The organism is Arhodomonas sp. AD133 (genome assembly GCF_051195215.1).
GTDB lineage: Bacteria > Pseudomonadota > Gammaproteobacteria > Nitrococcales > Nitrococcaceae > Arhodomonas.
In genome coordinates, this window is the sequence record NZ_JBNAZM010000002.1 from 57,381 (window position 1) to 223,069 (window position 165,689).

The 165,689-nt window shown below is 66.0% G+C and carries 145 protein-coding genes, 12 tRNA genes and 1 pseudogene; 96 read left to right on the plus strand and 62 right to left on the minus strand.

Features of this window, described 5'->3' with window-relative positions:
• Positions 1 to 47: 47 nt before the first annotated feature.
• Positions 48 to 1,097 (plus strand): ABC transporter permease, encoded by a 1,050-nt coding sequence (locus ACPEES_RS01710; protein WP_435100366.1) that lies wholly within the window; start codon positions 48 to 50, stop codon positions 1,095 to 1,097.
• A complete protein-coding gene (locus ACPEES_RS01715) occupies positions 1,094 to 1,888 on the plus strand; it encodes an ATP-binding cassette domain-containing protein (protein ID WP_435100369.1) in 795 nt (264 codons plus the stop codon). The genes ACPEES_RS01710 and ACPEES_RS01715 overlap by 4 nt, the downstream gene beginning before the upstream one ends.
• Positions 1,889 to 1,946: 58 nt before the next feature.
• Here ACPEES_RS01715 and ACPEES_RS01720 read toward each other — a convergent pair whose 3' ends face one another.
• The 6 genes from ACPEES_RS01720 to uraH form a co-directional block, all read right to left on the minus strand.
• On the minus strand, positions 1,947 to 2,684 hold the full coding sequence (locus ACPEES_RS01720) for a GntR family transcriptional regulator (protein WP_435100372.1): 738 nt from the start codon (positions 2,682 to 2,684) through the stop codon (positions 1,947 to 1,949).
• Positions 2,685 to 2,780: 96 nt separating this feature from the next.
• Positions 2,781 to 4,136, minus strand: coding sequence for an 8-oxoguanine deaminase (locus ACPEES_RS01725; protein ID WP_435100375.1), 1,356 nt, complete (start codon positions 4,134 to 4,136; stop codon positions 2,781 to 2,783).
• A gap of 45 nt (positions 4,137 to 4,181) precedes the next feature.
• Positions 4,182 to 5,561: a nucleobase:cation symporter-2 family protein gene (locus tag ACPEES_RS01730; protein WP_435100378.1), complete on the minus strand. Its 1,380-nt coding sequence runs from the start codon at positions 5,559 to 5,561 to the stop codon at positions 4,182 to 4,184.
• Positions 5,562 to 5,657: 96 nt separating this feature from the next.
• The gene (locus ACPEES_RS01735; RefSeq protein ID WP_435100381.1) at positions 5,658 to 6,890 is read right to left on the minus strand and encodes a urate hydroxylase PuuD; all 1,233 of its coding nucleotides are present in this window, start codon (positions 6,888 to 6,890) and stop codon (positions 5,658 to 5,660) included.
• 88 nt (positions 6,891 to 6,978) lie between these two features.
• Entirely contained in the window at positions 6,979 to 7,743 is a 765-nt protein-coding gene (locus tag ACPEES_RS01740) for an outer membrane protein OmpK (protein ID WP_435100384.1), read from the minus strand.
• Between the two features lie 233 nt (positions 7,744 to 7,976).
• Entirely contained in the window at positions 7,977 to 8,330 is a 354-nt protein-coding gene (gene uraH / locus ACPEES_RS01745) for a hydroxyisourate hydrolase (protein WP_435100387.1), read from the minus strand.
• 159 nt (positions 8,331 to 8,489) lie between these two features.
• Here uraH and uraD point away from each other — a divergent pair, with 159 nt between their 5' ends.
• Entirely contained in the window at positions 8,490 to 9,014 is a 525-nt protein-coding gene (gene uraD / locus ACPEES_RS01750; RefSeq protein WP_435100390.1) for a 2-oxo-4-hydroxy-4-carboxy-5-ureidoimidazoline decarboxylase, read from the plus strand.
• A 78-nt stretch (positions 9,015 to 9,092) separates the two neighbouring features.
• On the opposite strand, the gene ACPEES_RS01755 is transcribed toward uraD, so the two are convergent.
• Together ACPEES_RS01755 and folD are read right to left on the minus strand one after the other, a co-directional pair.
• Positions 9,093 to 9,851 (minus strand): DUF1045 domain-containing protein, encoded by a 759-nt coding sequence (locus ACPEES_RS01755; protein ID WP_435100393.1) that lies wholly within the window; start codon positions 9,849 to 9,851, stop codon positions 9,093 to 9,095.
• A 332-nt stretch (positions 9,852 to 10,183) separates the two neighbouring features.
• A complete protein-coding gene (folD, locus tag ACPEES_RS01760; RefSeq protein WP_435100404.1) occupies positions 10,184 to 11,041 on the minus strand; it encodes a bifunctional methylenetetrahydrofolate dehydrogenase/methenyltetrahydrofolate cyclohydrolase FolD in 858 nt (285 codons plus the stop codon).
• A 200-nt stretch (positions 11,042 to 11,241) separates the two neighbouring features.
• Here folD and ACPEES_RS01765 point away from each other — a divergent pair.
• The 13 genes from ACPEES_RS01765 (at position 11,242) to ACPEES_RS01825 (ending at position 20,792) form a co-directional block, all read left to right on the plus strand.
• Positions 11,242 to 11,318, plus strand: a tRNA-Pro gene (locus ACPEES_RS01765).
• 60 nt (positions 11,319 to 11,378) lie between these two features.
• Positions 11,379 to 11,455, plus strand: a tRNA-Arg gene (locus tag ACPEES_RS01770).
• A gap of 41 nt (positions 11,456 to 11,496) precedes the next feature.
• Positions 11,497 to 11,572: transfer RNA gene (locus ACPEES_RS01775), tRNA-His, on the plus strand.
• A gap of 7 nt (positions 11,573 to 11,579) precedes the next feature.
• Positions 11,580 to 11,655: transfer RNA gene (locus ACPEES_RS01780), tRNA-Lys, on the plus strand.
• Positions 11,656 to 11,763: 108 nt separating this feature from the next.
• Positions 11,764 to 11,851, plus strand: a tRNA-Leu gene (locus tag ACPEES_RS01785).
• A 51-nt stretch (positions 11,852 to 11,902) separates the two neighbouring features.
• Positions 11,903 to 13,225 (plus strand): trigger factor, encoded by a 1,323-nt coding sequence (gene tig, locus ACPEES_RS01790; RefSeq protein WP_435100407.1) that lies wholly within the window; start codon positions 11,903 to 11,905, stop codon positions 13,223 to 13,225.
• An 11-nt stretch (positions 13,226 to 13,236) separates the two neighbouring features.
• On the plus strand, positions 13,237 to 13,884 hold the full coding sequence (clpP, locus tag ACPEES_RS01795) for an ATP-dependent Clp endopeptidase proteolytic subunit ClpP (RefSeq protein WP_435100410.1): 648 nt from the start codon (positions 13,237 to 13,239) through the stop codon (positions 13,882 to 13,884).
• A 189-nt stretch (positions 13,885 to 14,073) separates the two neighbouring features.
• Positions 14,074 to 15,351 (plus strand): ATP-dependent Clp protease ATP-binding subunit ClpX, encoded by a 1,278-nt coding sequence (gene clpX / locus ACPEES_RS01800; protein WP_435100413.1) that lies wholly within the window; start codon positions 14,074 to 14,076, stop codon positions 15,349 to 15,351.
• 166 nt (positions 15,352 to 15,517) lie between these two features.
• Positions 15,518 to 17,953, plus strand: coding sequence for an endopeptidase La (lon, locus tag ACPEES_RS01805; RefSeq protein ID WP_435100416.1), 2,436 nt, complete (start codon positions 15,518 to 15,520; stop codon positions 17,951 to 17,953).
• 349 nt (positions 17,954 to 18,302) lie between these two features.
• Positions 18,303 to 18,575, plus strand: a complete 273-nt coding sequence (locus ACPEES_RS01810) for an HU family DNA-binding protein (protein WP_435100762.1) — start codon at positions 18,303 to 18,305, stop codon at positions 18,573 to 18,575.
• Positions 18,576 to 18,588: 13 nt separating this feature from the next.
• Positions 18,589 to 18,664, plus strand: a tRNA-Val gene (locus ACPEES_RS01815).
• 6 nt (positions 18,665 to 18,670) lie between these two features.
• A tRNA-Asp gene (locus ACPEES_RS01820) sits at positions 18,671 to 18,747 on the plus strand.
• A 122-nt stretch (positions 18,748 to 18,869) separates the two neighbouring features.
• A complete protein-coding gene (locus ACPEES_RS01825) occupies positions 18,870 to 20,792 on the plus strand; it encodes a SurA N-terminal domain-containing protein (protein WP_435100419.1) in 1,923 nt (640 codons plus the stop codon).
• Positions 20,793 to 21,169: 377 nt separating this feature from the next.
• On the opposite strand, the gene ACPEES_RS01830 is transcribed toward ACPEES_RS01825, so the two are convergent.
• Positions 21,170 to 21,961 (minus strand): enoyl-ACP reductase FabI, encoded by a 792-nt coding sequence (locus ACPEES_RS01830; protein ID WP_435100422.1) that lies wholly within the window; start codon positions 21,959 to 21,961, stop codon positions 21,170 to 21,172.
• Positions 21,962 to 22,245: 284 nt separating this feature from the next.
• Between ACPEES_RS01830 and ACPEES_RS01835 the strand changes: the two genes are divergently transcribed.
• The 6 genes from ACPEES_RS01835 (at position 22,246) to der (ending at position 29,929) form a co-directional block, all read left to right on the plus strand.
• A complete protein-coding gene (locus tag ACPEES_RS01835; RefSeq protein WP_435100425.1) occupies positions 22,246 to 24,063 on the plus strand; it encodes an extracellular solute-binding protein in 1,818 nt (605 codons plus the stop codon).
• Between the two features lie 31 nt (positions 24,064 to 24,094).
• The gene (locus ACPEES_RS01840) at positions 24,095 to 24,403 is read left to right on the plus strand and encodes a hypothetical protein (protein ID WP_435100428.1); all 309 of its coding nucleotides are present in this window, start codon (positions 24,095 to 24,097) and stop codon (positions 24,401 to 24,403) included.
• Positions 24,404 to 24,416: 13 nt separating this feature from the next.
• Positions 24,417 to 25,502, plus strand: coding sequence for a microcin C ABC transporter permease YejB (locus tag ACPEES_RS01845; RefSeq protein WP_435100431.1), 1,086 nt, complete (start codon positions 24,417 to 24,419; stop codon positions 25,500 to 25,502).
• Between the two features lie 162 nt (positions 25,503 to 25,664).
• Positions 25,665 to 26,714 (plus strand): ABC transporter permease, encoded by a 1,050-nt coding sequence (locus tag ACPEES_RS01850; protein ID WP_435100434.1) that lies wholly within the window; start codon positions 25,665 to 25,667, stop codon positions 26,712 to 26,714.
• Complete coding sequence (locus tag ACPEES_RS01855; protein ID WP_435100437.1) at positions 26,707 to 28,296, plus strand: ABC transporter ATP-binding protein; 1,590 nt, start codon at positions 26,707 to 26,709, stop codon at positions 28,294 to 28,296. Before ACPEES_RS01850 ends, ACPEES_RS01855 begins: the two co-directional genes overlap by 8 nt.
• Positions 28,297 to 28,504: 208 nt before the next feature.
• Entirely contained in the window at positions 28,505 to 29,929 is a 1,425-nt protein-coding gene (der, locus tag ACPEES_RS01860; RefSeq protein ID WP_435100440.1) for a ribosome biogenesis GTPase Der, read from the plus strand.
• A gap of 38 nt (positions 29,930 to 29,967) precedes the next feature.
• Here der and ACPEES_RS01865 read toward each other — a convergent pair whose 3' ends face one another.
• Together ACPEES_RS01865 and ACPEES_RS01870 are read right to left on the minus strand one after the other, a co-directional pair.
• Positions 29,968 to 30,696 carry a PP2C family protein-serine/threonine phosphatase gene (locus ACPEES_RS01865; RefSeq protein ID WP_435100443.1) on the minus strand — a complete coding sequence of 243 codons (729 nt, stop codon included), beginning with the start codon at positions 30,694 to 30,696 and terminating at the stop codon, positions 29,968 to 29,970.
• Between the two features lie 60 nt (positions 30,697 to 30,756).
• Positions 30,757 to 32,073, minus strand: a complete 1,317-nt coding sequence (locus ACPEES_RS01870) for an aminotransferase class I/II-fold pyridoxal phosphate-dependent enzyme (RefSeq protein ID WP_435100446.1) — start codon at positions 32,071 to 32,073, stop codon at positions 30,757 to 30,759.
• A 100-nt stretch (positions 32,074 to 32,173) separates the two neighbouring features.
• Here ACPEES_RS01870 and ACPEES_RS01875 point away from each other — a divergent pair, with 100 nt between their 5' ends.
• Genes ACPEES_RS01875 through glyA form a run of 3 tightly spaced genes read left to right on the plus strand, consistent with a single transcriptional unit; the run spans position 32,174 to position 35,511 of the window.
• Positions 32,174 to 32,875, plus strand: a complete 702-nt coding sequence (locus ACPEES_RS01875) for an MOSC domain-containing protein (RefSeq protein ID WP_435100449.1) — start codon at positions 32,174 to 32,176, stop codon at positions 32,873 to 32,875.
• A gap of 51 nt (positions 32,876 to 32,926) precedes the next feature.
• A complete protein-coding gene (locus tag ACPEES_RS01880) occupies positions 32,927 to 34,198 on the plus strand; it encodes an aspartate aminotransferase family protein (protein WP_435100452.1) in 1,272 nt (423 codons plus the stop codon).
• A gap of 44 nt (positions 34,199 to 34,242) precedes the next feature.
• Positions 34,243 to 35,511, plus strand: a complete 1,269-nt coding sequence (glyA, locus tag ACPEES_RS01885; RefSeq protein ID WP_435100455.1) for a serine hydroxymethyltransferase — start codon at positions 34,243 to 34,245, stop codon at positions 35,509 to 35,511.
• Here glyA and ACPEES_RS01890 read toward each other — a convergent pair.
• Entirely contained in the window at positions 35,502 to 36,443 is a 942-nt protein-coding gene (locus tag ACPEES_RS01890; protein ID WP_435100458.1) for a LysR substrate-binding domain-containing protein, read from the minus strand. The two genes, glyA and ACPEES_RS01890, sit on opposite strands and share 10 nt — an antisense overlap.
• 97 nt (positions 36,444 to 36,540) lie before the next feature.
• Between ACPEES_RS01890 and ACPEES_RS01895 the strand changes: the two genes are divergently transcribed.
• The 12 genes from ACPEES_RS01895 to ACPEES_RS01950 all read left to right on the plus strand — a co-directional run bounded on the left by ACPEES_RS01895 (position 36,541) and on the right by ACPEES_RS01950 (position 51,889).
• Complete coding sequence (locus tag ACPEES_RS01895; RefSeq protein ID WP_435100461.1) at positions 36,541 to 37,269, plus strand: type 1 glutamine amidotransferase; 729 nt, start codon at positions 36,541 to 36,543, stop codon at positions 37,267 to 37,269.
• A 538-nt stretch (positions 37,270 to 37,807) separates the two neighbouring features.
• Positions 37,808 to 38,809: a diiron oxygenase gene (locus ACPEES_RS01900; RefSeq protein WP_435100464.1), complete on the plus strand. Its 1,002-nt coding sequence runs from the start codon at positions 37,808 to 37,810 to the stop codon at positions 38,807 to 38,809.
• A gap of 27 nt (positions 38,810 to 38,836) precedes the next feature.
• On the plus strand, positions 38,837 to 40,219 hold the full coding sequence (locus tag ACPEES_RS01905) for an FAD-dependent oxidoreductase (protein WP_435100467.1): 1,383 nt from the start codon (positions 38,837 to 38,839) through the stop codon (positions 40,217 to 40,219).
• Between the two features lie 139 nt (positions 40,220 to 40,358).
• Positions 40,359 to 41,738, plus strand: a complete 1,380-nt coding sequence (locus tag ACPEES_RS01910) for an L-serine ammonia-lyase (protein WP_435100470.1) — start codon at positions 40,359 to 40,361, stop codon at positions 41,736 to 41,738.
• 142 nt (positions 41,739 to 41,880) lie between these two features.
• The gene (locus ACPEES_RS01915; protein WP_435100473.1) at positions 41,881 to 44,319 is read left to right on the plus strand and encodes a sensor domain-containing diguanylate cyclase; all 2,439 of its coding nucleotides are present in this window, start codon (positions 41,881 to 41,883) and stop codon (positions 44,317 to 44,319) included.
• Between the two features lie 92 nt (positions 44,320 to 44,411).
• A complete protein-coding gene (locus ACPEES_RS01920) occupies positions 44,412 to 45,779 on the plus strand; it encodes a V-type ATP synthase subunit B (protein ID WP_435100476.1) in 1,368 nt (455 codons plus the stop codon).
• Between the two features lie 24 nt (positions 45,780 to 45,803).
• Positions 45,804 to 46,409, plus strand: coding sequence for a V-type ATP synthase subunit D (locus ACPEES_RS01925; RefSeq protein WP_435100479.1), 606 nt, complete (start codon positions 45,804 to 45,806; stop codon positions 46,407 to 46,409).
• Positions 46,406 to 48,187: a V-type ATP synthase subunit I gene (locus ACPEES_RS01930; RefSeq protein WP_435100482.1), complete on the plus strand. Its 1,782-nt coding sequence runs from the start codon at positions 46,406 to 46,408 to the stop codon at positions 48,185 to 48,187. The genes ACPEES_RS01925 and ACPEES_RS01930 overlap by 4 nt, the downstream gene beginning before the upstream one ends.
• The gene (locus tag ACPEES_RS01935) at positions 48,175 to 48,624 is read left to right on the plus strand and encodes an ATP synthase subunit C (protein WP_435100485.1); all 450 of its coding nucleotides are present in this window, start codon (positions 48,175 to 48,177) and stop codon (positions 48,622 to 48,624) included. Before ACPEES_RS01930 ends, ACPEES_RS01935 begins: the two co-directional genes overlap by 13 nt.
• Before the next feature lie 19 nt (positions 48,625 to 48,643).
• Positions 48,644 to 49,336 carry a hypothetical protein gene (locus ACPEES_RS01940; protein ID WP_435100488.1) on the plus strand — a complete coding sequence of 231 codons (693 nt, stop codon included), beginning with the start codon at positions 48,644 to 48,646 and terminating at the stop codon, positions 49,334 to 49,336.
• Positions 49,337 to 49,346: 10 nt separating this feature from the next.
• The gene (locus tag ACPEES_RS01945; protein ID WP_435100491.1) at positions 49,347 to 50,054 is read left to right on the plus strand and encodes a hypothetical protein; all 708 of its coding nucleotides are present in this window, start codon (positions 49,347 to 49,349) and stop codon (positions 50,052 to 50,054) included.
• Positions 50,055 to 50,056: 2 nt separating this feature from the next.
• Complete coding sequence (locus tag ACPEES_RS01950; protein WP_435100494.1) at positions 50,057 to 51,889, plus strand: V-type ATP synthase subunit A; 1,833 nt, start codon at positions 50,057 to 50,059, stop codon at positions 51,887 to 51,889.
• A 358-nt stretch (positions 51,890 to 52,247) separates the two neighbouring features.
• Here ACPEES_RS01950 and ACPEES_RS01955 read toward each other — a convergent pair.
• Positions 52,248 to 52,324: transfer RNA gene (locus ACPEES_RS01955), tRNA-Arg, on the minus strand.
• Positions 52,325 to 52,425: 101 nt separating this feature from the next.
• Positions 52,426 to 52,501 (minus strand) — tRNA-Ala (locus tag ACPEES_RS01960).
• A gap of 62 nt (positions 52,502 to 52,563) precedes the next feature.
• Here ACPEES_RS01960 and ACPEES_RS01965 point away from each other — a divergent pair.
• The 5 genes from ACPEES_RS01965 (at position 52,564) to ACPEES_RS01985 (ending at position 55,982) form a co-directional block, all read left to right on the plus strand.
• A complete protein-coding gene (locus tag ACPEES_RS01965) occupies positions 52,564 to 53,250 on the plus strand; it encodes a TIGR04283 family arsenosugar biosynthesis glycosyltransferase (RefSeq protein ID WP_435100497.1) in 687 nt (228 codons plus the stop codon).
• Positions 53,247 to 53,879 (plus strand): TIGR04282 family arsenosugar biosynthesis glycosyltransferase, encoded by a 633-nt coding sequence (locus ACPEES_RS01970; protein WP_435100500.1) that lies wholly within the window; start codon positions 53,247 to 53,249, stop codon positions 53,877 to 53,879. The genes ACPEES_RS01965 and ACPEES_RS01970 overlap by 4 nt, the downstream gene beginning before the upstream one ends.
• Before the next feature lie 84 nt (positions 53,880 to 53,963).
• Positions 53,964 to 55,232: a glucose-1-phosphate adenylyltransferase gene (glgC, locus tag ACPEES_RS01975; protein WP_435100503.1), complete on the plus strand. Its 1,269-nt coding sequence runs from the start codon at positions 53,964 to 53,966 to the stop codon at positions 55,230 to 55,232.
• A gap of 189 nt (positions 55,233 to 55,421) precedes the next feature.
• Positions 55,422 to 55,688 (plus strand): hypothetical protein, encoded by a 267-nt coding sequence (locus ACPEES_RS01980; protein ID WP_435100506.1) that lies wholly within the window; start codon positions 55,422 to 55,424, stop codon positions 55,686 to 55,688.
• Between the two features lie 141 nt (positions 55,689 to 55,829).
• Entirely contained in the window at positions 55,830 to 55,982 is a 153-nt protein-coding gene (locus ACPEES_RS01985; RefSeq protein ID WP_435100509.1) for an entericidin A/B family lipoprotein, read from the plus strand.
• A gap of 218 nt (positions 55,983 to 56,200) precedes the next feature.
• Here ACPEES_RS01985 and ACPEES_RS01990 read toward each other — a convergent pair.
• The 3 genes from ACPEES_RS01990 to ACPEES_RS02000 form a co-directional block, all read right to left on the minus strand.
• Positions 56,201 to 56,287, minus strand: a tRNA-Leu gene (locus tag ACPEES_RS01990).
• 100 nt (positions 56,288 to 56,387) lie between these two features.
• A complete protein-coding gene (locus ACPEES_RS01995; protein WP_435100512.1) occupies positions 56,388 to 57,464 on the minus strand; it encodes a Glu/Leu/Phe/Val dehydrogenase dimerization domain-containing protein in 1,077 nt (358 codons plus the stop codon).
• 22 nt (positions 57,465 to 57,486) lie between these two features.
• Entirely contained in the window at positions 57,487 to 60,999 is a 3,513-nt protein-coding gene (locus ACPEES_RS02000) for a thiamine pyrophosphate-dependent enzyme (protein ID WP_435100514.1), read from the minus strand.
• Positions 61,000 to 61,158: 159 nt separating this feature from the next.
• On the opposite strand from ACPEES_RS02000, the gene ACPEES_RS02005 reads away from it, so the two are divergent.
• The 9 genes from ACPEES_RS02005 (at position 61,159) to ACPEES_RS02045 (ending at position 72,634) form a co-directional block, all read left to right on the plus strand.
• Entirely contained in the window at positions 61,159 to 62,592 is a 1,434-nt protein-coding gene (locus ACPEES_RS02005; protein ID WP_435100517.1) for a PLP-dependent aminotransferase family protein, read from the plus strand.
• A gap of 478 nt (positions 62,593 to 63,070) precedes the next feature.
• On the plus strand, positions 63,071 to 65,032 hold the full coding sequence (locus tag ACPEES_RS02010) for a methyl-accepting chemotaxis protein (RefSeq protein ID WP_435100520.1): 1,962 nt from the start codon (positions 63,071 to 63,073) through the stop codon (positions 65,030 to 65,032).
• 127 nt (positions 65,033 to 65,159) lie between these two features.
• Entirely contained in the window at positions 65,160 to 66,203 is a 1,044-nt protein-coding gene (gene queA, locus ACPEES_RS02015; RefSeq protein WP_435100523.1) for a tRNA preQ1(34) S-adenosylmethionine ribosyltransferase-isomerase QueA, read from the plus strand.
• Positions 66,200 to 67,315 carry a tRNA guanosine(34) transglycosylase Tgt gene (tgt, locus tag ACPEES_RS02020; protein ID WP_435100526.1) on the plus strand — a complete coding sequence of 372 codons (1,116 nt, stop codon included), beginning with the start codon at positions 66,200 to 66,202 and terminating at the stop codon, positions 67,313 to 67,315. Before queA ends, tgt begins: the two co-directional genes overlap by 4 nt.
• 102 nt (positions 67,316 to 67,417) lie before the next feature.
• Positions 67,418 to 67,813, plus strand: a complete 396-nt coding sequence (yajC, locus tag ACPEES_RS02025; protein WP_435100529.1) for a preprotein translocase subunit YajC — start codon at positions 67,418 to 67,420, stop codon at positions 67,811 to 67,813.
• A 24-nt stretch (positions 67,814 to 67,837) separates the two neighbouring features.
• Positions 67,838 to 69,697, plus strand: a complete 1,860-nt coding sequence (gene secD, locus ACPEES_RS02030) for a protein translocase subunit SecD (RefSeq protein WP_435100532.1) — start codon at positions 67,838 to 67,840, stop codon at positions 69,695 to 69,697.
• An 18-nt stretch (positions 69,698 to 69,715) separates the two neighbouring features.
• Positions 69,716 to 70,648, plus strand: a complete 933-nt coding sequence (gene secF / locus ACPEES_RS02035) for a protein translocase subunit SecF (protein WP_435100535.1) — start codon at positions 69,716 to 69,718, stop codon at positions 70,646 to 70,648.
• A gap of 136 nt (positions 70,649 to 70,784) precedes the next feature.
• On the plus strand, positions 70,785 to 71,594 hold the full coding sequence (locus ACPEES_RS02040; RefSeq protein WP_435100538.1) for a UDP-2,3-diacylglucosamine diphosphatase: 810 nt from the start codon (positions 70,785 to 70,787) through the stop codon (positions 71,592 to 71,594).
• Positions 71,591 to 72,634, plus strand: a complete 1,044-nt coding sequence (locus tag ACPEES_RS02045) for a glycosyltransferase family 4 protein (protein ID WP_435100541.1) — start codon at positions 71,591 to 71,593, stop codon at positions 72,632 to 72,634. Before ACPEES_RS02040 ends, ACPEES_RS02045 begins: the two co-directional genes overlap by 4 nt.
• 18 nt (positions 72,635 to 72,652) lie before the next feature.
• Here the strand turns inward: ACPEES_RS02045 and ACPEES_RS02050 are convergent, their stop codons facing one another.
• Positions 72,653 to 73,450 (minus strand): inositol monophosphatase family protein, encoded by a 798-nt coding sequence (locus ACPEES_RS02050; protein ID WP_435100544.1) that lies wholly within the window; start codon positions 73,448 to 73,450, stop codon positions 72,653 to 72,655.
• A 91-nt stretch (positions 73,451 to 73,541) separates the two neighbouring features.
• Between ACPEES_RS02050 and ACPEES_RS02055 the strand changes: the two genes are divergently transcribed.
• The 14 genes from ACPEES_RS02055 (at position 73,542) to adk (ending at position 85,775) form a co-directional block, all read left to right on the plus strand.
• Positions 73,542 to 74,270, plus strand: coding sequence for an RNA methyltransferase (locus ACPEES_RS02055; protein WP_435100547.1), 729 nt, complete (start codon positions 73,542 to 73,544; stop codon positions 74,268 to 74,270).
• A gap of 159 nt (positions 74,271 to 74,429) precedes the next feature.
• The gene (gene cysE, locus ACPEES_RS02060) at positions 74,430 to 75,269 is read left to right on the plus strand and encodes a serine O-acetyltransferase (protein ID WP_435100763.1); all 840 of its coding nucleotides are present in this window, start codon (positions 74,430 to 74,432) and stop codon (positions 75,267 to 75,269) included.
• Entirely contained in the window at positions 75,269 to 76,498 is a 1,230-nt protein-coding gene (locus ACPEES_RS02065; RefSeq protein WP_435100550.1) for a cysteine desulfurase family protein, read from the plus strand. Before cysE ends, ACPEES_RS02065 begins: the two co-directional genes overlap by 1 nt.
• Positions 76,499 to 76,509: 11 nt before the next feature.
• Positions 76,510 to 76,905, plus strand: a complete 396-nt coding sequence (locus ACPEES_RS02070) for an iron-sulfur cluster assembly scaffold protein (RefSeq protein ID WP_435100553.1) — start codon at positions 76,510 to 76,512, stop codon at positions 76,903 to 76,905.
• A gap of 46 nt (positions 76,906 to 76,951) precedes the next feature.
• A complete protein-coding gene (locus ACPEES_RS02075) occupies positions 76,952 to 77,275 on the plus strand; it encodes a HesB/IscA family protein (RefSeq protein WP_435100556.1) in 324 nt (107 codons plus the stop codon).
• A 154-nt stretch (positions 77,276 to 77,429) separates the two neighbouring features.
• A complete protein-coding gene (ndk, locus tag ACPEES_RS02080) occupies positions 77,430 to 77,858 on the plus strand; it encodes a nucleoside-diphosphate kinase (protein WP_435100559.1) in 429 nt (142 codons plus the stop codon).
• Positions 77,836 to 78,969, plus strand: coding sequence for a 23S rRNA (adenine(2503)-C(2))-methyltransferase RlmN (gene rlmN, locus ACPEES_RS02085; protein WP_435100562.1), 1,134 nt, complete (start codon positions 77,836 to 77,838; stop codon positions 78,967 to 78,969). The genes ndk and rlmN overlap by 23 nt, the downstream gene beginning before the upstream one ends.
• A complete protein-coding gene (gene pilW / locus ACPEES_RS02090; RefSeq protein WP_435100565.1) occupies positions 78,966 to 79,748 on the plus strand; it encodes a type IV pilus biogenesis/stability protein PilW in 783 nt (260 codons plus the stop codon). Before rlmN ends, pilW begins: the two co-directional genes overlap by 4 nt.
• On the plus strand, positions 79,735 to 81,009 hold the full coding sequence (locus tag ACPEES_RS02095; RefSeq protein WP_435100568.1) for a RodZ domain-containing protein: 1,275 nt from the start codon (positions 79,735 to 79,737) through the stop codon (positions 81,007 to 81,009). Before pilW ends, ACPEES_RS02095 begins: the two co-directional genes overlap by 14 nt.
• A gap of 56 nt (positions 81,010 to 81,065) precedes the next feature.
• Positions 81,066 to 82,367: a histidine--tRNA ligase gene (gene hisS / locus ACPEES_RS02100; RefSeq protein ID WP_435100571.1), complete on the plus strand. Its 1,302-nt coding sequence runs from the start codon at positions 81,066 to 81,068 to the stop codon at positions 82,365 to 82,367.
• A 1-nt stretch (position 82,368) separates the two neighbouring features.
• On the plus strand, positions 82,369 to 83,016 hold the full coding sequence (locus ACPEES_RS02105) for a YfgM family protein (RefSeq protein WP_435100574.1): 648 nt from the start codon (positions 82,369 to 82,371) through the stop codon (positions 83,014 to 83,016).
• A complete protein-coding gene (gene bamB, locus ACPEES_RS02110; protein ID WP_435100577.1) occupies positions 83,016 to 84,152 on the plus strand; it encodes an outer membrane protein assembly factor BamB in 1,137 nt (378 codons plus the stop codon). Before ACPEES_RS02105 ends, bamB begins: the two co-directional genes overlap by 1 nt.
• A 1-nt stretch (position 84,153) precedes the next feature.
• Positions 84,154 to 84,930: an NRDE family protein gene (locus ACPEES_RS02115; protein WP_435100580.1), complete on the plus strand. Its 777-nt coding sequence runs from the start codon at positions 84,154 to 84,156 to the stop codon at positions 84,928 to 84,930.
• Positions 84,931 to 85,121: 191 nt separating this feature from the next.
• The gene (adk, locus tag ACPEES_RS02120; RefSeq protein ID WP_435100583.1) at positions 85,122 to 85,775 is read left to right on the plus strand and encodes an adenylate kinase; all 654 of its coding nucleotides are present in this window, start codon (positions 85,122 to 85,124) and stop codon (positions 85,773 to 85,775) included.
• A 50-nt stretch (positions 85,776 to 85,825) separates the two neighbouring features.
• On the opposite strand, the gene ACPEES_RS02125 is transcribed toward adk, so the two are convergent.
• Entirely contained in the window at positions 85,826 to 86,302 is a 477-nt protein-coding gene (locus tag ACPEES_RS02125; protein WP_435100586.1) for a DciA family protein, read from the minus strand.
• A 113-nt stretch (positions 86,303 to 86,415) separates the two neighbouring features.
• On the opposite strand from ACPEES_RS02125, the gene secA reads away from it, so the two are divergent.
• From secA to ACPEES_RS02140, 3 genes are read left to right on the plus strand one after another with little or no spacing between them, the layout of a single operon-like run.
• On the plus strand, positions 86,416 to 89,130 hold the full coding sequence (gene secA, locus ACPEES_RS02130; protein WP_435100589.1) for a preprotein translocase subunit SecA: 2,715 nt from the start codon (positions 86,416 to 86,418) through the stop codon (positions 89,128 to 89,130).
• A 2-nt stretch (positions 89,131 to 89,132) separates the two neighbouring features.
• Complete coding sequence (argJ, locus tag ACPEES_RS02135) at positions 89,133 to 90,350, plus strand: bifunctional glutamate N-acetyltransferase/amino-acid acetyltransferase ArgJ (protein ID WP_435100592.1); 1,218 nt, start codon at positions 89,133 to 89,135, stop codon at positions 90,348 to 90,350.
• Positions 90,347 to 91,300 (plus strand): Nudix family hydrolase, encoded by a 954-nt coding sequence (locus ACPEES_RS02140; RefSeq protein ID WP_435100595.1) that lies wholly within the window; start codon positions 90,347 to 90,349, stop codon positions 91,298 to 91,300. The genes argJ and ACPEES_RS02140 overlap by 4 nt, the downstream gene beginning before the upstream one ends.
• Before the next feature lie 34 nt (positions 91,301 to 91,334).
• Here the strand turns inward: ACPEES_RS02140 and yacG are convergent, their stop codons facing one another.
• From yacG to ACPEES_RS02190, 10 genes are all read right to left on the minus strand, one after another.
• Complete coding sequence (gene yacG, locus ACPEES_RS02145; protein ID WP_435100598.1) at positions 91,335 to 91,532, minus strand: DNA gyrase inhibitor YacG; 198 nt, start codon at positions 91,530 to 91,532, stop codon at positions 91,335 to 91,337.
• A gap of 59 nt (positions 91,533 to 91,591) precedes the next feature.
• Complete coding sequence (gene zapD / locus ACPEES_RS02150) at positions 91,592 to 92,422, minus strand: cell division protein ZapD (protein WP_435100601.1); 831 nt, start codon at positions 92,420 to 92,422, stop codon at positions 91,592 to 91,594.
• Positions 92,423 to 92,451: 29 nt separating this feature from the next.
• Positions 92,452 to 93,060: a dephospho-CoA kinase gene (gene coaE, locus ACPEES_RS02155; protein WP_435100604.1), complete on the minus strand. Its 609-nt coding sequence runs from the start codon at positions 93,058 to 93,060 to the stop codon at positions 92,452 to 92,454.
• A gap of 94 nt (positions 93,061 to 93,154) precedes the next feature.
• Positions 93,155 to 94,024 carry a prepilin peptidase gene (locus ACPEES_RS02160; protein ID WP_435100607.1) on the minus strand — a complete coding sequence of 290 codons (870 nt, stop codon included), beginning with the start codon at positions 94,022 to 94,024 and terminating at the stop codon, positions 93,155 to 93,157.
• Positions 94,024 to 95,253, minus strand: a complete 1,230-nt coding sequence (locus ACPEES_RS02165) for a type II secretion system F family protein (RefSeq protein ID WP_435100610.1) — start codon at positions 95,251 to 95,253, stop codon at positions 94,024 to 94,026. The genes ACPEES_RS02160 and ACPEES_RS02165 overlap by 1 nt, the downstream gene beginning before the upstream one ends.
• Positions 95,254 to 95,257: 4 nt before the next feature.
• A complete protein-coding gene (gene pilB / locus ACPEES_RS02170) occupies positions 95,258 to 96,973 on the minus strand; it encodes a type IV-A pilus assembly ATPase PilB (RefSeq protein WP_435100613.1) in 1,716 nt (571 codons plus the stop codon).
• A gap of 166 nt (positions 96,974 to 97,139) precedes the next feature.
• Positions 97,140 to 99,077: an EAL domain-containing protein gene (locus tag ACPEES_RS02175; RefSeq protein ID WP_435100616.1), complete on the minus strand. Its 1,938-nt coding sequence runs from the start codon at positions 99,075 to 99,077 to the stop codon at positions 97,140 to 97,142.
• A 539-nt stretch (positions 99,078 to 99,616) separates the two neighbouring features.
• Complete coding sequence (locus ACPEES_RS02180; RefSeq protein WP_435100764.1) at positions 99,617 to 99,898, minus strand: HU family DNA-binding protein; 282 nt, start codon at positions 99,896 to 99,898, stop codon at positions 99,617 to 99,619.
• Positions 99,899 to 100,123: 225 nt separating this feature from the next.
• A tRNA-Pro gene (locus ACPEES_RS02185) sits at positions 100,124 to 100,200 on the minus strand.
• Between the two features lie 6 nt (positions 100,201 to 100,206).
• Positions 100,207 to 101,166 carry a polyprenyl synthetase family protein gene (locus ACPEES_RS02190; RefSeq protein WP_435100619.1) on the minus strand — a complete coding sequence of 320 codons (960 nt, stop codon included), beginning with the start codon at positions 101,164 to 101,166 and terminating at the stop codon, positions 100,207 to 100,209.
• Between the two features lie 174 nt (positions 101,167 to 101,340).
• On the opposite strand from ACPEES_RS02190, the gene rplU reads away from it, so the two are divergent.
• The 4 genes from rplU (at position 101,341) to proB (ending at position 104,262) form a co-directional block, all read left to right on the plus strand.
• Positions 101,341 to 101,655 (plus strand): 50S ribosomal protein L21, encoded by a 315-nt coding sequence (gene rplU / locus ACPEES_RS02195; RefSeq protein ID WP_435100622.1) that lies wholly within the window; start codon positions 101,341 to 101,343, stop codon positions 101,653 to 101,655.
• Positions 101,656 to 101,673: 18 nt separating this feature from the next.
• On the plus strand, positions 101,674 to 101,934 hold the full coding sequence (gene rpmA, locus ACPEES_RS02200) for a 50S ribosomal protein L27 (protein WP_435100625.1): 261 nt from the start codon (positions 101,674 to 101,676) through the stop codon (positions 101,932 to 101,934).
• A gap of 155 nt (positions 101,935 to 102,089) precedes the next feature.
• Entirely contained in the window at positions 102,090 to 103,133 is a 1,044-nt protein-coding gene (gene cgtA / locus ACPEES_RS02205) for an Obg family GTPase CgtA (RefSeq protein ID WP_435100628.1), read from the plus strand.
• Entirely contained in the window at positions 103,117 to 104,262 is a 1,146-nt protein-coding gene (gene proB / locus ACPEES_RS02210) for a glutamate 5-kinase (protein WP_435100631.1), read from the plus strand. The genes cgtA and proB overlap by 17 nt, the downstream gene beginning before the upstream one ends.
• Positions 104,263 to 104,367: 105 nt before the next feature.
• Here the strand turns inward: proB and rpsT are convergent, their stop codons facing one another.
• Entirely contained in the window at positions 104,368 to 104,631 is a 264-nt protein-coding gene (gene rpsT, locus ACPEES_RS02215; protein WP_435100634.1) for a 30S ribosomal protein S20, read from the minus strand.
• A 172-nt stretch (positions 104,632 to 104,803) separates the two neighbouring features.
• Here rpsT and murJ point away from each other — a divergent pair, with 172 nt between their 5' ends.
• The 5 genes from murJ to ispH are packed head-to-tail and all read left to right on the plus strand — an operon-like array spanning position 104,804 to position 111,738.
• Positions 104,804 to 106,384: a murein biosynthesis integral membrane protein MurJ gene (gene murJ / locus ACPEES_RS02220; RefSeq protein ID WP_435100637.1), complete on the plus strand. Its 1,581-nt coding sequence runs from the start codon at positions 104,804 to 104,806 to the stop codon at positions 106,382 to 106,384.
• Positions 106,385 to 106,432: 48 nt separating this feature from the next.
• Positions 106,433 to 107,401 (plus strand): bifunctional riboflavin kinase/FAD synthetase, encoded by a 969-nt coding sequence (gene ribF, locus ACPEES_RS02225; RefSeq protein ID WP_435100640.1) that lies wholly within the window; start codon positions 106,433 to 106,435, stop codon positions 107,399 to 107,401.
• A complete protein-coding gene (gene ileS / locus ACPEES_RS02230) occupies positions 107,398 to 110,220 on the plus strand; it encodes an isoleucine--tRNA ligase (protein WP_435100643.1) in 2,823 nt (940 codons plus the stop codon). The genes ribF and ileS overlap by 4 nt, the downstream gene beginning before the upstream one ends.
• 9 nt (positions 110,221 to 110,229) lie before the next feature.
• Complete coding sequence (lspA, locus tag ACPEES_RS02235; protein WP_435100646.1) at positions 110,230 to 110,694, plus strand: signal peptidase II; 465 nt, start codon at positions 110,230 to 110,232, stop codon at positions 110,692 to 110,694.
• A 57-nt stretch (positions 110,695 to 110,751) separates the two neighbouring features.
• Positions 110,752 to 111,738: a 4-hydroxy-3-methylbut-2-enyl diphosphate reductase gene (ispH, locus tag ACPEES_RS02240; protein ID WP_435100649.1), complete on the plus strand. Its 987-nt coding sequence runs from the start codon at positions 110,752 to 110,754 to the stop codon at positions 111,736 to 111,738.
• On the opposite strand, the gene ACPEES_RS02245 is transcribed toward ispH, so the two are convergent.
• The 8 genes from ACPEES_RS02245 to ACPEES_RS02280 all read right to left on the minus strand — a co-directional run bounded on the left by ACPEES_RS02245 (position 111,724) and on the right by ACPEES_RS02280 (position 119,405).
• Positions 111,724 to 112,290 (minus strand): GspH/FimT family protein, encoded by a 567-nt coding sequence (locus ACPEES_RS02245; RefSeq protein WP_435100652.1) that lies wholly within the window; start codon positions 112,288 to 112,290, stop codon positions 111,724 to 111,726. The genes ispH and ACPEES_RS02245 overlap by 15 nt on opposite strands.
• 53 nt (positions 112,291 to 112,343) lie before the next feature.
• Positions 112,344 to 112,805: a type IV pilin protein gene (locus ACPEES_RS02250; RefSeq protein WP_435100655.1), complete on the minus strand. Its 462-nt coding sequence runs from the start codon at positions 112,803 to 112,805 to the stop codon at positions 112,344 to 112,346.
• Positions 112,806 to 112,808: 3 nt separating this feature from the next.
• Positions 112,809 to 113,129 carry a hypothetical protein gene (locus tag ACPEES_RS02255; protein WP_435100658.1) on the minus strand — a complete coding sequence of 107 codons (321 nt, stop codon included), beginning with the start codon at positions 113,127 to 113,129 and terminating at the stop codon, positions 112,809 to 112,811.
• Between the two features lie 22 nt (positions 113,130 to 113,151).
• Entirely contained in the window at positions 113,152 to 116,355 is a 3,204-nt protein-coding gene (locus tag ACPEES_RS02260; RefSeq protein WP_435100661.1) for a pilus assembly protein, read from the minus strand.
• 63 nt (positions 116,356 to 116,418) lie between these two features.
• Entirely contained in the window at positions 116,419 to 116,892 is a 474-nt protein-coding gene (locus tag ACPEES_RS02265; protein ID WP_435100664.1) for a pilus assembly PilX family protein, read from the minus strand.
• A 50-nt stretch (positions 116,893 to 116,942) separates the two neighbouring features.
• Complete coding sequence (locus ACPEES_RS02270) at positions 116,943 to 118,154, minus strand: PilW family protein (protein WP_435100667.1); 1,212 nt, start codon at positions 118,152 to 118,154, stop codon at positions 116,943 to 116,945.
• On the minus strand, positions 118,147 to 118,623 hold the full coding sequence (gene pilV / locus ACPEES_RS02275; protein WP_435100669.1) for a type IV pilus modification protein PilV: 477 nt from the start codon (positions 118,621 to 118,623) through the stop codon (positions 118,147 to 118,149). Before pilV ends, ACPEES_RS02270 begins: the two co-directional genes overlap by 8 nt.
• Entirely contained in the window at positions 118,611 to 119,405 is a 795-nt protein-coding gene (locus ACPEES_RS02280) for a GspH/FimT family pseudopilin (RefSeq protein ID WP_435100671.1), read from the minus strand. The genes pilV and ACPEES_RS02280 overlap by 13 nt, the downstream gene beginning before the upstream one ends.
• Here ACPEES_RS02280 and ACPEES_RS02285 point away from each other — a divergent pair.
• Positions 119,379 to 119,454: transfer RNA gene (locus tag ACPEES_RS02285), tRNA-Thr, on the plus strand. The two genes, ACPEES_RS02280 and ACPEES_RS02285, sit on opposite strands and share 27 nt — an antisense overlap.
• Positions 119,455 to 119,630: 176 nt before the next feature.
• Complete coding sequence (locus tag ACPEES_RS02290; protein ID WP_435100673.1) at positions 119,631 to 120,482, plus strand: fumarylacetoacetate hydrolase family protein; 852 nt, start codon at positions 119,631 to 119,633, stop codon at positions 120,480 to 120,482.
• Positions 120,483 to 120,506: 24 nt separating this feature from the next.
• Here ACPEES_RS02290 and ACPEES_RS02295 read toward each other — a convergent pair whose 3' ends face one another.
• The 5 genes from ACPEES_RS02295 to hmgA all read right to left on the minus strand — a co-directional run bounded on the left by ACPEES_RS02295 (position 120,507) and on the right by hmgA (position 124,904).
• Complete coding sequence (locus ACPEES_RS02295; protein ID WP_435100675.1) at positions 120,507 to 121,484, minus strand: L,D-transpeptidase family protein; 978 nt, start codon at positions 121,482 to 121,484, stop codon at positions 120,507 to 120,509.
• 354 nt (positions 121,485 to 121,838) lie between these two features.
• On the minus strand, positions 121,839 to 122,123 hold the full coding sequence (locus ACPEES_RS02300; protein WP_435100677.1) for a hypothetical protein: 285 nt from the start codon (positions 122,121 to 122,123) through the stop codon (positions 121,839 to 121,841).
• Between the two features lie 146 nt (positions 122,124 to 122,269).
• On the minus strand, positions 122,270 to 123,082 hold the full coding sequence (locus tag ACPEES_RS02305) for a metallophosphoesterase (RefSeq protein WP_435100679.1): 813 nt from the start codon (positions 123,080 to 123,082) through the stop codon (positions 122,270 to 122,272).
• Between the two features lie 2 nt (positions 123,083 to 123,084).
• Entirely contained in the window at positions 123,085 to 123,459 is a 375-nt protein-coding gene (locus ACPEES_RS02310) for a hypothetical protein (protein ID WP_435100681.1), read from the minus strand.
• A 146-nt stretch (positions 123,460 to 123,605) separates the two neighbouring features.
• Entirely contained in the window at positions 123,606 to 124,904 is a 1,299-nt protein-coding gene (gene hmgA, locus ACPEES_RS02315; protein ID WP_435100683.1) for a homogentisate 1,2-dioxygenase, read from the minus strand.
• A gap of 356 nt (positions 124,905 to 125,260) precedes the next feature.
• Here hmgA and ACPEES_RS02320 point away from each other — a divergent pair, with 356 nt between their 5' ends.
• The 3 genes from ACPEES_RS02320 (at position 125,261) to ACPEES_RS02330 (ending at position 127,476) form a co-directional block, all read left to right on the plus strand.
• Positions 125,261 to 126,247 carry a fumarylacetoacetate hydrolase family protein gene (locus tag ACPEES_RS02320; RefSeq protein WP_435100685.1) on the plus strand — a complete coding sequence of 329 codons (987 nt, stop codon included), beginning with the start codon at positions 125,261 to 125,263 and terminating at the stop codon, positions 126,245 to 126,247.
• Positions 126,244 to 126,885 (plus strand): maleylacetoacetate isomerase, encoded by a 642-nt coding sequence (gene maiA / locus ACPEES_RS02325; RefSeq protein ID WP_435100687.1) that lies wholly within the window; start codon positions 126,244 to 126,246, stop codon positions 126,883 to 126,885. Before ACPEES_RS02320 ends, maiA begins: the two co-directional genes overlap by 4 nt.
• Positions 126,886 to 127,014: 129 nt before the next feature.
• The gene (locus ACPEES_RS02330) at positions 127,015 to 127,476 is read left to right on the plus strand and encodes a DoxX family protein (protein ID WP_435100689.1); all 462 of its coding nucleotides are present in this window, start codon (positions 127,015 to 127,017) and stop codon (positions 127,474 to 127,476) included.
• 16 nt (positions 127,477 to 127,492) lie between these two features.
• Here ACPEES_RS02330 and ACPEES_RS02335 read toward each other — a convergent pair whose 3' ends face one another.
• Positions 127,493 to 128,068, minus strand: a complete 576-nt coding sequence (locus ACPEES_RS02335; protein WP_435100691.1) for a class I SAM-dependent methyltransferase — start codon at positions 128,066 to 128,068, stop codon at positions 127,493 to 127,495.
• Positions 128,069 to 128,246: 178 nt separating this feature from the next.
• Between ACPEES_RS02335 and ACPEES_RS02340 the strand changes: the two genes are divergently transcribed.
• The gene (locus tag ACPEES_RS02340) at positions 128,247 to 130,283 is read left to right on the plus strand and encodes an ATP-dependent helicase (protein ID WP_435100693.1); all 2,037 of its coding nucleotides are present in this window, start codon (positions 128,247 to 128,249) and stop codon (positions 130,281 to 130,283) included.
• Between the two features lie 300 nt (positions 130,284 to 130,583).
• On the opposite strand, the gene ACPEES_RS02345 is transcribed toward ACPEES_RS02340, so the two are convergent.
• Positions 130,584 to 130,994, minus strand: a complete 411-nt coding sequence (locus ACPEES_RS02345; RefSeq protein WP_435100695.1) for a YbaY family lipoprotein — start codon at positions 130,992 to 130,994, stop codon at positions 130,584 to 130,586.
• A 456-nt stretch (positions 130,995 to 131,450) separates the two neighbouring features.
• Between ACPEES_RS02345 and leuA the strand changes: the two genes are divergently transcribed.
• Positions 131,451 to 133,160, plus strand: a complete 1,710-nt coding sequence (gene leuA, locus ACPEES_RS02350) for a 2-isopropylmalate synthase (protein WP_435100697.1) — start codon at positions 131,451 to 131,453, stop codon at positions 133,158 to 133,160.
• A gap of 125 nt (positions 133,161 to 133,285) precedes the next feature.
• Positions 133,286 to 133,750 (plus strand): hypothetical protein, encoded by a 465-nt coding sequence (locus ACPEES_RS02355; RefSeq protein ID WP_435100699.1) that lies wholly within the window; start codon positions 133,286 to 133,288, stop codon positions 133,748 to 133,750.
• A 77-nt stretch (positions 133,751 to 133,827) separates the two neighbouring features.
• On the opposite strand, the gene ACPEES_RS02360 is transcribed toward ACPEES_RS02355, so the two are convergent.
• The 4 genes from ACPEES_RS02360 to ugpB all read right to left on the minus strand — a co-directional run bounded on the left by ACPEES_RS02360 (position 133,828) and on the right by ugpB (position 138,033).
• Positions 133,828 to 134,886 (minus strand): ABC transporter ATP-binding protein, encoded by a 1,059-nt coding sequence (locus tag ACPEES_RS02360; protein ID WP_435100701.1) that lies wholly within the window; start codon positions 134,884 to 134,886, stop codon positions 133,828 to 133,830.
• Positions 134,887 to 134,888: 2 nt separating this feature from the next.
• Complete coding sequence (gene ugpE, locus ACPEES_RS02365) at positions 134,889 to 135,740, minus strand: sn-glycerol-3-phosphate ABC transporter permease UgpE (protein ID WP_435100703.1); 852 nt, start codon at positions 135,738 to 135,740, stop codon at positions 134,889 to 134,891.
• Entirely contained in the window at positions 135,737 to 136,624 is an 888-nt protein-coding gene (ugpA, locus tag ACPEES_RS02370) for a sn-glycerol-3-phosphate ABC transporter permease UgpA (RefSeq protein WP_435100705.1), read from the minus strand. The genes ugpE and ugpA overlap by 4 nt, the downstream gene beginning before the upstream one ends.
• Before the next feature lie 95 nt (positions 136,625 to 136,719).
• The gene (ugpB, locus tag ACPEES_RS02375) at positions 136,720 to 138,033 is read right to left on the minus strand and encodes a sn-glycerol-3-phosphate ABC transporter substrate-binding protein UgpB (RefSeq protein WP_435100707.1); all 1,314 of its coding nucleotides are present in this window, start codon (positions 138,031 to 138,033) and stop codon (positions 136,720 to 136,722) included.
• Between the two features lie 314 nt (positions 138,034 to 138,347).
• On the opposite strand from ugpB, the gene ACPEES_RS02380 reads away from it, so the two are divergent.
• Complete coding sequence (locus tag ACPEES_RS02380) at positions 138,348 to 138,947, plus strand: class I SAM-dependent methyltransferase (RefSeq protein ID WP_435100709.1); 600 nt, start codon at positions 138,348 to 138,350, stop codon at positions 138,945 to 138,947.
• 791 nt (positions 138,948 to 139,738) lie between these two features.
• Here the strand turns inward: ACPEES_RS02380 and ACPEES_RS02385 are convergent.
• The 4 genes from ACPEES_RS02385 to ACPEES_RS02400 all read right to left on the minus strand — a co-directional run bounded on the left by ACPEES_RS02385 (position 139,739) and on the right by ACPEES_RS02400 (position 143,179).
• Positions 139,739 to 141,043 carry a TRAP transporter large permease gene (locus tag ACPEES_RS02385; protein WP_435100711.1) on the minus strand — a complete coding sequence of 435 codons (1,305 nt, stop codon included), beginning with the start codon at positions 141,041 to 141,043 and terminating at the stop codon, positions 139,739 to 139,741.
• A gap of 5 nt (positions 141,044 to 141,048) precedes the next feature.
• Positions 141,049 to 141,579 (minus strand): TRAP transporter small permease, encoded by a 531-nt coding sequence (locus ACPEES_RS02390; RefSeq protein ID WP_435100713.1) that lies wholly within the window; start codon positions 141,577 to 141,579, stop codon positions 141,049 to 141,051.
• The gene (locus ACPEES_RS02395; RefSeq protein WP_435100715.1) at positions 141,566 to 142,609 is read right to left on the minus strand and encodes a TRAP transporter substrate-binding protein; all 1,044 of its coding nucleotides are present in this window, start codon (positions 142,607 to 142,609) and stop codon (positions 141,566 to 141,568) included. The genes ACPEES_RS02390 and ACPEES_RS02395 overlap by 14 nt, the downstream gene beginning before the upstream one ends.
• A gap of 84 nt (positions 142,610 to 142,693) precedes the next feature.
• The gene (locus tag ACPEES_RS02400; RefSeq protein WP_435100717.1) at positions 142,694 to 143,179 is read right to left on the minus strand and encodes a MarR family winged helix-turn-helix transcriptional regulator; all 486 of its coding nucleotides are present in this window, start codon (positions 143,177 to 143,179) and stop codon (positions 142,694 to 142,696) included.
• Positions 143,180 to 143,374: 195 nt separating this feature from the next.
• Between ACPEES_RS02400 and ACPEES_RS02405 the strand changes: the two genes are divergently transcribed.
• Positions 143,375 to 143,641, plus strand: a complete 267-nt coding sequence (locus ACPEES_RS02405; RefSeq protein WP_435100719.1) for a hypothetical protein — start codon at positions 143,375 to 143,377, stop codon at positions 143,639 to 143,641.
• Between the two features lie 74 nt (positions 143,642 to 143,715).
• Positions 143,716 to 144,342 (plus strand): response regulator transcription factor, encoded by a 627-nt coding sequence (locus tag ACPEES_RS02410; RefSeq protein ID WP_435100721.1) that lies wholly within the window; start codon positions 143,716 to 143,718, stop codon positions 144,340 to 144,342.
• Between the two features lie 21 nt (positions 144,343 to 144,363).
• Here ACPEES_RS02410 and ACPEES_RS02415 read toward each other — a convergent pair whose 3' ends face one another.
• Positions 144,364 to 145,701: a hybrid sensor histidine kinase/response regulator gene (locus ACPEES_RS02415; RefSeq protein WP_435100723.1), complete on the minus strand. Its 1,338-nt coding sequence runs from the start codon at positions 145,699 to 145,701 to the stop codon at positions 144,364 to 144,366.
• Complete coding sequence (locus ACPEES_RS02420) at positions 145,694 to 146,860, minus strand: FIST N-terminal domain-containing protein (RefSeq protein WP_435100725.1); 1,167 nt, start codon at positions 146,858 to 146,860, stop codon at positions 145,694 to 145,696. Before ACPEES_RS02420 ends, ACPEES_RS02415 begins: the two co-directional genes overlap by 8 nt.
• A gap of 279 nt (positions 146,861 to 147,139) precedes the next feature.
• Here ACPEES_RS02420 and ACPEES_RS02425 point away from each other — a divergent pair, with 279 nt between their 5' ends.
• From ACPEES_RS02425 to ACPEES_RS02460, 8 genes are read left to right on the plus strand one after another with little or no spacing between them, the layout of a single operon-like run.
• Positions 147,140 to 148,513 (plus strand): alginate export family protein, encoded by a 1,374-nt coding sequence (locus tag ACPEES_RS02425; protein WP_435100727.1) that lies wholly within the window; start codon positions 147,140 to 147,142, stop codon positions 148,511 to 148,513.
• A gap of 24 nt (positions 148,514 to 148,537) precedes the next feature.
• Entirely contained in the window at positions 148,538 to 150,055 is a 1,518-nt protein-coding gene (locus ACPEES_RS02430) for an aldehyde dehydrogenase family protein (RefSeq protein WP_435100729.1), read from the plus strand.
• Complete coding sequence (locus tag ACPEES_RS02435) at positions 150,055 to 151,260, plus strand: amine dehydrogenase large subunit (RefSeq protein WP_435100731.1); 1,206 nt, start codon at positions 150,055 to 150,057, stop codon at positions 151,258 to 151,260. The genes ACPEES_RS02430 and ACPEES_RS02435 overlap by 1 nt, the downstream gene beginning before the upstream one ends.
• Positions 151,261 to 151,270: 10 nt before the next feature.
• Positions 151,271 to 151,813 (plus strand): MauE/DoxX family redox-associated membrane protein, encoded by a 543-nt coding sequence (locus ACPEES_RS02440; RefSeq protein WP_435100733.1) that lies wholly within the window; start codon positions 151,271 to 151,273, stop codon positions 151,811 to 151,813.
• Entirely contained in the window at positions 151,806 to 152,462 is a 657-nt protein-coding gene (mauD, locus tag ACPEES_RS02445; RefSeq protein WP_435100735.1) for a methylamine dehydrogenase accessory protein MauD, read from the plus strand. The genes ACPEES_RS02440 and mauD overlap by 8 nt, the downstream gene beginning before the upstream one ends.
• 20 nt (positions 152,463 to 152,482) lie before the next feature.
• Entirely contained in the window at positions 152,483 to 153,001 is a 519-nt protein-coding gene (locus tag ACPEES_RS02450) for a methylamine dehydrogenase light chain (RefSeq protein ID WP_435100737.1), read from the plus strand.
• Positions 152,994 to 153,479 (plus strand): c-type cytochrome, encoded by a 486-nt coding sequence (locus tag ACPEES_RS02455; protein ID WP_435100739.1) that lies wholly within the window; start codon positions 152,994 to 152,996, stop codon positions 153,477 to 153,479. Before ACPEES_RS02450 ends, ACPEES_RS02455 begins: the two co-directional genes overlap by 8 nt.
• Entirely contained in the window at positions 153,476 to 153,907 is a 432-nt protein-coding gene (locus ACPEES_RS02460) for a hypothetical protein (protein ID WP_435100741.1), read from the plus strand. Before ACPEES_RS02455 ends, ACPEES_RS02460 begins: the two co-directional genes overlap by 4 nt.
• A gap of 202 nt (positions 153,908 to 154,109) precedes the next feature.
• Here ACPEES_RS02460 and ACPEES_RS02465 read toward each other — a convergent pair whose 3' ends face one another.
• The 7 genes and pseudogenes from ACPEES_RS02465 to ACPEES_RS02495 form a co-directional block, all read right to left on the minus strand.
• Positions 154,110 to 154,412, minus strand: coding sequence for an ABC transporter substrate-binding protein (locus tag ACPEES_RS02465; protein WP_435100743.1), 303 nt, complete (start codon positions 154,410 to 154,412; stop codon positions 154,110 to 154,112).
• Positions 154,413 to 154,433: 21 nt separating this feature from the next.
• Positions 154,434 to 156,005: a hypothetical protein gene (locus ACPEES_RS02470; protein ID WP_435100745.1), complete on the minus strand. Its 1,572-nt coding sequence runs from the start codon at positions 156,003 to 156,005 to the stop codon at positions 154,434 to 154,436.
• Positions 156,002 to 162,250, minus strand: coding sequence for an amino acid adenylation domain-containing protein (locus ACPEES_RS02475; RefSeq protein ID WP_435100747.1), 6,249 nt, complete (start codon positions 162,248 to 162,250; stop codon positions 156,002 to 156,004). Before ACPEES_RS02475 ends, ACPEES_RS02470 begins: the two co-directional genes overlap by 4 nt.
• Positions 162,228 to 163,802 carry a carbamoyltransferase C-terminal domain-containing protein gene (locus tag ACPEES_RS02480; protein WP_435100749.1) on the minus strand — a complete coding sequence of 525 codons (1,575 nt, stop codon included), beginning with the start codon at positions 163,800 to 163,802 and terminating at the stop codon, positions 162,228 to 162,230. The genes ACPEES_RS02475 and ACPEES_RS02480 overlap by 23 nt, the downstream gene beginning before the upstream one ends.
• Positions 163,799 to 164,791 (minus strand): hypothetical protein, encoded by a 993-nt coding sequence (locus ACPEES_RS02485; protein WP_435100751.1) that lies wholly within the window; start codon positions 164,789 to 164,791, stop codon positions 163,799 to 163,801. Before ACPEES_RS02485 ends, ACPEES_RS02480 begins: the two co-directional genes overlap by 4 nt.
• Positions 164,788 to 165,432, minus strand: a complete 645-nt coding sequence (locus tag ACPEES_RS02490) for a nucleoside deaminase (protein WP_435100753.1) — start codon at positions 165,430 to 165,432, stop codon at positions 164,788 to 164,790. Before ACPEES_RS02490 ends, ACPEES_RS02485 begins: the two co-directional genes overlap by 4 nt.
• Before the next feature lie 89 nt (positions 165,433 to 165,521).
• A pseudogene (locus ACPEES_RS02495) lies at positions 165,522 to 165,689 on the minus strand (IS481 family transposase); the annotation flags it as partial.

A 165,689-nucleotide genomic window follows, 5' to 3' on the forward strand; every position in this document is an offset into this window, starting at 1 on the left:
GGGCGGGCCCGTGCGATCTCCCTGAGTCATCGACAGCGGTATCCGTCATGAGTGAAGTGACCAGTGACTATCGGCCCGGGGGCGAAGCGGCGAGCTTCGAGACCGCCCAGCGCAGCCTCGCGCAGCGGTTGCACGGGTTCTTCCACGCGCACCCCACGGCGGCGCCGTCCATCGTTCTGCTGATGGCGGTGCTGGCGTTCTCCGTGGTGGTGGGGGAGCGTTTCTTCGCCCCGTTCAATCTCTCGCTCATCCTCCAGCAGGTGAGCATCATCGGCACCCTCGCGGTGGCGCAGACGCTGATCATCCTCACCGCCGGGATCGATCTCTCGGTGGGTGCCATCATGGTGCTCTCCACCGTGGTGATGGGCCGCGCGGCTGTGGAAATGGGGCTGCCGCCGTCGGCGGCGCTGTTGCTCGGCCTGTTCGCTGGCGCGGCCTGCGGCGCGGTGAACGGCACCCTGGTGACACGCTTCAAACTGCCGCCGTTCATCGCCACCCTGGGCACCTGGAATATCTTCGCCGCGCTCAAGCTCTGGTATTCGGGGAGCGAGACCATTCGTTCCCAGGAGCTGGAGGCCACGGCGCCGCTGCTGCAGTGGATGGGCAACTCGGTGGAGCTCTTCGGCGCACGGCTGAGCTACGGCTCGCTGATGATGATCGTGCTGTTCGCGGGTGTTTGGTACGCGCTGCGGTGGACCGCCTGGGGCCGGCACGTCTATGCCGCGGGCGACGACCGCAAGGCCGCCGACCTCGCCGGCATCCGCACCGGGCGACTGCTCATCTCCGTGTACATCGTTGCCGGCGTCATCTGCGCGCTCGCCGGCTGGGCGCTCATCGGGCGCATTGGCTCGGTGAGCCCGCAGGCCGGCTTCATGGCCAACCTGGACAGCATCACTGCCGTGGTCATCGGCGGCACCAGCCTCTTCGGCGGCCGCGGTGCGGTGTTCGGCACGCTGATCGGCGCGCTGGTGGTGGGCATCTTCCGCAACGGCCTCGCGCTCGCGGGCGTGGATGTGCTCTGGCAGGAGTTCACCGTGGGCCTGCTGATCATCGTCGCCGTCGCCGTGGACCAGTGGATTCGGAGGGCAACGACATGAACGAGGCAAGCTATCCGGTGCTCCGCGGGCGCGGGTTGACCAAGCGCTATGGCCACGTCACGGCCCTGGACGGCTCGGACTTCGACCTCTACCCGGGGGAAGTGCTGGCGGTGATCGGCGATAATGGCGCCGGCAAATCCACCCTGATCAAGACGCTTTCCGGAGCGGTGGTTCCGGACGAGGGAGAGCTCCTGCTCGACGGTCGACCGGTTCAGTTCAAGACCCCCATGGACGCGCGGGCGGCGGGTATCGAGACGGTTTACCAGGATCTCGCCGTGTCCCCGGCGCTGGATATCGCCGAGAACCTGTTTCTCGGCCGGGAACGGCGTGCTCCGGGGCTGATGGGCAAGCTATTCGGCAAGCTCGACCGCGCGGGTATGCGCCGGGAGGCGCGGGAGAAGCTCTCGGAGCTGGGGCTGATGACCATCCAGAACATCGGTCAGGCCGTGGAGACGCTCTCCGGCGGTCAGCGTCAGGGTGTGGCGGTCGCGCGTGCGGCGGCATTCGGCTCGCGCGTGGTCATAATGGACGAGCCCACGGCGGCGCTGGGCGTCAAGGAGTCGCGGCGGGTGCTCGATCTCATCAAGGATGTGAAGGAACGGGGCCTGCCCATCGTGCTCATCAGCCACAACATGCCCCATGTCTTCGAGGTGGCGGACCGCATTCACATTCACCGCCTCGGCCGGCGTATCGCCACGATTCGCCCGGATACCCACAGCATGAACGACGCTGTGGCAATCATGACCGGCGCGAAAGAGCCGGATGAAGCGCCCGATGCGATGGCGGTGTGAGCGATGAAGGCGGTCGCGGCGATGGCTTGCGGGGCGCCGGCGGCGCCCCGCTGGCGGTTCAGCGTCGCAGGATGCTCGCCAGGTCCACGGGCCGCTCTTCTTCGTTGAGGGCGAGGCGCTGCTCGAGGGCGTCGAGGTGCTGCCGGACGAGCTCGCTGGCAGCATCCCCCCGGCCGTCGGCGAGATGCTGGACCAGCGCGCTGTGATCATCGCCGAGATAGCAGGCGCTCATGCCCGGCGCCTTGTACAACGCGATGACGATGGACGTGCGCGTGACGAGTTCGCGGAGCATGCGGCCGAGCACTTCATTGGGGCCGTGGTCTGCCAGGTAGAGGTGGAAGGCCATGGAATGGTGCACGCGGTCCTCGTGCCGGCCCCCTTCGTGCGCGCTGTGCTCGTCGGCGATGATCGCTTCCAGCGCCTGGCGTGACTCGTCGGTGAGCTTGCCGGCTAGCTGACGTACCACCTCACCTTCGACCAGGCGGCGGGCCTCGAAGATGTGGCGCGTCTCTTCCACCGAGGGGCGGGCGACGATGGCCATCTGGTTGGGCCGGCGCACGATGATCTGATCCGCGGCGAGACGTGAGAGCGCCTTGCGCACCACCGAGCGGCTCACGCCGAAGAGCTCGCCCAGACTCACCTCCGGCAACCGGGTTCCCGGCGGCAGGCGTTGGGTAAGCACCGCTTCGTAAATGGCCTCGTAGATGACCTCGTCGGATGTGCGGCGTTTGCCGGCGCGGGCGACATCGCGTGTCAGCCCCATCTGCTGCAGTGGCTGGGCCTCGGACTGCTCCACGGTTGGACTCGCTCGTGCGTAAATGTCCTGAAACTATAACGCTCAATGTATACATCCGGCGAGTCCACTGACAACGTCGCCACCGCGGCGCCGTGTTCAGCCTTGCACCAGATCGGTGGCAATGGCGTTGTGGCGTCGCACCAGGGCCGGGAGATCCACCCCCAGCAGCCGGCCCTCGTGCACTTTCAGCCGTCCATTGATGATGTTCAGGTCCACCCGTGGCGGCATGCAGAACACGAGTGCGGCGACCGGGTCGTGCACGGCACCGCCGGCGAGCGGCAGGCTGTCGAGCCGGTAGCCGACGATGTCCGCGGCCATGCCGGGTGCGAGGTGGCCGATGTCGTTGCGGCCGAGGACCTCGGCGCCGCCCCGGGTGGCGATGCGCAGCGCCTCACGCGCGGTGAGCGCGTCCGGCCCGCCGGTCAGCCTGTGCATGAGCAAGGCCTGGCGGGCCTCGGCGAGCATGTGCGAGCAATCATTGGAGGCGGAACCGTCCACCCCGAGGCCGACCCGGGCGCCGGCGGTCTGCAGCGGTTTGATCGGCGCCGCCCCGGAGGCGAGTCGCATGTTGGAGCTCGGGCAGTGGGCGACGCCGCAGCGGTGCTGGCCGAGCCGGGCGATTTCCGCCTCCTGGGGGTGGACCATGTGCGCGAACCACACGTCGTCGCCCACCCACTCCACGTCCTCGGCATACTCCACCGGTGTGAGGCCGAAACGCTCCTGGCAGTAGTATTCCTCGTCCAGGGTCTCGGCGAGGTGCGTGTGCATGTGCACGCCGTAGTGCCGGGCGAGGCGGGTGGTCTCGCGCATGAGCGCCCGCGAGACCGAGAACGGCGAGCAGGGGGCGAGGACGACACGCGTCATGGCGTAATCGCCGGGGTCGTGGAACTGCTCGATGACCCGCTGGGAATCCTCGAGAATGAAACGCTCGTCCTCCACGGCGTGGTCCGGCGGCAGCCCGCCCTGGGACTCGCCCACGGACATGGCGCCGCGGGCGGCGTGAAAGCGGAAGCCCATCTCGGCGGCGGCGTGGATCTGGTCGTCCACGCGAGCGCCATTGGGCCACATGTAAGTGTGGTCCGCGGCGGTGGTGCAGCCGGAGAGCATGAGCTCGGCGATGGCCACGCGTGTGCTCACGTCGATGGCCTCGGCGTCCATGCGTGCCCAGATGGGGTAGTGGGCCACCAACCAGTTGAACAGGTTGACGTCCTGGCCCGCTGGCACGTTGCGGGTGAGCGTCTGGTAGAAGTGGTGGTGCGTGTTCACCAGTCCGGGAACGAGGACGTGGCCGCTGGCGTCGATCACCTCGTCGGCTGGAGCATCGACCTCGTCGGCTGGGCCTATCGCCTCGATGCAGCTGTCGACGATGCGGATGCTGGCGTCGTGGAGTACCCGGTCCCGGTCGTCGAACGTGGCGATGGCGGCGGCGTTTCGGACAAGCACGGTGTGCATGGTGCGTTCCTCTTGAGCGGGCGGTCGCGGCAGGGCCGCGGTGCGTTATTGTTCGTAGCCCTCGGCGCCCCCCCGGACGCCGTCGTCGGGATCGGTGGCGGTCTCCGCCGGCGTGTCCGCGCGGTTGAACAGCGCATTGAGCACGAGTGCCGATATCGTAGCCAGCACGATGCCGCTGTGCACGATGGGCGCGAGCCATTCCGGGAAGGCATGGAAGAAGTCCGGGCGCGCCACCGGGATCATGCCGAGACCGAGGCTCACTGCCACCAGCAGCTGGTTGTGGCGGTTGCCCATGTCCGCCTCGTGAAGAATGCTGATTCCGGCCGCGGTCACCATGCCGAACATGGCGAAGCCGGCGCCGCCGAGCACCGCGGGGGGAATGGACGCCACCACGAAAGCCGCCTTCGGCAGCAGGCTCAGGGTAATGAGAATCGCGCCGCCGAGCGCGGTGACGAAGCGGCTGCGCACGCCGGTCATGCCCACCAGGCCGATGTTCTGGGAGAACGAGGTGTGCAGGAACGTGTTGAAGAAGCCGGCGAAGAAGGTGGCGGCGGCATCCAACAGCAGGCCGCGCTTGAGCGCGCCGCCGTCGACGTCCCGTTCGGTGATGCGGCCCAGCGCCAGGAACATGCCGGTGGACTCCACGAAGGTGATCATCATCACCACGCACATGGAGATGACCGCGCCGGCCTGGAACGTGGGCCAGCCGTAGTGCAGCGGGTCGACGATCTGCACCAGCGGGCGCGCGTCCATGCCGGCGAGGTCCACCATGCCCAGTGGCCAGGCGATGACAAAGCCGGTGGCCATGCCCACGAGCACGGAAATGTTCACCCAGAAGCCGCGCATGAAGCGGTTGATGAGCAGGATGATCGCCAGCACCAGCATTGCCACGCCGATATAGCTCGGCGCGCCGAAGTTCTCGGCCTCGGCGCCGCCGCCGGCCCACATGACCGCCACCGGTAGCAGGGTGATGCCGATGGAGGTGATCGCCGTGCCCGTGACCAGGGGCGGGAAGAAGCGGATCAGCCGCGAGACGAACGGGGCGATGACCAGGCCGAAGGCCCCTGCGGCGATGGTGGCGCCGAAGATGCCGGTCAGTCCGATCGACGGGTTGCCGGCCATGGTGGTCATGCTCGCCACGGCGGCGAAGCTCGCGGCCATCATTACCGGCATGCGGATGCCGAGCGCCCCGAGCCCGAGGGATTGCACCACCGTGGCGATACCCGCCACCAGCAGATCGGCGTTGATGAGAAAGGCCACGTCCTCGCGTGGCAGGTCGGCGGCGGCGCCGACGATCAGCGGCACGGCGACGGCGCCACCGTACATGACGAGCACATGCTGCAGGCCCACCAGCAGCATCTGTAGAGGCGGCAGTTTCTGATCCACGGGGTGCACGCGGTCCTCGGCCGACTGCGTATCAGCCATGGCTCTCCTCCATGAAGGGCTTGTCGGAAAGAGGGGGTCGTGGTCGATGACGGGCACGGCGGGGGAGGCCCCGCCGTGCCCCGGCATGCCGCACGGCTACTTGGTGCCGGCGACGATCCAGGCTTCGAGGGTCTGGCGTTCCTCGTCGGTGATCTTGGTGATGTTGCCGAGCGGCATGTAGGTGCTTTGCACGGAAACCCGATCGATATCGGCCTTGTGCGAGCGAATCTGCTCGGCGGTTTCCAGCGAGATGCCCGCGGGCGGGCTGGCGTAACCCGAGAACGTGGGCTCGGCGGCGTGGCAGGTCGCGCAGCGTTGCTCGATGATCTGCGTCACGCGGTCGAAAGCCACCGGCTCCAGTGTCGCGGAGGCCTGGCCGGATTCACCCTCGGCGCCGGCCACCGCGGTGGCCTTGCCGTCCTGGAACAGGTTTGCGAGCTGCGGGCTGGTCGCCACCACCAGCGCGATGAAGCCCACGGCCGCGGCCGGCAGCATCCAGGCCCTGTTGCCCGGCAGATGGCGCACGTTGAAGTAGTGGCGCACCAGCACACTGACCACTGATAGCGCCGCCAGTATCACCCAGTTCCACTCCGCCGCGTAGGTGCTCGGGAAGTGGTTGCTGATCATGATGAACAGCACCGGCAGGGTGAGGTAGTTGTTGTGACGGCTGCGCAGCAGGCCGTTCTTGCCGTAGCGCGGATCGGGATCGCGGCCTTCGCGCATCGCGCCCACCAGCTCCTTCTGCGACGGGATGATCACGAAGAACACGTTGGCGACCATGATCGTGCCGATGGCCGCACCTACGTGGATGTAGGCCGCCCGTCCGCTGAAGACGCTGGCGAGCCCCCAGGCGAGGGCCACCAGCAGGACGGTGAGGATGCCGGCGAGCAGCACGGGCTTGTGCCCGAGCAGCTTGCAGAGGTTGTCGTAGACCAGCCACGCCACCACCAGGGTGCCGATGCCGATGGCGACCGCCTGCCACGGGGCGAGCTCTGCCACCGCCGGGTTGATCATCATGGTCCGGGCGTTGAGGTAGTAGACGATGCCGAGGAGCAGGAAGCCGGTGATCCAGGTGAAGTAAGCCTCCCATTTGAACCAGTGGAGGTTCTCGGGGAGCTTGGGCGGAGCCACGGCGTACTTCTCGACGAAATAGAATCCGCCGCCGTGGATTGCCCAGAGATTGCCGGCGATACCCTGCGGTTTGCCTTCGCGCTCGAGGTTGTTCTCGAGGAAGTTGAAATAGAACGAGGCGCCGATCCACGCGATACCCGTGATCATGTGGATCCAGCGCACGAGCAGGTTCGCCCATTCTTGCAGATGCGCTTCCATTGTCTACTACCGTCGTTACCTGGGTGGTGGATTCACCCCTGGGGTGGCGGCGGGTGCCCGGACCCGCCGCCTCGGATGGTTGCCGGCCTCAGAACGTCCAGCGCACCATCGCCTGGGGCAGGGATTCATCGGTATCCTCGAGACCGAACTTGTTCTGCCAGTACTGCCATTCGACCCCCACACCGATGTTGTCGGTGGCGTGCCAGACGAGCTGCGGCTGGGTAAGGAACTGTCTTTCGAGATCGCCTTCTTCGGTGATGTAGTCAGCGAAGCCCTCGAAGGTGAGCTCTGCGCCACCGAGGGTGAACGGCACGTTCCAGACCGCGGTGAGCTGAACCGAGCTGCCGTCGGCACCGTCGCTCTCGTCGTTGCGGTACATCGTATGGAACTTCAGGAACTTGAACCCGGGTACGTCGATATCGACGCTCACACCGGCCAGGTGCGTGGTCTTGCGCGTAGCCGAGTTGCGATCGAGATCGAGCTGACCGATGACGTAGACGTCCCGGATGGGCCCGGCCGACAAGCTCGTGCCGCTCAGTGCGCCGACGTTGCCCCGCAGACTCCACTCGGCGTGGGCACTGCCGGATGAGTGCTCGTCGTCGCTCCCCCGGTCCAGGTTCGTGAAGTCCACGAAGAAGAAGCTGTCCCCGTACTCCCAGCCCGTCGCGTTGGCGATGGTCAGAATGCCGTGCCTGTCGTTGTCGATGCCGAAGCCGGCCCCGGCGGTGTCCTCGTAGTCCCAGCCGTACAGCGCTTCCACCTTGGTGGTGCTGTAGAGCGCGGCAGCGGCCGGCTGCGCCGAGACAACAGCGGTCGCGGCGGCGGCAAGCACTAGCGTTCGGTTGAGGCTCATTGGTCTCTCTCCTCACGAAAAACGGTTGGCGTTGGAGTGTTTGTCCATCGAACGCATCCTGCGTCCGTCCCGGCTGGTCGCGGTGATGACCGCTTCCGGGGTTCTTGTGTCCTTACTCCGGCCCCTGGCAGGGGCCCGCCGACCCATGGCCGGATCACGGCCTCGTCGTTGTTGTGGCGGGGCGAAGGTTATGCCCCGGGGGCGGCGCGGCGGTTGACCGCGCCGCGTGCCCGTCAGCTACCGCGGTAAGTGGTGTAGCTGTAGGGCGAGATCAGCAGCGGCACGTGGTAGTGCTCGTCCGGGCTGGCGATGCCGAAGCGCAGCACGACTTCGTCGAGGAAACGCGGCTGCGACGCGGCCATGCCCATTCGCTCGAAATACGCGCCGGCCTGGAATACAAGCTCGTATACGCCGGCCTGAAAGCGTTCTCCCTCCAGCAGAGGGCTGTCGCAGCGGCCGTCGTCGTTGGTGACGGCGGAGGCGATCTCCTCGGGACGGCCGTCCACGACCCGGCGCACGGCGATGTGAATGCCCGCACCCGGCCGGCCATTCGCGGTGTCCAGGACGTGCGTGGTGAGTCGACCCATGGTGTCTCTCCTCGTGTTACACAGTGCGAACGTGCCGTTGTCTGGCAGCGGTGTGCTAAAGGTATAAATCACAATGTCGACATGTGCAACCCAAAATGTATACATTGTTGTTCAGAACATGCCGGTGACCGACCGGTGCCCGCTTGAAGGAGGGTGTCTATGAGCGCGGAAATCCTGGAGCCGAGACCGAGCACGCTGGACGAGGAGCAGTTCGTCGCCACCTACGGTGATGTCTACGAGCATTCCCCCTGGGTGGCGCGTGAGGCCTACCGCCGGGGGCTCGATGCGCGTGCGGACGAGGCCGGCGCGTTGGCCGAGGCGATGGGGCGGGTACTCGCGGAGGCTGATGCGGCGAGCCAGCTCGAGGTGATTCGCGCCCATCCTGACCTCGCCGGAAAGGCAGCGGTCAGCGGCGAGCTCACCGACGATTCCACCAAGGAGCAGGCGGGTGCGGGGCTGGACCAGTGCACGCCGGAAGAGTTCGAGCGCTTCCAGCGGCTCAACGAAGCGTACTGGCAGAAGTTCGACATGCCCTTCGTGATGGCCGTGAAGGGCTTCGACCGCCACCAGATTCTCGACGCCTTCGAGCGTCGGGTCGACAACGACCCGGCCGAGGAGCGACGTACCGCCATCGAGCAGATCAACCGCATCGCGCGCCTGCGCCTTGAGGGCCGGGCCGGCTGACGCGCGTCAACGGCTGCCTCTCCCTGGCCAGTTCGCTGGCCATATGTCCCGTGGCCGGGCCCTGGCGCCCGGTCCTTTTTATCCCCGCGACTGCCCGGTGCCGTTCGTGGCGCACCGGCGATGCATGATTGCGCCATGGGCCGTGGCGCTCGGCCGGAAACGCCGTATCAGGCGGAATGGTCCGTCGCCGCCGTGGTGGAACAGGGCGAGCTCGCAAGGGGGCGGGGTGGCGGCCAGGGCTTTCCCGAAAGTCATGTCGATGGCGTCACGGATGGAGGGGGCCTGCGCTGCCGGAGAGGCGTCGGTCAGGGTGTAGTGAAAGCGGAACGCCTCGAAGACGTACGGGTAGCCCCAGGTCTCGAGCAACGCGCGTTCCCGTGGCGTCAGTCCCGCGGCCTCGCGCCATTGTATCTCCGCCGCGGACAGCGGTGCCCGCAGATCGTCGAATGCCGCGACGCAGTCGCCGGCGAGGGTGTCGATGGCTGGTACCGGCTCTATCGGACGCAGGGCAAGGAATACGCCGAGCCAGTTGGCCGCGAGCACGGGCAGGGCCACTGGTGCGCGGTCGGCGGCGAACGCCGCCAGGCGCTCGGTGAGTGTCTCGGGGGATGTGCCGCTACGAAGGGTGAACGGCGGCTTGAGCGTGGCATGAAAGCCGTAGTGCGCCGGTGTCGTGGTCACAGCCCGCCACCGGTCTTCGTCGAGGCCGGCGGGCGGGCCGAATGTCTCGCCGGTTTCCGGGTCGCGTCCCAGCCACCGGCAGCCGGCCTGCCAAAGGGGGTGATCGGCGGGCGGCACCGCATGGATCGCCCACCGGGGATGCGGCGCTTCAGACATTGTCGGACTCCGTTTCCAGCTTCGTTGTCTGCGGGCGACGGGCGAGACCGTCCGGAATCCGGCTGCAGCGCCCGAACGGCCATCACCGCGACAGACCGTGGCCACGGTCATTGTGAATGCGCTGTATGACAATGTAACGATGGTCCGGGGCCGGGAGGGGCCGTGACGGACACCCCGACAATGTCGTCGCCGGCGGTGGGGATGGGCCGGGTGGTAGGCCGGGGGACATGGTGGTGAGGCCCGGGCCCGGGCCGGGGGTGCCGGGCGCTGTCGGCGCTCATTCTGCCACCGGCGAATCATCCGCCGGTGGCGTGGCGTTGTGGCGGCGGCCGTTACGTCGCCTCGCGGGCGTTCATCGCCTGGAGCGTGTTCGTTAGCAGGGTGGCGCGGGTCATCGGGCCGACGCCGCCGGGCACCGGTGTGATCCATGCGGCGCGCTCGGCGGCGCCGGCATGGTCTACGTCGCCGACGAGCTTGCCGTCGGCGTTACGGTTGATGCCCACGTCGATGACGATTGCCCCCGGCTTGATCCAGTCACCCGGGATGAAGCGCTCCCGTCCCACCGCGGCGACCACGATGTCGGCGCCCGCGACTTTCCCCGCCAGATCGCGGGTGCGGCTGTGACAGATGGTCACGGTGCAACGCGCGTTGAGCAGCTCCAGCGCCATGGGGCGCCCGACGATGTTCGACTGGCCGACGATCACCGCGTCGCGGCCGGTGAGGTCCTCGCCGGTGTGCTCCAGCAGGGTCATCACCCCGTGGGGCGTGCACGAGCGCAGGCCGGGCAGGCGCAGCGTGAGGCGGCCCACGTTGGTGGGGTGGAATCCGTCCACGTCCTTGGCCGGGTCGATGTGCTCGATGACCTTCTGGGCATCGATGTGCGCCGGCAGGGGGAGCTGCACGAGGATGCCGTCTATTCCCGGGTCGGCATTCAGGCGTGCCACCAGTGCCAGCAGCTCGGTCTCGCTGGTTGACGCCGGCAGGTCGTGGGCCTCGGAGCGAATGCCCACTTCCTCGCAGTCCTGGCGCTTCTTGCGCACGTACACCCGGGAGGCCGGGTCCTCGCCCACCAGCACTACGGCCAGGCCGGGGCGGCGGTGGCCGGCGTTCAGGCGGGCGGCGACGCTCTCGCCGATCCGGCGGCGAAGCCCGGCGGCGATGGCCTTGCCGTCGATGGTGCGCGCGCTCATGTGCTATACCTCCGGTGCGGTTGCGAGGTGGGCGGGGGCGGCTGTCGGCGAAGCCCGGAATTTTCGCACGCGCTCCCGGGCCTCTCAAGGCGGCCGGGCCGCTGCGGTAGCCGCCATGCTTGACGAGGTACCCGTGCCTGCGTAGTATTCCGCAGTCCGCAGCGACGGCGTGATCCTGCCCGGCAGGGCGGGCGCCCAAACGGGGTGTAGCGCAGCCTGGTAGCGCGCCTGCTTTGGGGGCAGGATGTCGGGGGTTCGAATCCCTCCACCCCGACCACATTCGTCGCCGCGGCGGTTGCCAGGCGCACCGCAGTTGCTGCCTGGGACTGTCGGCCAAGCGCCCGTAGCTCAAGCGGATAGAGCATCGGCCTTCTAAGCCGACGGTTGCAGGTTCGAATCCTGCCGGGCGCGCCAGCTCCCGGCTGGTAGCCGGGTTGGCAACGCACAATACAATGGTGGGCGTAGCTCAGTTGGTAGAGCTCCGGATTGTGGCTCCGGCGGTCGTGGGTTCAAATCCCATCGCTCACCCCAGACAAGCGGGCCGTTAGCTCAATTGGTAGAGCAGCTGACTCTTAATCAGTAGGTTCAAGGTTCGAGTCCTTGACGGCCCACCATAAAACCGGCCCACGGCGAAGCGTCGTGGGCCGTTTCTTTATGCAGTGGCGCCGCCGCGGCGCTTTAGTGCGACGCGTCGGTGTTTGTATAATTTGCGTTTGAACCAGGCGAAAGTGGCGGAATTGGTAGACGCGCTGGGTTTAGGTCCCAGTGGGGTGATCCCCCGTGCGAGTTCGAGTCTCGCCTTTCGCACCAGATAACGCTCTGATTGAGCGCGGCGGATGAACCGCGCAAGAGGTGTACTCGATGCAAGTATCCGTGGAAACGACCGAGGGTCTGGGGCGGCGCATGAAGGTGCAGGTGCCCTCCGAGCGGGTGGACAGCGAGGTGGAAAGCCGGCTGCGTGACCTGCGCGGGCGCGTGCGCCTCGACGGCTTCCGTCCCGGCAAGGTGCCGCTGAAGGTGGTGCAGAAGCGCTACGGCGCGCAGGTGCGCGGTGAGGTGCTCAATGAGGTGGTGCAGAGCACCTACACTGAGGCACTGGACCAGGAGGGCCTGCGTCCGGCCGGGGCACCGGAGATCGAACCCGTACAGACCGAGGCGGGCAAGGACCTCGAGTACCAGGCGGAGTTCGAGGTGCTGCCGGGCTTCGAGGTCGAGGGCATCGAGGAGATCAGCATCGAGCGCCCGGCCGTGGACATCACCGACGCCGATGTGGACAGCGTGCTCGAGCGCCTGCGCAAGCAGCAGGCGAGCTACAGCACCGTCGAGCGTGCCGCCGCCGAGGGTGATCGCGTCACCATCGACTTCCACGGCACCGTCGACGGTGAGGAGTTCGAGGGCAACGCCGGTGAGGACGTGCCCACCGAGATCGGCTCCGGGCAGATGCCCGCGGAGTTCGAGCAGGAGCTGGTCGGCGTCAGCGCCGGTGACGAGAAGACCATCGAGTACACCTTCCCGGAGCGTTTCCCGGACGAGAAGGTCGCCGGCAAGGCCGCCCGGTTCGAGGTGAAGGTCAAGCAGGTCGAAGAGCCGGAGCTGCCCGCGCTAGACGACGAGTTCGCCAAGGGTCTGGGGCTGGAGAACGGCCTCGACGAACTGCGCGAGCGGGTGCGCGAGAACCTCCAGCGTGAGCGCGATCAGGCCGTGCGTGCCCAGGTGAAGCAGCAGACGATGGACGGGCTGCTCGAGCGCAACGAGATCGAGCTGCCGCGTGTGCTGATCGACCGCGAGATCGATCAGCTCCGCGAGCAGGCCAAGCAGCGCATGCAGCAGTACGGCGCCGAGGGCGAGGAGCCGGATCTGCCCGCCTCCCAGTTCGAGGACGAGGCCCGTCGCCGCGTGACCCTCGGCTTGCTGGTCAATGAGATCGTGCGCGCCAATGAGATCGAGCTCGATCGTGAGCGCCTGCAGCAGCAGCTCCAGGAGATCGCCATGAGTTACGGGCAGCCGGAACAGGTCATCCAGGCGTATACTCAGAACCAGCAGCTCATGGAGAACCTGCAGGTCCAGGTGATGGAGGAGCAGGTGGTTGACTGGCTCGCCGAGCGCGCCCAAGTCACGGACAAGTCCATGAGCCTGGACGCGCTCATGGGGCGTGCCAGTGACGACGAGGCATCCGCCTCCTAGAAGGAGTGAGCATGAGCGAGCGTGAGCACCAGATCCGCAGCGAGATCCAGAACACCGGGCTCGTCCCCATGGTGGTGGAGCAGACCGCCCGGGGCGAGCGCGCCTACGACATTTACTCGCGCCTGCTCAAGGAGCGAGTGATCTTCCTGGTGGGGCCGGTCGAGGACTACCAGGCGAATCTGCTCATTGCCCAGCTGTTGTTCCTGGAGTCGGAGAATCCCGACAAGGATATCCATCTCTACATCAACAGCCCGGGTGGTGTGGTGTCGGCGGGTCTCGCCATCTATGACACCATGCAGTTCGTCAAGCCCGACGTGAGTACGGTCTGCATCGGCCAGGCCGCGAGCATGGGCTCGCTGTTGCTTACCGCCGGGGCCGAGGGCAAGCGATTTGCCCTGCCCAATGCCCGGGTGATGATTCATCAGCCGCTCGGCGGCTTCCAGGGGCAGGCCACGGACGTGGACATTCACGCCCGCGAGATCCTGGAGACGCGCGAGCGCCTCAACAGTATTCTCGCCCACCACACCGGGCAGTCGATGGAGACCATTCAGCACGACACCGAGCGGGATAACTTCATGTCGCCGGGTTCGGCGAAGGAGTACGGCCTCATCGACGCGGTGCTCCACGATCGCGCGAGCCTCGTCTCGCTGTCCGAGTAGGCGATACCGGCAGGGCGCCCGTCCGGGCGCCCTGCGGCCCTCTTGACCCCGCCGCCCTGCCGTCCCCATTTTCGACAAGTGATAGAGCGCATTCCCGTGCCGGTCAGCGGCCGTCGGGGTGTACTTGCGTGCGTCTGTAAAAGAAGGCAAGGTTTAATCGAGTCCTTCTCCCACGTTCGAGGGTAGCCAATGACTGACAGAGAGAACGGCAGGGGCGACGACAACGGCAAGCTGCTGTATTGCTCCTTCTGCGGCAAAAGCCAGCACGAGGTGCGCAAGCTGATCGCTGGCCCGTCCGTTTTCGTCTGCGACGAGTGCGTCGAGCTGTGCAACGACATCATCCGTGAGGAGATGGAGGAAAAGGCGGCCGGGGCCGGCAACAAACTCCCCAAGCCGCAGGAAATCAAAGAGGTTCTCGACGAGTACGTCATCGGGCAGGAACCTGCCAAGAAGGTTCTCGCCGTCGCGGTCTACAACCACTACAAGCGTATGGAAGCCGGGCACGGCAAGGCGGATGTGGAGCTCTCCAAGAGCAACATCCTGCTCATCGGCCCCACCGGTTCCGGCAAGACGCTGCTTGCCGAGACTCTGGCCCGGCTGCTGGATGTGCCGTTCACCATCGCCGACGCCACCACCCTCACGGAGGCGGGCTACGTTGGCGAGGACGTGGAGAACATCATCCAGAAGCTGTTGCAGAAGTGTGACTACGACGTCGAGAAGGCCCAGCAGGGCATCGTCTATATCGACGAGATCGACAAGATCTCGCGGAAGGCGGACAATCCATCGATCACCCGGGACGTCTCCGGCGAGGGCGTGCAGCAGGCGTTGCTGAAGCTCATCGAGGGCACCACCGCGTCGGTACCGCCCCAGGGCGGGCGCAAGCACCCGCAGCAGGAGTTCCTGCAGGTGAACACGGGCAATATCCTGTTCATCTGCGGCGGTGCGTTCGCCGGTCTCGAGAAAGTGATCCAGCAGCGAGCCGAGAAGGGCGGAATCGGTTTCTCCGCGGATATCAAGGCTTCCAGCGAGCGCAAGAGCATGGGGGACACGCTGCGCGACGTGGAGCCGGAGGACCTGGTGCGCTACGGCCTGATTCCGGAGTTCGTCGGCCGTATGCCCGTCGTGGCGACACTCGATGAGCTCGACGAGGATGCGTTGGTACGCATCCTTCGCGAGCCGAAGAATGCACTGGTCAAGCAGTTCCAGAAACTCTTCGATATGGAGGGCGTCGAGCTGGAGTTCCGCGATGAGGCATTGCGGGCGGTGGCGCGCAAGGCGATCGACCGTAAGACCGGCGCCCGCGGACTGCGGACCCTGATCGAGCATGTGCTGCTCGATACGATGTACGATCTCCCGAGTATGGAGAACGTGAGCAAGGTCGTTATCGACGATGCGGTGATCCGCGGCGAGACACGACCTTACATCATCTATGATGGGTCGGAGCAGCCCGCCGCCGCTTCGGATTGACACCTCCTTCGAGGCGCCCGCCTGCAAGGCCCGACCGCTGCTGACAGCGGTCGGGCCTTTGAGTCTGCGTTGAAACACCTCCCACTGGACTCCATATTGCGGTCAACAGACATTCGCGGGACGCGCTACCGGCGGTACCGCGTCATCGTCACGAGGATATTCTCTTATGACCACTGAACAGAGTTCCGAGCGCAACGCGCCGACCACGGGGCGTATGCCGGTGCTGCCACTGCGAGATGTGGTGGTATACCCCCATATGGTCATCCCGCTGTTCGTCGGCCGGGACAAGTCCATTCGCGCCCTCGAGTCGGCAATGGAGGGGGAGCGCCGGATTTTCCTGGTGGCGCAGAAGAGTGCCGAGGTGGATGAGCCCGCCGAGGAGGATCTCTACGGCATCGGCACTATCGCCAACATCCTGCAGATGCTCAAGCTCCCCGACGGCACCGTGAAGGTGCTGGTGGAGGGCAGTCAGCGGGCACGCGTGGGAACGCTGGAGACCGAGGGCGAGCATTTCACGGCGCAGGCCGAGGAAATCCCCGACGCCGGCAGCGACGACGAGCGCGAGCTGGGCGTGATGATGCGCTCGCTGATGTCGTTGTTCGAGCAGTACGTCAAGCTCAACAAGAAGGTGCCGCCGGAGATTCTCTCCTCGTTGCAGGGCATCGAGGAACCGGGGCGTCTCGCCGACACGGTCGCGGCTCACATGTCGCTGAGCATCGAGGAGAAGCAGAAGATCCTCGAGGTGGACGACGTGCGCGCCCGCCTCGAGCACCTCATGGCGCTGATCGAGGGCGAGCTCGACATCCTCCAGGTGGAGAAGCGCATCCGCGGCCGCGTCAAGCAGCAAATGGAGAAGTCCCAGCGCGAGTACTACCTGAATGAGCAGATGAAGGCCATTCAGAAGGAGCTGGGAGAGCTCGAGGACGTGCCCAACGAGATCGAGGATCTCGAGAGGAAGATCCAGGAATCGGGCATGTCCAAGGAGGCGCGGGAGAAGGTGGATCAGGAGCTCAACAAGCTCAAGCTGATGTCGCCGATGTCCGCGGAGGCCACGGTCGTTCGCAACTATCTCGAGTGGATGGTGAGCGTGCCGTGGAAGAAGAAGACCCGCGTGCGCCACGATCTCAAACGCGCGCAGCATATTCTCGATGCGGACCACTACGGCCTGGAGAAGGTCAAGGAGCGCATTCTCGAGTACCTCGCGGTGCAGCAGCGGGTGCGCAAGATCAAGGGACCGATCCTGTGCCTGGTGGGCCCGCCCGGCGTTGGCAAGACCTCGCTGGGGCAGTCCATCGCCCGTTCGATCAACCGCAAGTTCGTGCGCATGGCCCTCGGCGGCGTGCGTGACGAGGCCGAGATCCGTGGCCATCGGCGCACCTACATCGGCGCGCTGCCGGGCAAGATCATGCAGAAGCTCTCCAAGGTGGGCACGCGCAATCCGCTGTTCCTCCTCGACGAGGTGGACAAGATGGCGATGGATTTCCGCGGCGACCCCGCCTCGGCGCTGCTGGAGGTGCTCGATCCGGAGCAGAATTCCACCTTCAACGACCACTACCTGGAGGTGGATTTCGATCTCTCGGACGTGATGTTCGTGTGTACGGCCAACACCATGAACATCCCGGCGCCGCTGCTCGACCGCATGGAGGTCATCCGCCTCCCCGGCTACACCGAGGAGGAGAAGATCAACATCGCCGAGCGCTATCTCATCCCCAAGCAGATCAAGGCCAACGGTCTGCGCAAGGGTGAGCTCGAGATCAGCGCCAACGCGGTGCGTGACGCGGTGCGCTTCTACACCCGCGAGGCCGGTGTGCGGAATCTCGAGCGCGAGGTCGCCAAGATCTGCCGCAAGGTGGTCCGGGAAGTGCTCACCAACCCCCGCAAGAAGGGCGAGACCGTGCGTGTGACCACGCAGAATCTGGACAAGTACCTGGGGGTCCGCCGTTACCGGTACGGGATCGCCGAGGATACCGATCAGGTGGGGCGTGTCACCGGCCTCGCTTGGACCGAGGTGGGCGGCGAGCTATTGACCATCGAGTCCGCGGTGGTGCCAGGCAAGGGCCGGCTGTCCAACACCGGTCAGCTTGGCGAGGTGATGCGCGAGTCGATTCAGGCGGCCATGACGGTGGTTCGCAGCCGTTCGGATGTGCTTGGCGTGGATCCGGAGTTCCACCAGTCGCGGGACGTGCACGTGCACGTTCCGGAAGGCGCTATTCCCAAGGATGGCCCCAGTGCCGGTGTGGGCATGTGCACGGCACTGGTCTCGGCACTGACGAGCATCCCGGTGCGGGCCGACGTGGCGATGACCGGTGAGATCACGCTGCGCGGCGAGGTCCTGCCCATTGGCGGCTTGAAGGAGAAGCTCCTGGCCGCGTTGCGGGGCGGCATCAAGACCGTGCTCATTCCCGAGGAGAACAAGAAGGATCTTGCCGATATCAGCAAGGACATCAAGGGCAAGCTCGACATTCGCCCGGTTCGGTGGATCGACGAGGTATTGGACGTGGCGCTGACGCGTCGTCCGGAGCCGCTCGCCAAGGGCGAGGCAGCCACCGAGGAACGCCCGGCGAAGGGACGGAAAAAGCGTGAGGGTGTCCGCCCGCACTGACGCGGTGCAATAATCGAAACCCCGACCCGGAAAGTCGGGGTTTTTTGTTGACAGCGCAAAGCCCGGATTGCTATAAAATGCGCCGTCCGGCAGACGCGAGGCGCGTCCATCCGGACAAGCAGGGTTCTATTGAGACGCTGCAGTCGCGCATCGGTTTACGGACCGGGTGTTGCGGACACAAAAGGAAGCCCCGCAAGGCCGGCGGCCGCAATCAAATCTTGTATGCGGCCGATGCGAACGCTAGGATGCTAAAGGCGTGAGGCGCGATCCTTTGAGGATGCAGCCGGCATCGAACGAGGTCGCGGGGAACTCGGTGGTCCATAAAAAAACACCAAGGGGAATCGATCTGATGAACAAGTCCGAGCTGATTGAAGCCGTTGCGCAGTCTGCTGATATCTCCAAGGCTGCTGCCAGTCGTGCGGTCGACGCGTTCGTCGACTCGGTCACGGATGCGCTCAAGGAAGGCGATCAGGTGACGCTGGTCGGCTTCGGCACCTTCACGGTGCGTGAGCGTTCCGCGCGTTCGGGTCGCAATCCGCGTACGGGTGAGACGATCAATATCCCGGCGTCGAAAGTTCCGGGATTCAAGGCTGGCAAAGCGCTTAAAGATGCTGTAAACTAAGCGGTCTCAATTGGGGTGGTTAGCTCAGCTGGGAGAGCGTCGCCCTTACAAGGCGAATGTCGGGGGTTCGAACCCCTCACCACCCACCAAAAAACGGAGCGGTAGTTCAGCTGGTTAGAATGCCGGCCTGTCACGCCGGAGGTCGCGGGTTCGAGTCCCGTCCGCTCCGCCACATAATTCCCAGCAGCAAGAAGGCGCCTCAGGGCGCCTTTTTGTTTTTCGGGCCCGTCAGTCACAGACGGACGGGGATATGCCAACAGGGCCTTAATCTCACAATCTGTATGGCGGGTGACGATGCTTCAGGCGATTCGTGATGTGACCAGAGGGTGGGTGGCATACGTCATCGTGGCGGTGCTGATCGTCCCCTTCGCGTTATTCGGCGTATATAACTACTTCACCGGCGGTAGCAACCCACCGATCGCCAAGGTCGAGGGCAGGGAGATCACCCGCCAGCAGCTGGACCAGGCGGTACAGCAGCAGCGTCAGCGCCTGCGGCGCATGCTCGGTGAGCAATACGATCCGGCCATGTTCGAAGGCGAGGCACTGCGGCGCCAGGCGCTCGAAGAGCTGATCAATTCCACCGTCGTGGATGCCTTCGCCGAGCGTGAAGGTCTGCGTCTCACCGACGAAGGACTGCGCGAGTACATCAGCCAGCAGGCCGCTTTCCAGGTGGAGGGCGAGTTCTCGGCGGAGCGTTATCAGACGGTGCTTCGTCAGAGCGGTCTCACGCCGGATCGATACGAGGCGCAGCTGCGCCGCCAGTACGCCGCCTCGCAACTGCCTCAGGCCGTCTCCACGTCCGCCGTCGTCACCGACGAGGAGCTCGCACGATTCGTGGCCTTGCAGCGTCAACAGCGCGACGTCGCCATTCTGCGCGTGCCGCGCCAGGCGTTCGGCGAGGCGTTCACGGCCGACGAGGAAACGCTGCGGGATTACTACCAATCCCACAAGGATCGCTGGCGTCGCCCGGAGCAGGTGAAGCTCGCGTTCATCGAGCTATCCCGCGAGCAGCTGCTCGCGCAGGCGGACGTGGACGCCGAGGCGGTTCGTGAACGCTACGAATCCCTCAAGGATACGCGCTTCACACAAGGCGGTGAGCGCCGCGTGCGGCATATTCTCCTCGAGGCGCCGTCGGATGCCGATGAAGCGACCGTAGCGGCGGCGCGCGACAAGCTGGCCGAGGTGCGCAGCCGGATCGTCAGTGACGAGCTCGACTTCGCCGCGGCCGCGGAGGAGTTTTCCCAGGACCCTGCCACTGCTGACGAGGGTGGCAGCATGGGCTGGGTGGCGCGTGGCGATTTGCCCGAGGCGCTCGAAGGACCTGCCTTCGACCTGGAGGCCGGTGAAATCAGCGAGCCGGTGCGCAGCGATTTTGGCTGGCACCTGGTGATGGTGGCTGACGTTCGAGACCAGGCCGTGGAGCCTTTCGAGGATGTTCGCGACGAGCTGCGTCAGGAGCTCGCGGGCGAGGAGGTCGAGAATCGCTTCTACGAGCTAAGCAATGAGCTTGCCAATCTCGCCTACGAAAATCCCGACAGCCTTCAGCCGGCCGCGGACGCGCTCGACCAGGTGATCAGCCGCACTGACTGGATCTCCCGTGATGGCGCCGACAGCGGTGTGGCATCCGAGCAGGCCGTCCTCGAGGCGGCATTCAGCGAGGAGGTGCTGGGCGAGCGGCGCAATAGCGAGGCCATCGACCTGGGTGACGACCGTGTCGTCGTGGTGCGTGTCGCCGACCATCGCCCGGCGACGATTCGCGAGTTCGAGGCGGTCCGCGAGGAAGTGCGCGCCGATTGGCTCGCGGAGCGGACTGCCGAGAAGGCCCGGGAGCGTGGTAGCGAATTGCAGGAGGCGCTGGCCGAGGGCGGTGAGCCTCAACAGCTCGCCGGTGATGGCCCGGTAGCCTTCCAGGCTTACGGCTGGATCGGACGCGATGGTGGCGATGTGCCGGGGCCGATCCGGGAGAAGGCGTTCCGGATGCCTCGTCCCGACGAGGACGCGGCCCGTCAGGTCGCTGGACTGGCGCTCCCCGACGGTAGCTACGCGGTGGTGATTCTGCGTGGCGTGCGCGACGGCAAGCTCAGCGACGTGGCCGATGAGGAGCGCCAGCAGCTGCGTTCGCGTCTGCGCCAGCTCGATGCCGCCGGTTCCCGACAGGCGCTGGTTCAGTCGTTGCGCGCCGATGCCGACGTGACCATTTACGAGGATCGGTTGTAGAACGGGATAAGCACGGCTGCCTCAACGGGGCAGCACGCACGAAAACGGCCGCCACGGAAGAGACCGGGCGGCCGTTTTTTCGTTCGTGCGATCCGTTACTAACCTTTTCGAAGGTATTGCCAGGTCTCAGCGCCACTGCGCGGTACCTCGGCAAGGCGCGCGAGCGCTGGCGTGGCGAGGCTCACGTCGAGTGAGCGCAACGCCGCAGCCGGGCCGCACGAGCACACTGCCTTCGGGCGAGCCTGTCGGGCGCTCCCACGGCGTTGCTCGTCGCTCATGGTGACCTTGCCACACCACGCGCCTCACGCCTTGCGAGAGCGCCCGACAGCCTTGCTGACACGTGGCGTTACCTTTTGATCGGATTAGTAATCAAGCGTCTATTCGAACTCGGCGCCCGAGAGGGCGACACTGTGAAAGCCGCCGTCGACGTGGACGATTTCGCCGGTGATGCCCGAGGCGAAATCGGAGCACAGGAACACGCCTGCCTTGCCCACGTCCTCAGGAGTCACGTTGCGCCGTAGCGGTGCCGCCTGGGCGTTGTAGTCGAGCATTTTGCGGAAATCGCCGATGCCCGAGGCGGCGAGGGTGCGGATGGGGCCGGCGGAGATGGCGTTCACCCGCGTTCCCTCGGGGCCGAGATCATAGGCCATGTAGCGCACGCTCGCCTCGAGCGCCGCCTTCGCCGGGCCCATGACGTTGTAGTTGGGCAGTGCGCGCTCGCCGCCGAGGTACGTGAGCGTGAGCAGGCTCCCGTTGCGTCCGCGCATCAGCGGCCTTGCAGCCTTGGCGAGGGCGACGAAGCTGTACGCCGAGATGTCCTGAGCGGTGGCGAAGCCCGCCCGCGTGGTGTTGTCCACGAACGAACCGGCGAGCTCTTCGCGCGGGGCGAAGCCGACGGCGTGCACGAGGATGTCGAGGCCGTCCCACTGGCGCTCGAGCTCGGCGAATACCGCCTCGACGTCCTCGTCACGGGTGACGTCCAGCGGCAACACCACCTTGCTGCCGCAGACTTCCGCGCATTGCTCCACGCGGGTCTTGAGCTTCTCGTTCTGGTAGGTGAGCGCGATTTCGGCGCCTTGCTGCGCCATGGCCTCGGCGATGCCCCAGGCGATCGAGCGGTTGCTCGCCACGCCCACGATCAGCGCCCGCTTGTTGTCGAGAACTCCCATCGGACAGATCCCCGGTCTCTGGTTGGCTTGAATGATCGGCGCGGCGCCCGCCGGCCGGTCGGTTACGGTAATGAGAAATGGGCCCGGAGGCAAAGTCACCGTTGCGCGCGGCATTCCCGCTGCGGTGGCCAGTTGCCGCCGGAGGCAGTGGTTCACGCTCGCACGATACGCTCCTTTCCAGAACACTAGCCAAATGAACGGGCGGCTGCCGACGCGCGTTTGTCCGGCTGCGCGTTGCCGGTGGTACCATGCCAGCAAATGTCATGGGAGGGGAGCCCGTGCCGATGAAGGCCATCGTTACCGCCGGCGCTGCCGCGCTATTGTGGGGTGTTACGCAGAGTGCGATCGCCGCGCACGCCATTGCCATGTACGGAGAGCCGAAGTACCCGGAGGGTTTCGAGCACTTCGACTACGCCAATCCGGATGCGCCGAAAGGCGGCACGCTACGGCTGGCGAACACGGTGGCTTCGACGTTCGACAGTCTGAATCCGTACATATTGAAGGGCTCGCCGGCGAGCGGACTGGCGCAGGTCTACGATACCCTCACCGTGAGCTCCGACGACGAGCCGTTCACCCACTACGGTCTGGTGGCCGAGGACATCGAGGTTGCCCCCGATCGCAGCTGGGTGCGCTATCGCTTGCGCCCGCAAGCGCGCTTCCACGACGGGCACCCGATTACCGCCGAAGATGTGCTTTTCAGCTTCCGCACCCTCAAGGAAGAAGGCCTCCCCCGGTTCCGCTTCTACTACCGCAACGTCACCCGGGCGGAAGCCGACGGCGAGCACACGGTGACGTTCCATTTCGAAAGCGGCGAGAATCGTGAGCTCCCGTTGATCATGGGCCAGCTTCCGGTGCTGCCGAAACACTACTGGGCCGGCCGTACGTTCAACCAGACCACGCTGGAGCCACCGCTCGGTAGCGGTCCCTACCGGGTCGCGGACGTGGACCCCGGTAGCAGCATCACCTACGAGCGCGTCGAGGATTACTGGGCCAAGGAGCTTGCGGTCAACCGCGGCCGCTACAACTTCGACCGCATTGTCTACGACTACTATCGGGATGCCACCGTCGCCGTGGAGGCGCTCAAGGGGGGTGCTTACGACCTGCGTCAGGAGAATGTGGCCAAGAACTGGGCCAGTGCCTATGACACTCCCGCGCTGCGCCGTGGCGATCTGGTCAAGCAGGAGATCGAGCACAGCATGCCTTACGGGGTACAGGGATGGTTCTTCAACACCCGGCGGGAGAAGTTCCAGGACCCGCGGGTCCGCGAGGCGCTGGCGTATGCGTTCGACTTCCAGTGGACCAATCGTCAGCTCTTCTATGGCGCTTACGAGCGCGTGGACAGCTACTTCGCCAATTCCGAGCTCGCCGCCCAGGGGTTACCGTCGCCGGCGGAGCTGGAGGTGCTGGAGCCGTTGCGCGAGCAACTTCCCGAGCGAGTGTTCACCCAGGACTACGAACCGCCGAGCACGGCAGGCGATGGCGGCCTGCGCGCGAATCTGCGCCGCGCCGTGGAGCTGCTGGGCGAGGCCGGCTGGGCGATCCGTGACGGCCGCATGGTCAACACGGAGACCGGTCAGCCGCTGGCTTTCGAGATCCTCACGGACAGCGCCACCTGGGTTCGCGTTTCCCAGCCGTTCGCGAAGAACCTCGAACGCATCGGCGTGCAGGTGGATGTGCGCCGGGTCGATCCGACTCAGTATCAGAACCGGGTCCAGCAATTCGACTTCGACGTCATCGCCGAACGCGTTCCCCAGACATTGTCGCCCGGTAATGAGCAGCGCGAGTACTGGGGCTGCGAGGCTGCCGACACTCCGGGCAGCGACAACTACGCGGGCATTTGCAGCGAGGCGACCGATACGCTGATCGACAAGGTGATTCACGCCCCCGACCGGGAGACGCTGGTGGCGCGCACGCGCGCGTTGGATCGGGCGCTGCTGTGGGGGTTCTACGTGATACCGCACTGGTACTCCGGGACATTCCGGCTCGTCCACTGGGACAAGTTCGGCCAACCCGAGCGGACGCCGCCTTACGGGCTCGGGCTGGATACCTGGTGGATCGTGCCGGAGAAGGCCGAAGCACTATCCGAGCAGCTACAAGGCTAGTGTTCTGGAACACTAACGGGGAGGCGTCGAAATGACTGAAGAGCTCACCCGCGGCGCGGAGCGTATCGAGCGGCGCGTCCGCGAGCGTGCCGAGGACAGCCGCGTCGCCGTTTTGTCGTTGAAGTGGAACGGTGACGAGGGGCTGCGGCGCGACAGCGAGCTGCAGACGCTTTTCATCGAGGGCATGGAGAAGACCGCCCGTGTCGCGCTGACCAGTGACCAGGTGTGTATGGCGTCCGAGGGTGGCGTCACGCCGGACGTGGATGCGCTGTTCGAAGAAGCGCTGAACAGTATCCACGTACCGGCGAGCCCGCAACCGCCGGAAGGAGGCGCCGGCTGACGGCACGCTGGCTATGCCCGCTTACATCGCGCGACGCCTGCTGCTGATGATCCCGACGCTGTTCGGGATCCTGCTGCTCAATTTCGTGATCGTGCAGTTCGCGCCCGGCGGCCCCGTGCAGCAGGTCATTGCGCAGGTGCGTGGCACCAGCGAGCTGGCGACGAGCCAGTTCGCCGGCAGTGCCGGGGATACCCGGGGTGGCGGGGCGGAACGCAGCGAGTATCGCGGCGCCCAGGGGCTGCCGCCGGAGTTCATCGAGGAGCTCGAGCGCCAGTTCGGTTTTCACCGGCCGGCGCACGAGCGCTTTTTCAAGATGGTAGTGGATTACGCGCAGCTCGATTTCGGTGAAAGCTTCTACCGGGACCGGCGCGTGCTGGATCTCATCGCCGACAAGCTGCCGGTCTCCATTTCCCTCGGATTGTGGACGACGCTGTTCACTTATCTCATCTCGATACCCCTGGGGATCCGCAAGGCGGTGCACGACGGCAGCCGATTCGACGTGTGGACCTCGGCGGTGGTGATCGTGGGCTATGCGGTGCCCGCGTTTCTCTTCGCCATTCTGCTCATCGTGCTCTTCGCCGGCGGGACGTATCTCGACTGGTTTCCGCTGCGCGGGCTCACCTCCGATAACTGGGAGCAGCTCGATTGGCCCGCGCGGATCCTCGACTATTTCTGGCACATCACACTGCCGGTGCTCGCCATGGTGATCGGTGGATTCGCGAGCCTCACCATGCTGACCAAGAACGCCTTTCTCGAGGAGATCCACAAGCAATACGTGCTCACCGCCCGGGCGAAGGGCGTGAGCGAACGCCGCGTGCTCTACGGCCACGTTTTCCGCAACGCCATGCTCGTGGTGATCGCCGGTTTCCCGGCGGCATTCGTGAGCATCCTGTTCACCGGGGCGATGCTCATCGAGGTGATTTTCTCCCTGGACGGCCTCGGCCTGCTTGGCTTCGAGTCGGTGGTCAACCGCGACTACCCGGTGGTGTTCGGCACGCTGTTCATATTCACGCTGCTCGGGCTGGTGCTCAATCTCATCGGTGACCTCACCTACGTGGCCGTAGATCCGCGGATCGACTTCGAAACGCGTGAAGGGTGAGGACCGCAGGAATGAAACACATAGACATATGAAGACCAACGTTCACAACGACCACAGCAATGAACGACTGTATTGCCAGAGTTCGTACGGCGGGCTTCATCCCTGTGACTCATCCGCCTTTGTGGGCCTTCGTGTCGGCGTGTTCGTGCTCCCGTCACGTCCATGCGTAAGCCGCGTTTGAACCCCATCAATCAGCGTCGCTGGACGCAGTTCCGGCGCAATCGCCGGGGCTGGTGGTCGCTGTGGATCTTCCTCGCGTTGTTCGTGTTGAGCCTTGGGGCGGAGCTCGTTGCCAACGACCGGCCGTTGTTCGTCTGGTACGACGGTGCGGCGTATTTCCCGGTGTTCGTGGATTATCCGGAGACCGAGTTCGGTGGTTTTCTGCCCACCCCGGCGGACTACCGGGACGACGCGGTGCGATCGCTCATCGAGGAAGGTGGCTGGATACTCTGGCCGCCGGTGCCATACGACCATCAGACGATCAACTACGATCTCGAAGTGCCGGCACCGGCGCCGCCCAGCGCGCAGAACTGGCTGGGTACCGATGATCAGGGGCGCGACGTGTTGGCGCGGCTGATTTATGGTTTCCGCATTTCGGTGCTCTTCGGGCTCATGCTCACAGTGTCGAGCTCGCTGATCGGCGTTGTCACCGGCGCCGTTCAGGGCTACTTCGGCGGCCTGACCGACCTCTTCGGTCAGCGTTTCATCGAGATCTGGTCCGGATTGCCGGTGCTCTACGTGATCATCATCCTCTCGAGCTTCGTAGAGCCGGGGTTCTGGTGGCTGCTGCTCATTCTGCTGCTGTTCAGCTGGACGCAGCTCGTCGGCGTGGTGCGCGCGGAATTCCTGCGGGTGCGCAACTTCGATTATGTCAAGGCGGCTCGCGCCCTGGGGGTCTCCGATGCCGTGATCATCTGGCGTCATGCCCTGCCCAACGCCATGGTCGCCACCATCACGTTCCTGCCCTTCGTGATGAGCGGGGCAATCACCGCGCTCACGTCGCTGGATTTCCTCGGCTTCGGCATGCCGCCGGGGGCGCCGTCTCTCGGGGAGCTCCTCGCTCAGGGCAAGGCCAATCTGCACGCGCCCTGGCTGGGAATCACGGCATTCGTCGCCCTGGCGGTGATGCTGTCGTTGCTGGTGTTCATCGGTGAGGCGGCACGCGATGCCTTTGATCCGCGCAAGACGTTGCAGGGGGGGATGCATGGCTGAAGCGCCGCTGCTCAGCATCGAGGGCCTGCGGGTCGCGTTTGGCGCCCAACCGGTGGTGCACGGTGTGGACCTCAGCGTGGCAGCCGGCGAGACCCTGGCGATCGTGGGGGAGAGCGGCTCCGGCAAGTCGATCACGGCGTTGTCGGTGCTTCAGCTTCTGCCTTATCCGTACGCCCATCACCCGGCCGGGCGCGTTCGTTTTCGCGGCGAGGACCTGATGGCCGCTCCGGCGGAACGGCTCGCCCGGCTGCGTGGCGGCGACGTGGGCATGATCTTTCAGGAGCCCATGACCTCTCTGAATCCGCTGCACACGGTGGAGAAGCAGATCGCGGAGACATTGCGTCTGCACCAGGGGCTGCAGGGCCGGGCGCTGCGCGAGCGGGTTCTCGAGCTGCTGGCGCTGGTGCGACTGCCGGAACCCGGGCGCATGCGCCGGGCCCATCCGCACGAGCTCTCGGGTGGTCAGCGCCAGCGCGTGATGATTGCCATGGCGCTTGCCAATGATCCCGCGCTGCTGATCGCCGACGAGCCCACGACCGCACTGGATGTCACCATCCAGGCGGAGATTCTCGACTTGCTCGCCGACCTCAAGGCCCGTCTGGGCATGGCCATGCTGTTCATCAGCCATGACCTCAACGTGGTCCGCCGGGTGGCCGACCGCGTGGCCGTGATGCATGACGGCAGAGTAGTGGAGCAGGACGAGGCGCACCGCGTGTTCACGGCCCCCGAGGACACCTATACCCGACGCCTGCTCGCTGCGGAACCCAGCGGTGGCCCACACCCGCTGCGGGGCGATGCACCGCCGGTGGTCGAGGCAGAGGACGTGCGTGTGTGGTTTCCCATCCGCGGCGGCCTGTTGCGGCGGCCCGTGGACTACGTGCGCGCTGTCGACGGGGTCTCGCTCGCCGTGCGTCCGGGGGAGACGCTGGGAATCGTCGGCGAGAGCGGTTCGGGCAAGTCGACGCTCGCTTTCGCGCTGCTGCGGTTGCAGCCGGCACGGGGGCGTATCGTGTTTCTCGGCGATGAGATATCGCGTCTCCGCGCGCGCCGGCTCCGGCCGCTTCGCCGGCGGATGCAGGTGGTCTTTCAGGACCCTTATGGCAGTCTGAGCCCGCGCATGTCGGTGGCGCAGATCGTCGGCGAGGGACTCGGTGTGCACCGTCTGGCGCGAACGAGCGCCGAGCGCGACCGAATGGTCGCGGCTGCTCTGAAGGAGGTGGATCTCGCGCCGGCGCTTGCCGAGCGTTTCCCCCACGAGCTCTCCGGGGGGCAGCGTCAACGCGTCGCGGTGGCACGGGCCATGGTGCTAAAGCCCGACCTGCTGGTGCTCGACGAGCCCACTTCGGCACTGGACCGCACCGTGCAGACCCAGCTCGTCCGGCTGCTGCGCGATCTCCAGACCCGTCATCAGCTGGCATATCTGTTCATCAGCCACGACCTGGCGGTGGTGCGTGCCATGAGCCACCGCATCGTAGTGATGAAGGACGGCCGTGTGGTGGAGGCCGACGACACGGAGGCGCTTTTCGAGCGCCCCGCGCAAGCGTACACACGACGGCTGATCGAGGCGGCTTTTGGGGAGTAGCAAGTAGCAAGTAGCAAGTAGCAAGTAGCAAGTAGCAAGTAGCAAGTAGCAAGTAGCAAGTAGCAAGAATAGAGTGCCCCGTTGGTGGCAACGGTTGGCGGTCGCCGTTTCCGGCTTTCAACTTGCCGCTTTCGACGCTTTCAGCTAGTTGTTGCGACTTCTGGTATCCTCCCGGGCGTCCAACCGACCTCGTGAACGGTAACTCCCAATGGATCCGGTCATCGCGCTGGTGGGCCGCCCCAACGTGGGGAAGTCCACGCTGTTCAATTTCCTCACGCGCACTCGGGACGCCCTGGTCGCCGACTATCCGGGGCTCACCCGCGATCGCCAGTACGGCCTCGGCAAGGTCGGGCCGCGGCCGTATATCGCCGTGGACACCGGCGGCATGGGCGAGGACGACGACGGCGTCCATCTGGGCATGCGCAGCCAGGCCCAGCAGGCCGTGGAGGAGGCGGACGTGGTGCTCTTCCTGGTCGACGGGCGCAGCGGTGTAACCAGCGCCGACGAGGAGCTCGCCACGGCATTGCGGCGTAGCGGCAAGCCTGTGGTGCTGGTGGTCAACAAGACCGACGGTGTGGATGCGCAGGTCGCCCTGACGGAATTCCACGCTCTGGGGCTGGGGGAGCCCCGGGCCATCGCCGCCGCTCATGGCCGCGGTGTCGCCGCGCTCATGGACGACGTCCTGGACGCCGTTCCCGAGCGCGCCGGTGCCGCCGGCGTGCCGTTGCCGCAAGAGGCGGAAGGGGCGATTCGCGTGGCGGTGGTCGGGCGCCCGAACGTGGGCAAGTCCACGCTGGTCAACCGCATGCTCGGCGAGGAGCGGGTGCTCGTCTATGACGAGCCGGGGACCACCCGCGATAGCATTTTCGTGCCCTTCGAGCGCGACGGGACGCCTTATACACTCATCGATACCGCGGGCGTGCGGCGTCGTGCCCGGGTGCGGGAGGCGGTGGAGAAGTTCAGCGCGATCAAGACGCTGCAGGCCGTGGAAGCGGCGAACGTCGTGATCATGGTCATCGATGCCCGGGAGACCGTCTCCGAGCAGGACGCTCACCTGATCGGGCACGTGATCGACGCCGGGCGCGCCCTGGTGCTTGCAGTCAACAAGTGGGACGGCCTCGACGGCGACCAGAAGACGTCAGTGCGGCGCTCGCTGGATGTGAAGCTCGGCTTCCTGGATTTCGCCCGTGTCCATTTCATCTCGGCGTTGCACGGGACAGGTGTCGGCCTGCTCTACGAGGCGATCCAGCGCGCTTATGACGCTGCGATGGCCAATATCGACACCCACCGGCTCAACCAGATTCTCACCGACGCCACCGCCACGCATCAGCCGCCTCTCGTCCAGGGGCGCCGGGTGAAGCTGCGCTATGCCCACCAGGGCGGACGCAATCCGCCGGTGATCGTCATCCACGGCAATCAGACCGGTCGTCTGCCTCATGCCTACCGCCGCTACCTGATGAACGTCTTCCGCCGGGAACTCGATCTGTGGGGCACCCCCCTGCGGATGGAGTTCCGCACGGGCGACAACCCCTATGCGGACAAACCCAATACCCTCAATGCGCGTCAGCAAGCCAGGCGGCGACGCCTGATGCGCCACGTGAAGAAGCAGAAGGCGAAGCGCAAGAAGCGCTGATGGCCTCCGTCCCGCGGTCTCGCGATCGGGGGGGCGGCTCAGGGCGCGATGAGCACCACGGATACGTTGTCCCGGCCACCGTGGCTCAGCGCGGCGGCGACCAGGCGTTCGGCGGTGGCTTCGTCGGCGGTGCCTCGCTCGGTGAGCAGGGCGTGTATCTCCGCATCGCTGAGCTCGCCGGTAAGTCCGTCCGTGCACATCAACAGCAAATCCCGGGGGCGGCAGTCGCCTTCCACCACGTCCGGCACCGGTGGCCGTGTCGAGCCAAGGGCCTGGAGAAGTTGGTGCCGTGCCGGCGAGCGCCTCGCCTGATCGGCAGTGAGCCAGCCCTGGAGGCGGGCATACTCCGCTTCGTTCTGGTCGTGGGTGAGTCGTTCCAGGTGGCCGGCGCGAAGGCGGTAGATGCGTGAATCGCCCACGTGGGCGATGACGAGCCGGGTGTCCGCGATGGCGGCGATCAGCAACGTCGTGCCGAGCCCTGCCGTTTCCGGCACGCGCCGACCGTGGTCGCGAATCGCGTCATCGGCGGCGGCGACGAGCCCGGTCGCGTCGGCATCGCCCCGCGCCAGCCACGTGTGGCCTTCGTCGGTTTCGTGGCGGGCCACGGCCAGGCATGTGTCCACGGCGATGCGGCTCGCCACGTCACCTGCGGGGTGGCCGCCCATGCCATCGGCAATCACGGCCACGCCCAGCTTTTGGTCCCAGTCAATGGTGTCCTCGTTGCGTGCCCGCACGTGACCAACATGGGTTCTACCGGCGATTTCCATGGTGGCCCCCGTTGCTCGGCTGCGCGATGGAACCCCTTGAACGTAGCACATCCATCCCGTCTACACGGCCGGGGAGACGCCTCGCGCGACGCACTGCGCGAGCGCGCCAGCCACCGCATCGACGGCGTCGATGTGGATGTTGCCGATGCTCACGCGCACGGCGTCGGGGCTCTTCAGCCTGAACGGTTGGCCCGCCTGGATGGAGTAGCCGCGTGCGGCCATGCCCTGAACCACGCTGCCCTCGTCGGCGACGGGAATCCAGAGGTTGATGCCGGAGCCGTCGGCTACGCTGATACCGCGTGCTCGCAACGCCTCCACGAGTCGCTGGCGGCGCTCGCGGTAGGCCTGGCGTGCGCGGGCCACGCAGTCCTCCGTGGCGCCGTCGCGCAGCAGCGCGAGCACGAGCTGCTGAATGACGCGACTGACCCAGCGCGGGCCCAGGCGGAACTGCCGGTGCATCCGTGTGACCGTTCGGGCGTCGCCGGTAACCGCAGCCACGCGAAGGTCCGGCCCGAGCGGTTTCGACAGCGACCGAACCAGCAGCCACGGGGCGTCGCTATCCGCGATGGCGGGCGGCGGCGCCGAGGACAGCACTCCCCAATGGTCGTCGAGTACCAGGAGGATGTCCCGGCGCTCGCTCAGCAACTCCTGGATCCGCGCCAGGTGGGCGTTGTCCAGGTTCGCCCCGGTCGGGTTCTGGGCGCGGGGGGTGAGGACGACTGCGGCGGTGTGCCGGTTGAGATGCCCGGCGAGCGCCGCCGGGTCGACACCGTCCGGATACACGGGGGTGGGTACCGGACGCAGGCCGAGCGACCGCAGCAGGGAAATGAGCGGCGGCCATGCCGGATCCTCCACGATCACTTCCGCGCCGGATCGCGTGTGCCCGCGAAGCGCCCGTTCCACGGCATCGAGCGCGCTGTGACAGAGCATCAGCGACCGCGCCGGGATGCCCTCCGCGGTGAAGCGTTCCCGCAACACCGCCATGAGCACCGGATCGTCACCGGGATGGTCGTAACCGGACTGGGTCCAGTTCTGCGCGGTGACGGCCGCGGCCAGCGAGGGCAGCAATGTAGCGTCCACGTTGCCGGAGGCGAGATCGACGGTACCCGGCGGTGGCGTCTCGGGCGCCGCCGCCTGGCCCGTTGTGGCGGCGAGGGCGACGCGCGTGCCCCCGCGGCCCTTGCCGTGCACGAGGCCCCGCTCGCGCAGGCGTGCGTACGCCTGGGCCACCGTATTGCGATTGACGCCGAGGTGGTCAGCGGCTTCGCGCACGCTCGGAAGGCGCATTCCCTGCGACAGCTCACCGTCGAGGATTGCCGCCTCCAGGCTATCGGCGATCTGGACGGCTGTCTTTCCGGTGATGTAGTATTTGTCCATGACAATAGATAATATGACATAGGACATTATGTGTCAAACGTCAGGCGAGGCGCTTCCGCCAGGAGGAACGGCCGCCACCAGTTCCACCGGAAGCCGGGCAATGACTGAACAGCCCGTGCTGGAGGTGACCCTGGATGACCTGCGACTGGGCGGGCTCACGCCCCTCGGTGCCCGCGGTGTACCGAGCGGCATCCGCAAGGGGCCGGTGGCGGCGGCGCGACTGGAAGCCACCGGCCTTGTCGGTGACCACCAGGGTGATACCAGGCACCACGGTGGCGCGGAGAAGGCGCTGCATCACTACGCCCGGGATCACTATGCGGCGTGGCGCCATGAGTTGCCGCTGGGCGCGGGCGAGCTCGCCGCGGCCGGTGCCTTTGGCGAAAACCTGTCCACTGCCGGCGTCACCGAAGAAGACGTTTGCGTGGGTGATGTCTGGGCGGGGGAGATGGTCGTGCTGCAGGTCTCCCAGGCGCGGCAGCCGTGCTGGCGGCTCAATGCCCGCTTCGGGGTTGCCGACATGGCCAGGCGTGTTCAGGCGTCGGGGCGTACCGGCTGGTACTACCGGGTGCTCGAGCCCGGGGACATACGCGCGGGCGAGACGCTTCGGCTGGTGGAGCGCCCGCATCCGCGGTGGCCGCTCGCGCGGCTGATCCGGGTGCTCTATCGCGACCGTCACGATCGTGCGGCACTCGCGGAGATGGCCGATCTCCCGGCCCTGTGCGAGAGCTGGCGCGCGATCGCCCGCAAGCGACTCGACAGCGGCCGGGTGGAGGACTGGTCCCGTCGTTTGACGGGGCAGTGACCGGCCGCAGGCGAGCGACGGATATTCAATCGAGACTGCAGGAGGCAGACCATGAGTCAGGCCGCAACGGCACTTTCGCCGCTACTCACCCAGTCCACGGCGATCCAGGCGAGCCGTGGCGAAGGGTGCTATCTCTACGATGACAACGGTGGGCGCTACTTGGATTTCACCTCCGGGATCGGCGTGCTCAGCACCGGCCATTGCCACCCGGACGTGGTGGCCGCGATCCAGCGTCAGGCAGCGACGTTGATTCACGGTCAGTACGCGATCGTGCGGCACGACAGCCTGATGTCACTGGTGGAGCGTCTGGATGACATCACACCGGCGGGCATCGACTCGTTCTTCATTTCCAATGCCGGTACCGAGGCGGTGGAGGCGGCCATCCGCCTGGTGCGCCAGGCGACGCGCAAGCCCAACATCATCGCTTTCCGCGGTGCGTTCCACGGGCGCACCATGGGATCGCTGTCGCTGACCTCCTCCAACGCGAAAGTGCGCCAGGGCACCCAGCCGATGATGGGGGGTGCCATCGTCGCGCCGTATCCCGATCCGCACTGGTACGGTCTGGACGAAGAGGCGACCGCCGCGTTCTGCCTGCGCGAGTTCGACCAGATCGTGGAGACCTACAGCACGCCCTCGGAAACCGCTGCGGTGATTATCGAGCCGGTGCAGGGCGAGTCCGGCTACGTGCCGGCCCCCGCGGCCTTTCTCAAGGGATTGCGGGAGCGCTGCGATGCCCACGGGCTGGTGCTGATCATCGACGAGGTTCAGTGCGGCAATGGCCGAAGCGGACGTTTCTGGGCACACGAGGCGGCCGGGATCACCCCGGACATTCTGATTACCGCCAAGGGTATCGCCAGCGGCATGCCGCTGTCGGTGATGGGCGCCTCGCGCTCGCTGATGGAGCAGGGGTGGCCCGGGTCGCAGGGCGGAACCTATGGCGGTAATGCCATTGCCTGCGCAGCCGCCGTGGCAACGCTCGACGTGATCGAGCACGAGAATCTGGTGGACAACGCGGCGGCGCGTGGTGCCCAGCTCCGCGCGGGACTCGAGCGCCTGCAGGAGCGCTACCCGGAGTTTGATGACGTTCGCGGCGTCGGGCTGATGCAGGCGGTCCATGTTGTGGACGATAGCGGCCGGCCGGATGGCGAGCGTGTCGGGCGTCTGCTGGCCGCTGCCGAGGAGCGGGGCCTGCTGTTGCTGCGCTGCGGTTCCGCGGGGCAGGTAGTCCGCTGGGTGCCGCCGTTGATCGCCTCCGAGCAGCAGGTTGACGAGGCCTTGGCGAGCTTCGAGGCCGCATGGGAGGCGGTGCGCCGGGACGCCTGAGTGGTTCCGGCCGCCGCAACGCCGACAAAGGAGGTCTCTTCAAGATGGCACAGACGGCTTTCAATACCGCCCGACCGGCGGCATCTCAGGGGCTGGACCCGGAGCTCGCCGCCGCTCTTACCGGTGAGCTCGAGCGCCAGGAGTGCAACATCGAGCTGATCGCATCCGAAAACTACGCCAGCCGCGCGGTGTTGGCCGCGCAGGGCAGCGTACTCACCAACAAGTATGCCGAGGGCTATCCCGGCAAGCGCTACTACGGCGGATGCGAGCACGTGGACGTCGCCGAACGACTCGCCATCGAGCGGGCACAGCGGCTGTTCGACTGTGGCTACGCCAACGTGCAGCCGCACTCCGGGTCGCAGGCCAACGCGGCTGCGTATCTCGCCCTCGCCGCCCCCGGTGCGACTATCATGGGGCTCAGTCTCGATCATGGCGGTCACCTGACCCACGGCGCGAAGCCCAACTTCTCGGGAATGCTCTTCCGGGCCGTGCAGTACGGTGTCGACGACAATGGCCGCATCGATTTCGACCAGGTGCGCGATCTCGCTCGCCGTCATCGCCCGGCAATCGTCACCGCGGGCTTCTCGGCGTACTCGCGCGCCATCGACTGGCGTATCTTTCGCGAGATATGCGACGAGGTCGATGCGTACTTCGTCGTGGACATGGCCCACGTCGCCGGGCTTGTCGCAGCCGGCCTGTATCCGGACCCGTTGCCCCACGCGCATCTCGTCACGACGACGACGCACAAGACCCTGAGGGGCCCGCGGGGCGGACTCGTGTTGGCAGGTGAGGAGAGCGAGATCACCCGGCGGGTGAACTCGCTGCTTTTCCCCGGTCTCCAGGGCGGACCGCAGATGCACGCCATTGCCGGCAAGGCAGCCGCCTTCCACGAGGCGCTTTCGCCGGACTTTCGTGCGTACCAGAGCCAGGTGGTGGCAAACGCCCGTACCATGGCCGGGGTGATTCAGGAGCGTGGCTTCGACGTGGTCTCCGGCGGTACCGATAATCACCTGGTCCTCATGAACGTCGCCGCCGGCGGACTCGATGGGCGCCGCGCCTGCGATCTGCTCGACGAGGGGCGGATAACGGTGAATAAGAACGCCGTTCCCAACGATCCCCTGCCGGTGACCCGCTGCTCCGGCATTCGTATCGGGACACCGGCGATCACCACGCGCGGCTTCCGGGAGACACAAGCGGGAGACGTCGCCAACGGCCTGTGTGACATTCTCGACGCCCCGGACGACCAGTCCGTGCGCCAGCGCGTGGCCGCCGAGATGAACGCCCTGTGCCGGGCGTTTCCCGTTTACGGTTGAGGCTCCTGACCGTGCGAGGCCTGCACCCTGAACGCTGCCGGCAGGGTTTCCCGGACCGTGGCACGAAAGATGTCGGCCAGGCGGTCGGCGGCGTGGGAGTGCATGCTCCCGCGTCGCCATTGCAGTGCGATGGCGCGTGTAAGCGTGGGGCGCTCGAGCGGTATCTGCATGAGCTGGTGGCTGTCGTCCTCGGTAAGCGCGAGCAGGGGCAGAACGGTCGCGAGGTAGTTGCTTCGCGAGACCGTCGCCAACAGTGCCGAGACCGTGTCCGCTTCGAGCTGCGCGCGTACCCGGATGCCGGCCTGGCGTGTGGCGGCGTCCCAGATGCGGCGGGTCACGAACCCCTTGGCGAGGAGTGCCAGCGGGGTGTCGTCGAGGGCGGCGATCTCCAGGCTCTGGTGCTCGGCCAGTCGATGGTCACGCCGGCATATCAGTGTCAACGGCTCACGCAGGACGGGCTCCGTGTCCAGGTCGCGACGACGCGGTGGCTGAAAGCCGATGCCCACGTCCAGGCGCCCTTCCGCCACGCCGTCCTCGATGGCACGACCGGAGAGCTCATGGACGGTGACGTCGATGCCCGGGTGGGCGGCGGTCAGCTCCGCGATGGTGGCCGGCAGCAGGCTCATGTTGAGCGTCTGCACCACGCCAACGCTGACGTGACCGCGTTCCAGGCCGCGCAACGCATCGATGGCGAAGTATGCCTCCCGCAGGTCCTTCTCCACCTCCCGGGCGAAGCGCAGAAGCGTGGTTCCGACTGCTGTCAGCCGAATGGATCGACCTTGCCGTTCGAACACCGGCGCGCCCAGCTCGCGGGACAGCCGGATCATCTGCTGGGAAAGGGCGGGTTGAGTGACGTGGACACGCTCGGCAGCGCGGCCCATGTGTCCGGTTTCGGCGATGGCGATGAGATAGCGGAGTTGGCGAAGATCCATGATTAGCCGTCGTTATCCCTGACGTAGAAATGCATATTGGATGTAATTGTTTTTTACCGCTAGCCTGAAATGCTTCCCGACACGGAGGATGGTCCCCATGCGAGTCCGGATTCTTCAGCACGTTCCCTTCGAGGGGCCGGCTAGTATCGCCCGCTGGGCGGAAGCGCGTGGCGTCACGCTGGAAACGACCCATCTCTATCGCAACGATGCGCTGCCGGACCCCGCGGCGTTCGATGCGCTCATCGTTCTCGGTGGACCCATGGGGGTCCATGATGAGGCCGAGTATCCGTGGATGGGCCCCGAGAAGACGCTGCTGCGGCGCACCCTCGAGGCGGACCGGCCGGTCCTCGGCGTCTGTCTCGGGGCCCAGTTTCTCGCGGACGTGATGGGCGCAGCCGTCCATGGCGCGCCCCATCGCGAAATCGGATGGTACCCGGTCTCGTTCACCGACGAAGCCCTGGCGCTTCCGGGGTTTGCCGATTTCCCCAGCGAGCTGGAGGTCATGCATTGGCACGGCGATACGTTCGAGGTTCCGCAGGGGTGCGTGCCGGTCGGGGCCAGTGCGGGTTGTGCGAACCAGGGGTTCGTTCATAGCCGTCGACCGATCGCCGGCTTCCAGTTCCACATGGAATGGGACCGGGAGACCGCTGCAGCACTCACCGAGAACTGCGTCGACGACCTGGCGCCCGGCCCGTTTACGCAGTCCACCGATGCAATACTGGTCAGCGAGGACCGCTTCGAGGCCATGAACACCTGGATGTTCCGTTTCCTCGATAACTGGTTGCTGGCGCGTTCGCGCGCCGATGCGACGGCTAGCGCCTCCTGATCGCTCCACGCCAGGCGCGGTCGGCATGACCGCGCCTGCCCCCGCCACGCACCCGACGTCTTTCCCCAGGCTGTCAGCCGTTTCTCCATCGCATCCTGCCTCGCTCATCGTTCAAAGTCGTCGGGCGTTGTTGCGTTTCGACGTCGTATTTGCATCGACGGTTCCCTGTCATGGTTTCCGTGACATTTGCATTCCTGGCAAATGTCGACTGAATTCATTATGCACTGTTTCCAATTCGCTGTTGCCGTCTTGCCCATTATTCCGTTCCGGCCCGGCTCGGTGCCTGGGGCGTCGATAGAAAACCATGAACCGCTATTTCAAGGCGATGCCGTGGGGCGTATTCCCCAGGATCTCGTTGATGGTGACATAAACCCCTTGTTTTGTGAGTTGATTATCCAGTTCGCGCTGATCGCTGTTCTGTCCCCGGTTCGATCACTTTCGCTTATCGCTATGACTCGATAACGAATTGGACCATTTTGGTGCACTGTGCACTAATTAGGACCCGCTATGGGGGACAACCAATCGAGGGATGCGACTAATGAGCGTCATGGAACTCAACGACGATACCCACGCGACAATGCCGGTAGGGGGTGGCTCGCTGGACGGCGAGGCATGCCTTTCGATGCTGCGGCAGATGTCATCCCAGTGGTGGCGTCGGGCGCAGGTCAAGGAAGAGGAAATGCCCGTCGAGCTGATGTTCGACCGTACCCGGGATGACTTTTTGCCGGAGCTGTTGCCTTTCAATGAGCATCCGGATTTCTGGGAGGCGCCGCCGGAGTTGCGCAGCCGCGCGCTTTCCTGTGGTTGGATTGCCTATAACGAGAAAACCATTGCCATCGAGAGTCAGATCATCGGGCCGGCGTGTATCGATCTTCTTTACCGCCGCTTGCCTGGCGCCGATGAAGCATCCATTCGTGCTACGGCCAGCGAAACACTGACCGACGAGGCGTATCACATTCTGCTGACGAATAACGCCGTCCGGGCCTGCGAGGACAACCGCGACCTGAGGCTGCGTGAGCTGCCGGAATTCGCGCTGGTTCGGGAAATGGAGCGTGAAATGGCAAGCCATTCCGAAAAATGGCAGCGCCATGTCGTCCAGCTCGCTACGGCGATCGTATCCGAGGTGTTCATCAGCGATTATCTGGCGCAGCTGTCGTCGGCCCGCCACATTCAACCCCTCAACCGGTTAACGGTCGAGGCGCACCGGCGGGACGAGCTGGCCCATAGCAAGATCTTCCGGTCGCTCGCCGCACGCATTTACCACAGCCTCAGCGAGCGGGAAAAGGCGTTTTTCGTCGAGGTGTTGCCCAAGCCCGTTCGCTGGTTCGCGGACCAGGAGCTTGATGTCTGGCAATCCATGCTCGCGCAGATCGACTTCCCGGGGTACGAGGGCATCATTCGCGATTGCCGCAACGTGGCGCAATGGCGGCTGGACAGGCTGGACTACTCCGAGCTCGAGGAACTCGCCGACGAGCTCGGTATCCTCGACTCCCAGCACGGCGTCGACAGCTTCGGTCGGGCCGGGCTTCTGCGCCGATAGGGCCACGGATATCAGGAGGAATCGAATATGACTGAGCCCTATCGCCGCTATATCTGTGAGGATTGTGGCTATATCTATGACGAGCGCCTGGGTGACCCCGCTGCCGGGCTGGCGCCGGGAACGCGTTTCGAGGACATACCCGATGACTGGGTCTGCCCGATCTGCGGGGCACGCAAGGCCGACATGGTTTTGATGCCGGAGGCGCCGGAGGGGACAGCGACGGCGCCTGCCGCGAACCCTGCGGCGGGCGGTGCCGGCACGGACGCCGGCGTGCTCGTGATCGGCGCCGGAATTGCGGGCTGGAGCGTCGCCGAGCGTTTGCGCCGTGCCTGCCCGGATCGCCCGATCACGATGCTGGCTCGTTGCGATGCCGCGTTCTATCACAAGCCGGCGTTGTCGACGGCGTTGCGCAGTGAGCGCGACGGTCGCGAGCTGGCCCGGGTGGATGCTCACGAGCGTGCCGCCGAGCTGGGTATCGAGGTGGTGCCGGATACCGAGCTCGTCGCCATCGACCGGGGGCGCCGCTCGGTGCTCACCGACCGAGGTCGGTTTCCTTACGAACAGCTCGTGCTCTGTCTCGGTGCCGACCAACGCCCGATTGCCTTTCCCGGAGAGCGCCCCGGCATGGTGACGACGGTCAATCACCTCTGGGACTACGAGGCTTTCCGGCAGCGGTTGAATGACGGCGACCACGTGACGCTCGTCGGTGCCGGCCTCATCGGCCTGGAGTTCGCCAATGATCTCGCCTCAGCGGGTTATCACGTCGAGGTCGTCGACAAGGCCCGGGAAGTGCTTTCCGCGCTGCTGCCCCCCGAGCTCGGGGCGCGGTTGCGGCAGCGGCTCGAGCTCGCCGGCGTGTCCTTTCACCTCGGCCGTGAGGTCGAGCGGCTGTCGCCGGCGGGCAATGGCGCCACGGTCGTTCTCGATAGCGACGAGGACTGGACGACGGATGTGGTGCTCGCGGCAACCGGGCTGGTGCCGCGAACCGAGCTCGCACGTAACGCCGGCCTCGATGTGGGTCGTGGAATCGTCGCCGATCGGTGCATGCGCACCTCCGACCCCGATATCTACGCGGTGGGCGATTGTGCTGAGGTGGAAGGGCGTGTGTTCTCGTTCATAGAGCCCATACGTGCCCAGGCGGCCGCGGCAGCGGCGGCGATCGCCGGTAGCGAGGACCGCTTCGAGCCGGTGCCGGGCATGATCCGGGTCAAGACGCCGGCACTGCCACTGGCGGTCTGGCCGGTGGGGTCAGCGGCGGGACAAAGCGTCGTGGAAACGGCGCTCATCGAGGCCGCCGATGAGGGTGACTTCCTGGCGGAGTTCCGTGTTGGCAGCCGCTTGCGCGGATTCGCGGTCGCCGGGCGTTACGTCGAACGGGCCCGGGATCTCGGCGCACGCGTCGCCGCCTGAAGTCAGCACATGCCTCGTCGCGTATCCGTGGCCACCGGTACGGCGGCCACGGATACACGCGAGTCGTCCGGAGAACGGCAGTGCCACGCTGACGGCGCCATACTGCACACGTCATCACCCGGACGGGGAGGCGAATGCCATGGCGGTCAGTGTGTTCGACCTGTTCAAGATCGGCATAGGCCCCTCCAGCTCTCACACCGTCGGCCCGATGAAGGCGGCGCGTCAGTTCCTGTTCCGCTTGTCGGAGGCCGACATCCTCACACAAGCCGCCCGCGTCAAGGCCGAGCTCTACGGGTCGCTCGCGCTCACCGGCCGTGGTCACGGCTCTGATCGCGCCGTGATGCTTGGTCTGGAAGGGGAGCAGCCGGAGACCGTGGATACCGAGCGTGTGGCGGAGCGGGTCGAGCGCATTCGCCGTGACCACCGCATTCACCTGCTTGGCCGGCACCCGGTGCGCTTCCACGAGCGGCGCGATCTGGTGATGCACAAGCGCGGCAGCCTGCCTCACCACCCCAACGGCATGCGCTTCACCGCCTACGACGCGGCAGGCGAAGTGTTGCGCAGCGGTATCTTTTATTCCGTCGGCGGCGGCTTCGTCCTCGATGAGCGTGCCGCCGATGCCGGGGGCATCGTTGCCGATACCACCGAGCAGCCCTATCCCTTCTCAACCGCCGCGGAGCTTCTCGCCCACTGTCGCAGCGAGGGCCTGAACGTAAGCGACATCATGTTCGCGAACGAACGGGTGTGGCGTGGGGACGAGGAGATCCGTGACGGTCTCCGGCGGATCTGGGAGACCATGCAGGCGTGCGTGGAAGCGGGTTGCCGCCGTGAAGGGACGTTGCCCGGGCCATTGCAGGTGCGCCGGCGTGCTCCAGCGGTGTTCCAGCGGCTCACGCGCCGCCCCGAGGTTTCCCTGCAGGATCCACTCTCCGCCCTGGACTGGGTCAACCTCTATGCGCTCGCGGTGAATGAGGAGAACGCCAGTGGCGAGCGCGTCGTCACTGCGCCCACGAACGGCGCCGCCGGCATTATCCCCGCCGTGTTGCACTACTACGATCGGTTCGTGCCCGGTGCGAGCGAGGATGGTGTCATCCGGTTTCTGCTGACCGCGGGCGCGATCGGCCTGCTTTACAAGGAGCGGGCCTCGATCTCCGGCGCCGAGGTGGGCTGTCAGGGAGAGGTCGGCGTGGCCTGTTCCATGGCTGCGGGCGCATTGGCGGAGGTGCGCGGCGGTACGCCGGCACAGGTGGAAAATGCCGCCGAAATCGGCATGGAACACAACCTCGGGCTCACCTGCGACCCGGTCGGGGGGTTGGTGCAAGTCCCCTGTATCGAACGCAATGCCATGGGGGCGATCAAGGCCGTCAATGCCGTGCGCATGGCGCTCGTCGGCGATGGCACCCATTGCGTGTCCCTGGACAAGGTCATCAAGACCATGCGCGATACCGGTGCGGACATGAAAACCAAGTACAAGGAGACGGCCCGTGGCGGGCTCGCGGTCAATGTGATCGAGTGTTGAACCGTGGTCATTCGCGCCCCGGTGGTCGAGAAATCATGTGATGGTCACCGATACTTCTCGTAGTATGGGATCCCGGTTCGCCGTCCACCTGACAGTCAGTCACTCGACGCCACGGAGGGCAGGCGATTGAAAACGGGGCACCATGATCAGTTCACATTCCGCCGGGGGCAGCGGCCCGGGTCTCGACGCTTGCTATGCGCGGGCACTATTCGAGGACTGCGCGGTTGGCATCGCGGAAATCACTGGGGACGGGACGGTTCGCCGGGTCAATACGCGCCTGGCCGCGATGCTTGGTCGAGCGCCGGAGACATGCCACGGTGTTGCGTTCGAGGAGCTGGTAACCCGCCCTGCTCATGACGTCGGCGCCGAGACTCCTGGCGCCGATCGCGTCGCGGTGACCCTACTCGCGTCGGCCGGTGAACGGGTGCCCGGGTGGTGCCGGCGCCTGCCGGTAACCGACGATGGCGGCACAACCGTCGGTTACCTGGCACTGCTGGAGCCGCGGGAGGGACCTCGGCGCGCGGGCGACGACGTCGCCGACCTCTACCGCGAGATTTTCACTCACAACGTCGCTCCCAAGCTGCTGGTCGATCCCGAGAGCGGGCGCATCGCCGATGCCAATGCCGCCGCGGCCACTTTCTATGGTTGGGCGGTGGACGAGTTGATCGGTCGGCATATTGCTTCCATCAACGTGCTTTCGCCAGCGGAGATCCGTACGGAGATGCGCCGGGCCGCGCGTCAGGAACGGCGGTACTTCCGCTTCCGCCATCGTCTGGCCGACGGCCGCCTGCGGGAGGTGGAGGTGTACTCCAGCTCGGTCGTATTGCACGGCCGGCGCTACCTGCTTTCGTTGATACACGATGTCACCGAGCTGCACCGGCAGCGGCGCGCGCTGCGGGTCTACCATGACCTCTTCGAGGCGCTGCCGGTACCCATGTTCCGCAATACACCCGGTTCGCCGGGACGTTTCCTCGCCGTCAATCCGGCGATGGTTGCCCTGTTCCACGCCGAGTCGCGGGAGCAACTCCTCAATACCCCGGTGGCGTCGCTGTATCGCGATCCTCGCCAGGGCCGGCGCGTTAGCGAGATGCTCGACGAGGATGGGCGTGTGGATGGCATGTTGCTGGAGCTGTGCACCCTGCGGGGGGAGCCGTTGTGCGTGCGTCTGACCGCTCAGCGGGTGACGCTGCCCGACGGCGCCGTCGTCTACGACGGCATACTTCGAGACATTACCGCCGAGCGGGCAGCGGAAGGCTTTCGCCGTTCATTGCTGGAAAACCTCGGCGAGGCCGTCTTCGGGGTCGACGAGCACGGTCGATTCACTTTCCTCAATCCCACCGCCAAAGAGGTGCTGGGTGTCGGCGACGATGCGGCGTTACTCGGCGCGGATGTCCATGCCACGATTCACTATCGCGATGGCGAGGGACGACATTATCCCGCGGAGCGCTGCCCGGTCCTGAGCGTGCTGGACACCGGCGAGCCGGTTCGTGAGCACGAGGATTGGTTCCGTCGCAGCGATGGCACGGCCATCCCCGTGCTGGTGTACGCATCGCCGCTCATGGGGGTGAATGGGCGTCAGCACGGCGCTGTGGTCTCGTTCCAGGACATCGGTAAACGCAAACGCGCCGAAACGGCTCGCGACCAGCTCCTGGAGATCCTGGATGCCACGCCGGACATCATCGTGATGCTGGATGCGGATGGATGCATTCTTTATGCAAATCGCAGCGCCCAGGCGCTACGCGGCTACCGGCCGGTGCCGGGTGGCGTTCGCCCGGACGTGCCCCAGGAGCTCGAAGGCAAGCCACTGTTCCGGCCACGGGAGTTCGGGGGCCAACGCTTGTTCCGGCTCGGGGTGTTTCCCGACTGGGCTGCCAACAAGGTTCTGGATCACGGCTTGCCTGCTGCACGGGATACGGGCGTGTGGCAAGGCGAGACAGAATTGCTCGACGTCGAGGGACGCGAGATTCCCGTCTCCCAGGTCATCGTGGCCCACTACGACGATAGTGGTGAAGTCGTTCGCTATTCCACTATTATCCGTGACATATCCGAGCACAAACGGCTCGAGGCGGCATTGGCCGAAGAAGCCACCGTCGATCGCCTCACCGGGTTGTACAACCGCACCCGCTTCGAGACGTCGTTACAGGAGGTGCTCGCGCGATGCCGTCGCTATGGGACCGAAGCGGCGCTGGCGATGTTCGATTTGGACCATTTCAAGCGCGTCAACGACACCTTCGGGCACGCCGTGGGCGATGAGGTGCTCCGTGAGCTAAGCGCCCGGGCGGTGGCGAGCACCCGTGAGGCGGATGTTGTCGCGCGCTGGGGCGGCGAAGAGTTCATGCTCATTCTTCCGGACACGGACCTCGCCGGGGCGCAGCGCATGGGCGAACGCCTGCGTAGGGCGATCGCCGAGGAGCCTTTTGCGGAGGTCGGCCGTGTGACCATCAGCGTGGGCGTTACCGCGCTGTCCGCCGATGACGACGCTGACCGTATTCTGCAGCGCGTCGACGACGCGCTCTATCGAGCCAAACGCCTGGGGCGAAACCGGGTAGTCGTCAACGGGGCACCACACACCGCGGCGTGACCCGCGCGGGCGCCGCTGTAACCGGCTTGCAGCGGTTGCCACGCAGGTGCAATGATGCGGTGCAGTATTCCCGGCGCCGATGGGGGGCAGGGATGGGGCAACCCCTTAGCCAATACCGGAACATTCTCAGCATCGTCGGTGGCATAGTACGCGTGCGCGTACCTGCCGCTCGTGGCGAAGGCGGCGCGGCGGCACGGTTCCGGGACCTCGCCAGCCTGCGCAAGGCCAATGGTGAGATCGTGCTGGCCCAGGTCATCCGCATCGATGGCGACGTCGTCTCCCTGCAGGTTTTCGGCGGGACGGACGGGCTCACCACGCAGGCTTCAGTGGGCTTTCTCGGCCATCCCATGGCCGTGACGTGCTCGCAGAACGTTCTCGGGCGCGTGTTCGGCAGCACCGGGGAGCCGCTGGACCGCGGCCCGGCGCTGACCGAGGACCGCAAGGTCACCATCGGCGGACCGTCGGTGAACCCCATGCGCCGGATCATGCCCAGCCGCATGATCCGCACCGACGTGCCCATGATCGACGTGTTCAACTCTCTGGTGGAGAGCCAGAAGATCCCGATCTTTTCGGTCGCCGGCGAACCCTACAACGCCCTGCTGTCACGCATCGCCATACAGGCGGACGCGGACGTGGTGGTCTTCGGGGGCATGGCGCTGATATTCGACGACTACCACTATTTCCGGAAGCGCTTCCTGGATGCGGGGGTGTTCGCGCACACGGTGATGTTCATCAATCAGGCGTCGGACTCGGTGGTCGAGCGCCTGCTGGTACCGGACATGTGCCTGGCGGTGGCGGAGCGGTTCGCGGTGGAGGAGGGCAAGCGCGTGCTGGTGCTGCTCACCGACATGACCGCCTATGCCGACGCGCTCAAGGAGGTGGGCATCAGCATGGAGCGGGTGCCTTCCAACCGTGGCCACATGGGCGATCTGTACTCGCAGCTTGCGCGCCGTTACGAGAAGGCGTGCGATTTCCGGGGCGCCGGCTCGGTGACGGTGCTCACCGTCACCACCATGCCCGGCGACGATGTCACCCACCCGGTGCCGGACAACACCGGCTACATCACCGAAGGGCAGCTGTATTTGCGCAACGGGCGCATCGACCCTTTCGGCTCGCTGTCGCGGCTGAAACAGCACGTCATCGGTTCGGCGACGCGCGAGGACCATGGACAGCTCATGAATACCATGATCCGCCTGTACGCAGGGGCACAGGATGCCGAGCAAAAGCGTGCCATGGCCTTCGAGCTCTCGACGTTCGACGAGAAGCTCCTGCGTTTCGGCCGATTGTTCGAACAACGATTCATGGACGTGGAGGTTTCCACGCCGTTGGAGCGTGCGCTGGACCAGGGGTGGGAAACGGTGGCGGAGTGCTTCGAACCGGAGGAGCTGGTCATGAAACAAAGCCTCATCGACAAGTACTTTCCGCGCGGCGAACGCCGCGCCGACGCGCCGCCGTCCTAGGGCGGGCGTTGGGCGACGACCCCGATGGGACCGGCAGCACTGAACAAGACCGCCCTTCACCGCGAGCAGGCACGGCTGCACCGCTTCCGCCGGATTCTGCCGTCACTGGATCTCAAACGCCGTCAACTCATCGCCGAGCGCAGTCGTGAACGGGGTGACGTCAGCGATACCGAGCGTGAGCTCGAGGCCGTCTACGCTGCGATCCGGCGGGCACTGCCCATGGCCGGCGACGACCACGTTGACTTGAGCGGTCTTGCACGGGTTACCGACGTGCGTCTGGGTGAGCACAACCTGCTGGGGGTGCACATGCCCGTTCTCGAAGGCGTGGACGTCGAGGTTGCCGAATACGACCTGCTGACCACCCCGCACTGGCTCGACGGCTATGTCGAACAGTTGCGCGAGGCCCTGACGCTGGAGGTTCGCCTGCAGGTGCAGCGGGAGCGACTGCGACGGCTGGCGGCGGCGGTCAAGCGCGTCACTCAGCGGGTGAACCTATTCGACAAGGTGCTCATCCCGCGCGCCGAGGACAACATCCGTCGCATCCGTATTCATCTCGCGGACGGGGAGCGCGCCGCGGTGGTGCGTGCCAAAATCGCCAAGCGCAAGCAGCACGGAGCGAGTCGGGTATGACCATCGTCGCGTTGCGCCGGGTGACACTGTTCGGTGCCAGTGGCGATAAGGAGTCGGTGCTCGCAGGCCTGCAATCCCTGGGGGTGATGCATCTCGTCGCGTTGCGCCCGGCCGAGGAGGCGGACGGTGCGGGTGCCGGCTCGACGACGACGCGCAACGCGCTCAAGTATCTGCTGGACTGCCCGGTCAAGCGTCACCAGGTCCCCGACGACCCGGATTTCGACCTTCAGGCCACTGTCGAGCGTGCCCTGGAGAACCGACGCCGCACCCGGGAGCTGGAGGACACGGCCGACTTTCTCCGCCGGCGCATTGCCGATCTGGCACCCTGGGGCGATTTCCATTTTCCGCCGTTGGACAGCCTCGCCGGTTTCCGCCTGTGGTTCTATGAGGTGCCCAATTACAAGCGTCGCCACCTCGCTGACGTCACGTTGCCCTGGCAGGAAGTCCACCGGGACAACCGCAACAGCTATATTGCCGTTCTCGCCAGGGACGAGCCCGCTGCCGACGCCATGCCCGTGCCTCGGACCCATACCGGCAGCGTGCCGCGCTCCGCGCTCGAACAACGGTTGCAGCGGGTGGGGGTAAACCTCGACGAGCTCGCCGCCGAGCGCGAGGCCCTTACGCGCTGGATTCACCTCATCCATCGCCACCTCGCGCGTGCCGAGGATGCTGCGAACCTGGAAGCCGCGCGTCATGTCACCCTCGACGACGAGGCGGTGTTCGCCGTGCAGGGCTGGGTGCCGGTCCCGGCACTGGAGGCGGTCGCGTCGTTTGCTCGCCAGCGCGGGCTGGCGTTCCTCGATGAACCGGTCACGGACGAATCGGATCCACCGACGCTGCTCTCCAACGACGAGGCGACCGCCGGTGGCGAGGAGCTCGTGCGGTTCTACCAGGTGCCCGGCTATCGTAGCTGGGACCCCTCGCGGGTGATTTTCTTCTCGTTCGCCGCGTTCTTCGCGATGATTCTCGCCGACGCCGGATATGCCGCCGTGTTGGCGGTGATCATCGCATTCGCCTCACCGCGGCTGGTGCGTCTCGACCACGGTGGGCGGCTGCGCAACCTCGGCTATGCGCTCGCCGTATTCTCGGGCGTCTACGGCGTGCTCGTGGGCAGCTATTTCGGGTGGTCGCCCCCCGCCGGGAGCCTGCTCGGGGCACTGCAGGTGCTCGATATCCACGATTTCGGCCAGATGATGTACCTCGCCGTCGGCGTGGGACTGGCGCACCTGCTCGTCGCCAACGCCATCGTCGCCTGGCACCGACGGGGGAGAGCCGAGGCTCTCGCGCCGCTGGGCTGGATGGTCGCGCTGGTGGCCGGCGCGTTGCTGTACCTGGACGTACCGGGTGGTGGTCCGGCGCTCGCCGCCGGGTTGGCCGGGGTTGCCGTGTTCACCGATACCCGCCCGGTACACCGGCCCATGGACTTGCTGCGGCGCGCTGCCGGCGGGCTGCTCGGGCTCACCAACGTCACCAAGGCGTTCGGCGACGTGCTGAGCTACCTGCGGCTGTTCGCCCTCGGGCTCGCCAGCGCCTCGCTCGCGGTGACCTTCAATCAGCTCGCCACGGACGCGGCTGCCGTCTTCCCGGGAGTGGGGCTATTGCTCCACGTGGTGATACTGGTGGCCGGCCATGCGCTGAACTTCGTGCTCGCCGTGGTCAGCGGGGTGGTGCACGGACTGCGGCTGAATGTGATCGAGTTCTACAACTGGGGCATATCCGACGAGGGTTATCCCTTCAGACCCTTCGCGACAACGGAGAGGGAACCGTGGAAGAGTTGATTCTGACTCTGGGATGGGCCGGCCTCTACGGTCCCATGGCGCTCGGTGCCATCGGCAGCATCGTCGGCTGTGCGATCGCCGGGCAGGCAGCCATCGGGGCGCTGCTGGAGACCGAAACCGGTCACGGACGTTTCATCGGGCTCTCCGCCATGCCCTCATCGCAGACGATCTACGGGATCGTCATCATGTTCTCGCTACAGCGGCCGGTGACCACGGCGACCGCGCCGGGGCTCTTCGCCGTGGGCACGCTCGCCGGTGCCGCCCTGCTGCTAAGCGCCGTGCACCAGGGCAGTTGCTGTGCTTCGGCGATCAACAGCGCCAAGAGCAAGCCGGAGATATTCGGCCTGTCCATTGCCCCGGCGGCGATCGTCGAGGGCTTCGGCGTTTTCGCCTTCATATTCGCGCTGGTCATCGCTGGCGATATCGCCGCGCAGTGAGGTTCCCGGGAGGCGAGGGATGAACGAACGGCAATCTTCAGACCCGGGCGTATCCTCCGGTGTCGAGGCGCTGATCGAACGCCTCCGTGACGAGGGCGTGGAGCAGGGGCGCGAGCAGGCCCGGCGGATCGTCGCGGATGCCGAAAGCCGGGCGTCGTGGATGATCGAGCAGGCCGAGCGGGACGCCCGCGCCATACGCGAGCGTGCGCAGGAGCAGGCACAGCGGCTGGAATCGTCGGCGCACGAGGCCATCAAGGTCGCCGCCCGGGATACCGTGCTGGAGATGCAGAGCACGCTAACGCATCGTTTCCGTGGTCACTTGCGCTGGTTGGTCGAGGAAACGCTCTCGCAGGAGGCATTCCTCCAGCGGCTTATCCTCGAGCTGGCCGCCCGGGCACGGGCGGACACACCGCTGGAACAGGAGGCTAGCGTGGAGATCGTCCTGCCACGGGACGTGGTGGGCCTGGAAGAGCTGCGGCGCCGGCCCGAGGAGTTGCGCGAGGGCAGCCTGTCCCACTTCGTCGTCGCCATGGCCCGGGAGGTCCTGCGCGAAGGGGTGGATTTCACCGTGGGCGAGCATGAGCACGGGCTTCGCGTGCGGCTGACCGAACACGATATGGAAATCGATATCACTGAGTATACTGTCGCCGAGCTGCTGCTCGAGCACCTGCAGCCCCGTTTTCGCGCCATGCTCGAAGGGATCGTGCGGTAGGGTGAATGTCATGGGCACACGGCATCGCTATGTCACCCTGCTGGCGAGCCTGCCTCCATTGCCGGACCCACCGTTCGGTCGGCAGCCGCTTCCTATCTCACCGATCCGCCTCGACCGTCGGCTCACGCTCCTCGGCGACGACGACCGGGCGGCCCTGGAGGCGTTGCTGGCGCTGGTTGACTGGCGTTACACCGGCACGGCACTCAGCGATTCCGCGTTCATCCGTCGATATCGTGAGGCTGCACAGCAGTTCTCCGACCACGACATCGGTGATTTTGCCGAGACAATCGTGGAGCACCGTACCGTGGTTGCCGCGTTACGGCGGCAGCGACAGGGCGCGACCGTCCCCCAGGCAGGCACGGACTGGGGCATCGGGCCGCACCTCGCTCACATTCGCGCACACTGGTCGCAGCCCCTGCTCGGGCTGGCCGCGGTGTTCCCGTGGCTCGCCGAGGCCCGTCGGTATCTGGCCGACGGCGAGCATCGCGAGCTCGAGCGCTTGCTGCTCGGCGTCGAATGGCGCTGGCTGACTCGGGCGCGCTGCTATCACCGTTTCGACTTTCGGGCGGTGGTCAACTATGTGCTGCGCTGGCGCATCGTTGCAGCGTGGCGCCGCTATAACGCGGAAGCCGCCGAACGCCGCCTGCGCCGGAGCGTGCACGAGGGCCTTGGCGCCTACCGCACCCTGTTCCCCGCTGCCATGCATCCAAAGGAGTAGCCATGTCCACCGCCGTCGCCGATGATCGTCGTCCATCCGGGTGCAGTGTCGTGTCCGTGCAGGACGACATCGTCGTCATCGAGGCTATCGACGGTAGCGTCGGCCTGATGAAAAACGAGGTGGTCTTCATCCGGCCCTCCCGGGAAGGCGAGTCGAATGCCCGGCTGAAGGGCGAGGTCCTGCGGGTGCAGGGTCTTCGCGCGGACGTCCAGGTTTTCGAGGATACCGGTGGCATTGCCGTGGGGGATTCGGTGGAGCAGAGCGGGGAGATGCTCTCGGTCGCGCTCGGCCCCGGTCTCCTCGGTCAGGTCTACGACGGTTTGCAGAATCCGTTGGAGCAGCTCGCCGTTCAATCGGGTTTCTTCCTGCCGCGCGGTACCCATCTGCCCGCGCTCGGCGGCACCACGCAATGGTCGTTCACGCCCACGGTGCGCATGGGTGAGCCAGTGCGCGCCGGTGACGTCCTGGGCACGGTGCAGGAAGGTCGGTTCACCCATCGGATCATGGTGCCGTTCGATGCGCGTGGCGAATGGCGTGTGAGCTGGATTCAGGAAGGCAGTTTCGGTGTCGACGTGCCAGTGGCGCGCCTCGGCGACGAAAGCGGCGAGCAGCGCCCGGTGACACTGTCGCAACGCTGGCCAGTGCGGGTGCCGCTGCCATCCCGGCTGCTCAAGGCGAACCTCAGCGAACGGCTGCACCCGGAGCGACCCCTGACTACCACGATCCGGGTCATCGACACGTTCTTTCCCATCGCGGTGGGCGGCACCGCGTGCATTCCCGGCCCCTTCGGCGCCGGCAAGACGATTCTTCAGAACCTCATCGCTCGTTATTCCACCGTCGATATCGTGGTCATCGTCGCCTGCGGCGAGCGTGCCGGCGAGGTGGTGGAGACGATCACGGAGTTCCCGCGGCTGACTGATCCCACCACCGGCGGCTCGTTGATGGACCGCACGGTGATCATTTGCAACACCTCCTCCATGCCGGTGGCGGCGCGGGAGGCGTCCATCTACACCGGCATCACCATCGGCGAGTACTACCGCCAAATGGGCCTGAACGTGCTGCTCATCGCCGATTCCACCTCGCGCTGGGCGCAGGCCATGCGAGAGACCTCCGGCCGGATGGAGGAGATCCCGGGGGAGGAGGCCTACCCGGCCTATCTCGACTCCGCCATTCGCAGCGTCTACGAACGCGCCGGCGTCATCCGCAACAACACTGGCGAGACCGGCAGCCTCACCATGATCGGTACCGTCTCGCCGGCCGGCGGCAACTTCGAGGAGCCGGTCACCCAGGCGACGCTGAATACGGTCAAGGCGTTCCTGGGCCTTTCGTCCGAGCGCGCCTACAAGCGCTTCTACCCGGCCGTGGCCCCGCTGCTGTCATGGTCGCGGTATCGCAGTGAGCTCTCCGGTTATATCGCCGATCAGGTGGGGCCCGAGTGGCCGGATCGCATCGAGGAGATGATCCAGCTCCTCCAGGACGGTGAGGATGTCGCACAGATGATGCAGGTCACCGGCGAGGAGGGCATCACCACCGGCGACTACATCGTCTACCACAAGGCCTCGTTCCTGGACCTTGTCTACCTCCAGCAGGACGCCTTCGACGAGGTGGACGCCACCACGTCCCCGGAGCGTCAGCATCGCACCCTGGCGCTCGTCTACCGCCTCGTCAGCGCCGATTACACCTTCGACGACAAGAACCGGATCCGTGAATACTTCACCGCGCTCGCTACCGCCATGAAGAACCTCAACTACGCCGCCCTGGATTCCGGCGAATACCGGCGCTATGTCACGGAGATCCAGAAGCTCGCGGCGGATGCCGGTGTAGACATCGAGTGACGCCATCTGGTCGCAGGAGCGCGTCTACCAGTGACGGAATGCCCTCGTCACCCACATCGACGAACGTTCTCCTGCCTGCATGGATTTCAGGACTCGGATACTCATGCACCCGTTCGCGAAATAGCTCGGGCCGATCGCGTTGCCTGTCTTTCGGGGTCTGTACCGGATGTGGTGGTTGTGGGGGCGGTTGTAGTCGCGCAGCGTCTGCTCAAGGCAGGCGGCTTGCCTCGCAAGGCCTTGCTTGGAAAAGGGGTGACTCTCGACCGGAAGACAATCAGGCGAGACCTGAAAGATGAGGGGTAGCGCCACCCATGACGCAAAGCAGGCCATGGGCGGCCCGGTTCCCACCTTGTTGTACTGGCGCCCCGGACAGGATTCGAACCTGTGACCTACCGCTTAGGAGGCGGTTGCTCTATCCGGCTGAGCTACCGGGGCAATCGTGGCGGAGTATAACGCTGGGGCGCGGTCGGCCCAACCCGGCGTGAGGCACAAACGAAAAGAGGGCCGGTTTTGCTGCCGGCCCTCTTCGGGGTATCTGGTGGAGCCGAGGGGAGTCGAACCCCTGACCTCTAGAGTGCGATTCTAGCGCTCTCCCAACTGAGCTACGGCCCCTGTGTCGAAGCGGGGAGAAGTGTACCATCAGTGTTCATCGATGCAACAGGGGCTGCCCGCCCGTGCGTCTGTCCATCGTTATCCCCGCTTTGAACGAGGCGTCGGCCCTTCCCGGGCTGCTGACTTCTCTGGCGCCGTGGCGTCGTGCCGGTGACGAGGTCGTCGTCAGTGATGGCGGCAGTGATGACGGTACCCGGGATATCGCGGTGGCACACGGCGCGCGGGTGGTGGACGCCCCGCGTGGCCGGGCGCGGCAGATGAACGCGGGCGCCGCCGTGGCGGCGGGGGATGTGCTGTGGTTCGTCCATGCGGACTCGGGGGTGCGTCAAGGGCTCCGGGAGGGCCTTGCCGGGGCGGTGGCGAATGGCGCGGTGTGGGGGCGGTTCGACGTGCGGTTGTCCGGCGGCGGCGCGGCGTTGCGGATGATTGCCTGGAGCATGAACCGGCGGTCCCGGCTGACGGGCATCGCCACCGGCGATCAGGGAATTTTCGTGAGGCGGGCGTTGTTCGAGGGCGTGGGCGGGTACCCGGATCAGCCCCTGATGGAGGATGTCGCGCTGTCGGCGCGGTTGCGGCGTGAGGCCCGGCCCGCCTGCCTGCGGGGACCTTTGATTACCGCCAGCCGGCGCTGGGAGACGCACGGTGTGTGGCGCACGGTGGCGCTGATGTGGCGGCTGCGGTTCGACTACTGGCGAGGGGCGGATCCGCACTCGCTGTACCGCCGCTATTATCGCGGAGAGTCGTCATGAGTGCGGGAAGGCCGCTCCGGCTGATCGTCTTCGCGAAGCCGCCGCTGCGCGGTCATGTGAAGACGCGTCTGGCGCGCCGTATCGGCCACCGGGCGGCGACGTCTGTCTACCGCGTTCTGCTCGCCGATACCCTGATGCGGCTTTCGCTGGTCCCCGTCGCGTCGCTGGAGCTCTGCGCGAGCGGACGCCGTCATCCGTCTCTCTGGTCGCTGGCACGACGTGCCGGTGCCGAATATCGGTTGCAGGGTCACGGCGACCTGGGCCAGCGCATGCAGCGGGCGACGGCACGGGCGCTTTCTGACGGGTTTTCGCCAGTAATCGTGGGGGCCGACTGTGCCGGCGTATCCGCGGTGCACGTCGGTGCCGCCTTCGACGCCCTGGATGACGGCGCCGATGCGGTGTTTGCCCCCGCCGACGATGGGGGCTACGCGCTCATTGGCCTGTCCCGGCCACTGCCCGGGCTCTTTCACCGCATGCCCTGGGGGATGCCAGCGGTCATGGCGCGTACCCGCCGGCGTCTGGCAGCCCAGGGGCTATGTTGGCGGGAGTTGCCCGGTGCCTGGGACGTGGACGATTGGCGGAGTCTGCGCCGCTGGCGGCGTGAGCGCTGCGATGGCGGTTGGAGGTGATGGGCCGCACGGGTATTCTTGGGCGGTCGCGCCGCACGTGCAGAGGCAGCGGCGAGAGCCCGGATTGCAGGTACAGGAGTGGCGATGTTCCTGGAGCGAAACCCCCGCTTCGTCAGCCGGCTTACCCGTGACACGCTTGCCATCATCCTCGCCGGCGGCCGTGGCGGGCGGCTCGCCAACCTCACTGACTGGCGTACGAAGCCTGCAGTGCCGTTCGGTGGCAAGTTCCGCCTGATCGATTTCCCGCTGTCGAACTGCATCAATTCCGGCATTCGCCGTGTCGAGGTGGTCACCCAGTACAAGGCGCACTCGCTGATCCAGCACGTACAGCGGGGCTGGGGCTTCCTGCGCGGCGAGTTCGGCGAGTTCATCGAGGTGGTGCCGGCGCAGCAGCGCCTGGACAAGCCGCTGTGGTTCGCGGGCACGGCGGACGCCATCCACCAGAACATCGACATCATCCAGGCGCACGCCCCGAGCTACGTGCTGGTGCTCGCCGGGGACCACGTCTACAAGATGGACTACGGCCCGATGATTGCCCAGCACGTGGCCAGCGGGGCGGACATGACCGTGGGCTGCGTGAACATGCCGCGCGAGCGCGCGCGTGCTTTCGGCGTGATGACCGTGGACACGGATGGCCGGGTATTGCGCTTCAGCGAGAAGCCGGACTCCCCGGAGCCGGTACCGGGGGATGCGGACCGGGCGCTGGTGTCCATGGGGATCTACATCTTCAACCGCGACTACCTGTTCGAGCGGCTGCGTGCCGATGCCGAGAACATCGATTCCTCGAGGGATTTCGGCCGGGATATCATCCCCGCGGCCATCGAGCAGGACCGGGTAATGGCGCATCCGTTCTCCGACGCCAGCTCCGGCCAGCAACCCTACTGGCGGGATGTCGGCACCCTGGATGCGTTCTTCGAGGCGAACCTGGAGCTCATCGGCCGCTCCCCGGAGCTCGATCTCTATGACGAGAGCTGGCCGATCTGGACCTACCAGGCGCAGTTGCCGCCGGCGAAGTTCATTCACGATGGCAAGGGCCGTGGCGGCGTGGCGGTGGACTCGATGGTCTCCGGTGGTGACCTGATCGAGGGGGAGGTGCGGCACTCGCTGCTGTTCAGTCAGGTCTATGTACGTCCGGGGGCGTACGTGGAGGATGCCGTGATCCTGCCCGATGTGGAGGTGGGGGCCGGCTCACGGGTGCGCCGTTGCGTGATCGACGAAGGGTGCCGGATACCCCCGGGGACGGTCATCGGCGAGGACGCGGATGCCGACTGCGAACGCTTTTACGTCTCGCAGAAAGGGGTCGTGCTCGTTACCGCCGAGATGCTTGGCCAGGAGGTCGCCCACGTGCGCTAGGAAACCTTCTGATTCCGTATGACGGAACAAGTTTCCGAGTTGAACTGTTCCGACGAACGGTAGCTGGGCACAGAATTGTACGCATTGTATTAACCCCCTCTCATCCCTAGAATTCTGCGTGTCGCGGCGCAGCATAGCCGTTGCGAATGAGAAGGTGAGTTACCAGTGTTCTGAGTCGGAGGTTCAGCCATGCGGAACGAAGCACGTGACCTGATTTTCTTCCCCTCCAGGGCCCCCGAGCTGCTCTCCAGGAGTGCGGCCGAGCGCGATCATTGGCTGATGGAGGAAACGCGTCGGGCTCGTGCACGTACGCTTCGCCATGGCCTGGCCAACGTTCGGAACTGGGTGGCACTTCGTCTCGGCATCGGCTCGGCAGCGGAGCGCGACAACGTCGTGTCGGTCAACGAGCGCGCCAGCGGCGATCGTCGCCGTGGCGGGACGCGGCGCGTCGCCTGACAGTGACGCCAGCCGGCGCCTCGCGGCGCGCGCGACTTCTTTGACGGCGGCCATGGGCCGCCGTTTTTCGTTTCCTGCCTTCTTGTTCCGCCTTATCATTAGTATCCGATCATTAGTAATCTGGCAGGAGCGTTGAAGACGATGCTTGGACGATTGCGCTTGATGGGCGTACTGATCTTTCTGACGGCGATCGTCGTTGCGGCGGGATGCAACACCGTCGAGGGTTTCGGCAAGGACGTGCAGAACGCTGGCGAGGCTCTGGAGCGCAAGGCGCAGGAGAACGGCGCCGAGTAGCTTTGCGCCTCACCGCGGTTCAGTGTGAAAGGGTCCAGGTTTCGCGCTGGACGTGGCGCGTTGGCAGCCATCGTTGCGCTCACGCCCGCAACCTGGAGCCTTGAGCGCACAGTCGAGCAACGGCCTACGGCCGTGATCCCTCATCCCGGCATCCGGTGCACTTACCGCGCATGTATGACTGCTTGCATCTGCGCTCGGAGACGAGCGGTGAGGTGGGCTGGTGCCGGGAGGGGGACTTGAACCCCCACTCCCTTGCGGGAATCGGATTTTGAGTCCGACGCGTCTACCAATTCCGCCATCCCGGCATCGCGGCGCAGTATACGCCACGCTGGCGAGGCACGAAAGCCATGTGCGGGCGGGGCCGGGCTCGTTGACGTGGTTGCCCGGCGCCGCTGGCGGATGGGTTCAGCTTGCCTTGCGTGTGGCTTCGGAGGCCGGCATCTCGGTGCGTTCGTCGAGGGCAGCGATGCGCGCAGCCGCGATGCGGTCGGCAGCCTCCGCCGTGGTGAGGCCATGGCTTTCGGCGTCGCGGAATACCTCGTCCAGCGTCTCGCCGATGTGCGCCAGCCGCCGGTCCAGCTCGGTATCGGAGAAGCCCTCGATTTCCTGAACCACTGCAAGCAGTCCGCCGCCGTTGGCGATGTAATCGGGCGCATAGACGATGTCCCGTGCCTTCAGCGCCGATCCCAGGGCGACGTCGGTTAGCTGGTTGTTGGCGGCGCCGGCAACGACGCGGCCTTTGAGCTCGCCGATGGTGGTCTCGTCGAGCACGCCGCCTACCGCACACGGGCAGAACACGTCCGCCTCGGCGGCGTGGATACGGTCGACGGGCATGACCTCCACGCCATAGTGTTCGCGGGCGTGGGCCAGGGCCTCCGCGTTGGTGTCGGCGGCGAGCACACGGGCGCCGGCGGCATGCACCAGCCGGGCGACACCCATGCCCACCTTGCCCAGGCCCTGAACGGCTACGCGCAGGCCGCTGAGATCGTCGCTGCCAAACGCGCGGCGCACGCCGGCACGGATGGCGGTCACCACGCCGCGGGAGGTGGCGGCGGCGGGGTCGCTGTGGCCGAGGCCGCAGACGTAGTCGGTGCGGTGGTGCATGGCCCGCACGTCGTCCACGCTGAGGCCGAAGTCCACGCCCGTGTAGAAGCGGCCACGGAAGCGGTCCACGAAGGCGCCCATGGCCTCGAACAGCGCCTCGCGATCGCGGAGGGCATCGTCATCGGCCATGATCACGGCTTTGGCGCCGCCGTATTCCACGCCTGCCATGACGCACTTGTAGCTCATGCCGCGGGAGAGCTTGAGCACGTCGGCGATGGCCTCGTCCTCACTCGTATAGGCCCGTAACCGGGTGCCCCCCACGCTCGGCAGGGTCCAGTCGCGGTGAATGGCAACCATCGCCCGCAACCCGGTTGCCTGGTCGTGGTGAAAGGTCACGCGTTCGTGGTGGTCGAAATCGGGGGCGCTGAAGACACTCATGACAAATTCCTCCTGGGCCTGATCAACGGGCGACCGGACCGGGCCGGTGATGATGAACGCCGCCGCGCGGGGCCTGCGGGCGTGCGGTCGGGGTGTCGGGCTCGCTCGAGCCGAGCGCCGCCTCGGCGCGCTCGTAGCGCGTCTCGCGGTAGCCCTTGACGTTATCGAGCTGCATGAGCCGCCGCCGGCGGTCGCCTTCCGCGTACGGCACCACCTCCAGCAGCTCGTGGCGGATGCGCCGGGCGATGGCGTTCTCGCGCCGGTGCCATTGGGGCAGGGCGCGGCGCAGCGGACGCAGGTGGCGCATCGTGCGCAGCATCCAGTCCTTCGGGTTCAGGTCGAACTCGATCTTGCGCCCGGCCACGTCGAAGCTCGGGCGGTTGATGTGGCTGATCTCGAAGTCCCGCCCCAGGCTCGCGTAACGCCGGCGCGCGCGCTCGCGCTCCAGCGGCGAAACCAGCAGGTGGGAGACGAAGACCTCGTCCTTGATGAAGTAGGTCTTCGCGAGCGCGCGGAGTGCGATGCGCCGGTGCTCGGCGTCCGGGTAGAGCCCCGGCAACCGCGCGGCATCGGCGAGGAAGTCGTCGAGGCGCGCGCCGCGATCATAGACCAGCAGGTCATGAACATACTGGCCGTGGTATTCCCGTGCGATCTCCGGGAGGGTGTCGGCGAGGGCGTCCACGGCGCGCTCGAAGGCGGCCGTTACCCGGCTGCCCCGCTCCCACGGGGCCAGGCTGTCCCGCAGGCTCTCGCGCAGGGGCACGAGGGGATCGTCGCTGACGGGCCCGTCGCCGAAGGCGGCGGCGACCTGGTCGGCTCCCTCCACCACCAGGCGCCGGCCCAGGGTGAAGGCCTGCCAGTTGGCGTCGAACTCGCTCTTGGGCACCGCACGGGAGAAGGCATCGCGCAGGTTTTTCAGCGTGAACGGCATGGCCCCCTGCTGGTAGGCGACGCCGAGAAGCATCGCCGAGGCGTAGACGTTCTTGCCCATGATGCGATGGGTGAGCCCGCGGGCGTCGGCGAAGTGCGCACGCTCGCCAAGCGCCTCACGCAGCCGCTCACGGATGTCCGCGGCGGTGGGCACCGGGGCGTCTTCGCCGCGGTCGAGCATGATCGACAGCGGTAGCTGGAAGGTCTCGTCCACCACCGCGAGGCCGTGGGCGGCGAGGAAGGTGATCGCCTCGCTGCCGTCGAGGAGATCCGGCGAGATTACCAGATCCCCCGTGCCCTTGGGGGTGATGGGGCCGGCGGCGCGGTCGTCGCGGTAGATGGACAGATGCCCGGTCACGCGGCCGTTGCGCTGGGCGAGACCCTTCTGGTCCATGAACTTGAAGCCGAGCTCGTCGAATCCGTTCATGTCCGTGGCGGCCTCGGCGAGCACCCGCGAGATAGTGGTCACCCCTGAGCCGCCGACGCCGGTGACCACCACGCGCCAGTCGTTGCCGGCCAGGATGTCCTCGAAGGTCTTACGCACCTGGGGCTCCGGGAGCGCGGTGTTCGTGTCGATCTCCGGGAAGGTCTTGTACTGCGTGGGGTGGTAGTCGATCACCCGGACCTTCTCGAAACTCGGGCAGGCCATGATCTTGCTGCAGTAGCCGTCGGAGACGCAGATCTGCGGGTCGATCATCATCTTCGCGCCGTAGGCGTCCTCGGTCTGGGACAGGCCGGGGCAGCCGGTGGCGTCGATGCAGGCCCGGCAGTCCTCGCAGGCGGAGGTGTTGATCTGGAAGAAGGTCTGCTCGGGCTTGGTCTCGCCGGCAGCGAAGCGCTTGCGATCCGCCGCCTTCATGCGGCCGTGGTAGGTGAGCGCGCACTCCTTGGTGGAAATGATCACCTTGGTGCCCGGACGGCGGACGGTCTCGGCGAGCACGTTCTTGTAGAAGTAGCGGTCGCTCGGGTTGACCTCCAGCACCTCGTCCGGGCCCATGCCCTGGATCATCTCCTTGAGGTTCTGCTTCGGCCGGGTACGCCCTTCCACCGATCGCCCCGTGCGTGGGTCCATCTGGTGGCCGGTCATCGCGGTGACGTCGTTGTCGAGCACGATGTAGGTGATGTCGTGGCCCATCTGCACGGAGTTGGAGATGGCCGTCATGCCCGTGTGGAAGAAGGTGGAGTCGCCCAGCAGCACCACCGACGGGTTGTCCGAGAAGCTGTCCATGCCCGCGCCGAGGGCACCGCCCTGACCCATGGCGCTGATGTCGTGCATCTCGCCGAATGGCGGCAGGAACGACAGGGAGTAGCAGCCCACGTCGCCGTGGGAGAGGAGCTGCACGCCCTCGCGCTCCAGCGTCCGGCGCAGGTCCTTCATCAGCGACAGCGTCTCGCGATGAGGGCAGCCCGGGCAGAAGGTGGGCAGCCGCGGCGGCAGCGCGCCGGCGACGCGGGAGGTCTCGGCGGCGGCGAGCCGGCAGGCGTGCTGGCCGAGCAGGTCCATGAGCTCATTGAGCTTGTCGCGGATGATCTCGTAGGAGAGCCCGCCGTGGGCCGGGAAGCCGGGCACGCCGCGCTCGCCGTCGGCGAACGCCTTGCCGTAGACCCGCACCGAGACGCCGTGATCGTGACAGAACTCGATGAGCTCGGTTTCGAGGAAGCCGCGCTTCTCCTCGACCACCACCACCGTGTCGAGCTCTTCGAGCCAGGGCAGCAGGCGCTTGGGGGTGAGCGGCCAGGAGGCGCCGAGCTTGTAGAGCGAGAAGTGCTCCAGGTAGCCGCCGTCCTGCAGCACCTGGCGCAGCGTCTCGTAGACCGAGCCGGCACTGATGAAGCCGATGCGGGAGCCGTCCGCGCCGGTGACGCGGTCGAGGTCCAGCGCCTCCAGGGCAGGGACGACGCGCGGGAAACGCTCGTCGATCATGCGCACGTCCGCGCCGTAGGAGTTCGGCGGCACCATGACGGTGTTGGAAACGTCGAAACGCTTGGGGTCGAGGGCGGTCTCCGCCTCCGGTACCCGTGCCCACTCGCCGACGCGCACGCGCCCGCCGCCCTCGGCCATGAAGGTGGTGAGCAGCACGCCAGTGTACAGCGATGTCTGCTGGGAGAGGGTGAGCGCGTGGCGCATCCAGTCCTTGAGCTCCTGGGGCGTGGCGGGCTCGAGGAAGGGCATGTGCAGATGCTTGTAGAGATAGCGCGAGTCCGCCGGCGCCGAGGTGGAGATGGACCACGGGTCGTCGCCGACCACGACGACTACGCCGGGCCAGCGCTGCTCGCCGGTTTCCGGATCGCAGACGGGCTCGCCCGGGTTGGCGAAGTTGCCCACCGACAGGGCGTCGGCGGCCACCTGCAACCCCATGGACTTCATGCCCACCAGGGTGTTGCGCCCGGCCTGCTTGGCGCCGCCGGCCATGGCGGCGGCGTTGCCCTCGCTGTTGGCGAGCGTCACGCGGATGCCGCGTTCGCGCAGGGCGTCCTTCTGCGTGTAGAGAATGTTGAAGAAATCCGCCAGCGGTGAGCCCGGATAGCCGGTATACAGGGAAAACCCGGCTTCGAGCCCGCCCTGGATGACGAGCTCGTTGCCGTTGAGAATTCGGTGGGTCATGCCTCTCCTCCGCGCCAATGTGCACGTTTGCGCAGAGTCTAGGCGCGGGGTAGCTTACCTTACAGATATAGAAATTATGGATTGGACCAATACAGTTTTCACGATGCCCAACTGTCATGGCCATCTGTTTGCGAACTGTACGGTCCCCGCGGAGGCGCCATGACCGAGACGCTCTACCGCCGCGTGGCGGACGACATTGCGCGCCAGATCGAGGAGGGGATGTACCGGCCTGGCGACCGCGTACCCTCCATTCGCCGCCTGGCCGGTCAGCTCGGGGTGAGCATCGCCACGATCCAGGCGGCCTACGATATGCTGGAGTCCCGGCGCCTGATCGAGTCCCGGCCGCAGTCGGGGTTCTACGTCCGGCATCCGGTGGATCCGGACACCGGCGAGCCGCCCATGGCCGAGGCCATCAATCTGCCCACCACGGTGTCCATCCGCAACGAGGCAACCGCGGCGTTGCAGCGTTGCGAGGGCGAGGGGGTGCTCAACCTGGGGGCGGCGCTGCCGGCGCCCGGCTTCCTGCCGCGCCGCCAGCTCCAGCGCATCCTCGGGCGGCTGTCGCGCCACTGTATCGATGAAATCGTCATGGCCCGGTTTGCCCCGGGGCTGGATTCACTGCGCCATGAAGTGGTCAAACGCCTCGCCGATGCCGGCTGCCACGTATCGCCCCAGGAGGTGGTGATCACCAACGGCTGTCAGGAGGCGCTGAATCTGTGCCTGCGCACGGTCGCGCGCGCCGGGGATACCATCGCCATTGAAAGTCCGGCCTACGTGGGGCTTCTGCAGGCCATCGAGTCGCTGGGGATGAAGGCGCTGGAGATCCCCACCCACCCCCAGGACGGCGTGAGCCTGGACGCACTCGAGCTCGCCTTGGAGCAATGGGACGTGCGTGCCTGCGCCTTTGTCACTGCCAACAGCAACCCCATGGGCGCATCCATGCCCGACGAGGCCAAACGGCGGTTGGTGGCGATGCTCGCCGAGCGCGAGATTCCGCTGGTGGAAGACGACGAGTTCGGCGACCTCAACTACAACCGCACGCGGCCGCGGGCGGCGAAGTCCTTTGACGAGAAGGGGCTGGTGCTCTACTGCTCGTCGATCTCCAAGTCCATTGCCTCCGGGCTGCGTGTGGGGTGGTGCTCGCCGGGGCGCTTCGAGAACAGCGTGGAGTTCCTGAAGTCCTTCAGCAGCGTGAGCAGCCCGCCGATCTGCCAGATGGCAGTCGCGGAGTTCATGTCGAGCGGCGGCTATGATCGCCATATAAGGCGGCTGCAAAGCGCCTACTCCGAGCAGGTGCAGCGTTTCATCGCGGCAGTCAGCCGGACGTTCCCGCGGGGGAGCACCGTCAGCCGCCCTCGCGGCGGCTACGTCCTGTGGGTGGGGTTGCCGGGTGGCGTCGACGCCGCGCTACTCCACGAACGGGCGCTGGCAGAGGGGGTCGGCATCATGCCGGGCCACCTTTTCTCCGCCTCGGGTAGCTTCCGCGACTACATCCGGCTCAATACGGCCGTGCCCTGGGGGGATGACGCGGAGCGGGCCATCGCCACGCTCGCGCGTCTGACCGTGGAGCTCGCCGGGACCCTGCGTCACTGAACTAACCTTGCAGGCAGTATTGTCAGGTCTCAGCGCCACTGCGCGGTGGCTCGGCAAGGCGCGTGAGCGCTGGCGTGGCGAGCCCCACGTCAAGCGAACGCAACGCTGGCGAGGCGCCGCGCAGTGGCGCCCTGCGGGTGGCCGTGTGCGCCGCTGTGGTCTGCGTTGCTCGTCACTCATGCAGTCCATGCTGCACCACGCTCCTCGCGCCACTGACCATCGAAGCGAGTGACTCGGAATATCGCAAGCCCGTTGTGGCGGCATACCACGAAGGCCTGTCGAAGCGAACAGCGGCGCACACCGCCACTGAGACCTGACAATACTGCCTGCAAGGTTAGTAACCGCGATGCGACGAACGGCGTCAAGTTCGGCCGCTCGCTGCCGTTGCCCTGTTTGGGAAACGTTGCGCAGCACGTGTCGACACGTGCTGCGACAAGCCGGGGCGACAACGACGTAGCACAGAAGGGGGCAATGCTTCATGTCCATCGCGCGAAAGCTGATGCTCGCGTTTGGGGGCACGATCATCGTGGCCGTGACGGCCATGGTCCTGATTGCGGTCGGTGAGGCTCGCGACAACGCAGTCGAGGGGTTCACGAAGGCCAGCCTGCGCGAGATCCGGCAGGTGGATGCGGCACTGACCGGATTCTTCGAGCAGGTCTCCCAGAACACCGCCTATCTGGCGCGGAATCCGGCGGTGCGCTCAGCCGGCGGGGGGATTACCGGCTACGTTGATAACCCCGAGAGCGTGCAGATGACGCCGGAGCGCAATGGCGGCGTGGAGGCGGACATCTACCGGGTCTACGAGCGCTTCGCCGAGACGCATCCCGGCTTCGCCTATGTCTACATGGGCACGGAGGAGGGCGGTTTCGTCCAGTGGCCGAAGGGTGAGAGTGGTGCACGCTACGATCCCCGTGCGCGGCCCTGGTACAAAAAGGCAATGGCCTCACCCGGTGACGTCGTGATGACCGGGGCGTACTACTTCGAAACCGACGATGCCACACTCGTGAGCCTCGCCCGCACGGTCCGCGGTGAAGACGGCACCGTGATCGGTGCCCAGGGCCTGGACGTCTCGCTGGCGGCGCTCACCGAACGTGTCCGGCAGATCCAGTTCGGCGACAGCGGGTATCTCATGCTGGTCGAGGATTCCGGCACCGTGCTGGTGGACCCGCGCAATCCGGCGCACAACTTCGAGGCACTCGGTGAGCTCGACGGCGATGCCTATGGAAAGCTCGCCGAACGTGATGGTGGCAGCCTGCTGGTATCCATCGATGGTGAGGCCTACCAGGCCAACGTCTACACCTCGCCCGAGCTTGGCTGGAAGTTCATCGGCCTCATCCCGCGAAGTGAAATGATGGCCGCGGCGAACCGCGTGACGGTGAAGATGCTCGTCGCCGGCGTCGTCCTGGTGGTGCTGGTCGTTGGCGTGGCGCTGCTGATTGCCCGTTACCTGACACGTCCCATCGTCAACGTGACCGAGAAGATGCGCGATATCGCCGCCGGCGAGGGCGACCTCACGCAACGGTTGCCGGTCCACGGGCGCGACGAGATGGCGGATCTCGCCGAGCAGTTCAATGCCTTCGTGGACAAGGTTCGCCGGGCGATTTCCGAGGTCAACGGCACCACCCACCAGCTCGCCTCCGCTGCCGACGAGCTCAATCACGTCGCCGCCCAGACCCAGAAATCGGTACGCGAGCAAAGCAGCGAGACCGACCAGATCGCCTCGGCGATCAACGAGATGACGGCGACGGTGCAGGAAATATCGCGCAATGCCACCGAGGTGGAGTCCGCCGCCTCCCAGGCCGACGAACGTGCTCGTGACGGTAACCGTGTGGTCGCGGAAAACCGTGACTCCATGGACACTCTCGCGGCCGATATCGAGCGTACATCGGAGGCGGTCACTCAGCTCTCGGCCCGAAGTGACGAGATCCGCACCGTGCTGGACGTCATTCAGGAGGTGACCGAACAGACCAATCTGCTTGCGCTGAACGCTGCCATCGAAGCGGCGCGCGCCGGTGAGCACGGGCGGGGCTTCGCGGTCGTCGCCGAGGAGGTGCGGGCGCTCGCCAAGCGGAGCAACGAATCGGCCGTGCAGATTCGCGAAATCATCGACGGTCTGACCTCCGACACGTCATCCGCGGTGGAGACCATGCGTCAGTCCCAGGAGCGCTCCGGCCGCAATCTCGAGCGCGCCAATGCGGCCGGGGAGTCGCTCGCTGCCATCGAGGCGGCGGTCAGCCAGATTCACACCCAGATCACCCAGATCGCCACTGCCGCTGAGGAGCAGAGCCAGGTGGCCGAGGAGATCAACCGCAACGTCACCCAGATCGTCGATGCCGCCGGTCACAGCGCCGAGGGCATGGATCAGACGCGCACGGCCAGTGACGAGCTCGCTCGCATGGGCGAGACGCTGCGCGAGGTCGTCGGCCGCTTCAAGGTGTGATACAGGGCTGATTGGCCGGCGTGCCGCTGCCGTGGCACGCCGGGACACTCGCGGGGAAGCGGGTGGCCTGATACCATCCGCGGTCGTTCGTGGCGCTGACGCCGCGCGGTAGGCCCGACCCACATCCATGCAGACCCGCGATTTCCATTTCGATCTGCCCGAAGAGCTGATCGCCGATCGCCCGCTCGAGCGTCGCAGTGCCAGCCGCCTGCTTTGCTTGGACGGCGCAAGCGGTGCGATCGCCGATCGCCACTTCACCGACCTCGCCGGACTGCTGGAACCTGGCGACCTGCTGGTACTCAACGATACCCGCGTAATCCCGGCGCGTTTGCACGGGTACAAGGCGAGCGGCGGGCGGGTCGAGGTTCTGGTCGAGCGCGTTACCGGCGCACACGAGGCGTTGGTGCACCTGCGTGCCAACAAGGCGCCGAAGGCGGGGGCGAGGCTGACGTTGGAGGGCGCGATCGAGGCGGAAGTCGTCGGTCGCGAGGGCACGCTCTTTCACCTGCATTTCGCCGGAGCGACGCCGCTGCTGGAGCTGCTCGAGCGTCACGGCCACATGCCGTTGCCGCCCTATATCCGTCGCCCGGATGCCGCAATGGACCGCGAGCGCTATCAGACGGTATTCGCCGAACGCCCCGGAGCGGTGGCTGCACCCACCGCGAGCCTGCACTTCGACGACGCGCTGTTCGCCCGGCTGGCGGCAACCGGGGTGGACACCGCGCGGCTGACGCTGCATGTCGGGGCGGGGACGTTCCAGCCCGTGCGCACGGACGACATCAGCGCGCACCAGATGCATAGTGAGTGGCTGGATGTACCGAATGCGGTCTGCGAGGCGGTCGCCCGAACGCGTGAGCGTGGCGGGCGGGTCGTCGCCGTGGGGACCACGGTGGTCCGGGCCTTGGAGACGGCGGCGCGGGACGGTGCTTTCACGCCATTCACCGGCGAGACCGACATCTTTATCTATCCCGGGTACCGCTTCCGGATCGTCGATGCCCTCATCACCAATTTTCATTTACCGGAATCGACGCTGATCATGCTGGTGAGCGCTTTCGCCGGCCGTGAGCGCGTGCTCGCCGCCTATCGACATGCGGTGGCGGCGCGCTACCGCTTCTTCAGCTATGGAGACGCCATGTTCATTCATCCGCCGGCGCCGGAGGCGTGCCGATGACGTTGGGCTTTGACCTCATCGCCCGCAGCGGCGGCGCGCGTCGCGGCGAGTTGCATTTCCGGCGCGGCGCGCGTGTGCCCACGCCAGCGTTCATGCCTGTGGGTACGTATGGCACGGTTAAAGCCATGACGCCTGAGGAGCTGGAGTCACTCGGCGCGGGCATCATCCTTGGCAACACTTTCCACTTGTGGCTGCGACCGGGCACCGAGATCATCCGGGCGCACGGCGATCTCCACGACTTCATGGCCTGGCAGGGGCCAATCCTCACGGATTCCGGTGGGTTTCAGGTCTTCAGCCTGGGCAAGATGCGCAAGATCACCGAAGAGGGGGTGCATTTCCGTTCCCCGGTGGACGGCGCGAAGGTCTTCATGGGGCCGGAGGAGTCCATGGCGGTACAGCACGCGCTGGGCTCCGACATCGTCATGATCTTCGACGAGTGCACGCCGTACCCGGCCACGGAGGACGAAGCTCGGGTGTCCATGGAACGCTCTCTGCGCTGGGCGGCGCGCTCACGCTCGCATCACGACAGCCTGGGCAATCCCAGCGCGTTGTTCGGCATCGTCCAGGGCGGCGTCCATGAGCCGTTGCGTGCCGAATCGCTGGAAGGGCTCACCGATATCGGTTTCGACGGATATGCCATCGGAGGCCTCGCGGTGGGGGAGCCGGCCGGCGAACGCCAACGCATGCTGGAGTATCTCGATCCGCGCCTGCCGGCTCAGCGGCCGCGTTATCTCATGGGAGTCGGCAAGCCGGAGGACATCGTCGAGGGGGTGCGTCGGGGCGTGGACATGTTCGATTGCGTGATTCCGACGCGAAACGCCCGCAATGGCTTTCTCTACACTGATACAGGGGTGATGCGGATCCGCAATGCACGCTTCGCCAGGGACACGCGGCCCGTTGACGAGAGCTGCGGATGCTACACGTGCCGACACTACAGCCGCGCGTATCTGCGCCATCTCGACCGCTGCAGCGAGATTCTCGGGGCACGGCTGAATACGTTGCACAACCTGTACTACTTCCAGCGCCTCATGCGCGAGATGCGCGCGGCCATCGAGGCTGACCGCTTCGAGGCGTGGGCCGGGGAGTTTTACGCCAAGCGCCAGGGCGTATGACATAATGCGCTCTTTTGCGGGGCCGGGAACCGGGGGTGGCTCGCCGATGTCTCCTGCCGGTATGCCCTTAGCAAGCACCTTTGAATCTACGAGGAGCAAGGCATGAATTTCCTGATTTCCGATGCGCTCGCCCAGAACGGCGGCCAGGGGGCCCCGGGCGGCACGCTCACCAGTCTGATATTCCCTATCGCGCTCATCGCCATCTTCTATTTCCTGCTCATCCGCCCGCAGCAGAAGCGCGCCAAGGAGCACAAGAAGCTGGTGGAGGGTCTGGCGAAGGGGGACGAGGTGGTCACCAGCGGCGGTATCGCCGGCAAGGTCACCGACGTCGGCGAGACGTTCGCCAGCGTCGAAGTCGCCAACAATGTGGAGCTCCGGCTGCAGAAGAGCGCCGTCGCCCAGGTGCTACCCAAGGGCACGCTGAAGCAGAAGCTCGAAAAGGGTGATACGGGCCAGGGTGCCAACGCCAAGAAGTCCGATAAGTCCGAGGGGAAATAAGACCGCCGTGACCAGGGAGTCGGCATGAGCAACCGCTACCCGCTATGGAAGTACCTCATCCTCATCGTCGTGTTGGTGGTGGGGGTGATCTACGCGCTGCCAAACCTCTACAGCGGGGACCCGGCGCTACAGATATCCACCGACGAGGGTGAGCCGCCGGCGGAGACGGTGCAGCAACGCATCGTCGATCGCATCGATGAAATAGGCTTCGACGTCAAGGGCACGGAGGTCCGCGACGGTCGCTTCCTGGTTCGTCTCAACAGCACCGAGGCGCAGCTCGAGGCCAAGGACGAGCTCGCCCTGGCGCTTGGCCAGGGATACACCGTGGCGCTCAATCTCGCGCAGTCGACACCGCAGTGGCTGCGTGAGCTCAGCGCCGAGCCGATGTTCCTGGGCCTGGACCTGCGTGGCGGTGTGCACTTTCTCATGGAAGTGGACGTCAATGCGGCGCTCGAGCAGCGCCTCGAACGCTACGTGAACGAGTTCCGCACCGGTCTGCGCGAGGCGCGTATCCGCTACGGTGACATCGCTCTGGACGGCCGCCGCCTGCAACTGGCTTTCGCTGACGCCCAGGAGCGTGAGCAGGCATTCCAGGCACTGCAGGGTGATTACCCGGAGCTGGAGTTCGCCGCGCGCGAGAACGATGGCCAGTTCTGGCTGGACGCGACGTTGCCCGAGGAGGAAGTTCGCGAGATCGTGGACTTCGCCGTGCAGCAGAACGTCACCACGCTGCGTAACCGCGTCAACGAGCTCGGCGTCGCCGAGCCGGTCATCCAGCGTCAAGGGCGTGACCGCATCGTGGTGCAGCTCCCCGGTGTGCAGGACACGGCGCGGGCGAAGGACATTCTCGGCGCAACGGCGACGCTGGAGTTCCGGCCCGTGGCCATGGATCACTTTCCGTACAATCGCGGCGGCGACCAACCGGCCCCCCCGGGCACCGAGGTCTACCCGCAGCGCGACGGCGGCACCGTGGCGCTGGAGACGGATACCATCCTCACCGGTGAATACATCACCGACGCCCAGTCCGGACTGGATCAACGCACCGGCCAGCCTGAAGTGGTCATCCGCCTGAACGGGGCCGGCGGCGATCTCATGAGCCGTTTCACCGCCGAGCACGTCAACGACTACATGGCGGTGTTGTTCATCGAGACGCAGACGCTCACCGAGCGCGTGGGCGGCGAGCTCCAGCGTCGTCAGGAGACCACCCGCGAGGTCATCAGTGTCGCCCAGATCCAGGAGCAGCTCGGCAGCCGCTTCCGGATCACCGGCCTGGAGAACCCCCGCGAAGCGCGTAACCTGTCGCTGCTGCTGCGGGCCGGCTCGCTGGCGGCACCCGTGCAGATCGTCGAGGAGCGCACGGTCGGCCCGAGCCTCGGGCAGGACAACGTCGATCAGGGCTTCAATGCCGTGGTGGTCGGCTTCCTGCTGGTCGTGGTCTTCATGGCGCTGTACTACAAGGTATTCGGGCTGGTCGCCGATGTGGCGCTGTTCGCCAACCTGGTGCTGATCATCGCCGCGCTGTCACTGCTGCAGGCGACACTGACGCTGCCGGGTATCGCGGGCATCGTGCTCACCGTCGGCATGGCGGTGGACGCGAACGTGCTCATATTCGAACGCATACGCGAGGAGCTGCGTGCCGGCGCAACGGCCCGTACGGCCATCGATGCCGGCTACGGCAAGGCGCTGTCCACCATCGCCGACGCCAACATCACCACGCTCATCGCCGCCATCGTGCTCTTCGCCTTCGGCACCGGGCCGGTGAAGGGCTTCGCCGTGACCCTGTCCATCGGCATCGTGACCTCCATGTTCACGGCTATCATGGGCACCCGCGGGCTGGTGAATCTCATTTACGGCAATCGCCGCAAGGCGAAACTGGCCATATAGGCGCAGGGAATTCGCATCATGGACTTGTTCAAGCGAGAAACCCGAATCGACTTCATTGGCAAGCGCCGTATCGCCGCTGTCGTCTCCCTGCTGCTGATCGCCATTGCGATCGCCTCGCTGGCGATCCGCGGGCTCAACTTCGGCCTGGACTTCACCGGCGGCACGCTGGTGGAGGTCGGCTACGAGGCGCCGGTGGAGCTCGGGGAAGTGCGTACCGACCTCGCCGACGCCGGGCTGGACGGCGCCGTGGTGCAGTACTTCGGCACCTCACGGGACGTGCTCATCCGTATCCCCCCGGACACCGCCACCGGTGAGCGCGTCGGCGACCGCGTGCTCGCTGCCGTGCAGGACGACGGCACGGGGGCCGAGCTGCGGCGAGTGGAATTCGTCGGACCGCAGGTGGGTGAGGAGCTCAAGGAGAAGGGCGGGCTCGCTATGCTCTATGCGCTCGCCGGCATCCTCGCCTATGTGGCTTTCCGTTTCGAGTACCGTTTCGCGCTCGGTTCCGTTGCCGCGTTGGTCCACGACGTGACGATTACCCTCGGGTTCTTCTCGGTGACCGGCGTCGAGTTCGATCTCACCGTGCTGGCGGCGTTGCTCGCGGTGATCGGTTACTCGCTCAACGACACCATCGTGGTGTTCGACCGGATACGCGAGAATTTCGTGCGCGTGCGAAAGGGCACGCCCATGGAAGTGGCGAATATGTCCATCAACCAGACCCTTGGGCGGACCCTCATGACCTCCGTGACCACCCTGGTGGTGGTAGTGGCTCTCGCGGTGCTCGGTGGCGAGCTCATCAAGCCATTCGCCGAGGCGCTGGTGGTCGGTATCGTCATCGGCACGTTCTCGTCGGTCTTCGTGGCGAGCACCCTCGCGCTCGCGCTCGGGGTCAGCAAGGAGGACCTGATCCCCCCGGAGAAGGAGGGCGCGGATCAGGAGGAGCTGCCGTAGCCGGCTGAACGGGTTGGCGGGGCGGCGTATGTCGGCGCCGTACGTCGGCGCCGTGTCATTCGTCGCTCTTCAAATCATCACCGCCACGTAACACACCGCTTCCATGATGGCGCCGAACCCTACCGGGAGGCGCCTCATGGTGGCAGTCCACTGGCCCGAGCAGCTCGACTTCCGCACGGTGTTCATCTCCGATACCCATCTGGGGTTCCGGGGGGCGCGCGCGGATTTACTGCTTTCCTTCCTCGAACAGGTGCGTTGCCGCGAGCTTTATCTCGTCGGCGACATATTCGACATCTGGGAGATGCAGCGTCGTGGCATCTACTGGCCCGCGGCGCACAACGCCGTCCTGCGGCACATTTTCGAGCTCGCCCGTCAGGGGACGCGGGTCGTCTACGTGCCGGGCAATCACGACGAGATGCTGCGGCAGTACGCCGGCAGCATCATCGAGTATTTCGAGATTCACCGCCGGACCGTTCACGAGACGGCGGACGGCCGGCGCCTGCTCGTGCTCCACGGCGACGAGTTCGACGCGGTGGTGCAGTGCTCGCGGCTCATTGCGATGCTCGGCAGTCGTGCCTACGACTGGCTGTTATGGGCCAACACGTGGGTTAACGCCATCCGTCGTCGACTCGGTTTTCCCTATTGGTCACTGGCCGGCCATCTCAAGCACCGGGTGAAGAACGCGGTCAATTACATCAGCGACTTCGAGGTCGCCGTGGCGCGGGAGGCGCGACGCCATGATCTCGATGGTGTGGTTTGCGGCCATATCCATCACGCCGAAATCCGCCCCATCGACGGTGTGCTCTACTGCAACGACGGTGACTGGGTGGAGAGTTGTACCGCCCTGGTCGAGGATCACAATGGGCGGCTGTCCATCCTGCCGTGGGCGTCATGGCGGGCCGACGGGCTGTCGGCGTCGGCGGTGGCGACGGGGCGGGCGGCATGAGGATCGTGATCGTCACCGACGCGTGGAAGCCCCAGGTCAACGGCGTTGTCACCACGCTATCGCGGGTAAGCGAGCAGCTTCGCCGGCAAGGGCACGAGGTGCGGTTGATCACCCCTGAGGGAAGACGCACCTGGCCGATGCCCGGGTATCCGGAGATTCGTCTCACGCGCCGCCCGGGCGCCGCCGTGGCCAGCGAGCTCGACGCCATTGCACCGCAGGCGGTGCACATCGCCACCGAGGGACCGCTCGGCATGGCGGCGCGGCGGCACTGCCTGCGCCGGCGTTGGCCGTTCACCACCGCTTGGCATACCCAGTTCCCGCAGTACGTGCGCTTGCGTCTACCGGTGCCCGAGGCGTGGACCTACCGGTTGTTGCGGCGCTTTCACGATCCTGCCGAGCGCACGCTGGTCCCGACGCCGAGCATGCGTGACGAGCTTGCCGCACATGGCTTCCGGCACCTGCTCGTGTGGTCGAGAGGCGTCGACACCAGTGTCTTTCATCCGGGGTACGCGGACGTCTTCGCCGACCTGCCCCGCCCGGTGAGCATTTATGTCGGGCGGGTCGCCGTGGAGAAAAACCTCGAGGCGTTTCTCTCCCTGCCGGCAGCCGGCACGAAGGTCGTGGTCGGTGACGGGCCGGATCGGGCGGGTCTGCAAGCGCGCTATCCGCACGCCGTATTCACGGGCTATCGCTACGGCGAGGACCTCGCGGCGAGCATCAGCTCCGCGGACGTGTTCGTTTTCCCGAGCCGGACGGACACGTACGGACTCACCATGCTGGAGGCCATGGCCTGTGGCACACCGGTTGCGGCATACCCTGTCACCGGGCCACGGGACGTCGTCGAGGAGGGTGTCACCGGTGCACTGGACGAGGATCTCGGAGCAGCCGTGGCGCGGGCGTTGCAGTTGCCTCCGGAGGCGGCGATCGCTTATGCGGGGGCGCGTACGTGGGACGCCTGCGCCGAGGCACTGCGCGCCGCCCTGGCGCCCATCGGCGGGGGCGGGCCGCAGGACGCGGTGGCGGATGAGCTGCCGGATTGAGCGCTGCCGCGAGTGCGCTCAGCAGCGCAGGTCGTCGGTGAGATGCGGGGTTATATGGCGGAGCAGGTCGGCGTGTAGCTTGAGGCTGCCAGCGACCACGTTGCCGCTTTTCAGGTAGCCATTGTCGCCGGCGAAATCGCTGACTATGCCGCCAGCCTCCTGGATCAGCAGCACACCGGCGGCGATGTCCCACGGGCTGAGGCCGAGCTCCCAGAACCCGTCCAGCCGGCCACAGGCCACGTAGGCCAGATCCAGGGCCGCCGAGCCGGCGCGCCGGATATCGCCGGTGCTGCCCATGATGGACTGGAACATGCCGAGGTAGGAGCCCTGGTGTTCCGGGTAGCGGAAGGGGAAGCCGGTACCGAGCAGCGCACCCTCAATGCTGCGCCGCGGGCGCATACGGATCCGTCGCCCCTCGATGGTGGCCCCGCCTCCGCGTGTGGCAGTGAACAGTTCCTGGCGTACCGGGTCGTAGATGACGGCCACTTCGGGGGCACCGCGATGGAGTAGCGCAATGGAAACCGCGAAGTGCGGGAATCCGTGGAGGTAGTTGGTGGTGCCGTCAAGCGGGTCGATTACCCAGAGGTAGTCGCCATTCGCCTTGCCGCCGTACTCCTCGCCGAGGATGCCGTGGTCCGGGTAGGCCCGCTTGAGCGTCTGCACGATCTCGCGCTCGGCCATGCGATCGACGTCGCTGACGAAGTCGTTGTTGCCTTTGGCTTCGACATGCAGGCGATCGAGGCGGTCCATGTTGCGAACAATGACGTTACCGGCGCTGCGCGCGGCGCGCACGGCGATGTTGACCATCGGGTGCATGGATGACTCGCGTGTTGGGGGTCAATGGACAGCCGGCAAGCATAGCAGCAATAATACGTCATTGTCCCATTCGACTTCGCGGTCGCGGATCATGTCGCTCGCCGATATCCATGTCCTCCTGGTGGGGACCACGCACCCCGGTAATGTCGGTTCCGCCGCCCGGGCCCTCAAGACCATGGGGCTCGAACATCTGCATCTGGTGGACGGCTGTGCGGTGGACGAGCAGGCGTACGCGACCGCCGGCAGCGCCGATGATGTGCTCGCGGCGATGCGCCGCCATGTCGCGCTCGGCGACGCACTTGCCGGGATGGCGCGGGTCTACGGCGTGACCGCGCGCGAGCGGCGCTACGGGGTGCCGGCCCTGACGCCACGAGAGGCCGCGGCCGAGATCGCCGCATTGGGTGTCGGGAGCCCGGTGGCATTGCTCTTCGGCCGCGAACACTCGGGGCTCACCAACGACGAGACGGGGCACTGTCACCGGTTGGTGCATATACCCGCGAACCCGGCGTACTCGTCGCTCAATCTGGCCGCAGCGGTGCAGGTGCTCTGTTACGAAATGCGCGTCGCCGCGATGGCGGATGCTACTCTGGCCGAAGCAGCGGAGGCGCCGGCTCCGGCAGAGCACGTCGCCGGGTTCTACGAGCACCTCTCGCGGGTGATGGCGCGCAGTGGTTATGCCGCGCCGGAGGATCAGCGCCATCTCATGCAGCGTTTGCGGCGGCTTTTCAACCGGTCGGTTCCGGAACGGGCCGAGATCAACATCCTTCGTGGCATTCTGGCGGCGGTCGAGCGCCGTTTGCCACCGGATGGCAGTGGCTGAGGATGGCCAGGTATACTGTGTTTATGAGCCAGCGATCGATCTGCTTGCACGCGCCGATGCACTGTATCTAGGGGGCGAGCCGGCCCCTTGAAGGGGTGGTGCGTCCCCATGTCCCGCCGTTCGTATTGCCTCATCCATCGTCTGGGACATCGCGAGATCATGTTCGACCGTATCAAGCAAGACATCGCCTGCGTCTTCGATCGGGACCCGGCGGCGCGTAACGTCTTCGAGGTGCTGACGAGTTATCCCGGCGTGCACGCGCTGATCATGCACCGCTTCAACCACTGGCTGTGGTCCCGCGGGTTGCGCTGGCTCGCCCGTTTCCTGTCACTGTTCGCGCGGTGGTTCACCGGTATCGAGATCCATCCGGGCGCCCGGATCGGGCAACGCTTCTTTATCGACCACGGCCTCGGGGTGGTGATCGGTGAGACCGCCGAGATCGGTGACGACGTCACCCTTTACCAGGGCGTGACGCTGGGCGGAACGTCCTGGGAGAAGGGCAAGCGCCACCCGAGCCTCGGTAATGACGTGGTCGTCGGTGCCGGAGCCAAGATTCTCGGACCGATCACCGTCGGCAACGGGGCGCGCATCGGCTCCAATGCCGTGGTGGTCAAGGACGTGCCGGAGGGGGCGACCATGATCGGCATTCCCGCGCGCGTGGCACGCCGACGCGAGGAGCCGACCGACGAGGACCGCCGGCGCGAGGAGACGGCACGGCGCATAGGCTTCGATGCCTACGGCGCCACCCGCGACATGCCCGATCCGGTCGCCAATGCCATCAACGCGATCCTCGATCACGTCCACACCACGGATCAGCGAGTGGAGGAGATGTGCGCCGCATTGCGGAAGCTGGGGGCGGAGGTGAGCGACGAGCGTTTGCCGGATCTCGGCGACTGTGGAATGAACAGTGGCTCCGGGGAGGCCGCCCGCGAATCGCAGGACCAGACCGAGTCGGCTGCGACGAACAGTGGTGAGGCGCCGCGGACCGGCACGCAGTGATGGCGCGCTCCGAGCCCTTGTATCTGGACTACGCGGCCACGACGCCACCGGACCCCTTGGTGGTGGAGGCCATGCAGGTGTGGTTGCGGGGGCGGCCTGGCAATCCGGCGAGCCGCCATGCCGACGGCCGTCGGGCAGCGGCAGCGGTGGCGCGCGCGCGGGGGGATGTCGCGGGGTTGATCGGGGCGCAGCCGGAAGAGATCGTGTGGACGTCGGGTGCCACCGAGTCCAACAATCTCGCGTTGCTCGGCGCGGCACGGCACCAGCGCGCCCGTGGCCGTGGTGATCACGTTGTTACGCTTGCCACCGAGCATCGTGCGGTACTCGCGCCCTGCGAGGCGCTCGAGGCCGATGGTTTCTCGGTAACGCGTGTCATGCCTGCGGCGGACGGGAGCGTGGCACCGGCCGACGTGGCGGATGCCCTGACCGATCGTACCGTGCTCGTGTCGTTGGCTCCGGTCAACAACGAGACCGGCGTCATCGTTGATGTCGCGGGCATTGCCGAACGGGTCAAGGCGGGCGGAGCGCTCCTCCATCTCGATGCCGCACAGGCCGCCGGTCGTGTGCCACTCGATGTCACCACGCTGCCGGTGGACCTGATGTCGCTGTCGGCGCACAAGTGCTATGGGCCGCAGGGCGTGGGTGCCCTATACGTGCGCTCACGGCCGCGGGTCCGCCTGATGCCGCTGCTGCACGGCGGCGGCCAGGAGGGTGGCCTGCGTCCGGGCAGCGTGCCCGTTCATCAGGTCGTCGGCATGGGCGAGGCATGTCGGCTTGCCGGCGAGCGTCGCGTCGCGGACATGACCGCCCTCGCGAGCCTGCGGGATCATCTGTTGGCAGGGCTCGCGGAAATCGGCGGCGTGGTTCTGAACGGACGGCGGGACGGGAGTCCGCATGTGGTGAACATCAGCCTGTTGGGCGTGCAGGGGGAAGCCCTCATATCTCTGTTGGGGGATTTGGCGGTGTCCGCCGGATCGGCCTGTTCAGCGGCGGCACGACGGCCTTCCCACGTGCTGCGTGCCATGGGCCGGCCGGATGCTCTGGCTCATGCGTCACTGCGTGTGAGCCTCGGTCGCGGAGTGGACGTGGCGGATGTGGGCGAGGCCGTTGGCCGTATCCGCGCGGCGGTAGCGCACCTGCGGCGTTTTTCTCCGGTTTGGCGGCGCCTGGCGGCGGGGGAGTCCGTGGCTTCCGTGTACGCGACGGCGACCCCCTTGACTGTATTATGAGAACCGTTGAAATGGGCACATTGGATCCGGCGTTGCGCGAAGAGTTCGGCGATGCCGTAGCCGAGCGCTTCGCGGCACCGGCCCACGCCGGCGCGCCGGCTGACGCCGAGGGGTGGGTGAGTGCGGAGGCCGGACGGCTCGGTAGTGGTGCAGTCGTGGCTTTCTGGCTGCGCGGTGATGCGACGCGAGTCGACGAGGCCCGTTTCGAGGCATTCGCGGACCCTGCCGTGATTGCCGCCGCCGAATGGGCGTGCGAGCGCGCCGAGGGCTCCGCACCCGGGGAACTTGCCGGGATAGAGGGGCGTCGAATTGCCGAGATACTGGCATTGCCGGTGGCGCGCGCCGGCGGTGCGTTACTGGTCGAGGATGCGCTGCGGGCGACCCTGTGTCGTCTGGCCCCGGCATGAGCCGGGGCGAGCGCAGTCGTCATCAACGAGCGAGGTGGTTTTAGCAATGAGCATTCAGGTCACCGAACGGGCTGCCGACCACATTCGCCGGTCGGTCGACCGGCACCAGGACAGCATTGGTCTGCGTCTGGGCGTGCGGACGTCCGGATGCTCGGGATTCATGTATACCGTCGACTATGCCGATCGCGTCGACGACGGTGATACGGTGTTCGAGCAGCACGGGGTGAAGGTGGTCGTCGACGGCAAGAGTCTTCCGTTTCTTGAGGGCATCGAGCTCGACTTCGTGCGCGAGGGCATTAACGAGCGTTTCGCGTTCCGTAACCCCAACGTCACCGCCGAGTGCGGCTGCGGCGAGAGCTTCTCGATCTGATCCGGACCGCCGCAGCGGTCGTGGCCCGCTCAATTGCTCGCCCTGGCGGGGCAGGTTAGACTGTGCGGCCTCATGAGTAGTGGCCCGGCGGCCGTTTGCCCGCCGGGGCCACGCGCCACGCTGAACCCAGTCTGACCGAATACGGAGTTGCCGAATGGCCGTTGAACGCACCCTGTCGATCGTCAAGCCCGACGCCGTGGCCAAGAACGCCATTGGCGAGATCTACAGCCGCTTCGAGAAGGCGGGTCTGAAGATCATCGCCGCGAAGATGCTGCATCTCAGCCGCGAACAGGCGGAAGGCTTCTACGCGGTGCACCGCGAGCGTCCGTTCTTCAACGACCTGGTCGGCTTCATGATCTCCGGTCCGGTGGTCGTGCAGGTGCTCGAGGGCGAGGACGCTATCCGCAAGAACCGCGAGGTGATGGGGGCGACCAACCCGGCGGAGGCGACGGCGGGTACGATTCGCCACGACCTTGCCGAGACCATCGATGCCAACGCTGTTCATGGCTCGGACGCGCCGGAGACCGCCGAGACCGAGATCGCGTTCTTCTTTACCAACGATGAGCTCTGCCCCCGCGATTGAACCCGCCCGGGGCGCCACCCCGGGGCGGGTGAATTTGCTGGATCTCGATCGGCAGGGGCTGCGCGATTTCTTCGCCGGCCTCGGCGAAAAGCCGTTCCGTGCGGTGCAGCTACTCAAGTGGCTGCACCAGCGCCGGGTTACGGACTTCGCGGCCATGACGGATCTCAGCAAGGCTGTGCGTGCCCGGCTCGCGGAGTGCGCCGAAGCGCGCCTGCCCAGCCCGATCTTCGATCAGGAGTCGCGCGACGGCACGCGCAAGTGGGTTCTGTCGCTGGACGGCGGCAATGCGATCGAGACGGTATTCATTCCGGAGGCCGGGCGCGGCACGCTGTGCGTGTCCTCGCAAGTGGGCTGCGCGCTGGACTGCAAGTTCTGCTCGACCGCGCAGCAGGGTTTCAATCGGAACCTTACCACCGCGGAGATCATCGGCCAGGTGTGGTTCGCCCAGCAGGCCCTGGATGCGGAGGGGCGCGATCGGCGCGTCACCAACGTGGTGCTCATGGGGATGGGCGAGCCTCTGGCGAACTACCGGAACGTCCTCGCGGCGACCAATCTGATGGTCGACCAGCACGCCTACGGACTATCTCGCCGCCGCGTCACGCTCTCCACTTCCGGGCTCGTGCCCAACCTCCGGCGTCTCGCCGATGACAGCGACATCAGCCTGGCCGTGTCGCTGCATGCGCCCAACGACGCATTGCGGGACGAGATCGTGCCGGTGAACCAGCGCTATCCGCTGGCTGAGTTGCTCGACGCCTGTCGCCTCTACGTGGAACGCACGCCGCACCACCGCATCACCTGGGAGTACGTGATGCTCGATGGCGTTAACGACAGCGACGAGCACGCCCGAGAGCTCGCGCGACTGCTCGAGGGTATTCCGTCGAAGATCAACCTGATTCCCTTCAATCCATTCCCGGGCGCACGCTATCGCTGTTCGAGCCGTGAGCGTATCGAGCGCTTCTCTGCGCTGCTGCAGCGCTCGGGCTATATCACCACGGTCCGGCGCACTCGTGGTGACGATATCGACGGTGCCTGCGGCCAGCTGGTCGGTCAGGTGGAGGACCGCATTCGCCGGCATCCGCGCTGGGGCGGAACAGGGGAAAACCGCGCATGACATGGCTGCGATTCGGGCAGGCTCTCTTGCTGGCGCTCGCACTGGTCGGTTGTGCTACCACGCCGGATACGGGCCAGCCCGACGAGCCGCCGAATACCGCTGCGGAGAAGGCATCCCAGGCGAATACCCAGCTCGGCGTGCGTTATCTGCGCGACGGCGAGCCGCAGAAGGCGCTACGCAAGCTCCAGAAGGCGATGCGGCAGAACCCGCAGAATGCGAGTGCGTATACGGTGGCCGGTGTTGTCTACGAACGGCTGGACGAACCCGAGCGGGCCGCCAGTCATTACGAGCAAGCCGTGGATCTTGCGCCCAACAGCGGGGCCGCGCTCAACAACTATGGCCGTTTTCTCTGCGATCGCGGCGAGCTTGACCGCGCATTCGAGCTGTTCCAGCGTGCTGCGGACAACCCGCTGTACGAGCGTTCGGAGCTCGCGCTTACCAATGCCGGCGTTTGTGCGCTCGGTGCGGGGCGGGAAAAGGTTGCGGAGGATTACCTGCTCCAGGCATTGAAGGCGAACTCCGGGTATCCGAGGGCGTTGCTGCGCATGGCGGAATTGCGCTACCGCCAGGAGCATTACATGAATGCGCGCGCTTTCTATCAGCGATTCCTCAGCGCCGAGAGCCAGACACCGGAGTCGGCCTGGCTGGGTATGCGTATCGAGCACGAGCTGGGTAACGAGGATGCCGTGGCGAGCTATCGGCTGTTGCTGACGAACCGCTTCCCGGAATCCGAGCAGACGCGCCGCATGCTGGAGTGGGAGAGCGATGGCAGGCTTTGAACCCCAGGTCGGCGAGCGCTCCGAGGATTCCGTTGGCGGACCGGGGCGCCGGTTACGCCTGGCGCGTGAGCGCCGCGAGCTCCCAATGGCTGCGGTGGCGGATGCGCTGCACCTGGAAAGGCGCATCGTGCAGGCCATCGAGGACGACGATTACGACGACCTGCCACCGGTTACCTTCACGCGGGGCTACCTGAGATCCTACGCCCGATTCGTGGACGTGCCCGAGCAGGAAGTTCTGGAGGCCTTCGACCGGCTCGGCATCCACGAGCGCCAGCCGCCCATCGCGCCCACCGAGGCGAGCGCACGGCGCAAGCAGGGGCTGCCTGCCGGGACGCCGTGGCTGCTGACCCTGCTGGCGGCGGCCGTTCTCGGAGTCGCGGGATGGTTCTGGTACCGCGATGGCGATCTCGGACCCATGCTCGCTCCGACAACGAACGATTCCGTGCCGGCGGAGAGTGGCCGCGAGACTGGTGCCGGCGAAGTCGCGACGTCGGAGGGCGTCGAGCCGTTGGTGGAGCTCGATGACCGTGAGCGCTCTGCCACGACGACCGAAACCGCGCGTGATACGCAGGCCGATTCCCAGGCGGAGGCGCCGCCCGCTGACGCAAATGATGCCTCCGCGCCGGCCAGCGGTGAGGCGCCGACTGCCGGCGCTGGCGAACGCGTGCCGGCGCCTGATGGCGAGCAGGCGGACGCGGGGGATGATATCGCGGAACCGGCCGCCGATGAGCGCCCGGACGGCAGTGATACGCAATCGCCGGCGGTTACCGACGAGAACCAGCCGGCAGACACGGCGGAGCAGGTGGCGTCGGCGAGCGGGGCGGATAGCGAGGCTACGGCTTCCACACCCTCCCCCGGGGCGACTGCCGGCCAGGGCGACACCGGCGCGGGTCAGGCGGCAACGACTGCCGGAACGCCAGAGTCGGCCGCCGGCGCTGACGAGGCAACGATGGCGGAGCCGGAAGCGTCCGCCGCGAGTGGTGACACCGAGTCGTCGCAACCGCCGCAGACGGGCTCGGGCGAGCTCGTTTTCGAGTTCAGCGGTGAGTCATGGATGGAGGTGACGGATGCCCGCGGCGAGCGTCTGCTCTTCGGCCTGGTTCGTGATGATGGCGGTCGTACGCTGCGTGGCGAACCGCCGTTCAGCATCGTGATCGGGGACGTTGGCGCTGTCAGCCTGCGGTATAACGGCGATCCGGTGTCACTGGAGGAGCGCGCGAGCGGCCGGGTGGCCCGCTTCTCGCTGGGCGAGGCGCCCTGAGTCGTCCGCACACGGGCCCGGCCCCGACAAGAGACCGAGACACGGAGAGACGGCCTTTGAGCACCAGCATGCAGAGCCTGCGCGGCTTCGGGGATATTCTGCCCGAGGCGAGCGTGCGCTGGCGTTTCGTCGAGGAGCGCCTGCGTCAAACCATCGCCGGATACGGCTACGACGAGATTCGTCTGCCGTTGCTGGAACGCACCGATTTGTTCGCCCGCTCCATTGGCGAAGTTACGGATATCGTCGAGAAGGAAATGTACACCTTCGAGGACCGTAACGGCGAGAGTGTGACCCTGCGGCCCGAGGGCACCGCCGGCTGTGTTCGCGCGGCGTTGCAGCACGGTTTGCTCCATGGTGCGCAGCCACGGTTTTGGTACATGGGTCCGATGTTCCGCTACGAGCGGCCGCAGAAAGGGCGGTTCCGGCAGTTCCATCAGATCGGCGCGGAGCTTTTCGGCCACGAAGGCCCCGACGTGGACGCCGAAATGATCCTGATGACCGGGCGCATGCTCCGTTCGATCGGCCTCGATGATATCCGCCTCGAGCTCAACACGCTGGCGACGCCCGCCGCACGGCAGATTTACCGTGAGAGGCTGCAGGCGCATTTCCGCGCCCATCACGAGACGCTCGACGAGGATGCCCGGCGGCGTCTCGAAACCAACCCGCTGCGCATTCTCGACAGCAAGAATCCGGCGATGGCGGAGATGATCGCCACGGCGCCCAGTCTCATGGATTTTCTGGATGACGAGTCCCGCGCGCATTTCGACGGCCTGCGCGAACTTCTCGACGCGGCGGGCCAACCGTATACGATCAATCCACGCCTGGTTCGCGGCCTCGACTATTACAGCCGAACCGTTTTCGAGTGGGTGAGCGACCGCCTTGGCGCCCAGGGAACGGTGCTCGCCGGTGGCCGCTACGATGGTCTGGTGGAGCAGCTCGGGGGGCGCTCGGTACCCGCGGTCGGATTCGCGGCCGGTCTGGAGCGGCTGGTGTCGTTGGTGGAAGAGGCCGGTGCCGGCCCCAAGGGGGCGGGTGTCGACGCCTACATGGTCGTCATGGGCGAGAACGCCCGCGCCGAGGCCACTCGCCTGGCCGAGCGGTTACGCGATCGCCTGCCCGCGTTACGATTGCTGGTCAATGGCAGTGGGGGTTCGTTCAAGAGCCAGTTCAAGCGTGCCGACCGTAGTCAGGCACGCTATGCGGTCATCGTGGCCGAGGACGAGCTCGCAGAGGGGCGCATCGGGCTCAAGGACCTGCGCGGCGGGGCAGAGCAGGAACGTGTCGACGAGGACGCGCTGGTCGCTCGGCTGGCGGCGCTGGCCGCCCGTCGGGACGGCGATATCGACCAAGGGGGCTAACGTGGCATACGAGACCGAAGAGGAACAGATTGAAGCCATCCGGCGTTGGTGGCAGGAGAACGGGCGCTCGGTAATCGCCGGTGTCGTCATCGCCATCGCGGGCGTGGTGGGTTGGCAGCAATGGCAGGCGTGGCAGGAGCGTCAGGCGCTGTCCGCCGCCTCTCAATACGATACGCTCGCCGCCCGTATATCGGCCGACCGTCCCGACGATGCGCTGAAGACCGCCGAGGCGTTGCGCGCCGACTCGTCAGGCAGCCCCTATGCGGCCATGGGCAGCCTCCGCCTCGGTCGCTACTTCGCTGACCGCGGCGAGTATGGCGCGGCTGCGGAGCAGCTGCGCTGGGTTCTCGACAACGTGGATATGCAGGCACTGCAACAGGTCGCACGACTGCGACTCGCGCAGGTGCTCGAGGCCGATGGCCAGCGCGAGGCGGCCCTGGAGGTCCTGAAACCGGTGCCGGAAGGGGCATTCGCAGCGCGTTTCCATGAGCTGACCGGCGATCTGCTGGCTGCCGCGGGCCGACGCGAGGAGGCAAGCACCGCCTACCAGGCGGCGCTGGAGACCAGCGACCTCGCCTCGCAGCGGCGCAGTTACGTGGAGCTCAAACTCTCTGACCTCGGTGGCACCGCGCCCGGGGAGACGTCCTGATGCGGTGGTTCTGGGCTGTGCTCGCAGCCGCACTCATGGTGGGTTGCGCAGGGCCGGATGCATTCGAGCGCAGTGAGGCGCCGGCCGTCGAGGTGGTCGGCGACCTGGCGCCGCAGCGGGTGTGGGAGCGCTCGGTGGGTGCGGCGGCCGGGTTGCAGGATCGCCTGACCCCGGCTTACGACGAGGGGCGCGTATTCGCGGCGTCCGCTGACGGTCGCCTGGTGGCGCTGGATGCCCAGAGTGGCGAGACGCTGTGGCAGCGCGAGCTCGAGGGACGCCTGTCCGGCGGCCCGGCCGCGGCGGATGGCTTGATCGTGATCGGTACCCGCGAAGGGGAAGTGATCGCCCTGTCCGCGCAGACCGGTGAGACGCGCTGGATCTCCGGGGTGACCAGCGAGGTGCTGGCGCCGGCCGCAATCGGCCAGGGAGTCGTCGCGGTGCGCACCAACGACGGGCGCGTATTCGCGCTGCAGCGCGATTCGGGGGAGCGATTGTGGCTGTATGACCGCAACGTGCCGACCCTTAGCGTGCGCGGACATAGCGCCCCCGTGCTGGTGGACGGCGGCGTCGTCGTGGGTTTCGACAATGGCCGCCTGGCCGCGCTGTCGCTCGGTGACGGCTCGCCCATATGGGAAGCCTCGGTGGCGGTGCCCCGCGGGCAGACCGACCTCGACCGCATGGTCGATATCGATGCGGATCCGCTGGTGCGCAGCGGCGCCGTCTTCGCCGTGGCCTATCAGGGCCGGGTGGCCGGTGTCTCGCTGGGTGAAGGCCGTGTCGCCTGGGCGCGCGAGCTCTCGGGGTATGCGGGGCTGACGCTGGTGGGGCGGCGACTGGTTGTGCCGGATGCCGATGGCCACGTCTGGGCACTGGACGCGAGCAATGGCGCCTCAGTATGGCGGCAGGACGTGCTCGAAGGTCTGGTGCTGACCGCCCCTGCGGTGCACGACGGTTACCCGGTGGTCGCCGGCAGCGACGGATTCCTCAACTGGCTGGCGGCCGACGATGGGCGCGTGCTCGCGCGCCGGCAGGTCGCCGGCACGCGCATCGCGAGCGCGCCCCTGGCGGCTAACGGGATGCTCTACGTGCTTTCCACCGGCGGTGAGCTCCAGGCCTGGCGGTTGGCGGACCGCTGAAATGTGCCTGGTGCTGGTGGCGGTCGGCTGCCATTCCCGCTATCCGCTGGTGGTGGCGGCCAACCGCGACGAGTTTCACGAACGCGCTGCCGAACCGGCCCACTGGTGGGACGACGAGGCGGTTCTCGCCGGTCGCGATCGTGAAGCCGGCGGCACCTGGTTTGCAGTCGATCGGTGCGGCCGTTTCGCCGCTGTGACCAACTACCGCGATCCTTCGCTGGGCTCGGCCGGACCCCGCTCCCGCGGCGAGCTGCCGCTGGCTTTGCTCCGCTACGATGATCTCGCCACCGGCATCGATGCCCTGGCCGCCGAATGCCGCACGTACAGCGGTTTCAATCTGATCGGCGGCGACCGGCACGGGCTCGTGTACCTGTGCAACCAGGACGACGGGCCGCGTCGGCTCGGCCCGGGGCTCTACGGGCTCAGCAATCATGTCCTGGATACTGCCTGGCCCAAGGTGCAACGGGGACGCGACCGTCTGGCCGGGTTGCTCGAGCAGTCGGAGCCCGGTATGGACGCGTTGCTCGAGATGCTCCACGACCGTACCCCCGTGTCCGACGATGCTCTGCCGGATACGGGCATTCCCTTGGAATGGGAGCGCCTGCTCGCCCCTATGTTCATCGTGGGGCGGCGTTATGGCACGCGGGCTTCGACCGTCTATCGGCTCGCGCGTGACGGAACCGCGGACTTCGCCGAACGCCGCTTCGACCGCGCCGGGCGACCGCGCGGCATTCGCCGCGAGCGTTTCCAGCCAATTGCACCCCCCGGGGGCCGGTGATAGGCTCGGTCCGCGCGCGACCGGCAGGGGCCGGCTTCGCTTGAGACTCGCGCCTGCGTGGCGGGAGGAGAGAACGCAGGACCGGGGTCGTAGCCGGGCCGGCGCCGCCCTCGCGGGCGCAGCGCGGACCGTGGGGACCTCGGCGGACCGAACTACGCCGGCAGGCGGGCAAGACCGAGGGAGTTCAATCCATGCGCATCATTCTTCTTGGACCTCCGGGAGCGGGTAAGGGTACCCAGGCGGCGGCGTTGTGCGAGGCCTATGCCATCCCCCAGATTTCCACCGGCGACATGCTGCGCGCGGCGGTCAAGGAGGGCACCCCGCTCGGGGTCGAGGCGAAGAAGGTCATGGACAGTGGAGGCCTTGTTTCCGATGACATCATCATCGGTCTCGTCAAGGAGCGCCTCGCGCAGCCGGACTGTGCGAACGGGTTCCTGTTCGACGGTTTCCCCCGTACCATCGCCCAGGCGGACGCGCTGGAAGCCGAGGGTATCGGTATCGACTACGTCATCGAGATCCAGGTGGATGACGAGGAGATCGTCCAGCGTATGAGCGGGCGCCGCGTGCACCCGGCATCCGGGCGCGTTTACCACGTCACACACAATCCGCCGCGCGTGGAGGGGCAGGATGACGAGACCGGCGAGCCGCTGGTCCAGCGTGACGATGACCGCGAGGAGACCGTCCGTAAGCGTCTCGACGTCTATCATGAGCAGACGCGTCCGCTGGTTGACTACTATCAGTCGCGGGCACAGAAGGGCGATGCCAGTGCGCCACGCTATGTCGTGGTGGACGGGCTCGGCGGCGTCGACGACGTCCAGGCGCGCATTCGCAACGCGCTGAACTGAAAATCGCATGGCGCCCCGGAATCCGGGGCGCACATGGACATTATCGCTGTCTATTCCCCGTCTTCTCCACTGGATGTTCCCCGGCTCGCCAAACGACGGAGTGCGGCCGCCAGCTTGGGGTTGTCACAGTCGTTGGCCGTCGCTTCCAGCAAACGGGCACTGTCAGCCCTGAGGTGTCGTGGACGGGCTCCGCGGCGTTGCAGTCGCGGTGGCTCGATCGTGATCCGGCAGCGTCTCGGCCGCTGGCCGATCTGCCACTGCGCGGCGTCCAGCAGCTCGGTCTGGCGGTAGCGCAGCTGCGAGGCCCATACGGGGGAATTCGCAACCAGTGCGAGCTCTTCGGCATCGAGCCGGGCGAGTTGCCACTCGCCGGCGAAATCCCGGGGCAGAACCTGCTGCAGCCGTCGTTGCTGACGTGCCAGCTCGCGTGTGCGCGCCCCCAGACGGGCCAGAGTCATGTCCCCGGGGCCGCGGAGAACGCCACGTAGCGCCCGGGGGCGCCCGTCCTTCTTGGATTGTCGCGCCATCAGCCCCACCTGATAATCATTCGGCAGATACGATATAGTACCGGCTTGTTCCGTGCCGGGGGTACCATGCCCGCCGCGCCAGACCACGCCAGCACAGCTCGGATGACTTCCCTATGTTAGGTGCCATTGCCAAGAAGGTCTTCGGCAGTCGCAACGAACGCGTGATTCGCCGTATGCGCAAGACCGTCCAGCGCATCAACGCGTTGGAGGCGGATCTGCAGCAGCTTGATGACGACGCGCTCGCTGGCCGGACCGGCGAGTTCCGCGAGCGACTGGACAAGGGCGAGAGCCTGGACGACCTCCTTCCCGAGGCGTTCGCAACCGTGCGCGAGGCCGCGCGACGGGTTCTCGGGATGCGCCACTTCGATGTGCAGCTCATCGGCGGCATGGTTCTCCACGAGGGCAAGATCGCCGAGATGAAAACCGGCGAGGGCAAAACCCTGGTGGCGACCCTGGCGGCCTACCTGAACGCGTTGCCGGGTGACGGCGTTCATATCGTTACCGTCAACGACTACCTCGCGCGGCGCGATGCCGAGTGGATGGGGCGGCTCTACCGTTTCCTCGGGCTGGAGGTGGGGGTGTCGGTTCCGGGCATGGACCCGGCGGCGAAGCGTGATGCCTATGCGGCAGACATCACTTACGGCACCAACAACGAGTTCGGGTTCGATTACCTGCGTGACAACATGGCGCTGCGGCTCGCCGATCGCGTCCAGCGGGAACGCTCATTTGCCATCGTCGACGAGGTGGACTCCATTCTCATCGACGAGGCGCGTACGCCACTGATCATCTCCGGACAGGCGGAGCAGTCCAGCGAGCTATACCAACGCATCGATGCACTGGTGCCCAATCTGACCCGGCAGGAAGAGGAAGAGGGGCCGGGCGACTACTACGTGGATGAGAAGGCGCGTCAGGTCTATCTCACCGAGGATGGTCAGGAGCGCGCCGAGACCGTGCTTCGGGAGGCCGGCATGCTGGGCGCGGAGGAGAGCCTCTACGACGCTCGCAACATCTCCATGGTCCACCACCTGAACGCTGCGTTGCGGGCTCACGCCATCTTCCAGCGTGACGTGCACTATCTCGTACGCGACGGCCAGATCGTTATCGTGGACGAGTTCACCGGCCGGGCCATGCCGGGGCGGCGTTGGGGGGACGGGCTGCACCAGGCGATCGAGGCCAAGGAAGGTGTGGAGATCCAGGCGGAGAACCAGACGCTCGCCTCGATCACCTTCCAGAATTACTTCCGCATGTACGACAAGCTCTCGGGCATGACCGGCACGGCCGATACCGAGGCGTACGAGTTCCAGCACATCTACGGGCTCGAAGTAGTGGTCATCCCCACGAACAAGCCCATGGTCCGCGAGGATCACCACGATCTCGTCTATCTAGGCCAGCAGGACAAGTACAAGGCGATCCTGGAAGACATTCAGGACTGCCATGAGCGCGGTCAGCCGGTGCTCGTGGGCACTACGTCCATCGAGGCCTCGGAACTGCTCGCCCGCGAGCTCAAGCGCGCCAAGGTGCCCCACGAGGTGCTCAACGCCAAGCAGCACGAGCGCGAGGCCGGCATCATCGCCCAGGCCGGGCAGCCGGGGGCAGTCACGATCGCCACCAATATGGCAGGCCGTGGTACCGACATCGTCCTCGGCGGCAATCTGGATGCGGAGCTCGCCGAGCTCGGGGAAGCCGACGAGGCGACGGTGGAGAAAGCCCGCGCGGACTGGCAGACACGCCACGACCGGGTGGTCGAGGCGGGCGGGTTGCACGTCATCGGCACTGAACGCCACGAGTCGCGTCGTATCGATAACCAGCTCCGCGGCCGCTCCGGCCGGCAGGGCGACCCGGGCTCGACGCGATTCTATCTTTCCCTGGAAGACAGCTTGCTGCGTATCTTCGCCTCCGAGCGCGTTTCCTCCATGATGCAGCGACTCGGCATGGAGGAAGGCGAGGCCATCGAGAGCGGCATGGTCTCGCGGGTTATCGAGAACGCTCAGCGCAAGGTCGAAGGCCACAACTTCGACATGCGCAAGCACCTGCTCGAGTACGACGACGTTGCCAACGATCAGCGACGTGTGGTCTATCAGCAGCGCGACGAGCTGCTGCGTTCCGAGGATATCTCGGAGACCATCACCGCCATGCGCGAGGATGTCGTCAACACAGTGATCAGCGAGCACGTTCCGCCGGGGAGCATCGACGAGCAGTGGAACATCCCCGGGCTCGAAGAGGCACTGGTTGCCGAGTTCAATATTCGTCTGCCGGTTCAGCAGTGGCTGGACGAGGACGACGACCTCCACGAGGAGACGCTGCGCGAGCGCATCCTCGAGCGTATCCAGGCGCAGTACGAGGAGAAGGAGCAGCAGATCGGCTCCGCGCTGATGCGCCAGGTCGAACAGAATTTCCTGCTGCAGGTGCTCGATTCTCACTGGAAGGACCATCTGGCGGCCATGGATCACCTGCGCCAGGGCATCCAGCTGCGGGGCATGGCGAGCCGCAATCCCAAACAGGAGTTCAAGCGCGAAGCCTTCGAGATGTTCCAGGAGATGCTCGAGGGCATCAAGCGCGAGACCATCAAAGTTCTCTCCCACGTCCAGGTGCGTTCGGAGGAGGAAGCCCAGGCGGCCGAGGAGGAGCGCCGGCGTCGCGAGGAAGCGGCGGAGCGGACGTTCCAGCACGCCGAGACGAACAGCTTGGACGATGGGCGTGAGGGAGCCGAGCGCGGGGACGAGCACCAGCCGTTCGTGCGCGAAGGGCGCAAGGTGGGCCGTAACGAGCCTTGTCCCTGTGGCTCCGGACGTAAGTTCAAGCATTGTCACGGAAAACTGGCCGGCTGAGTATGGCGGTTGGAAACGACAGTCTGCCGCGTCTTCATCCGGTTCCCGGGATTCGGGTGGCCGCGGTCGCCGCCGGTGTCCGCAAGCCCGGTCGCCTTGATCTCGCTCTCCTGGAGATGGCTCCGGGTGGCACCGCGGCGGCAGTGTTCACCACGAACCGCTTTCGCGCAGCGCCGGTGCAGGTGGCCGAAACGCATCTTCGTGATACTTCCCCCCGCTACCTGATCGTCAATACCGGCAATGCCAACGCTGGCACCGGCCCTGCCGGTGTTGACGATGCCCGCCGTTGCTGTCAAACGCTCGCGGAGATTGCGGGGTGTCGGGAGTCGGAAGTCGTTCCGTTTTCCACTGGCGTGATCGGTGAACCCCTGCCGGTGGCTCCGATCGTAGCGGGCATGCCTGCCGCCTTCGACGCGTTGGATGCGGATGGCTGGGCGGAGGCCGCCGAAGGCATCCTGACCACCGACACACGGCCGAAAGGGGCGAGCGAGCGCGTCACTATCGACGGCCAAACGGTGACCGTTACCGGAATCGCCAAGGGTGCGGGCATGATCAGGCCCAACATGGCGACCATGCTGGCCTTCATCGCGACCGACGCGGCGCTGGAGCCGGGGCTCGCCCGCCGTTTGCTGCGTGACGCCACGGCCGTGAGCTTCAATCGCATTACCGTGGATGGCGATACATCCACCAACGATGCCTGCACACTGCTGGCCAGCGGCCGCAGCGGGGTGCGCCTCGATGATGGCAATGCCGCCGGCTGCAAGGCGTTTGCCGCCGCCCTGGAGCGTGTTTGCGCGGCACTGGCCCGGGCGGTCGTGCGTGATGGCGAGGGGGCGACCCGGGAAATCCAGATCTCCGTCAGTGGTGCCGCCTCGGAAGCGGAGGCCGAGCGTGTCGCCTTCACTGTTGCCGAGTCACCGTTGGTGAAGACGGCGGTGTTCGCCGGTGACCCGAACTGGGGGCGTCTGCTCGCCGCCGTGGGGCGTGCGGGGATCGCCGACTTGGACGTGAGTCGCGTGCGTATAGCGCTGGACGACTACGTTATTGCGGAGGAAGGTGGGCGCACGCCAACCTATGATGAGCGCGAAGCTGCGCGACGTATGGCCGCCGAGGTCATCCCCGTACACATCGACCTCGACCGAGGTGATTCCAGCGCCACCGTGTGGACCTGCGATTTTTCCTACGAGTACGTGCGTATCAACGCCGACTACCGCACATGAGCGATCGCGAGGCCGCTGACGAGGCCATACACGTCGCCGTGGGCGTCGTCAGCGGCCTCGACGGACGGATCCTGATCTCCCGGCGGCCGCAAAAGGCCCACCAAGGGGGGCTCTGGGAGTTTCCGGGCGGCAAGGTCGAGCCGGGTGAGAGCGTCCGCAACGCCGTTGTCCGCGAGCTGCAGGAGGAACTCGGCATCTACGTCGAGCCGCTCCATCCGCTCCTTCGTGTGCCGTATCGCTACCCTGACAAGACGGTCGTGCTCGATGTCTGGCACGCGCGCCATGTCAGCGGCACGCCGGTGGCGCTCGAGGTCGCCGACTGGTGTTGGGTGCCACCCGAAACGCTCAAGGACTACGACTTTCCCGCGGCCAATCGCCCCATTGTGAACGCGGCGAGCTTGCCCTCGCGCTACGCCATTACGCCTCCGGATACGCCCGTGGAAGATTTGCTGGACGCCTTGGAGGCGACTCTGGCCGCGGGCGTGCGCCTTGTGCAGTGGCGGCGGTGGGAGTGCGACGACGCGCTGATTCAGGCGGCGCAGGCACATTGTCGTGCCGCTGGGGCGCATATGCTCCTCAACGATGCGCCGGAGCGGGCAGCACGCCTCGGTGTGGATGGGGTGCATCTCACCAGTGCGCGCTTGCGGGCCATGACGAGGCGGCCGTTGCCACACAGCCACTGGGTCGCGGCATCATGCCACGGCCCCGAGGAGCTGGCTTTGGCGCAGGCATGCGATGTGGATTTCGTCGTGCTCTCGCCGGTAGCGTGGACGCCCAGTCACCCGGATCGCGTCGCTATCGGCTGGGAGCGCTTCGGTTCCTGGGGGGCGGCTTTTCCCCGTCCGATTTATGCGCTCGGGGGGCTGGGAGAGTCGGACCTTGCCCATGCATGCGCATTGCGCGCCCAAGGGATCGCCGGGATCCGCGGTCTCTGGCGGGGTGGTGGTTGACACGCTTGCTCCCTCGTCAGCGCGGAGTGATGCGTTACTCGTGCCCGTCTTCCGTGTCGTCGTCGTAGGTCTCCGGCACGTCGGCGGGTTCGCCCGGGATCCGGTGGCTGCCGTCCACCCAAGCTCCCAGATCGATCAGGCGGCAGCGCTCGCTGCAGAAGGGCCGGTGAGGCGAGCGCTCGGACCACTCGACCGTCCGTTCGCAGGTCGGGCAACGTACGTAACTTGTCATGGCTCAGCGGCAGCGGTGTTGTGGCCGATGGGGGTCATAAGGATTCTACTGCGTTACACCTAGATGGCGCAGCGTTCGAGGATGAACTCGACATCCTCGTCGATTGGCTGGGGACGCTCGGTCGCGCTGCCTTGGCGCAGGAATCGAATAGTGCAGAAATGCTTGCTGCCGCTGATCTCCGGGAAGTACGGAGCCGTTGCGGGCACGCTCACGCGGAGCAACTGGTACGGAGAGCCGCGTTCCAGGCTGGTTTGGTAATTGCCTTTCTGCGCCGTTTCGTGCACGGGATCTGCGCTTTCTCGTAGCAATGCGAGAATACGGGCGGTGGCTTCGTGCAGGATGGAGAACCCCGCGTACCAGCTTTCCAGGTCTTCGCGACGTTGCTCGGGCGAATGATTGAGCCAGAGATGGTAGGCGGGTAGATCGAACGCACAAGTGCCGCCCATGATGCCGGAGCGTTGGGCCACCGCCGCGAGGAATTCGTTGTCCCGCACTATCGAGGGGATACCCGGCGGCGCGGCGCGCAGGCGCTCGGCGAGATCGCGGCATTCATCGAGTACGGGCGCGAGCAGCGAGGGGTCCACGCCCGGGCGTTTTTCCAGAGCTTCCAGTGAGCCCACGAGCTGTTCCAGCTCTTTTTGAATGTCCGATCGCAGGTCTCCGCGGGACAGCAGCGCGACGATATCCACCAGCGTCGCCACCGCGATGCGGCTGTGCCATTCGGTTTCGCCGCGCACCCCGAACCAACCGTGCTCGAAGAGGAATTCCAGCCGCAGCAGTGTACGTACCCGCTCATTAAGAGGGTGCTCGTAGATGATGCGCTCGCGCTCGGAGTCGGTCATGGTGCTCATGTCCCAGATGTCTAAGCCCTTATTGTGGCGCAGGGGCATGATCCGCACCAACCCGTCGTCGGATAGCGTCAGTCGGTGCGGTCGCGTGCGAGATGCAAATATCGCTGGTGCAGCTCGCGAACGCGCTCGTGCAAGGTGTCCGCAGAAGCACGATTGTCGAGGATGTCGTCGGCGCGTGAGAGTCGCGACGCCCGGTCGGTCTGCGCGGCGAGCGCTGCACGCGCCTCATCGGCGGTGCTTCCGTCCCGGACCTGCAGGCGGGCGATCTGGTCGTCTTCGTCGACGTCGACGACGAGTACCCGGTCGACGAGTCGATCCCATCCGGATTCCACCAGTAACGGCACGACGAGGACAACGTAAGGGCGACGGCTTTCCGCGATCCGGCTGTGTACCCGCGTTTCGATTCTCGGGTGCAGGATTGCCTCCAGTCGCTCACGCGCATCGGGGTCGGCAAAAATACGGCGGCGCAGAGCGGTCCGGTCGAGGGTGCCGGAGTCGTCGAGTACTTCTTCACCGAACGCGTCAACGACGCGCTTCAGCCCTTCGCTGCCCGGTTCGACGACTTCCCGGGCGATCTCATCGGTGTCCACGACGTCCGCGCCCAGCGCGTCGAACGCCCGGGCTACCGTGGTCTTGCCGCTGGCTATGCCGCCGGTCAGGCCGATGACCAGTGTCATAGGGCGAAGCGGACGGATCCGGCGGGGACGTGCGACGCGCTGGGCCCGTGCTTCGCCATTAAGCAGTCGCTGGCCACGCTATGCCATGAGTGCATCAGTTAAGGCCCGAGAACCGGAGATAGGCGCCGGTGATTCGGTCTCCCCACAGCATCGCGATCCAGCCAGCGGCAGCCAGATAGGGACCGAATGGGATCGGTTGATCACGGTGACGGCCGAGTCCGGCGATGAGCGCCATTCCCACCACGGCACCTACGAGTGATGAGAGAATGATTACAAGCGGCAGGCTCTGCCACCCAAGCCAAGCGCCGAGCAGCGCGAGCAGCTTGAAATCCCCGTAGCCCATGCCCTCTTTCCCGGTGACGAGCCGGAACGCCTGATAAACGCTCCAGAGTGCCAGGTATCCGGCGGAGGCGCCGATAATGGCCTCCGTCGGGCCGACGAATACGCCGGCGAGAGAGAGCAGTAGACCGAGCCACACGCCCGGTAGGGTCAGGTTGTCAGGGAGGAGTTGATGATCCAGATCGATGATGGTCAGCGCGATGAGCCACCATGTCAGAACCAGCCCTGCCGCCGCGGTGGTGCTCCAGCCTAGTTGCCACCATGTCACCAGGGACAACAACGCGGTTACGGCTTCAACGATCGGATATCGAGCCGAGATCCTGGCATGGCATGTCCGGCAACGTCCGCGCAGCAGCAGCCAGCTGACGATCGGAATATTGTCGAGCGCATGCACTGGTGACTGGCACGAGGGGCAGTGGGATGCGGGCCGTGCCAGTCCCAGGGCCGGTGTTTCCGGTAGCGGTTCGCCACGAAGCTCCGCGCACTGCGCCGCCCATTCGAGCTCGAGCATGCGCGGCAGGCGTAGCGTGACCACATTGAGAAAACTGCCGACCATCAGACCGATGATGCTGACGGATAGCATTTGCAGCGGAGCGCTACCCGCCAAGCCCTCCAGTGTGGTCATCAAATGACTTGCCCCATCTTGAAGATGGGCAGGTACATAGCAATGACCAGGCCGCCGACGAGAATACCGAGAACGACCATGATGAAGGGCTCGAGCAGGCTCGAGAGACTGTCGATGGCAGCGTCCACCTCTTCTTCGTAGAAGTCCGCGACTTTCGCGAGCATGGCGTCGAGGGAGCCCGCTTCCTCACCAATGGCGATCATCTGTACCACCATGTGCGGGAAGAGTTTCGTGCGATCCACGGACCACTGCAACTGCTGACCCTCGGCCACCTCTTCGGCCATTCGCCGGACGCCGTTGCCGTACACCGAATTACCGGTAGCGCCGGAGACAGAGTTCAGAGCGTCCACAAGCGGTACGCCCGCCGCGAACATGGTGGACAGCGTGCGCGCGAAGCGGGCAATGGCAGCCTTGCGCAGAATAGGGCCGATTACCGGGATTTTCAGGGCGAAACGGTCCAGTCCATGCGCAAACCGCCTGGAGCGCTTGCGAGCCTGAATGAACGCGACAATGCTCAGCGCCGTGCCTAGCAGGACTACGAACCAGTATGCGCGCATGAGCTCGGACAAGTACAGGACGAACCTGGTGAATGCGGGTAGATCCGCGCCGAACCCTTGGAAGAGGGATTCGAATTGGGGCACGACGAACATGAGCAGGATGGCAGTGACTATGACGGCCACCGTAAGCACCGCTGCCGGATAGAATAGCGCCTTGCGGATCTTCTTCTTGATCGATTCGGTCTTTTCCTTGTACGTCGCTATCTTATCGAGCAGTGTGTCCAGAACACCCGCCTGTTCGCCGGCCGCTATAAGATTGCAGACCAGCTCGTCGAAATGTGCTGGGTGTTTCCCAAGGGCCTCCGACAAGGGTGTACCGGACTCGATATCATCCTTGATCCCGAGCACCATCTGCTGCATTAGCGGATTCTCGTGCCCCCGGCCGATGATGTCGAAGGCCTGAACCACCGGCACGCCGGACTCGAGCATTGTGGCGAGCTGACGCATGAGTATGGCGATGTCGCCGGGCTTGATCCGCTTGCTGCGTTTGCCTTCGCGCAACTGGGCGAATGTCGACTTGCGCCGTATTTTCTGGGCGGCGATACCCTGCTGGCGGAGTTTCGCCCGCAGGGTCGTGTGATTCTCGGCCTGTGTGTCGCCGCTTATCTTGCGGCCCTGCCGGTCGATGCCTTCCCAGGTGAAGCTGGTGAGTTTCGCTGCCTTAGCTGCCATGGCGTCAGTCCACTGTCACCCGGTTGATTTCCTCGATACTCGTGACGCCTTCGCGAATCTTGCGCAGGCCCGATTCGCGCAGGTCGCTGACACCGTTGCGATGGGCTTCCTCGGCTAGTTGCATGGCGTTACCACCCTCCATGATGATGTGTCCCATCTCCTCGGTAACCGGCATGACCTGGTAGATGCCGACGCGGCCCTTGTAGCCACCAACGCATTGATCGCAGCCCTGGGGGCCGTATACCACCAGATCGTCCAACTCGTCTTCGCTGAAGCCTTCGTTGACAAGGGCTTCCCGGGGGACGTCCTCTGGTTGCTTGCAGTTGGTGCAAAGTCGGCGTGCCAGGCGCTGGGCGATGATGAGGTTGACCGACGAGGCGATGTTGTAGCCCGGAACCCCCATGTTGGCGAGCCGGGTGAGCGTCTGCGGTGCATCGTTGGTATGCAAGGTCGATAGCACCAGGTGGCCCGTCTGCGCCGCCTTGATCGCGATCTCCGCCGTCTCCAGGTCACGGATCTCGCCGACCATGATGATGTCCGGGTCCTGGCGCAGGAACGAGCGCAGGGCGCCGGCGAAGGAAAGCCCGGCCTTTGGATTGATGTTGACCTGGTTGATGCCGGTGACGTTGATTTCCACCGGATCCTCGACCGTCGAGATGTTCCGGTCGGTGGTGTTGAGAATGTTGAGCGCCGTGTAGAGCGACACCGTCTTGCCCGAGCCGGTGGGGCCGGTGACCAGAACCATGCCGTAGGGCTTGTGGATGTAGTCGAGGAAGAGCTGCTTCTGTTCGGGCTCGTATCCGAGCTGGTCGATGCCCATCTGCGCCGAGCTGGGGTCGAGGATACGCAGCACGATCTTCTCACCGAAGATCGTCGGGCAGGTACTGACACGGAACTCGATCGCCCGGCGCTTGGAGATGTTCATCTTGATGCGCCCGTCCTGGGGCACGCGCCGTTCGGCGATGTCGAGTCGGGCCATGACCTTCAGCCGGGCGGCAAGCCGTGGAGCGAGGGCATTGGGGGGGGAAGCAACTGACTGCAGAACGCCGTCCTGCCGGAAGCGTACCCGGTATTCGCGCTCATACGGCTCGAAGTGAACATCCGACGCGCCCTTGTTGATCGCGTCCAGCAGGACCTTGTTGATGAATCGCACCACCGGCGCATCGTCGCTGTCGGTGTCGGAATCCTGCTCGTCGCTTTCTTCCTCGCCGCCGCTGATCTGGAGATTGTCCAGATCCTCGTCCAGGTCCATGCTGCTGAGACCATCGTCCGCGGCGGACAGGGCGCTCTCGATGGTGCGCCCGAGCTTGTCGTCCTCCACGAGCACGGGCTCGGTGATCAATCCCGTGTGGAACTTGAATTCGTCGAGGGCACGCAGGTTTGTCGGGTCGGCAACCGCGACGTACAGGCGTTTGCCGCGACGGGTGAGCGGCAGGGCCCGGTGATGGCGGATGAGTTGCTCTTTGACGAGCGAGACGGCCGCCTGGCTCTGGTCGAGGGCGTCAAGGTCATAGAGCGGAAGGCCGAACTCCGCCGACCCGGCCACCGCGATACGGATGGGTGCCAGGCCTTCGTGTTCCACTAGATAAGTGACGAAGGGTTGCTCAGCCTTCCTGGCCGCGTCGAGCGCTTCCTCTGCCCGTTTCTCGTCGAGCAGGCCATCACGTACCAGGCGACCGGCGAGGCCTCCGAGCTTCACCGATGGGTTTGCCGATGCCATGGGCTGCTACCGTACCCCTGTGACGCATTTCGGGTGCCGCTCTGCCCGCCGAGGCGCGGCGTTGGCACGCTGCGTACACCCCCATTGCGGCGGACTATAACCTATCGGCCCGACCTCGGAAATGGACACACGTCGCACTCCTCCGGGTCACAGGGCGTCCACGTGGCTATCGGACCGGCTGATTCCGTCGCGGTGGTACGCCTGGCCCGGCATTGAACAGGTCCTCGGGGCGTTGCATGAAATGACCCTGTACATAGTCCACGCCGACCTGCCAGAGGTGGGTCAGTGACAGGGCATCCTGGATGCGCGTCGCGATGAGCCGGAGCCCGGCTTGGCGGGCGATGCTGGCCACGTCCTCGAGTGCCTTGTGCGCTTCGGGCGCCGCGTCGGCAGCGGTCAGCTCGGGGGCTGGCTTGACGTAAGTCACTGGCAGCTCGGCGTGGATTAGCCCGGCCAGTGCCGCGGCATCGGCGACGTGTTCCAGTGCCACGGCAATGCCCTGGGCGGCGATCCGTTCGCTGACCGCGCGGGTGGTACGGGTCGACAACGCCTCGGCAGCGATCTCCACCACGAGCTGCGAGGCGGCAACGCCCTCGTGTGCCAGCGCTTGCCCGAGCCATGCAGGGAAGCTGTCGTCGTTGAGGCCATCGGTGGAGAGTTTGACGAAGAGCGTCGGCCGATCTGCCGATTCCTTCTGCCGCTGCGAAAGAACATGCAGTGCGCGCCCGAACACCCATCGGTCCAACTCCGCGGCAAGCGAAGTGCCGGCCAGGGCGGGCAGGAATTCCGCGGGGGGGAGTTCTTCACCGTCGGAGCCGATCAGGCGGACGAAGACTTCGTAGAAACCACAGGGGCGGCCGTGCAGGCCGGAAATAGGCTGATAGAGCAGGCGGAAGCGGTTCTGCTCCAAGGCGTCCGCTGCCATCTCGCGCCAGTAATCCCGTAGAACCGGCGCGGTGTCCGCTGCTGTGTCGCTCGGCGGTTGCAGCAGATCCTCGAGTCTGTCGCCACCGGGGTTGATCGTTCGAGCTTCGATCGCAAATCCGGTGCGCACGTGGACCTGCCTGGTGAGATCATCCTGCAGACATTCGGCCAGGACGTCGGCCTCTTCTCGGCTTATCCCCACCAGAAGCGCCGCGAGATGCCCGCGGTCCAGGCGTGCCGGCACTGCCAGTGGCGGGAGCCTGTCCAGCAAGATCTGCGCTGCAGCCACCATTGTGTTCTCATCGTCAGGCGTAATGGTTTCGCGGGGTGTCAGCTGCAGGTGGAGGAGGCAGGCGGTTCCGGTCCCGGGCGCTTCGAGCAGCCCTGTCAACGCCTGGAGTAGCTCCTCGCGGCGGTGCAGGCCTGTATCCGGGTCGCGCCGCGCCAGAAGGCGCCAGCCTTCCAGAAGCCCCCTCCGCCGTACGAGGTGGGCGGCGATTTCCGTTGTCGGGTCGCTGGTTTCGGAGAGCACCAGGATATCGTCCAACTGGCTCTGCTGCATTTCACCGACATGCAGTTGCCTTGGTCGCTGGCGCGTGAACGCAAGCACTGGCGGCAGCCGCAGTGCCGGGCGCTGGCGGATGACGGCGGCCAGTTCCCCGGCGCTTACGCTCAGTGTGTCAGCGTCCAGCAGTACGAGATCGGGCTGCAGATCCTCGAGTCGGGCCAGGAGGTCGTCGCCGATCGTGAGAGCGCGTATGTCGTACCCGTCCAGATGAACGCCTTCCGCAGCGCCTACCAGGGCAAGGCGCGGAGCCCGGGCGCGGTCTTGCACGCGCCAGCGCAAGCGTTGGCGCAACGCGGAGCGGTTGATTGGCGTCGTGACCACCTGTGTGGCGCCGGCGCGCACGGCGGCAAGGTAAGTGGTGAGTCGGTAATCCGAGGTTGCGACGATCAGTTCGTCCGTGGCGGTTTGCTCCCGTGAGATGACCGTGGCGACCCCGAGGCTGGCGATCAGTGCGGCGGGTGGTTCGTCGCTGCACGCTGTGGCCAGCGCGCCCGCGTCGGCGAAGGCCTGGGTGCGCAGTCCATGCTCGCGCAGGTGGGCGGCGAGTTCCTGAGTCGCCGCCGGCTGTTCCAGGCAAACGAAAACCGGGCGGTCGCCCGTTTGTGCCCCCACGGCCAGTCTCCCTGCCCCGGCCTCGTTCCGCACGAGGCATGTATATGGGTGGACAAAATCCGGCGTGCTGCGCCGCGCCAGCGGCGACCCCGGATCATCACCGGTTCCGGTCGCCAATGTATCCGCTTGGGTGGTGCGGGTCGAGTCCGGTACTCATGAACGCGGTGACACCGAGGGCGTCGCCGAAGCGTTCACGGACGTTCTCGAGTATCGCTGAGGGCGGTGCCCGGGTGCTCGACTTCGGTTGATGGCCTCGGAGGTAAAACGTAACGGGCAGGGACGTTAGCGCATCGGTAGCGGATGTGCCTTGTGGATCGTGTGTTCCCCGGGGTGAGCGAGGGCTGCCGCGACCGGTTGCCGACGGTTTTCGAGGCCGACGCCGGTTGCGGCGTCAGTGCTCGCGGTGCCGGCAGGCGTGCGCCGGACTGGCCGGCAATCAGTCGATGGGCTTGATCTACGGACGAGTGTGATGTGAGAGCGAGGTTTCCCGGAAGCCCGCCCGGCCGCGCGACCGGCGTCGGCGGCCGGGCTGCCGGGGGTTACCCCCCGTTGACCTGGTCCTTGAACGCTTTGCCGGCGCGAAAGGCGGGCACTCGGCTGGCTGCGATCTCGATGGTTTCACCCGTCTGCGGGTTGCGGCCGGTGCGCGCGGCACGTTCGGTGCGGGTGAAGCGCCCGAAGCCGGTCAGGCTCACGTCGGTGCCGTCGGTGACCGTCGTCTGGATCGTGTCGAACAGCGCGTCGACGACCTCGGCGACCGTCTTGCGTGGGACGCCGTCGCACTGGTCGCGGACAGCATCGATGAGTTGGTTCTTGTTCATCACGGGGTTCATGTGGTGTGGCTCCCTGTTGCCTGGCAGAAACCGGTGTGCGGCGCGAGCGGCGCACTAGGCAGGGAGTTCAGCAGACGCGCTTACCCTCTGTCCAGAGCGCGACCAACGAAACGTGAACGGACAATCAGGGCTCCTGTGCGCATTCGTGGTACCGGTTCGTGGTACCGGGCCACAACGAAAAGGGCCGAGCGTGTGCTCGGCCCTGCGAATGCCTGGTCGGGGTGACTGGATTCGAACCAGCGACTCCTACGTCCCGAACGTAGTGCTCTACCAAGCTGAGCTACACCCCGGATTGTCTAGTGACGACGATCGGCTGCGAAGCTGGCCAGCTTGACGAGAGCCGACTTGACTGGCCCGTCGTTCATGACCGTCAGAGCGTTCTGCGCCTGTTGTGCTTCGTCATCAGCGAGGCGGCGAGTATAGGCGATGGCATCGGTGTTTGCAATGGCCTCGCAGACGGCCTGGATGCGCTCCCGGCCGCCGGCCTCGATCGCTTCGCGAACCAGCCCGCGCGTGCTTTCGTCGCCTACCTGCATCGCCCGGATCAGCGGCATCGTCGGTTTGCCCTCCGCCAGATCGTCGCCGAGGTTCTTGCCAATTTCGGCCGGGTCCCCGTCATAGTCGAGCGCATCGTCGGTGAGCTGGAAGGCCGTGCCCAGGTGGCGCCCGTACGCCGCGGCGGCTTCGGCGTCCGCGTCCGCGAAGACACCGGCGAGCCGGCATCCGGCCTCGAACAGCGCCGCGGTCTTGCGGTAGATGACGTCCCGGTAGCGATTCTCGCCCACGTCCGCGTCGTGGATATTCAATAGTTGCAGAACCTCGCCTTCGGCGATGGTGTTGGTGGCTTGCGCGAACGTCTGCATGGCAGTCATGCTGCCGAGCTCCACCATCATCTGGAACGAGCGGGTATAGAGGAAATCCCCGACGAGGACGCTGGCCTCGTTGCCCCAGATGTGGTTGGCCGTGTCACGTCCCCGGCGGACGTCCGAGGCATCGACCACATCGTCGTGCAGGAGGGTCGCGGTGTGGATCAGCTCCACGATGGCGGCGAGCGGTATGTGCCGATCGCCCTCGTAGCCGGCGGCACGAGCCATCAGCAATACCACCAGTGGCCGGAGCCGCTTGCCGCCTCCGTTGACGATGTAGGTGCCGAGCTGATTGATCAGTACCACATCGGAGCGCAGCCGCCGCTGGATGGTCCGATCCACGGCATCCATATCGGAGGCCACGAGCGAGCGTATCTCGGCGAGGTCCATCAAGTGGCGCGTCCTGAGCGATGTTGGGCGATCGGGAGCGAGAGGATGCTAGAGAGGGGCGTGAGGGGTGTCAAGATAATTGGCATGGCGGTTGACCCCGGGCGCTGTCGAGCTTAAGATTGCCGGTCTTTGATTTTCGCCCGCATTCCACTGCATTTGTTGGAGAACGCAGCCATGTATGCCGTGATCAAGACCGGGGGCAAGCAATACCGGGTCTCCGAAGGGGACGTCCTCCGGGTCGAAAAGTTGGACGCCGAGGCTGGCGCGACGGTGGAGTTCGATCAGGTGCTGATGGTCGGCGGCGGTGATGACGTAAAGGTGGGCTCGCCACTCGTCGAAGGCGGCCGCGTCTCCGCCGAGGTGGTTGCGCAAGGGCGCGACCGCAAGATCGAGGTCGTCAAGTTCAAGCGCCGCAAGGACTATCAGCGAAAGCACGGCCACCGTCAGCACTACACCGAGGTCAAGATCACCGGCATCCAGGCCGGCTGAATCGGAGGTTAGCGAGCCATGGCACATAAGAAAGCAGGCGGCAGTACCCGTAACGGCCGCGATTCCGAGTCGAAACGCCTGGGCGTCAAGCGCTTTGGTGGTCAGGCCGTGCGCGCCGGCAACATTCTCGTGCGCCAGCGTGGGACCCACTTCCATGCCGGCAGCAATGTCGGCGTGGGCCATGATCACACGCTGTTCGCGAAGGCCGACGGCGAGGTGGTCTTCGAGCGCAAGGGCCCACACAAGCGGCGCTTCGTGAGCGTGCGGCCCGAGAGCTGATTCGGCAATTCCGAAATTGCGAAAAAAGCCCCGTCGCCGCACGGGGCTTTTTTGTGTGCGCTCGGTCAACTGAGTGGCGGCATTGTGTGCGGTGCCCGTTCGCGTCGGTCTGGTTGAAGGCGCTCGGGTTCGGCAGCGCAAGGTAAGGTGGACCCATGAAGTTCGTGGATGAGGCGCGGATTCGCGTGACCGCCGGTGACGGTGGTGACGGCTGCGTGAGCTTCCGGCGTGAGAAATTCGTTCCGCGCGGTGGACCGGACGGCGGCGATGGCGGTCGTGGGGGCAGCGTGTACCTCGTTGGCGACGAAGGTCTGAATACGCTTGCCGACTTTCGCCATACCCGCCGTTACGCCGCGGAGCGTGGCGAGAACGGAAAAGGCAAGCAGATGACTGGCCGTAGCGGTGAGGATGTCGTTATCGCCGTGCCGGTAGGGACGGTCGTCATCGACGTGGAAACCGGCGAGACCATAGGTGACGTGACAGCCGAGGGCGAACGTTTGCTGGTCGCGCGCGGTGGCGACGGTGGCCTCGGCAACCTCCATTTCAAGAGCTCCACGAATCGGGCGCCGCGCCAGTCGACACCGGGTACGCGTGCCGAGCGTCGTGATCTACGCCTGGAGCTGCGGGTGCTCGCTGACGTCGGGTTGCTCGGGCTGCCCAATGCCGGTAAGTCGACGCTCGTTCGGGCGGTCTCCGGCGCCAGGCCACGCGTGGCCGACTACCCGTTCACCACGCTGCATCCTTCGCTCGGTGTCGTGCGGGTGGGGCCCGGGCGCAGCTTCGTCATGGCCGACATTCCGGGTTTGATCGAAGGGGCGGCGGAGGGCGCAGGCCTCGGGGTGCGTTTTCTCAAGCACCTCGCCAGAAACCGGCTGCTCTTGCACGTGGTCGATGTCTCGAGGCTCTACGACGACGCGGATCCGGCGGTGGATGCTCAGGCTGTGATCGATGAGCTGACTGCCTACGATCCGCAGCTTGCCGAGCGCGAGCGCTGGCTGGTGCTCAACAAGATGGACCTCATTCCCGTGGACGAGCGTGAGGCGGTGGAGCGCGAGATCACCGCGGCGCTTGCCTGGCAGGGACCGGTGTTTCGGGTGTCCGGAGAGTCCGGCGAGGGAATCGAGTATCTGTGCCAGTGCATCATGGTACGGCTGGAGGCAATGAACGAGGAGGCGGAGGCCGATGGAACAGGCCGCTAGCTGGCGTGAAGCGCTGCGCGACGGGCAGTGCTGGGTGGTGAAAATTGGCAGCGCCCTGGTCACCAACGATGGTCGCGGCCTCGATCGCAAGCGCATCGCCGACTGGGTCACGCAGATCGCGGAGCTGCGCCGACAGGGCCAGGAGGTGGTGCTGGTTTCCTCCGGCTCCGTGGCGGAGGGCGTCCAGCGTCTGGGCTGGGCGCGACGTCCGCATGCGCTTCATCAGCTCCAGGCCGCGGCGGCCGTGGGGCAGATGGGGGTGGTCGAAGCGTATGAGCGCGAGTTCCGGCGTTTCGGCCTGCACACCGCGCAGGTGTTGCTTACCCATGAAGACCTGGCGGACCGTCAGCGTTATCTCAACGCCCGAAGCACCCTGCGTACGCTCCTTTCCCTCGGGGTGGTGCCGGTGGTCAACGAGAATGACACGGTGGCGACCGATGAAATCCGCTTTGGCGACAACGATACGCTCGCTGCGCTGGTGTCGAACCTGGTGGAAGCCGATCTGCTGCTAATCCTCACCGATCAGGCGGGGCTCTATGATGCCGACCCGCGCCGGGATCCGGCCGCCACGCTGATTCACGAAGCCGATGCCGACGATGAGCGATTGATCGCCATGTGTTCCGATGCGCCCGGCGTTCTCGGCAGTGGCGGTATGCGGGCCAAGGTACTGGCGGCCGCGCGGGCTGCCCGGGCCGGCGCGGTGACGGTGATTACCTCGGGGCGTGAGGCAAATGCATTGGCTCGGGTACGTGCCGGCGACCGCGTGGGGACTCTGTTGTGGCCGTCACGGCAGCGGCTTGCCGCTCGTAAGCGCTGGCTCGCCGGACAGTTGCAGGCCCGTGGCCGGCTCTGGCTGGACGATGGTGCCGTGCGTGTTCTCCGTGAAGCGGGGAGAAGTCTTCTGCCGGTGGGCGTGGTGCGTGTGGACGGCCGTTTTGTTCGCGGCGACATGGTGGCCTGTCTCGACGAGGCCGGCAACGAGGTTGCACGCGGGCTGGTCAATTACGGTTGCGGGGATGCGCGCCGACTTTGCGGTGTCGCCTCCGGGCAGATCGAGGCGGTACTGGGTTACGTGGACGAGCCAGAACTCATCCATCGCGATAATCTAGTGCTTACTGACGAGGTATAGGGGGCGTTGTTCGTCTCTGTGCTTGAGCGCTCCGGCACAGGGGCGAACGAAAACGCCGGCGTGAAGCCGGCGTCTCTGGTCGCTATTGGCGGCCGTCTCCCGGGGTCAGCCCAGGGCCTTGATGTGCTTGGCGAGGCGGCTCTTGTGCCGGGCGGCCTTGTTCTTGTGGATCAGACCTTGAGTCGCCATGCGGTCCAGCACTGGCATCGCCGAACGGTAGGCCTCTTCGGCCTTGGCCTTGTCGCCCGTCTCGATGGCCTTGAGGACCTTTTTCAGCTCGGTCCGCATCATTGAGCGACGAGCCTGATTGTGGCGGCGGCGCTGCTCGGTCTGACGCGCACGCTTCTTCGCGGAGGCGATGTTAGCCAACGTGGAACTCCTGCATGATCCTGAAATCACGAAAGGCGCGTATGATCGCCCCTTTATGGACGGGTGTCAACGATTCCCTCCCTGACGACAGCGAGGCGAGCGGGTAGAGTGCCCTGGCGATCACCATCGTTGTCGTCGATCTCGTTTGTCTGACCTCGATCAAGGAGCGTGTGTGAGAGCGCAGGGGTTGTTTCGCTCGGTGTTCACCTTCGGTTCCTGGACGCTCGTGTCGCGAGTGCTGGGTCTTGTCCGGGACGTGGTGCTCGGGGTGGTATTCGGTCCCTCCGCGGCGACGGACGCGTTCTTCGTCGCCTTCAAGATCCCGAACTTCATGCGCCGCCTGTTCGCCGAGGGCGCGTTTTCCCAGGCATTCGTGCCCGTGCTGTCGGGCTATCACAGCGAAGCCGAGTTCGGCGAGGTGCGTGAGCTCATCCGCCGCGCTTCAGGCAGTCTCGCGCTCGTGCTTCTGGCGGTAACGGTGGCTGGAGTCTGGGGGGCGCCGTGGCTGATACGCCTCTTTGCCCCCGGGTTCGCCGACGATCCTCAACGGCTTTCCGACGCCACGTGGATGCTGCGCGTGACGTTTCCCTACCTGATGCTCATTTCCCTGACAGCCTGCGCCGGGGCGGTGCTCAACAGTGTGGGGTCGTTCGGTCCGCCGGCGTTCGCGCCGGTTCTGCTCAACGTCTGTTTGATCGCGGCGGCATTATGGTTCGCCGACGCTTTCTCGCCGGGCGTTGTGGCACTGGCCTGGGCGGTGGCGCTCGCAGGTGTGCTCCAGCTCTTGCTGCAGCTGCCGTTTCTCGCCCGTCGCGGGCTTCTGGTGTGGCCGCGGCCCGGGTTCCGCCACCCCGGGGTTCGTCGCATCCTCGCGTTGATGGGGCCGACGCTGTTCGGTAGTTCCGTCCAGCAGATCAACCTGCTGGTGGACACCATACTGGCGTCGTTCCTCGTGAGCGGCAGCATCAGCTGGCTCTACTGGTCGGATCGCCTGGTGGAGTTCCCGCTGGGGATCTTCGGGGTGGCGCTCGGTACGGTGATTCTTCCGCGACTGTCCCGGGAACACGGTGATGCCGGTGATAATGCGTTCAGCGCGACCCTCGACTGGGCGTTGCGTCTCGCTCTCGTGCTCATCGTGCCCGCGACCGTCGGCCTGATGGCGTTGGCCGGACCGATGATCACGACGCTGTTCCACTACGGCGCGTTCGCGGATCATGACGTCAGGGCGGCGAGTTTCAGTCTGCTCACTTACGCGGTCGGCCTGTTGCCGTTCGTACTGGTGAAAGTGCTGCTGCCCGGTTATTTCGCGCGGCAGGATACCCGAACGCCGGTGCGCTACGCCGTGGTGGCGATGTTCGTGAATACAGGGTTCAGTGTGCTCGCGGTGCTGGCGTTGCGCGGCACCGGGGTTGCTCACGCGGGCCTGGCGTTCGGCACAGCGCTGGCGGCGCTGGTCAACGCGGCGCTGCTGGCGATGGGGCTGCGCCGTGCCGGCGTCTACCGGCCGGGGCGCGGATGGCCGTGGCTGCGTCGGCGTGTCGGCGGGGCGGCACTGATAATGCTGGTGGTACTCTACTGGCCGGCGACGCGCCTGGATACGTGGCTCGCGGCGGGGCTCCTGGACCGGGTCACGTGGCTGACGGCAACGGTTGGTGTGGGGGCGGCGGTCTACTTTGCTGTCCTCTTTGCCCTGGGGGTGCGGCCGGCGGCGTTGCGCGAACCCCGGGCGGCGGATACGCTGGCCCGTGGCTGAGACGGCTCATCCGCCTTATAATTCCGGGATTTGAGGAGCCGATACAGCATGGAGCTCATCCGGGGCAGCCACAACCTGCGAGCGCGGCACCGCGGTTGTGTGGCTACCATCGGCAACTTCGACGGTGTCCACCGCGGCCATCATGCGGTCATCGAGCGTGTACGCGAGCGCGCCGGGGCGCTGGAGTTGCCGGCGATGGTCATCACCTTCGAGCCCCATCCGCTGGAGTACTTCGCCCCGGAGCATGCGCATCGCCGTATCTCGGCGCTGCGCGACAAGGTCGATGCCCTGGCGGCTTGCGGTGTCGACCGGGTGCTTTGCCTGCGTTTCGGACGCCAGCTGGCGGAGATGCCGGCCGAATCGTTCGTCGACTCGCTGCTGGTCGAGCGGCTCGGCGTTCGTTTCCTGATGGTCGGGGACGATTTCCGCTTCGGCTGCGGCCGGCGTGGCGATTTCACCCTGTTGCAACAAGCGGGTGGGCGCCATGGGTTCGAGGTGGCTCGCATGCCGACAGTGGTCGTCGATGGTGAGCGCGTCAGCAGCACACGGGTGCGCGCGGCACTCGCCGCGGGTGAGCTCGATGTCGCCGAAGCGTTGCTGGGCCGGCCTTATGCCATCAGCGGACGGGTCGCACGGGGCGATGCCATCGGCCGCGAGCTTGGCTGGCGTACCGCCAACCTGCGCTTTCGGCGCACCCCGCCGCCGGTGCACGGCATATTCGCGGTGACCGTCGAGGGCCTGGGTGGTGAGCGACAGGGCGTGGCCAGCGTGGGCACGCGGCCGACGATCAACGGCCGGGCCACGCTGTTGGAGACGCACCTGTTCGATTTTGACGAGAACATCTACGGCGCCCATATCCGGGTGACCTTCCGGGCGTTTCTGCGCGGCGAGAAACGGTTCGACAGCATGGATGAGCTGCGCGCACAGATCGGCCGTGACGCGGACGCTGCGCGACAGTGGTTCGCCCGCAACGACCCCGACAAGCCAACGACTGGAGACCGCAGGAAGACGTCGTGACCGACTACAAAGACACACTCAATCTGCCCAAGACGGACTTCCCCATGCGCGCCAACCTGGCCAAGCGCGAGCCCGGTCGCGTGGCCGACTGGCGCGAGCAGGATCTGTACGGGCGTATCCGGCAGGCGCGTACCGGCCGGCAGAAGTTCATCCTTCATGACGGGCCGCCTTACGCCAACGGCGAGATCCACATCGGTCACGCGGTCAACAAGATTCTCAAGGACATCATCGTCAAGGCGCGCACGCTGGATGGCTACGATGCACCGTACGTGCCTGGCTGGGACTGCCACGGGCTGCCCATCGAGCACAAGGTCGAGCAGTCCGTCGGCAAAGCAGGCGAGGACGTCTCGGCGCGGGAGTTCCGTGCAGCCTGCCGACGCTTTGCCGAAGAGCAGGTCGAGGCGCAGAAAGCGGATTTCGAACGCCTGGGCGTGGTGGGCGACTGGGATCATCCCTATCTCACCATGAGCTACCGGACCGAAGCGGATATCCTGCGTGCGCTTGGCCGGATCGTCGCCCGGGGTCATCTCAAGCGCGGCTACAAGCCAGTGCATTGGTGCACCGCTTGCGGGTCGGCGCTCGCCGAGGCGGAGGTCGAGTATGACGATCGCACCTCACCGGCCATCGACGTGCGCTTTACCGCCATCGACGGTGCCGCCGCAGCCCGGGCGTTCGGTGTCGAGACCGGCGACGCACCGGTTTCCGTGGTCATCTGGACCACCACGCCGTGGACGCTGCCGGCCAACCAGGCCGTCGCCGTCCATCCGGGGCTCGAATACGTCCTGGTGAGTCTTGACGGCGGTCGCGAGTACCTGGTGCTCGCCGACGCGCTCCACGAGGAGGCGCTGACGCGATACGGCGCCGGGGAGTGGGCCGTGGTTGGCCGGGCGATGGGCGAGGCGCTGGAACACCTCATGCTGGGCCATCCGTTTCTGGAGCGCGAGGTGCCGGTGATCCTCGGAGATCACGTCACCACCGACGCGGGCACCGGCGCGGTGCATACCGCCCCGGGCCACGGCGCGGACGACTTCGTCGTGGGCCAGCGCTACGACCTGCCGTTGACGAATCCGGTGGGTGACGATGGTCGTTTTCTCCCGGACACCGAGTTCTTCGCCGGCGAGTTCGTATACGATGCCAATCCGCATATCGTGGAAGTGTTGCGCGAACATGGGGCGTTGCTTCACCACGAGGCCTACGACCACAGCTATCCCCACTGCTGGCGCCACAAGACGCCCATTCTCTTTCGCGCCACGCCCCAGTGGTTCCTGAACCTGGACGCCAACGGTGTTCGCGAGAAGACCCTTGCGGCGCTGCCCACCGTGCGCTGGTTCCCTGACTGGGGCGAGGGGCGCATGGAGGCGATGGTGCGCAACCGCCCCGAGTGGTGCATCTCGCGTCAGCGCAACTGGGGCGTGCCCATCGCGTTGTTCGTCGACCGCGAGACCGGCGAGCCCCACCCCGACTCGCAGCGTCTCATCGAGGCGGTGGCCGAGCGCATGGAGGCCGGTGGCATCGACGCGTGGTTTGAGCTGGCGCCCGAAGAGTTGCTGGGCGAGGACGCCGAGCGCTACGAGAAAGTCGAGGACATTCTCGACGTGTGGTTCGATTCCGGCACCACGCATGCCGCGGTGCTCGAAAGCCGCGAGGAGCTTGCCAAGCCCGCGGATCTGTACCTGGAAGGCTCGGATCAGTACCGGGGTTGGTTCCAGTCGTCGCTGCTCACGGGCATGATGCTCGACGAGTGCCCGCCGTATAAGGCGACGCTCACCCACGGCTTCACCGTGGACGAGAACGGCTACAAGATGTCCAAGTCCCGGGGCAACGTCATCGCCCCGCAGACGGTCATGAACAAGCTGGGTGCGGATATCCTGCGGCTTTGGGTGGGCTCCACTGACTACACCGGCGAAATCGCCGTCTCCGACGAGATCCTCAAGCGCACTGCCGACGGTTACCGGCGCATGCGCAATACCGCGCGCTTCCTGCTCGCCAACCTCGCGGGCTTCGATCCGGCCCGCGACCGGGTGGCGCCGGAGCGCATGCTGCCGCTGGACCGCTGGGCAGTGGATCGCGCGCAGCAGGTACAGGATGCCGTGGTTGCCGCCTATGACCGTTACGACTTTCACCAGGTCTATCAGCGCGTTCACCACTTCTGCGTGCTGGATATGGGCGGCTTCTACCTGGACATCATCAAGGACCGCCAGTACACCACCCAGGCGGACAGCCTGGCGCGGCGTTCGTGCCAGACCGCGCTCTACCATATCGTCGAGGCGCTGACGCGCTGGATCGCACCGATTCTGTCGTTCACCGCCGATGAGCTGTGGGGGCATATTCCGGGCGAGCGTGACGAGTCGGTCTTCGTCGCCGAGTGGTATGACGCTCTCTTCCCGCTCGACGACGATGCGGGCCTGGACCGGGCGTTCTGGGAACGTCTGCTCGGCTTGCGCGAGGCCGTCGCCAAGCGCGTCGAGGAGCTGCGCAACGACAAGGTCATCGGGGCGACGCTGGAGGCCGAGGTGGAGCTGTACTGCCCTGAGCCGCTGTACAGTGACTGGCTGCGCCTCGGCGAGGAGCTGCGCTTCGTGCTCATCACCTCGGCCGCCCGGGTGCATCCCTACGATGCCCGGCCCGCGGGTGCTGTCGAGGCGGCGCTGGATGACGGCACGGCCTTTGCGCTGGTGGTATCCGCGACCGAGCACCGCAAATGCGTGCGTTGCTGGCACCATACCGCCGACGTGGGCGTCAACGCGGACCATCCGGAGCTCTGCGGCCGGTGCGTGAGCAACGTGGCCGGCGAGGGCGAGGAACGGCAATACGCCTGAGGAGCGGCCATGCTGCGTTTCGGCCTGGTGATCGCGGCCCTCGTGCTGGGCCTCGATCAGGCGACCAAGCTCTGGGCGGAGGCGGCGTTGATGCCGTACCGCCCGGAAGCCGTGGTGCCGTTCTTCAATCTGACGTTGTCCTATAACACCGGCGCGGCGTTCAGTTTCCTCGCCGACCAGGCCGGGTGGCAACGCTGGCTGTTCGCCGCCCTCGCCGTGGGCGTGAGCGCGTACCTCGTTTGGTGGCTGCGAAGCCTGTCCCGTGGCGAACGCTGGACCGGTGCCGCGCTCGGGCTCGTTCTCGGCGGGGCGATCGGTAATCTCATCGACCGCCTGGCGTACGGCCACGTGATCGATTTTCTCGATCTCTACTACGGCCGCTGGCACTGGCCCGCTTTCAATCTCGCCGATAGCGCGATCACCGTGGGCGTGGCGATCCTGATCGTCGTGACCATGACCGGGCGCCGGGTGTAGGCGGCGTGCCCCAGCGCATGCGACAATCCCGGCAACAGTTCGAGTCAGTGTCCACTCATGCCTGAGATTCTCCTCGCCAATCCGCGCGGCTTCTGTGCCGGCGTCGATCGCGCCATCAGCATCGTCGAGCAAGCCCTGGACGCCTTCGGCGCCCCGATCTACGTGCGTCACGAGGTGGTGCACAACCGCACCGTCGTCGACGGACTGCGGGAGAAAGGGGCGATCTTCGTCGAGGAGATCCACGAGGTGCCCGATGGCAACACCGTCATCTTCAGCGCCCACGGTGTCTCCCAGGCGGTGCGCGAGGAGGCGGACCGGCGGGATCTGCACGTCTTCGATGCCACCTGCCCGCTGGTGACCAAGGTTCACATCGAGGTGCAGAAGCACGCGCGCGAGGGCCGCGAAGTGATCCTCATCGGTCACGACGGCCACCCGGAGGTGGAGGGCACCATCGGCCAGTACGTCGGCGAGGGCGCCGACCGCGGAGCCATCTACCTGGTGGAGACCCCCGAGGACGTCGCCCGGCTCGACGTGCGCAACCCGCGGGATCTCGCCCATGTCAGCCAGACGACGCTGTCCATGGATGACACTTCCCGCGTCATCGACGCGTTACGCGAGCGTTTCCCCGACATCCACGGCCCGCGCAAGGACGATATCTGCTATGCCACCCAGAACCGCCAGGACGCGGTCAAGGAGCTCGCCCGGCAGGTAGACGTCATGATCGTGGTGGGCTCGCAGAACAGCTCCAACACCCGCCGCCTCAAGGAGCTCGCCGAGCGCATGGGGGTCACCGCCTACCAGATCGATGGTCCCGATGATCTGCGCCGCGAATGGGTCGAGGGTACCGATCGCCTCGGACTGACCGCCGGCGCTTCGGCGCCGGAGGTTCTGGTGCGCGGCGTCGTCGACCGCCTGGTGGAGTGGGGCGCGACCCGGCCCGCTGAGCAGGCCGGGCACACAGAGGATGTCGTGTTCTCGCTGCCGCGGGATCTGATGCGGGAGATTCGGCGGCGCTCTCGCGAGGGCACTTCACGGGCAGTGTAGCGAGGGGGCATTGGATGCCGTTCCCAGACGCACGCGCCCGGACATTCTGAGTACGAGCCCTTGGGCGTGGGCGACGCCGCGATCATCACAGATGCTGAGTGTGCCCATGTAGCCCCATGCGTGGCCCGTTGGCGTGAAGCGGATGTAGTGCTCTACCGGGTCATTGCCACGGATGGTGAGGGGGCTTTCCGCACCGACGGTGACAATGCGGCCGCCGTCTGCATCGCACATCCCGTTACCATCGGCATCGGTGCACGACTCGTCTCCATTCGGATCCGAGAACAGCAGCCAGCCGTCGTTCCAATTCGCGCTTTCCGAGCATGACCTTGCGCTGACTGCTGTGCAGAGCACCGTCGCTTGGCCGCGAGTCACGGCGGTGCGGCGGGCGAGCCGCATGGCTGCGAGCACGCGGTTGTACTCGGAGGTGAGCGTGAGGTCCCGGTGCAATCGGGAATAGGCAGGTATGCCGATCGCCAGCAATAATCCTGCGATTAGCAATACGATAATGCACTCCGTGAGGGTAAACCCCCACGCGCCCTGATAGCCGTCCATTGGCATCCGGTCTCCATTCTTCGGCGGTCATTCCCTGACCGCACGGGAAACGCTTACCAGCAGTCCTGTGTAACGTCACTACCGTTCTTTTGCGCAGTACGTTGTCCCCGCGAGTTGAGTGTCAGCTGGTCGCACACGTCGTTCTGTTGATCACCCAGAGCGGCCGCCCGAACCTGCACGCAACGAACCCAACCGGCGCCACCGCACTGTTGGGCGCTTACCTGATAGAACCCGTTATCCAGTGTGAACGTATTATTGGCGTAGCCGAGATTGGTCAGGTTACCCGTGTACGTATTGTTATCCGTGTAGAACCGTTCCTGTTGCTGCAAGACGGTCTGAAGCGTGCTCTTGGCCTCGGCGCGCCGCGACTGGCGTATCTGATCCAGATATGACGGGTAAACGATGGCTGTAATGATGCCGACGAGCGCAATAGCGATCAGGATCTCGATGAGGGAAAAGCCATCCCGCTTCCTGGCCGTCGACAGCGGGCTTTGCGCAAGGTGTCGTCGCATCATGGCCTACCGCGTGTCCGTCGCTGCTTCGTGAAAGCTCGTGATCACGAGCCGATCGCCCTGCCTGGAGAGCTCGAAGGCGACCGTCTCGCCTTCCTCGACAAGCGCGTCACTCGTGCCGAGCCGCCAGGCCGCCCCGGTGGCCACAGGGTAACTGTAGTCATCGATCACGACACGCTGCTCATCGGCATGAATTGCGTCGATCGTTCCCTGAACTAGCCCACTTTCCTCACGGTCCGCCTGTGCGCCGGCGATGTTCGCCGCCGTCAGTGCCGCCAGGAGCACAGGCGCGCCGATGGCGCGCCGAAACCTCTGTCCGTACTTCATGAAATCCGTTGCCTCCTGCCTGTCAGTGCGACGGTGTGATTTCTTCCCATGAGAGCGGCTTGACGACTCCGGGTACCAGAGGCGGAGTGCCACCGCCTCCGGGGGCGCAGTTCGCAGTGCTGTCGCTGCATGCGGTGTACACTCGGTCGCCGATAAAGGTCGGCTTGCTCGGAGCGCCCTGATCCTCGAAGCGCGAGCCGCCAATGGAATGGTCCTCCCCCTTGATGGTGACGAAATCACCTTCGTCACCGAGAGTCTCGTCGCCGTCGTAGTCGAAGGTCGCGCGCTTGGTCGCTCCGCCGTTTGCCACGGACACCGCCATGAGCCAGCCGCTGCCCCCGGCGGAACATGGCGTGCCCGACGGTATCTGGGTGGTGAAATAGACGATGTCGCCACGAACCACTGCACGTGTAGTAACGCGTTCCTTGTCCTTCGGCAGATCGATATACCAGCCATAGCGCCCGGTCTTGCTGGAATCCGTGTAGGGGACCTGTGTGGTATTCAGCACCCGCTTGCTATCGTCCTCACTTATGAACGTTTGCTGAGTAAGGTTACTTTGGCTCAACTCGGGGGTGCCCCGGTCCCAGATGGCGTACATGCTCTGTTTGGCCGTCGTGCCCTTGTCACTTTCCGTGAGCATGCGGCCGCTGCCGAAGAGCACGAGCGCATTCGGCTCGTTGTTACTATCAGTGCGAATGTAGGGGTGCAGTCGCACCGTCGGCGCCGCGGTAATCGCCTGATTCGATGCCCCTGTGAAAAGCGGCTTCTTGTTGCTGTATGCCACTCCCCATTTGCTTGTGTCCGGATCGGAAAGATCGAAGGCCCAAAGGTTGCCGCTGAGGTCGCCTGCATAGGCCCGGTTGACGACACCGTCGCGGTCGCTGTCGATCACGGCCGGGGAGGAGAGGCCGTTGCGGTCTCCTTGGGTACCCGCACCGGTCGAGATCTCCTTCAGCACGCTGCCGGTTTCCAGGTCCAGGACGAATAGCCTCGCATCTCCCGTGCCGGTGTTGTTGTATCCATTGCCGACGATGACTGCCCACTGGCTTCCGTTGGTGGTGGGGACTTTCGCGATGACCGGCTGGCTGAACGTGTAACCGAGATCATCGTCTTCTCCGGCGGTGAATTCCCAGAGGACGTCGTTTTCATCGAATGCGTCCGGGTTGGTCACGTCCAGGGCGAAGAGTCCGCGACCACCACCCCGCAGGCCGCCCACGAGGATCTCCTTGCCGTCGACGGGTTCCGGGGCAAGCGTAAGCGGCAGGTCAACGTAGTAGCGATGCGTATAGCTCGGGTTCGTGAGGTAGTGCAGTCCACCTAGCGTGCTATCGGAGAACAGCGCACTCGGGACATAGCCCATGACCTCTTCGCCGGTGTCGGCATCGAAGCCGTGCAGCATGCCATCGTTGGCCCCGACGAAGACCACGCCGTTATGTTGGACGGGCTTGGAGTGAACGATGTCGCCGAGCCGGCTGTTGCGTTGGCGGAAATCATGGGCCGTGCCGGATGCTTCGTGGGTGCGGTTGCCCTTGACATAGTCCAGACGGGCCTGGGCGAGGGTGTCGCTGCCCTGCGTGCCATCCGGGTTGGTTCGCAAATCATTGCGCTGTGCTGTGCTCAGGTCGCCCCACTCCAATGGAATGCCGCTACCATTGCTGTTGGCGGTATAGAGGTTGCGCGTCGTCCAGTCCTTGTTGTCGAGCTTGGCGGCCGCCTGCCAGGCGGGGGTAGCCTCCAGCTTGGCCGTGCTGGGATCGACCGGGATGGCGGTCAGGTCGCCGCTCCAGCCCGCGGAATTATAGGTTGCGATATACGCGGCGGTATCGTTCTGCAGGCTCACGGAGCTGAATGCGACGCCCGAGGAGGAGCCGACGCGCTCCTCGATGGACGACAGTGCGCTGCGAAGGCTATCCACCAGCTCCTGGGGGTTGCTGGCACTGAGAAACTGGCCGCGGCCGTTCCATGCGGCATGGCGCATGTCGTCGATCGTGGTTGGCTTATCTGCCTCCGGCTTGGGCCAGGAGAAGGCATCGTCCCGATTCGGGGGATTTTCGGTCAGTGTACCGTTGATACCGAATGCGACCGTGAACGTCGACAGATGCTGAGCGGGGTTTTCGTCGATGTTCTTGCGCGTCGGTACCTTGTCCGCCAGGTTCGGCGCCAGGTCGCGCTCGTAGTACCGCATGGCGACGTCGGCCAGCGTATCCTTGTGCGTGTCGGCGTACGAGTCGCCGTCGAAGTCGGTGTCATTGTCGCCGTCTTCGTTCTCGATATTACGGGGCGCGTTTCCGTTCCAGTACCCATCGGACATGAGAATGGCGAAGTTCTGCTGACAGGCGCCGCCTTCGTCCTCGCCGAGAATCGGGCTTTCCGCGGTGAAGCCCACACCGCCGTTTCCCGTGTTCATGTCGAAGTAGTCGCCGGTGGCGGCGAGTGTTTTGCGAAGTGGCGTGCCACCCGTCGAATTGACCCGGGCGAGCTGCTCCAGCAGATTCTGCTTGTCCGGATCGTCGTCTTCGTCGCCGACGTCCGTCACGGCAGTGCCAACGTCATTGTTATCGTGAAGTGTGCCAAGGCCCATGCGCATGTCAGCACCGGCGACGAGGTCGGTCATCGCCCGCTTGGCGACGAATTCACGCTTACGATAGTAGGTGTACCAGTTCGCGTAGTTGGTTTGGTCCGCGGCGTCCAGGCCACTTACATTGACCCGGTCACTCGACCCGGTAGGGCACTCGCCCGAATCGTACTCGCCGTCGCCGTCCGCGTCGTTCCAGAGGAAATAGTAGTGGCCGGAGATATCCTGCCCGGTCGAGGGCTGGTAGGCATTCTCGCGGGCGTCGGATAGCGACTGGTCATCGAACTCGTTGCCGTTGCTGTCCTCGCCGAACCACGGGGTGTAGTCGACGTTGGGATTGTAAGCGAGCGCGTTGTACCCGTGGCAGAGCTCTCTTTCCTCTGTCGAGTTATCCGGTGTGAAGTCGAGGGTTCCACTGTTGTTGGCGTACGGGTGTGCCGTACGGGCTCCCTCGGTCTTCAGCACTTCCCAATCCATGCTGCCGGAGTCATCCACCAGCAGCATCACATTGGGCTTGACAGCATCGCTCAAATAGAGTGGCACGTCGGCCAGGGTGCCCGGATCGGCCATGCTCACCCCGGGTACACAGAGCAGCGTTGGGGCAAGCGCGACCAGCGCTCGACGACTGATGGTTGGAATTCTCTGCCGCATGTTCGCGCTCCCTGAAATTGTCGGTAATCGCATCCTTGTCATGGGCTTCGATGACGCGATCATTCAGTTCTGTTTCCAGTAGCTCGCCTGCAGGGTCACGGTTGCCCTGCCGGACTCATCGGTGGCGCGTGCCGTGACCTCGAAAACGTGCCCCTCGTTACACCCTGTGCCGGTACACCCCGACCCAGGCTCCACCACGGGGTTGCCTGGCGGTGTTTTCAGGGCGATGACGTAACGCGCATCGTCATGGTTGTTGGCCTGTGCCGAGCTGCTCCCCGTCCACGTCGTGTCGGCCTGGACGTCCGGGCTTGCACCGAAGCCGTAGCGCCCACTGTTGCCATTGAAGTCGCTGAGGTTGAGCGTCCCTCCCGTCAGGGTCCGGCGCACCTCCTCGAGGGTCCCTTCCGCGCGTTGGAAGGCTTCCGTTTCGCTCACCAGGTTACCGGCCATGCGCTCTTCCATGGTCGTGGTCTGCATTGCGGTGACACCGATGAGCGTGAGCAACGCGAGGAAGATGAGGCTCGTGATGAGCGCCATCCCCCGTTGTGTCCGGGGACTGGGCACGGAAACGTGGACGTCGTTGTGCTTCATTTGCGCATGATCAGGTTGCGAATGGCGACGGTGGTCGAAAACACGCGGCGCGCGCGCCGGTCGTTTTGCGGGGTGATTTGCAGCGTGTTACCGGCACCGGTGGCGGCCGAGAGCATGGTTATCGGCGGGTTGCCGGCGCCTGGACCGGTTTGGGGAATCTCGTCGTTCGTACGCACGAGCAGGGCAACGCGTACCGCGACGACGTCCTGCCAGCCGTTTGCGGTGCTGGTAACGTCATCGGCACTGACGTATTGGTCCGCGCGCCGTGTGGCGTCAGGTTGGGTGTCGACCCCGTAGAGCACCTGCATGTTCTCCACACCACGCAGTAGCTCGCGTGTTTGCGCGCTACCCGTTCCGCTGGAGAAGTCGATTTCCCAAAGCCCGGGGGTTTCCCGGGTGCCGTCGCCGTCGGCGTCGGCTGCGCCGATGTAGTACGCTTTGCTCATGAGTGCGTATACAGTGGCATTGGAATCCCATGCGGAACTCCACGGGTTGCTGTTGTTAGGGGTAACGTTGCACGGTTCCTCGCCGCCGCAGCCACTACCGCGGGAAGTGGAACTTGCGTTCGCCTTCTGTGTGTTCTGAAAGAGATCCGCTGTACCCGCGTTTGCAACCATCACGATCTGACCCTGTCCCAGTCCGGTCGAATCGGTGAAGTTCAGCGAGGCCGAGGTGAGGTTGTTGTTGTTGTTTTTCAGCGTGAGGTTGGGCAGGCTTCGCATGCCGCGCAGGAACAGGACGTCCGTCCCCTCAACGACGTTGCCGTTGAGATCGGAGAGCACCGCGTTCAAGTTCTGAGTTCCGTCCGTCCAGTTCGTCGCGCTGGCACCGGAGGGATCCATGGAGGTGATGGTGTAGCTGTCGCCTTCTGCCGGATCGGTATCCGTGTATTCGAATCCCGAAATGGGAGAATCCACGTTGAATGGCGTACTATTGCCCCCCTGGGTAGGGTCGAGAAAGCTGTTGATATTGCAGCGGGCACAGCCCGTCTGGCCGCTTACCCGCAAATCACGAGTCAGAAAGCCAATCGCGAATCGCCCGTTCTCCTGCAACCTGGCAAGACCGTCGGCGACGGCGTAGGTCGAGCGACTGGCGACGAAAACCTGGACGATGCCGGCGATCAGTACGAGCCCGATGACCATGGCGATCATCAGCTCCACAAGGCTGAAGCCGGCAGAGTGTTTTCTGGTGATGTCGTTATTACTCATCGGAAAGCTGCGTGGTGAACTGGAATTGGGAGGTCTGGCTCACGTTCCCGGCGCCATCCCTCTGTTCGAACTGGTCATCCCATTGCACGGTGATGGTGACCTGGTTGTTGGCTGCTAGCCCGATCTGCCCATTGCCATTCGGCAGCGTGCGGTCGATGGTGTTTTGCCAGAGGGTGAGGTCGCGGGTGGCCAGGCCTCCATTGCCGGTACCGCCAAGCCCTACCGTATAGGCGCCACTTTCAACGGCGGCCGCATTGGCGCGCATGCGATCCAGCATGTCGTAGGCGAGGATCGACGCCTGTGAGCGCAGATAGGCGCTGTGCGTGTTACGCACGCTGGAGGCCTGGAGGCCGGCGAGTCCGAGGAGCCCGACGGACAGCACGAGCACGGCGACGAGAACCTCGAGCATACCGAATCCGTGGTCACGGCGCGGTGTAGTCGGTGTGGTCATCGGGTTCAGAGCGTGCATGCTTGATCCCCCTGCGAGTTTGGACGTCCGGCACCCGTAATTTCTATTTGTCGGGCCTCGTTGCTGCTGCAGTTATCGGGTTCCACGTAAAAGTTGAGAGGAGGATTCCCGCCGCCCAGGCGGCCGCTGGGAACATAGCTCAGACTGCCGATGCCATTCGGGTCTTCCTGGAGCCGCACGTTCTCGGGCAGGCCGGGCCACGTTTGGATGAGCTCATCGGCGCTGCCTGCCTGGAATCCAACGGTTCCGTTCCCGTCGATCCACAGCATGTACCCGAGATCCCATTGGGCATTGTTCGTGCACGTACGGGGAGACACGCTGGCGTCACTCTGACACAGGTTGACTGTCTGCCCTTGGGTCACGGCAGTGCTGCGCGCCAGGTTCAGTGCGCCGACGAAATCATTGGTGGCCGATGTCAACCGGTTTCGCTCCGCCATATCCTGATAATGGGGGACGGCCATGGCGACCAGAATGCTCGCCACCACCAAAGCCACGATCAACTCGATGAATGTAAAGCCGCTGTCGTGTTTCATGGCGGCATGTATATCGAGTCCGATGACTTCCATGAAATCACTGGCTGATGAGGTGCCGCCCAGTGCCGACGAGCGGTACTCGGATGCCATGAGGTCGCGTGTGTTGGTGAGCGTTGCTGCTCTGTTGTCGATCGAAGCTGGGGGCGACAGGTGCTCGATATAAGGGCTCGTGCGCGGGTTGTCACGTTCGCGCGTGTTGGATAGACTTCTGCGTCTGACATCGCCGGCGTAGCTCAGCTGGTAGAGCAACGCACTCGTAATGCGTAGGTCGATGGTTCGAGTCCGTCCGCCGGCACCAGATTTCGTGAAACGGCCCGTGGCACTGCGCCCGGGCCGTTTGTCGTTGGGCCTCCCGTAGTGCGGTTTCCCCGTGGTGCAGGCGGTTGCGGCTGTGGATGCCCGTTCCGTATCGTGGAACGGCATGCCTGTCGGGCGTTGCGGCAATATCTCAAGGCGATCAGGGGGATGTGAGAGATGAAGCTCGTCCGTTTCGGTCCGGCGGGTGCCGAGAAGCCCGGGTTGATCGATGGCGCGGGTACCGTTCGCGATCTGTCCGGTCACGTTGCCGACATCGGCGCAACCGCCCTGGTGCCGGAGCGGCTGGCGGCGCTCGCCGCGCTTGCCCATGATGATCTGCCGGTGGTGCGTGAGCCGGGCCGTTTGGGCGCTTGCATCACCCGGCCGGGCAAGATCATCGGTATCGGGTTGAACTATCACGATCATGCCCGCGAGACGGGCGCCGAGGCGCCGTCGGAGCCCATTTCGTTCACGAAGGCGGCTTCGTCGCTATGCGGACCGGACGACGACATCCTGCAGCCGGTGGGCTCGGAGAAGCTCGACTGGGAGGTGGAGCTGGGCGTGGTCATCGGTGCCCGCGCGCGCCGTGTGGCCGAGGCCGAGGCGCTGGAGTACGTGGCGGGCTATTGCGTGGTCGACGACGTCTCCGAGCGGTCCTGGCAGAAGGATCGAGGCGGTCAGTGGATGAAGGGCAAGAGCTACGACACGTTCTGCCCGGTGGGCCCCTGGCTGGTGACGGCTGACGAGGTTGCCGATCCCCAGGCCCTGGCGCTGTGGACCGAGCTCAACGGCGAGCGGGTACAGAACGGCACCACCGCCGAGATGATATTCGGGGTGCGCGAGCTGGTGAGTTATCTCAGCCGATTCATGACGCTGGAGCCGGGTGATCTGATCGCCACGGGCACGCCGGCGGGTGTGGGTATGGGGATGAGTCCGCCTCGGTATCTGGTCAGCGGCGACCGTTTGCGCCTCGGTGTCGAAGGCTTGGGCGTGCAGTCTCACGCCATCGTCGCCGAAGAGACGGGCTAGCAGCCTCCGGCACAGGTCGGACACTCAGCGCGTAATGGCCGTCGGCACCCCGGATGGACGCTCGAGGAGGGTTTGGAGCCGTCCACGGTCCGGTAACTGACCGTGTCCGATGGCGACACTGGTGAGCGCCCGGGCGAGCCGTCGGCGTTCGGCGTCTCCGAAGCGTAGATCCACGCTGGTGTAGTCCTCGGTGGCGGGCAGCGGGTGGGCTTCCGCCCACAGTTGCCCGGCGTGCCACGTGTGCTTGATCGGCTGGTTGACGATGCGCACGGGGGTGCCTCGCGGCACCCGGGGAAACAGGGTTGCGATGTCTTCCGGGTACAGCCGTACGCAGCCGTGGGAGACGCGCATGCCCACGCCGGCGGGTCGGTTCGTGCCGTGGATGAGATAGCCCGGAAGATCCAGGATCAGCGCATAGTCGCCCAGTGGGTTGTCCGCTCCCGGTGGCACGACCCGTGGCAGTGATTCGCCCTTGGCCGCCGCTTCCGCGCGTATGGAAGCAGGAGGATACCAGGCGGGCTGCGGGATCTTCTCGGTTACCGTCGTTGCGCCGGCGGGGGTTCCCCAGTCCTGGCGGCCGATGCCGATGGGGTGGGTGATGACTTCGTGCGTGCCATTGGCAATCGCTGGGTAGTAGTACAGCCGCAGCTCGGCGGCATTGATCACGATGCCGCGCCGGGGCGCGTCCGGCAGGATATAGCGCCGCGGGATGATCACCGGCGTGCCGGTGCCTGGCAGCCAGAAATCGACATCGGGGTTGGCGAGGAGTATGTCCCAGTAGCCCACGTCGAAGCGGCGGGCAACGTCGTGCAGCGTCTCGTCTCTACCCGCCAGGGCGATATGGTTGTCACCGACCAGCCGCGCGCCGCGGTCGCTCAGAGGAAAACGCCACAGGTGGTCTCGGCCGCTGGCGTGACTGATGGCCGGCGCGGCCGTGACAGCGGCGGCGAGCGCTTTGAGCAGGCGTCGGCGTGTGGGGTCCGGGTGCGGCGGTACGGGCATCGGTGCGGTGTCCGGGTGATGGCGGGCGGCATTATTAACCTTTGCGAAAGTATTGCCATGCCTCAGTGGCCGTGTGCGCCGCTGTGGCAAGACGCGAGGAGCGTGGTGTAGCAAGGTCTACATGAGCGACGAGCAACGCAGTCCACAGCGGCGCACACGGCCACCCGCAGGACGCCACTGCGCGCCGCCTCGGCGGCGTTGCGCTCGCTTGACGTGAGCCTCGCCACGCCGGTGCTCCCGCGCCTTGCCGAGACACCGCGCAGTGGCGCTGAGACCTGGCAATACTTTCGCAAAAGGTTAGTATACCGCCGCTGCCGCTGAACGCACCCCTCTACCGCGCCCTGGCAGCCTTGTCTACCGCTGGACGTCGACGCAACGCCAGATGTGCATCTCCTCGAAGCGCAGGCACTCGTAGGCGGTTGCCTGTCGCCCATCGACGTCGTGGGTATCAGTGGGATGGGCCGCGAGGACGACGCCGCTCAGATTGCGGGTATCGGCGGTCGTGATGCGCACGTCGAGCCACGCTTTGTCCGTATGCAATTGCACGATGTCGCCGGCGGCGGCGCGATAGGGGGCGCCGGCCGGCGTGTACAGGCGCTGCGCGTCGGCGCGGGCGTGCAGGGCGTGGTGGCTGTCCATGGATGCCTCCCGGGCTCGTATTGGGTGTCGTCGAGCCGGTCTCGCTGCGACAGCGCGTATCGGCTCGTCATGACCGAGAAGCTAACAATCACCGTGTTGCAGGGCGCTGACCGCTCTGCGACGTTTTCATGACGTCGGAGCCGGGGCTATTCCACCGTCACGACCTTGCCCGGCTCGAAGACGGCGTTGCCGATGCGCCCCGGCTCCTCGGCGGGGTAGCCGGCCTGATTGGCTATGAACCGGGTGCCTCGGAAGGTGAGGTCCGCGTTGGCGTGGGTATGCCCGGATATCCAAAGCGCCGGCGGATGCTGGCGAATCAGCATGCTGAGATCGGAGCCGAAGGCGCTCGCCAGGCCGTCTCCCGGGAAATCCGGGTGGCCGAGCTGCGGCAGGGGGGCGTGGTGCGTGACCACGACGGTGGGGCCTTGCCAGGCTGAGGCGAGGTGGCGTTCCAGCCATGCGCGGCTTTGTTGATGTGCCCGCTGCGCATGTTCCGGCTGAAACAGCCCGCCCTCCGTGTGGATGAAGTGGTGATCGGCGAGATTGCGGGCGGCGAGGCGGCGGTTGCGGGTGATCAGGTGCACATCGTCGTGGGTATGGAGCCGATAGTCGGTCCAGAGTGTCGTGCCGAGGATGCGAATGCCCTGAAGGCGGATCTGCTCTCTCTCGAGCACGTGGACTTCTCCGTGGCCGCCACTGTTCAACTCGATGGCCAGCTCGCGACAGTGCTCGGCGAGGCGCGGGAAGTGCCAGCCGTAGTACTCGTGATTGCCGAGCACGTAGACCACCGGAGTGTTTCGGGCAGCGGAGAGCTCGGCGGCCGCTTCCACGCCGAACGTGCCGGTCGCAATGTCACCGGCGAGCACGATGAGATCCACTGTCTCGTGGCTCAGCATGTCGTCGAGCGTCACTCCCTTTCGGGTTTCCATGTGGAGGTCGCTCGCGGCCTGAATGCGCATGGTTATCGGCCCGCGGTGACGGTCGAATCAAGCGGCAGGCAGCGGACACCGGCAGGCGGATCGTCCAGGAGGGCGGATTCGTCGCCGCTGAGCACGAAGACGCAGTGCTGACACAGCCAGGGGTGGAGTCCGTCGTGTACGTGCCGGATGGCCCGATTGGGTGCCTCACTGCCGAGCCGACGGTGATCGTCCTGGAGGATCAGGACGGCACCCCTGCTGCCGGGTTCCACGGTCAGCGCGATGCCCTGCGCGCGATGGCCGATGATGCGCCAGCCACCCGTGTGCGTCGGCGATTGCTCGCAGCGCAGACAAACCGGCGCTGCCGGAAGGGGCGGCGCCGGGGCGCCGGGAACGCTCAGGTGCTCGCTCTCTGCCATGCTCCTCACCGCTTGACGAGTGCCAACTCCATTGTCGCTGTATCGGGGCGAAACGCCAATCCGCGGCATGAGCGGGTACCCGGCGAGGTGTCTGCCGGCCGGAGAGCGGGCGGGGCGGGACCTGCGGTTGCGCCCGCCCCGCGGGGTCAGGGCTTGCGGCGATCGAACTTTGCGTCGAGGCCCTGCCACACGTCCACGTAGTCCCGCTGCCGGAACGTGGCGTCGACCGCCTGCTCCGTCGGCTGGAAGACATACCGCGACTCGAACATGAACGCCAGGGTATCGCCTTGGTATACCGGTTCCAGCGGTTGGGTGGATGCCTTCTCGAACGTCTCCGCATCCGGCCCATGCGGGCTCATGCAGTTGTGCAGGCTCGCGCCTCCGGGCTCGAAGCCTTCTGCCTTGGCGTCGTAGACGCCATGGATGAGTCCCATGAACTCACTCATCACGTTACGGTGGAAGTAAGGTGGGCGGAACGTGTCCTCGGCGACCATCCAGCGCGGCGGGAAGATCACGAAGTCCACGTTGGCGGTGCCGGGGGTGTCCGTCGGCGCGGTCAGCACGGTGAAGATCGACGGGTCGGGATGGTCGAAGCTCACGGTATTGACGGTGTTGAAGCGCGCCAGGTCGTATTTGCACGGGTGGTAATTGCCGTGCCACGCGACCACGTCCAGCGGCGAATGGTCGAGTTGTGTGGCCCAGAGGTGACCGCCGAACTTCGCTACCAGCTCGCAGTCCGCCTGACGCTGCTCGTAGGCGGCCACCGGCGTGAGAAAGTCCCGCGGATTCGCAAGCCCGTTGGCGCCGATGGGGCCGAGATCGGGCAGACGGAAAACCGCGCCGTAGTTCTCGCAGATGTAGCCGCGTGCCGAGTCATCGAGCAGTCGCACCTGATACTTCATGCCTCGCGGCAGCAGGGCGATTTCGCCGGGAGCGACCGACATCACACCCATCTCGGTGGCGATTTCCAGCCGCCCGAGCTGTGGCACGACGAGCCATTCACCGTCGGCGCTGTAGAAGAAACGATCGGCCATGGAGCGGTTGCAGGTGTACAGCAATACGCCGCAACCCGTCTGCGCCTGCCAGTCGCCGTTGCCCGCGAGTGAGAACAGGCCCTCGACGAAGTCGGTGGGTGCCTCGGGCAGCGGGGGCGCACTCCAGCGCATCTGGTTCGGGTCGGCGGGCGTCTGCCGTGGTGCTTGCATGCGGCCGATGTCCACCCGCTCGTAAGGCGATTGCACCACCGATGGCTGGATACGATAGAGCCAGCTGCGCAGGTTCTCCCCCCGTGGCGCCGTGAATGCCGAGCCGCTGAACTGCTCGGCATAAAGGTCGTAGGGGCAGCGCTGGGGCGAGTTGCGGCCCACGGGCAGGGCGCCCGTTTCCGCCTCGCTTTCGAAATGGTTGCGGAAGCCGCTGAGATACTGCTGCTCGCTGCGCGCCATGGCGTGCTCCTCCTCGAGGTCGAATTCGGTGGCGACTACCCGATCGCAAGCCGGAATTCGGTGCCCGGCCTTCGTGCCGGCACCGTGAGCGCCCGGGAGGGCGGCTCCCGGGACTGGCCACACCGCTTGCGATCCGGGCGGTTCTGGCCCAGTGAATCGGATCATAACGCTGTTTAGTTTTGAGCGAAACCATTGACCGAGGACTGTTGCCTGTGACTGGTCTCTTGACTTTAGTTTTGTCTGAAACTAGTTTCGCGGTCCGAGTCAGTGCGTCCGCGGGTGGCTATTCTGCTCGTGTAGAAGCACTTTACTACCCAACGCCAATTGCCCCGATCGGGGGCCGATGAGGAGGCGACATGAAGCTGGCTTCCCTGAACGAGGGGCGCGACGGCGCTCTCGTCGTCGTATCCCGCGACCTGAGCCGCGCGGTCAAGGTGCCCGACGTGGCGCCCACCCTGCAGGCGGCACTGGATAACTGGCATGAGACGGAGCCGCGGCTTCAGGCCGTCTACCGTGCGCTGAATGACGGCGAAGCGAAGGGCGCGTTCGGTCTGGACATGGCGACACTCGCCTCGCCGTTGCCCCGGGCCTATCAATGGGCCGATGGCAGCGCATACGTTAACCACGTGGAGCTGGTGCGCAAGGCCCGCGGCGCGGAAATGCCGGAGAGCTTCTGGGAAGACCCGCTGATGTATCAGGGTGGGTCCGATTCGTTCGTCGGTCCCCGTGATCCGATACTCGCGGCGAGCGAAGACTGGGGGATCGACTTCGAGGCCGAGCTCGCCGTGATCACCGATGACGTGCCCATGGGAACGTCGCCGCAGCAGGCGGAGAATCACATCAAGCTGCTGATGCTCGTCAACGATGTTTCCCTGCGTAACCTGATTCCCGGAGAGCTCGCCAAGGGCTTCGGATTCTTTCAGTCCAAGCCCGCCAGCGCTTTCTCTCCGGTGGCGGTCACGCCGGACGAGCTGGGTGAGGCGTGGGACGGTACGAAGGCGCATCTGCCCATGGTCGTGCATCTCAACGGTGAGCTCTTCGGTCGTCCCAACACGGGGGTCGACATGACCTTCGATTTCGCCCGGCTGGTGAGCCACGTTACCAAGACCCGCGAGATGGAGGCGGGGAGCATCGTCGGCTCCGGCACCATCTCCAACTATGACCGCAGCCTCGGTTCCTGCTGTCTCGCCGAGCGGCGCATGCTGGAGAAGCTCGAGCACGGTGAGCCGAAGACGCCGTTCCTGCGTTTCGGCGATACGGTGCGCATAGAGATGAACGATGCCAGCGGCGCCAGCATCTTCGGCACCATAGAGCAGACCGTCGCGGAGTATCGCGGCACATGAGGCTCTACGACTACTTCCGATCCACGGCGGCCTACCGGGTAAGGATCGCCCTCAACGTGAAAGGCATCGACTACGAGTCGGTGCCGGTCAATCTGCGTGACGGCGAGCAGGGCGGCGAGGGCTACGCCGTCGTGAACCCCCAGCACCTGGTGCCGGTGCTCGAGCACGAGGGGCGGCGGTTGACCCAGTCGCTTGCCATCTGTGAATACATCGACGAGCTCCAGCCGAGCCCGGCGCTGCTGCCGGGCGATCGTGCCGGACGTGCCCGTGTGCGCGCTATTGCCCAGAGCATCGCGTGTGACATTCATCCCATCGACAATCTGCGGGTGCTGAAGTACCTCACGGGTCGCCTCGGCGTCAGCGAGGACGACAAGCTCGCCTGGTACCACCACTGGATCCACGAGGGCTTCCGGGCCATCGAGGCCACGCTCGCCGATGCCCCGGAGACCGGCACGTATTGCCACGGCGAGAGCGTGACCCTCGCGGATGTCTGCCTGGTGCCGCAGGTATACAACGCGAACCGCTTCGAGGTGGATCTGAGCGCGTATCCGACGATCCGCAGGATCAACGACGCGTGTCTGGCGCTCGCGCCGTTCGACCGCGCCCGCCCGGAACGCCAGCCTGACGCGCCGTCCTGAAGCATCGGGTTGTGACGTGGGTCAGCTTTTGCGCTAGACCTTCATAGGGAAGGTGGCTGGAACCGGAGCGACCCATCGCGCCGGCTACCGGCTGCGTATGACCGTCGCCGACTAGCGCAGGAGGTGATCATGGCTGACTACGACCCGACCCATGCTCGCCGGCTGATTCCCGGACTCAGCGGTCTCTACGACGGGCTCGCGCCGTATATGTGGCCGCTGATCCGCTTCATCGCCGGTGCCTCGCTCGTGCCCCACGGCTGGGACAAGATCATCGGCGGCGGTGTGACCGGTACCGCCGAGTTCATGGCCTCCCTCGGCATGGAGCCGGCAATGCTGTGGGCGTGGTATATCGCCCTGCTGGAGCTCATCGGCGGTACCTTGCTCGCCATCGGGTTTATCACGCGTCTGTGGGCGATTCTGGTGGTGGGGTTCATGGCGGTGGCGGTCTTCTACGTCCACTGGCCGAACGGATTCTTCTGGACGGATGCCGGATTCGAGTACCCGCTGTTCTGGGGCATCGTCGCATTCGCGCTGTTCATCCGCGGTGGTGGCCGATTGTCGGTCGATGCAGCGATGGGGAAAGAGCTGTGAGGTCTCCCGCGGCGTCTCAGTTGTCGCCATCGCGGGTGTAGGCCCAGACATGGGCGGGCGGCACGTTCGCGAATGCAGTGGCCGCTCGCCGCGCCTGCAGATGCAGTGCCTCATACTGTAGCGGCGATCCCAGCGAGTAGGTGAACTGGACGAGGGTGCCGCCCGGGCGTAGCAGTGCGAAACAGTCCTCGACGAAGCGGCGTTGCCGCTCCAGGGGGAACTGCAGGGCGGGTATGCCTGAGATCACCGCACCGAAGCGTCCGTGCATCCCGTCGGGGATGAGCCCGAGTGGCGTGCTGGCATCACCTTGCAGGATGTTGTGCCCGGGGAAGTGTGTGCGCAGATAAGCGATCATGTCGGCATCCAGTTCCACCAGCCAGAGCCGTTCCGCCGGGATGCCGGCCCTGGACAGCCCGCGCGTGATGGTTCCGGTGCCCGCGCCCAGCTCCAGCACCGGTGCATCCGCGGCCGTTTCCAGAACACACTGCGCCACTTCGGCGGCCAGCCTCGGAGAGCTTGGCAGAATGGCGCCCATCCGCAGCGGATGAGCGATCCAGCGTTTGAGAAAGAACAGAGTCCCATCGGGTTTCACCGCCACCTCCCGTACGCCGCAGGTTTTGCGCGGCTGGCTGTTGTCACAGGACGGCGAGCGTAAGGCAGCGGTGCGACAGGCGTGTGTCAATCGCCAGACGGGATACACTGGCGCAGCCGATTGTCACGCTTGCTAGAATTCCGCGCCTTCATTTTCAGCGTCCGCGAACAGGTGGTGCATGCTCGACGACGACCAAGCCCGCGTAGTGGCCCATGAGGACGGACCGGCGGTGGTGCTCGCGGGCGCGGGATCGGGCAAGACCCGGTGTACCACCGAACGGGCCGCGCGCCGATTGACCCAGACCGGGTTGAGCGGCGAGGCCATGGTGCTGTTGACCTTCACCAACAAGGCCGCCGGCGAGATGCGCGAGCGGCTGCGTGAGCGGTTGCCAGACGGGGTCGGGTTGCCGTGGATCGGTACGTTCCACAGCTTCGGCAATCAGCTCCTGCGCCGCTACGGAACCCGTGTCGGTGTGCCCCGTAATGCCACGCTGATGGACGCTGACGACGCCCGGCGCATGCTCGATACGCTGCTCGCCGGGCCATTCTCCGACAAGCAGCGCCGCCTGGAAGCGCTACAGGCTGTGGAAGCGATCAATGCGCGGGGGCTGGATGTCACCGAGGAGGCGGATCTGGACGCGATCGCCGGCACCTGCGAGGAATACGGCTTCGGCCCCGTGGCGACGGCACGCTTTCTGGAGCGCCTGCGTCGGTTCGAGCGGGAAAAGCGCACGGCGTCGCTGCTCGACTTCTCCGACCTCATCGGCCTCGCGGCGCGGATGCTGCGTAACCATGGCGAACTGCGTGAAAGGGTGAGCGGCGCTCTGCGGGACCTCACCGTGGACGAGGCGCAGGATACCGACGCCGCGCAGTTCCGGCTTCTGGATCTCCTCGCGCCGCCTTCGCGTACGGTATTGCTCGTGGGTGACGACGATCAGGCCATCTACGAATGGCGGCACGCGCGCCCGGAGAACATGCGTGACTTCATCGACGGGTGGGGCGCGACTGTCTATCGACTCGAGCGCAACTACCGCTCCACGCCGGCGATCGTCAGCGGTGGCGCCTCGCTGGTGCGCCACAACGAGGCGCGGCTGGAGAAGAATCCGTATGCGGTACGCGCTGCACCCGCCAGCGACCGGGTGACACTGTACGAATACGACCATACCGAGCCCATGGCCGATGGTGTGGCCGATGCCATCGCCAATGCCGTGCAGCGTGGCACCAGCCCCGGGCAAATCGCGGTCCTCTATCGCAAGAACCGCCTCTCCCGCATCGTGGAAACGGCCTTGCTCAAGCGGGGTGTGCCTTACCGTATCAAGGCCGGCACCGACCTCCTGGGGTATGCGGATGTACGCATGATGCTGGCGGCCGGGCGCCTCGCGGCGAATCGCCGCGATATCCGGGCGCTGTCACGTCTCGCCGAGCTGGTGCCGGGGCTCGGCACGCGGGGCGTGAGCCGGCTTGTCGCTGGCGGCGGTGATCCGTTCGCCGAGGCCGGCCGGCTTTCGCCCAAGGCCGCCGCCGGTGTCGAAAAGCTCGGCGAGGCGGTGGACCGGTTGCACCGGCGCGGTCCCGGTGAGTTGTTCGACTGGTGCCGTCAGACCCCGATGATCAACGACTGGCTGGTGCAGCGTGCCAGGCGGGGGCTGGGCGGTAATGGCAAGCCAGACGCCGACGCCCTCGAACGCGCCCTGCGCCCGGTCTATGGACGTATGCGAGCGGTTCAGATCGCGGTCAGGCGCCGGCTCGACAGCATCGACGCCAATGCCGACCTGGAAGCGCGCTGGGGCACGGCGTTGGAGGTGGTCAGCGCGGGCACCGACGAGGCGGAGTCCGATGAGCCCAAGGTAACCCTGTGCACGGTGCATGCGGCCAAGGGTCTCGAGTGGCCGGAGGTCCACCTGTTCGGGTTCTCGGAAGGCCTGATGCCCATGGAGCGCGACGGCGCCGTGGAAAACCTCGCCGAGGAGCGGCGCCTGGGCTATGTGGCCATCACCCGGGCGCAGGACCGGATCGTCCTGCATCACGCCGACCGGCTGGATATGGGCCAGGGCGACGGGGCGCAGAAGGCTGCCGTGTCGCGTTTCCTCGCAGAGGTTCAGGCGGGGCAGGCGGTGACGGTCGTCGACCGCCGCCGCGGTGCCACGGCCACGGAGAATGAAGACGCCGGTGAGGTCCGGGACTGGCTCGCGGAAATGCGCAAGGCGCTGGGGTAGGCGGGTGCGCGCGCTGGGCGTGCACCCGAGCCGGTAAGCCGCGTTGCCACGTCCGTTGCGGTGGCCGAGCGAAACGATTCAAGTTTCAAGCGGAAAGTGTGGCGCGGCGGCGGCCGTACTGCAGTGGCTGCTTCCTGCAAGGTTAGTATGTGGACCGCGCAGGTGCTCCATCCACCCTCAAGACTGCAAGACTGTCGACTTGAGAGGTGCCGCTGCTCACTCGATCGTGTGGGCGGATGGAGCGAAGCCCAATCGGCCATCGACGCCGGATTGCGTTGCGCGTCTTGCGTTTCACATCGCCTACGGCCGGCGCACCAGGACTTCTACGTTCGTGGGGTTGCCCTGGGTCAGTACCGGGTAGTCTTCCGTATTGAGCATCAACAGCGTGTCGTTGTACTGGATGCGCGCCTGGATCGTGTAGCGGCGGTCGCCGTCGATGGACTGTGGATCATAGGGCAGGCGGAACGAGTAGGGCGGAGCCGTGTCGCCGATATCGATGGTCTGCGTGGCGAGCACCTCGGCGGGGGCATCGGCACCAGGCGCGTCAAGCAAGTGAACGGCGAGCACCGCCTCCGGCGGCAGCATGATGCGCTCACGGTAGAGGACTTCACCGGTGACCGCGGGGCCGCTGTCGGCGGCGTCCCGGGGTGGCGTTGCGCACGCGCCGACGATCAGGACCAGCGACAGGCTGACCAGAAGTGTACGCATCATCTCGGCTTCTCCTTTGCTCGTGTCCGCTGCCGACCGAAGCCGGCGGCATGATATGGCGCGTCCTTCGAGGCGATGACGTCGTCCCCCGTACCGCAGACGGTAGCACGCCTTCCGGGGTTGACTTTCGTGGCTGGAGCCCGTTAACTGATTGCATGGATATCGCACGGCCCCAGCACAAGTTGCTCTCCCTCCTGCCGCTCCTGCTGGCACCGGGGCTGCTGCTGCGCCTTGCGCGCAGCTAATCCAACCTCACTCCCAATCCGGTTTTCCATCACCCGCCCGACAGGGCGAAAGGCGCATTCGAGCGAGGAGCGAGCGTTCATGCCGCGCAATACGCATCACGACAGCAGCCGTCGACTGATCAGCGGCCACCGGGCCATGGGTGGGTGGCAGCCTGGTGGCCGGATTACCGCCATGTATCCAGGAATACGACGAAAATGCGTGGAGACCTGAACGATGTTGTCTGATCCGTCGACGAAGTACCGCCGCTACGTTCCGGTACGGTTGCGTGACCGCACCTGGCCGGACGCCGTGATCGAAAAGCCCCCGGTGTGGATGAGCACCGACCTGCGTGACGGCAATCAGGCGCTGTTCGAGCCCATGGGGGTGGAGACCAAGCTCGAGATGTTCGAGATGCTGGTCTCGGTCGGCATCAAGGAGATCGAGGTGGGCTTTCCCTCCGCCTCGGAGACCGACTACACCTTCGTTCGCCGCCTCATCGAAGAAGATCGTATTCCCGATGACGTGCGCGTCGAGGTGCTCACCCAGGCGCGGGATCATCTCATCGAGAAGACGATGGAATCGTTGCGCGGTGCCAAGCGCGCCATCGTCCACCTCTACAACGCGACATCGCCGGTGTTCCGTGAGGTGGTCTTCCGTCTGGATCGCGACGGATCCCGCGAAGTCGCGATCAACGGCGCGCAGCTCATCAAGCGCCTTGCCGCGGAGCAACCGGAGACGGAGTGGACGTTCCAGTACAGCCCGGAGACGTTCTCGGGCACCGAGCCGGATTTCGCCCGTGAGATCGTGGACGCGGTGACCGGGGTTTGGGAGGCCTCGCCGCAGAACCCGGTCATCATCAATCTGCCTGCCACGGTGGAGATGTCGACACCGAACGTCTTCGCCGACCAGATCGAGTGGATGCACCGCAACCTCGCCCGGCGCGATGGCATCGTGTTGAGCGTCCACCCGCACAATGATCGCGGTACGGCGGTGGCCGCCGCGGAGCTCGCCGTGATGGCCGGTGCCGACCGCGTCGAAGGATGCCTGTTCGGCAACGGCGAGCGCACCGGCAACGTGGATCTGGTCACCCTCGCACTCAATCTCTACACCCAGGGCGTTCACCCGGGGCTCGATTTCTCGCGGATCAATGACGTCGCCCGGACGGTGGAGCAGTGCACCCAGCTTCCGATTCACCCGCGCCATCCGTATGTGGGGGATCTCGTATTCACGGCCTTCTCCGGCTCCCACCAGGACGCCATCAAGAAGGGATTCGTCGCTCAAAAGGCGGACGAGCCGTGGCGGGTGCCTTACCTTCCCATCGATCCCGAGGATCTCGGCCGGACCTACGAGTCCGTGATCCGGGTGAACAGCCAGTCCGGCAAGGGCGGCGTGGCCTACCTGCTCGAACGCGACTACGACCTGTCCATGCCACGGCGCATGCAGGTGGAGTTCAGCAACGTCATCCAGCGTGTGGCGGATACCACCGGCAGCGAGGTACACGCCGAGCAGATGTGGGAGATTTTCCGCCGGGAGTACCTGGAGCTGGACGCGCCCATCGATTACCTCGGACAGAGCCTGTTCGACGCGGACGGCCGCCAGGGCATCCGCTTGCGCGTGCGCGAGAATGGGCGGGAGGAAACCCTCACCGGCGTCGGCAACGGCCCCATTGACGCGCTTCTCGATGCCCTCGACGTGGATGTGCGCGTGCAGCACTACGAGGAACACTCCATGGGCCGTGGCTCCGATGCCCAGGCGGTGTGCTTCATGGAGCTCTCCTGCGACGGCGTCGCCGGCGATGTCTTTGGCGTGGGCATGGACGGCAACATCGTCAGCGCATCCATCAAGGCCGTGGTCAGCGGCGTCAACCGCATCTGGGACCGTCTCCCGGAGGATCGGCGGAAGCATTTCTTCCGCGCTCAGAAAGGCGGTCAGCAGTACGCCTGACGGTTCCGTCGGCGGAGGGGCCGGACCGGCTCCTCCGCGCGGTGACGCTGGCCAGCGGTCGTTAAGCGCCGGTTCACGACACGGGTGAGACAGTAGGGGACGCATCAAACGAGGGAGGTCCGGCCATGTGGACTCTCACGCTGCCCCTATCTGTGCTTCTGCTAACCGGCATGGTGGCATTGCCGGGCGACAGCCTGGCCGCGGATGCGATCGTCGCCGGGGTTCACGGCGATGATCGTCGCTCGGATGCGCGTCCCCTGGCCGTCGACCACCGCGGTGCCTTTTCCCACAAGTTCCGTCATGATCGCTTCCGCCACGACAAGCGTCTACGAGGTGGCTTTCGCCATCATGAGTTTCGCCACGGCGGTTTCCGTTTCGGCAAGTTCCGGCACGGACATTTTCATCGCCACAAGTTCTCCCACGGTGGCTTTCGCCACCACGAGTTCCGCCACGGCCGGTTTCCGCACCACAAGTTCCGTCAAGGGCGCCACGGACTCCGCGGGTTCCATGGTCATGGGTTCCGGCATCACGAATTCCGGAAATTCCGCCACCGCGGCGGTGCACGCGTGATATTGCGCGACGGCGATTGAGCGCGCCCCGCGGGCACAGGGCCGCCGTGTGGGCGGGCCCGATCGTGCCGGCATATTGCCGGCAGAAGGCGAGGCAGTCAGGTGAGCCGACGACCGTCGCCTGCGGCAAAGAGGTGCACGTCGCTCGGTGCGATAGCCAGCGGCAGACGGTCGCCGGTGTTCACGGGGTGGCCGCCGTCGAGTCGCGCCACCACAATCCCGCTGTCCTCGCTGACGCGACCGTAGACGAGGGTATCCGCGCCCAGCGGTTCCACGAGCTCCACGTTCAGGCTCAGATTCGCCTCGCCTTGGGTCGTCGGGCGCAGGTGCTCCGGACGCAGGCCGGCGACGGCATCGCCGTTCGCTCCCGGCAGGTCCAGGCTGCCGCCACCGGGCAGCACCATGCGGCCATCGTACGCCGAGACAGCCACGAAGTTCATCGCCGGTGAGCCGATGAAGCCGGCGACGAACTGCGTTGCCGGCTGTTCGTAGACCGCGGCGGCAGTGTCCACTTGCTCGGGAGTGCCGTTGTTCATCACCACCAGACGGTCCGCCAGAGTCATCGCTTCGACTTGGTCGTGGGTGACGTAAACCGCCGTCGTGCCGAAGCGTTGCTGCAGCCGCTTGATTTCCAGGCGCATCTGCACGCGCAGCTTGGCGTCCAGGTTGGACAATGGCTCGTCGAACAGGAAGACGCTGGGCTCGCGTACCAGTGCCCGCCCCATGGCGACACGCTGGCGTTGTCCGCCGGATAGCTCGCGCGGGCGGCGCTCGAGCAGCGCCTCGATGCCCAGCAGGGCCGCCGTCTCGTGCACGCGCTTGCGGATGTGTGCCTTCGCGATCCCGCGGTTACGCAGGCCGTACGCCATGTTCTCGAACACGCGCATGTGCGGGTAGAGCGCGTAATTCTGAAAGACCATCGCCATATTCCGCTCAGCGGGCTCACGGTGGGTGATGTCCGTGCCGTTCAGACGGATGGTGCCGGCGCTGGCGCGCTCCAGCCCGGCGATCAGGCGCAGAAGCGTGGACTTGCCGCAGCCCGACGGGCCGACCACGACCACGAACTCGCCTTCGTCGATAGCGAGATCCAGGCCGTGGAGCGCGGTATGGCCGTTGCCGTACGTCTTGGCGAGGCCTTCGATGGTTAGCGACGCCATGGTTATTTCTCCGAGTCGATCAGGCCTTTGACGAAGAACCGCTGCATGAGCGCGATCACCACTACGGGGGGAATCATCGAGAGCAGCGCCGTCGCCATGACCACCGGCCAGTTGGGCTCTTCGTCGCTTACCGTGACCATGCGGTTGATGCCCATCACGATGGTGTAGAGATCCTCCTCGGTGGTCACGATCAGTGGCCAGAGGTACTGGTTCCAGCCGTAGATGAACAGAATCACGAACAGCGCGGCGATGTTCGTGCGCGACAACGGCAGCAGGATGTCGCGAAAGAACCGCCAGGGTCCGGCGCCGTCCATCCGGGCCGCCTCCAGGTACTCCTCGGGGACCGTGAGAAAGAACTGCCGAAACAGAAAGGTCGCCGTGGCCGAGGCGATCAGCGGAACGGTCAGGCCGGCGTAGCTGTCGAGCATGCCAAGCGCGCTGATCACCTCGAAGGTGGGCAGGATGCGTACCTCCACGGGCAGCATCAGGGTGACGAAGATCAGCCAGAACACGACCATCTTGAACCGGAAGCGGAAGTAGACGATCGCGTAGGCCGACAGCAGCGAAATCGCGATCTTGCCCACGGTGATCCCGAGTGCCATCACCAGGCTGTTGAGCAGCATGGTGGCTACTGGCACGCCGCCAGCGCGCTCCATTCCCTGAGTGAGCGCCAGGCGCAGGTTCTCCAGCCCGTGCCCGCCGGGCAGGAAGGGCGTTGGCGGGCTGACCAGGGCGCCGGGTGGTTGCGTGGCGGCCACGAACGTCATCCAGACCGGCATAGCGACGATCGCCAGGCCGACGAGCAGGAGCGCGTGGGCGGCGGCGGTCAGCCCGGGGCGGTGTTCCACCATCATGCGTATGCCACCCGTCGTTCGACGAAACGGAACTGCAGCACGGTGAGCGTGATCACGATAGCCATGAGTACTACCGACTGTGCCGCGGAACTGCCGAGGTCCAGGCCGACGAAGCCGTCCTGGTAGACACGGTAGACCAGGATGTTGGTGCTCCCTGCCGGCCCGCCGGCGGTCGTCGCATGCACGATACCGAACGTCTCGAAGAACGCGTAGACGAGGTTCATGACGAGCAGAAAGAACGCGGTGGGGCCGAGTAGCGGTAACACGACGGTGGCCAGCCGCCTACCCGGCCCGGCCCCGTCGATGGCGGCCGCTTCCACCAGAGAGCGCGGGATTGCCTGGAGCCCCGCGAGGAAGAACACGAAATTGTAGCTCACCTGTTTCCAGGCCGCGGCGACGATGATGAGTACCATCGCCTGGCCGCCGTTGACGTAGTGATTCCAGTCGACGCCGAGCAGGCCCAGCCCGTGGGCGATGAGCCCAATGGTGGGGTTGAACAGAAACCACCACAGCACCCCCGCGATGGCCGGGGCGATGGCGTAGGGCCAGATGAGCAGGCTGCGGTAGAGCGAGGCGCCATGCAGCACCCGGTTCGCGGCGATGGCGAGCGCGAGCGCCACGGCCATGGCGATGCCGGCCACGGCTGCCGCGAACCCCAGGGTACGCCAGAGTGTTGCCAGGTAGTCGCTGCTGCCGAACAGCGCGGCGAAGTTCTCCAGTCCGACGAAACGACTGCCCAGCCCGAATGGATCCTCCAGCCGTAACGACTGGTAGAGCGCCTGGGCGGCCGGCCAGAGGAAGAAGACCACGGTGATGGCGAGCTGCGGCAATACCAACGCGGCCACCGTCACGCGGTGGCGGGCGAATTGCGCGCGTTTTTCCATGCGGATGCCTGTCTGGGTCGGCGATGGGTCGGATGGTCGCGATGACCCGGCCGGGCGCGGTCACGAGGCGACGGCGCCCGGCTCCAATGGGCCGCTTACTGGTGCGTCTTCTCGAACCGGCGCAGGAGCGCGTTACCCTCGGCGACCGCGTCCGCGAGGGCTCGCTCGGCGTTCTTGTCGCCGGACCATACCGCCTCGAGCGCGTTGTTCAGCACTTCGCGGACCTGCACGAAGTTGCCGAGACGCAGCCCCTTGGAAGCGGGGACCGGTTTGTTGAAGGTGAGCTGCTTGATGGCGATGTCCGTACCCGGATTCTCGCGGTAGAACCCTTGCTCGCGGGAGCGCTCGTAGGCGGAATAGGTGATCGGCACGTAGCCGGTCTTCTGATGCCATTCGGCTTGCACCTCCGGCGAGCTGAGGTAACGGAAGAACTCCGCCACACCCTCGTAGGTGGCCTCGTCGTGGCCCCGCAGGACCCACAGCGTGGCGCCGCCGATGATGGAGTTCTGCGGCGCGGCCGCCACCTCCCCCCGGTACGGCAGGAAGGTAATGCCGAACTCGAAGTCCGTCTCCTTGGTGACGGAGCCATAATAAGCCGAGGAGTTCATGAGCATGGCGCACTTGCCGGTGTAGAACAGCGGGTTGGCGTCGCCGCGGCGGCCGCCGTAGCGGAAGATGTCCTCCTTCTGCCAGGCGGCGAGCTGCGCGATGTGGTCGACGAACAGCCCGTTGTCCAGGCGCAGCTCGGTGTCGAGGCCCTCGAAGCCGTTGGCACGGGTGGCGATCGCCTCGCCGTGCCAGGCGCCCAGGTTCTCGAGCTGTACCCAGGACTGCCAGCCCGTGGTGAAGCCGCATTCCGCGGCACCGGTGTCGATGAGCTTGCGCGAGGCGTCGGCGAGTGCGGCCCACGTGCTCGGCGGATTGTTCGGGTCCAGGCCGGCCTTTTCGAAGGCGTCCTTGTTATAGAACAGCACCGGCGTGGAGCTGTTGAACGGCAGCGAGAGGAGCTTGCCGTCCGGGGTGGTGTAGTACGACTTCACCGCATCCAGGTAGTCGTCCGGATGCCACTCGACGCCAGTGTCCGCGACCAGCTCGTGCACGGGGTAGATCGCCTCCCGTGCACCCATCATCGTCGCCGTGCCTACCTCGAATACCTGCACGATGGCTGGCTGCTCGCCGGACCGATAGGCGGCGATTGCGCCGGTCATGGTCTCGGTGTACGTGCCCTTGTAGACCGGATTGATGACGTAGTCATCCTGCGAGGCGTTGAAACGCTTGGCGAACGTCTCCACGAGCTCACCGGTGGTGCCGCCGCCCATGGCGTGCCACCACTGGATCTCCGTGGCGGCCTGCGCGGTACCGGCAAATGTTGCAGCCGCAATTAATGCGCTGAGCGTTTTCCCGAGCATTTTTTCGGTCTTCCCTTTATCGTTTGGCTGTATGCACTGGCGTGACCATCGCGGCAGCGTAGGTGGGCCCCGTTGCCCGGTGATTGCGGTATTGTTGCCGGGAGGTGACAGGCAGTCGCTTGCGCCGAGGGGGGTGGGCCTGCGAACCTTGTACGGTTAACCAAATCGTACAATCGGCTTGCGGCGGCACGCGCAAGCGGCGTTTTCAAGCGCTGGCGGCCGCCGGGAGGCGACCGGCGTTTGCGTCGGTTTCGCAATGCAACCGTTAGGCGCGGGCCGGTGAGCCGCGGCGCCGGACGGTACGGAGGTTCAACGTGGACAACGGTAGAGCGCGAGCCCGCAACGGCAGTAGCTCGGGGCTGTGGCTGTTCGCGACCAATTTCTTCAAACACCCGACGATGCTCGGTTCCATCATTCCGAGTTCGCGCTGTCTGATCGACCGCGTGCTGGCGCCGGTGGACTGGAAGCGCGCCAAGCGCGTCGTCGAGTATGGGCCAGGCGTCGGGACGATTACCCGTGAGCTGCTCAAGCACATGCCCGAGGACGGCGAGTTACTGGCCATGGAGCTCAACGATGACTTCGCCCGTTATCTCGACCAGAAGATCGACGATCCGCGCCTGACGGTCGCACATGCCTCGGCCGGGGAACTGGATCAGTGGATGCAGCGCCTCGGCTGGGACGGCGTCGATTACGCGATCTCCGGCATCCCTTTCAGCACCATGCCCGAGGAGATTCGGGACGACATTCTGAGCAAGACGCGCAAGAGTCTGGGGGATACGGGGGAATTTCTCGTCTACCAGTTCTCGAACGCCACCTTCCCCTACCTACAGGATACGTTCACGCACGTGGACAAGGGGTTCGTGCTGCGTAACGTCCTGCCGGCGCACTACTACCGTTGCCGCGCCAAGGCCTGACGCCCTTCTGCGGGGGCGTGCCGTCGCGGCGCGGCGTTGCGCCGCCTTGCCGCGGCCGCGGTTCCGGGGCGCTCCGGGGATACGACGAGCGGCTGTCAGGGAATTGTCGCCCGTGGAATCGTCGCCCGTGCCGATCACCACTAGGGACATCGGCGCGCTCGTGCGCACGCCGGTGGATTGCCGCGATGAGCGCGCCGACGGACTTGGAACCTTTGAAAGCTGTCCCCATCTAACAAAATAGCGAGGGACGAGAGAGGGCAAGAAAAAAGCCCGCATAGCGGGCTGGAATGTTTATATTGGTTTGTCGACTCTCCCCCCCTTGGCCGACGTGCCCGATCTTGCGCCGGGTCTCGTCTTCAAGGTGTAGTCGATACTACCGTAGCCACACGGCGACGCAAGCATGAATTGTGACGCGCCGCAGCATTCTGTGACTTCGTGGCATGCGGTTCATGACTGACGGGGGATTCACATTCGGGCGATTTCGTGTATACTGCACTGCATCAAGCGGTTTCAATCTCTCCTCCTCCTTGGCCGACCGATGCGTCGGCTTTTTTTTGTCCACGGCGGGTGCCGTGGCGGGGAGAGGGGCCGCTACCCGTGCCATCGGGATGCGATTTGTGCGCTGCCGGCAACGTATTTGTGACTGACAGTCGGTTCACTTTTGCGCGGAATCAGATATACTGCATTGCATCAACGGGTTTCAATCTCTCCTCCTCTTGGCCGACCACTCCTGGTCGGCTTTTTTTTGTCTGGAGCTTGCCTCGCGTGGTTGGTTCGGCGGCCGGTCGTCCCTACAGGCCTAGCCAGCGCGGAAGTGCCAGCGTGAGGGCCGGGAAGGCCGTCAGGATGGCCAGGCGCGCGACGTCCGCCAGTATGAACGGCGTCACCCCGCGCATGATCCGCACGAGCGATATGTCCGTGGCCGTCGACTGGATCACGAAGAGATTCATGCCGATCGGCGGCGTGATCAGGCCCAGTTCAATGACCGTCACCAGGATGATGCCGAACCACACCGGGTCATACCCCAGGTGAGTCACCACCGGGAAGACGAAGGGTACCGTCAGCAGCATCATCGACAGGCTGTCCATGAAACAGCCGAGCAGCAGATAGAAGGCCAGCAGCACGACCATCACCGTCCAGGCTGGCCAGTCCAGCCCGCTGACGACGCCGACGAGAAACTGGGGCAGGTTGCTCGACTCGATGAAGAAGTTGAACAACGCCGCGCCAATGAGGATGAAGAAAATCATACCGCTGGTCACGGCGGTCTCCCGGATACCGGCGGCGAGCACCTGGCGGTTGAGCTGGCCCCGTAACGCGGCGAACGCGAAAGCTCCGGCCGCTCCGATGGCCGCGGCCTCCGTAGGCGAGAAAAGCCCCGCATAGATGCCGCCGATCACCAGTGCGAACAGCGCCGCCACATCCCATGTGCGCGCCAGCGCCTGCAGGCGCTGGCCGCCGGTTCGGCGGTCACCGGCGGGCCCGAGCGTGGGGTCCAGGCGTGTACGCAGTCGCACCGCGAGCATGTAAAGGCCCATGCCCAGCAGCCCGGGAATGAGCGCGGCGGCGAACAATGCGCCAATGGACTCCCGGGTGAGTAGCGCGTAGATCACGAGAATGATGCTCGGTGGAATGAGCACCCCGAGGGTACCGCCGGCCGCCACCGAGGCCGCGGCAAGGGATTCTGCATACCCCTTGCGGCGCATCTCCGGCAGCGCCACGCGGGACATGGTCGCTGCGGTTGCCAGGCTGGAGCCGCAGATCGCGCCGAAGCCCGCGCAGGCACCGATGGTGGCGATGGCCAGACCCCCGCGCACGTGCCCGACGAAGGCGTAGATACCTTCGTAGAGATTGCGTGAAAGCCCCGCATGGGCGGCGAATACGCCCATGAAGATGAAAAGGGGAACAACCGACAACCCGTAGGGATGCACCGCTTCGAAGGGCTGGGTGCCGAGCATGAATTTCACCGCCGGCCAGCCGGCCAGGGGAATGGAGCCGACGATGCCCACCAGCCCCATGGCGACAGCCACGGGTAGCCGCAGCGCGATGAGCACGAGGGTTACGATGAAGCCGACGATGCCGGCGATCTCCGGGGGCATAGGCGTCAGCAGCCCTTGGTGGAATGGCCGGTGAACGCCTCGGCGAAATGGCGCGCGGCATTCAGCAGGGTGGCCAGTAGCGACAGGAAACAGCCCGAGAGCAAGGCGGTCCAGTAGTAGATCATCGGAATCCCGATGGTTTGGGACGAGTCACCGTAATCCAGCGCGAGCATGGCTTGCTCCCAGCCGTAGCGGCCGATGAGCGCCACGAACGTGGCCCCCGCCAGCGCTGCCAGCGCATCGAGCAACGCGCGTCCCCGCGGCGGCAGCCAGTCCGTAGCGACGGTGATGCCGACGTGGCCGTCGCGGATGAAGGCATAGGGAATGGACCAGAAGGCCATCGCCATGACGCAGAGCTGGGTGATGTCGACCATCCCGGTCAATGAGTGGTTGAGCGCGGCACGTGCGACTATGTCGGCGACGACCATCACGATGGCGAAACCCAGCACCACCACGCCGGCGGTTGCCACCAAGGCGAGTATCCACTCGGCGTAGTGGTGCATCCGGGCGACGAGGCCGTTTTCAGCCCTGGTCACTGTACTCGCGCACCAGCTCGCGGGCACGGCGATAGAGCGCTTCGGCATCGTCGACGCCGCTCGCCTCCAGCTCCTGGAGACGCGCCTCGATCATGGGCTGGAGCTGTTCGCGCCAGCGTGCACGCTCCTCGTCGCTGACACTGATGAACTCGTGGCCGCGCTCCTTGGCGTCCTTTCGGCCCGCCCGGTCCCACTTGTCCCACCAGTCGCCGAATCTGGCGACCAGCGTTTCGCCGGAGAGCTCGTCGATGGCCTGCTGGACGTCCGCCGGGAGGCTGTCGTACTTGCGCTGGTTCATCGCAAAGTAGAACGAGACCGTGTAGGCACGGGCATCGGTGTGATACTGCAGCACCTCGTTCAGCCGGAATGCGCCCACCGCATCCCAGGTGAACACGGTGCCGTCCAGGGTGCCTTTCTGCAGGTTCTCGTAGACCTCGCTCGGTGGCATGCCCACGGGGCTGGCGTCGAGGTAGTCGAGCATCTGCGAGACCGCCGGACTCGGTGTACGCAGCCGCAACCCCTCCAGGTCCTCGAGGCTGCGTACGGGTGTGTCCGTCGTATGGACCAGACCGGCATTATGGGCGTGCAGCGCCAGGACCTTGAGGCCGCGGTATTCATCGCCGAAGCGGCCGTTGCGGTAGAGCTCCCAGAGCACTCGCGAGGCGGTGTCCGCTTTCTCGACCATGAACGGCAGCTCGATGACGGATGTCGCCGGGAATCGCCCCCTCGGCAGCCCGCTCAAGCCGTGCGCGATATCCACAACGCCCGCGCGGACCTGGTCGAGCTGGCGGGTGATGTTGCCGAACGACGTGTTGCCCGGGTGGATCGTCACTTTCACGCGCCCGTCGGTACGCTTCTCCAGCGCTCTCGCCCAGGGCTCGATGAAATCCGTATGAATGCCGTGGGAAGGGGGCAGGTAATGGCTGATCTTCAGCTCGATCGTCTCCTGGGCGACAGCATTCGCGCCCAGACCGAGGCCGGCGAGGGCGACTGCGCCCAGGGCCAGGCGACGCAGCAGGCGGTGGCTCATGGTCTCCTCCTCGTTGTTCTGGGTCGGCGATACCGAATTAGCTTAGCGGTTATTGGTTTTGATAGAAAGTATTTGCCGGCGTCCCTATCGCGAGTCGCGAATGCGCTCGATCTGTTCACGCAAACGGTCCAGCAGACGGTTCAGGTCGCGACGTTCGTCGTCGGTTAGCCCCGAGAGCAGCTCCTGTTCCCAGTCGAGCGCCAGGGGCGCGATCTGCTCGTAGAGCGCACGACCGCGATCGCTCATGCGGATGACGGCGACGCGCTGATCGTTGGCATCGGTCTCGCGCCGGATGAGCTGGCTGCGGACCATGCGCTGCAGCGCGCGGCTCACGCGGGGCTTGTCCATGTTGGTGCGTTCGCTGAGCTCACCGGCGGACAGCGGCTCCTCGCGAGCGAGGTTGGCCAGAATGCGCCATTCGGGAATGGAAATGCCGAATCGTGCCTGATAGGTGTTGGCGAGCGAGCGGCTCACCCAGTCGGAGAGCACCGCCAGCCGATACGGGATGAAGCGCTCGATCTCTAGCAGGTCGGTCGCAGAGGCTTGTCGGTCGTCTCGGTTATCGCTCATGGCTCGTTCTTCAATGTGACGTGGGCGGAGTGAGGGCGGGGACGCGCCTCGTGAATCGTCGTTTTCCGGGAATTGTAACGAACGCTACGCCACGGCCGGGTGGATGTGTGCCTCCCGGGCCAAGCACCTTGTCTGCTGCGTCGCAACAAAATTCGTTAGCATGCTCGGTAAATCGATATACGGGAGTGAATGCCCATGACGCAGTGGTATCTCATCATCGGCCCGGCGGATAGCGGCGACCGGCAGGTCTACAAGGCGCGCCTGGGCGATTACGACCAGGCCGTGGCGCTGGCCGAGCGTCTCGGGCTCGGTGCCGAGGCGACGATTCTCGACGAAGCCGCCGTGGCCCGTGTTGGCCGCTATGGCTACGGTTTCCAGCTCGTCTTCCAGATTGCCCCTGAAGTCGATCCGCTCGAGTACGGGGTCGGCGAGGCGCACGTCGACGAACGCGAGGCTGCTTAGCGTTCCGATCCGGAACACTGACACCCCGTACCGTGGTAGCTTGCCTGTCACCACGGTAATCGGGGCGGGCAGGCATGCCGAGCGTACTCATAGCCGACGATCATCCCTTGATGCGGGACGCCCTGCAGCCTCTGCTGGGCGAGCTCTTCGACGATGCTCCCCGCATTGACGAAGCCGAAACCCTGTCGAGCGCCCTGACTGCGCTCGACAGCGCCACCTACGATCTGGTCCTGCTGGACCTGTGCATGCCCGGTGGTGGCGATGCTGCTGCCCTCATGGCGGCGCGGGAGCGGGCGCCCGGGGTTCCCGTCGTGGTGATCTCCCATCGCGAGGATGCCGCCGTGGTGCGCCAGAGTATTGCCGCGGGTGCTGCCGGCTACATTCCCAAATCTCTGGATACTTCACTTATCCGCAGCGCATTGCGGTTGATTCTGGACGGCGGTCAGTATTTTCCGGGCTGGGCACTCACGGACAGCGGTTCCCGTCCGACTGCCCCCGATCCGGATACGAGTGCGCTTACCCGTCGGCAGCGCACCGTGCTGCGCCTGCTCGGGGAGGGGTGTTCCAACCGCCAGATCGCCGAGGCACTGCACTTGAGCGAGTGGACGGTGAAGGCTCACGTCAGCGCCGTGCTGCGCAAGCTCGGCGTCAGCACGCGCCTCGAGGCCGCATTGATCGGTCGCGAAATCGGCACAGAGTAGCTGGTGTCCTGGAACAGGACACTAGCGCTGCAACAGGCTCCGCAGGCGCGCCGTATCCACTGGTTTATGCAGCAGGGCGATGTTCAGCTCGTGACAGGCGGTGGCGAGCCAGTCGCCGCGTTCGCTGGTGACCATGACCAGCCGAAGGCGGGGATGCGACTGCCGCAGTCGGCGCGCATACGTGAGGCCATCTTCCACCTGTTCGTCCAGATGCAGATCGACGATGACAGTGTCCACGTCGCCCGGTGGATCCGCGGGCGGGCACTCCCGGGCCGCCACGCGCGCGCCCCACTGGGTGAGCATCGAGGCCAGCCCCATTCGTACTGCCGGGTCGTTTTCGATCAGCAAGACGTGGCACGCCAGCTCCGTCGGTGGCGGCTGCGCCCCGGTACGTGCCGTGGCGGCGCCTGCCCGTGCCGGCTCACCTGCCGGCAGCGTGACGCCGAAGGAGGAACCGTGCCCCGGGCGCGAGCGCAGCGTGATGGACGCGGCCAGCAGCTCGGCCATCATGCGGACGATGGTCAGTCCCAGGCCCAGGCCTTTCTGCCCCATACCGCGGCTGTGGGGTAGTTGGTAGAACCCCCGGAAGATGCGTTCCTGCTCCGAGCGGGCGATGCCGACACCGGTATCGTAAACACCCACATGCCAGTTCGCCCCGCAGCGCCGCGTACCGAGCAGAATGCCCCCGGTGGCGGTGTAGCGCACGGCATTGCCGAGCAGATTGCGCAGGATGCGCTCGACCAGCGCCGGATCGCTGTATACCACCGCGGGCGGGCAGCGTACCCGGCAGATGAGCCCCTCGCTTTCGGCATGCAGGCGGTATTCCTGTCCCAGCCGCTGTATGAGGTGGTCGAGGCGGAAGTGCTCGGGTTGCGGCACGACGACGCCGGAGTCGAGCTTGGCGATGTCGATGAGGCTGCCCAGCAATGCCTCCATGGTTTCCAGCGTGGCCTGTCCGCCTGCGGCGAGGTCGAGAATGTGATCGTCATCCGCACGGTCGGTGATCGCCTGCAGCAGCAGGCGCGCGGCGGTGAGGGGTTGCTGGAGGTCGTGGCTCACCGCGGTGAGAAAGCTGGACTTGTTTTCGCTGGCCCGCTCGGCGCGTGCCTTGGCGCGTTGCAGCTCGTCCTCGGCGCTGCGGCGCCGGGCGATTTCGTCCATCAGCCGGCGGTTGGCTTCCACCAGCTCCGCGGTGCGCGCCTTGACCGTTTCCTCGAGCACGGCGGCGGTCTCGAACAGCGCGTAGTCGCTCTGACGTGCCCCCTGCTCGTGCTCGGCGCGCTCCATGAGCACGTTCACCATGCGCCTGAGGCGCGCATTGTCCGCGCGCAGGCGCGCCAGTTCGCCACCGTCACTCATGGGCGAATGCAATGCCTGTGAACGTCTGGTTGAGGTGCATGCGCCCGAATTGTTCGCCGTAGGAGGCGAGACCGCCGATGGTGAACCGTGCCAACAGGGCGTCGGCGGCCGGCAGCAGGCCGTCGGATTCGAGCTCCAGGTGGCGCAGGGCGCAGTCGAACGCCAGCGTCGTGGCGACGCCGCCCAGGTCCGTTGCCACCGCGTGGAGCCGGTGGCGGAGGTCGGCGATCAGGTCGCCGGGATGTGCTACCCGCAGGACGATGCCCTGATCAATGGCACAGGTGAATACCAGGCCCTCGTCCGGGTCGGTGGACACCAGGCGGACCGAGCGCACGTAGTGCGAGTCACCCACCTTTACGGCCAGCGGCCGTGCCGCGAGAACGGCGGGGGTGAGCATTTCCGGGGGCTGGCCGATGGCCCGCGCGTATGCGCGGGCGGCGGGTTCGCCATTGAGCTCCAGGACCACTCGGCGTGCCGGGTCGGCGCGTGTGACCAGCAGGCGCTGCTCGCCGGGGGTGAAATGATGGGTGCTGAAGGCCTGAAAGGCCCGTCGCGGGCGAATCAGTACCAGTACCGCCGTGTTGTCCCGGCTGTGGCCCTGATACCAGATGCGGCCAGCGAGTCTGCGGAAATGGTCACCCGTGGAAGCCCCCACGAGGTTCAGCGTGCCCAGCCCCTGGGCAACCGATGCCACCAGCCTTTCCTCGCACTGAGCGAGACCGTCGACCAGCAGCAGCGCGAAGGTGTTCTCGGCCTCCGCGGATTGTCCGCTGATCCGGTGCAGCTCGCTCTTCAGCCAGCTGGCGGCCTGAAACCCCTGGGCGAAATCGAGCCGGCTCACATCGCCGAGCGACGCCGTCACCACGTCGGCGTCACCGGGAAACGCCGTGGCGCTGATACCGTGGCTGCGATAACCGCCGGGGCCCAGCACGGCGGAGCCGATGGCGCCGAGGACGCGGGCATCCGGGCGCCGTTGCGCCAACGCGCTGCTCGTATCCGCGAGGGGATAGTCGCCGGATGACCAGACAACGATGAGTGCGTGGCGCGCGCTGCCCAGCTTGTCGTCGATCTCCGCCGCCGCCCGAGCGGGATCGCCGGCAAACGTATCGACCTGCCGGATCGTGCCGGCCGTGTGCGCGGCTGTCGCCTGCTGCTGCATGACTATCCACTCCCCCCGGCCTCGCACGAACGCGTACGTGCACTCGATGCTACCAGTTCGTCGCCGGCGCACGAGGCCGCATCCGCATCCGGTGCAGCGCAGTGGTCGCCTCGCTGGTGGAGCCTGATTGTTGCGGCGCTCGCGCACACCGATCCCGCCTCCTAACACTTTCGGGCTATATGCGGGGGCAAAAATGCTGCGTCGGGGCAATAGTGGCGTTCCGGTACACCCGCTTACGGTAGATAACCGATAACGACAAGACGATGCGGGAGGAGAGTCATGCGGCGTTCGATCGGTGCGGGTAGAGCGCTCGCTCAGTGTACGGTGGCGACCCTGACCGTCGCTGCGGGCAATGCCGGCGCTCACGACCTTTATGCCGGCCCGGACGGTTCCCGGTTCAGCATCGATACGGAGATCGGCGTCGGCTATTTCTCCAGTCAGGACGACTACTCGGGGCGCGGGCGCGAGGAGGTCGACTGGAGCGAGGCTTACATCAAGGCCGGGATATCCGGCGAGCGGGCGCTCGGCAACGGTGCCAGTGTCTATGGGGCGTTGAACCTGCTCGCTTCCACCACCGATGGCGACGGTGATGCCGGTGGATTCACCACCGGCGAGGAGAGTGAGCTCGACCTCGAGGACGCCTATGTCGGCTGGCGCTCCGGCGGTCTGTTCGGCGAGGCCGACAATGGCGTCGATTTTTCCGTGGGCAGCCAGGCCTTCACCGTAGGCGACGGCTGGCTGATCAACGGCGATGCCCTCAACGTCGGCGCGGGGCTCGGCGACGACGTCGACCGGGGCGGCGCCTACTGGCTGGCGCCCCGGCGGGCCTTTCGCCGCACTGCCATCGCGCGCTTCAGCACCGCTTCGCCGTGGCGCGGTGATGTCTTCTACCTGGCGTCGGACAACGCGGTGCAGGGCGACACCGAGATCGCCGGCGTGAATGTCGAGTACGGCAACGACCGTCTGGGCACGCTGGCAGCCACTTATCTCCGTGTCGTGGACGTGGATGACGAAGTGCTCGGCGGACTGCAGGCGCATCGCGAGGATCTCAACACGTTGAGCGTGCGGGGCAACGGCAGTCTCGGGCTCGACGACACCACTTTCGCCTTCGAGGCGACCATGCAGCGCGGTGATCCCGGCATCGCGGGCGGCGATGCGGATGTGCGCGCACACGCCTGGTATGTCGAGGGCGGATATCAGTTCGCCGACGCGCCGCTGGCACCGAAGATCACCTACCGCTTCAGCCGCTTCTCCGGCGACGATCCGGATACCACCGACATCGAGGCCTACGACCCGCTGTTCTACGGCTTCAGCCGCGGTTACGGGACCTGGTTCCAGGGCGAGGTCGCGGGCAACTACACCGGACCGTTCAACACCAACGCCGACGTTCAGCATGTGGGGCTGTATCTCCATCCCCACGAGCGCGTGCGTCTGGGCGCGTTGTATTTCGACTTCACCAGCCGCGAGACCGCTTCCGGCGTCAGCGACGATTTCGCCGAGGAGGTCGACGTGTTCATGGAGTACGCGGTGACCGATCGTCTGTTCGTCTCGCCGGTGTATTCCCGCTTCGAGCCCGGGCAGGGGCTTGCGGACACGCTCGGGCGCGACGAGACCAACCACTACTTCCAGTTGATCGCCATCTGGAACTACTGATGAGACACGCACGAGAGGCGCGCAATGACTGAACCGGCAGCCCAGCAATCCGTATTTCACGGCGTGAGCGCGGCGACACGCGCATTCGTGGAGCGCAATCATCGCCTGCATATCGGTGGCGACTGGCACGACGCTCACGACGGCGCTCGCTTGGAGGTGTTCGACCCCGCCACCGGCGTGGCCGTGGCCTCGGTGCCTGCCGCGCAGGCCAGCGACGTGGATCGGGCGGTCGCCGCGGCGCGTGATGCCTTCGAGGACGGCGAGTGGGCGCACATGCCCCCCGTGGCCAGAGAGCGTCTGCTCCTCCAGCTCGCTGACGCGATGGAGGCTCACGCCGACGAGCTCGCCGAGATCGAGAGCCTGGACCAGGGCAAGGCCGTCGGCATGGCGCGGCACCTGGATCTCACCATGGCCGTGGATTTCGTGCGCTATATGGCTGGCTGGGCGACCAAGATCGACGGCCGGACGGTTACCCCGTCGGTGCCGTATCTCCCCGATCAGACCTTCACCGGCTGGACGCGCAAGGAGCCGGTCGGCGTAGTGGGGGCGATCATTCCCTGGAACTTTCCGCTGCTTATGGCGGCGTGGAAGATCGCCCCGGCGCTTGCCACCGGCTGCACGGTGGTACTGAAGCCGGCCGAGGAAACCCCGCTTACCGCGTTGCGATTCGCCGAGCTCATCGAGTCGGTGGGTACGCCGGCAGGCGTGGTGAACGTGGTCACCGGTGAGGGGCATGCCGCCGGTGCCGCGCTCTCCGGACATCCGGGCGTGGACAAGATCGCCTTCACCGGCTCCACTGAGGTGGGCAAGCGCATCGGCAAGGCGGCCGTGGAAAACATGACCCGCGTGTCGCTGGAGCTGGGCGGCAAGTCGCCGGTGATCGTGCTCGATGACATGGATCCCCGGGCCGCTGCCCAGGGCGCGGCAGAGGCGATTTTCCTCAACCACGGACAGGTCTGTACCGCCGGATCGCGGTTGTACGTGAGCCAGCGTCACTACGACGACGTGGTCGACGGGCTCGCGGGCATCGCCCGTGGCATGCGTCTCGGTTCCGGGCGCGATCCGGAGGCGCAGATGGGGCCGCTCGTCTCGCGCGCGCAGCAGCAGCGTGTCACCGACTATATCGCCAGTGGCCGCGAGCAGGGTGCGCGCATCGCCGCTGGCGGCGGTGCCGGCGAGGGTGGGGGTTATTACGTCGAGCCCACCATTCTCGCCGACACCAATCACCAGATGCGCGTGGTACGCGAGGAGATCTTCGGACCCGTGCTCACCGTCATGCCCTACGACGACCTGGACGACGCCGCCCGTCTGGCCAACGATTCTCCGTACGGCCTGGGTGCCAGCGTGTGGTCCAACGACCTTTCCCGGGTCCACCGGCTGATACCGAAAATCCGTGCCGGCACCGTCTGGGTGAACTGCCACAACGTGCTCGATCCGGCGTTGCCGCTGGGTGGATTCAAGCAGTCGGGCATCGGTCGCGAGCTCGGCCGGGAAGTCGTCGACCTCTATACCGAAACCAAGACCGTACTCATGAGCGTTTGATGCGATCCACCGGCGGCGGTGTCCGTGCCGCCGCTGTTGCCGACCAGGGGGAGGAGTCCATGCAAACCCGAACGTCAAAGGCGCTCGCGTTGGCCGCCGCGGTGACCGCCGGCGTCGCGCACGCGCAGATCGAGCCCGAGCAGCTGGTGGTCGAGACGTTGCCTGAACGAAGCCCGCACTGGGTCTACGTGACGGACATCAGCTTCTTCCACATGCCCGATTCGAAAGTGGTTCTGTTGAACGGTGATGCCGAGACCACCAACGAAGCCTACCTCGGCATGATGTCCACGGGTTACAACCCGGGCATTGCCGTTGCGCCGGACGGCTCCGAGATCTATTCCGCCGAGACCTGGTATTCCCGGGGAACCCGGGGCGAGCGCGAGGACATCGTCACCGTTTTCGACGCCCGTACGCTGGAGCCGGTGGACGAGATCGATCTGCCGGAGAAGCGTCATTTCTCGGTCACCCAGCCCCAGGGCACCGTCACCGCCAATGGCGGCGACGACCTGCTGGTGTTCAATGTCACGCCGGCGACCAGCGTCAGCATCGTCGATCTGGAGGCTCGCGAGTTTCTCGGCGAGATCTCCCTGCCCGGTTGCGCGTTCATGTATCCCGCTCCCGAGGGGCGGCACTTCGGCACACTCTGCGCCGACGGGGCATTCATGACGGTCAGCTATGACGGCGAGGGCCGGGAAGTGGTGCGCAGCCGCCAGGCACTGTTCGATCCGGACAGCGCCCAGATCTACGAGAAGCCGGTCTACGTGGGCGAGACGCTGTACTTCGTCTCCTTCACCGGGACCGTGCATCCGGTCAACTGGTCGAACGGCGAGGCGAGCATGGGCGAGACCTGGCAGCTCGCCAGCGAGGCCGAGCGTGCGGAGAACTGGCGGCCGGGCGGCTGGATGCTGGAGGCCGCGCACAGCCCCACGGGGCGGCTGTTCACGCTGATGCACCAGGGCGGGGCCGGTACCCACAAGGACCCGGGCACCGAGGTGTGGGTCTACGACGCCGACGCCGGCGAGCGCACCGCGCGCTGGGCGCTCGAGAATCCGGCGATATCGCTGCTCGTCACCGCCGACGACGAGCCACTGATGTTCGCCATTCGCGCGGATTTCGCGGTGGACGTCTATGACGCCGGCTCCGGCGAGTACCTGCGCACCTTCGAGGGCATCGGCGACACGCCGTTTCTGATGCGCCGGCCGTGAGGGCGAGACCATGATCGATCCCGTGTTCAGTGGTATCGCGCGCGGTGTGGTGGCCGTGCTGCTGCTCGCCGCCGCGGTTTACAAACTGCGCGACCGTGCCGCATTCCAGCGCAGCGTGCGCGACTATGACCTGGTCGCCGATGTGCTGGTGCGCCCGCTCGCCTGGGCCATACCCCTCGCCGAGTCGGTCGCTGCGGCGGCAGTGGTGTTCGAGCCGACGCGCGTTGCCGGCGCCACGCTCGCCGGCGTGTTGCTCGCCGTGTTCACGCTCGCCATCGCCGTGAACCTGGCCCGCGGGCGGCGCGACATCGACTGCGGTTGCTTCGGGCCGGCCCAGGGGCAGCCGCTGTCCGGCTGGCTCGTCCCGCGCAACCTGGTGCTGATCGTGCTGACGGCAATTGCGGCCCTGCCGCCGGCGTCGCGTGCGCTGAATCCACTCGACTACGTGACCCTGGGTGCGGGTGTGGTGGTCGCCGTGCTGTTGTTCGTCGTCTCCAACGTGGTGATCGGGCTGGCGCCGCAGGCGGCCGCCCTGAGGAGGAACCATGACTAACGCATTGATCGTCTCGAATGTGGCGCTTTGGCTGGCGGTGATCGCCCTTGGCGTCCTGCTCATGGCGCTGGTGCGCCAGATCGGCGTGCTCCACGAGCGTCTCGGACCCGCCGGCGCGCTCATGATCGACAAGGGACCGAAGGTGGGCGAGCGCGCGCCCATGCACGAATCCCGCGACCTCCGGGGCGAGCCCGTGAAGATCGGCGGTATCCAGGCGGACGGCCGCAGCACGCTGGTGTTCTTCCTGTCGTCGGATTGCCCGGTGTGCAAGAGCCTGTTGCCCATGCTGCGCGTCATGGGACGGCAGGAGGCCGACTGGCTGCGTGTGGTGTTCGCCAGCGACGGCGACGAGGCCGCGCACCGCGCGCTCGTCCACCGCGAGGGCCTGGCGGACTACCCGTACCTGCTATCCAGCGAGCTGGGTATGAGTTACCAGATCGGCAAGCTCCCCTACGCGGTGATTATCGACGGCGAGGGCACCATCGGCGCCAAGGGGCTGGTGAACTCCCGTGAGCACCTGGAGAGCCTGTTCCACGCCATGGAGCTCAGGCTGCCGTCGATCCAGGCCTGGCTCGAGCGCCAGCGCGAGGCGGGTGGCGATTCGGCTGGCGACGAGAACAAGGGCGGCGTGCGCCTGCACAAGGTTTGAGGCTTGAGGAGGGGAACGCAATGAAGTGGATGGACGAGCTGTTCGAGAAGTACGCCCGCACCACCGTGCATCGCGGTTCGCGGCGAAGCTTCCTGCGCCGGATGGGCACGGTGCTGGTGGGCGGGGCGGCGTTGCCGCTGCTGCCTGTCGACCGCATTGCCGCGGCTACCAACGGCGACGGCAATGCCGGCGATCCGGGCGATCCCACGTCCTGCGACTACTGGCGCTACTGCGGGGTGGACGGTTTCCTGTGCGCCTGCTGTGGCGGCTCGGCGAGCACCTGCCCGCCGGGCTCGGAGCCGAGCCCCATCACCTGGGTGGGTACCTGCCGCAATCCCGGTGACGACCGGAACTACATCATTTCCTACAACGACTGCTGTGGTCAGGGGAGTTGCAACCGCTGCGTGTGCACCCGCAATGAGGGCGAGACGCCGACCTACGACATCCGCCGCGACAACGACACGAACTGGTGCCTGGCAGCCAAGAGCATGGCCTATCACTGCTCCACCGCCGTGGTCGTCGGGGTGGCCGATGAGTAGGCCGCTCGCGGCCCTGGGGCTGGTGGCCGCGGTGGGGACGGCTGTTCCTGCCGCGGCGGCCGATGGCAAAGCGCTGTTCGCGCAGCGCTGCGCCGCCTGCCACCAGGCCGATGCTAGCGGTGCGTCGGGGTTCATCCCGCCGTTGCGCGAGACGCTCGGCCATTTCCTGGCGGTGGACGGTGGTGACGCCTACCTGGTGAATGTGGTCACCAACGGGCTGGTCGGTCGCATCGACGTGGGCGGCCAGGCATACGCCAGCAACATGCCGGCCTTCGGCGGCGATCTCGACGCGGCCGAGATCGCGGCAGTGCTGCGCTACGTGCTCACGCGCTTCAATGACGGCAGCGCGGAGGCAGCCGGGGCGATCACCCGCGAGCAGGTCGCCACGCTCGCCGACGACAGCCTGACCGCGAATGCGGTGCACCGAACGCGTCGAACTGTTACGGACCGCCTGGCGGCGGAGGGGCTGAAGCGATGAGACAACGCACGCACTATCTAGTGGCGGTTGCCGTGAGTGTCATGACCGGCGTCGCGTGGGCCGGCCCGCGCGCGGACTACGCGCTCGAATGCGGCGGCTGTCACTTGCCCGATGGATCGGGAATGGCGCCGGAAGTGCCCGACATGCGCGGCATCATCGGTCACATGGTCAAGTTGCCTGAGGGCCGGGCGTATCTCGCGCGAGTGCCGGGCGCCGCGCAGTCCCCCTTGAGCGACGCCGCGCTCGCGCGTGTCCTGAACTGGAGCCTGGAGACGTTCGCCGCGGAGACAATGCCCCGGGATTTCGCGCCTTATGACGCGAAGGAAGTAGGGCGCCTGCGCGAGAATGTCATCGAACGCCCGATTCCTGCACGCGCCGCGCTGGTGGAAAAACTTACCGAAGCGGGCCTGCTCGGATCGCCGAAGTAGCGGGCCACGCCGGCGCCGTTGCCGATTCGCCGTGGAGGTGGGCGAAGGAAGGCTAACCACCAAGACGCCAGGAACACAAAGGAATACAGATAAGCGGGAAAGCAGAAACGGCTTCGCTGGGACGCTTCTGTCCTTTGTGACCCTTGGTGACCTTTGTGTCTTTGTGGTTAGTCTCCTTCGACCTTCCCGCCCCACCGTGCCGTCAGTTGAGCAAATGCCAGTCGCCGGCGCGGATTTCGGCCATGCGGAAAGCGGTCTCGCGGTCGAGGCCCATGTGATCGTCGGGGCTCAGGCGGAAGATGCCGGTGACGCCCACGTAGCCATCGATGGCCTCCATGGCGTCGCGCACTGCCGCACGATCGGTGGTGCCGACGGCCTTCACCGCTTCCGTGTACAGCATGAGGCCGTCGTAAGCGTAACCGCCGAAGGTGGAAAGGATAGGAAATCCAACCGCCTCCCTCGCGGTATCGCCGTGGTCACTGTATGGATCAACAAAGGCGGCCACCAGCCCGCGGCCGGAAACGCCTCATGAGAACAAATTAGCCGTGCCCTGGCCGGCTTCCGGCGTGACGTTCAGGTCGTGCAGGGCCTCGGCTATCCGTGCCGGCCAGTCCGGCGGCGGCGGCACCGGCGGCGGTGGGCGATCCAGGAGGGCCAGCGCCGCCTCCGGCAACTCCTCGGGTGATGCGGCGGCCGCGACGCCGGCGGCGATCGCATGGTCGAGATTGACCCGCTCCCAGGTGAAACCGCCGACGCCGAGCATCCGGGCGCCGGCCGCCATCACCTCGGCGATAGTGGCGCCACCGGGCTTTGCAATGCAAAGACCAGGGTGCGCGTCCCGGCCGCTGCAGAGAACCAGGGCGTCCCGCCAGGCGCCCGGCGTCAGCCGGCTCACAACCCGGATTCGCACCGGGTGCACCGGGCTCTCCAGGTCACGAAACAGCCGATGCCCGCGGCTGGCCCGCCCGGTCACCACCAGGATCAGCGCCGACGCCGTCAGGCGCGCCGCCAGCCGCCGAACCGCCTCGCACAGCGCGTCCGCCCCGACGCCGCTGCCGTCCAGGCCCATGCCGACCAGAATCAGCCGCTCCCCCGGGTGCAGGCCCAGTGCGCCTCTGATCTGTTCAGGCGGGGTTTTCGAAACGCGCGCCGCCGGGTGCCCCACGACCCGGACCAGCGCCCGGGCCGCCGGGGACAGCGCGGCCTCGGCCTCGGGGTCGCGGCTGGCGAGCCAGACGGCCAGTCGCCGGGGTGACGCACGGTCCAGTAAGGACAGGCCGTTCGCGAAGGACGTCGCGAAATACGGATGGATCTGGCGGCCGATGAGCTTCGGGTTGAGCTGGAAGTCGGTGTGGCAAATCACGACCGGTACGCCGAGCTGGGCTAGTTGCACGAGCTTGGGGTAACCCGACACGCAGGAGACGATCACCCTGGGCCGCATCGGCGCCAGGAATGCGCGCAGCGCCGCGAGGGTATTGCCGGGCACGAAATCGCTTATCCGGGGAAGGTGTTGCGTGTAAGCCTGCAGCGCGTCGGGGTCGCCGCGGTCGGCGACCAGCTTATTCCACAGCACGTGCTCGCCGACGCCGAACGCCACCCGCAGCGGGTCTACCCGCCCCGGCACGGCGGAGACGTCAACCGCCTGCGCCGCCTGCCCCAGTTCCCCGAGCGCGGCGACCAACGCCTGGGCGGCGGTGCGGGTTCCTCCGCCATGGTCGGAATGGATCACAGCGACTGGCCCGGACGCTGCCGTTGGGGGGCGGGTGTAGGTGACCCGCGACAGCCCGGCGCATAGATCCCGGATGCGTGGGTCGCATGAGGCCGTTTCGCCGAACAACGCGGGCGCGATCGGGTCGATCACCGGCAGGTAGGCAGCCAGCGCGACGAGCCGGTCCGCCACCGCACCCTCCGGCTCTGCGCCCAAGACCTCATGCGCCAGCGCGGCCAGGGCATCCGCGTATGACGGATCCTCGGTCGCAAGCGTCAGTTCCTTCTGCAGCGCCGAGCGCCAGCGCACTGGCTGCAGTTCGCGGCCATCGGCGGTCCGCAGTGTCGCGCCGATCCGCAACCTCGGTGGCGGGAGCTCTTCCGAGGTCATGAGCGCCCGAGCGCGGTTTGCAGGACGGCCAGGTTCTTGTCGAGACGGTACGCCGACAGGACATCGTGGTGGGTTCCGGATACCCGATGTGTGCGGACCGTCCCGCGGGTGTGCGCCCGCCAGGCAGCGCTGGGGTCGGCCTGCATGTCCTCGGACAGCACGATCTCGATCGGTACCGCAAGCACGCCCTCCTCCAGGCCCGCCGCGTGATACGCGACATAGGCCTCCAGCCGCTCGCGATGACTGTGCTCCCGCGACAGCGGGCCGAGCGCCCGGTATCCCCAGTCCAGCGCGAGCGCCGCGTTGATGGGCTCGCACCGCGGTACGCTGTCGACCAGGACCAGCCTCTCGACCCCGCTACCCAAGGTCGCAAGGCGTCGGGCGAGCGCGAAAGCGAGATTGCCTCCTGCCGACATGCCGAGTAGCGTGACCGGGGCCGCATGTGTTTGCACGATGGCCTCCGCGTAGGCGCCCACCGGATCGGGGCTGGGCGCGAAGTCGAAGGCGTAGAGTGCGACGCCGTCCAACCGGTACCCGAGTTCGGCAAAGAACAGGCCGAGCCCGGAAATTGGGGGGAAGGCAAAAACCGGCGGATCTGCCGGATCGCCGAATACAGTGCACGGAGGGCCGATCCCGGCCACCTCCTGAACCTTGCCCAGCAGCATGGCCTGCTCGGCGAGTGTCTCTGCACGCACGAGCCGCGCGAGCGGCGGCGCCTGCCCGACCTGCTGCCGCAACGCCTCGGCTACCTGGACCAGGGCAAGGCTGTGGCCGCCCGCCGCCGTGAATCCGAGGGTAGGATCGCGCGGGACCTCGCCCAGGACATGGGTCCAGGCGCGATGCACCGTGGCCTCATCCGGGCTGAGGGGCACGCTTCGGCTCCGCGGCGCGATCCCTGCCGCCACAACCGCCTGACGGTCGATCTTGCCATGGGCCGTCCGCGGCAGCCGGTCGAGCAGCAGGACGGTGCTGGGCACCACGGCCGCCGGCAGCTTGCTCGCGAGCCGCTCGCGCAGTCGGTCGGGATCGACCTTGCCCGCCACGGCGAGACGGAGGGCCCCGTCCCGAACTACCGCCACCGCCTCCAGGACGCCTGGCTCCCGCTGCACCAAACGCTCCACCTCACCCGGGATCACCCGTTGGCCACGCAGCTTGACCTCGTCGTCGCGGCGACCGCGCATCCAGATCAGGCCGTCCGCGCCGACGGCGGCGAGGTCACCGGACCTGTAGCGGCGCGTCCCGTCGAGCGTCGCGAACCGCTCGGCGGTCTGCCGTGGGTGATCGATGTATCCCGCCGCCACGCCGATCCCGGCAATTTCCAACTCGCCGACACCGCCTTCGGGCACCGGGCGACCATGCTCGTCGATCACCCGGCAGGTCACGCCGGGCAGCGGGCGCCCGATCGGCAGGCGTGTCGCATCCGCGATCTCGGCCGGCCGCCAGCGGTGTGCGGCGCTGATGTCCGCGCATTCGGTCGGGCCATAGACGTTGCCGAACCACTTCAGCCCGCAGGCATCGCTGCGCAGCCAGTCCCGGAAATCAGCCGGAGAGGGCGCCTCACCGCCCAGCGCCAGCACCCGCAGCGACTGAAGGGGCGCGTAACCCTGCCGTGCGACGGCGCGGATCGCCGGCAGCACCTGCCCGGGCGTTCCGGGGTTCAGCACGGTGGCGCGGCTGTCCGCGATGCACGCGGCCAGGGCGTCCGGATCGTAAGGGCCCTCGGGGAACAGGACGACCCGGGCGCCACGGGTCAGAGGCGTAAGGGCGTTCTTGAGCGAAGCGTCGAAGGAGCTGGCAATGATCGACAGCACGCGATCCTCGTCGGTCATCTCGCAGAAGCCGGCGAACCAGGAGCACAGGTTCGCCAGCGCCCGATGCCGGATGCGAACCCCCTTGGGCTGCCCGGTGGAGCCCGAGGTGAAGATGGCATAGGCAGCGTCGTCCGGCCGCGCCCGATGGACCGCTGTGGCCGGCGGCTGGAGCGTGTCGGCATCGATCTCGCGCACCCGGGGCGCCCGGCAGGCCGCGCGCCTGTGGTCGACCCGCAGGACCGCGTCGAATCCGGTGCGGGTAAGCGCGTTCTCCGAGGGCGCGTCGATCTCCGACAACTCGACGCTTGCGAGGCCGGAAACGACCCCTGGCAAATCCGTCACGAAGCTGCGCGCGACATAGAGCGCATGGGGATCGGCGTCCATGCCGCGCCGCTCCGGGTCCCACAGGTGTCCCAGGAAAATCGTCCCGCCGTCGTGGACGTTGGCGGTCACAGCCCGGAGCAGCCGGCTCAAGTAGTCGAGCGATGGCAAACTCTGGATCACGCTGTTGAGGATGACGACGTCGTACGGCCCGCCGGTCTTGACGGCCTCCTCGGCCGCGCGCTGGACGCAGATGACGTGGTCCCAGCCCGCGGCATCGCAGGCGCGCCGGCACCACGCCAGCATCTCACCGGAGAGGTCCGTTGCGGTATAATGCCCGACATGCGGCGCGATCGCCGCCATACTTAGTCCCGAGCCACAGCCGACTTCCAGCACGCGGGTTTCGGGGCCGAGCGCAAACGCGAGCTTACCACGGACGTTTGCGGCATAGGCCTCCATCACCTCGGCGCTGAGGACCGAGCCGTCGGCGGGATCGCGCCAGCCGCCTGCGGCGATGGCGTCCGTCGCGGTTCGCGCCACCTGGTCCCACAGCTCCCCGGACATTCGTGGGCCGGGGGCGGCGCCGCGGCCGCGGTCGAGCAAAAGGGTCATCCTGGTCGACGACTCGCCCCAGGCCAGGCGCTCGGCGAGCCGCCTGTATCCCGCATCGTACAACAGCGCCCGCGCTCCGGTCTGGCGCATCACCTGGGCGAGATGGCTCTCGGGCAGGCCGGGATGGAGCGGCACGTAGCAATGGCCTGCCCGGAGCACGCCGAGCATGGCGGCCATCTGCGGGATCGACCGATCGGCGAGGACCGCGACGTCGCTGCTGCGCGGCAGATCTTCCGCCAGGACGCCGGCGATGGCGTTCGACGTCTCGTCGAGGGCCCGGTAGCTGAGCCGCTCCCCAGCGTGCTCGACCGCGACGGCGTCGGGCCGGTCGAGCGCCTGCGTCCGGAATTTCACGTCGACGCTGGTGGCGCTGTCGGTCGTGGTGGGGGGCCCCGGGGAGCGGGACCCGGGCAGATCCAGGGCAAGGCGCTCTACACAACCCGCGGCGCCGGCCCGTGCCAGATCCACCAGCCCCCCGAGCCATGCTTGCGCCACCCGCCGCGACAGCCGCGCACGGTCGTAGGAAAGCTGGAACGCCATGCCCTTGGCGTTCCGGTAGACGTAGAGCGTGGCGGCGAACTGGGCCGTTCCCAGCGTATAGTCGAACTCGCCGAGACTCTGGCCCAAGCTCACGGGAATCGGCGTTTCGCAGACCTCCAGTTCCTCGAAGTTCTGAAAGGCCAGCACGACCTCGAACGGCGGCCCGGCGTGGCCCGTGTTCTTGACGATCTCGTCGAGCGGGCAGTGCTGATGGTCGGCCGCGACCGCGATCTGCCTGGCGGCCTCGTGGAACAGGCCCGGCAACTCGCAGCGCTCGTCGACCGTCAGGCGCAAGGGCATCGTGTTTACGAAACAGCCGACCACTCGGTCGAGCGCGGCATCCCGTCGGTTCGCGAAACCCAGGCCGATACAAAGATCGCCCTCGCCTGTCGCCCTCGCGACGACGGCTGCCAGACACCCGAGAACGACCGCCGCCTGGGTCACCCCGCAAGTACGGGCGGAGGCCGCCACCGCCGCCGCGGTATCGGCGTCCAGGAGCGTTGTCTCCAGTCCAGCACCCTGCCGGCCCGTCTGCGGGTAGGGCAGCGCCGGCGGTGGGGGCGCAAGATAGTCGCGCCAGAAAGCTAGGCTTTGCGACAGCTCTGCGGCTTGCTCGGCAAGCGCGTGATCGATCAGGGACGGCCCGGGGGGGGCGAGCGGGGCGTCGAGGTCGTGGTAGAGCCGATTGGCCTCGTCCAGCAGCCGCATGACCGCCCAGCCGTCGATCAGGGCGTGATGGAGCACCCAGATCAGGTGCCAGCCGTCCGGGGCCGCAATCAGGGCGAGCCGCCAGGGCGGGACCGCTTCGGCCTCGAGCCGGGGCCGGGCGAACTGGTCAGCCAGCTCGCGCGCCCCGGTCGGGCTCTCGGCGTTCAGCCGCTCGACCGCCACCAAGGCTTCGGCGGACACCGTCTGGACCAGACCGTCATCGGTCGCGGCGAACGACGTGCGCAGGCCAGGATGACGGGCGGCCAGTCGGGCCACCACGGTCTCGAAGCGGTCCGGGTCGAACTGCGGTCCCAGATGGCGATACAGCGGCACATTGTACGCGCCTGACGGGGCGAGCAAGGCCGAGAACCACATGCGGGACTGGGCGTGCGTGGCCGGGCCTGTCGAGCGGTCGGATCCGCGCTCCTCCCCCGCCGTAAAGGGGCGAAGGGCCGCCGCGATGTCCGCCGGTGTCGGGTCGCCCATCAGCGCAGATGTATCGAGATCGTGCCCTTGCGTGCGCAGGCGCGAGATCAGGCGGATCGCCGCGATGCTGTCAGCGCCTTCGGAGAGAAAGCGTGCGTCTGCCGCCGGCGGATGACCAAGGACTTCAGTCCATATTTCCCGGACAAGTCGCGTGCTGTCGTCTTCGGACGGGTCTGTCTGTGACGCGGAACCCGCCGCCGGGGCCGCATGCGCGATCAGACTGTCGTGGTCGATCTTGCCGTTGTGTGTGGTGGGAAACGGGCCGTCCCAGTGAACGATACGGTGCGGGATCTGGTGGGCTGGTAGCCGTCCGCGCAGCCATGCGCGGAGCGTCTCGGCGTTCGCGTTGCCCGACACGAAGCCGAGCAGTTCGCCCCCGATTTCGCGAGGCCGATAGGCCACGGCCGCCTGGCGAACCCCCGGGGCACCGCCGAGTTGGTGCTCGATCTCGGACAGTTGCACTCGCTGGCCGGCGATCTTGACCTGATCGTCTGTCCGCCCCCGAAACTCCAGGTGACCGTCAGCGCGACGGCGGCCGAGATCTCCGGTCCGGTAGATGCGCGTTCCGTCCAGCCCGGTCACGAAGGCGGCGTCGGTGAGTTCCGGACGCCCGAAATAGCCTTTCGCCAGCAGCTTGCCCGATAAACAAAGCTCTCCGGTCTCGCCATCGGGCACCGGTACGCCGTCCTCGTCCAGGACGTATGCGCCGACACCTTGCAGCGGCGCGCCGATCGGGACGTAGTCGAGACCGGATACCGTGTCCGCAGTGACTTGGAAACAGGTCGAATCGACACAGTTCTCGGTCGGTCCGTACATGTTGTAAATCCGCGCGTCGCGCAGGCCGGGCGTTTCGAAGATCCGCTTCAGCAATGCGATGGGGACTTGCTCGCCGCCGGTTACCAGGCGCTCGACCGGGGTGTCGTCCGTGCCAAGTCCAGCCTCGATCAGCAGATCGAGTTGCGAGGCGACGACGTTCACCAACTGGACGCGGTGCCGGCGGATCAGCTCGACGAATACGGTCGGATCCCGTCGTGCGGCGTCAGAGACGATCACCAGCGTGTTCCGATCGACCAGCCCCGAGAAGACCTGCTGCACGGTCACGTCGAAGACGAACGGCGCCGAGATCGCCTCGCGGAACCCGTGCGGCACGCCGTCGTAGAGGATGGGGCGGACGGCCTCGAGCAGATGACTCAGGGCCGCGTGCCCTATTTCGACCCCTTTCGGCTGGCCGGTCGACCCCGAGGTGTAGACGATGTAGGCGCTGTCCCGGGGGGCCGGCATGACATCGACGGGCCACGCGGTTGCCCTGCCGGTCATGTCTCTGCCGATCATGTCGTCGAGAACGACCGCCTCGGCATCGCTCTCCGCTGGCGTGTCGCCCTCGGCGCACAACACGATCCGGCACCCGGCATCGCCCAGCACATAGCGTCGGCGGGCCTCGGGCCACGCGCGATCAATTGGGACGAAGGCAACCCGGGCGAGTCCGGCGGCGAGCATAGCCACGGGCATCCGCCGGTCGTGCGGCAGTATCAGGCCGACGTGAGCGCCCGCCCCGTAAGCGGGGCTGGCCATTATACGGTGGGCGACGGCGGTCGCAGCCGCGATCACCTCTCGGCGGGTCATGGGCCCCTGTCCGTCGATCAGGGCAATATCGTCCGAATGGCTGCGGGCAAGGCGGAGGGCCTGTTCGGTGACCGTGCCCCCGACCGGGGTCGCGGTCGCTTCGAGGTCCTTGGTCCCGGCGTCAGGCGTGGGCCCGGCGCGCATAGTGGATGCCGTTCGCCACGAAGCCGTCCAGCCCTTGCTCCCAGCAGAAGCTGGCCAGTTCGGACCTGCGGTTGATGAACCCCCGTTCGCTGAAATTGAGGGAGGTGTTGCAGAGCACCGCGCTTCCTGTGCGCCGCTCGAAGGCACGCAGGAGGGCGGCAATCTGTGGGTTCTGGGCAGCCGTGACCGTCTGCACGCGGCAACTGCCGTCCACGTGGGTCACTGCTTTCAGGCGATCATCCTTGACGCGGTAGAAGTACAGCATGTGCGGTCCCGGCAATTCGCCGTCGAACCAGCGCTCGGCCCCGTCTAACAGGCAAATCGCGGCAACCGGACGATAGTCCTCTCGCTTCTTGATGGCGTTCAGACGCTGGCGGGTTGCCTCGCTGAACGGTTCCGCTAGGATCGAGCGATTGCCAAGCGCCCGTGGGCCCATTTCATAGCGCCCCTCGGCCCAGGCGATGATCTCGCCCGCCTCCAGGCGCGCCGCGATCTCGTCGAGATCGACGGGACCGGCGGAAAACTGCGCCGGATTGACAGGATCGTCATCGAGGAAGGCCTCGCCGCAGAACACGGACCAGTCATGCAACTTGGCGTTGCCGGTCAGGTGATGCTGGGCCTCGACCGCGGTTCCGATGGCCGCGCCGGTGTCGTTCGTGCACGGCGGGACGAAGACGGCATCGAACAGGCCCGACCGTGCCCAACGGGAGTTCCACTCACAATTCAGGCCACAGCCACCGCTGATCAGAAGCGGTAGCCCTTCGGTCAGATTTGCCCGCGCAAATTCATAGAAGATGTCGAAGACCCGGTTCGAGAAATGGCCCGCCAGCTCTTGGAAATCCGGATGCGTGACACCGATGTTGTGATAGCGCGACCAGGCGAACTGCGCCTTCTCGATCTTCCTGACCAGACCGTCCGACGCCAGGATCTGCTCGATTAGCTGCGTGCCGTCGTGATCGAGCGGGGTGAACTTGGCGAACGCCGCCAGCGCCATCAGCTTGCCGGCGTTGGAGAAGCGGAAATGGCCCTTGATGCTGGGGAAATCGGGATCGGCGATGCCGAAAAGCTGACCGTACTTGTTCCCTGGATCGACCAGCGGCCAGCCCAGCCGCTCGATCTCCAGGTTCGCGCCGATCCGGTAGAAGCAGCCGAGATTACCCTCCCAGACCAGCGCATAGCACGGCTGCCCCTGTGGAAAGGGCGAGAGACCGTAGCTGCAGAACAGGTGCGATCGCTCGTGCGTCGAGCTAAAGAGCGTCGCCTCCTGTCCCATGAAGCGGATGGTCTCGCACGACTTGTGCCCGTCGCCCCAGCCGTAGTAGCCGCCGTTCACGACCGGCTCGACCGAGTGCCAGCCCTTGACCCACCCGCTGAGGGCAAAGACGTCGGGCACGGTTTCCATATAGCGCCCGGCGCGCATGAAGAGATCGGGCGTAATTTGCTCGTAACGCGGAAAGCTGTCCTTTTCCGCTTCGAGCTGCCAGCGCAGGACCCCATCCTCGACCAGGGCGACGTTGCCGTCGTGGCCCGGCTTCATCGCTAGGATCTTCATGCGGACAGGGTTCCCGATTCAGGACGTTTCAGATTCATCAGGATACCCTGTTTGAGCTGGTTCTTCGTGAAGTCCTCCCGGCCGCGATAGGTGTCCTCCGGCGCCGAGAGGTCCTCGGAGGTGAGGCCGAGGTAGATCTTCATCCCCTCTTCCCTCTTGCGCCTGGCAAGCGCGATCACGTCGGCGAGGCTCGGCGGCACGTAGCCGCCCAAGGCCTTGGCTCGCCGGGCCCAGGGGGTGCCGCGCGCGACATACATCGGGTTTAGACGTATGGTCAGCGAAATGCCGCGGGCGGCGCAGTGATCGCGGACGTAATCGACGCTGCGCTCGGCCTCCTCGGCCGCCTCGCCGTCGGTCATGGCCGGGTCGGGTTTGTAGAGCACGTAGGTTGTCAGTTCGCCACCCGCCGCGGCGACCTCGTCAAGCCCGTCGGTGAAGACCGACAGCGGCTCCCGCTTGCGCAGGACGTCGTCGCGCAGACGCTCGTCAAGCGTCTCGAAGCCGGTCAGGATATCGAGAGTCTTTCCGCTCATCCGGGCCAGGGCTCGCAGCCGTTCCGCCTTGGCGAACTCGAGGCGCGTTTCGATAACAATCTTTCGAATGTTCGGAACAACCGAGACGGACGTGCAGATTTCGTCGAGCGTGTCGGGGCAGAACGTCGTCTCGTCGAAGACCGAGCCCTCGTTCGCGATGGTTAACCGCTCGAAGGACCCGATGGAGTTCTTCATTTCCTCCATTACGTTCATGAACTGCGTCTTGATCGACGCGCCGTCGATGTAGGTCTGCGGGGATTTTAGCGGCAGTGCGCAGAACGCGCACTGGTACCGGCACCGTTTTGTATAGAACAAAATCGCCAAATCCTGCTCGCCCAGGAAGTTCCGGTGCAGGAAGAAATGAGGCCACTCCAAGCTGCCATTTCCAGAATTCATGGGTTTCGGCGGCCCGTAGGTCAGGTAATACTGCTTCAGCAAATCGGTCAGACCCGTCATGAACAGCACCGTTCCTTTGTTCGATCAAGTGTGAGTGCGTCCAGAACCTCGGCATTCAAAGCGAAGACATCGGCGGCAAGCCTGCCCAGTGGGGACGCACTCCCGCAGGCCTCGATTTTGAGCGGCCGCTTGCGATCGCTCGCCATCCGCACATAGCCCGGCGGCATGCGGTCGAAATTGCCCAGCGCCCCGCAAGCGTCGTCCTTGGCCGCATAGACTACGCGTCCAATGCCGCTGTTGATCAGGCGGACGGTGCACATTGGACAGCATTCCAGCGAGGTGTAGAGCGTGAGGTCCACCGCCGGCGGCATTCCGGTCAGCGATTCGAGCACGTCGAGCGCGACCGATTCCGCGTGCCACGCCGTGCGCCAGCGGGGCACGAAGGCCTGGTTCCGACCCTCGGCGATCGGCTCGCCGCCGCAGGCGACGACGGCGCCGACGCCGTGATTGCCCTCGGCCGCCGAGACCAGGGCCAAGGCCACCGCCCCCCACATCAGCAGATCGTCCGGCGTCTCGCATAATGGCAGGATGTCCCGCAGTTCCGACAGGCAGCGTTTTCCGCCGGGGCCGAGCGTTTGCTCCCCTTCGAGCCGATCGAGAATACTTCGCGGAACCTGCGCGGCGGGTTGATCCAAATTCACCGGAGCCCCTGCCTATGCTTGAATCCGCTTCTATTATACTAACGAAATGAGTTAAGTATTAGGAGATCCAACCAAAAAGGATAGGAAATTCAGCTGTCGAGACTCGGGTGATCGTATACCAATTTTCGAAATAACTCGGGTCGATCCCGTTGCCATGCCTTGAGGGTCTGCACCGGCGTTCGGTGATGCAGCACGCGCTGCGGAATATGGTGGTTGTAGAGTCGGTTGTAGTCGCGCAGCGTCTGCTCGAGGCCGGC

Bases quoted from the DNA above. Each gene is read 5' to 3' on its own strand.
- ACPEES_RS01995 (WP_435100512.1), bottom strand. From the start codon at position 57,464: ATGAGTGTCTTCAGCGCCCCCGATTTCGACCACCACGAACGCGTGACC.
- proB (WP_435100631.1), top strand. From the start codon at position 103,117: ATGGAACAGGCCGCTAGCTGGCGTGAAGCGCTGCGCGACGGGCAGTGC.
- ACPEES_RS01870 (WP_435100446.1), bottom strand. From the start codon at position 32,073: ATGGACAAATACTACATCACCGGAAAGACAGCCGTCCAGATCGCCGAT.
- ndk (WP_435100559.1), top strand. From the start codon at position 77,430: ATGGCCGTTGAACGCACCCTGTCGATCGTCAAGCCCGACGCCGTGGCC.
- ACPEES_RS01735 (WP_435100381.1), bottom strand. From the start codon at position 6,890: ATGGAAGCGCATCTGCAAGAATGGGCGAACCTGCTCGTGCGCTGGATC.
- ACPEES_RS02180 (WP_435100764.1), bottom strand. From the start codon at position 99,898: ATGAACAAGAACCAACTCATCGATGCTGTCCGCGACCAGTGCGACGGC.
- ACPEES_RS01710 (WP_435100366.1), top strand. From the start codon at position 48: ATGAGTGAAGTGACCAGTGACTATCGGCCCGGGGGCGAAGCGGCGAGC.
- rplU (WP_435100622.1), top strand. From the start codon at position 101,341: ATGTATGCCGTGATCAAGACCGGGGGCAAGCAATACCGGGTCTCCGAA.
- cysE (WP_435100763.1), top strand. From the start codon at position 74,430: ATGTTCGACCGTATCAAGCAAGACATCGCCTGCGTCTTCGATCGGGAC.
- ACPEES_RS02395 (WP_435100715.1), bottom strand. From the start codon at position 142,609: ATGAGCCACCGCCTGCTGCGTCGCCTGGCCCTGGGCGCAGTCGCCCTC.
- ACPEES_RS01950 (WP_435100494.1), top strand. From the start codon at position 50,057: ATGTCCACCGCCGTCGCCGATGATCGTCGTCCATCCGGGTGCAGTGTC.
- ACPEES_RS01980 (WP_435100506.1), top strand. From the start codon at position 55,422: ATGCGGAACGAAGCACGTGACCTGATTTTCTTCCCCTCCAGGGCCCCC.
- queA (WP_435100523.1), top strand. From the start codon at position 65,160: ATGCAGACCCGCGATTTCCATTTCGATCTGCCCGAAGAGCTGATCGCC.
- ACPEES_RS02255 (WP_435100658.1), bottom strand. From the start codon at position 113,129: ATGAAGTACGGACAGAGGTTTCGGCGCGCCATCGGCGCGCCTGTGCTC.
- rlmN (WP_435100562.1), top strand. From the start codon at position 77,836: ATGAGCTCTGCCCCCGCGATTGAACCCGCCCGGGGCGCCACCCCGGGG.
- ACPEES_RS02160 (WP_435100607.1), bottom strand. From the start codon at position 94,024: ATGACCACACTGGAGGGCTTGGCGGGTAGCGCTCCGCTGCAAATGCTA.
- ACPEES_RS01985 (WP_435100509.1), top strand. From the start codon at position 55,830: ATGCTTGGACGATTGCGCTTGATGGGCGTACTGATCTTTCTGACGGCG.
- ACPEES_RS02005 (WP_435100517.1), top strand. From the start codon at position 61,159: ATGACCGAGACGCTCTACCGCCGCGTGGCGGACGACATTGCGCGCCAG.
- ACPEES_RS02450 (WP_435100737.1), top strand. From the start codon at position 152,483: ATGAAGTGGATGGACGAGCTGTTCGAGAAGTACGCCCGCACCACCGTG.
- ribF (WP_435100640.1), top strand. From the start codon at position 106,433: ATGGAGCTCATCCGGGGCAGCCACAACCTGCGAGCGCGGCACCGCGGT.
- ACPEES_RS02065 (WP_435100550.1), top strand. From the start codon at position 75,269: ATGGCGCGCTCCGAGCCCTTGTATCTGGACTACGCGGCCACGACGCCA.
- glyA (WP_435100455.1), top strand. From the start codon at position 34,243: ATGGCACAGACGGCTTTCAATACCGCCCGACCGGCGGCATCTCAGGGG.
- ACPEES_RS02435 (WP_435100731.1), top strand. From the start codon at position 150,055: ATGCGATCCACCGGCGGCGGTGTCCGTGCCGCCGCTGTTGCCGACCAG.
- ACPEES_RS02420 (WP_435100725.1), bottom strand. From the start codon at position 146,860: ATGCAGCAGCAGGCGACAGCCGCGCACACGGCCGGCACGATCCGGCAG.
- ACPEES_RS01755 (WP_435100393.1), bottom strand. From the start codon at position 9,851: ATGTCTGAAGCGCCGCATCCCCGGTGGGCGATCCATGCGGTGCCGCCC.
- der (WP_435100440.1), top strand. From the start codon at position 28,505: ATGGATCCGGTCATCGCGCTGGTGGGCCGCCCCAACGTGGGGAAGTCC.
- yacG (WP_435100598.1), bottom strand. From the start codon at position 91,532: ATGACAAGTTACGTACGTTGCCCGACCTGCGAACGGACGGTCGAGTGG.
- ACPEES_RS02265 (WP_435100664.1), bottom strand. From the start codon at position 116,892: ATGGCGCTCATCACGAGCCTCATCTTCCTCGCGTTGCTCACGCTCATC.
- ACPEES_RS01970 (WP_435100500.1), top strand. From the start codon at position 53,247: ATGAGTGCGGGAAGGCCGCTCCGGCTGATCGTCTTCGCGAAGCCGCCG.
- ACPEES_RS01730 (WP_435100378.1), bottom strand. From the start codon at position 5,561: ATGGCTGATACGCAGTCGGCCGAGGACCGCGTGCACCCCGTGGATCAG.
- adk (WP_435100583.1), top strand. From the start codon at position 85,122: ATGCGCATCATTCTTCTTGGACCTCCGGGAGCGGGTAAGGGTACCCAG.
- ACPEES_RS02115 (WP_435100580.1), top strand. From the start codon at position 84,154: ATGTGCCTGGTGCTGGTGGCGGTCGGCTGCCATTCCCGCTATCCGCTG.
- ACPEES_RS02470 (WP_435100745.1), bottom strand. From the start codon at position 156,005: ATGACCTCGGAAGAGCTCCCGCCACCGAGGTTGCGGATCGGCGCGACA.
- ACPEES_RS01900 (WP_435100464.1), top strand. From the start codon at position 37,808: ATGAGCGTCATGGAACTCAACGACGATACCCACGCGACAATGCCGGTA.
- ACPEES_RS02320 (WP_435100685.1), top strand. From the start codon at position 125,261: ATGAAGCTGGCTTCCCTGAACGAGGGGCGCGACGGCGCTCTCGTCGTC.
- clpX (WP_435100413.1), top strand. From the start codon at position 14,074: ATGACTGACAGAGAGAACGGCAGGGGCGACGACAACGGCAAGCTGCTG.
- ACPEES_RS02140 (WP_435100595.1), top strand. From the start codon at position 90,347: ATGAGCGATCGCGAGGCCGCTGACGAGGCCATACACGTCGCCGTGGGC.
- ACPEES_RS02055 (WP_435100547.1), top strand. From the start codon at position 73,542: ATGTCGCTCGCCGATATCCATGTCCTCCTGGTGGGGACCACGCACCCC.
- tgt (WP_435100526.1), top strand. From the start codon at position 66,200: ATGACGTTGGGCTTTGACCTCATCGCCCGCAGCGGCGGCGCGCGTCGC.
- ACPEES_RS01880 (WP_435100452.1), top strand. From the start codon at position 32,927: ATGAGTCAGGCCGCAACGGCACTTTCGCCGCTACTCACCCAGTCCACG.
- rpmA (WP_435100625.1), top strand. From the start codon at position 101,674: ATGGCACATAAGAAAGCAGGCGGCAGTACCCGTAACGGCCGCGATTCC.
- ACPEES_RS02190 (WP_435100619.1), bottom strand. From the start codon at position 101,166: ATGGACCTCGCCGAGATACGCTCGCTCGTGGCCTCCGATATGGATGCC.
- ACPEES_RS01825 (WP_435100419.1), top strand. From the start codon at position 18,870: ATGCTTCAGGCGATTCGTGATGTGACCAGAGGGTGGGTGGCATACGTC.
- uraH (WP_435100387.1), bottom strand. From the start codon at position 8,330: ATGGGTCGACTCACCACGCACGTCCTGGACACCGCGAATGGCCGGCCG.
- ACPEES_RS02045 (WP_435100541.1), top strand. From the start codon at position 71,591: ATGAGGATCGTGATCGTCACCGACGCGTGGAAGCCCCAGGTCAACGGC.
- ACPEES_RS02165 (WP_435100610.1), bottom strand. From the start codon at position 95,253: ATGGCAGCTAAGGCAGCGAAACTCACCAGCTTCACCTGGGAAGGCATC.
- ACPEES_RS02125 (WP_435100586.1), bottom strand. From the start codon at position 86,302: ATGGCGCGACAATCCAAGAAGGACGGGCGCCCCCGGGCGCTACGTGGC.
- ACPEES_RS01940 (WP_435100488.1), top strand. From the start codon at position 48,644: ATGAACGAACGGCAATCTTCAGACCCGGGCGTATCCTCCGGTGTCGAG.
- hmgA (WP_435100683.1), bottom strand. From the start codon at position 124,904: ATGGCGCGCAGCGAGCAGCAGTATCTCAGCGGCTTCCGCAACCATTTC.
- ugpA (WP_435100705.1), bottom strand. From the start codon at position 136,624: ATGGAAAAACGCGCGCAATTCGCCCGCCACCGCGTGACGGTGGCCGCG.
- ACPEES_RS01725 (WP_435100375.1), bottom strand. From the start codon at position 4,136: ATGCACACCGTGCTTGTCCGAAACGCCGCCGCCATCGCCACGTTCGAC.
- ACPEES_RS02075 (WP_435100556.1), top strand. From the start codon at position 76,952: ATGAGCATTCAGGTCACCGAACGGGCTGCCGACCACATTCGCCGGTCG.
- ACPEES_RS02260 (WP_435100661.1), bottom strand. From the start codon at position 116,355: ATGCGGCAGAGAATTCCAACCATCAGTCGTCGAGCGCTGGTCGCGCTT.
- ACPEES_RS01845 (WP_435100431.1), top strand. From the start codon at position 24,417: ATGCCCGCTTACATCGCGCGACGCCTGCTGCTGATGATCCCGACGCTG.
- ACPEES_RS01910 (WP_435100470.1), top strand. From the start codon at position 40,359: ATGGCGGTCAGTGTGTTCGACCTGTTCAAGATCGGCATAGGCCCCTCC.
- ACPEES_RS02355 (WP_435100699.1), top strand. From the start codon at position 133,286: ATGTGGACTCTCACGCTGCCCCTATCTGTGCTTCTGCTAACCGGCATG.
- ACPEES_RS02040 (WP_435100538.1), top strand. From the start codon at position 70,785: ATGGTGGCAGTCCACTGGCCCGAGCAGCTCGACTTCCGCACGGTGTTC.
- ACPEES_RS02360 (WP_435100701.1), bottom strand. From the start codon at position 134,886: ATGGCGTCGCTAACCATCGAAGGCCTCGCCAAGACGTACGGCAACGGC.
- maiA (WP_435100687.1), top strand. From the start codon at position 126,244: ATGAGGCTCTACGACTACTTCCGATCCACGGCGGCCTACCGGGTAAGG.
- ACPEES_RS02385 (WP_435100711.1), bottom strand. From the start codon at position 141,043: ATGCCCCCGGAGATCGCCGGCATCGTCGGCTTCATCGTAACCCTCGTG.
- tig (WP_435100407.1), top strand. From the start codon at position 11,903: ATGCAAGTATCCGTGGAAACGACCGAGGGTCTGGGGCGGCGCATGAAG.
- ACPEES_RS02460 (WP_435100741.1), top strand. From the start codon at position 153,476: ATGAGACAACGCACGCACTATCTAGTGGCGGTTGCCGTGAGTGTCATG.
- ACPEES_RS02475 (WP_435100747.1), bottom strand. From the start codon at position 162,250: ATGCGCGCCGGGCCCACGCCTGACGCCGGGACCAAGGACCTCGAAGCG.
- ACPEES_RS02290 (WP_435100673.1), top strand. From the start codon at position 119,631: ATGAAGCTCGTCCGTTTCGGTCCGGCGGGTGCCGAGAAGCCCGGGTTG.
- ACPEES_RS01740 (WP_435100384.1), bottom strand. From the start codon at position 7,743: ATGAGCCTCAACCGAACGCTAGTGCTTGCCGCCGCCGCGACCGCTGTT.
- ACPEES_RS02485 (WP_435100751.1), bottom strand. From the start codon at position 164,791: ATGACGGGTCTGACCGATTTGCTGAAGCAGTATTACCTGACCTACGGG.
- ACPEES_RS02270 (WP_435100667.1), bottom strand. From the start codon at position 118,154: ATGAGTAATAACGACATCACCAGAAAACACTCTGCCGGCTTCAGCCTT.
- pilB (WP_435100613.1), bottom strand. From the start codon at position 96,973: ATGGCATCGGCAAACCCATCGGTGAAGCTCGGAGGCCTCGCCGGTCGC.
- ACPEES_RS02300 (WP_435100677.1), bottom strand. From the start codon at position 122,123: ATGGACAGCCACCACGCCCTGCACGCCCGCGCCGACGCGCAGCGCCTG.
- ACPEES_RS02480 (WP_435100749.1), bottom strand. From the start codon at position 163,802: ATGAAGATCCTAGCGATGAAGCCGGGCCACGACGGCAACGTCGCCCTG.
- folD (WP_435100404.1), bottom strand. From the start codon at position 11,041: ATGAGCGCGCGCACCATCGACGGCAAGGCCATCGCCGCCGGGCTTCGC.
- ACPEES_RS02405 (WP_435100719.1), top strand. From the start codon at position 143,375: ATGACGCAGTGGTATCTCATCATCGGCCCGGCGGATAGCGGCGACCGG.
- bamB (WP_435100577.1), top strand. From the start codon at position 83,016: ATGCGGTGGTTCTGGGCTGTGCTCGCAGCCGCACTCATGGTGGGTTGC.
- ACPEES_RS02425 (WP_435100727.1), top strand. From the start codon at position 147,140: ATGCGGCGTTCGATCGGTGCGGGTAGAGCGCTCGCTCAGTGTACGGTG.
- clpP (WP_435100410.1), top strand. From the start codon at position 13,237: ATGAGCGAGCGTGAGCACCAGATCCGCAGCGAGATCCAGAACACCGGG.
- glgC (WP_435100503.1), top strand. From the start codon at position 53,964: ATGTTCCTGGAGCGAAACCCCCGCTTCGTCAGCCGGCTTACCCGTGAC.
- lspA (WP_435100646.1), top strand. From the start codon at position 110,230: ATGCTGCGTTTCGGCCTGGTGATCGCGGCCCTCGTGCTGGGCCTCGAT.
- argJ (WP_435100592.1), top strand. From the start codon at position 89,133: ATGGCGGTTGGAAACGACAGTCTGCCGCGTCTTCATCCGGTTCCCGGG.
- ACPEES_RS02345 (WP_435100695.1), bottom strand. From the start codon at position 130,994: ATGATGCGTACACTTCTGGTCAGCCTGTCGCTGGTCCTGATCGTCGGC.
- ACPEES_RS01920 (WP_435100476.1), top strand. From the start codon at position 44,412: ATGGGGCAACCCCTTAGCCAATACCGGAACATTCTCAGCATCGTCGGT.
- ACPEES_RS02440 (WP_435100733.1), top strand. From the start codon at position 151,271: ATGATCGATCCCGTGTTCAGTGGTATCGCGCGCGGTGTGGTGGCCGTG.
- ugpB (WP_435100707.1), bottom strand. From the start codon at position 138,033: ATGCTCGGGAAAACGCTCAGCGCATTAATTGCGGCTGCAACATTTGCC.
- ACPEES_RS01810 (WP_435100762.1), top strand. From the start codon at position 18,303: ATGAACAAGTCCGAGCTGATTGAAGCCGTTGCGCAGTCTGCTGATATC.
- cgtA (WP_435100628.1), top strand. From the start codon at position 102,090: ATGAAGTTCGTGGATGAGGCGCGGATTCGCGTGACCGCCGGTGACGGT.
- ACPEES_RS02400 (WP_435100717.1), bottom strand. From the start codon at position 143,179: ATGAGCGATAACCGAGACGACCGACAAGCCTCTGCGACCGACCTGCTA.
- ACPEES_RS01875 (WP_435100449.1), top strand. From the start codon at position 32,174: ATGACTGAACAGCCCGTGCTGGAGGTGACCCTGGATGACCTGCGACTG.
- ACPEES_RS02340 (WP_435100693.1), top strand. From the start codon at position 128,247: ATGCTCGACGACGACCAAGCCCGCGTAGTGGCCCATGAGGACGGACCG.
- leuA (WP_435100697.1), top strand. From the start codon at position 131,451: ATGTTGTCTGATCCGTCGACGAAGTACCGCCGCTACGTTCCGGTACGG.
- ACPEES_RS01835 (WP_435100425.1), top strand. From the start codon at position 22,246: ATGAAGGCCATCGTTACCGCCGGCGCTGCCGCGCTATTGTGGGGTGTT.
- ispH (WP_435100649.1), top strand. From the start codon at position 110,752: ATGCCTGAGATTCTCCTCGCCAATCCGCGCGGCTTCTGTGCCGGCGTC.
- yajC (WP_435100529.1), top strand. From the start codon at position 67,418: ATGAATTTCCTGATTTCCGATGCGCTCGCCCAGAACGGCGGCCAGGGG.
- zapD (WP_435100601.1), bottom strand. From the start codon at position 92,422: ATGCCCCTGCGCCACAATAAGGGCTTAGACATCTGGGACATGAGCACC.
- ACPEES_RS01945 (WP_435100491.1), top strand. From the start codon at position 49,347: ATGGGCACACGGCATCGCTATGTCACCCTGCTGGCGAGCCTGCCTCCA.
- ACPEES_RS01855 (WP_435100437.1), top strand. From the start codon at position 26,707: ATGGCTGAAGCGCCGCTGCTCAGCATCGAGGGCCTGCGGGTCGCGTTT.
- ACPEES_RS01890 (WP_435100458.1), bottom strand. From the start codon at position 36,443: ATGGATCTTCGCCAACTCCGCTATCTCATCGCCATCGCCGAAACCGGA.
- ACPEES_RS02455 (WP_435100739.1), top strand. From the start codon at position 152,994: ATGAGTAGGCCGCTCGCGGCCCTGGGGCTGGTGGCCGCGGTGGGGACG.
- ACPEES_RS01715 (WP_435100369.1), top strand. From the start codon at position 1,094: ATGAACGAGGCAAGCTATCCGGTGCTCCGCGGGCGCGGGTTGACCAAG.
- ACPEES_RS02095 (WP_435100568.1), top strand. From the start codon at position 79,735: ATGGCAGGCTTTGAACCCCAGGTCGGCGAGCGCTCCGAGGATTCCGTT.
- ACPEES_RS01925 (WP_435100479.1), top strand. From the start codon at position 45,804: ATGGGACCGGCAGCACTGAACAAGACCGCCCTTCACCGCGAGCAGGCA.
- ACPEES_RS01840 (WP_435100428.1), top strand. From the start codon at position 24,095: ATGACTGAAGAGCTCACCCGCGGCGCGGAGCGTATCGAGCGGCGCGTC.
- secD (WP_435100532.1), top strand. From the start codon at position 67,838: ATGAGCAACCGCTACCCGCTATGGAAGTACCTCATCCTCATCGTCGTG.
- ACPEES_RS02050 (WP_435100544.1), bottom strand. From the start codon at position 73,450: ATGCACCCGATGGTCAACATCGCCGTGCGCGCCGCGCGCAGCGCCGGT.
- ACPEES_RS01850 (WP_435100434.1), top strand. From the start codon at position 25,665: ATGCGTAAGCCGCGTTTGAACCCCATCAATCAGCGTCGCTGGACGCAG.
- ACPEES_RS01915 (WP_435100473.1), top strand. From the start codon at position 41,881: ATGATCAGTTCACATTCCGCCGGGGGCAGCGGCCCGGGTCTCGACGCT.
- ACPEES_RS02305 (WP_435100679.1), bottom strand. From the start codon at position 123,082: ATGCGCATTCAGGCCGCGAGCGACCTCCACATGGAAACCCGAAAGGGA.
- ACPEES_RS01830 (WP_435100422.1), bottom strand. From the start codon at position 21,961: ATGGGAGTTCTCGACAACAAGCGGGCGCTGATCGTGGGCGTGGCGAGC.
- ACPEES_RS02250 (WP_435100655.1), bottom strand. From the start codon at position 112,805: ATGATGCGACGACACCTTGCGCAAAGCCCGCTGTCGACGGCCAGGAAG.
- ACPEES_RS02415 (WP_435100723.1), bottom strand. From the start codon at position 145,701: ATGAGTGACGGTGGCGAACTGGCGCGCCTGCGCGCGGACAATGCGCGC.
- ACPEES_RS01930 (WP_435100482.1), top strand. From the start codon at position 46,406: ATGACCATCGTCGCGTTGCGCCGGGTGACACTGTTCGGTGCCAGTGGC.
- ACPEES_RS02070 (WP_435100553.1), top strand. From the start codon at position 76,510: ATGGGCACATTGGATCCGGCGTTGCGCGAAGAGTTCGGCGATGCCGTA.
- secF (WP_435100535.1), top strand. From the start codon at position 69,716: ATGGACTTGTTCAAGCGAGAAACCCGAATCGACTTCATTGGCAAGCGC.
- coaE (WP_435100604.1), bottom strand. From the start codon at position 93,060: ATGACACTGGTCATCGGCCTGACCGGCGGCATAGCCAGCGGCAAGACC.
- ACPEES_RS02310 (WP_435100681.1), bottom strand. From the start codon at position 123,459: ATGGCAGAGAGCGAGCACCTGAGCGTTCCCGGCGCCCCGGCGCCGCCC.
- secA (WP_435100589.1), top strand. From the start codon at position 86,416: ATGTTAGGTGCCATTGCCAAGAAGGTCTTCGGCAGTCGCAACGAACGC.
- ACPEES_RS01865 (WP_435100443.1), bottom strand. From the start codon at position 30,696: ATGGAAATCGCCGGTAGAACCCATGTTGGTCACGTGCGGGCACGCAAC.
- mauD (WP_435100735.1), top strand. From the start codon at position 151,806: ATGACTAACGCATTGATCGTCTCGAATGTGGCGCTTTGGCTGGCGGTG.
- ACPEES_RS01905 (WP_435100467.1), top strand. From the start codon at position 38,837: ATGACTGAGCCCTATCGCCGCTATATCTGTGAGGATTGTGGCTATATC.
- pilW (WP_435100565.1), top strand. From the start codon at position 78,966: ATGACATGGCTGCGATTCGGGCAGGCTCTCTTGCTGGCGCTCGCACTG.
- ACPEES_RS02295 (WP_435100675.1), bottom strand. From the start codon at position 121,484: ATGCCCGTACCGCCGCACCCGGACCCCACACGCCGACGCCTGCTCAAA.
- lon (WP_435100416.1), top strand. From the start codon at position 15,518: ATGACCACTGAACAGAGTTCCGAGCGCAACGCGCCGACCACGGGGCGT.
- ACPEES_RS02010 (WP_435100520.1), top strand. From the start codon at position 63,071: ATGTCCATCGCGCGAAAGCTGATGCTCGCGTTTGGGGGCACGATCATC.
- ACPEES_RS02000 (WP_435100514.1), bottom strand. From the start codon at position 60,999: ATGACCCACCGAATTCTCAACGGCAACGAGCTCGTCATCCAGGGCGGG.
- ACPEES_RS02330 (WP_435100689.1), top strand. From the start codon at position 127,015: ATGGCTGACTACGACCCGACCCATGCTCGCCGGCTGATTCCCGGACTC.
- uraD (WP_435100390.1), top strand. From the start codon at position 8,490: ATGAGCGCGGAAATCCTGGAGCCGAGACCGAGCACGCTGGACGAGGAG.
- ACPEES_RS02430 (WP_435100729.1), top strand. From the start codon at position 148,538: ATGACTGAACCGGCAGCCCAGCAATCCGTATTTCACGGCGTGAGCGCG.
- ACPEES_RS02410 (WP_435100721.1), top strand. From the start codon at position 143,716: ATGCCGAGCGTACTCATAGCCGACGATCATCCCTTGATGCGGGACGCC.
- ACPEES_RS01895 (WP_435100461.1), top strand. From the start codon at position 36,541: ATGCGAGTCCGGATTCTTCAGCACGTTCCCTTCGAGGGGCCGGCTAGT.
- pilV (WP_435100669.1), bottom strand. From the start codon at position 118,623: ATGCACGCTCTGAACCCGATGACCACACCGACTACACCGCGCCGTGAC.
- ACPEES_RS02245 (WP_435100652.1), bottom strand. From the start codon at position 112,290: ATGGACGGCTATCAGGGCGCGTGGGGGTTTACCCTCACGGAGTGCATT.
- ugpE (WP_435100703.1), bottom strand. From the start codon at position 135,740: ATGATGGTGGAACACCGCCCCGGGCTGACCGCCGCCGCCCACGCGCTC.